Consider the following 230,686-nt stretch of genomic DNA (forward strand, 5'->3'; position numbering starts at 1 on the left):
CAAGCTGCGACAGAGCAATATGTGTCTCAATCAGCTATTTCACAACAAATAAAAGCCCTCGAAACAAGTCTTGGCGTCGAATTAATGGTGCGTGAAAAAAGAAGCTTTCAGCTAACACCAGCTGGTCAGTACCTATATCGCTCTGGTAAGAAGTTATTAGAACGTTTTCATGAAATAAAGGTTGAAACGACGCGTATTGGCACAGATGCACGTGTTAGTTTGCGGATTGGTTATTTAAATCGTTATAGTGGAATGGCCATGCAACAAACGGTCATTCGCATGGCGAAGCGCTATAAAAATCTAGATATCCGTATGTATAGTGGCAGCCATGAAGAACTGTATGGCATGTTAGATGATCGCCGTGTAGATGTGATTTTTAATGATCAGTGGCAGATTTTATCTGATGATTTTGAAAGTCATTTGATCGATAAGGCGACTACCGTGATTGAGGTGCCACAAGGGTATACAAAGGAAGGCAGCGTTGAAATTAAAACGATTGATGATTTACCCCTTATCCTAGTATGCCGTGGTAAGTATACGATAGGAGAGGAGGAGCACTATCGTAAGGCCATTGGCTATGCTGGAGCCTTTGCGTATGCTCGTACTTTAGAGGAAGCGCGCTATTTAGTGGCAGGCCAACAAGGCTTATTGTTATTAGATCGCTTTAAATACTTAACAGACTCCATGCCTGGCATTGAGCGCAAGGTATTGACTAATCATGGCAAATCCATGGAACGTAATTACTACTTTGTATCTCAACGAAATCAAAGTAATACTTATGTAGAAGCCTTTAGAGAAATGTTTAATCAAGTTTTGTCAGAGTTTTAATATACTCAGAGTTTTACTATACGAAGATGAATTATAGTAAAACAAAATTCATCGTTATATAACAAAAGATATTTGTATAACAACAGATATTTGCAATATAAAAGCCGTTAGCATATGCTAACGGCTTTGTTGTTTAAGGATTATACTATTGGAGATATTTTGATTAAATATATTCTAAAAGCATTGTAACCCCATCGATGAACAATTTTATACCATAAATGACGAGGACAGCGCCACAGAAGCGGTTGATCCAAGCCATATGGGTGATTTTGATTTTTTTTGCTAACAGATGCATGGTAGCGGCTAAGGATCCAAACCAAATTGGTGTCATAACTAAAAAACCGCCAAAGAAGTGGTAAATGTTCTCTTCTGGGATATTAGCTTGAAAAGCACCGAGCATCATAGTTGCATCAAGTACTGCTTGAGGATTGCCCCAAGATACAGCGATAGCAGATATGATAATCTTACGAATAGGGATATGCGTGTTAACATTGCGCATATCTGGTTCAGTTCTGAATATATTAAAGCCCATGTATACAATCAGTAGGCCCCCAAAAAGGAGTACGATAAGCTTTGTAAGCGGCCACATTTCAAGAATGGCGCCGATGCCAAAGAAGGCTGCCGTACTGAGGCTCATATCAAATAGTGCCAATATGATAAGGGTCAATATGATACGACGTATAGGCTGTACCAATGCTGTGTTGATGATGAAGAGGTTTTGCATGCCAACAGGGGCAAATGTTGCGAGACCGACAAGAAGTCCTTGTAAGAAGTACATGTTAACCCTCCTAACTATAGTATGATAAAGTACTAATAAGGTGAATAGTAGCACGAAACCCCTCCATTACTGGAGGGGTTATTACTATTCTAACTATATACAATTATATCATATTAAAATAGGTATGTATATTTCTTACCATAAACCAATCATATGTTGTGTAGCTAGGCTGACTGCTGTGATGGCAATCCAGCAACAAGCACCCAATGCAAGGGCAGAACCACCGGATTTTATCAATTTTACGATATTAGTATTAAGTCCTATAGCAACCATGGCCATTGTAATAAAGTATTTGGAAATAGTTTTGAATACACTCAAGAATTGAATATCTACATTCGCATAGGATAATACTGTTGTAATAAGAGAACAAATCACAAAGTATAAAACAAATTTAGGGAAGATTTTAGCGATGCTAACACTGCTACCATCAGCTTGAGCAGCACTTTGTTTTGCTTTATATACTTGGTAACTTGCTAAACCTAAACAAATAGGAATAATAGCGAGGGTACGTGTTAATTTAACGATTGTCGCATATTCTAGTACTTGTGTACCAGTGCCTTTCATACTATCCCATACGGCAGCTGTAGCTGTTACAGAGGATGTATCGTTTACGGCGGTACCAGCAAATAGACCAAAGCCCATATTGGAAAGACCAATAGCATCACCAAATGGAGGGAATACAAAAGCTGCTACTACATTGAAGAAGAATACAACGGAGATAGCCTGTGCAATATCTTGATCCTCTGCCTTGATGACTGGTGCAGCTGCAGCGATAGCAGAACCACCACAAATGGAGGAACCTACGCCGATAAGTACAGCTGTATTAGAGTCGATATGAGTGAGTCGATAGATAACATAGGACACGATTAAGGATGTAGCGATGGTTGAAATGATGACAGGTAATGAAATCCAACCTACATGTAAAATCTGTGTAATATTTAAGCCAAAGCCCAATAAAATAACAGCCCATTGTAAAATCTTTTTAGATGTGAAGCCGATGCCGGCACCAGTTTTTTCGCGCTTCCAAGATGTGAATATAGAGCCAATAATTATACCTAAGATGATAGCAAAGATTGGGCTACCGATTAGATGAAACTCTAGGCCTAATAGCCAACAAGGAATAGCGAGGACTGCACAGAGCAGAATGCCTGGCAACGTTTTTTGATTGATACCCATAATAAAAATCTCCTTACTGTACATACAGTTCACGCCATATGTGGTATCATGTGGCGTTTCTCTTCTATAGTTTTAATAATACCACATTGGGGGAATTATAATCTACTAGTAATGTAAGAAATATACAGTATATTCATTTTTATAAATATATAAGAACGAAGAGTATAATAAATGAATATTAATTATAAATATTGAATTAATACGATTTTTGTGGATTTCTTATGAAGGATATAGGTTATAATAAATATTTATATGTGATGAAAATCTCTTGTTTTTCATTGAATATATTGTATATAATGAATAGAATCTATTTTATAGATAGAAATGTAAATGAGGTACCTTATGATTGATATTAAACAAATAATTGAAACCAATAAAGAGTATGTGAAAAACCACCCAGAATTACCAAAAGCAGGATTAACAAGCCATCCTACAAAAAAACTAGGTATTGTCACATGTATGGATACGCGTTTAGTCTGCATGCTAGAAGATGCACTAGGTTTTAACCGTGGCGAAATTATCGTCATTAAAACAGCCGGCAATAGCGTAACACAACCAATCGATAATATCGTACAAAGTTTGCTAGTTGCTACTTATGGTATGGAGATTGAAGACGTATTAATCATTGGCCATGAAAACTGTGGTATGATTGATTTCTCTGCTACTACATTTATGGAGTCAATGAAAGAAAAAGGTATCAGTGAAGATGCGATTCGCATGATCGAACCAGGCCTTATTGACTGGATGGATCGTTTCCATATCTCCGAAGACAATGTAATCTATACAGTTAACTTCTTGCGTCACCATCCACTATTCCCAAAAGGAATGGGATTCTATGGAGGGATGATGGATCCTGATACAGGCGAATTCCGTTATATTGAGATTTAGTGGTGGCCTCGATGGGGCCCATCTACATAACTACATTTAGGTAAAAAAGAGTGATGACTAAAGTCATCACTCTTTTTCTTTTCCCCAATAGCCAACCTATTATTAGCGTATTCAAAGTGGCGGTCTATGACTCTATGGGACTAGTACGGAGATAATGTTATAAAAAGCAGTGTTCCTAAGCGAAGCGCGACTTAGTTTACTATGGAGCACGGAGGTTAGGGACACTACTTTTTAATTAAAATGTAGAGATGCATATGGGCCCCATAGAGTCACAATAATGTAAACTTGAACGCTAATAATAGGTTGACTATATATTCCGTTTGGCTGTATATTGTAATTAGATTGTAAACTTACTCACATAAATTAGTTAACCTATGCGGCGTTAAGTATCGCTGAGAGGAGACATGTATGAAGCAGTTAGGTATTTCTATAATTGGTACAGATACAGATGTAGGCAAGACGTTTGTGACAGGGCTGTTAGGGGCCATGGCTGTAGATGATGGTTTTGCGGTTGGTATGGTTAAACCAGTGTCCTCTAGTGCGGTACCTTTTCCTGAATGTGTAACGATGGATGAGGATAATTATAATGTGGATCTTGAAAGTAAGGATGCTACGCATTTGATGCGTTCTGCAGGCATTCCGGAATCTCGTCGTCATGAGGTTAATCCGTATGCTATCGCAGGTGATTTTTCTCCCCGCCTTGCTGCAGAGTTATCTGGTATAGAAATCGATTATGATGGTGTAGTAGCTCATACATTAGATGTTGTTAATCGCTATGATCTAACCTTTGTAGAAGGTGCTGGTGGTATTACAACACCTCTTTACGGCGATAAAACATTCACGGATTTAATGAAAGATATTAAATTACCAGCCATCGTTGTAGCTGATGGACGATTGGGCTCCATTAACCGCGCGATTTTGACTTGTGAATACGCGAAGATGCATGGTATTGAGGTGAAAGCTATCATCGTAAATGATACAACGGCAGTAGATCCATTCTTATTGAAAACAAATGTAGAGGATATGGAACGATACACAGGTATTCCTGTAGTAGCTGTTGTACCGCCATACCAAGGGCCAGATATTCAAAAGGTTCAGCTTGGTTGGGCTCGATCCTTTGTGGATTCTAAGAAGGTATGGAATACAGTATTAGGTATATAGTAGTTAGATATTGTAATTTAATTTAGACTAATTATTTATGGTAATAGACTGTTATAGTAATTGAGTATTATAGGTATTGAGAGTTATAGTTTGTAGAATTTGTACGTATGAGGTGACGAAATGGCAGAGAAACAGCTTTCACAAGCAGCACAGTGGGACCATGAGTTTGTATGGCATCCATTTACACAAATGCAAGATTGGTTAGCACAAGAACCAGTAGTAATCGAACGTGGTGAGGGGGTATACCTCATCGATGAGAACGGTAAAAAGTATTATGACGGCGTGTCCTCCTTATGGGTTAATATTCATGGACACAATCATCCTGTATTAAACCAAGCCTTGAAGGAACAAGTGGATAAGATTGCTCATAGCACATTGCTCGGTCTTGTAAGCCCGCCATCTGCACAGTTGTGTAAAGAATTGGTAGAGCTCGCGCCAGAAGGCTTAAATAAAGTATTCTTATCCGATGATGGCAGTACGGCTATTGAAGTTGCTATCAAGATGGCCTACCAATATCGCCAACTTGTAGGACAAACAAAGAAAACTAAGTTCATTGCCCTTAATGCAGGCTATCACGGGGATACATTAGGCACCGTATCTGTAGGTGGTATTCAATTATTCCACCAAGTATTCCATAATTTATTATTCAAACCTTTGACATTGCCAAGCCCTGGTGTATATCGCGATGTAGCTGATCGAGAAAAAGCCTTTGAAGAGTCTTTGGCCGAATTAGAACGCATCCTCAACGAAGAGGGCGATGAAATCACAGCTCTCGTTATGGAACCATTAGTACAAGCTGCAGCAGGCATGCTTGTTATGCCTCATGGCTATTTGAAACGGGTTCGTGAATTAACGGCGAAACATGACGTATTCCTCATTGTCGATGAAGTAGCCACAGGCTTTGGTCGTACAGGTAAATTCTTTGCCTGTGAACACGAAGGGGTAGCGCCAGACTTCATGACCTTGTCCAAAGGTATTACTGGCGGTTATATGCCTCTCGCTGCTACATTGACGACACAACGTGTATTCGATGCCTTCCTCGGTACATTTGAAGAAAAGAAAACCTTCTACCATGGCCACTCCTATACAGGGAATGCCTTGGCTTGTGCCGTCGCACTAGCTTCTTTACAAGTATTCCGCGATGAAAAGGTTATCGAAGGATTACCTAAGAAAATCGAGGCTTTCACCAATGCATTGAAGCCAATTGAAAACTTGAAACATGTTAAAGAGGTTCGTCAACGAGGCCTCATCGTAGGGATTGAACTTGAAAAAGATGTGGCTACTCATGAGGCGTATCGTCCAAATGATGCGGTAGGGGCTAAAGTGGCCATCCTTGCTCGTGAACAAGGCCTCATCTGCCGTCCAATCGGTGATGTGGTAATCCTCATGCCGCCATTGGCGTCCACTGTGGAACAATTAGAGGATATGGTTCGCATTGTTGGTGAAAGTATCCAACGCGCTACTGAAGAAGAGGGAATCCTCGAAGACTTACGACCAATAATTCTATAACAATTTACGGCTAAGTATTTTATAAAGATTTAAGGTAAACGTAAAAGCTATATATGTCATGATTCTACGGTTCTAGAGTCGTCGGCATATATAGCTTTTTATATGTTTAGCGGATAATGTTTCGTTAAGTCTTTAAACTATAGACTATACATTGTGAAAATTCGATGATATTTTTGCATATCTATGATACTATATACGTATAAAGGAGGTCATCGTATGGACATTTATGTAATTATGCAAGTTATTATTTTATTTGGTGCCATCTTCCTCGGCGTTCGTCTAGGTGGTATGGGCATCGGTTACGCTGGCGGCCTTGGTGTAGTGTTGTTAAGCCTCGGCATGGGGATGTTCCCAGGGCAGATTCCTTGGGATGTAATCCTCATCATCATGTCTGCTATCGCTGCTATTTGTGCTTTACAACTCGCTGGCGGTCTCGATTATTTGGTGCGTATTGCAGAAGGTATTTTGCGTAAAAATCCTAAGCATATCAACTACTTAGCACCAACAGTTACGTATTTCTTAACGCTATTGGCTGGTACAGGTCATACAGCATTTTCTATGATTCCTGTAATTGTAGAGGTGGCAAAAAGTGAAAATATTAAGCCATCTGTACCATTATCCATTGCCGTTGTAGCAAGCCAAATTGGTATTACAGCGAGCCCAGTATCCGCAGCAGTTGTTGCTATGAGTGGTTTCCTTGAACCATATGGGGTTAACTATCCAACATTGCTTGCCATCTGCATTTCTACTACATTCGTAGCGGTTATGATTACGGCATTTATCATGTCTACCTTCGCGAATAATGATTTGTCTTCCGATCCAGTTTACCAAGAACGTCTGGCAGCAGGTCATGTGGCTCCACCTCGTGAAAAGAGTGCTGATTTCCACTTGAAACCAGGTGCGAAAACTTCTGTATTGATTTTCTTGATTGGTATTATTTGTATCGTATTCTATGCAACTGCCATCTCCAAGAACATTGGTCTTATTAAACCTGTTATTTTTGGTCGAAATGATGCCATCGTTGGTTTCATGATGGTAATTGCAGCGGCTATTACATTCTTTTGTAAAATTGATACAGCACAACTTGTTAATACAAGCACATTTAAATCCGGTTTATCCGCATGTGTCTGCGTACTAGGCGTAGCATGGTTGGGCGATACTTTTGTAAAAGGTCATATTCCTGAAATTAAAGCTCTTGCATCTAGCTTGGTAACAGCATATCCATTCCTATTAGCTGTAGCATTCTTCTTTGCTAGTACATTGTTGTATAGCCAAGCGGCGACTACACAAGCATTGGTACCAGCTGTAATTCTAGCTCTCGGCATTACGCCAGAGAACCCAGGATCCGTATACATTATTATCGCTTCCTTCGCAGCCGTATCTGCACTCTTCGTATTGCCTACATACCCAACACTTTTGGGGGCTGTACAAATGGACGATACCGGCTCAACACGAATCGGTAAGCTTGTATTTAACCATCCGTTCTTCATCCCTGGTGTACTTGCCATCGCGATTTCAGTAGCACTTGGCTTCGTAGTAGCGCCATTGATGTTGTAATAGGTGAAAGTTAAATAAAGCTAATACGAAACATCATAAAATTACAAAAGGACGTAACTCTTAAAGTTACGTCCTTTTTCTTGCATTTACTTATAGATTTTTACTCGCCTTTATTCTTGCAGTTTTTACAGATCCCCGCAATTTCTAGATGATGTTCTGTCACCGTAAAGCCTGCATCAATTAATTCCTGTGGCATTTCTACAACAGGGCAGGTGTGGAGCGGTATCATGGTTCCACATTTGGTACATACTGCATAGTGACGGTGCGTATGAGGGGTAATCTCATAATATGCCATATCGCTACCCATGAGTGTTGTACGGGTAACAATTTCCTTTGTTTCTAACAGCTCAAGGGTACGGTAAATGGTAGACATCCATGTAGTGCTGCCATCACCTAAACGCTCTGCAATTTCCATAGCAGTAATGGGTTTATCTGTAGTTGTTAATACGGACCAAATGGCTTCACGCTGTTTGGTCTTTTTTATGCCTTCAGGCCAATTTGTTGTATTCATAACGCTCTTTCGATTCTGTTTTAATACTAAATATGCTACACAAGTATAAGTAGATAATTTATTTTGCACAGAATAGCTATCTCTATATATATTGATGGTTATCTTTGTTTACTTGCTAAATTGCATACGGCGTAGGATGGTTCTGATATTTTTGATAACTAATACTACGAGTAGAATTACAACCGATGTGAGAGATACAAAACCACCTGGAGCTACGTTGAGATAATAGGATCCGAATAGGCCGATGACCATGGCTAGCAAACTAAATCCAATAGAACAGAGTAATGTGGTCCTAAATCCTTTTTCTAATTGTAATGCTGATGCTACAGGTAAGGCAATCATGGCACTTAATACGAGAACGCCGACGATTTTAATAGAAATGGATACGGCTGCAGCCATCAAGATAGCAAAGATGTAATTGATAAAATCAACCTTAACACCAGCTACGCGCGCGGCCTCTTCATCATAGGCGATGTAGAGGAGTGAGTTATATAAGAAATATAAGGTTAAAACAGATAGAATTGTTAGTGCTGCAATGCTAATCATATCTGTTGTGTTTACGGTTAAGATGCTGCCGAAGAAGAACACATTAGCATTAGCTTTCAACTTTCCTGAACTAATAAGAGTAATAGCGGTACCAATACTAAGTGACAAGATGATGGTTAGGATCAAATCGAGATGGTGGGAAAAGTATTTCCGCAAGAACTCGATGAGGGCACCGCAGATAGCGGTAAAGATGAATGCTCCTAAGATAGGGTTGGTGTTTGTTAATAAGCCTAATGTAATACCTGCTAGCGATGCGTGGCTCATGGTATCGCCAATCATACTAGAGCGGCGTAGAACCATGAAAATACCGATGCATGGACAGAGTAGAGAAATGCAGATGGCTACGAAGAAGGCATTTTGCATGAAATCATAACTAAACATGATGCACCTCCTTAGCTGTTGTATCATCGACCTGAGCCTGAGCCTGAGCCTGAGCCTGAGCCTGAGCCTGAGCCTGAGGTGTTACATCTGTAAAGCAAGCACAGTTTTCATGATCCATAGGATTGCGCCCTGTGCTGTGCATGATTTCACTAGCGTATTGTTCAGGAGAGCAAAGGTGACCTTGTCCATTTGCAATGTGGTAGATATTAGTTGAATTGGCTAGGGCCATTTCAAGGTTATGCTCTACGGAGATAATTGTAATATGGTGTACTTGGTTTAACTCGCGCAAAAGGGCGTAGATGCCTTCTTGGCTTTTTCGGTCGATACCAGTAGATGGTTCATCGAGTATGATGAGGTCAGGTCTGCCGATGAGGGCACGCGCGATGGACACGCGCTGAGCTTGACCACCTGACAGTTTACTGATTAAACGGTCTTTGAACGCTGTCATATTGGTAAGCTCTAATACGCGATCAACTTCATGTTTGTCTTTAATCTTAAGCAATTTACGATAGGAATCGAGTATTTCTTTTACAGTAATAGGAAATCCGGCATGGGAGAAATCATTCTTCTGAGACACGTAGCGAATATTATTTGTATCTCGTTTGATAGAGCCTTTTACAGGTGTAAGAAATCCTAAAATAAGGCGTAGCAAGGTGCTTTTACCAGACCCATTATCCCCAACAATGGATATATAATCACCACTGTGAATATGTAAGTTAAGGTCATTCAACACATAAGGTGGCTGACCTTGATAGGAAAAATAAAGATGTTCAATAGATAACATATAAAAACCACTTTTCTAATTGACAAAATCTTGAGTAAGTTTATACTATAACTATATTACAAATGCAACTGAGTCGCAACTGCAACTAAAGAATGGTTACTATTCTATGAAAGCATAGCGATCAGGATTTCACAAAGGAGGACTACGATGGTCAAGAAGCTGGTTTTGTTAATGATAGGCATCATGATAGCTGCATTATTTGCAGGCTGTGGCAATGATGCACCAAAGGAACAAGCAGGTAAGAAGATCCAAGTGGTAACAAGTTTTAACGCAATGGCTGAATTTGCAAAGGCTATTGGTGGTGACAAGGTAGAGGTATCTACTATTATTCCAGATGGCGTAGAGCCACATGATTTCGAGTTGAAACCTGAAAATATGAAACAATTGGCAACAGCTCAAGTATTCGTGTACAACGGTTTTGGTATGGAACCTTGGGCACAACAAGCAATTGATGCGGCTAAAAATAGCAAACTTATCACTGTTGTTGCTACAGATGGCGTAGAAGCTATCAAAAATACTGATCCTGAAGAAATTAAAGAACATGGTGCAGAAGATCCTCATGCATGGTTATCTTTGAAAAATGCGAAAATCGAAGTGAAAAATATTAAAGATGCTTTCGTAAAAGCTGACCCAGCAAACAAAGATTACTATGAAAAGAACTATAATGAATATGTTGCTAAATTAGATGCAATGATCAAAAAATATGAAGGTCAATTTGCACAAGCGCCTCATAAAAACTTTGTTACAGGTCATGCAGCATTTGCATACTTATGTCGTGACTTTGGTTTGGAACAAAATAGTGTAGAAGATGTATTTGCTGAAGGCGAACCAAATGCAGCGCAATTGGCAGAACTCATCAAGTATTGTAAAGAAAACAATATCACTACTATCTTCGCAGAAGAAATGGCTAGCCCAGAAGTATCCAAGACTTTGGCAAGCGAAGTTGGTGCTAAGGTAGAAACTATTTACACAATCGAAAGTAACGAAGATAATAAAACATACTTAGAACGTATGGATGAAAACCTTACAAAAATTGCAGCATCTTTGAAATAAGATGAATGAAAAGCAGCCCTAAAATGAACTGCATCCCCTTTACTGGACAATCAGTAAAGGGGGTACAAAACAAAGGGCTGCTTTTTTATTTGTATGCTATGTTAGTTTCAACTAAAGTTTAACGAATATAGTATAATATATATTACGAGATAAAATAAAAAGGAGGTCCAACATGGTTATCACTAATAGATTGGGGATTACCGATTCCCCAACATTGGCTAGAGAAGAAGAACGAATTAGTAAAAAAGCGGCAACAACATTGTTTGAAGAAAACTTACTTAATGATATGCCTAGTGGTACGTGGACTACCTTGCAAAGAATCCATACTATATTATTCCAAGATATATATGATTTTGCTGGTGCATTACGAAGTGTGAATATTGCTAAAGGCAATTTCCGCTTTGTTCCTGTCATGTATCTTGCTGAAGCAGTTAGAACCATTGAAGATATGCCGCAATCTACTTTTGATGAAATTGTAGAAAAGTATGTTGAAATGAATGTCGCTCATCCTTTTAGAGAAGGTAATGGTCGTAGTATGCGATTATGGCTTGATCATATGTTGTGTACAGAATTACAAAAGACCATCGATTGGAGTCAGGTGGATAAAGAGCAATATTTGTCTGCTATGGAACGAAGTCCAGTAAATGACCTAGAAATAAAAACTGTTCTAGCTAAGGCACTTACCAGTGATATCAATAATCGAGAACTATTTATGAAAGGCCTTGACCATAGTTATTATTTTGAAGGATATCAATTATTTAAAAGTGAAGACTTATAAGGTATAGAATTATGAATGGTATGTTTGGCCCATATATAGAAAAATGGATGCGTTTTATCACTGTTAAAAATATGTTGTTATTAGCTGTGGTATCAGCAATTATAACTGACTTGGGATTATATATATTAACGCTAATTATCCCAAAGAGTCCATTTTTTAAAACATTTATTTGGGAGGTTATAGGCCCTATAGAACTTGAAGCAGTTCCTCTTATAGGATATGTGCTTGGAATTGTAGCGTTTGTTCTTGTATCTTCTGGTATTTTATATGGTATTTTTAAGGTCTTTAAGGGGCAGGTTACATATAAGCAACTTGTGGCAGACATGCTTTTAAATAGTTGTATTACTAGTTGGATTCATTTGATTTTCGTACTTTTTGCTGCGCCTATTTATCTTTTCTTGGATTTACATACTAAAGGCGGATCCGGTGGATTAAGCACCATAGAACTATTTAATGTCATTATCATGGCGCAACTGATGTCTAAGCAATTTGGATTGAGTCCTTGGATAACCGGTATTGCATTTTATATCGTATCCTTTGTCTTTGGCATAGGTGGCATTATGTTGTCTATGTCTCTTTAAATACATATGTAATGGAAATGTTGATAGATGCTATTAGGTGTCTATCAACTTTTTTATTACTATATTTGTTTGCATAATTTACAATAAATTTATATTTAATTTAAAAGTGTATTATGATACAATGATAGAAATATATGTGCTTTTGATGTATTTGGAGGGGAACATATGGAACGAAAATGGTATTTAGATCTTTGGGCACTTATTAGAGCGCCATTTAAACGTGGCATTCCAGAGATTGTTGAATTTGGTACAACTCAACGAGGGTTTGCATGTGCCATGGGTATGCTTGTTATTAGTATGCTTGTGAGTTGGATTATACAAGCGGGGATGTCCTATTCCCTAGGTGCTTCACCTTTACAGCTAGGAGCTGCGTTGGGAGTCATGGCTGGGGCAGGCTTTTTTGCACTAGTCTTTTATGCATTAATTGCATTTGCTATATTAGCCATTTATTCAGTGCTCTTTAGTTCAGTGGCTAATAAATTTGGTGCTCATACTAATTATGAGTCTATACTAAAGATTTGTTGGTATGAAAGTGCATATTCTATGTTCATATCCCTTGTTTTATCGATTATTCAAGTGATTTTGATTCTTATCATTCAAGGGTTAAGCTTAGATATTTACGCAGATGAGACTCTTTTGTATATCATTAGTTTCACCTATATTATTTTAGAAATTGTGTTATACATTTGGTATTTCTGGTTGAGCTTAACACTTATGGCACGTCAAATCGAAAAGGGACGTCTAGCAACATTTGGTATTGGGCTTTTGGCATCTTTAATTCCAGTAGTACTTATTGGGATATTGGTGGGCATGGTTATGCTTGCTACATCTAGATAATTACATAGTATGAAAAATATGAAAGCAAGGTATGAATATACCTTGCTTTTGTGCTATAATGATGAACAGAGTATGAATTAAAAATAAAATAATTGTTATAAATTCGTAATCGTTGTGTTGTGTGATGCATCATTCTATATAGAATGATGCTATTCTTGTTGTGTAAAAGGTGGTGAGAGGCATGATGGGAGGTTTATTAGAGTTCGTTTATCGCTTATTAAACCCCATTGAAGAAAAACATCCGCGCATGTACCACTATGATGTTACCTATGGACAGCTTGCATGGATGTTGGTATTGGCCCTCATATGTTATCAATTTACCATCGTTGGTGAAAGCGTCTATTTAGATGCTATACGAGCATTTATACGTAATTCATCGCTTTTGGTAAAGTGGCAATTGTTTTCGCTTCCCGTAGGGCAGCATGAAATACAAGTCTTTTTTGAGCAGCTAAGTAAGCCTCGTGAGTTTTGGAATGTAGGTCGCTTTACGTGGGTAATTTTAAAAGCGGCGCTTATGTCCGGTATCTTGTTAGGTTACGCTATGTTGCAAAAGCGTAAGTTCTACATTCGTGGCGTAGTTACCGGTGTATTACATATGATGGCCTTTGCCCAATTAGTAGTAGCTATGATTACGCTTACGGCAGGTATTATGTTGATTCTTACATCCATACCGATTATATTGCAAGCCATTATTGGCTTTTGCATGATTGTTTTATGCATTCTTAGTACTGTATTGCTACTACAGACCATGGGGCGTATAGCCGGAGCATGTATTAATGGCAGTTTTTATGAAGGACTAAGCATTATGTTAATTGCTATTTTAGCATCACTATTATGTGAAGTGCTATATACATTAACTCGATAATACATAAGGAGTATTATGACTTGGTATAAGGACATATTACATTTATTTACAAAATTGAGTGACAGATCCTTTCAAAATATTATTAGAAATGGAACCTATACTCGAGCTATACTAAATCTTATAATATCTACAATTGTATTATATGTAACGACCTATGCTTTGCCGTTCATAGTGAAAGCTGTGTCTCCCGCATTAGGCATAAAACGGATGACAGGGTTAACACATTTTGATATAGTGAGTGCTTTCGGGAATGCATCGTTTTTAATTTTTCAGATTATCCTAGGAGCTTTCGTTATCTGGCGATTACTAGTATTGCTAGGTGGTACTGGGACCTATAGGGGCGTGATGCGAAACTATATCTATGGCTTAGCTTATACGAATGCACTGCGTACCGTAGTATTAGTGTTGATCCATATAGTGGGGCTCATATTATTTTATCTATCTATGCCGAAATATGTAGGGGATATGGCCTATCTTGTAACCATGTTTAGTCAATATTATGCTGTCTTTATTGGGGCTCAGCTCATGCGCCGCTATGTTGAATTAGGTATCGTAAAAACATATATTATTATGTTTATTGTGGCGTTGCTATCAGTGTCGGTATTGCCTCAATGGATCCGATTTGTACATACCCTAGTTAAATAATATAAGATAATAATGTAGTATAACCGCAAGATGAAAGTCTTGCGGTATTTCTTTGTTTTAATTTATATTAAAATTAATTATACATAATTTAAATTTGGAAATTTATGATATAATTAAATTTATAGTATAGTTGAGAGCGGAGTTAGTTATGGATACGACATTTTTACGAGAAATATCCCTGCTGGTGCGTTCACCGAAGAAGGGAATCGATGAAATCTTCTGGTTTGGTACCCTTGAAAAGGGTATCAAAGCTGGCCTTGCCGGTTGGTGTGCCACTCATATTTTAGGCTTTGCCTTAGGTATTGTATTATTACCGCTAGCCATGACCTTTGGAGGTTTTTTATTTGGCTTTATACCGGCTGTATATGGCATATTTTCTATATTGAGAGAGATTTTAGGCCTTGGAATCTATTGGTTTGTAGGTAGCTTCATACTTTGGAAATTACTGAGCGTTCTTTTAGAACGTGAGTTTGATTTTAAGCAAGTATTAATGGGTACTGCCTATGTGGAGGGCTATACAGGCGCACTTGGGCTAGCATTAATTTTGGTATCTATTATTTGCATTTATATTACGCCATTTTTAATGATTCTATTAGTTCCCTTAGCATTAGCCTATGTTGGTGCCGTTATCTACGTAGCCGTCATGCTTTTATCTCGGATTATGAAAGTAGAGCCTATCACTGTAGGCGCTGTATATATAGTTCTATATATTATTAACCTTTTATATAACTGGATTATGCGCATACTCTTTGCGTAAATACATAAAACCTCCTAGTTTTATACTAGGAGGTTTTTATTGCTTGTACGCCGAATAGGCATGACTAAACCCCCAGTTAAACTGGGGGTCGGTAAAAATTCTTAGAGAAAAGGAAAGAACCTCCTAGTGATAGAATGAAGTTGGTCTGGCAACCACAACATTTCAACATAGGAGGTTCAATGTCAATGAATGACGTAAAAAGCTTATCACATAGTAAATGGAGATGTAAATATCATATTGTTTTTGCTCCAAAGTATAGAAGACAAATAATTTATGGTCGGATAAAAGCTGATGTAGGTAAAATCTTACGAGATTTATGTAAGAGGAAAAATGTAGAGATTATAGAAGCGGAATGCTGTCCGGATCATATTCATATGCTAGTAACGATACCACCACATTTAAGCGTATCGAGTTTTATGGGATATTTAAAAAGTAAAAGTAGCCTCATGATATTCGATAAACACGCAAATTTAAAATATAAGTATGGAAATAGACATTTCTGGTGTAGAGGATATTATGTGGATACGGTAGGACGATATGAAGGAGCGATAAAAGAGTATATTCGCAATCAACTACAAGAGGATATAGCGCAAGATACATTAAACTTTAAAGAATACACCGACCCGTTTACGGGTGAGCCAGTAAAATAGGCAAAATAAAAGCCCCCGAGTAGGGGGCAGCCAGTGGTAATAGAGTGGTTGTCAGATCATTCAATGCCCTCTTTAGAGGGCCACCACTAGAGAAAGACCCTTATAGGGTCAGAGCAAACCACCCGTTCTACGGGTGGTTATGATTTGAATGAAATTTTAGTAAAAGTAGTTTGTCATTATTGAAGAGAATCATAATGTTGTAATAGTAGTTCTACATTGTCTTCATCGTATTCGATTTGTTGGGACCATCTTGCGACTTGTTTAAGCGGTGAACCCTCTATAGCACTTGTGATTAGTATGTATTCTACACCATCTCTTGCGTAGGAGAGGATAGATTCCAAAGAATAGTCTGCTAGCATATCGATTTGACGATATAAGATGTATTGGAACACCTTGTTGAATAGCCCCATATCGTGATTTGCTATATAGCTTTGTACAGCGGTAATAAGTTTTTCTATGTCATGAGATAATGTATTAATTTGTACAGTCCATTCTTCATCGATAGGCTCTGTTGTACCGTATAAATCTAACAGTTTCGCATAATACTGTACATCAGGATTTGGGCTGTATTGAAAGTATGATGAATCTATATCAAGGGCTAATAGTTCAAATATATTCTGAATAGTTAAACGCTCGTCAGGACTAAACTCGCTATCATCGTCTTCAATGGTAAAGATTACCTGATCAGATTGAGTATCCTCTGCGAGTAGTTCAACCGATGCTTCGCAGGATAGACCAACCCCACATAGTTCGAGATCTTCAATATATTTATAAAAACGCGGGTGCATATGGCACGTATCGCATAAGCCTTCTTCTCCGAGTTCGAGCACAACCTTACATAGTCCTTGTTCGTTGAGCAATGGACACATTGGTTGTTCCTTAGAAAATACGAAATGGCTGCCCTCATCATCGACAGTGATAGCTTGGCGTAAGCTTTCACCAAGAGGGCCTGTCATGGTGTGATAGCGTTCAGCAATAGTCTCGTCGATATCGATGGTCCAAAGTTGACAACATGTATTTTCACATCGATCTGCTTTGCATTGAAATGTGTGATATATAGTAGGATATAATGAAATCATAATCGTCTCACTTGTAGTAAAAAATATTCTACGTGCATTGTATCATAGGGGAGTTGTCTATGCATTAATATTATAAATAAAGATTAATAAATCGTATCGATTTAGTGTATAATTGTATATATACACACTATGGTCCTGTTTGAGAGATGGAGGAGCCTATGAAATCCTTATTTGTAAAAGGTAGCCTTGTATTAGCCTTGGCAGCAGTGTTTGGTATGCCAAATGCAAGTGCAGCCCATTTAGTAGCGGTAGAACCAACTGTTGCCGTTGTTGATGGAAACCATGCAGCGATTGTAGGTGCCAATGGTTTATTAAATGCATTTATTCAAAATCATCCAAATGCAGCTATCACTGAAATCGCCTTTGATGCGGATGGTGGTCAAATTAGATATGATGTAGACGGTTTTGATGAAAGTGGCAAATATGAGCTTACGTATATCTATGCCACAAATCAAATCTTTGAAAAACGTGAAGGTGACTTCCATAAATCGTTAAAGAAAAAATCCTTTGATCCTCGTGAAATCTTACCGCCAGCAGCAGTAGTTAACTTTGCGTATGCTCAAACGCAAGGCAAAGCGACAAGCCTTAATGGGTGGTCTGTACAGTATGATAAAGGTAAAATAGTGTACAAAGTTAGCTTCGGTACAGAAGGTGACAAAGAGGTAGATGTACGAATTGATGCTATGAATGGTACTTTATTATCTGTTAAATTTGATGATTAAACCTTTCTATAATTAGTAAATACAACTTAATAGTCAAAGGCTTATTATTTTAAATATAAAAAGTAAACTCCTTAAAACTGTCTTTTTTGTAGTAAATGATAGTTTTAAGGAGTTTTTTTGTGAAAGTTTGCTCATGAAATGGGATGTTTAGTTTATGAGAATTACAATGAGAGGCCATGATTCCTTTATATATGGGGAAAAATGGATTTTTAAATTTGGTTCATAGAATACTTAATTGCAAATCGAATACTATAGAATTTCATTGAAATTACATATAAATTCATTTTATTCTCACGCTAAAAGTAGCTGGCTGGGGAGGTTCTACATTTTTATTTCATAGATTATGGATAATATGTGTCCAGTCAAAGGACAGAACTCAAATATATCGGGAATTTCCAGACTATATATCTACAGTCCACGCTAGATATATGTTTTGGAACTATAACGATAACACCGAGTTGGTTAAAAATATATATGCGTAGTTTTGCATATATATGGATTATCAAGGAGGATATTATGAAAAAATCTATTTTGAAAAGTAGTATTGCTTTAGCAGTAGCTGGCGTATTTGGTGCTACTGTAGCAGTAACAGCAGCTGAACAAGCAACACCAGTTCCTGTAACTCAAGAGGTAGCAGCTACTGCAGCTCTTGTGGCACAACCTGCTACTCATCAAGCAGTTCCTACAATTCAAGTAACTCCAGCAGCTAAAGTAGAAGCAGCTCCAGTAGCAGCTAAAACAGAAGCGACTCCTGCAACAGCTAAAGTAGAAGTAACTCCAGCGGCTAAAGTTGTACCAACAGAAGCTAAAGTTGAAGTGGCTCCAGTTGCACCAGCAGCTCAAAATACTACTCCAGTTCCAACAGCAACTCAAGACGTAAAAGCGCCAGTTGCTCAAGACACTGTAGTTCCAGCAGCAGCTAATCCTGCAGCAGCAACTCCTACAATTGAGACTGCAGCTGTAGCAAAAGCTCCTAGCGAAGCTAAAGTAGTGCGTGCAGCAGATAAAAAAGTAGAAGCTAATAAAGAAGAAAAAAATACTAAAAAAGCGCAAGCACACAAAGCGCCTAAAGTAAAAGCTGACAAAGCAGTTAAAGCTGATAAAGCTGTAAAAGAAACTAAAGAAGTAAAAGCAGATAAAAAAGCTGACAAAAAAGAAACTACTAAAGAGGAAAAAAAAACTCTAAAAGTGGAAAATCACAACCTAGCACAACAAGTAAGCAAGCAGGCGTAGTCGATCAAAATAGTATTTTCGTAATTGGTGCGAATTATTTAATCGACCAATTTGAAAATAAATATGGCGACTCTAAGATTACTAATGTATCCTTCAAAGCTGCCGATAAAACTGCTATCTATGAAGTAGACGGTTTCAATAACTAGTGGTGCCCATTCCATGACTCTAGATGTGGCATCTGGTAATGTAACTGAAGGTACTCCTAAAGCATATGATGCATCTATGGAAGCTAGTGCTATTGATGCTGGTACTGTGTTACCTCCACATGTGGCGATCAATGCAGCCTTCGCACAAACTGGCAATGTAGCAACTGGTATTAACTCTTGGTCTGTAGCAAACCAAAACGGTAAACCTATTTATACTGTAGAGTTCCATGATGCACAAAATAAACCTGTATCCATCGTATTGGATGCTAAAACAGGTATGGCAGTCAAATAAGCTAATCTATACCCTATGCTACTGTAAAGCAAACCCCTTAAATACACGAACACTAAACACACATACTATATACACAATACACACACAATACACACAAAACCCTTATACACAATAAACAATTACACACAGCCCCCTGGATTGGATAGACAAACATTGACTCTCTCCTATGCCGTCTGTCGTTCAGGGGGCCCCTTATGCATTGTGGTTCCCTCCCAATCATAAGATTATATACTTGGTATATAATACTCTCTCTCACAATAAGAACGTAACTGCTTTACAGTACGCTAGGTATAGGAGAGCAGGAAAGCCCGTAATACATGTAGACCGCTGCATGTATTACGGGCTTTTTCTATGTCCATTCAATATAAAGATGTACCATAAAAGGAAAATACATAGTAAAAATTGAAAAAGCGCAGATACAATGCATATCTGCGCTTTTGGTATATGGAGCATTTACTATTAGTAACAATAGTTAGCTTTTTATATGTATTGTCGAGGCACGCGTTCTGAGAAACCACAAAAGATTTCATAAGGAATTGTAGATGCAAGAGCAGCAATCTCGAGTGCAGAGATGCTTTCATGACCTTGAAAACCTAGGAGCACAACCTTGTCACCTGGTTGTACAGTAATCGTATCTGGAACGGCCACCATGAATTGGTCCATACAGATGCGACCCACTACAGGACAACGTGTGCCATGAATGAGGACTGTACCGCGGTTGGATAAGCTACGAGGGTATCCATCTGCATAGCCTACAGGAATGGTAGCAATCGTCATTGGTTCAGGTGTTACATAGGTAGAACCATAACCGATACCTTCACCTGCTTCTAGTCGCTGTACATGTACTACTTCGCTATGGAAGGAAAGAACCGGTTTTAACCCTAATCGATTTGGTACATCAAGGGATGGCATAATGCCATACTGAATAATACCAGGACGGGCATCGGTGAACAAGCTATCTTTTACGGATAACAACCCAGCACTATTGGCAAGGGAGAAGCGATAGTCCGCATCAGGTCTAAATGCACGAATTTCATCGACCATTTTATGGAACTTTTGCGCCTGCCCATGAGCGTGGCTTTGATCAGCTGCATCGGCGTTACTCATATGAGAGAAGAAACCGTCTACCTCAAGATTTTCGTAGGACTCAACGCGTTTGATAAACTCAATAGCATCTTCAGGCTTGATACCAATACGATGCATGCCTGTATCAACGGCGACTGCAACGCGGATAATCATATCGTGGTTTTCCGCTACTTTGTCTAGTGCTTCCAAATCTGTAGATTCGCATACGGCAGGGATGGAATTGGTGTCTGCTACAAGCTCAAATGATTGTGGCCGTGTGAGACCTAGTAGGTAGATTGGTACCATAATACCTGCATTGCGAAGTGGCACAGACTCTTCAGGAATGGCAACGGCTAAGGATTCATAACCTTCCTCAACGGCAATACGGCCCATCATAACGCTGCCGTGGCCATAGCCATTGGCCTTGATAACAGCTGTAGATGTGCTCCATTCCGGTAAACTATCTTTAATTTTACGCAAATTCTCGCGAACGAGACTTGTATTTATGGTCAAATAGGTGGGTCTCATGGTATTCCTCAATTCTATATAACATTAATATAATTGTATAACTTTTAGGGAATTACACAATACTTTTGTGAAAGTTTTATACAGAAATTCTATTTTTATGATTTTTATACATATATTATATACAATAAACGTGAAAGTATACTAATTAATATAGTTCTTTGTGATATTGATAGTATAAATTCATATAAATAATAGTATAATTTATGTAGAAGTATTTTCCTTAATAGGTGTATGTACCCCTAGATTTGGGCATTATGTATACTCTATAAAATTTAATAGCTATGTAGGAGGTTCTCATGAGCGAACGTGTGGTAGTGGTAAACGCAGGTAAAATGAATTATGACCATGCATTAGATTTTTCTGTGTTATCTAGTGATGTACAGGTCTATGATAATAGTACAAATGAAGAGCTTATTGAGCGTATCCAAGGTGCTCGTGTAGTAGTAACAAAAGAGCTTCCTGTTAATGCTGAGTTACTTTCACAATTCCCAGATACAGTAAAACTCATCGTAGAAGCGGGTACAGGATATAATAATATCGACCTTAATGCAGCAAAGGAAAGAGGCATCACTGTGTGCAACATCCCAGCGTACAGTACTGAACGTGTGGCACATACGGTAATCATGATGATCCTCAATTTTGCATCTACCATGCAGAAACAAATCAGCATGCTTGCTAAAGGAGATCGCAGTAATTTCACAAAATATTTACAAGTGAGCCACACAGAAGTGAATGGTAAAACATTAGGCGTTGTTGGTGCTGGTCACATCGGTATGGAAGTGATTAAAGTAGCAAAAGCACTAGGTATGAATGTCTTGGTTCATACGCGCACACCAAAGGCTGATGGAGATGGCATTCGTTATGTAAGTCTTGATGAATTACTAGAAAATAGTGATTATATTACATTGCATTGCCCATTGAATGACCAAACTAAGTATATGATCAATAAAGAGACAATCGCTAAGATGAAACCTAGTGCAGTCATTGTAAATACTGGCCGTGGTCCTCTCATTAATGAAGCAGATCTTTGTGAAGCATTAGCGGCTAAACGCATTGCAGGTGCAGGCCTTGATGTACAAGAGGTAGAACCTCCAGCAGAGGATAGCCCTCTATATACACTGGATAATGTTATTATCACACCACATATGGGCTGGAAAGGCCTTGAAACACGTCAACGCTTGGTAGGCATCATTCGTGATAATGTTCAAGCATTCTTCAAAGGTGAACCAATTAATGTAGTATCTAAATAAAATAGATATTAGATAAATAGGCTATCAAAGAAAATGTGCGCTGAACATACATAAATCAGTGTACAAATAATAGAAATTAAAACGACCTATAAATACAATAAGAGCCGTCCCCGGTTGTGTGGGGGCGGCTCTATTGTTTTTAGGGCTATCATAGATCAAGTCTTGGTATATATATGTATATATATCAAGGGAGGTAGTTATCCTCAAACTTGATTATGATTGATGTTGTGTTTTGATGGGACTCCACCAATGGCGTCGATAGGCCTTGATGCCTTCCACCACGGTTCTTGTCGCTTTAGCTGCAATATCTTTTGTTGCAGCTGGTATGCCCTCTAGGCGATAGGTAATTCCTAACTCCTTATATTTAGCAGTACCCATAACGTGATATGGTAAGCAATCAACGGCTTGTAAGTTTTTCAGGGATCCTAGGAAAAAGCCTAGACGATAGTGATGATCTGCATTGTCTGTAACTGTAGGAACTACAACGTGACGAACCCAAATGGGAACCTCGACGTCTGCTGTCAATCGAGCAAAGCCGAGAATAGGCTCTAACGATTTTCCTGTTAACCACAGATGTTTATCAGGATCGATTTCTTTAAGGTCTAGGATGACGAGACTAGTGACACTGAGTAGCTTACGGTAGGCCACCTCTTGGTGGGGATCAAAACAAATTCCACTTGTATCTAAACAGGTATGGACGTTTCTTTCACGGAAATATGTGAAAAGCTCAGTAACAAAGTCAATTTGCATAAGAGCTTCCCCACCTGTGACGGTGATACCACCATTAGTATAAAATTGGCGGTTACGTTCGTACTGGTCCCACAATTCCTCAACAGTCATGAATTTAACATCATCGCTACTTTCATTCCATGTGTCGGGATTGTGGCAATAAGCACAACGCATGGGGCATCCTTGGAGAAAAACCACCATGCGCATGCCTGGACCATCAACCGTACCCATCGTTTCAACCGAATGAATACGTCCTGTCATAGGAAACCTCGATTAGATTTGTTGATGGAATGTACGGGAAATAACTTCGTCCTGTTGTTGTTTTGTCAATTTGCTGAAGTGCACTGCGTAACCAGATACACGAACAGTCAATTGAGGATACAACTCAGGATGTTTTTGAGCGTCTAACAATGTTTCACGAGTGAACACGTTAACGTTCAAATGATGACCGCCTTTTTGGGAGTAGCCATCCAATAACTCTACCAAGTTATCAACTTGTTGTTGGTTGCTCATGGGTATTGCCTCCTTTCAACCAAGACTAACACTCGTATCGGTGCCGGTGAAAGCAGTCCGATACTATGGAAGACGTTAATTATCTTCCTTTATAGTAACATTCGGTTCGCTGCAAGCGAAGTTTGTATTGGAGTTAGGCAATTGAGATGGATCTAACTCAATGTCAAAATCGCTAACGGACACAAATGTTTCACCAGATTTACCTAATGCGTCAGGAATGATAGAGAAGGTATTGGAAATACCATCGGAGCTATCACGCCATGGCATTTTTGCTACGGATGCCAACGAAGAAATAGCACCGTGAGTATCACGACCATGCATTGGGTTAGCACCAGGAGCGAAAGCTTCACCAGCTTTACGGCCGTCTGGAGTGGAACCTGTTGCAGTACCATATACTACGTTGGAAGTAATTGTTAACAAGCTCATAGTAGGAACGGATTGACGGTATGTAGGATGTTTACGAATCTTATTCATAAATGTAGAAACAACTTTTGCTGCTAAGCTATCTACACGATCGTCATCGTTACCATATTTAGGAAAGTCACCTTCGATTTCGAAATCAACAGCGATGCCGTTTTCGTCACGAATAGGTTTTACCTTAGCATATTTAATAGCGGACAAGGAGTCAGCTACTACGGATAAACCAGCGATACCAGTTGCAAACCAACGAGTTACCTTGCGGTCATGCAATGCCATTTCTAGTTTTTCATAAGCATATTTGTCGTGCATGTAGTGAATGATGTTCAATGCGTTTACATATACGCCTGCCAACCATTCCATCATGTCGTCGAATTTTTCCCATACTTCATCGAATTCTAAGTATTCGGAAGTGATAGGGCGGTATTTAGGACCAATTTGTTTCTTTAATTTTTCGTCAACGCCGCCATTGATTGCGTAAAGCAAGCATTTAGCCAAGTTGGAACGAGCGCCAAAGAATTGCATCTCTTTACCAATACGCATTGGGGATACGCAGCATGCGATAGCGTAGTCATCACCAGAGTTAGGACGCATTAAGTCGTCGTTTTCGTATTGGATGGAAGATGTTTCGATGGATAATTTCGCACAGAAGCGACGGAAGCCGATTGGCATGCGAGGGGACCACAATACAGTGAGGTTTGGTTCTGGAGCAGGACCAAGGTTAGTCAATGTATGTAGGTAACGGAAGGACATTTTGGAAACTAATGTACGGCCGTCAGTACCCATACCACCGATGGATTCTGTAGTCCAAACAGGATCGCCTGTGAACAAGTTATTGTATTCATGGATACGTGCGAAACGAACCATGCGCAATTTCATGATAAAGTGATCTACGAACTCTTGGATTTGTTCTTCTGTATATGTACCGTTGCGAAGGTCACGTTCTGCGTAGATGTCTAGGAATGTAGAGTTACGACCGATGGACATAGCAGCACCGTTTTGCTCTTTAATAGCGCCAAGGTAACCGAAGTAAATCCATTGCATAGCTTCTTTAACGTCTTTAGCTGGTCCAGAAATGTCGTAACCATAAGATGCGGCCATTTCTTTCAATTCTTTCAAGGAACGGATTTGTTCTTGGATTTCTTCACGATCGCGAATTACTTCTTCCAACATATCGCCCATTGTGATGCTGAATTGTTCTTTTTTATCTTCGATGAGGTAATCAATACCATACAACGCGATACGACGATAGTCGCCAATGATACGGCCACGGCTGTAAGCATCAGGCAAACCAGTTACAATGTGAGCTGTACGAGCGGCACGCATTTCTGGTGTATATACATCAAATACGCCATCGTTGTGAGTTTTACGATGTTTTTTGAAGAAGTCTTCTGTTTGCGGATCCATTTTGAAGCCGTATTCTTCAATAGCAGATTTCGCAGTACGCAAGCCACCATAAGGGAACATAGCGCGTTTTAATGGTTTGTCAGTTTGCAAACCAACGATCGTTTCAAGGTCTTTGTCGATATATCCTGGCGCATGGGCAGTAATGTGTGTGGCCACGGAAGTATCAGCATCGAGCATGCCGCCTTTTTCACGTTCTTCTTCATAAAGCTTCATTACTTGGTCCCATAATTTTGTCGTTCTTTCTGTAGGACCAGCAAGGAAGGAATCGTCCCCTTCATAGGGGATATAGTTTCTTTGAATAAAGTCGCGTACATCAACGGCTTTATCCCACACACCTGTGTTAAAATCTTTCCATGCAGTATGTTGCATTTTGCACCTCCATAAAAGGATATAACTATAGATTTCTATGCCTATAGTGTACAATGTTTGTCCTGATTTAACAAATTTTAAATGATATATATTTTCAATACATACTATGCAATTTTCGTAAGAATGGATGTTATTTGTAATTTAATAATAGTAAAAACACTATATAAATACATTAAAAGTATACTTGTTGCTTGATTTATTTAGATTTGAGTTTGGGAAAATCAATTATTGTATTATCTTTAAATAATGAAAATTTATATCAATAAATAGAAAGTGTTCGATATGTTGTGATGGATCTTCTTGGAATTGTAGAGGGTTATTATGGTAATATTTAGATAGTATTGATTATGGAATTACGTAGAAAGGTAGATGCTAATGACAAATCGTATGAAAGCCATTTTAGGGGCATCTGCCACCATTGCCGTTTGGGCTACGGCATTTCCTTTTGGTAAAGTAGCATTGCAATCAGTAGATGCATTGACACTCTCGGTAGCGAGGGTTGTAGGTGGTGCTATACTCATGCTAATTATTGGTGTATTTAAGGGATTACATATACCTACATCTTGGCGTGAGTGGGGCCTATATATTCTGCTAGGGGCTACAGGAAACTTCGTTTACCAAGTCGTTTTTAATGAAGGATTGCGAACAATACCGGCCGCTACATCTAGTATTATTATGGCTTTGACACCGATGACTACAGCATTGATGGCATTGGTAGTCTATAAGGATAAAATACGTCCTATAGGTTGGATCTTCACCATAACTGCTTTTATAGGTGTGGCCGTTATTATTCTTTGGAATTCCACTCTGACCATTCCAATGGGGGCCATATGGACGTTGATTGGTATGATACTGTTTGCGGTTTATAATATTCTAAATCGCGGGCTTAGTCTGAAAGGTTATGACTCGATTACTATCGCTATGTGGTCCATGTTTACAGGTGCCATTATGGCACTACCTTTTGCAGATCATGCTATTGAAATGATTGGAGCCGCACCAATTACTGCGAAGCTTGCTATGATATACCTAGCATTCTTTTCCAGTGCATTAGGATTCGTATTCTGGAGCTATGCCTTTGAACATGCTGAAAAGGTGTCTGATGTAACTAACTTTATGTATATCTCGCCAATTGTGGCAGCTATAGTAGCAGCCTTTTTATTGGGCGAAATACCAAATATGGGACTCTATATTGGAGCGCCTGTTATTTTAGGATCCCTATATCTCTTTAATCGATATAGATAAATAAAGAACCTCAACTTTTTAAAGGTTGAGGTTCTTTTTTGTTTGACAGTCCTTATAAATTGTAGTAATCTAAGTACATAATTAAAACATACCTTAAAGATATGTTTTAAGGTCAAGATTAATTCCTACCATATTGTGGGGAAAGAGGTGGTACAGTGATTGCTATACGAAATGTAACGAAAGAGTTCGACGTTAATAAGCAAAAGGTTACTGCATTATCTGATGTAAACTTTACCATAGAAAAAGGCGACATATTTGGCATTATTGGCTTCAGTGGAGCTGGTAAATCTACACTGCTGCGCATGATTAATGCCTTAGAGGTACCTACCTCTGGTCATGTTGAAATAGATGGTGTGAATATCAATAGTTTAAGTTTTAACGAGCTTAGAAAGGTGCGTAAGCGCATCGGCATGGTATTTCAACAGTTCAATTTGTTGAATGCTAAGTCTGTATATGATAATGTGGCGATTCCATTAATTCTAAATAAAGTTCCTAAATCAGAGATTGATAAAAAGGTTAAAACCTTGTTAGACTTTGTTGATTTAGGGGACAAAGCAAATGCCTATCCTGGAGAATTATCTGGTGGTCAAAAGCAGCGCGTTGGTATTGCCCGTGCGTTAGCTACAGATCCATCGATTCTTTTATGCGATGAAGCAACAAGTGCTCTTGATCCAGATACGACAGAGTCTATTCTTCAATTATTGGAGCGCGTTAATCGTGAACTTGGGGTAACGGTGGTTATCGTCACTCATGAGATTGATGTAATTCAAAAAATTTGTAATCGCGTTGTGGTTATGGAGCATGGAAAGCTCATAGAGAGTGGCTCCGTACTTGAGGTGTTTAGTAAACCTAAACATGAAACAACAAAGCGATTTGTACGTACTGTAATTCCTGATGAAATTCCATCAACAGTGAAACATACCTTGGCTTGTGATAAACGGCCATATACAATTCTTAAGATGCATTTCTTAGGAAATAATACGACCGATAATGTTTTATATCATATTAACAAAACCTTTGATTTAGAAACAAGTGTGTTATTTGCTACCGTAACAGAGCTAGAACATACAATACTTGGTATTTTTATTGTTCAGTTTATTGGTGATGATCTTGAGGTGGGCAAGGTAAAAGAATATCTTGTAACCCAAGGCATTGAATGGCAGGAGGTGGCACTATAATGGACTTCTTCATGCAAGAACTTGGTGTTCCAGGTTCGCAGTTATTACTAGCTGCAGAACAAACATTATACATGGTGTTCCTGTCTCTCTTCATCGGCACCATACTAGGGCTGATTATCGCAGTTACACTAGTGGTAACAAATCCTAATGGTATTGTCAAAAACAGCATTGTTTACACCATTACAAACACAATTGTTAATATTGTGCGTTCTGTACCATTTATTATCTTAATGGTGTTTATCTTACCGTTGACTAAGATGATTGTTGGTACTCGGGTTGGTACAACGGCGGCTATCGTACCACTTGTTATATTCATTGCGCCTTATCTTGCTCGACTCTTTGAAAACTCTATTTTAGAGGTTAATAAAGGCATTATCGAGGCTGCACAATCGATGGGTGCATCCCATTTTGAGGTGATTTGGCATTTCCTTTTACCAGAGGCAAAGGGTTCGCTTATCTTATCCATTACAACAGGTACTATTGGCCTTATTGGTGCTACTGCTATGGCTGGTGCCATTGGCGCAGGCGGTGTAGGTGACTTGGCCCTTACCTATGGTTATGAGCGGTTGAACTTCCCATTGATGTTATTTACTGTTGTTATTTTGATTATCTTTGTTCAAATTATTCAAACAATAGGTAACTACTTTGCACGTCGTGCGCGTCGTTCCTGATTTGATGAAATAGATTTTGGTGATATTGATTGTGAAAGTATAGGAGAATGTACTATGAAATTTAAAAAACTCCTTGCCCTTGGTGCGGCATTAGTATTTAGCGTAGCTTTTATCGCAGGCTGCGGTTCCAATAATAGCGATAATGGTGCTAAAAAGGAATTATCCTATAGTAAGTCTCAAGGCCCTTACTCTGAATTATTTGAAAAAGGTGTTAAACCAATTTTGGAAAAACAAGGCTATACCTTTAAAGGTGTAGATATGTCTGACTTGGTACAAGCGGACCAAGTGTTGAGCGATGGTGAAGTAGATTTCAACGTTGAACAACATACAGCATACATGAAAAACTTTAACGAAAAACAAAATGGTCATCTTGTAGCGTTGACTCCAATTCCAACTGTACCAGCGGGTATCTTTAGCGGTTCCAAAACATCTTTAGACCAAGTGGCAGATGGTGATACTATTGCAGTACCAAATGATGCATCTAACATGGCTCGTGCCTATGCGTTGTTGCAAAAAATCGGTTGGATTAAACTTGATCCTAACAAAGATTTAGCGACAGTAACACAAGCAGATATTATTGAAAATCCTAAACATCTTAAATTTACAGAAATGAAATCCCTTACAATTCCTTCTGTACGTACTGATTTTGACTATATTGTTATTACTGGTGCTATCATCTATAATGCAAAAATTGATCCTAAAACTGCATTAGCAAATGAAGATGTATTACCACAATGGTTGTTACAAGTAGTAGTTAACGAGAAAAATAAAGATGCACAATGGGCAAAAGACATTGTAGCAGCTTACCACTCTCAAGAATTCAAAGACTACATGGAAAAAAATAACAACGGCCTATGGTTTGTACCAAAAGGTGAATAGAATATAGAAATATAAAAGACCCCCTAATAAGTTTTTACTTATTAGGGGGTCTTTGTTTGTCGGGAATAATCTGAGCTCATTAGTATCTGCTGCAAGTAGGGTAGTTACCTTTGGTAGACTTCCTTATACGGTCATGCCTGCCGCATAGTTTTCATAGAGTTCTTTATAGTGACCGCCGCGTTCGATTAGTTCGTGATGTGTTCCTTGTTCCACAATGGTGCCGTTTTCTACTACGAGTAGGAAGTCAGCATTTTTTATTGTAGATAAGCGATGGGCGATGACGATACTTGTACGCCCTTTAAGGAGTGTATTCATGGCTTTTTGAACTTCTACCTCGGTACGAGTATCAACGTTAGCCGTGGCTTCATCTAGGATGAGGATAGTTGGATCCGCCAAGAAGGCACGAGCGATGGTGATTAATTGGCGTTGGCCTTGTGATAAATCATCGCCACCTCGTTTGAGAACTGTATCATAGCCATCTGGCAAGGTACGGATGAAGTGATCTGCCATGGCAAGTTTGGCCACATATTCAATCTCTTCACGACTAGCATTTGGTTTGCCGTAGCCAATATTATCGGCGATAGTACCTGTGAAAATCCAAGCATCTTGTAATACCATACCTACCGTGTTGTGTAAGCTTTCACGAGATACATCGCGAATATCGACACCATCGATGGTGATACGGCCATTTATAATGTCATAGAAGCGCATAATAAGGTTTACCAATGTGGATTTGCCAGCACCTGTAGGACCTACGATGGCCACCATAGAGCCACCAGGAATGTGAATGTTGATATCCTTCATAAATACATTGGACGGCGTATAGCCAAAATCAACATGTTCAAAATCTATAGTTCCTTTATGTGTTGATGTATCACCTAATGTTTTCTTACCCGTATCGATTTCAGATGGTGTATCAATGACTTCGTAAATACGGCCCAAGGCTGCAGAAGTTTCTTGGAATTTGGTGAGGATATAAGAACTGCGGGATAGAGGGTCCGAAACTTGACCTACATAGAGGAAGAAGGCTTGAATATCACCGATGGAAATAGAACCACGTAATACCATGAGACCCCCTTGAATAGCAACGAGGCAATAGGTAATTTGATTTAAAAACTTAACGAGTGGTTCTACGAGCTGGCTGGTGAAAGCCGCGCTTCTCATACTTTTAAATAGATTGTCGTTCAGAATATTTACTTGGTTAGTCGTAGTTTCTTCAAGGCCAAAGGTTTGGATAATCGGTTTTCCTACTACAATTTCCTCTATGCCACTGTTGAAAGCACCTAAGGCACTTTGGTTTTTGAGATAGACCCGACGAGCCCGTTTAGAGAGCCATGTTAAACATAGGATACCAATACAAATAATGGCGATGATAGAGATGCCTAGCATAGGGCTAATCCAAATCATCATCGCCGTGGCACCTATAATGCCGATAATGGCAGATACAAGACCTGGTACGCCTTCACCTATAGTTTCTGCAACTGCATCTAAGTCAGAGGTGAGACGGCTTAGTAAATCCCCACGTTGGTGATCGTGAAAGTACTCAATAGGTAATGAATATAAATGAGTGCTCATGCGTGTGCGCAAAGCGAGCACTGTTTTTGAGCCGATAGAGGCCATCATGTATTCCCCAAAGTAGGTGAATAAGGCGTGGCCCCCATAAATGGCAATAAGCCAGAGAATAATAGTATCAATGGAGGCGAATATTGTATTAATGTCTTGGTCTGTTTGCAAGCCACTAACAATAGCATCTACAACCTTGCCAAGTAATACTGGTGCGGATACCTCAAACATAGCGGCCGTAATAAGCGCTAAGATGAGTAGTGCTAGCCAACCCCATTGGCTTTTAGATTCCATCAGGAAACGGTGTAATGGGCTCATGCTGTCACCTCCTGAGATGCTAAAATTTGTTTATATACTGTAGAGGTTGCTGCTAATTCGTCGTGAGTGCCATACCCTGCAATTTGACCACGGTTGATGATTAATATATGGTCTGCTTTTTTAGCAGCACTTACTTTTTGCTCTACGGAAATGAGGGCAGGGCGGTTATCCTTTTGTAACTCCTCGTGCAATGCTGTGCGAACTGCACGTTCTGTGGTGCCGTCCAGAGCGGAGAAGCTATCGTCGAATATAAATAAATCTGGTTTGCGCACAAGAGCTCTAGCCATGGCTAGGCGTTGGCGCTGGCCTCCAGATAGATTAGTACCCCCTTGAGCAACCATATATTGGTAGCCACCTTCAAGGCGATTGATAAATTCGTCTGCTTTAGAGAGGTGACACGCATTTTCTACATCTTGAGCGGTAATTTCCTGTTTTGGTGCTGCACCATATCGCACATTCATGTCTACCGTGCCAGTGAATAAGTAAGCTCGCTGTGGCACATAGCCGATGCGGGCACGCAAGTCATCCACATTCCATTCATAGATGGATTTGCCTTCAAATAGAATGTCTCCAGACTCAATGGCGAAGAGGCGAGGGATGAGATTGGTAATGGTACTTTTACCAGATCCAATATCGCCCATAATGGCTAAGGTTTCGCCATGATGTACGGTAAAGGAGATATTCTCTAGCGCAGGAGACTCCGCATTATCGTAACGGAACGTAACGTTGCGGAACTCTAAAAGTGGTATATCATCAGTTGCAGTTGGATTTTCCATAGTATTTTGGTTCTCCTCTTGGCAAGTGTCATGCCTTGCAGATGGAGAAGTTGAAGTGGTAATACTGTCATTATATGGTTCAGGGAATGTATCTGTGTTTTCATGTTCTAACAACTCTCGAATACGGGTGTAGCATACGATGGCTTCTGGAATGTCGATGATGACGAAAATGGCCATGAGCATGCTTAAGAGAATCAGGTTAGCGTACTCGATAACGGCAATGATGTCACCTACTTGTAGAGAACCTAGACTGACGTTATAGCCACCGACCCAAAGAATGGCAACGGTACTCATATTAAATAGAATTAATATGGTCGGTAAACCGATGGCAAAGGTTTGGCGCAACCGCTTATTGAGTTGGGCCGTTTCTGTAAAAATACTAATTTCTTTTTCGTTTTCATAGGTTCTTCTGTTGAAAGCTCGAATCACTGGCATACCAACGATATGATCTCGAACTAGATCTGTAATATCATCTAATTTGAGTTGCATCGCCTTAATCAGTGGTAAGGCACGGCTTTCAATAAAGATAATAGTAAGTATCATACAAGCCATAACGGCAAGAATGACGAGGCCGAGTTGCCAGCTTTTATAGAAGGTGAGCCCGAGGCCGACACAAATCATGAGGGGCATAGGGAGAATCATATTTAATCCTTCACCGAGAACGGATTGAATTTTCTCTACATCTCGGCTTGTGCGCATCAATATGGTGCCAGTACCGAAGTGTGTGAAGTCTCGAAGGGAGAAGTATTGTAAGGCTTTTACCAAATCATTGCGCAGTTCCTTGCCCATAGAGGCAGAAATGTGAGCACTCATAGCAACACCTAAGATTGCGGATAATACTGTTAATAGTGCCACAACAAGCATGTTTATGCTAGAGCTAGTGATCATTTCTAAATCGCCACGGAGTACGCCATCATTGATGATAAAGGCCGTTAGCGTTGGTATATATAATGTACCTGCCACAGTGAGTAACGAAAGGATCGATACGATGATGGTAGGAAACCATAATGGTTTTATGTAATGTATAAATGGTTTCATTTAAATCCTTTTAGTAAATTGCATTAAATTAATAATTTTCGATATTTATATTATATTGCATAAAATTAAAAACGACTAGTTTAATAAAACCTATTATAAAAAGTTTAGTATCTATTAATAACTGTTATGTTTTATGTTATGTACTGATATTAAAAATTTTGATATACTAGACAAGCATTTTTTTTGCAATTTTTGTTTTGAAGTAGTAAGGAGAGTTTCTAATGAAGTTGAATTGGAAATTATTCGCACCGCTTGTAGTAGCTATTCTTGTATGGCTCATCGGTGCTCCTGAAGGCCTTAGCGCAAATTCTTGGATTTACGTAAGTATTTTCGCGGGCCTCGTGGTAGGTTTGATTTTAGAACCAATGCCACCAGCTTTTATCGGTATCATTGCAGTTACCGTATCTATGTTGTTTAAAGTAGGTCCTGCACCTGTTGTAGATAAAGCAACTGGTGTAGCAAAGGCGATTACTGATGCACAAGCTATCAGTTGGGGCCTCAGTGGTTTCTCTAATGCCATCGTATGGTTGATCTTTGCAGCTTTCATGATCGGTATTGGTTATGAAAACTCTGGTCTTGGCCGTCGTATTGCCTTGTTCTTGGTAGCAAAGCTTGGTAAGTCCTCTTTAGGTCTTGGTTATGCCATTGCTATTACTGACCTTGTGTTGGCTCCATTCATTCCAAGTAATGCGGCTCGTTCCGGTGGTACGATTTATCCAATCGTATCTAGTATTTGCCCAATGTTCGATTCCTATCCAGATAAGAACCCTCGTAAAATTGGTTCTTATTTGAACTGGGTAGCATTGGCAACTACATGTGTATCTAGCTCTATTTTCTTGACTGGCGCAGCGCCAAACCCATTGGCTCTAGAATTGTCTGCTAAATCTGGTATCGTAGCTGCTAACTGGGGCACATGGTTCCTTGCATTCTTGCCAGTAGGTCTTATTTTGTTCATCATCACACCATTATTGACCTATGTATTCTGCAAACCAGAGGTAAAAGGTTCCCCTGAAATTGCAGCATGGGCAAAAGATGAATACAAGAAATTAGGTTCTATGACACGTAGTGAAATCTTCATGGCCTTGATTTCTGTATTGGCTCTTGTACTATGGATTGGTGCTTCTACATTCAAAGTAAACCCAACTACAACGGCTTTAATTGTTATTATCTTGATGATTTTCACTAAGATTATGACATGGCAAGACTTCCTTGCTAACAAACCAGCATGGAATGTTTTGACTTGGTTCGCTACACTCGTGCCTATGGCTTCTGGTCTTAAGAACGTAGGCTTCTTAGAATGGCTTGCTAAATCTGCAGGTGGTTCTTTAGTTTCTTTAGATCCAACAATGGCTGTTCTAGGTTTATTGTTAGCATTCTGCTTGCTTCGTTACTTCTTTGCTTCTGGTACAGCGTATGTAACAGCTATGGTAGGCTTGTTTGCTACTCTAATTCTTCAAATTCCTGGTGTTGATCCAGCTCAAGTTATGTTGATTCTATTAGTACCAATGGGTATTATGGGTATCCTTACACCATATGGTACAGGTCACAGCCCAATCTGGTTTGCTAGTGGCTATAACAAAGGTCCTGAATTCTGGAAATTAGGCGCTATCTTTGGGATTATCTACCTCGCAATCTTTATTGTGGTGGGTATTCCATGGATTGAGTTCGTAATGCCACTTTTAGGATAATTAAATAGAGCCCCTCGTAGCATTCTGCTCGCTCTCCATTCCTTGCAAGTCGAGCTTACAGAACACTACGAGGGGCTTCCTTTATATCCGAAAATGGCATAACTCACTTCGGGAGGGCAAGTCGCTGGATAGACATATGGCGGCTTTTTCTATCATAAAATGGCAAAACTCCACAAAACTCGACAAATCTAAAAAAATAAATATAATAGTAGAGTGATAGTGAATTTCTTGTCTAGTTTCTGATGGAGGTGTTTATTATGTCTGCTTCAGAGCGTGTGGTACAGTCGATTTTGTATGAGGTTGGTTGTATTTTAATCGGTTGTTTGGTGATGTTGTTTGTTCCGCATGATGGACAGCCTTTTGTATTGATGGTTATTTTTTCCTTGCTAGCTATGGTTTGGAATTTTGTGTTTAACTGGATATTTGATAAACTAGTACCAGGTGATCGATTAGAGCGGGGTCCTGTAATTCGTACGATTCATGCAGTATTGTTTGAAGGTCTATTTATGTTCGCTACTGTACCAATTATTATGTACATGATGCATATGAGTTTTTGGATGGCTTTTGTGACAGATATAACGATGACATTGGTTATCTTAGGTTATACTTATGTTTATAATTGGGTATATGATCGGGCACGTCTATATTTTGTAGAGGCTTAGTTTTACTATATGAGGTAAGTACCTCTTAAAAATCTATATTGTATAGTAGGAGGTTCTTATGTCTACCAAATCTATTACGGGCACAGGCCTATTGTTGGCTGTAGCCTTATTGGCGCAAAGCTTGCGCCTTATTTTCCCATTTATTCCTAACCAGGTGAGTATGTTCCTCATCGGTTCCATCACGTCTGCTACGTTTGTACTAGCCACATGGCGCTATGGTTGGAAAAATGGTCTCGTTATCGCCTGGATTGCGCCTGTAGTAGCGCATTTACAAGGTATGTTGCCGTTGCCACCGTTTATTTTGATTACCGCCCTTGGCACGACTGCCTATGTATTTGTAGCCTATTGGTTACAACATAAACCGAAGGTATTGCTTATTGTTGTGGCGGCTTTAGTGAAAGCAGGTGTTCTATTCGGCGGATATTCTTTGTTCTTCTCTCTATTCCAATTTCCACCGAAGATTGTAAATACTATGTTGTTTGTGTCTAGTTGGCCGCAACTAGTGACGTCTTCTTTGGGCATTATCTTGGCATTGCTTATTACAAAACGTACAAAAAATTAGGCTAACTTAACCTAGAGTTATGGCAAGCCATTCAAAATAGATATGACTTTTTGGGGGCACTCATGGCGTATGAGTGCCCATTTTTGTTGACCTTAATCATTGTCTACTTTTATAATTAATATATTGTATACAAATATGAGGAGTTGAATGGAATGAAATTTAATACAAAATGCGTTCATGGCAGCGGTAAACCAGATAGCACTGGTGCAATTTCCCCTGCAATTTATATGTCTAGTACATTTTCCCATCCAAAGTTGGGTGATACAACAGGATATCAATATACACGTGAGTCTAATCCAACACGGGATCGTTTGGAACAATTGATTGCAGGTCTTGAAGATGGTAAGGATGCATTGGCATTCTCTTCCGGCATGGCCGCAGTGGACGCTGTATTCCATCTATTCTCCCCTGGGGATCACATCATTTTAGGTGATGATTTGTACGGTGGTTCTATCCGTATGTTCACAAATATTTACGAACAAAACGGCATTGAGTTCACCTATGTTGGTACATCCGATCTTGATGCGGTGAAAGCAGCTTTCAAACCAAATACAAAGGCTGTTTATATTGAAACTCCAACAAATCCGATGATGGAGATTACTGATATTCGTGCCTTGTGTACCTTAGCTCATGACCGCAATGCACTAGTCATTATCGACAATACATTCTTGAGCCCTTATTTCCAAAAACCATTGAACTTAGGTGCCGATATTGTCGTTCATAGTGGTACTAAATTCATCGGTGGTCATCATGACGTTATTTCTGGTTTCACCATTGTAAATGATGATGAATTGGCTGCGAAGTTGCGATTAACTTATAAAACGGTAGGTGCTTGCTTATCTGCTATGGATAGCTGGCTCGTTATCCGCGGTGTAAAAACATTGGCACTTCGCATGGAACAACACCAAAAGAATGCCATTGCTCTTGCTGATTGGCTCAAAAAACAACCTAAAGTTACAAAAGTATTGTTCCCAGGCCTTCCTGAACATCCAGGCTATGAAATCAATAAAGCTCAAACTACAGGCTTTGGCGGTATGTTGTCCTTCGAAGTAGATAGTGAAGAAACAGCTAAACAAATCTTAGAAGGTATTAAACTTATTCAATTTGCTGAAAGTCTTGGTGGTACTGAGTCCTTGTTGACATACCCTGTAACGCAAACTCATCCGGACTTAAAACCGGAAGATGCAGAGCGTAAAGGTATTACACGTCGCTTATTGCGCTTATCTGTAGGTATTGAAGATACAGAAGACTTGATTGCAGACTTGGAACAAGCTTTCAATAAATAAAGGAGTTCCTATGGGACAATATAATTTTGATCAAATTTTAGATAGAACTCACACAAAATCTTTGAAATACGATTTTGCTGTGAAGCGTGGTAAACCAGTGGATGTGTTGCCATTCTGGGTGGCAGACATGGACTTTGAGGTACCACCTGAGTTAAAGCAAATCTTATTGGATCGCGTTAATCATGGCGTATTTGGCTATACTGAATCCGATGATGAATACTTTGAAGTATTACAAAACTGGTTCACTACGCGCTTTAACTGGACGCCAGAACAAAAATGGCTCGTTAAAACACCTGGTATCGTCTTTGCCTTGGCTATGGCGGTTCGTGCTTTCACCAATGAAGGGGAAGGCGTACTTATCAATCAACCGGTATACTATCCATTTAGCATGGTTATCGATGATAATGACCGTCGCCTTATCAATGTGCCATTAATCAAAGGGGAAGAAAAATATACCATCGATTTTGAGGGTATAGAACGTGCTATCGTGGAGGAAAATGTAACATTATTCCTCTTGTGCAATCCGCATAATCCTGTAGGCCGCGTGTGGACTGAGGACGAGTTGAAACGTCTTGGCGACATTTGTATTAAACATAACGTACTCATCGTGAGCGACGAAATTCATGCTGACTTTGTTTGGAAAGGTCATACGCACAAGGTCTTTGCTGATCTTGGTGAAAGCTATGCAGAACACTGTATCGTATGTACAGCACCTAGTAAGACTTTCAACATTGCTGGCTTACAAGTAAGTAATATTTTCATTCCTAATGATTCCTTACGTCGTCGTTTTATCAAAGAAATCGACCGCGCTGGTTATAGCCAATTAAATACAATGGGTATTGTTGGCTGTGAAGGGGCCTATAAAGTAGGTGCACCTTGGCTCGACGAGTTGAAAGAGTACATTCAAGACAATATTCAATTCACTATTGATTATGTGGCAAAATATATGCCAAAAATTCACGTATATCGTCCGGAAGGGACATATCTCATGTGGCTAGATTGCTCTAAGTTGCCATTGAGCCCTAAGGAACGCGATGAATGGATTATCAATGAAGCTAAGTTGTGGCTTGATACTGGTTCCATGTTCGGTGTCGATGGGGAAGACTTTGAACGCATCAATGTAGCATGTCCTCGTAAAACATTAGAAGAAGGCCTTGAAGCTTGGCGTCGTGCCTACGAGGCTAGAGGCTTTTAATAATATTGGTTAGAATGTTTAGATTAGGTTATCAAATTGTTTAGTGTGTAGAGGTGATAGTATGCCTATTAAAGTAATAAAAAATTTACCGGCCATTACGAAATTAGCTCAAGAGAACATTTTCGTTATGGATACAGAACGGGCGGAGACTCAACAAATCCGACCTTTGCAAATATTGCTAGTCAATTTGATGCCTACTAAAGAAGTTACAGAAACTCAAATCTTGCGAGCTCTTAGTAACAGTCCGTTACAAGTTAATTTAACTCTTTTACATACTGCATCTCGTAAGGCTAAAAATACGGATGAGCAATATTTAGATACCTTCTACCGTACCTTTGATGAGGTGAAGGATGAATTCTTTGATGGCATGATTATTACCGGTGCTCCTGTAGAACTAATGCCTTTTGAAGAGGTTGATTACTGGGATGAGTTAGTAGAAATCATGAATTGGGGCGAAGAGCATGTATACTCTACGTTCTATATCTGCTGGGGGGCACAGGCTGGTTTGTACCACCATTTCGGTATTAATAAATCCGTTATGGATGAAAAGCTATTTGGTGTTTATGAGCATGATATTTACAATGATCGCCCAGTGCTCTTGCGTGGCTTTGATGAAAAATTCTGGATGCCACACTCCCGCCATACAACGGTTTCCTTAGAGCAAATTAAGGAGAACCGAGATTTAGAATTATTAGCAGGGTCTGAACCAACAGGTGCAGCCATTGTTCGTAGCTTAGACAATAAACATATCTTTGTATTTGGTCATGCTGAATACGATTGGGATACACTCAACCGAGAATACGTACGAGATATTGAAAAAGGCTTGGATATTGCAGTTCCTGAAAACTACTTCCCAGATGATGATCCAAAACAACGTCCCGTTGTACGTTGGCGTTCTGTAAGTACATTGTTGTTTACAAACTGGTTAAACTACTATGTATACCAAGAGACACCATACATTATTGAACAAATCCAAAAAATGAAATTTGAACGCGATAAAAATTTAGGTGCTTATATCTAAATTATTTTTAGTAGAAATACCCCTAATTACTTTTAATGGTCTCTATAGTGAGATTGTTTTAGACAAGTAATTAGGGGCTTTTTTATGTGTAGAAACTGCATATAGCTGTAATTGGCATCTTTCGGATTGTTGTTTTATGAGTAAATACATGCTTGCTATAGCTTAAAGTTATGGCTAACTGTATAAATTAATAGTAGACATAATTTTTAAAACATAGTAGTATACTAGGTATAAAGAACGAACTCAATTCACAGTTAATATAAAGGAGTTGTTATAATGAGCAAACAATACAGATTTGAAACATTACAATTACATGCGGGTCACACAGTAGATCCAACAGGTTCTCGTGCAGTACCTATTTACCAAACTACATCTTTCGTATTTAAAGATGCTGAAGAAGCAGCAGGCCGTTTTGCCTTAACTAATCCTGGTGGTATTTACTCCCGCCTTGGCAATCCTACTACAGATGTATTGGATGCTCGTGTTGCACAACTTGAAGGTGGTGCAGGTGGTATCGCTGTAGCATCTGGTTCCGCAGCGATTACATACTCCATCTTGAACGTGGCAAGCGCTGGCGATAACATCGTTGCTGCATCCACATTATACGGTGGTACTTATAACTTGTTTACAGCAACATTGCCACGTTTAGGAATCGAAACTAAATTCGTAAACCCTGATAATTTGGAAGAATTTGAAGCGGCTATCGATGAAAATACTAAAGCTGTTTACATCGAATCCATCGGTAACCCTGGTATTAACCTTATCGACGTACAAGCAGTAGCTGATATTGCACATAAACACAATATCATCTTGATCGTAGATAACACATTTGCATCTCCATACTTGTTCCGTCCATTAGAACATGGTGCTGACGTAGTTGTACACTCTGCTACTAAATACCTTGGTGGTCACGGTACAACATTGGCTGGCGTAGTAGTAGAATCTGGTAAATTCGACTATAAAGGCTCTGGTAAATACCCTGGCTTCTCCGAAGGTGACGAACACTACAATGGCTTAGTATATGGTGATTTGCCAATCCCATTCACTGTAAAAATTCGTGCTCAATTGCTTCGTGATACTGGCGCATGCATTACTCCACTTGCAGCATGGCAAATCTTGCAAGGCGTTGAAACATTGTCCTTGCGCGTAGAACGTCACGTAGAAAATGCTCGTAAAGTAGTAGATTTCTTGACTAAACATCCTAAAGTAGCATGGGTAAGCTACCCAGAATTAGAAGACAGCAAATACAAAGCTTTAGCAGATAAATACTTCCCTAAAGGTGTTGGTGCTGTATTTACATTCGGCGTAAAAGGTGGTAAAGAAGCAGGTATTAAACTTGTTGACTCCTTGGAAATCTTCTCCAACCTTGCTAACGTAGCAGATGCTAAATCTCTTGTTATTCATCCTGCATCTACAACACATGCACAACTTAACGAAGAACAACAAAAATCTGCTGGCGTAACACCAGATATGATCCGTGTATCCATCGGCCTTGAAAATATCGATGACATCATCGAAGACTTGGCACAAGCTTTGGATAAAGCATAATTTCTTACTTCCATTATGGAAATACTATAGATCAAACTTTCAGAACATACAAATGACATTCTTGAGCTCTGACCTCGCTTAAGAAATAGAACACAAACTATCAGACCTATAAAACTTATACAAAAGACCTCCCTCGTGGGAGGTCTTTTTGTGTTAAATATGTATTTTGATTAATTGTAAATTAGATTGTTGTGTTATGGTAGACATCTATAAATATATAGTAATATCTGGAGGATAAAAAAAAGACCTTGGATTCAACGATCCAAGGTCTTTTTAAGGGAGTATAGTGTGTGTAACATTCGGTCTGTGGTGTGTGAGCACAGACCATTTACCTATTGTGTGAGATAGGGTTTTGAGAGAGCCCAGTGTGAGTCATAGGGGGCTCTCTAAGTTTGTGTGTTAGTTTGTGTTAGAGAGCGTATCCAGTGGATACTGTGTGTATAGTATGTGTGTTATATGTGTAGTGTGTCATCTAAGTGGGTTAGGATAGGGTTCACTTGATGAATTAAAATCTTAGTATTTTGTGCTTTTTACTTTAGCGCTTAACACTTTACCGTTCATGCCGTCAACTTTTACTTCAGCTTTTTTGCCGCCGCCAGTTGTCATATCGAATTCGTATACAGCACGACCGTTTTCACGTTCAACAGTCCATTCCATAGTTTGGAAGTCAGAACCAACTTTTTCCATAGCTTTTGTTTCAGCTACTTCAGGGATGATGATGTTTTGAACGTTAATAGTTTTGTTAGCTTTAGCATAGCCTTTTACTTCTTTACCAACAATTTGGCCAGTAGCTTCGTCTACTTTGAGTTCTACTGCACGGTTGTTGTAGTAACCTTCTACTTCATAGTAAGGGTTGTGTTTAGCGTCGTAAGAAATAGATTTTACAGTAGCGCCAGGGAATTGTTGTTGGAATACTGTAACAGCGCCCATGTAATCAACAGAATAGTTAGTTTGAGCGGATGGAGCTACGCTACCAACGCCTTTCCAGTTGCTATTGTTGTTGTAAGCATGGTTGCTAGCTGCGCCAACTACACCTGCTAATAATACTGTACTAACGCCAAATGCACATAATACCTTTGATACTTTCTTAACATTTTTCATAATGAATGCCTCCTAATATAAGGTACTTTTATATACTGTTTTGTGAAAGTAGATTTTACTCAATCTACTTACGTATAATTTAATGTTGTTACATGAATATAAAATGAAATTTAAAGTTTTTTGTATGAAGATGAGTATATCTTTTAGTTATTATGAACGATTGATAATAACTATAATATATGGTCAAAAAAACAAAAACCTTGAAATCATTGTATATATAGTATTAGACTACATAGTAAACCAAAAGTCAATATACGTAGTTGACAATTAAAAATACAAGTGCTTTAATTTAGGTAGTTAGTAGTTTGTTGATGTGTTATCAATGGAGGTATACCATGAGTTCCACAGTATCGAAACAAGGTCGCATTACTACCCGTCAATTAACGATGACAGCACTCTTTGTAGCATTGATTGCCGTAGGTGCTTTTATACGGGTACCATTACCAAATTGTCCATTTACATTACAAATCTTATTTACTACCCTCGCAGGCATTGTGTTAGGTAGTCGATTAGGAGCCGCTAGTGTTGGCATTTATATTGTATTAGGATTAATTGGGGTACCGATTTTTACATCTGGTGGTGGTCCTGGTTACATTTTACAACCTACCTTTGGTTATTTAATTGGTTTTATGGTAGGTGCTTATGCAGTGGGCCGTATTGCAGAATCTATGGAAACATTGTCCTTTAAACGATTATTAGCAGGATCCATATTAAATCTATTTATCGTGTATGGCCTTGGTATGATTTATTTATACTTCATTATGAATTTGTACTTAGGTAAACCAATTGGGGTTGAGGCTGTTATTATTACATGCTTCTTGATTCCCGTAGGCCCAGACATCTTCCTTTGTGCCGTTGCGGCATCTCTTGGCAAACGAATTGTTAAAGAGTTACATAGATAATATAGTTCATATATAATATAGTTCATATATAATATAGTCCTTATATAATACTATTATATGTTTACTAAATATGTTTGCTAAATATATGTTTATTAAAACCGAGGCGTTATGCCTCGGTTTTTTGTTTATAGATTTATTTAAGTCTCTTTAAGGCTATTGATTTAAGATTATTTGTTTAAGGATATACATAACCTAAAATAGGTTCTGCTGATTTTATTTTTGTAATTTCTACGTATGGTTGTTGACGACCGTGGAAATCTCGTGTAGATACTTTACCTTCGATAGATACCCATTGTTCATTGGCTAAACTATCGCCATCTGCTTTATGGGCGGTCATGCCAATCGGTGCCACGTCAGCGATACAGCAGGACATAGCCATACGAGAAATAGTAAACTCATTAGATTTTAGCGTGTTATCATCGCGGTTTACATAGCCTGTCATATATACTGTGTAGTCTTTGTATTGGTCTATATTAGATCCAACCTTTACGATAGTTTGATAGAAATTATCTGAATTTAACACAATTTCTTTTTTGTCTTTAGAAATGCCAGGCTCTTTGCTTTCACTATTAACAGTAATAACCTCGCCGATAGCATCGTTTGTGAAATCAAAGTTGTTTGTATCGTCATTGATGCGTGCTGCGCCTTGAACACCAGTTGTAGGCACTAGGACAGGCGGCACGATGAGCAAGACTACGGGAATAATGATAGGTACGATAGAGCGCCAGTTGTGTTTATAATAGCGCGATGGAGCCCAAATAACCGTAGCTAATCCACCTAGTATGAGAGCTATACTGCTAATACCTAGTAGCAGTTCATATCGTGGTGCGATATAGTTCAAATAACGACCTGTTACGATTAGGTATACACAGCAGATACCTAAGATGAGGTAGAGTAAACCTTTCACAATGGAAAAGCGATCTTTCAGTCCTAATTTCATAGAATCATCTCCTTTTATATTCATGAAGAACTGAAATAGTAATGACTAAACATTAGCTCAAAAAGAATTGAAAACCTAATGCTGCTAAATAGGATATAACAACGATTGTTAAGCCTAGACGAAGAATAAATGATGTAGGCATATATTGTTTTAAAATATATACGTTTTTTATATCCAGCATAGGTCCTAAGATGAGGAAACCCATGACTGAGCTCATAGGGAACAGGGTGCTCAAGGATTTGCCTATAATAGCATCTGATGTAGAGCAAACAGAGAAGAAGAACGCCAATATTAGCAGAATTGGAATAGCCCACACGTCAGGTAATGTGATACCAGCGTTGATGAGCCAAGGCTTCCCATACACTTGAACTACGGATAGTACACAAGCTGCAATAGAGAAATAGAATAAGAGCTGGGAGAACTCTTTTTCCATATGAATTAGTAATCTTCCTTTATTGATATGTTTACTTTTCGATGCTTCTAATACGATTTCTTCATAACTTAGGTTCTGTGCCGTTTTAGCTTTCATCATAGACGTAGATGGTGGTATAAAACGGAATGATAAGGCTACCAATAAAGCTACGCCAAGGCCAAGTATGATACGCCATACGGAGATCATTGGATTATCTGGAAAGGCATACCAGGTGGATAGAATGGTAATCGGATTGATGATAGGGCTGGCAAGCATAAATAGGAGGGCCACAGATAATGGTACACCTCTATCTGTAAGTGCTTTAAATAATGGAATAATAGCACAGTCGCAAACTGGCAATGCTAAACCGCTAACCATGGCTGCACCATAGCTTTTCCAAGAATGATTCCCTAATAGTTTTAGCAGTATTCGTTGAGGTACGAAATATCGAATTACTGTTGATCCAATGGTTCCTAATAATAGGAACGGGATAGCCTCGATAATGAGCCCTGTAATGATGGCAAAGCATTGGTGAATGGAGTAAGGAATATCATGACGGAATGCAGTGACTAATAGTATGTAGGCGGTAATGCTGATAACTAATAGATTTGGTATGAGTCCCCACGTAGAATTGCGGCATAATTCTGCTACCTTTTCTGGCGTTGGGGCTGTTACAATCTTGGCGTCACTGTTATAGGTCCGTAATAAGGCATGATGTGTATTGGTTTCTGTGATGATGCAATCCGCACTATATAATTGGCTTGTGACATCATTACCTAAACCAGGCAAAATGGATGCGACGAATTGGTCTGTACAAATATATAATACCTTTTCGATTTGTAATAGATGGCGTAGCTTATCACTATATAGCAAGGCTTCTAGTTGGTGAAAGCTGATCATACCGTTCCATTCAATCCATATTTCTTTAGGCTTTACTTTATCGATATAGCTTGCGATTTCATTAGCTATAGAACTATAGGTATCAGGTTCATTAGGCTTAATTGCACTAAGCCTATCAGGATTGAGTTGTAATCCTTCTTTGATGAGCGGTACAGAACCTTCTTCGGCGCTGATACATGCTGTACCACCAAGCTTTTTACGATGTTGTAGTTGTTCATTTATGAAAGTACTTTTACCAGAACCGATGAATCCGGTAACGATATAAACAGGTATCATGATTGACACACTTCGTTATGTACCATTGGTACATTAAAATCTGTGCCAATAACGACTAAGCTATAGTCAGTGGACTCACTAGGGAATAGGGAACAGTAATGGGTACCGTATTGTAACTCATGAGGCCCTTCAGTGGTCGGTACAATACCTTTAGCACGGAGTACTGTATCAGGCATACCTTCTAAGATGGTTTTCCATTGAATTAATGTGAGTGTGCGCAAGTCCTTAAATGTATGGCTCATAAATAGATGCTCATCATGTAAGGAATTGTCGTCATGACAATGGTAGAGGCGTTTGATATAGTCTCGTAACGCAATGGTACTCCATGCTTCTTCGTGAATTGGAGTATTTGGTGCTAACTCGTGAATCATACGTTTTGTAATGCTTGTTTGTTGGATGTCTTCGGTATGACTTAAGAAGATAGCATCACTATTTGTGATTTGATCTTTAAAGAAGAGACCAAAGTTTTTAATAAACATAGGTGCTTGCATGGCATCTACAGTGGTTACCGATGCATGAACATAGGCGGATTTTGCAATCTCTTCATCCTCACAGGTATGGATGATTTCGCTCAATTTGCTGACCCCAGATGGTTCGATATAGATGATATCTACATCGTAATTTTGAAGAATATCGAGCAGTGCTTGTTGGAAGTTCCCTTGCAAGCTACAGCAAATACAGCCAGATGTAACTTCACGAATGGTAGCCCCTGTTTTTGCAAGATTTGCTGCATCGAGGCTGGTTTCACCAAAATCATTTTCTATAATTAAAATTTTATCTGTAGATTTATGTTCTTTTAGTATGTGTTGTAAAAATGTTGTTTTTCCAGACCCTAGAAATCCGGATATGATAACAATAGGGATCATACGTACCTCCTGAGTAATGTAAACACAGTATACACCTATAGGATAACACAGAAAATACACCCTAGGGTATATGCATAGTTATGAAAGTACTATTTTTCTTAAAATTCTCATTAAATATATTGGTTATATACCTTATATGAGTATAGTGACAGATGTATTTAATATTCATAATTAATTGTGGAAAGTATTGTATATATCGATTTACGTATATATGAAGAGATACTCCTCTATGAATAAATATTAATTTTAAATTTTGGGAGAAGAATATAAAAAAATCCCTCCTATAGAAGACTCAGTCGAGGGAGAGTTGACTGAACTCCTTATAGGAGGGTGAGAAGAGAATTCGTTATATAAATCTCTAGTTAGATTACCTTTAGTATACCAAATTATACATAAAGTATATAGTCATTATTTACTGTTTTATGTTTATTGTAACTTAGCTAATAAAGCTTTTAGATATACATATACATTTTCAACAGATGGTAAATGAACGCGTTCCATTGGTGTATGTGGGCTTACGATAGTAGGACCAAAGCTGATCATTTGGGTGTTTGGTAGTACCCCTTTTAACAAGCCACATTCGAGACCTGCATGAATGGCGTTGACATTAGCTGGTGTATCAAACATTTCGTTATGTAAGGAAATAGCTTGTTCTTCAAGTTTAGAGCCTTTATCGTATTCCCATGCAGGATAACCGCCAGTGCGTTCTGCAGATACGCCTAGAGTTTTCGCAAGTAACATCATTTTCTTAGCTAAGAATTCAAGGCTGTTACTGTTAGAACTACGGATGGAAATGAGAATCTCAATAGTGTGTTCATTTTCGCGTACGATTGCGATATTGTCAGACGTTTCTACAAGATTTGGGATAGATTTGCTTACAGAATGAACACCATCTTGTGCAAGATAGATGTAAGTAATAAGGGCTTCTGTAGTGTCATCTGCATATACTACATCAGGAGTAGCAATATCTTCTACAACGAATTTAAGACCTGGATCTTGAATTCCATACTCGTGAAAATATTGTTTTTCTTGATAGGCAACTAATGTTTTGATTGCCTCTACATCTTCAGCGCGTACGGATAATGTAGCTACTGCTTTAGAAGGAATGGCATTATGTTTTACACCACCTTCAAAAGATGCTAAGCATACAGGATATTGTTGTTGAATATCATAGAGTACACGTGTTAATACTTGGTTAGCATTTGCACGTTGTTCGCAGATTTCAATGCCGGAGTGACCGCCTTTAAGACCTGTTACGGTAAGGGATAAGCCTGCATCATAGCCGGGTTGGTTGTTTTCACGCAATAAAGGAATATTTACGTGAACGTGACAACCGCCAGCACAGCTAACAGTAAAATCGTGTTCTACTTCTGTATCGAGGTTGAGTAAGTAATCACCACTTACTTGGCCTTCTTTTACAGCAAAGGCGCCGTCCATACCAGTTTCTTCGTTTGTTGTGAACAATAATTGCATAGGACCATGTTGTTGGCTATCATCTTCTAAGATGGCAAGCATCATAGCACCACCCATGCCGTTATCTGCACCTAGTGTGGTGTGGTCTGCATGCATCCATTCGCCTTCGATGATGTTGGCGATTGGGTCTTTAGAGAAGTCGTGATTAGAGTCGTGATCACGAACACATACCATGTCGATATGACCTTGTAAGATTACAGAAGGATGATTTTCATAACCTGGGGATGCAGGTTTTTTGATAACTACATTATATTGATCGTCTTGATGAACTTCTAAACCTAAGTTTTTGGCAAAGTTTACGATATAATCGCTAATGCCTTTTTCGTTACCAGATTCACGAGGAATTTGGCTCATTTCTTTAAAAATTTCTAATACGCGTTTTGCTTGAACGATTGATTCCATAATGGTTCCTTTCATTCTGATGTAATAATAGATATATATGTTGGTTGATTATACTGAATACGTAGTAATTTTATTAGTATACGAATTTAATGCCAATAATTGTATTTATTTCAGTGATAACTTTCACCGACATATATATGGAATATATAAATAATTAGTATATATATAGTTATATCACAAGAATGATTATTAGGATAGTTAATGCAAGCATTAGTACATGTAGATACTAGCTATATAGGAATAATAATGTATAATGAGGTTATACGATTAACGATTTTACAAATCCATTAGATTTTAGAAGGTTGGTGAACCAATGCAACACGACAGTCGCAATATTAGTATGCTTATGGATTTTTATGAGATGACCATGGCACACGGCTATTTTACGCAACATGAAAACACGGATCGCGTCGCGTTTGATGTATTCTTTAGACGCAATCCAGACAAGGGTGGCTTTGCCATTTTTGGTGGTCTTGAACAAATCGTTGAGTACATTTTGAATTTACACTTTGATGAACGTGATATTGATTTTTTACGGGCTCAAGGTATCTTTAGTGAGGAGTTTTTAAACTATCTAAAAGATTTCTCATTCACTGGTGATGTATATGCATTCCCAGAGGGTTCCATTATTTATCCCAATGAACCGGTTATAACTATCGTAGCGCCTCTCATAGATGCACAAATCGTAGAGACTGCAGTGCTAACTATGATGAACCATCAGTCCCTTATCGCTACAAAGGCAAATCGTATTGTACGCGCCGCAGATGGTCGTATTGTAGCCGATTTTGGTGCCCGTCGAGCTCACAATGTGGATGCCGCTGTATATGGTGCGAGAGCAGCCTACATCGGTGGGGTACAGTCTACGGCAACCGTTTTAGCGGGCCAACAATTTGGTATTCCTGTGAGCGGTACGATGGCTCATAGTTGGGTTATGTATCATGATTCTGAATATGAAGCTTTTAAAGCTTATGCTGAAGTCTATCCAGATGGAGCTGTATTCCTCGTTGATACCTATGACGTTTTGAACTCTGGTGTACCTAATGCAATCAAAGTAGCTAAAGATGTATTAGAACCTATGGGGAAACGTTTGAAAGGGATTCGTCTTGATTCTGGTGACCTTGCGTACTTAGCTAAAAAAGCACGTCGCATGCTCGATAAAGCAGGATTAGAAGATTGTAAAATTATGGCTTCCAACAGTCTCGATGAATATACAATCACATCTTTGTTAATTCAAGGTGGTCCTATCGATATCTTCGGGGTAGGTGAAAGACTGATTACCTCCAAGAGTGACCCTGTATTTGGGGCAGTTTACAAGATTGCTGGGGTTGAAAAAAATGGTGTGTGGGAGCCTCGGATTAAGATTTCAGAATCTGTTGAAAAGATTACGAACCCAGGATTTAAAAAGGTGTATCGCGTGTACAATGAGAAAGGTCGCGCCATTGCAGACTTATTAACATTGTTAGAAGAGGTACCAGATACAACCGAACCATATCGTTATATTGATCCAGAACAACCGTGGCGTGAATTGTACTTTGAAAACTGTACTTTCAAAGAAATGAAACAACTCATTATTAAGGATGGAAAATTACTAGTAGAATTACCAACTTTAGATGAGCTTCGTCAATATGTTAAAGACCAATTGGAAACTGAAATTTGGCTTGAAGAGCAACGTTTTGAAAATCCACATCGTCATTACCTTGATATGAGTCCAGGATACTATCAAATGAAAATGGATTTATTAAATCGTATTTTCCGAAAGAAATAGGAGGGCTTATGTTAGACAATCCACAAGCTACAAAAGAGGCTCTCATTCAATGGATTCAAGATTATTTTAGTCAAAATGGGCCTAGTTGTAGCGCTGTAGTAGGTATTTCAGGTGGTAAGGATTCCACAATTGTGGCGGCCCTTTGTAAAGAAGCCCTCGGGTCAGAACGCGTAGTGGGAGTGCTCATGCCAAACGGTGTTCAATCTGATATCGATGATGCTAAGGCCGTTGTCAATCACTTGGGTATTCCTCATATTATTGTGAACATAGGGGCTGCGTATACAGCCTTAACAAATGCCATCATTCAAGGCGAAGGTTATGAAGCTGTTACCGGTAGAGCTGATATATCTAAGGATGCAGCTATTAATACGCCACCACGACTTCGCATGGCAACCTTATATGCTGTTGGTCAAAACTTACCGAATGGGGCGCGTGTAGCCAATACATGTAACGGCTCTGAAGATTATGTAGGGTACTCTACAAAATATGGCGATAGTGCAGGGGATTTTAGTCCACTCGCCAATCTTGTTGTAGAAGAGGTACGTCAAATTGGTCGACTCCTAGATATTCCTAAATATCTTGTAGATAAAACGCCTAGTGATGGTCTCAGTGGTCAATCTGATGAAGATAAATTAGGATTTACCTATGCTGTATTAGATCGATATATTAGAACTGGAGAGATAGAAAATCTTGAAACGAAAGAACGTATTGATTATTTAAATCGTATTAATAAGCATAAATTAGAATTGATGCCGTCCTTTCACCCACAATGTTGAGAGAGGACTTGTTTTTACTAGTCTAATTCATGCTAATGTTGATTAACCAAAGATTTACTATTTCTTATGTATTTTATGATGGAGGTAATATGGAGACAAAAATTGCGTTGATTGGTACGGGTGGTACAATTGCTGGACAAGGCGCATCCGATACAGATTTGACGGGCTATACTGCAGGTGTACTAGGCCTCGATGAAATTTTAGACTCCGTACCAGGCACAGAACCATATGGTCTATATACATATACTCAGTTTAGTAATATTGAAAGTTCCGATATTACTGTCCAGCATTGGTTGGATTTATCTAAGTTAGTACAAGAATTAGTAAATCAAGAGGATATAGGCGGGGTTGTTATTACTCATGGAACAGATAGCATGGAGGAGACAGCTTATTTTCTTAATCTTACTGTTCGTACAGATAAACCTATCGTTATTACTGGCTCGATGAGACCTGCTGGGGCAATTAGTGCAGATGGTCCTATTAATTTATTACAAGCGATTCAAGTGGCAAGAACACCTGCATCTGTAGGTAAAGGTGTTCTTGTTGTTCTAAATGGCTATGTTGATGGGGCGCGTGATGTGTCCAAAGGGAATACAACTAATGTGGCTACCTTTGACAGTCCATTAGTAGGGCATCTTGGTATCGTCCAGGATGGTGTAGCTCATTATTATAAAGCCTCTACTCGTCGTCATACGAAAGAATCCATCTTTGATGTACATGACTTAACGGAATTGCCTCGTGTAGTTATTTTGACTTGCTATGGTGGTATGGATGACATGGTGCCAATGAGTGTAGTTGCCACTAATCCTGATGGGCTCATCTTGACTGGATTGGGTCATGGTACAATTCCTCAAAATGTACGTCAAATAACACAAAATACAGCATTCCCAACTGTACGTGCTTCTCGTACAGGGAGTGGCATGGTATCAGCTGTACCACAAGATGCACTAGCAGGCTATCTCGTAAGTGATACATTGAGTCCACAAAAAGCTCGTATTTTATTGATGCTGGGGCTTACAAAAACTAAAAATCTTAAAAAGTTACAACAGTTCTTCTATGAATATTAATTAGAAAATAAAAAAGATTTGAGAAAAACTCTCAAATATTAATTTGATATTCATTTTCAAGTATTATACTATGTGTAACAGTTTTATATGCAATGAACCGCACATCACGATCGCTTAGGATGTGCGGTTTTTTATTATTGTCTTTAGACTGGTTCGCGACGTAGTCGCGAATCATTAAACCACCCGCTATGCGGGTGCGGCAACGAAAGTTATACAAAAAAATCACCTTGCTTAAGTATAATGTAGGTGTTCAAGCTGCATTATATGCAAAAGAAAGGTGATTTTATATGGCAACAAAGACACAGAGCCTTGCGCACACAAAATGGTTATGCAAATACCACATAGTATTTACACCTAAGTATAGACGTAAAGTTATATATAATCAATACAGAAATAGTTTACGTGAAATACTGAGACGTTTATGCGAATATAAGGGCGTCAAGATTATAGAGGGGGAGCTTATGGCCGATCATGTGCATATGCTAGTATTAATCCCACCTAAAATATCAGTTTCATCTTTTATGGGATATTTAAAGGGGAAAAGTGCACTAATGATGTTCGATAAACACGCAAACTTAAAGTATAAATTTGGAAATAGGCACTTTGGGTCCGAGGGTTATTATGTTAGTACAGTAGGTTTAAATGAGGCTACCGTAAAGAAGTATATACGTGAGCAAGAGTTACATGACCAAATGAAAGATAAACTTAGTGTAAAAGAATATGAGGACCCTTTTAAGGGTAGCAAGTAATACATATCCCCTTTAAGGGGAATGTTACGAGTCAATGGCTATGCGGCTTGAACGCAGTGAAAGCCAGCGCCTTTAGACGCTGGCCTAGTACTACGGGCTTATAGCCCGTGAGCAAACCACCCGTTTTACGGGTGGTTCTGATTTCGCCTAGGATGCGTATTTTTTATTCGGCGCCAATAGCATTTTCTAAGGCTCGTTGTATACCTATATAAACAGCCTTAGCCAATGTATCCCCGAATAGGGAGAAGGAGCCTGCATCTGTTAACACATCACCATTGGTATCGATAGTGAGAACCACACCATCTGTAGAGGTACCGGTAGCAGAAGTCTTGCGTTCTTTTGTAATTGCTTCAGGAATATCTTCGTTGATAAATGGATAGAGGCGTACACTTTCAACACCCCAATCTTGGAGGGCTGCGGTTTTAGCCTCCGTAATTGTCATGATGGCTTTCACCATGGCACTATCTGTTAATGCCTTGTTTGTAAAGACAAGAATATTAATGGTACCAGGTACTATGAAACTACCATCTCGCTCCTCGTAGCAATAGCCTGTTCCTGCACGATGGGCTGTTTTTTCATAGCCTGCAGTAACGATGGTCTCCACAATCGTATCGTGTTCTTCAACCTTAGCGTACGCGTGAAGGTTCATTGTAGCAGACGTAAGAAGCGCTGTACTAAAATGAACAGGTGTATCGATGTGTTCAAACTCTTGTGCTAAATAATTTGCTACAGAGCCGCCAGGCAAATCTTTTTCTGTTTCAATTTGATACGTCAGTTGCTGATTTCGTACGGCCAAAGTATGGTGATATCCGCCATTGAGTTGACCACTAGATAAGGAATAATGGATGTCATCAAAGTGTACGGTAACGGAATTTAACTCTTTTGTTACATGACCTCCTGTTGCAAGCTCTTGTGGTGCTTCATATGGATTGTTAAACATATAAGTCTCCCTAGGTTTAGATTGTTATATATATAATATAAGGATATAATAGTTTTACTAAATTATTGTAAAATACATATGTTAGATTATAACACATATGTTTATTTCGAATATATTTCCGATTCTACCGAATGAGCGTTATATTTTATTCATGGAGGTTAGTATGAGTGATCTTTTAAATAGGGCTTCTGAATTACTGTTTAAAGATGCGAATGTATTGATTCAATTTCGAGACTGGTTCTTTTCACAAGCGGGTAATATATTATTAGCTCTCATTATGTTTTGGGTGGGGCGTTATGCTATTAAATGGGTAAAAACCTTTGCTGTTCGCATTATGACCAAAGCATCTTATGATACTGCGGCGATGAGCTTTATTACGCAGATCATCAATTATGCATTGCTAGTAGGTCTAATTTTGATTTGCTTAAATCAAATTGGTGTGCCTACAACATCCTTTGTGGCTGCTTTTGGTGCCTTCGGTTTAGGTATTGGTTTAGCATTACAGAGCAACTTATCTAACTTGGCATCAGGCTTATTAATTCTTATATTTAAGCCTTTTAGGGCAGGTCATGTTATTCAAGTTGGAGATACTGTAGGTAGTGTTAAGTCTATTCAATTTATGTATACTATTATCACTACTAAAGATCAAAGAAATGTGTATATACCAAACTCTATCCTTACCTCCCAAGCCATAACTAATATTGCTTATACTCACGAAAGGGTTATCCCGTTCGTCTTTGATATTGGTTATAACAATAATCATCATGAAGCAATTAAAATCTTAAAAAATATTTTTGCTGCTGATAAACGTGTACTCAATCCTAAAAATATGGAAATTGGTATTTCTGAATTTGGCGATAACTCTGTACGTATTGCTGCCTATGCACGCGTTAAGTCGAAAGACTTCTTAGATGTGCAATATAGTATTATGTCCGATGTAAAGGATGCATTTGATAAATATGGCATCGATATTCCATATCCTCAACGTGTGGTGTATATTCAAAATGTAGATAACTCTACTGGTGAAATTAAAGGTACTAAGAAAAAAGCAACAGGAACGAATGTTGCCATCGATGATAGTCTAGAAAGTTAAGTGTAATTTAGAAAGTGGGATATATGATATCTTTAACAACTAATTTGTTTATGATGTGGAAACGAATTGTTTTCTTGATAGCTTTTATAGGTTTAGTATTACTAGGATCTAGTATTTCGTATGCGGCATATATTGCACCGCCATCTACAGTTGGTGAAGCCGTTGTCCTCATTGATGCAGATACAAAAGAAATCCTATTTGCTAAAAATCCTGACAAATGGATGCACCCTGCTAGTACTACGAAAATGGTTACCTTGTTAACTGCCTTAGAACTAAAAGGTACACAACTTGATGAACTGGCAACTATAAGCAGCTATGCTACTAGTATGGAAGAATCTAATCTGGGAGTACATGTAGGCGATCAAATTACCTTGGAAGGCGTTCTTGAAGGCATGATGGTTGCCAGCGGTAATGATGCGGCCGTTGTAGTAGCAGAAAATGTAAGTGGCTCTGTAGAGAACTTTGCAAAGGACATGAATCGCGTTGCTGCAAAAGCAGGGGCAAAAAATAGTGTATTTTTAAATCCTCATGGTTTGACACAAATGGGCCATCACTCTACGGCTCGTGACTTGGCGATGATTGCAGCGTATGGTATGAAATACCAAATGTTCCGCGATAAAGTAGCCAATGATTATTATAAGGTGCCTTATCAAAACCGTACACCAGAAACAATTCGTACCACAAACCATTTCATTCGCAATAAATATCCCGGTGCTAATGGTTTAAAAACTGGCTTTACGAATGCTGCAGGGGAATGCTTGATTGCATCGGCTACCCGTAATGGTCATACTATGATTGTAGTTATGCTCAACGATGATAACCGTTGGGATGAAGCAGTACAATTCCTTGATTATGGATTTAAACTTCGCGGTGTCATTTAATTGGATATAATTAGACTATACCTTGAGCATGATTAGTAATGTATGTTATATAATTAAATTAATAGTATTAAATAGGTCCTGCTGTGCAGGACCTATTATGTAATGGGGGATATATGAGTTCATTTTTTGCATTTTTAAAACGCATGCGCTTTATCAATCGCTGGAGCCTTATGCGTAATACAGAAACAGAAAACATTCAAGAACATAGCCTCGAAGTAGCCATGGTAGCTCATAATTTGGCAGCTCTAAAGAATGAATACTTTGACGGTAATGTAGATATTAATAAGGTAGCTGTCATTGCCATGTATCATGAGGTTAGTGAAATTTTTACCGGCGATATGCCAACACCGATTAAATATTTTGATCCAAAACTTCGTGAACTTTATGGCGAAGTTGAAACGTTAGCACAAGAGAAAATGTTGTCTACCTTGCCAGAACGATTACAAGCTATCTATAAGCCTTTTATTGTAGATGCCGAGGAGAGTCCTGAGTGGCCAATCGTTAAAGCGGCAGACACAATTTCAGCGTATATGAAATGTGTGAACGAACTCAAGGCAGGAAACGATGAGTTTAAAGAAGCACATGACTCCATCCTAGCTAAACTAAAAGCACTCAACATGCCAGAAGTTGATATGTTCCTTGAAACCTATATGCCTGCACTTGGTAAGAGCCTGGATGAACTAAACTACTACGAAATCAAATGATGATTAAAAAAGAGACGACCAGAGGTCGTCTCTTTTTATTCTATAAAATAGAAAATAGCCATAACATCTTAGTAGACGTCACAGCCATTTTACATCTCAAATAAAGTTTTAGAGATGAGCTGGACGTTCCTAGGCATCTAGCTATCTCTGTTATTATATTATAAGTTTTGACTAAACAGATGTCAAAGTTTGTAAAGGTATTATAAATTATAATATCTTTTTAGACTCTATAATTTCCTGATTTCTCATTAATATTTTCTTCCCACGCCACGAGAATGCCCGATTGCCATACTTAGCTTTGAACTCTTTATTTGTTAGTATTTCTAGTTCATTACTATCGATGTACGGTTCGACTTGCTGGAATTCTGGAATGGGTGTTGTGGGAATGCCCTGATTATGTGGGCACACTTCTTGGCATACATCACAACCGAATACAAGTGGTGTTTTAGCGATAATGTGTTGTTCGTGCTCGGTGAGATCGCCTTTTTTCTGGGTTAGATAACTTTTACAAGTATCATATTTGAATTCGTCATGACCTAAGCATTGGCCTAAGCAGGCCGTAATACATCGATTGCATCCTATACAGGACTGATCGAGCGGTGTATTTGGCTCAAATTCTAAGGTAGTTAAAATTGTTCCTATCGTAACATAGGATCCCCATTTAGGACTGATGAAACAATTGTTTTTGCCGTAGAAACCAAGGCCTGCTAAGTAGGCCATGTAACGATCCGCGAGGGGAGAGGTATCACAATGTATAGAAAATTGAGCTGAAGTATCCATTTTTTGTAATTTTTCAGTAAGTTTTTTTAAATATTCATTAATGACCAGGTGATAATCTGTAGCCCATGTATAGCGGGAAAGATTAGATGGACCACTACGTTCTACGTAGTATGGGAAGAGGCATACTATAGCGCTTTTGGGCGTAAACTCTGTTGTTCCTAGCAGTCGCTCTTCTACGTCGGCTGCTGTAAATGGACAGGGGTTACTTTCATACAAAATAGTTTTTGCATTTTCAGGTAGAGGCCAAGGGGCAATCCCAAATTCATAAATATGTAATTCTTTGCAAAATTCCTGTAAATTTATATCTTTCATCATAGATTTAGTGGCGAATAATTGGTAAAATAAAAGTATAAGAAACGTGAGGAATTCTATAGATTCCTGCTAAGTTTGTAGTTCGGTGATATCTGTATTTTTGTGGTTATCATCCAGTTCTGTTAGTATTAGTATACCATTGAGAGGACAGATTATGTTAGCATTTATGAAAGTATTACAACCGAAGACGGTGGAAGAGGCTTATGAATTAGCCACAAAAAACAAAACTGCCCCAATGCTAGCTGGTGGCTGCTGGTTGCGTTTAGGTCGGCGCACATGGCCTGCAGTGATTGATATGGCTAGTCTTGATTTGCGCTATGTTCGCGAAGAGGATAACGAATTTGTCATTGGTGCTATGGCAACGCAAGGCGACGTGGAACGTTTTGAGCCATTACAACAATTCTGTGGTGGTGCTGTTGTTAAAGGTGTTAAAGAAATTCTTGGCATTCAATTCCGGAACACTGCTACTATGGGTGGATCTGTAGCAAGCCGCTTCGGCTTCTCCGACATTATTCCTGCATTAATGGCAGTACATGCAGACATCGTTACTTTTAAAGGCGGTCGCATGTCCATACATGACTATATGAAATACAGAGAACGTGATATCCTCGTGGAAATTCGTATCCCTAAAGTAGATGTGCCTGTAGCTGTAGAGGCTCTTCGCATCTCTCGTGGTGACTTCCCGGTGTTGACAGGTGCTCTTCGCCGTGATGACAAAGGCGTTGAAGTGTACATCGGTACAAGACCTGGCGTGCCTCAATTAGCAGAAAAAGCAAGTGCTCTGCTTTCAGAAAAAGGATTGTCTGCAGCAAAAGAAGCAGGTCAATTAGCATCTGAAGAGTTAGTTTATCAATCTAACTCTCATGCTTCCAAAGAATATCGAATGGAAATGGTAAAAGCTATGGTTCAACGCTTGTCTAAGGAGGTGGCACAATAATGGAACTCGTACTTAATATTAATAATAAAAATGTAACTGTTAATGTGCCAACTGATGAAATGTTATTGGATACATTGCGTAATCTTGGTTACTACAGCGTACGTTGTGGCTGTGACACAACAAACTGTGGTCTTTGCACTGTATGGGTAGATGACGAAATTATCTTGTCTTGTGCATATCCTACATTCCGTGCGCCAGGTCATAAAATCACTACATTAGAAGGCTTGCAAGAAGAGGCTGAATTATTAGCGGCTTGTATTGCTAGCGAAGGCGCTGACCAATGTGGCTTCTGTACAACTGGCATGATGATGAGTGCTATCAACTTAAAACGTAAAAATCCAAAGGCTAGTGATGATGAGATTCGTGAATACCTCATCGGTAATTTGTGCCGTTGTACTGGCTATGAATCACAACTTCGAGGGGTTCGTAAATTCTTAGAAGGAGGCCTAAAATAATGAATAAGCACATTGGTAAATCCTATGACAAGGTTGACTCTAAAGGTATTTTGACGGGTAAACCGTCTTATACTGGCGATTTTGTTCCAAAAGATGCGTTCGTTATTAAGGTTCTTCGTAGCCCTCATGCACAGGCGCGCATTAAATCAATCGATACATCTAAAGCTAAATTAATTCCTGGTGTAGAAGCGATCTTTACACATGAAGATGTGCCTAATACTCGTTTTACATTGGCTGGTCAAACCTACCCAGAGCCATCTGCTTATGATGCGCTTATATTAGACCCTGTAGTTCGCTATGTAGGCGATGAAGTGGCTCTTGTTGTTGCAAAAGATGAAGCTACAGCACTTAAAGCGATGCCTCTTATCAAGGTTGAATACGAAGTACAAAAACCTGTGCTTGATATGCATACGGCTATCGACCATGAAACAGTAGTCCACCCTGAAGATGATATTCATAACAATATCCCTGTAGGTCAAGATTATAAACGCAATATTTGCGTATCTTATCATAAACGAGTAGGCGATATTGAAGCTGAACTTGCAAAATGTGATTATGTAGTAGATGGTACTTACTTTGACCAAGCTACACGCCAAACAGCAATGGAACCATTCCAAAGTTATGGTTACATTGATGCATTGGGCCGTGTAGTTATCGTATCTTCTACACAAATTGTATTCCATGTGCGCCGTCATATTGCGCGTGCATTAGGAATTCCGGCTACAAAGGTTCGCGTAATCAAACCTCGTATCGGTGGCGGTTTCGGTTCTAAACAAACGGCTTGCACAGAAATTATGACAGCTTTTGTGGCGTGGACATTGAAGAAACCTTGCTACCTCTTATACGATCGCACGGAAGCACAGACTTGCTCCACTACACGTCATGCTCGTGAATGGAAAATCCGCGTAGGTGCTACAAAAGATGGAATTATCAAAGTAATTGATATGGACTCCATTACTGATGCAGGTGCTCATGCAACTCACTGCTTCACTACTACTACAGCTGGTGAGCATAAGTCCATTCCTTTATACAATAAAGCGACAGCTGTCCACTACGGTACAGAAGGTGTATACATGAACCATACACCAGGCGGTGCATTCCGTGGTTATGGTGCTACAGAAGCGCTATGGCCATTAGAGTGTGCTGTTAATAATTTGGCGGATAAAATGGGCGTTGACCCTGCTGAATTGCGTCAAAAGAATTTGATTGCTCAAGGTGAACAAAGCTTGGTATACGCTCCGGATGAATACCTTGACTCTGGTCTATTCCAAGATACAGTAAACCGCGTAAAAGAAATGGCTCGTTGGGATGAGCGTCCTCATTCTTGGGATATTGACGAACGTTATCGCGGTGGCCTTGGCATGGCATTAGCGTTACAAGGTTCTGGTGTTGCTAACATTGACGTAGCATCTGTAGAAATTCGTCTTGGCGATGATGGTAACTACACATTGTATACGGGCTCTTCCGATATGGGCATGGGTGCTAATACTGTATTGACTCAAATGGCTTGTGAAATCATTGGCTGTCCTATGGAATACATGACTGTTGTTGAATCTGATACAGACATCGTACCATTTGATCCAGGTTCTTATGCATCTAGTACAACATACGTAACTGGTACGGCAGCAAAAATGGCTGCTGAAGAATTACGCACTAAGATTATTGCTAAGTTCGCTCAATTCTTCGATACAGATGTAGAAAACATCGACTTTGATGGCGTTGTAGCTACCACAAAAGATGGTTCTCAAACTATGGATATCCATCAATTAGCTCCAAAATTATTGGTAGGCGTTAATGCAGAACAATTGTCTGGTTTCGCTACATGGGGCAGTCATACGTCCCCACCTCCATTCATGGCAACTATTGCAGAGGTAAAAGTAGACAAACAAACTGGCAAGGTTATTCCGCTTCATACATATTCCTGCATCGATTGCGGTACTGTTATCAATCCTAAATTGGCTCGTGTTCAAGTTGAAGGTGGCGTAGTACAAGCTATCGGTATGGCGTTGTATGAAGATATACGCTATTCTAATAATGGTCGCTTAGAGACTAATAACCTTATGACTTATAAAATCCCAACCCGTCAAGATATTGGCGAGTTACATGTAGACTTTGTAGAGTCTTATGAGCCGACAGGCGGATTTGGTGCCAAATCTATTGGTGAAGTTGTTATTAATACGGCTAGTCCAGCTATTCAGCATGCTATTAAAAATGCAGTTGGTGCGGACGTTCGTACATTACCTATGACACCTGAGAAGGTATTTGTGGCTATGGACGAGAAATATAAAGTATAGAGATTTCTATTTACTTTTCCTTTCTAAGGAGGCCTGGTTTTATGACATCACAAACATCCTATTGGAATCGATTGATTCAGCCGGGAATCGTGGCCCTTGTTGGGGCAGGCGGTAAAACGACTGTGCTTTCAAAATTAGTAGAATATGGAAGGCTGAAAGGTCAGCCCATCGTAGTTACGACTACGACTCGACTCTATGAATCTCAAGTGGCTCATTATGAACCGATTTATACTCGAAATATTAATGAAGCTGATGAATATTGTACTGATCGTATTTTGCGTGGATATTGTGGTGCGTGGTTCTCTGGCATTACAGGAACAAAAGTGGACTCCTTAGATTGTGATCTTATCGATGGTTTAGCAAAATTGCATCCGAACTGGCAAATTGTAGTGGAAGCAGATGGGGCAAAGGAAAAATGGCTTAAGGCGCCTAAGACGACTGAGCCAGTCATCCCATCTCTCACAAAGACTACGATTGGTCTTGTGAATTTACAAATGTTAGGAGCGCCGCTTGATGATGAGCACGTGCATAACATCGAGCTCGTTCAAGATATTGTGAAACGCGATATGGGTGCCATTGTAACGCCACGCATGTTGGCTGATCTTGTGCTCCATAAACAAGGTTTATTCCAATACAGTAAAGGTAAAAAAATTCTGTTCTGTACTGGTTATGAAACGGTGCAACATCGTATCATTGATGATTTTATTGATCATATTGTAGATAGCGACATTTCCGATATCATCTTAGCTGATGGATACAAAGCAAGTTGTGAAATCCGTCGCATTATTCAATGTCGGTAGGTACTCATGACTTATGTGAAAGCAAAATCTAATACCGCTTTCAGTCCCATGAGAGACCCCATAGACCGTCGTCCTTTACATATTGGCATTGTCCTTCTCGTAGGAGGTCAATCCAAGCGCATGGGATGTAATAAGCAACTTTTGCCTTGGCGTGGTAAAACTGTTTTAGATGCGGTCTGTGGGGCTCTTCATTGTGGATGGAATGATTCGGTAGAACTTACTGAATCCTGTAAACTACCTTTTGTAGCGGTTACTGGTGATGATCATAAAAGATTAGAACCTATAGTTACGAGCTATGGGTTTGAAGTGGTTCAGAATGAACATCCTAATCGTGGACAAGGCCTGTCCATAGCGATAGGAGTACGTCATTTGATAGAAAACTCACCGATACCGCTAGATGGCATTCTTTGTTCTGTAGGGGATCAACCACTATTGACCGGGAATGTTGTACATCAGGTTATTAGTGCATTTAGTGATAACTTTCATTCGAAAACTATCGTCGTTCCGCATTATGGGGCGAATTATCAATCGGGAAATCCTGTTCTATTTGGTTCACATTGGTTTAAATCATTGCAACATATCCAAGGGGATCAAGGTGGCAAAACTATCATTCGCGGTAGTGGTAAAGACCATGTTATCAAATTGTGGATTCGTGACGATGTTGGATATGATATTGACACACCCGATGATTTTGAGCGTTTGAAACAACGTGAAAGTGAGGCATTATGAAACCATTAGTCCTTATGCGCGGAGGCGGAGACATCGCTTCTGGCGCTGTATATAGATTGAAACGTGCAGGCTATCCTGTGGTGATTAACGAAATCGCCATTCCTACCATGATTCGCCGTGAAGTATGTTATGGCAATGCTGTACATCGTGGAGAAATGATTTTGGAACGCTTTGTAGCACGTCATGTAGCCCTCAGTGAAGTAGCAGATACGTTGGCACAAGGTGTTATTCCCGTTGTGACTAGTTCGTATGAAGAGCTACTTGATACATTGAAGCCAGTTATTGTTGTAGATGCTATTTTAAGTAAAAAGAATCTTGGTACCAAACGTGATGATGCAGATCTCGTCATTGGTGTGGGGCCTGGATTTACTGCAGGGCATGATGTGGATGTTGTTATTGAAACCATGCGCGGTCATTACTTAGGTCGTTGCATCTATGATGGTCCAGCGCAGCCTAATACGGGGATTCCCGGTAATGTAGGTGGTTATACTCATGAACGTGTTATTCACTCACCAAAGGCGGGTCTGTTTACAGCTAAGCGCCATATTGGCGATTCTGTACAAGCTAATGAAGTCATTGGTTATGTAGATAAAGAGCCAGTGCGGGCAAAAATTACAGGTATTCTCAGAGGTATTCTTAAGAGCGGACTCATCGTATCCGACCATTTTAAATTGGCCGATGTAGATGCTCGTTGTGAAGAAGCTCATTGTTATAGTATTTCAGATAAATCCCTTGCTGTTGGTGGTGGCGTTTTAGAAGCCGTTACTGCATGGGATTATGAAAGGAATCAAGATGGAAACGATCTATGATGTGATGAAAGACCGTCTTCAGCTTACAGAAACTACGTTGATGGTTACTGTTTTGTCTGGTCCGCGTCAAGGGGATAAGACAATTTATGCTGAAGATGGTAGTGTTTTGTATGGCACACCAATTGAAGGCTTTATGGTAGATAAAGCAAAGCTTAATTCTTTGTGCATGGTAGGCGAAGTTGAATGTTTCGTACAACCTGTAGAAAATGATCCGTCTGTTCTCGTATTAGGCGCTGGTCATGTAAGCCGTGCTATTACAGATTTATTACTATTTATTGGGTGTCGTGTAACCGTTGTAGATGACCGCCCAGAATATGTAGTTCCTGAATTCTTTGATGAACGTGTAACTCGTAAATGCTTACCATTAGAAAACTTTAAAAATGATCTACCTCTTGATGAATATAATGGGTTTATCATTGTTACTCGTGCTCATGAGTATGATAATGTATGCTTAGAACAATTGCGCGATTATTTGCCAACCTATATGGGTGTTATGGGCAGTCAAAAGCGTATTCATTATGCATTTGAAGTATTGCGTGAACAAGGCTGGACGCAAGAAGAATTAGATATGGTATATGCACCAATTGGTCTAGACTTAGGTGCACAAACCCCTGAGGAGATTGCATTATCTATCGTTAGCGAATATTTGGCAGTGGTGCGTGGTAAAAAAGGCGGCTCATTGCGGAAAGGTAGAGTGAGCTATGAATCGTGAGTTTATTGAATATTTAAGTGCTCGTAAAAATGAAACACTAGCTGTGGCTACTATTTTATTTACCCGTGGTTCTACACCGCGTAAGGCTGGTACATCTATGGTAGTATTCCCAGATGGATCTATCTTTGGTACGATCGGTGGTGGTCGTGCTGAAAATGAGATTCGTCTAAGCGCTGTTGATTCCTTGAATAAAAAAGAAGCACATCGTCGTATCGAAGTTCTTTTAGATGACGATGTAGCTGTAAAAGAAGGCATGGTGTGTGGTGGACAGATGGATGTGTGGATTGAAACACAAAACATTTAAGTTTATAACTATAGAAAAATCATATCTTATAATTGTTTATAAATTTACAGTGCTTCTAAAATGAGTTAAAATATAAGGTACAGCCAAGTAGTTGGTTGTACCTTATTATTTTGTATAAGGAGCTATTTTTATGCATATTGACGCACTTATACATACCTTTAGGCTTCTTGATATCGCTGATATCTTAATCGTTGCCGTAGGTATTTATTACTTATATAAATTGCTTAAAGATACACGGGCCGTTTCTCTTTTGAAAGGTCTTGTTATGCTAGCAATTCTAAATTTATTGAGTCATTTGCTGAATCTATATGTTATCAATTGGATTTTGCAACAAAGTATGACCGTTCTTCTCTTCGCATTACCTGTAGTATTCCAACCGGAATTGCGTCGTGCTTTAGAACAATTGGGCCGTGGTCGAATTTTCAGTAAGGCACAGAATGTCAACGAAGAGGAAATGGATATGGCTATCAATGAAGTGATGGCGGCGGCTCGCGTTATGTCTCGTGAGCATACCGGGGCACTTATCGTTTTTGAACGTGAAGTAGGTCTCAATGACTTCGTTGATACAGGCATTTTAATTGATGCTGTGTTGAGCCGTGAACTTATTAAAAATATTTTTGTTCCTAGTACACCACTTCATGATGGGGCGCTAATCATCCGCGATGGTCGCATTCGTGCAGCTGGTTGTTTATTGCCACTAACTGAGGATCGTACATTGAGTACTGAACTTGGTACACGTCACCGTGCAGCCATCGGTTTGTCTGAACAAACTGATGCTGTCGTTGTTGTGGTCAGTGAGGAAACGGGGACAATTTCCTATACCTATGGCGGCCATATTTATCGCCATTTACCGGAAGATCAAATTAAAGAAGCGTTGCGTACATTTATGGAACGCCCTCGTCAAACCATTACTGGTATGTGGAAATGGGGGGCAAAAAAATGATGATACATTTGAAACGCAATTGGCCAGCTAAGTTGTTATCATTGCTAGCCGCTATCGTCATGTGGTTCTTTATCATGCGAGATCAGAACCCTGTGATGGAGGTAACCTATACAGTACCTGTTCAAGTCCAAAATCTTGATTCCCATTATATTATAGAAGATGCACCTGATGTAGCACGCATTGTCCTTTCGGGCCCTCGCGATACGATTATGGCTATAAAGGCAGATAATCTTCGTGCATATATTGATGCATCTGGTGTAAAACCAGGTCAAAATAATGTAACCATTGGATTTACCCCTCCAGCGGGGATGAGCCTTGTGGAGGTTAAGCCTGATACTGTAACAATTAATGTAGACGAATATGCAGAGCGGAAAATACCGGTTGAAATTGTTCCAATTGGTAAGTTCTCCGACGATGTTGCTCTCAAGTCAGTAACTATTGTACCGAAAGAGGTAACTGTATCTGGACGTAAACAGCTCGTTAACGCTGTAAATAAGGTTGTTATGAAGGTTAATATCTCTGGTCAAACTAAGAACTTTAGTGCTGTTAGTACGTTAGAAGCCTGGGATATATCTGGTAATGTATTAGATGTACACATCAATCCAAGCCAAGGTCAAGCGCAATATGAACTAAACTTATTGCGTAAAGATAAAGCGGTTCCTATTACAGTACCAACGGCGGGGACGGTAGCTGATGGGTATGAAGTTAAGTCTATATCCGTTACACCAACTCAATTAACTGTGACTGGTCGAGAAGAAATGATTGATTCTGTTTCAGAAATTCAAACAGAACCAATTGATCTTACCGGTGTAACGAAGGGCATTCAAGGTAATTACAACTTAGTATTACCGAGTGGTGTCAATAGTAATGTTACTACAGTACATGTTAAGGTAGATATACAAAAGAAAACTACGTAGCTAAAAAGGACCCTAATAGAGTAGATTACATAACTCTATTAGGGTTTTGTTTTTATTATTCATATATTAGCTTTTATAGTAGTGTTGTATAATAAAGATGTATGACCAATTTCTAATGGGTCAGTTATAAAGAATTTAGGTCAAATAATATAGATGTAGTCCATTCTGAAAGGATAGCTTTAATAGGTAACATATGATTAGAATAATAAATCTCCGCGTGGCCGTGACGGTCAAGTCGGATATTAAAGAGATTGTAGAAAAGAAGTATCCCCAGTTACGTGGTGCCATTGAAACAATTCATGTTGTGCGACGCGCTGTAGATGCTCGTAAAAAACCTAATATTGTATTTGTATATACCTTGTTCGTTGAGGTTCAAAAAGAAGCTCAAATTATGAAAAAACTAGGTAAACAAAAGGATGTATCTGTGTTCACGCCAGAAGATCCGGAACCTATTGTCTATGGTAATGTGCTTTTAGCACATCGTCCTGTAGTGATGGGATTTGGGCCGGCAGGTATGCTTGCAGCATTCTACCTAGCTCGTGAAGGATATCATCCAATCGTTCTTGAACGAGGTCAAGACGTTGATACTCGTAGCCAAGATGTAGAAACATTTTGGAAAGAAGGGGTCTTTAAGCCTGAATCCAATGTACAATTTGGCGAAGGCGGTGCAGGTACCTTCTCAGATGGTAAATTGACAACTCGCGTTACACATCCTAGATTGCACGAAATCTCTAAATACTTTGTAGAATTTGGTGCGCCTGAAGAAATCTTATATAAACATAAACCTCACGTAGGTACAGATAAGTTGCGTACCATGGTAAAAGCTATGCGTGAACGCATCATTGAGTGGGGCGGTGAAGTTCGCTTTGGCGCCAAAGTAACTGATTTGTTCATTGAAAATGATCGTATCGTTGGTGTTGAAGTTAATGGCAACGGGCGAATCGATACGACGGTTGTGCTTTCTGGTGTAGGCCATAGTGCACGTGATACGTATGAAATGCTACATAAACGCAATGTAGAAATGACAGCAAAACCATTTGCTATTGGTGTTCGTATAGAGCATGATCAAGCTGTTATCGACGAGTCCCAATATGGTGTAGAACCTTCCAGCTTGGGCCTTGGTGCCGCAGAATACTCCCTTGTGTATCACGATAAAGAAACAGGCCGTACTGCGTATAGCTTCTGTATGTGCCCAGGTGGTCAAGTTGTGGCCTCTGCATCCGAAAATGGGGGCGTTGTTGTGAATGGCATGAGCTTATATGCTCGTGATAGCGGTGTTGCGAACAGTGCTATCGTAGTTAACGTAGGCCCAGAAGATTTCGGTAATCATCCTCTGGATGGTGTAGCATTCCAACGTGAATGGGAGCGCAAAGCTTATGAATTAGGTGGCTCTAACTTCCATGCACCAGCACAAACAGTAGGTCAATTTTTAGGGCTTTCACAAGCACCAAGCGTACAAGATAGCACCTATAGCTATGAACCAGGTGTAGTAAATTGCGATTTACATGATTGCTTGCCACCATTCGTAACGTCTGTATTGGAACGGGCTTTGCCATATTGGGGACGACGCATTCATGGATTTGATAATCCTGCAGTATGCATGACGGGCGTTGAAACGCGTACCTCTGCACCACTGCGCATGGGACGTAATGAAGATCGCGTTTCTCCGACTGTAGGTGGATTCTACCCTATGGGTGAAGGCGCTGGCTATGCAGGTGGCATTATGAGTGCAGCCCTTGATGGAGCAGAAACGGCTATCTTATGTATGGCAAAATATGCAAAACCTAACTAGTTAGTAGTAGAATATATTGTAAAAGAAACTACAGTATAGGTTCATATTGATACTGTAAAATAATATATCTGTATAGTATCTATATGTGTAGTGTATATATTGTGATATAATACACAACAGTGAATATATGAGGACTTGTGACTTTCACAATCCCTAGAGGAGGATAATTATGGCTCGTTTATTTGGTACAGATGGTGTACGTGGTGTTGTTAATGAATTTTTAACACCTGAATTAGCCTATCATTTAGGCCGTGCTGCGGCTACATATTTTGGTAAGGAAAAAGATCATCCTACATTCTTGATCGGTCGCGATACGCGTATTTCTGGCTCTATGCTTGAAAGTGCGTTAGCAGCAGGCATTTGCTCTGTTGGTGGCAATGTTGTCATTGCCGGTGTTATCCCAACTCCAGCAGTAGCGTACCTTGTACGTCAACAAGGTTTTGATGCGGGTGCTGTTATTTCTGCATCTCACAATCCATATCCAGATAATGGCATTAAATTCTTTGACGGCAATGGCTATAAATTGCCAGATGAAGTAGAAGATGAATTAGAAAAATATGTTCGTCAAAGTGCGGACAATGAATTGGCACGTCCTACAGGTGATGGCATCGGTACAATTGAGTACAATAGCAACTTGGCTCATTTATATGCTCACTTTGTTCGTCACACCATCGATACATCTCTTGAAGGTTTAACTATCGTATATGATGGTGCGAACGGTGCTGCTTCTAGCGTAGGCCCTGAAATCTTGTCTGGCCTTGGCGCTAAAGTAATCAACATCAACGTTAATCCAGATGGCTTGAATATTAACCATCACTGTGGTTCTACACATATTGAAGGCTTGCAAGTAGCTGTGCAACAACACAATGCGGACCTTGGTATCGCTAACGATGGCGATGCTGACCGTTGCTTATTGGTTGACGAAAAAGGCCAAGTTCTCGATGGCGATCAAATCATGTTATTGTGTGCCCTTAAATTAAAAGAAGAAGGCAAGCTAAAAGGCGATACAGTAGTTGGTACTGTTATGAGTAATATTGGCTTCCATAAAGCAGCAGAAGAACTTGGTATGAAAACCGTGTCTACTGCAGTTGGTGACCGCTATGTATTGGAATACATGCGTGAGCATGACCTCTCCGTTGGTGGTGAACAATCTGGTCACGTAATCTTCTTAGATCACAATACAACTGGTGACGGTATGTTAACAGCTGTGCAAGTAGCGGCTCTTATGAAAGAAAAAAATCAACCGCTTTCTGAGCTGGCTAGCATTATGACAAAATACCCACAAGTATTAGTAAACGTTCGCGTTGCTACTAAAACAGGCTGGGAAGACAATGATATTATTAAAGCTGCTATCGTAACAGCTGAAGGTGAACTCGGTGATGAAGGCCGCGTTCTAGTACGTGCATCCGGTACAGAACCACTCATCCGCGTAATGGCTGAAGGTCCAGACCAAGAAGCGCTACAATCCCTATGCCAAGAAATCGCTGATATTATCGGTAGAGAACAAGGGTTAGCGGAATAAAAGTAGGGTGTGAGGCGGCAGAGGAGCTTGCGACGATGAAGCCCACACATCACTTTGTTCCGAGCGTAAGATTTTGCGAAGCAAAATCCACAGCGAGGAACCATCTTTACTAAGATTAAACTAATGGATTTTAATAATTGTGAATCCATTCTACAATTTCATATTAAAAGTATCCCCTCCTATATATGTCCCTTTGCTCCGTCCTACGTAAAGTCGCTGCAGGAACATATATAGGAGGGTATTTATTTTATATTTATTTAGGATGGTTACCGAATGGAACCGTCACTATGGCGCAAATATTTCTGCATTATACCATTTCTACTCATTAAGAGTTATTTCGCATATGGGGAGGAGGATAGCAGAGATGATGTAATTTATCTCTTACATAGTTAAGAGATGGAATGGTGTTTTTGCAAATACGTACATAGGGTATGACTTATGTTATTATAGCTATATAGTTTAAATCGTATTGGTTTAATAGTTAAGGTGTAATATGAAAAATATAAATCAAGGGGAGGCTGAGACTCTCCTTAATGAGTGCCCGAATAGTATTGATTCTGCCTGTGAGCTTGCATATGCTGAATCACAAGCGAGGAGAGAGAAAAATTCACAGCTTATCTTGGAGAAGTTCTTAGAAAAATATAGTGATGAATTGAATGATGTTGAAAAAGCTAAAGTTTATACTAATTTGGCTTTTTATTATAATGATGAGGGCAATATAAAAGAATATGAGTATCTATCTGCAGCTGTAAAGTTAAATTCTCCATATATAGAGACCTACCGAGGGCTGGCTTTGTATCATTTCTCATCTTATGCAGATAAGGGCTCAGTAGAGGAATTGGAGAGAAGCTTACTGACTTATGAAAAGGGACGAAGCATATCATATAATTATGAAATGAACTTTGGCCGTGCCGTATGTTTATTTGAACTCAAAGAATATGAAAAAGCAAAGACCATATTTTTGCAGTTACTTGAAAACTATCCAAATAGAATGCGATTATTTCTTTGTATAGCTTATTGTGATGTGTATTTAGGAAATAAAATCCAATCCCTTGATTATTTGAAGAAAATTAAGATTGGTGGAGATCCTACATATCAGCGAGATGATGAAATTTGGGAGTTTGATATCTTTAACGCCTATTATGTATTAGATGAGTACAAGTTATTCTTAGAAGAATGTGAAAAGGCTAAAAGCACTTGTGACTTAAATTACGGCCCTTATTATTTTGGCCTTTGGACTATGAACCAACATGACCAATTCTATCTAGAAGTGATCAAACAACGAACAGAAATACTAGCATGTATTGAAGATGTAAAAATAGATGATGACTTTGCGAGTGAAGAAGAGAGGCAAGAGTATCTCCAATGTTGGGAAGATGATTTAGAAAGCCTAAATATATTAGAGCATAAGATTAAATATGAAAACTATAAGCCTGTGGTTGAACTAAAACTATGGCCCATATATGACTGCTATTTGATAGACTAACTCTCAGAATAAATTTTGGTATAACCTTAGGCAGCTTTGTATGGTTCTAAATCGGCATAGAAATAAAAGAGGCAACGTCGACGACGTTGCCTCTTTTATTTCTTGGTTTTATTTATCAGCCACAACGAGTTTATATCCATTCAAGTGAATGTTACTGCCTGTTGTGTCTTCGTTAGTTAAGGATTTTACATAGCTATCGCCTGTGAGTGTCCAGATAGAGTCTTTGCTGAGTTTAAGTGTAATTTCTTTAGCTGTGTTGTCTGTGTTTACAGCGCCTACGAGGCTAGATCCATTAGTCATGTCCAGTGCGACAGTACTGATGGAGTCGGCTACGATGTTACCGTTAAGTTCTTGATTGGATGCGCGGAGTGTGAGGTGGCCACCGTTTTCCCCAGTTTTACCCCACCGGGAGTCTGCTGCAGCTTTCACGAGTGTCGTAGTATTTGGCATTACAATCGTGTTGCCTGTAAGGTCCGCTTCGGCTGTGGTGTTGTTTACATAGATGAATGCACCTGTACCATGAGTTGTGAGTGTGTTATTTTCCGCTTTTAAACGAGCGATACCGCTTTCAGCATCACCGGAGAAGCTTTGGTATAGCATGAAGCCATTATCTTGGTATCCTGTAACATTAGAGTTCGTAAGGGTAATAGAGTTTTTACCTTCTACGACACCAATTTCACTCTTGTTAGCTACGCCATTCACATTGTTAGCTGTAATATTGCCAGTGGAGTAGATAACAGGACTGCCTGAACCAGATGTAGTAAGTTTAGCTGCTTCTGCAGTAATAGTACCTTCGCCACGGTCTGTAGCGAGTGTAGCAGAGTGAGCCCCTTCAGTAGTAATGGTTAAATTTTTGCCGTTTACAGTGCCTTTATAGGTTGCATCTAAGCCGCGAGAGGAATCACCTTTTGTGTGAATATTAGTATTCTCTACGTTGATAACAGATCCTTCGCCAGTGGCAAATACTCCATTAGAGCCAATACTATTAGATGTAATATTACTATTTTTAATGCTCGTTTGACTGCCTTCGATGCCGAGCACTACTGCATTTTGTCCGCGGAAATTACTGTTGTCATCATTTGTGGTGTTACCCTGTTTATCAAATACGCTGCTATCGATGGTGATAGTGGCTTTGTTTTTGCCGATGAAAGAATTTTGGTTGCTTGTAGTATTATCAAATCGTTGGTGTTCGAATGTTTTGCTTTCACTAATAACAGATGTACCTGTGAAAGTATTAGGATTAGCTTCCTTATGAGGCGTTGGTTCATTAATTTCGCCTGTCTTTACATCATCAGGTCTAGGTACATCATTTTTAGGTGTATCAGTATTAGGTGCATCAGCCTTAGGGGCAGATATGCTTTGTGGTGGAACATTAGAATGTACTGGTTCTGCACCAAAGGTAGGGGCGAATGCGAGTGCTGCGAGGGCGCCGCCCGCTAAAGCTGGAACGATGAAACGTCTTAAAGTTTTATAATTACGTGAATGTGTCATATATAATAACCTCCAAATATTTATTGCACGATAAAATCAAATTGTGTAAAATTAAGATTGTAAGAAGTATAGTAATTATCTGTGAAAATAGTATGAATGATACATGGGATTTATAAACAAATATTAACCGTGATGTTTAGATATGTCGATGAGGATATCTTGCTTTCACCATTACTTATCACGTATAATATAGATTGGTATATGATGTATACTATTAAGATCTGCCGTATCTTATAGAAAGGAGTTCCCTAATTCGTAAAGGCGAATAGCGCAAGTACCCGCGAAGGCAGTCGTTAGGGTAGACGAGGTGAAGAGTAATCGAATCATCAGCGGATGCTCTTCCGGCATATTCATGTCGTAACAGATATTAAAAAGCCCATTGGTAACGATGGGGACAAAGTGTATCTGAATGAATTGTATTCAAATACTATTTGATACATAATTTGAACATTAACTTAGATTGTTAAGTTAGAATAGTAATTTGTTAGCCTTAGTTGTTGGCTGGGGCTAGAAATACCCCCAGTTATAGGAGGATATACTTATGTGCGGTATCGTAGGATACATTGGCTTTAATCAAGCATCTGATTTCTTGTTGGACGGTATGGCGAAATTAGAATACCGTGGTTATGACTCTGCAGGTATTGCTGTTATCGGCCCTGAAAATGTTATTAAAATTCAAAAGAAGGTTGGCCGTCTTGCTAATCTTGAGGCGATTGTAAAAGCAGATCCTAATGAAGGAACTATAGGTATTGGTCATACTCGTTGGGCTACTCATGGTCGTCCATCCGACATGAACGCCCACCCTCATGTATCTGAAGATGGTAAATTTGCTGTTGTACATAACGGCATTATTGAAAACTACATGCCTTTAAAAGAAGAGCTCATTGAAAAAGGGTACCATTTCAAATCTGAAACTGATACAGAAGTAGTAGCTCATTTATTAGAAGATATGTATGATGGCGATTTTGTAGGCACAGTACGTCGCATGCTAGCTCGTGTTGATGGTGCGTATGCTCTTGAAATCATCTGTGCTGATGAGCCAGATAAAATCATTTGTACTAAAAAAGAAAATCCATTGGTTATCGGTCTTGGCAAAGGTGAAAACTTTGTAGCATCCGATATTCCAGCTATCATTAACTACACACGCGATACATACATCTTGAGCGATGGTGAATTAGCTATCGTAACTCGTGATAATGTATCCGTATTCGACCGTGAAGGTAACCCTGTTGATAAAGAAGTATTCCATGTTAACTGGAATGCGGAAGCAGCAGAAAAAGGTGGTTATGAACACTTTATGTTGAAAGAAATTCATGATCAACCTAAAGCTGTACGCGATACATTCGGTACGCATATCTCTGAAGATGGTAAAACAGCCATCTTTGATGAGTTAAATTGGACTGCTGAAGATGTAGCAGCTTTCAATAAAATCCTCATCGTTGCATGTGGTACAGCATACCATGCTGGTCTTGTAACAAAACAATATATTGAAAACTTGGCGCGTATTCCTGTAAGTGTGGAAATCGCATCCGAGTACCGTTACAGCAATCCATTGACTGATGACAAAACATTATGTATCGTTATCAGCCAATCTGGTGAAACATCTGATACATTGGCTGCTTTGAAAGAGGCTAAACGCCTTGGCGCTAAATCCTTAGCGATTACAAACGTAGTAGGTTCCAGTATCTCTCGTGAAGCAGATAACACTGTGTACACATGGGCAGGTCCTGAAATCTCTGTAGCATCTACAAAAGCTTACACTACTCAATTAGTAGCAGGCTTGTTGTTCGCTGTATACCTTGGCCAATTAAATGGCAAAATGAATCCAGTGTTAGGCGAAGAAATTCTTAGCGGTGTTAAAAACTTGCCTACATTGATTCATGAAATCTTTGAAGTAGACGAAGATATGAAAGCCTTTGCAAAACATTATGGCTTCAAATCTGATGCGTTCTTCTTGGGCCGTGCTATCGACTATGCAGTAGCAATGGAAGGTGCTTTGAAATTGAAAGAAATTTCTTACATCCATGCTGAAGCATATGCTGGTGGCGAATTGAAACATGGTACATTAGCTCTTATTGAAGAAGGCGTACCTGTTATCGCATTGGCTACACAAGAGGATGTATACGATAAGATGATCAGCAACATCCGCGAAGTAAAAGCGCGTGAAGCGGTTGTAATCGGTATCGGCATGAAAGGTGATGAAGAATTATCTAAACACGTAGACCATACAATCTATGTTCCTCGTGCGAATAAATTCATCGCTCCTATCCTTGCTGTTGTACCATTGCAATTGTTAGCGTACTACGCAGCGATTACACGCGGCGCAGATGTAGATAAACCACGTAACTTGGCTAAATCTGTAACCGTAGAATAATATATATAACCAACAGTGCTTCGGCACTGTTGGTTTATTTCAATATAGGGAGACTATTATGGCAGTTATATTTTCCGGCATCCAACCAAGTGGTGAGTTAACACTTGGTAACTATTTGGGGGCTTTACGTAATTTCTTAGACTATCAAGATACTGACGAATGTTATTATTGTATCGTTAACCAACATGCGATCACTGTACCGCAAGATCCAAAAGAGTTATTCCAAAATACTCGTAATTTGGCTGCGTTGTACCTAGCGGTTGGCCTCGATCCTAAAAAGGTAACATTGTTCGTACAATCCGAAGTACCTGAGCATGTTAAACTCGGTTGGGTTATGCAATCTATCAGCTATGTTGGCGAATTAGAGCGCATGACTCAGTACAAAGATAAGTCTCAAAAGCAAGGTGACTCTATTCCTACAGCATTGCTTACGTACCCACCATTGATGGCGGCAGATATCTTGTTATATGGTACAAACTATGTTCCTGTAGGTGAGGACCAAAAGCAACATCTTGAGTTGACTCGTAATTTGGCAGAGCGTTTTAACCGTAGGTTCGGTGAAACTTTCGTAGTGCCTGATATCAAGGTAGGCGAAGGTGGTGCTCGCGTTATGAGCTTACAAGAACCAACTAAGAAAATGAGTAAATCTGATGATAACCAAAATGCTACCATTCGCCTTTTGGATGCACCAGATTTGATCGTGAAAAAATTGAAACGTGCTCAAACTGACTCTGATAATGCAGTGCGTTACGATAAAGAAAACAAACCGGGCATTTCTAACTTGATGGGCATTTACCGTGCTATCACAAAAGACAGCTATGAAGCTATCGAAGAAATGTATGCTGGTAAAGGTTATGGCGTATTCAAATCCGATATTGCAGACCTATTAGTGGCAACTCTTGAGCCAATCCAACAACGTTACAATGAATTGATTACAAGCCCTGAACTCGATGTCATTCTCGATGAAGGTGCTGCTAAGGCTCATGTTAAAGCAAGTCAAATGTACCGTAAAGTTGAGCAAGCTATGGGCTTGTGCCGTAAATAAAATCATATAGTAGACTTTCAATTTGTGAGGTAAGCCATGACGAAACAAGAGGCAATGGAACGCTTTTCATCAGGTGCCGTACAACAGAGCTTAGAAATACATCGTGGAATCCAGTGGACTGGACGCATCGTCGGTCTATTGGTGTGCGTGTTAATTGTGAAATATTTGCCGTCCGATTGGACTGAGCGTATATTGTATTATCTGTTGTTACTTCTTATATTGTGGACCCTTCATAGATTAGGTGAAAGTCAAGCTTTTATCTGTGAAAAGGGCCTCGTGTTGAAACGTAGGCCTTTTTCTTTTATAGAATACTTTCACAGTCTCTTTCATGGGGATGAATATTTTGTCTTTGTAGATTACGAGCATATTATTGGGTTTACCGAAGGTTGGCGTGAATTGCAGGCTATGAATGGTCATGGTGGTATTTATGTCATACCCTTAGACCTTGCGCAGGTAGGGTATAAAGATAAAATGGCCATGATTGAAGCTATTAATAAGCATTCAAATCTTTAAAATATAGGTTATACAAATGCTTTATCCTTACAACAGATGATATGTAATATTAAGAAATTAAGAAAATTCAAAAATTCATCAAATTAGCTATTTACAACTTTAACGAACTAAAGTATAATACAATCATCGGGTACAGACATGAGTTCTGTACAGCATATAATAGCAAGTAGTTAAAGGTGTAATACACCGTGGAGGATAGTTATGAATTGGAAGAAAATGATGGCCGTTGGCCTTGCAGCAGTATCTATGATGGTATTTGTAACGGGTTGTGGTAGCGATACTAAAACCGCTAATAAAGAATTGCCTAAAAAAATCGTTATCGGCTTAGATGATAGCTTCCCTCCAATGGGCTTTAAAGATGATAAAGGCGAAATCGTAGGTTTAGATATCGATATGGCTAAAGAAGCGGCTAAACGTGCTGGTATGGAGGTAGAGTTCAAAGCTATTGACTGGTCCAGTAAAGAAGCTGAGTTGAAATCTAAAAAAATTGACGCTTTATGGAATGGCTTAACAGTATCTCCTGAACGTGAGAAAAATATTTTGTTCTCCAATCCATACATGAAGGATAAACAATACATCGTTGTTCGTAATGATGATGACTCCATCAAATCCAAAGCTGATTTGGCAGGTAAAGTAGTAGGTGTTCAACAAGCTAGTACTGGTGAATCTGCATTACAAAATGATCCAAGCGGTAAAACTGTGAAAGAAACAAAATCTTATGCTGACTTCGTAAGTGCTTTCATGGATCTTGGTATTGGTCGTGTTGATGCAGTTATCTCCGATGGTGTTATCGCTCGTTACCTCATGACAAAAGAACCTGGTAAATACAAAATCGTAGACGGTACTGATTACGGTGTTGACAACTTCGCTGTTGGTTTCCGTAAAGATGACACTGCATTACGTGATAAAATCAATGGTATCTTAGCGGACATGAAAAAAGATGGTACTGCTGATAAAATCGTTGAAAAATGGTTGGGCTCTAGTGCAGACCTAGATAAGAGCGATGCTAAATAGTACAATTCGTGATATACTAATAGTACTATGGTCAGTATGTACAACAGATAATTAAAGAACGAAATGTACACTAGAGAAGAGGCCAGATGCCTCTTCTCTAGTCGTGTTTTGAAGGAGTATTCCATGTTAGATTATTTATTGCAGATTATCCCAACCATCGCTGATGGTTTAAAGGTAACCGTATCGCTCTTCTGTATTGTATGGATTTTATCCATTCCTGGCGGTATCTTACTTGCTTTGGTACGTCTATCTAAATTTACAGTGCTCGACAAAATTGTTGAAGCTTTCGTATATTTGATGCGCGGCACACCATTAATGCTACAAATTTTATTCGTTTACTATGCATTGCCTATCATTACAGATGGTGCGGTACAAATGGATGATGCTACAGCCGCTGTTCTTACATTCGTATTAAACTACGCCGCTTATTTATGTGAAATTTTCCGCGGTGGTATTCAATCCATTTCTCGTGGTCAGTACGAAGGGGCAAAGGTTCTTGGTTTTACCTATGCTCAAACAATGCGTAAAATCATCTTACCTCAAATGTTTAAACGCGTATTGCCTCCACTTGCGAACGAAACAATTAACTTGTTGAAAGATACGTCTCTTGTATACGTATTGGCTATGAATGATATCTTGCGTATTACAAAATCTATCGTACAACGTGACTTTGATATCTCTGCCTTTTTAGTGGCAGCTTTATTCTACTTGATCTTTACCTTTATTTTGACAAATATCTTCAACTACTTAGAAAGACGATTTGCTGTATATGAAGATTAATCTATTCTGTAGTAGTGTGTCGTAGATATAGATGTAGTTGTTTGAGGGGCTATAGCACTATTTAAGACTACAACTATTTAGTTAATACGACGATGTAAGAGGTACTTATGACATTTGTAAACATGGAGCGTATTGAAAAACGCTTTAACAATCAAACTGTATTGCGCGATGTATCGCTCAAAATGAATAGAGGGGAAATCGTTTCTATCATCGGCCCATCTGGCTCTGGTAAATCTACATTCCTGCGTTGCTTAGGTCAATTGGAGACCATTGATGGTGGTTCTATTACTGTAGATGGTACAGTTCTTGCTAGTACAGATGCTAATGGCACTGTGAACTATGCTAGCCAAGAAACACAACATGACTTGCTATTACGCATGGGTATGGTGTTCCAATCTTTCAATTTATTCCCTCATATGACGGTGCTTGATAATATTATGATCGCACCGCGCATGGTAAAAGGTATGAAAGATGATGAGATTTTACCAATTGCAGAGCGACTACTTAATAAAGTTGGCCTATGGGAAAAGCGCGATATGTATCCATCCCGTTTATCTGGTGGTCAACAACAACGTGTGGCCATTGCTCGTGCATTGGCGATGAATCCAGAAATCATGCTATTTGATGAGCCTACATCAGCCCTTGACCCAGAATTAACTGGTGAGGTTCTTAAGACCATAAAACAGTTGGCTGATGATCATATGACGATGATTATCGTAACTCATGAAATGAACTTTGCTCGTGAAGTATCCGACCGTGTCATCTTCATGGCAGATGGTGTTATCCAAGAGGAAGGTACACCAGAACAAATTTTCAACAATCCACAGAACGATAGAACGAAAGCGTTCTTGGAGAACATGTTATAGGAGGTCTTATGAAGTTACGTTTTATGGCTGCAACATTGGCTGTCATGGCTATGAGCACGACCTCTATTATGGCAGAAGGTTTACAAGGCACACCTGGAACTCCGATGGCTATCGTAGATTCCCAAAAAGACTCTGCCTCTATTTTGCCAGAGCAGTATAAATCGTATGCAACTACGATGAATACGGTGGTCAAGGACTATAAAAATGGCTATACCTTTACGATTCCATGGCGTGTAGCTGATGGTGTTAAGATAGATATGGATGTGCGTAGTGAAAGTGAGCATATTCAAGGCTATTCTTTCAACCTAGCGGGTCCAACGCAAGATGATTCCTATACTGTATCTTTCACAAAACGCAATAATACACCGCAAGACGGGGTATCTCAAAAGGAATGGAATACGACTTGGTATGGTGTGCCAATCAAGGGTATGTCTGATGAAGAGTACTTGAGCATCTGGCGTCAGCATAGTAATGTCTTTGAAAACAACGATATCGTTGGGGGCTTCTTCACAAAGAAAGGGGCTACATCAGCGCGTTGGGATAAAACAACACCAAAATCGTATGCTGAAATGACATCTACAGAGCCTGTTCAATCTGTATTTGAAGCGGAATTTATCATGGATAAGGATCCAACACATCGCTATAATTTGGTGAGTACCTATGCACCTATTCAAGGGGAATTCATGGAACAAGGCTTGATGGAGCATACAATTCCATCCTTTGAATTACTAAATAAATCTGGTTCTAGTACAATCAAAGGTGTTAAGCAGTTTATTTCTGGCACAAGTGATATCAGTGTAGCTGAAGGCATTAAATTTACCTATCCAAAAGGCTTTACCCGTCTAAATGAAAAGGGTAAAATTGCTTTCGCTAAGCATAATGTTCGCCTCGATATTGAATCCTTTACAATACCAGTACAAGCGGTTAGCACAGGTATGCCTACCATGATGGGCAAACAAATGCTAGGTGATTATTACCTTAAACAATTGGTTGAGGTAAATAAGGCAACGATTACACGTTATGAAACACATATTATCGATGGTAATGTAATGTTCTACTTGGCAGGTCATATGAAGAACCCGAATACGGCTGATACATCTGTAGCAGCACCGGTATCTTTTGCTGCTACTATTATCTTAGGTAATGAAGGCAATGTAGCTGTGGCTCGTATGATTGGTCCTGCAGGTACTAGCCTTACTACACCGGAACTTATCGATGTGCTAGATGGATTCAAATTGACGACTACACTGAATACAAACCAGTCATCACAAGTTTTATAATATACACATAATATTCTTTTATTTGTATAAATCTGTATAATTTGTGCTATAATAAAAAAAGAAATCCTCTAGAAAAAGAGGAGTTTTCCTTGCTGGTCTAGAATATAATACTATAGGCTAAACGATCTTTGATCATATCCCCTTTGAGGGATTAGAAATAGGAGGGGTTATTATGGTTACCTACAAAACTATTGTCGTACCTACTGATGGTTCTGAAAATGCTAAACGTGCGTTGGAACATGCTCTCGCTGTAGCGGACCGCAACCATGCTGAATTGATTGTTGTTCATGTTGCAAACATCGTGTCTGCTATTTCCAATTTCGATCAAACACCAATTTCCGGTGGTTACGTATCTGAACAAATTGCAGAAGATATGGAAGAAACTGGTAAAGAAATTCTTAACGATGTAGTGAAAGAAATTCCTACAGGCGTAAAAGTTAAAAGCGTATTCGAAGTTGGTTCTCCTGGTCCTGCATTGTTAGCAGTAGCTAAAAAATACAATGCTGACCTTATCGTAATGGGTAGCCGTGGCCTTGGTCCATTGAAAGGCTTATTCATGGGTAGCGTAAGTAGCTATGTAACTAGTCACTCCACTTGCCCTGTATTAATCATTAAATAATTCATATCCTGTACAGATATGATACAAAAAGAGACTTTGTTGTAACAAAGTCTCTTTTTTATAGCGTAAAAATGATATAATATTTATATGTATACTCTTCAGGTTTACAAATGATTGAGAATAAAAGATATGTTATATGATAACTACTGAATAGATATGAATATTGAAATAGTATATGGGGGACTATATGAGCGACAAACAAGAATCATTGCTAAAGCTAGCAGAGCTGTTTAAAATCTTGGGTGACCCTACACGCCTTAAAATAGTAGAATTATTATTAGAAAACGAAATGTGTGTAAATCACATTGCCGAAACAATGGGGATGGGACAATCTGCCATCTCTCACCAATTGCGCGTATTGCGCCAAGCGCGTCTTGTAACCTATCGCAAGGAAGGGAAAACTGCATACTACTCTCTAAACGATGATCACGTAGAAGGTCTCGTAAGAATGGGGATGGAACACGTATCTCATCAATAGTTATATAGCTGTATTGCATACTATTTGTCTAATTTGATTAGGGATATACAAAAGTACTCATGATATACATATCCTCTAAAGATATATAAAGTTAAAATATAAGAAAAGGAGCCGTTTATACGGCTCCTTTTTGTATAGGTATAGTAGTATTAATATAATGGGAAGAGGTAATAGGCTATAGTAATGAATAGTGGCATGGTTAATGCTGATAGTATGGTTGTACCCATTACAATTTGTGTAGCGTACTCTGGATTGTTTTTCATTTCAATAGCGATGAGGGCCATATTGATGGCTGTTGGTACGCTATAGGTAATGACAATCGTTTGGGCTGCAATCGGATGCATAGGACCATAGAACATTATAAATAATATAGTAATGACTGCAGCAATAAGAGGACTTACGATGAGACGTAAGGATGTAGCAAGCATAACATCTGCCTTAAAGAAGTTTAATGGCGTTCTGTTAATCTGCACCCCTAAAGCGATCATAGCAACGCCTACAAAGGCATTAGCAAAGATTTTAAGTGGTGCAAAGAAGAATAGACCGTGTAAATCAAATGGTAAGAGCTGGCAAAGTAATGCAAGTGGTATAGCATATACCATAGGCATATGGAAGACTACGCTTAACGCATCTTTTGTGCTTAATCGCCCAGCGCCAGCTTGGTAGAAGCCATAGGTATTACTCGTAATGGTCTGTATAATCATAATAGATACGACGCTGACAAGACCTAAATCAGCATAGGGGGTTGCGCCATCGATGACGTAAGGCACATTAGTAAATACAAAGATGGCAAGGGCGATGCCCATATTGCCAACGTTGTTGAACATAACGCAGTTCTTTAATGTGGCGATTTTTGCTACATCATAACCTTGTATTTTGCCGACTACACCTGAAAGTATAGAGTTCAGTATGAGTACAACTAGTGCACAAAATACAATTTCTAACGTACCTGATGTAAATTTAGCTTCATACATGGCTCTAAATACAAAGGTGGGTAATAATATGTAGAAGTTTAGTTTACTCAGTGTATATAGATCTAGTTTAAATTTTCTATCCAATATAAACCCTACGCCTATCAGTATAAAGATAGGAATCATAGAGTTCATAAATATATGTCCTATTAGCTCGAATATATTCATTATCTCACCTAGAGTTTCTTATTAATTTAGTATGGATTTAATGTATAGTATTATCATACCATAGTATGTATTGTTCGGGGCTTAAAAGTTTTATCCATTATGATTTCTTATGGTATTCATCAGAAATATATATGCAAAATGTGAGTTTTTACATACATATTAATTAACAAATATATAGTATAATATGAATATATTGTATATTTAGTTTGTTCTTTGAACGTGTCTCTACGGTGAGTAACCATAGCTTTCACAGTGTGGAGTCCAAAGGGATGCACAGGAGGAATTATGAAACGAATTCTATTAGTATTAATGAGCGTTTTCATGCTAGCCTTGTTAGTGGGGTGTGGTAGTGACACAAACAAAGCAGCAGATTCTGCTAAACCAAGCACATCTGAAAAGATTACTGTACAAGCGGCAGCGAGCTTGAAAGGTGCTCTTACTGAATTGGCAGAGTCCTACAAAAAGAGTCATAACTTATCAGACGACCAAATTGCTATTAACTTTGCTGGTTCTGGCACATTGCGCCAACAAATTGAACAAGGCGCACCAGCTAGCTTATTCATCTCTGCTGACGAAAAGAATATGAAAATGTTGCAAGACAAAGACCTTGTAACAGATGTTAAACCATTTGTAACTAATGAATTAGTTCTTGTAGTTCCAAAAGGCCAACCTAAAATTGAATTAAATCAAATTGCTTCTGTTAAACGTATCGTTTTAGGTAATCCTGAAACAGTACCAGCTGGTAATTATGGTAAACAAGTATTAACAAAATTAGGTGTTTGGGAACAAGTTGAACCAAATGTAGTATATGCTAAAGACGTAAAAGCTGTAACAGCATCCATTAGCCAAGGTGCTGGTGATGCGGGCTTTATCTATAAAACAGATGCTATTGCTGCAGGTGATGCAGTTCAAATTTCTGCTGTAACACCGGCAGATTCCCATGATCCAGTTATTTATCCAATCGGTATCATTAAAAAATATGACAACGCATTGGCAAAAGACTTTTACCAATATGTAATGAGCCCCGAAGGCCAAAAAGTATTAGAAAAATACGGTTTCTCTCCTTCTAAATAAGAGTTAAACGCTAGCTTTCAGGGCTAGCGTTTTCTTATGATACAATATAGATATTATTATGAATATGTTAGACATACATTTTTACATGCTATATGATGCAAATAAGTAAATCATTTTAAAACTAGATGTATTTTTATTATTACTGACTTTAGTCTTATTGATAGAAAGGGGGAGTGGCATGAGTCCATTTTGGCTATCCTTGTGGGTGGCGAGCATTGCTCTTATCATTGTAATTATTACTGGCTTAGGAGCTTGTTATTGGATGAATCGCTGTAAGTGGGGCGGTATGGCTATTTTAGATGCCCTAATTACGTTGCCCCTTGTATTGCCACCAGTGGTTGTTGGTTTTGCTCTTCTCATGGTATTTACTCCAGGATATGCGTTCGGTGCGTGGCTCGAAGCTCATGGCATGAGTGTAGTCTTTGCCGCTTCTGGTGCAGTCGTTGCCTCTTCTGTTATTGCATTCCCCCTATTTTATCAAACGGTACGCTCAGCGTTGCAGTCCGTCGATCATAATATGGAGGACGTAGCGCGTACATTGGGCGCTTCAGAATTGCGTATATTCTTTACCATATCTGTGCCTCTTGCATGGAAAGGTATTTTAACAGGTAGCATCTTGGCGTTCTGCCGTGCCATGGGGGAATTTGGTGCTACCATCTTGATTGCTGGTAATATTCCGAAGGTAACGCGCACTATGCCACTAGCTATTTACTCTTACGTAGAGGCTGGGCAGTACATGGATGCCTTTGAGCTTGTTGTATATATTTGTGTTCTTACATTGGCATTGTTGAGCGGTATTCACCTCATTACGAAGGGGTCCTTGTTCCGCCATACAGAGAATAATTAGGAGGTTCTATGATTACATTTTCCTTTACTGTAGCTAGACCTTCTGTGACTGTGAAAGCTGATGGTGCACTGCCTTCGGGCATTACTGTTCTCACTGGTCAGTCCGGTAGTGGTAAAAGCACCTTTATCAAATGTATTGCAGGTCTTGTAAAACCTACAACTGGCAGTATTCAATGTGATGAAACGACGTGGGTAGATCGAGATAAAAAGATATGGGTGCCTGCTCAAAAACGGCAAGTAGGCTATATGCCACAAGGTAATATTGTATTTCCTCACTTGTCTGTAGAGAGTAATATTACCTATAGTAAACGAGGTACACCTGAGATGTGTGATAAATTGTTACAACGTTTAGGTTTGGAGAAATATCGAAAAACGAAGGCGGGCAGTTTATCTGGTGGTGAGCAACAACGGGTTGCACTGGGCCGCGCGCTCTACTCAAAACCGACTATTTTGCTCCTTGATGAGCCTTTATCTGCACTCGATTGGAATTTACGAAAACAAGTGCGTGAAGATCTTGTTTCTATCATTCGTGAATGGGATGTACCTTGCGTATGGGTGACTCATGATGAAAGCGAAGTAGAAGCTGTAGGCGATAGACATTGGATATGTGAAAATGGGCAAATCACTATCCCTTAATAGTAAAATACCTTCATAAGCATGATCGCTTATGAAGGTATTTTGGTTTTACTGTTATTTTATTTCGACGGATGAATTCACTGTTTTACTTATATATCCAACGATAGCGGTTACTATGAAGGCCATAGCAAAAGATGGCAATGTAGCACCTATCGTGCTTTCACTATGTAACATATAGTGATATAAGCCAACGGATACAGCCCAAATGAGACCTCTTACGAGATAAGCCGATAGTGTTTGTACTTGTTGATGATTAATGAAATAGTCGGCCAATAGAATGGCTATCATCGGTGCAAATACAGAGCCAATGAGGTATAGGAAGTCTGTAATATCATCCATTGGATATAGGATAGCCGCAATAGTTCCGACGATTGTAACGATAACGGCGATGCCTTTACTGGAGGCTCCGCTATAGATGGTCGTACTAGATACGCCTGCAGAGTATGCGTCCATAAAGGTTGTAGTTACGGTAGAGAAGATGATAACGATGAGGCCAGCTAGACCTAGGCCTGCATTCATCATGATGGTAATGATAGAGTCGCCACCGCCAAAGATAGCGGCGCTAAGACCTAAGGTGTACATAACAATACTTGTTATAGTGTAGACTGTTGCACTTGTCAGTGATGCGGAGAAAGGCTGTTTACTTTCACGAGTATAATCGCTGATGAGAGGTAACCAAGATAATGGCATAGCAATAGATAGTTCAAGAGCTGTCATAAAATTCATATTTCCGCTAGTGACAAGGCTACTTTCACTAGGCCATTGAGCTATCATGTGAGCGCCCATGTAGATGGTGAGACCTAGTAGTAGAACAGAGACGATGGCTTGAATATAGCCAGTATTGTGGAGGCCGATGAAAAGCCACAGGATGACGAGGGCCCCTATAGCTGTGGTCCAAATCATAGGGGATAGAGGTGCTAGCTCTTGTAAGGCGAGCATCGCATCGTAAATCATGATGCTCGTCCAACCGATGAGTTGCAGCATATTTAAAAAGGCAAAGCCCTTAGCCCCTAGGGGGCCAAAGCTGAAGGCGGTAGTATTCATACTGCCTTGTCGCAATCGCCCACCGATGAGACCAGCTCCAAAGAGTAATATACCGCCGATGATATGCCCCAGTATGATAGCATATAGTCCTTGGGTGAGACCTAAGGGGGCCAGATAGGTTCCCGTCATAATTTCCGCTATGGATAGCGCGGCACCGAACCATATCATGGCGAACTGTGGTTGTGTAATGTGTGTGTCTTTCATACGTCCTCCTAGCCAGGAAGTCATAGAAAAAGCCGAGCTCAAAGGAACTCGGCTATTAATCCTCTATGTTCCCTACGTTGGCATTATCCAAATCAGGTTATGGGTTAAAGCATTAGCTTACTCTCAGCCCACTCGTGTGAGCACCCCGTTATGGCTTCATTATAGGCGGTTAATAGGAAACAGTCAAATCTTTTGTTGCATAGATTGTATAATAATGTTATAACTAGAGTATAAAAATATATTGCCACTAGGGGTGCTTTTGCTGAGATTGACCATTCAAAACCCTAGACCTGATCCAGATAATACTGGCGTAGGGAAGTGGAGTGAAACATAATACTAAACTATTACGAGACCATTCCATTTGGAGTGGTCTTGTTTTTATATATTTGGAGGTATTATGAAAAAACTGATTATTGCTAGTATATGTGTGGCCTTAGGTGTCGTGTTATCCACAACGTCTATTCCTGTTGGGCCGGCTCGTATCTTTCCATTTCAACATATGATTAATGTCATCTTAGCCGTTGTGGTGGGGGCAAGATTTTCAGTAGGTGCTGCTTTTAGTACATCTTGTTTACGTAATATATTAGCACTAGGCTCTCCATTGGCATTTCCTGGTAGCATGATTGGCGCTTGGCTATCTGCGTATTTATATAATCGTTATCATGCGATTTGGGCAGCAGCTCTAGGTGAAATCATCGGTACAGGCCTCATTGGTGCTCTTGTAAGTTATCCGATTGCTCATTTCCTATTAGGTAAACCATTGGCATTGTTGACCTTGATTACATCCTTCTCTATGAGCTCTGTGGCGGGTGCATGCATCGGCTTCGTAGTATTACAAATCTTATCTCGTCGTCATCTATTTCACAAGGAGGCATAATGAAACTACATACTGCACTAACAATTGCTGGTACTGATCCGAGCGGTGGCGCTGGCATTATGGCTGATTTGAAATCTTTCCAAAGCCGTAACGTATATGGTATGGCTGTTGTTACGTCCGTAGTGGCCCAAAATACAACAGGTGTACATCATGTAGAACATCTATCCTTAGAAAGCATAGAGAAACAGTTACACGATGTGTATTCAGATATTGCGCCTCAAGCCGTTAAGACGGGCATGATTGCGTTACCGGAAATGATGGACCTCATCTATCCTTATGTGAGCAAGGATATTCCGTACGTAATGGATCCTGTTATGATTGCTACCAGCGGTGACCGACTCGTATCAGATGAGGCGGTGAATTTCTTAAAATCTAAACTCATTCCTACTGCCACAGTTATCACCCCTAATCGCAGTGAGGCTGAGGTCTTAGCTGACATGGCTATTGATTGTGAAAGCGACATAACAACGGCAGCCAATCGTATCTTACAGGAATTAGGACCACAAGTTGTCATCATTAAAGGTGGACATATTGGAGACGATGCAACGGACTATGCTTTCACCAAAGATGGTAGTGTACGTACTTGGACGAGCCCTAAATACGATACGGTGCACACACATGGTACGGGCTGTACCTTCTCTGCAGTTATTACGGCAGAACTTGCTAAAGGGCGTGACGTAATTGACGCCATTGGTACTGCGAAGGACTATATTGCTCTTGCAATTAAGCACAATCCAGCACTAGGATATGGCTGTGGTCCTGTTAATCATATGGCTTATGGACTCTTATCTAATGGACCTGAAACGATGGATGAGCTCTTGAAAAATGATGAGAGGAGATAGTGATATGACCTATGAAAATCCATATATGAATAGTCAAATTTGGCCTAATCTAAATATATTAGAGACATTGCGTCAGAGAAATCCTCTTGTTATTTGCATTACTAATGATGTGGTACGTACCTTTACGGCCAATGGTTTACTAGCCATTGGTGCATCGCCTGTGATGAGCGAATGCAGTGAAGATTTAAAAGACCTCATCGTTCATGCATCGGCTTTACTCATCAATATTGGAACGCTTACGCCAGATAAGGTTAGTTACTATAAAGAGGCTATAAAACTAGCGAAGGTTCATGAGGTTCCAGTTGTACTTGATCCTGTAGGCTGTCATGCGGGAGCTTACCGATTGTCGGTAGTATTAGACTTGATTAAGACCGCTTCTATTTCGTTATTGCGAGGCAATCAAAGCGAAATCAAAGCTATTTATGATGCTTTAAATCCCGATGATACGGCTAATAATTCTACTACAGGCAAAGGTGTAGATGGCGCACAAGTTGAGGATAGTGCTGTTATCGCATATCGTCTAGCGCGCCTTATCAACTGCCCCGTTGTAGCTACTGGCGAAGAGGATTATGTTTCTGATGGAACTCGGGTGTTTGCCGTACCGCATGGTCATCCTATTATGACAGCTGTAACGGGAACAGGCTGTCTATTAGGGGCTGTATTGGCGGCTTTCTTTAGTGCTTATTATCCATGTAAAAACAGACTATCTATCGGTGAGTTTCTCGCCTATGCATTGGCTTACTATGGTTTAGCCGGTGAAAGTGCAGTGCAGGTAAGTGGCGTAAAACCTGGTAGCTTTAGTGTAGCCTTTATGGATGCCTTATATTCTCTTGGTGATGCGGTGCTTAAGTCCGAGAATCGTATACGTCCTCTAGTTGTGCCGGATCAATTAGAAGTATATTTCATCAGTGGTACGCAAGATGTGGAATTGAATGAAAATCGATTACTCTCTATCGTAGAGGATGCTTGTCGAGGCGGTGTGACTTGTTTCCAATTTAGAGAAAAGGGCGCAGGTACTTTAGTGGGGCAACAGAAACTAGAGTTAGCCCAACAGTTAAAACAAATCTGTGCTAAGTACAATGTACTCTATATTATTAACGATGATGTAGACTTAGCAGTAGCTGTTAATGCTGATGGCGTTCACGTAGGGCAAGAGGATATGAGCCTAGAATCCGTTCGTAATCTTGTAGGCCATAAGGTGGTTGGCATCTCCATTCACTCCGTGGAGGAACTTCATAAGACTGATATAATCTATGCTGACTGTGTAGGTGTAGGTCCTATGTATGCTACAAGTAGTAAACCTGATGCACAAGAGCCATGTGGACCGGAGCGTGTCGCTGAACTACAAGCAGAAGGCTTGACCTTACCATGTGTTGGTATTGGGGGCATTACCTTAGATAATGTAAAACCTATACTAGAAGCAGGAGCCTGTGGTGTTGCCATCATATCTGCGATAGCCCATGCAGATAATCCTTATGAAGCAGCCCAACAGTTTAAGCATTTAGTAGATAGAGCACAACCTTAATAGCAAATAGAACACAAAAAAAAGACGATGACCTAAGTCATCGTCTTTTTGTTAAGGAAGTTGTTAGTACTTACTGTAAGATTATATTGTACTTACAGGTGTGTTTAATTTAAATCTGTACTTACAGGTTGTTAGTTTAGTTAGTGTCGTACTTACAGATTAGATGGATTCCACGAAACGGTGGAAGAAAGCTTGTGGGTGAGCACATACTGGGCAAACTTTAGGAGCTTCTTCACCAATGTGTACATAACCGCAGTTAGCGCAGATCCAAGCAACTGGTTCATCGTTAGTGAATACTTTGTTACCAGATACTTGAGCTGCTAATGCAAGGTAACGAGCTTCATGACGAGCTTCGATTTTACCAACTTCGCGCATTTGGTAAGCGATTTTAGCAAAGCCTTCTTTTTCAGCTTCGTCAGCGAAATCTTTGTACATTGTAGTGTGTTCGTAGTTTTCGCCAGCTGCTGCATCACGAAGGTTAGCTTCGATATCGGAAGATACGTCGCCACCATGAAGAGCTTTGAACCACAATTTAGCATGTGCGGATTCGTTGTGAGCTGTTTCTTCGAAATAATCAGCGATTTCGTTCATGCCAGCTTTACGAGCTGCTGCTGCGTAGAAAGTATATTTTTGGAATGCTTGGGATTCGCCAGCGAATGCTGCTTGAAGATTTTTTTCAGTGTTAGAACCTTTTAATTCTGCCATTTTAATACTCCTTTGTACTTACGATAATTTTCAAATTTGTTACTTAACTTATATATTCATAACCACTTGGTTGTGAATTCAAATAATAGAATACTTATTCTACAATTTTCGTGGGCGACTTCGCCTTAGTAAGAAAACTTATTCTTAGATTAAATAGACACTTGCCTAACTCTTAAAATAGTACTTACTGATTTGTGTTTTTCGGCACTTGCCGTCTTAACAGTTTTATATACAATGTGTTATCCGTATACTTAACGAATAATCATTGTTGACTATATTGTAACATACTAAATGAGAAATGCAAGTGTTTTTGTAAAATTTATTTCGAAAATTTTCTAAATGATAAATATTATCAATGTAGTAAAAATGCGGTTTCTTAAAGACTGAATAGTATAGGATTTATAAAAATAGCCGATTTTGATATTGAGAATGATAACTAAATGAAAAATCATTATTGATTAGATATTGATAACCTTTTCGTTAAATGTACTAATAACTACCCATAAAATGACTATATAACTATAGAATTATGATATGTTTATAGAACTTTGTATTTCTTGTATAATAAGTATATAAATACTAAACGTTGTAAAAGGAGGCGCTATGGCATTTGTTAGATATTACGTAGGCGATGTGGTAAAGATGAAAAAGTCACATCCTTGCGGCAGTGATGAATGGGAAGTCAAACGGATTGGCACAGATTTCCTCATTGTATGTAATGGCTGTGGTCATCAACTGTTGATGCCGCGCCCGAAATTTGAAAAGGCAGTTAAGAAAATCGTATCTAGATTGCCAGAGAATGAATAAGGGGGACATATGGTACGACTCACTGATTATGTAACAAGTGGGGGCTGTGCGTGTAAGATTGGGCCTCATATATTAAATCGCGTTTTAAAATCTGTGACACCTGTTACAAATGAACATGTGCTAGCAGATATGACGGGTGCTGACGATGCAGGTGTTTATAAAATCTCAGATACACTAGCGTTAGTACAAACCCTAGATTTCTTTACACCTATGGTTAATGATCCTGTTTTATTTGGCAAAATTGCAGCGGCTAATGCGTTAAGCGATGTGTATGCTATGGGCGGGACCCCTTTAACGGCCATGAATATTGTTGGGTTCCCTGTGCCTCTAGTGGAAGAAGGGGTCTTAACAGATGTATTAAATGGGGCTGGATCCATTGTGGCTGAATCTGGTGCTGCTATCGTTGGTGGCCACAGCATTGAAAATAAAGAGCCTATCTTTGGTATGTCTGTAACAGGACAAGTGCATCCAGATCGAATTTGGAAAAATAAAGGTGCTAAAGTAGGGGATGTACTGGTATTGACCAAGCGAATTGGTACGGGCATTATGAATAATGCTCTAAAAGGCGATTTATTCCCTATAGGTACTAAGCAGGCTGTGACTAGTATGAGTACATTAAATCGCGTAGGGGCAGAGGTAGCACATAACTTTACTGTTCATGCTTGTACAGATGTAACAGGATTTAGTTTGATGGGGCACTCCGTAGAAATGGCGAGCGCTTCCGATGTGACCATTCATATCAAAGCTTATGATATCCCGCTCTTCGATGATGTCATTGAGGCAGCTCAAATGGGCTTAGTACCTGCTGCATCCTATGGTAATCGCAAGGCCATAACGGATGTACAAGTTGATGACGTATTAGATCCAGTGTGGACGGATATTCTGTTTGATCCACAAACCTCTGGGGGCTTACTGTTCTCTGTTCCTGCTAGTGAGGGCGATAAACTCGTTGAGGCACTGCGTGAGGCCGGTATCGACTGTGCCGGTATTATTGGTACTGTTGAAAGCTTTAGTGGCTTAGCGGTACGTGTTACAGAATAAAATCATAAATAATAATTTTGCTACTGTTGGCATAGATATAGAATTAAATTATTATTAGCTGATAGCTGATAGCTGATAGCTGATAGCTGATAGCTGATAGCTGATAGCTGATAGCTGATAGCTGATACTTTTACAAAATATATAATGTATATAATATAGAGGTGTATGATGAGCAATACAAAAGAATTAATTGTAGATGTGCGTGGTAGCTTGTGTCCAAAACCTGTAATTGAAACTAAGAAGGTGAGTGATGCGAATCCGAGTGCTGTCATTACTACTATTGTAGATAATGAGGTTAGTCGCGATAATGTAGAAAAATTTGGTAAGTCTCGAGGTTATGGTGTAGCTATCCGTCAAGATGGCAAGGATTTCTATCTCACTATGACGCCAAATGCAAATCCCGTGCCAGAAGCGAGTTGCGAACCGATGAACTATGGTAACCGTGTTATCTTGATGACAAAAGATTATCTTGGTGAAGGTAGCGAAGAGCTCGGTAGAAATTTGATGAAAACCTTCTGGGTATGCATGGTAGAAGCAGATGTGAAACCATCTAAGATCTATTTCATTAATAGTAGTGTCAAGATGGTAACTAACGATTCTGTTCATTTGGAAAATATTAAAAAGCTAGCTGACGCAGGTGTGGAAATTGCAGCCTGTGGGATTTGTCTCGATTTCTATGGTGTGAAAGAAAACGTTGGTGTCGGTAGTATTACGAATATGTATGCTATTACAGATGCTATCCTTGGTGACAATATTGTTAAGCTATAATGTTAGCAGCTTATTTTGATATATTGATTTAGAGTTATTGGTTTAGATTAGATTTTTTATTTCGATCATTAATAGTTTAGGTGAAAGAAATCTAATCGTATCGATTGTGGTAGGAGGTGAGGTATTGGAAAATAAAAAATTACTTGTCGTTTTTACATCTTATTATTTTGGGGATAAAGCAGATAAGTTATTAACAGAATTAGAGGTGCCTCATCAATTGATGGCCACACCTCCAGAACTTTATGATATGTGTGGTTTGTCTATTCAAATAGAACCGAATATTGTTGAGCAGGCTCAGACTATTTTAAAAGAACATAAGATTAGTACGTCAGGACTTTTTTGGTATGAAAAAGGGGAGCTGGCTGTACCATATAAAGACTAGACTATGTCTAGTCTTTTGTGTTTTATGATGCATTTCATATGATTAGTATGGATATTATGGTAGTATAAGCATATGATATTTTTATCACTTATGGAGGTATATATGAGCAAATATGAAATAGAAAATGTAAAATTAACGGCTCCTAAATTGGATCGTAAAGATTTAGAATATGCTATGACATATCGTTATGCATGTAAGAAGTTTGATAGCAAGAAGAAAATCTCTGAAGAAGACTGGAATGCAATTTTAACAGCAGCTCGCTTGGCACCAACATCCCTTGGTTTTGAACCTTATGAATTGTTAGTCATCCAAAACCCTGAAATTCGTGAAAAAATGAAAGCTCATGGCTGGGGCATTCAAGCAGGTCTTGAAGCAAGTCATTTTGTAGTGTTCTTAACACGCAAAAAGGTAGACTTAGAATTTGATTCCCCTTATGTTCGTCATATTCAAGAGGAAGTTAAACAATTACCTGCAGAAATTGATGCAGCATATCGTGAAAAATATGCCCAATTCACTACAAGCGATTATAAAACATTTGAATCTGAACGCGCTGCCTTTGACTGGGCTTCTAAACAAGCGTATATCGTTATGGCAAATATGATGACGATGGCTGCTTATGAAGGTTTAGATTCTTGTCCATTAGAAGGCTTTAACCAAGACGATATGACTGCACTATTAGGCGATGAACTAGGCCTCTTCGATACGAAACATTTTGGTATTTCCGTAATGGCTGCTTTTGGCTACCGTGATGAAGAACCTCACCGTAATAAAACACGTCGTACATTAGATGAAATTGTAACAGTAGTTGAATAATAAGAACTATAACATAAGAAAAGGAGGTCCCTTAAGGGACCTCCTTTTGTATTAGTATTATTTATACGTTGAAGCGGAAGTGTGTTACATCGCCGTCTTTCATAACGTAGTCTTTACCTTCAAGGCGTACAAGGCCTTTTTCTTTAGCCGCGTTTTGGCTACCGCAAGCTTGTAAGTCGTCGAAGGATACGATTTCGGCACGGATAAAGCCTTTTTCGATATCAGAGTGGATTTTACCAGCCGCTTGAGGTGCTTTTGTGCCATTTACAATTGTCCATGCACGAGCTTCCATTTCACCAGCAGTGAAGTAGTTGATAAGACCTAAGAGTGCATAACTTGCTTTGATAAGTTTAGTTAAGCCAGATTCTTCAAGGCCAAGATCTTCAAGGAATGCAGCGGATTCTTCATCGGATAACTCTGCAATTTCAGATTCGATACGAGCAGACACAACAACGATACCAGCGCCTTCGTTTTTCGCATATTCTTCTACGCGTTTTACATATTCGTTGCCGGAATAATCAGATACTTCATCTTCAGAAATATTGGCTACATAAAGAGATGGTTTTGCTGTAAGCAATGTCAACTCTTTGATCATTTCCAATTCTTCTTCTTCAAGACCTTGTGCACGAACTGGTTTTGCTTCACCTAAACCTTCGATGATGCGTTCTAGCAATGGTAATTCAGCACGCGCATCTTTGTCGCCGGATTTAGCGATTTTTTCAATACGTTGTTTACGTTTTTCAACGGACTCAAGGTCTGCAAGGCAGAGCTCAGTGTTGATGATTTCAATGTCACGGATTGGGTCGATAGAGCCAGAAACGTGAGTAATGTTAGGGTCATCAAAACAACGAATAACTTGTGCAATAGCATCTACTTGGCGGATGTGGCTAAGGAATTTATTACCTAAACCTTCACCTTTGGATGCACCTTCTACGAGGCCAGCGATATCTACGAAGCGCATAGCAGCAGGGAGGATGCGTTTGGAACCAAACATTTCAGCCAATACAGCTAAACGATTATCTGGAACGTCAACTACACCTACGTTTGGCTCAATTGTACAGAATGGATAGTTGGCAGCTTCAGCGCCTGCTTTTGTAATAGCGTTGAATAATGTACTTTTACCAACATTTGGAAGGCCTACGATGCCTACTTCTAAATTTGTGCTCATGGTACCACCTTTTATTAAAACATTGATTTCGTTCTTTGTGAAAGTTTCCATAGAAACTCTATCAAATAAATATTATATCATATACGGGCTATAATATTGTACTAAAAAAGTGACACTATTAGTCACATCGGTGACTAGTAGTGTCACTAAACAAAATCCCACACTGATGTGTGGGATTTTATTATGTATCTTATAGAGAGTGAGCTCGTAATTCTTCAGCAGAATGTGTGGAGATCCAAGCTGGTGGAATATCGAATACAGTGTAGCAACCTGTACCGCCATGTTTAGCAAGACGGTAGATACCACGAGCATAAGCAACAAGTGCAGAGCCAGTGAATTCAGGGTTGGAGTCAAGTTTCAAGGAGTACTCGATAACGTGACGAGTGCCTTCTGTGCTTTCACCAGAGCGAAGAACGAAGCCACCATGTGGAATACCTTTGTGGTTGCGATCAAGTTCTTCTTGAGAAATGAAGTTTACTACAGTTTCATAACCTACGAAGTAGTTTTCCATAGTTTTAATTTCGTTTTCAATTTTAGCTTTATCAGCATCAGGAGCAGCTACTACATAGCACTCACGAAGGTGACCTTTGTAGCCATCAACGTCTGGAGTTTCACCATTGCGGATTGCTTCAAGGTATTGTTCCTTAGGAACAGTGTATTGACGAGCATCAAGAACGCCGTCGATACGGCGGATAGCATCGGAGTGACCTTGAGAAACGCCACGACCCCAGAATGTGTAAGATTTGCCTTGAGGCAAGATGCTTTCAGCATATACACGTTGTAAAGAGAACATGCCTGGGTCCCAACCGCAAGAAATCAATGTAGCAGTTTTAGCTTCTTTAGCTACTTTGTCTACATTTGCGAAATGTTCAGGAATACGTGCATGTGTATCGAAGGAATCGATACAGTTAAAGTATTTTGTGACCATTGGAGTTTGTTCGATAAGGTCTGTTGCAGAACCACCGCAAAGAACCATAACATCGATTTTACCTTTGAAGTTTGGTAGATCTTCCATAGTATATGTAGGAACACCAGAAACTGTTTCTAAACCTTTACGGCGAGAGAATACACCAACAAGCTCCATATCAGGTTGTAATTTTACGGATGCTTCAACGCCACGACCTAAGTTGCCGTAGCCAACGATACCAATACGAATTTTGCTCATATTAGCCTCCTATATAAATCGAGAAATTTAATTATTAACATTTTTATTATAGCACAAAACTAGGGTATTTGATAATTTTCTATAGAATCAAATGTAATTTAATAGATAGATGATAGTACTAATAATAAGGCTGTAGTAATTTGTGGGATTATTAAGATAGCTACTATTACATTATTAACAATTAAATAATCATATATATTAAGGTATAGAAAAGACCGATTACCTTACTATTATAGGATTGTAATCGGTCTTTTTATTTTATAGGTATTAGAATTTTAATGTTTTAATTCTTTCAACGGCGCGAATTGTATTTTCACGGCTACCGAAAGCTGTTAAACGAAGGTAGCCTTCGCCGTGAGGACCAAAGCCAGAGCCTGGTGTAGATACGATTTGAACTTGTTCGAGCAAGATGTCGAATAATTCCCAGCTAGTCATATTACCAGGAGTTTTTAGCCAAATGTATGGAGCGTCAACGCCACCGTATACAGTAAGGCCGATAGATTCAAGACCTTCTTTGATAATCCGAGCGTTTTCTTTGTAGTATGCAATGTTAGCGCGAGTTTGTTCACGACCTTCTTTTGTGTATACTGCTTCAGCACCGCGTTGAATGATGTAAGGAACACCATTGAATTTAGTGCATTGACGACGGTTCCACATAGGGTTTAGCGCTTGGCGTTCGCCGGATTTAGTTTTGCCAGTCACTTCTTTAGGCACAACTGCGTAAGCACAACGAGTACCAGTGAAACCAGCAGTTTTGGAGAAGGAACGGAACTCGATAGCTACTTCACGAGCACCTTCGATTTCGTAGATGGATTTTACAGTGTCTTCTGTGTTGATGAAAGCTTCATAAGCAGAGTCGAACATCAAAATCGCATCATTATCTTTACACCATTTGATCCATTCTGCTAAACGAGCACGGCTCAAAACAGTACCAGTTGGATTGTTAGGGGAGCAAAGATATACGATATCTACGCGTTCAGAAGGGAATTCTGGAGAGAAGTTGTTTTCTGCGTAAGTAGGGAGGTATACAACCTTTTGGAAGATGCCATCTACTGCTTCGCCAGTACGACCGCCCATTACGTTAGAGTCTAAGTATACTGGGTACACTGGGTCAGTGATAGCGATGATGTTATCTTCGCTGAATAATTCTTGGATATTACCAACATCAGATTTTGCACCATCAGAAACGAATACTTCATCAATCGCAATGTCTACGCCTAATGGTTTGTAGTCGCCATCAACAATAGCTTGACGTAAGAAGTCATAACCTTGTTCAGGACCATAACCGCGGAACGTTTCAGCTTTACCCATTTCTTGAACTGCTTTGCTCATAGCGTCGATAATTGCAGGAACAAGTGGTAATGTAACATCGCCGATACCAAGACGAATGATGTCTGCATCTGGATGCGCTGCTTGATAATCTGCAACCTTTTTAGCGATATTCGCAAATAAATAAGAACCTTGTAGGTTTAAATAGTTTTCATTAATATTAGCCATGATGACTCCTTTTTATAATCAGATTTCTCTATATATAGTAAATTATATAGAATAATGACGCAAGGATTTTCTATAGAATTTTTCCTTAATCTAAATAGTGTAAATAATTTTAGTATAAAAGTCTATAATATGAGGCATTTATTACTCGTTGATTGCATTAAAGTATATATAGATAAAGAGATTATTAGCATTCAATCAATCTCTTCATTGTTTACTCATAAAGTGGCTATTGATATAATGAAATTATGATTAATATCTTGATTGTTTATATGTAATGAGAGATAAAGTTAATGGCTGTGTTTAGGGGCGTAAATTCTTTCAGGGAGGTATATTATGGTAGATAATAAGGTGTCTATTAAGAAAATTTTTGATCGGATTAAGCGAGTTAAAAAGTTTGAAGAGTTTAAAGCAACTTATGGCTTAACACCTTCTGATGAAAAGGGGAGCACAAAATTTGCAGCAAACTTTTATAAGTCCGATATTGTAAATTACAAGGGGCATGTAACTGGTTCTAAAGATCTGTATAGTGAAGTTATTGCTAAAACCATTATAAATGATAATTTTATAAAAGACTGGTTAAACTTAATACCTGCAAGACCAGAACATTTTAAGATAAATCATCCGAATACAGATGAAAACGTGGATGCCCTAAAAATTACTAATCGAAAAGAGGAAATATTAGCGAAGTTATTATTTTATCAAGGTAATATTGATGGGCTGGGATATATCTTTGATTATCAAACACCATTAAAAGCGTCACGAAACGATTCATATGGAAAAATAGATTTATTAGGCTATAACGTAGATGATAAATGTTATTCTGTCATTGAATTAAAATATCGTCCTTCTGGTAGTGAGGAAACTTTACTACGATGTGTTTTAGAAGCTTATACATATTATAAACTGATAGATTTAAAGCAGATTGAATCTACTATTGGTCATGATGGTATTCAGGAGTTAAAGAAATTATCTGGATATAAACATACGAATGAAGCTGAGTTAGTCGTTTTATTTGATGAAAGATCTTGTGCCAAAGAGGACGGTGGAGCAGAAACTAATTTGATGCTTCGTATTGATCCGTATAAACCTAATACTCCTAGTTATCCATCCAAAACTGTTGTGTCACAACAGTATAAAGAGTGCCAGGAATTAATTAATACAAGTACAAGAAAAGAATTACGAGCTTTATGTGAGGCTATATTAAAACAAGAGTCTAAATTGAAACAAATTCGATTTGTTGTATTACAAGCTCAAAAAGTAAGTAAAGCGCCTTATAAAAATAAAGTAGATAATTGGTCAGAAAATTTGGATCGTTTATATCGAGCAGAAACATTGCTTACCATTTCTAAGTAAAGGTTGAATATGAATATTGTTGTTCATCGTGGCACACATCAGATTGGTGGTAGTGCTATAGAAATTAGTACAGAATCTACTCGAATTATGTTAGACTTTGGTAATGAGTTAAGTTTAGATGAAAAGTACACACCTATAAATCTGGATATAGACGGTGTTACAAAAGGAAAGCCGGATTGTGACGGTATTGTGATTTCTCATTATCATATGGATCACTTAGGCCAACTAACCTCTGTACTATCAGAAATTCCATTATATATGGGTGAATTAAGTAAGGAAATCGCGCTAATAGGTGCTGAGTATCAAGATAGAGGTTTATACTTGCGCTTATTAGGTGCTAATACATTTCGAGGCGGAGATGTCTTTTCTATTGGTGATATACGTATCAGACCTTTAGTTATCGATCATAGTGCTGTGGATAGTTATATGTTTGTCATTGAAGCAGAAGGTAAACGTGTCTTATACACAGGTGATTTCCGGCTGCATGGGTTGCGCCATCACGTATTAGACAAATTAGTTAACACCTATATAGGTGAGGTTGATGTATTAATTACAGAGGGCACCTCATTGTCTAGAGACGCAGATGATTGTATATCTGAAGCCACAGTATTAGACGATATTTCTTCATATATTCAAGATGGGAAATATGTTTTTGTTATGTGTTCCTCTACGAATATTGACCGTATTATGGGGATTTGGCAGAATATGCCAACTGATAAAGTGTTAATTTGTGATGCTTATCAGAAAAGAATATTAGATACTGTGATTAGTAATGTATATTATGAAAGTTCTTTGTATCGTAGACATGATAGACCGCTAGTTCTTGATAAAGGCAAGTATCCTAAACACTATATGGATCATGGATTTGTATCCGTAGTAAGAGCAACAGAAAATTATATTTCCCACATAAAAGAGTTCCCTAAAGACGATGTACGTATTATATATTCCATGTGGACAGGATATACTGAGGAGAATCTAGCATTGAAGGATTTACTAGATACATATCCATCTTATATATGTCATGTAAGTGGTCATGTTTCAAAGACTGATTTACTCAAGTTTATAGACTTAGTGAATCCTGATGTCATTATTCCGGTTCATACCGATAGCCCTGAAAAATTAGAGGAACTAATACCTGAAAGAAACGTTTATATAATAAATGATAACGAGCCATTTATTTTATAATTCCTTTTAGAAATTTCGCTTTTGATGTATAATAAATAAAAAGAGAGCCATCAACGTGTGGTTGCGTTAGGCTCATCTTATAAATGTTTTCTTATGATTGCCTAGCGTGCGAGTATTTTGTATACTCTGTTGCGTTAGGCTTTTATCTTTACATTACTTTAATAGTGCAAAGAGTGATATTGCTATGGAAATTACAAAAAGAATTAAGTAGTACTTTTCGAATTTGCTCATAGTATCACCACCTTTCGGTGATGGGCCTAACTCACGTGATGACTCTTAGCATTAGTATATCAATGTAATTTTAGGAAAAATAGAATTGACATTTGGCTATAGACCAATTCTTGCGTAGTGTTTTACTACGCTTTTTTGTTGAAAAATATCAAAACTATATAGGATTAACTTTGTTTTTGATATAATTTAAATAAATACATATTATCGTGCAATTTTATATGAAAGTGGTGTCTTTATGCTGACGATTAGCAATAAAGGATGGCTTTTTACTTCTATATTAAGTGCTTTGATGGCGTTTACGTCGTTGTCGACAGATATTTATTTGCCTGCCATGCCAGAGATGGGGCGTGATCTCAATGGTGATGCAGAATTAACGTTGACTGGTTTCTTAATAGGTTTTGCGCTAGCTCAGCTTTTTTGGGGAGCGGTTAGCGATAAAATTGGTCGTAAGAAGCCGCTGATTATGGGGATAGTCTTATTTATCATCGGCTCAGTAGGCTGTGCCTTGAGTTCATCTATGCTGGAATTACTAGCTTGGCGCGTATTCCAGGCCTTTGGTGCCTGCGTAGGGCCTATGTTATCACGGGCTATGATTCGCGACTTATACGGTCGGACTGAGGCCGCAAAAATGTTATCTACCTTGGCTATTGTTATGGCTATAGCGCCTATTGCAGGGCCGATGCTAGCAGGGCATCTACTCGTGTGGTATACTTGGCATTCAATCTTTTGGTTATTAGTTGCTATCGGCATTTTGATGCTCGTTGCCGTATTAGTCATTCCTGAAACACATCCTGTAGAGAAACGTAGTAAAAAGTCTATAGCTCATACCTATAATAATTATTGGATTTTATTGCGCAATAAAGGCTTTATGAAGTATACGCTATGTGTCAGTTCCTTTTATATTGCTATCTATGCGTTTTTAACAGGTTCGCCTTATGTATATATTGATGTCTATGAGGTACCAAAAGAGTACTTTGGTTATCTCTTTTCTGTTAATATTATTGGTGTTATGTTACTAAGCGCCATCAATCGCCGTATTGTAAGTGCTATACGTCTCGATAGATTATTGCGATATGCCACATTATTTGCTGCTATTTGTGTATCTGTTGTAATGGGACTAATTGTCTTAGGCTACCATTCACTGTGGTTAATCGTTATTGGTTGTTTTTTATTCTTCTCTATGAACGGCATCATTGCAGCTGTAACAAATGCATTAGCATTAGATAGAGCAGGTAGAATGGCTGGCTCTGGGGCAGCATTATTAGGGGCTATGCAATATGGTAGTGGGATTGTATCATCGTTGATTCTTACCTTCTTACCAAATGATACGGCGGATCCTATGATGGGGGTCATTACATTATTTGTTATTATTTGCGCCATTATCGCCTTTCCTGAAGATGAAAAATATAATCGTATATAATATTGGTGAAAGCAAGGGTTTAAATTTGAACTCTTGCTTTCATTCTTTTTTTAGGTTATAATAGTAAGGCTTATTGATGGTAAGCACTTCCTACCCCTATGTGTCGATAGGGGCATTAGTCCGAAAGAGGAGGTGATTTTGTATGAACAAATACGAAGTCATGTTTATTGTGAAACCAGCTGAAGAGGAAGCAACTAACGCTGTTATTGAAAAAGTAGAAGCTTTAATTGCTCGTGTAGGCGGCACAGTAGAAAAGGTAGATCGTTGGGGCAAGCGTCGTCTTGCTTACGCTGTGAAGAAATTCACTGACGGTTTCTATGTATTGATCAACTTTGAAGCAGCACCTGCTGAAATCAAAGAAATCGATCGTGTATTGAAAATCAACGATGAAGTCCTAAGACATCTAATTGTTAAACACGAAGCATAATTAAAGCCTGGAGGAAAACATGAACTCTGTACAAATTCTAGGTAATTTAGCTCGTGATCCTGAAGTACGCTATACCAAAACTGGTCGTGCGGTAGCAACTTTCACAGTAGCTGCCACAAACACCTATATTGATTCCACAACAAATGAGACGAAAGAACAAACTGCTTTCATCAACTGCGTTGCTTGGGGTAAACTTGGTGAAGCGGCAGGCAATCTTCGTAAAGGCAGTCGTTGCTTTGTAGAAGGTCGTTTGCAAACTCGTTCTTACGAGACTCAGGACGGTCAAAAACGGTACGTTACTGAAGTAGTAGCGAACTTTGTGGGCCAATCCCTTGATATGAATACTAATTCTTTCGAAGGTGGGTCCAATTTTGATAGTTTCAGTACAGGCGGCGATGACGAAAACATCCCGTTCTAGTGTCAGGGACTCCTACTAATTCGAAAAGGAGGATTCGCAATGAGAAGAGATAGAGGCAGAAAGCCAAGAAGAAAAGTATGCGTTTTCTGTGCAGACCATATCGATCAAATCGACTATAAAGACGTTGCTAAACTTCGTCGTTTTACGACTGAACGCGGCAAAATCTTACCTCGTCGTATTTCCGGTACTTGCGCAAAACATCAACGCAAATTGACTACATCTATCAAACGTGCACGTGCAATTGCTTTATTGCCATTCACTGCTGAATAATGGATGAATCAAGGCGGTACAACCATTTGGTTGTGCCGCCTTTTTGCTTTTATGGATAGGGATTATGCGTTTGGCGCATAATCCTTTTTTATATTCCTTTGATTCTCAGGGATTATTATATTTACTGAATTTAATAAATATTCAATATAATAGATGTAGAAATATATGATTAAAATTTATAATAATACCTTTAAAAATAGAGCCTATATGATTAATCTGTATAATCGAATTAATCAAACTTATGCATATAATCAGAAAAGCTTATGGTTTTTATACTATAATGTGAGTATATGCTTAGTACTGTAAAGTTCAGTGAAAGGTGGTAAGTACATGGGATTTTTGAAAAAGGATATATCCCGTCGCCAGTTTATTGGTGGAGCTTTAGCATTAGCGGCCGCATCAGCGGTACCATCATTTATACGCGGAGCCTATAAGCCAACACAATCTGATTCATTGCAAGTATGGACTTGTGGTGGGTTATCGGAAGCATTTCTAGATTTAAACCAAGTCTACACGATGCACACAGGGCACAATATTCAGTACACCGGTGCCTTTGCAGGGGCTATTGGTAAATCCTTATTGGCTGAAAAGAGTCGCACCGAAGTCTTTGGGGCTCGTGGTTTGGATCTAGCGAAAAATATGCGCAAAAAGGGCGTAAGCATTGCTTTTGAACCATTATGTTTTACGGATTACGTCATTGTTACCCCAAAGGGAAATCCCGCAGGTATTCGGGACTTGAAGGATATGGCAGAGCCCGGCGTACGCGTTATGTTGCCATTAGGTGCATCACCTCCTGGTAGTGCCTCTGTAAAAGGGATTATGAAGCTCTCTGGATTAACCGATGGCATTATGAAAAACATGATTGCCGAAAATGCTTGTGTTATTTCTATGATGTGCGACCTTGTAGAAGGTAAAGCAGATGTATCCATTATTGAAAAACGCCTTACTACTCATGATCGATTCAAGGATCGTATTGAATACTTCTCTATACCACCACAATTTGTGCCGCCTGCACCGCTTACTTTCACTATTAATACGATGAAATATGTACAAGATCGTGCATTGGCTGCGGACTATATTGAATTTACACGCTCCCAAGAAGGGCAACAAATCTTAGAAAATCATGGATTTACATCCGTTCATAGTGCGAGAGGTCTCGATTTGATAGAAAGGTTTGGTGTGAAAGATGTGTAGTCATTGTCCGTCATCTACATCCTGTGGGGCCCAAGGCAGTTCTGGTATATCTGGTAAACAAGCCCCTAAGAATTTAACGCTTTGGCGTCGTATCGTACAGTTTATATTCCTCTTTATTATGGGGAAATGGGTATATTATGGTATATTCCGATGCCCTTATATCGTGCCATTTGTAAACTGTGAAAGCTGTTCCATGATTACCTGCTGGGGCCGTATTACCACATATTTCTATGCTTGGTGGATTATTCTGCCAATTATGGTCGTATTCTTTGGTCGAGCATTCTGTAGTTGGTTCTGCCCAAGTGGGTGGGTTAACCAAATGCTAGGAAAAATATCTATGGGACCATTAAGAAATCGTAAACATTACATGCGATTCCTTCAACTCGGCATGGTAGCTACTATAATTTTAGGGCTCGTAGTATACTTCAAATTTGGTAATCCTCGTATTATGATTCCAATTCGGACGAGCGATGAATATTTTAATGCTGTCATTTTATCTATGCAGTTCTCCGAATGGTATTGGGCGGCTCGAACTATAACGGTCGTCTCTATTATTGCTGGTTCCCTTATCATCGCCAATGCTTGGTGTCGCTTTGTATGTCCATTTGGTGGGGTAATGGAATTATTACGTAAAATTTCCATTTTTAAAGTATATAAAACTAGTGATTGTGACGATTGTGATGCATGTCTACGTGTTTGCGAAATGGGCACACGACCAAATGAAATGAATTGCACCAACTGTGGTGATTGCTTACATGTATGCCATAAAGATGCTATTAGATTTGGTCGGAAAGGTTAATTATGAAAGAAAATCAAGGACAAAGTTTCCTACAAAATCATCCATGTTACAACAAGGATGCTGCCGCTAATTGGGGCCGTTTACATTTGCCAGTAGCACCAAATTGTAACATTCAATGTAATTATTGTAATCGTAAGTATGATTGCGCGAATGAAAATAGACCGGGCGTGACGCAGCATGTATATACACCACAAGAGGCAGCAGCCTTTGTGCATAAGGTGTTTGATGCACGTAAGGATATTTCTGTAGTAGGTATTGCAGGGCCTGGAGATCCTATGTGCGATGCGGATAAGACACTGGAAACATTCCGCCTCGTAAAAAACGATTTTCCTCATGTCATGCTCTGTTTATCTAGTAATGGCTTGGCAGTGCCTGATTATATCGATGAAATCGCTGATTTAGGGATTACTCATGTTACGATTACGGCTAATGCTATTGATCCAGAGGTTGCAAAAAATGTATACTCCATGGTTCGCTATGAGGGGAATATCTACAAAGGAATCGATGGGGCCCGTATTTTATTAGAGCGTCAGGCTGAAAGTATTCGTAAATTAAAGGAAAAGAACATCATCGTTAAGATCAATACTGTAGTAGTACCTGATGTAAATATGAATCATGTACCAGCCATTGCTAAACAAGCGGAAGCGTGGGGCGTCGATTTGATGAATTGCATTGCCATGATTCCAGTTCATGACACGGCCTTTGAAAACCATCGAGGACCGACTGCAGAAGAGATTGATAATATGCGTCAATTTATTGGTCACTATGTGCCGCAGATGACACATTGTAAGCGCTGTAGAGCTGATGCGATAGGTCGTTTGTGTGAAGCGTAGAAGTATAAAAGGCTATATACCGAAGTATATAGCCTTAACGATTATGTATTATTTAGTATTTTTAAGGATTCTATGTAGTGCAGATAATGCCATATCTACATCTTCAAGTGTGTTAGCGTAGCCAAGGGAGAAGCGTACGGTTCCTTCTGGATAGGTACCCAGTGTTTGGTGTGCTCGTGGAGCGCAGTGTAGTCCGACGCGTGTCATGATGTGATACTTTGACTCTAGTTCATATGCAATACTGGCAGCATCCATATCATCAATTGTGATGGATACGACGGCTGTTCGATCCTGAATATCTTGTTTGCCGATGATGTTAACTCCAGTTATTGAACGTAAGCCTTCGAGGAAGGCTTTTGTCAAAGCTAGCTCGTGATTGTGGATATTCTCCATGCCGGCCGATTCGATGTAGGAAACTCCTTCATTGAGACCGATGATGCCAGGTAGATTTAACGTGCCTGCTTCAAAGGTGTCGGGCATGTTGGTAGGCATCGTTTCTAAATGTGAAAAGCTTCCTGTACCGCCAGCAATAAGAGGTGTTAAGGTTTGAGCCATTTCTTTGGTAAATATAATGCCACCAATACCTTGAGGTCCTAATAATCCTTTATGACCTGTAAAGCAGAGTGCGTCTATATGACATGCTTTCACATCAATAGGGATGACGCCTGCCGTTTGAGCTGCATCTACAATGAAGTGTAGATTGTGAGCCTTGCAGATGGCACCAATTGATTCAATAGGTTGTACGGTACCACATACATTGGATGCGTGATTGATAATCATAGCCACTGTATTTGGGCGAATGAGTGCTTCTATGCATTCAAGTTGGATGGAGCCAGTTTTGTCACAAGGTATTATATCAAAGGTAATACCTTGATCAAGTAGTTGAGTAAGTGGTCTCATGACTGCGTTGTGCTCCATAGAGCTAACGATTACATGATCACCGGCTTTCAACAGGCCCTTGATGACCATGTTTAAGCTCATTGTCACATTCTGTGTAAAGGTGACGTGAGATGGATCATGACCGTTGAATAAGGTATTGAGTCGTTGTCTCGTTGTATAGATAATATCCTCTACATCGTAGGCGAGGGAGTAGGAGCCACGGTTAATATTGATACCGTAGTTCGTTATATAGTTTGACATGGCGTTAGCCACATTAGGTGCTTTAGGAAAGGTGGTACTGGCATTATCTAAATAGATATAGTTCATAGGTAATCTCCATGAATAACAAGGTGTATTTATGGTTATTATATCATGAGTCATATGCTTGATAGGATACGAGTATATACTCATATATTTGTAGTGTAGTTTGTTTGAAAGGAGTTTATTATGAGTGGGTCTCATGAAAAACGAAATTTAATTATTGCAGGCCTTATTATTGGCGCTATTGCAGGCTTCCTCGTACTAGCTGGCAATCCGGGCAATATGGGCTTCTGTATTGCTTGCTTTGTTCGCGATACTGTCGGTGGCCTAGGCCTACATCGTGCCGCACCAGTACAGTACATTCGTCCAGAAATTATTGGTCTTATATTAGGGGCTTATGTATTGTCCATGATTCGTGGTGAACACCAAAGTAAAGGTGGTTCCTCTCCAATTATTCGATTTATTCTCGGCTTCTTTGTTATGATTGGTGCTTTGATGTTCCTCGGTTGTCCGATTCGTATGATTTTAAGACTTGGCGGCGGTGACTTGAATGCGTTGTTCGGCATTGCTGGTTTTGCTGGTGGTATCGGCTTTGGTACTATATTCTTGAAAAAAGGTTATTCTTTACAACGTACCTATGCATTGAGTAAATTAGAGTCTGCTATGATGCCTGCTATCCAAGTTGGTTTGCTAGTTTTAGTAGTAGCGGCTCCAGCATTTATCTTCTTTAGTCAAAAAGGTCCTGGTGCTATGCATGCACCTTGGTTAATTTCATTGGCAGCAGGCCTCGTGGTAGGTGGCTTATCTCAAGTTAGCCGTCTTTGCACCGTTGGGGGCTTTAGAGATTTATTCTTGTTCAAAAAATCCATCCTTATCTTTGGCTATTTAGCTGTTCTCATTGGTGTATTCGTTGTAAATATTAGTTTTGGTAATTTCCATCTTGGCTTTGAAAATCAACCGATTGCACATACAGATGGCTTGTGGAATTTCCTAGGCATGGCGCTTGCAGGCTTCTGTAGCGTATTGCTCGGTGGTTGTCCATTGCGTCAATTGATTATGACTGGTGAAGGTAATTCCGATTCTGCTGTTACAGTACTTGGCCTTGCCGCTGGTGCAGCATTTGCTCATAATTTTGGCTTAGCTGCCTCCGGTGCTGGACCTACATTGAATGGTCAAATTGCAGTAGGTGTTGGTTTTGTAGTAGCTCTTATCATTGCTATCCTTAATACAAAACGAGCAAATGCTTAGGTAGAAATGAGTGATTATGAAATATATTGCCACATTTTACTCTCATTTTGGAGCGATTCGCTTCAAGCGTGAAGCCCCTGAAGGGGTAACCAATATAGAACTCCGTCCAGTGCCTCGCGATTTGAGTTCTTCTTGTGGAACGAGTGCATCTTTTGATGCTGGTGAAAACTTTACGTTTACAGATGATCCTACAGAGGAGATTGAGCAAATCGTTGCTGTCACTGATGATGGGTATAGAACTATATTTGAAAGTCCCAATAAATAAACATTAGAGCCTTTTAGCGTCGCTAATCTAAGCGGTTCTATAATCATTATGTAACGCAAAAAGAGGAGCTATCCGTTGGATAGCTCCTCTTTGTTATACAGCTTTATATTTTTTAGGTGCTTCACCTTTTTCAGCGGCTTCTTTATCGGCGCGCCATTTGCGTTCGAAATACTTATGATATTCTACAGGAACGTCATCAGGTGTTAAGCTTTCATAAAAACTAGTAGTTCCCTTTGCCTGAGCTTGTTCATAAAACCATGTTTTAAATTCTAGCATGGACAAGCGTGCTTGTAGGTGTTCGATTTCTACTAATACGCGATCTCGTTGATTTTTGATAATAGATAATCTTTCATTAATGCGACTATCGCCTTCGACGCAGTAGTCGATAAAATGTTTGATTTCCTTAATAGGCATACCGGTATGCTTCATGCATTCAATCAATTCTAACCAATCCATATCTGTGTCATGGAATACACGGATACCACCAGCAGAACGTTCTACGAAGGGCAATAGACCTTCTTTATCATAGTAACGCAATGTAGAAGGTGCCACATTTAGTTTTTTTGCGATTTCGCCAACAGTATATGTCATAGGACCTCCTTTTATATATGTAAGTTATAGACAGATATAAAAACCATAAATATAAATTGTATTGACTTAAACCTAACTTTAAGTTTTATACTATAAACATACTTGAAGTATAACACTAGTTATTTTGAGTGACAATATTTACAATCATTATACTTGGTTATGTATGGTGATTGTGGCTGAAGTAAATATAATGTATAGAAAGAATTACCATGAACTTAATTGATATAAAATCCCCAGCCGATTTAAAAGGCTTATCCATTGCTGAATTAACAGATTTAACAGCACAGGCTCGTCAAGCTCTCATGACAAAGGTCTCTGAGCACGGTGGTCATTTTGGTCCACCTATGGGGGCAGCAGAAATAATTATGGCCTTACACTATGTATTTAACTCTCCTGTAGATAAAATCGTATATGACGTATCTCATCAGTCCTATGTACATAAGATGGTTACCGGTCGTGCATTGGCGTTCTTAGATCACGATTATTATGATGATGTAACGGGCTATACAGATCCTACTGAAAGTGAGCATGATTTCTTTAACATTGGTCATACGTCCACATCTATCTCCTTAGCATCTGGCCTGGCTACTGCTCGAAATTTAAAGGGCGACTCTGAAAATATTATTGCTATCATTGGTGATGGTTCTTTATCTGGTGGGGAAGCCTTTGAAGGTCTAGATTATGCGGCCACATTAGATAGTAATATGATTATTATCGTTAACGATAATGACCAATCCATTGCAGAAAACCATGGTGGTTTGTATCGTGGCCTTCGTGAATTACGCCAGACTAATGGTGAAAGCTCTAATAATATTTTTAAGGCCCTTGGTTTAGACTATCGTTTTGTAGCAAAGGGTAATGATTTAGAAACATTGATCAATGTATTCAAGGATGTAAAAGACATTGATCATCCAATCGTTTTACACATCGTTACTCAAAAGGGTAAGGGTTATGCCATTGCAGAGCAAAATAAAGAGGCCTTCCACTGGACAATGCCTTTTGATTTAGAAACAGGTAAACTCAAAAAGGAACATCATGGTCCGACCTATGCTGGTACAATTGCGGACTATTTGATGGAACAAATTAAAGTAGATCCAACAGTGGTAGCTATTAATGCAGGGACACCAGGTGGCTTCGGCTTTAACGCTGAATGGCGTAACGAAGCTGGTAAACAATATATCGACGTAGGCATTGCGGAAGAACATGCTATTGCAATGAGTTCTGGTATCGCTAAAAATGGTGCTAAGCCAGTGTTCAGTGTAGATAGTACCTTCTTACAACGCGCTTATGACCAATTGGTTCAAGATCTTTGCGTCAATAATAACAGTGCAGTCATCATCAATCATATGGCATCTGTATATGGAATGAACGATGTCACGCATTTAGGGTTCTTTGATATACCTATGCTTACTAGCATTCCTAATTTAGTATACTTAGCACCTACTAGTAATGAAGAACTATTGGCTATGACTGAATATGCTGTGCATCAACATGAGTATCCTGTGGCAATTCGTGTTCCTGTAGGTGAATTTATATCTACTGGTGAAGCTGATACGACTGATTACAGTATTTTAAATAAATCTGAAGTGACTCGTCGTGGTGAACGCATTGCCTTGTTAGGTCTTGGTAATTTCTATCATCTAGCTAACCAAGTGGCTGATGAATTGGCTAAAGACGGTATTAACGCAACCGTAGTTAACCCTAAATTTGCTTCTGGTCTTGATGAAGCATTACTGGAAGAATTGAAAGCAAATCATTCCGTAGTATTTACTTTGGAAGATGGTGTAGTTGAAGGCGGTTGGGGGCAACGTATCGCTAGTTTCTATGGTCCATCTGATGTGCGCGTTAAAAACTATGGTATTGCTAAAGAATTCCACGATCGTTATGATGCAACAGAATTGTTACGAGAAAATGGTGTTTCTTTAGAGCAAATTGTGGCTGATGCAAAACAAATTTTATCCGTTTAGTTTGATAAAATATTAAATAAATAATTTTATCTACAAATGCAGTAGAAATATGGTTTTGCCCTGTTTCTACTGCATTGCTTTTTGTTCTATATTTTATAAAAATATAAAATTTGTTAAAAGATTATAGATTTTTTTCGAATAGGACTATAAAAATTAGATGAAGTATTATATAATATTATCTACAGTATGTATTACAGTAGAACAAGTTTGTTGTTAATGTACAAAAATATCACAGTATTATATAAGTAAGTATTAATGAAAAGGGAGATTGTAAGACGTTGAAAAAAGTATTAACCTTAACATTAGCCGTGGCCATCGTCGCCGGTGGCTATATGTCTGAGGCTAATGGGGCGGGAGAACAGCCTTCTAAGCAGGCACCGTCTATATCTGAGATAAACATATATACGCCTAAAGAACTCAATGCACGTCAAAAAGACTTGGTTGATATCGGTCGCTATACGGCATCCGGTGATCAAGGTGCATTGAAAAGTACAATCGCCTCTGCTATTGAGCGAGGTACGTTGACACCGCAAGAGGTGAGTATTGCGATTCGTCAACTTTACTCTGCTGCTGGTTTAAAGCAAATGAATGCAGCATTAGCTACATTTGATCAATTACGTGAGGAGCGTCCTGAGTTTGGCGCTGATTACGAAAAAATGGTTCCAAAGCAAACAGGACTTAGTGCTTTATTGGGGAATGGCACTAATGGGGCTGCTTTGGCTAAGGCTAAAAATGAGGATACAAAAGAAGCGGTTCAATACAATACGTTCCGTATGAAGAAACCAAAACCGCAAAATCGTAATCGCTCTCGCCTTGGTAAGTTGGACCGTGAATTGGTCGCTGCCGCAGCTTTAGGTACGCGTGTAGGTAAAAATAATCTATTCGCTGCATCTGAAAAGAGTTTATCTGAGCTAGGCCTCAGCAAATATCAAATTGAAAATCTTGAATCTTTGATTTTCTAAGAATATAAAGACCTACTTCTTTGGAAGTAGGTCTTTTTTATATGGTTGATAAGGGAAATGTAATTGACGTTTAACTCCCCCTTTTCTATAATTAATAAGATAGGTATATGACCTGTAATAATAGATATAATTAATCGTTAACATAGATGTAAGGAGAAAGTATGCGCCTTCGTAGAAAACCGTGGATTGATGAAGCTATCCACGAATATGACTCTCATATCATTTTGTCTGGTCAAGAACAGTACAAGGGCAAATGGCGTGAGTTATTTGCCCATCCTGAACGTCCATTATATATGGAACTTGGAACAGGTAAGGGACGTTTTATTGCAGGCATGTCTGAAGCGTATCCAGATGCTAACTTTGTAGGTTTTGAAGTGCAAATTGGCGTAATTTATTATGCGGCTCAAAAGATTTTTGAAGCAGAGCGTGATAATGCTAAGGTATCTCTCTTTGATATCGCTGGCATTGAAGAGGTTGTAGCGCCTGGTGAAGTAGATCGTTTTTATATCAACTTCTGTGATCCATGGCCTAAGGCGAAACATGCTAAGCGTCGCCTCACATACCATACATTCCTCGATCGATATGCCCGTCTTTTAAAAGATGGTGGCGAGGTTCACTTTAAAACTGATAACGAAGGTTTATTTATGTTCTCTCTTGAAGAATTCAAAGAATGTGGATGGGAACTTAAGAATGTAACCTATGACTTACATAGCACAGACCTTCCAAATGTAAAAACTGAGTATGAAGAGAAGTTCAGTGCTAAAGGGCAACCTATTTTCCGCTTAGAAGCAATTAAGCCAAAAGTACAAAAGGAGGCTTAATATGGAAACACCGAATAAGGGGGATAGTCGGTGGGGCTCACTCTTTAAAAATGATTTACAAGGTATGCTCTTACCTATATTGCTCATCACGATTATAGGTAGTGTAAATATCTTCAGTGCCACCTATATAAGCTCTATTTACGAAAATACAGGGCTGTTGGGGTACTTTACTAAGCATATGGGCTATTTGTTATTTTCTATGGCTGTTGGCGTTGTGTTATATCGTTATGATTATAGAAAGTTACAGAAACCACATATGTTGCAACGTATCATGATTGCAACACTCATAGGCATGGTCTTAGTTCTTTTAATAGGTTCCGTTATTAATGGTGCGCGTCGGTGGATTGTTATCGGCCTCGTATCTATACAGCCTTCAGAATTTGCCAAGTTAGCGGCCATAATATGGACATCGGCTAAGTTAAGCACCATGAGAAAATGGGGCAAACCGCGATATAATAACCCACTAACGAATTTACAAGGTTATGTGGGAGAACGGGTAGGTTATATGTTGCCAATGTTAGTTTGGCCTATAATCTTTGCGATTCTAACCATCTTGCAACCAGATATGGGTACTACCGTTCTAATCTTTGGATTCTCCTTCATACTAATTTACTTAGCCGGCTTTGATGGGCGATTCTTTGGCGGTGCCTTTGCCGTAGCTGGTGTGATAGGCTTCATTGCAGCTCGTATGTCGCCGTATCGTTGGGAACGGATTCAGTCTTGGTTCGATCCTTGGCCTCATGCTCAAGATATGGGCTATCAAACTGTACAAGGTCTATTGGCCGTAGGTTCTGGTGGTATTCTTGGGGAAGGCTTTATGCAAGGTACATCTAAGTACTTTTACTTGCCAGAGGCTCATACCGATTTTGCATTTGCCGTGTGGGCTCAAGAAATGGGCTTTGTCGGTGCTGTCTTTGTCGTTCTATTGGTTGCGGCCTTTACATACTTTGGGTTCCGCATTGCGAATAAATCTCGTGATGAATTTGGCAGATGGTTAGCTATGGGCATAACCTTGCTCATCAGTGGACAAGCCTTATTTAATATTGCCATGGTTTGCGGCATTATGCCGGTAACAGGTGTGCCTTTGCCATTTATTAGTTATGGTGGGTCTTCATTATTAATGAACTTTATGGCCATAGGCTTATTAGCTAGCGTTGGTCGCCGTAATGTAGAAGGTGTAAAACAAGTTGGTACGACTGAGGATTTACCATCCTTGCGTGAAGAGACACAAAGTCGCTTCAAGCCTAAGGCGACTCCAGAAGCAGACAAGACTGAAATGCCTGGTCCGTTTAGACCTAGAGAGTCTAGAAGGCCAACGCGTAGACGTCCGAGACCTAAAAATTGATGTGTAATTCTTATGTTTCATAAGAGTAACATATATGTGTAAAATCCAATGCTATATCATACCGGGTATAGCGTTGGAACCTAGTGTTGTTATTGTGGTGAGAGGAAAAAATGAAGGATTATATTGATATTCAAGAGCGCCCGTCTTGGGGGCGTATGTTGCCACTTAGTTTCCAACATTTATTTGCTATGTTTGGCTCTACTGTATTAGTACCATATTTGTTAAAAGTAGATCCTGCAACGGCTTTATTTATGAATGGTATCGGCACTTTGTTATACCTGTTCGTATGTAAAGGTAAAATCCCTGCATACCTCGGTTCTAGCTTTGCTTTCATTGCTCCTGTAGCTGGTGTATTATCTGCCGGCCTCGGTTATGAGGCAGCTAAAGGTGCCTTCGTTGTATTTGGTTTATCCTTTGTGATTTTATCTGTTCTAGTTCGCTATATTGGTACGCGTTGGATTGATAAGTTATTCCCACCGGCTGCCATGGGTGCTATCGTTGCTATTATTGGTTTGGAATTGGCACCAGTAGCGATGAGTATGTCTGGCCTTTTTGGTAATCAAGACTTGGGCATGAGCCACAGCCAAGCTGTATTTATTTCTATGTTTTCCTTAGTTGTTACCTTGCTTGGTACTGTTGTGTTCCGTGGCTTCTTAGCCGTTATCCCTGTTTTGATTGGCGTTGTTTCCGGTTATATATTATCCGCCTTTATGGGTGTTGTTGATTTCTCTAGCGTAGAGGCTGCACCTTGGTTCTCCTTACCACAGTTCTATGGCATGCCTGTATTTGATATCAATGCAATCATCATGATTATGCCAGCACTCTTTGTAGTATTTGCAGAACATGTAGGTCACTTGGTTGTAACTAGTAACATCGTATCCAAAGACTTGATGAAAGAACCAGGCTTACAACGTTCTTTGCTCGGTGATGGTCTTGCGAACATCTTATCTGGTTTCTTTGGGGCTACACCAAATACGACATACGGTGAAAACATCGGTGTACTCGCTATCACTCGTTGCTTCAGTGTATGGGTTATCGGCGGTGCTGCTGTTCTTGCGATGATTATCTCCTTTGTAGGTAAAGTAGCAGCTCTTATCCATGCTATCCCAGTACCGGTTATGGGTGGTGTATCCATTCTCTTGTTCGGTATCATTGCTGCATCCGGTTTGCGTATGCTTGTAGAACGCAAGGTAGATTATACAAATCCTGTGAACATGATCTTAACATCTGTTATCCTTGTTGTAGGCCTTAGTGGTGCTGAACTTGCTGTAGGTCCTGTTGTATTGAAAGGCATGGGCCTTGCGACTGTAGTAGGCATGGCAATGAGTATCATCTTATTGCTCCTTCAAAAAACAGGCGTTGGTAATGACCAATTGAAAAAAACAGAAGTATAATTACTGTCAAATCTATTGATGAAAAAGCATCTTACGATGATAACTGACAATAGTAAAGCTTTAAACTAATATACTTTATACATAACGACTACTGAATCAGGTATAACCTGTGAAAGTAGTCGTTTTTGTTTTTCTTTATAATTTATTCTTTATATTGTATAATGAAGATATAAGTTGTATAAAATTAATTAAAGAGAGGAGGGCCTATGGAGTTTTTAATTTGGATGGCTATAGGGATTGCCCTAATGGCTGTAGAACTCGTTGTTCCAGGCGGTATTTTGGGCCTCATCGGTTATTGTACATTCCTTTGGGGTGTATATGTAGCCTTAGGAGAGGGAACGGAAGCGTTGTATGCCGTACTGGGATTAACAGCCTTGTTAATTGTCCTTATCATCGTGTTCTTTAATCACTTTGAAAAGACTTGGATAGGCAAATTGTTTACCTTAGGGCAACGATCTACGACAAAAGCTGGTTATGTATCTAATGATGTATTAGAGGACTTAGTCGGTAAAGAAGGCGTAGCTCATACTACACTACGCCCTGCAGGTATTGCTAAAATTGATGGTAATTTGGTGGATGTTGTGACCGAAGGGGACTTCATCGATGCCGGTTCACCTATTGTGGTGCTTCGTGTTGTGGGCGGCCGCAATATAGTTAGAAAGCGCGATTAAGCTTTCACCACATCGTCGTATATAATGGAGGTTATTATGGATGTAGGTATTTTAATCTTGATTCCCATTCTACTGATTGGGATTATGGTGTTCTTGTATATTGTGCCATTAGGCCTTTGGGTATCTGCTCTTGCAGCAGGCGTTAATGTAGGTATCTTCACACTCGTAGGTATGCGCTTGCGCCGTGTAAATCCATCCCAAATCGTAATGCCTTTGATCAAAGCCAATAAAGCAGGCCTTGATGTTAATGTAAATCAGCTAGAAGCGCATTACCTTGCAGGTGGTGACGTTGACCGCGTTGTAGATGCGTTGATCGCCGCTGAACGAGCATCTATTCCTTTGACATTTGAACGTTCCGCAGCTATCGACCTTGCAGGTCGCGATGTATTGGAAGCAGTACAAATGTCCGTTAATCCTAAAGTGATTGAAACACCAATTATCTCTGCAGTAGCAAAAAACGGTATCGAACTCAAGGTTCGTGCTCGTGTAACTGTACGTGCTAATATTGACCGCCTCGTTGGTGGTGCTGGTGAAGCTACGATTATCGCCCGCGTTGGTGAAGGTATCGTAACAACTGTAGGTTCCTCTGAAGAGCATACAGATGTATTGGAAAATCCAGATCACATCTCCCGTACTGTATTGGGTAAAGGTCTTGATGCGGGTACTGCATTTGAAATCTTGTCCATCGATATTGCAGACGTAGACGTAGGACGTAACATCGGTGCTCAATTGCAAACTGACCAAGCGGAAGCGGATAAGAAAATCGCTCAAGCTCGCGCCGAAGAACGCCGTGCTATGGCTGTTGCAACAGAACAAGAAATGCGTGCTAAAACACAAGACATGCAAGCTAAGGTTGTGGAAGCGCAAGCTGAAGTACCTAAAGCATTGGCAGAAGCTTTCAGAAATGGTAATCTTGGCGTTATGGATTACTACAATATGAATAATATTATTGCAGACACTAAAATGCGTGAAAACTTAGCAGATAGTGAATAGGAGTAGCTATGGACTCTATTTTGTCTTCTGTGCTATCCATCTTTTCGCATAACCCTATATTTGTTCTAGGTATCATCGCGTATATTGCTTTTTCTATTATAAAAAGCAAAAATACAGAAGAGTCTGATGACTATGATAACTATGAAAGTTCGAGTTCTGGCCAGACTTGGGAGGATATGGAGCGTGAATATGGTATCTCTATAGAGAAAAAGCCTGTAGAACCTTCACCTGAGGATTTGTTGTATGATGATGATTTTTATCGAGATATTTTTAAAAATAGACCGATTGAGAATCAGCATCCTGAGGCCCCTTTACGAAAAAAGGGCGGAAGACTGTTTCAATATGATGATTCGGAGACATCTGAAAAACATGTTGAAGTGCATCCAAGTAATGATAAAACTCAAACAGTTTTAGCTTCCGAGAATCATTACGATGAAGCGTCTACAACGCAACAAGGTACTCATGATTCATCCAAGAAAACTTCAAGTAAATCAACTGGCTTTAGTACGAGTTCAACTCGTTTAAGTAGAGAGTCTGTTACAGGTCCAACCTTGAGTGAACGATTGGCCGAATTCAAGCGAGATAAGGCTTCTAAAGAAGGAAAGGTACTCCTTGATACGAATGTGGTAACGACTTCGCCAATTACTTCGACCAGTGTTCATACATCAAGTCATAGACGTATATCAAATCATGCTCTAAAAGAAGGCATGAAATGGTCTATCATCTTGAGTAAGCCTAAGGCTCTTGAACGCAGATATCGCTAAGTTGGGTTAGCCAATACGTTTATTAGCCATTAGAAAATATGGCTATCAAATATTGGTCATAATGTTTACTGGATTATTGGTGATCCATGACCATCGTTATTTGCGGATAGATGTTGTATAGCAATTATAACGGCACATATCCTATGTGGTGCATATAATTACATATGGAAAGAGGTTCCTATTGGTCACCTATGTGACTATTAGGAACCTCTTTTTTTATTGTCTTTTTTTGATGGAACTTTCACAATAATAGGGAAAGGAGTTCGTCTATGAGGAAAGGTGATAGTATGTATCGTAATGTGCGCGTTATACCTAAACAGTTGCTGGAACAATTATATGTAGAGAAACAGTGGAGTGTTCGCGAGGTGGCAGAGTATTTTCAATGTAGTGTAGATACAATTATGCGTCGTATGAAGGAATATGATATTGAGCGAAGACCGTTAAAGAAAGAACTTAACATGGTTCATGTACAAGCTTTATATGAAACAGGGAAATGGTCGCTTCACTCATTGGCTAAGCGTTATGATGTATCTATTACGACAATGGCAAACCGTTTGAAAGAATATGGATTGGCTTGTCAACGATCGTCAAAGAATATAGCTATCGATCCGGTGCGTATTTGTAGGGCTTATAAAAGTGGAAATACGTCAGACTCAATTGCGCGTATGTATGGCATATCCCGATGGAAAGTACATCATGTGTTGCGGCATATGGGAATGTGCACAACACTTAAAACAAAAACATCTCGAAAGGTGGACGAGATGGCGTACTTGTATATTCATCATCATATGAGTACAGATGATATAGGTTTAGCTTATGGTATACGAGGGTCCACGGTGGCCATGTATTTACGGGAGCAAGGTATAGAAATTCGTTCAAATACATTAGAATTAGACGAAAATAGAATAAAAAACTTACGTGCTCAAGGCTATGGTGTTGCTAAAATCGCACAGATGATGGGCTGCTCTACTTCTGCCGTAAGAAAGCGGCTAGCCATGAAAAAATATATCTCTCCTTGATGTAGTGAGGTAGATACTATATACTTAAATTTATACAATGATGGGAGGAATATTATGCTTGAAATTATATCTGCTTTAATACCGTTTTTCTTACTTGGCATAGCAGCCGCTGGTTTATCCCGTGTATCTGGGGTGGCCTTGTCGATGATTATCGTACCAACCCTATTGATTTGGGGCGCTAATGCTATTGATGTTATTGCGTTTATGCTACTCTTTGTAGTGTACAACAACTTTACAATGGAAACACAAGATGTTCGTTTAGATTATAAAGATCTTGTATTGTTTCCTAAATGGCGCTTATGCATTCCATTTATTTTAAGCTTGGTTGCAGCATTCTTTGTACCCGCTGCAGGGATTGCCATCTTTATGGCCTGCTTTGTACTAGAATTGTTAGCTACTGTATACAAACGCATTCCTGAAAATAAGCGACCTCGTTTGCATCGCGTTATTGTTACATCTGTTTTAAGTGCTGTTGTAACGGCTGTAGGTGCTTATGCGGGTCCTAAAATTCCTAGTGATTATTATTTCATCTGTGCTGGTTTAGCCATCTTAATTATTACAGGCTTTGCTTGGTATGTAGGTAACCATCGAGATGCTTTTAGAAGTGCATGGGAAACAATTTGGGCTGACTTCAACTTATTCTTGGGGATGTTTGGTGTAGAAGCATCCTATTATCCAGCAGCGCTAACTCGTTCTATTCCAAATCCAATGGATCGTATGTTACCAATGATTACTGTAGTAGGTGGTTATGCAGGTCTCATGGTGGTGTTTGGGCTGTATAATATCTTCTCCATACCATCCTTGATTACTGCTATTGGTGCGGCTATCGGTATTCGTCTATTTGGTTTGTACGAGTTTCCACGTCATGGCAGCTTCTCCTACTTAGCGATTGGCTTTGCTGTAGCTGCTGTTGTATGCTTGTATCTCGTATCTCCTACACCAGTAGGATTTGATCATATTAATACATTAGTATCTCAACCAATCGGTCAATAAAGACTGTATATGATTAGTACGTGACTACTGATGTAATGCTTAGTCTGTTAGTTAATGGATTTGGATATGTGATATAGTTCATATATTATGCTGAAAGTTGAGTTCATACTAGATTGTGAAAGGGGTTGATGCTCTGTGGCAGAAACAATTGAAACTAGACCATTTCCACCGTTCTTACCAAAGAATACGACGGTGATGATGATGGGGACATTCCCACCAACTTCCGAAAAGCGATCTATGGAATTTCATTATCCTAACTTTCAAAATGACATGTGGCGCGTATATGGCTTAGTATTCTTTGACGATAAGGAACACTTTAGAAAAGGGGAGGAAAAAGCCTTTGATCCGGATAAGATTAAAGCATTCTTATCTGAAGCAGGGATTGCTTCCTGTCCTACTGTATTAAAAGCTATACGCGAAAAGGGGAATGCATCGGATGCATTTCTTAAGGTTGTTGAACCTGTACCATTGGCAGAAGTACTGGAACAAATTCCAGACTGTAAACATATTGGTACCACAGGTGGTAAGGCCACAGAAATTCTGTTGAGTCTTTTACCAGAAAAGGTTAAATTGCCTAAAACAGGGGAGACAATTCCCTTTGTGTTTAATGGTCGCGAATTGACGTTAACGCGATTACCATCTACATCTCGTGCGTATCCGTTGAGCCTTGCTAAAAAAACTGAAGCTTATAAAAACTTCTTTAAGGCGTGTGGATTAAAAACAAAATAATATAGGTAGATGTATAAAGCATATAGATGTATCAGCTATATAGAAAAGTCATTAACTAATTATTTATAAATAACACCTTTGATGTTATATCGTATCTTCGGGGATATAATATAAACGATCAAAGGTGTTTTTATTATCAAAAATTAATGTGAGTTATAAAAATGGATATATCTATATTATGATTGATTACACATATCTTGTTATAAATAAAAGTAATGAGTTCTATAACATTTTAGTTCTTGATTTCTAGAATGAGAGGTTTATAATTAATCGTTGTCGCAAATGGTTGACAATAGTTTAAGAAAATGGAGTTGATATTATGGATAAGGCTAAAGAGGCCTTATGGACAAGATCCTTTGTCCTCGATACTTTGATTAATTTCTTAGTATTTTTGATTTATTACTTATTAATCGTTATTATTGCGGTAGTAGCAAAGGATAATCTTCATGCTACAGCAAGTCAAGCTGGCTTGGCCGTTGGTATTTATATTATTGGTACCGTTGTTGCTCGGTTGTTAGCAGGACGTTTTATCAGCATCTTAGGCTGTCGTAAGATGTTGTACCTTGGTTTGTTAATTTATTTGGTTTCAACAGCCATGTACTTCTATACACCTAATTTATTGATGCTCGATAGTGTTCGTTTCTTAAATGGTTTTGCATACGGTATTACATCTACAGCTACAAGTACAATCGTAGCGGCTATTATTCCTATATCACGTCGTGGTGAAGGGATTAACTACTATGGTTTATCTACATCTCTTGCTGCTGCAGTAGGTCCGTTCTTAGGGATTTTGATGCTTCATAGCCTTGGCTATGACTTTATCATTGCCTTCTGTGTTGCTCTTATCATCCTTTGTGGTATTGGTTCCGTTATCATGAAATTTGATGAACCTAAGCTCGATATTGATTCTGAAGAACATAAAGGCATTAAAATCTCTGACTATATCGAACCACGTATGAATTCTATTAGTCTTGTTTCTATACTAGTAGGTTTTGCATACTCTGGTGTTATCGGTTTTATGGCAGCCTATACAAAAGATTTAAATCTTATCTTAGCAGGTACATTCTTCTTTGTTGTGTATGCTGTAGTTATTACGATAACAAGACCATTACTTGGTATTGTATTTGATATGAAAGGGGAAAACTTCGTTCTTTACCCTTGCTTCATATCTTTAGCACTTGGTATTTTCTTATTGTCCATCGCTCACTCTACATGGCTTATACTCTTATCTGCTGTGTTTGTTGGTCTTGGTTACGGTACATTTATGTCAAACGGTCAAGCCGTAACTGTTAAAATTGTGCCGGTTCACCGTATTGGTGTTGCCACATCCACATACTTTATTGCCTTAGATATGGGCTTAGGCTTTGGTCCATACATCTTAGGTGCCATTAAAGAGGTAGTAGGCTATACAAGCATGTTCCACGTGACTGTTGTAGTAGCGCTTCTTGCCTTTGTTGCTTACTATTTCTTATATGGTCGTTATGTAGGTACTGAAAAAGATCTTTCTTTGAAAGCTCGTGCTGAAGAAGAACAAATTAGAAATCGTAAACGCAATGGTAAACTTGCGTAGAATGTACTCTGATTTGATTAGTTTTATTTCAGTAGATGGATATTATAACTAAATTAAGAGGACTATACGAAAGATTTCGTATAGTCCTTTTTTGGTGTTAAGATATCTTAGAATTTCATTGTGTTTTAGAATGCTAGTTTTGTATTTAAATATCCTTCAAATGGCATCTAGTAGTATAGGTGCATGAGTGGTTAGATTGTAAGCTATTATTTCTCAATATTGACGATATTTACAATAACTTCTACGGCTTTTTTCATGTCATCAATACATGCGAATTCATGACGGCCATGTAGATTTTCTACGCCTGTAAAGATATTAGGAGTAGGAATGCCCATGAAGGAAATTTTAGAACCGTCTGTACCACCGCGGATAGGGTCACAAATAGGAGTGATGCCCGCTTTTTCCATAGCAGCTTTAGCTACGTTAACGCATTCCATATTATCTTTAATGATATCGTACATGTTGTAGTATTGATCTTTTACAGATACTTCACATACTTCACGGCCATAGATTTCATTTAATGTTTGACTAGCTTGTAAGAAGAATGCTTTTTTCGCTTCGAACAATTCTTTATCATGGTCGCGGATGATATAGTTCATTTTACCAGTATCTACTTGTGTTTCCATGCTCATAAGCATAAAGAAGCCTTGACGACCACATGTGTGTTCAGGAACAGCAGCACCTGGTAATAGAGAATCGAATTGCATTGCTAATTTAGCACAGTTGATCATAATGCCTTTGGCAGTGCCTGTATGAACAGATACACCTTTGAGGGTCACTGTACCGCCTGCAGCATTGAATGTTTCGTATTCAAGTTGACCGAGGCTTTCACCATCAATTGTATAGGCAAAATCAACAGGGAATTGTTTTACATCAAAGTGATCGGCGCCAGTACCGATTTCTTCGTCTGGACCGAAAGCGCACATGATTTTACCGTGCTTGATTTCTGGATGAGCTACGAGGTACGCGAGGGCTTCCATAATTTCACAGATACCCGCCTTGTCGTCGCCGCCGAGGAGCGTAAGACCATCTGTGACAACTAAGGATTTACCGATGTAATTCTTTAGATTAGGAAAATCTGCACGACGTGTGAAGATTTGATGTTCTTCGTTAAGGCAAATATCGCTGCCATCGTAATTTTCAACGATGCGAGGCTTAATATTTTCTGCGTTGTAGTCTGCTGTATCCATGTGAGCAATGAAGCCGATAGCAGGTGCTTTTTCATCTGTATTAGCATTTAATGTGCCGATGACAAAACCATTTTCACGGTTGTAAATAACTTCATCTAAACCGATTGCTTTTAAATCAGGAACGAGCACATTAGTAGCAAAGTCTACTTGAGTTTGAGTACTAGGAATTGTTGTACTTTCCTCGTTAGACCGTGTATTTATGCTTGTATAGCGTACAAAACGTTCGACCATTGATTCCATAATGAGCCTCCTCGTAAGTAAACATACGTGTTATACATACTGGTATATATACTGTACATAATAAAGATTCTTAATATACTTTCATTGTAGAACAGGGGCGGTGAAAATGCAAAATAAATATTTATGGAATGTGTGATATTTTATTCGCATAATGCATAGAAAAGCATTGAACCATATATAGTGCCGTGTTAGTATAAAGGTGAATAGTTATACGTTTGTACATTTTCTGTGAGGAGGTTTTACCATGTCGGACGAAACTCGTTCTATTCCGCCCGTAGAACCCGTATTGGATCCTAAGAAGGATTACGTAGAGATTAACTCATATGTAGTATTCTGGGGCCTATTCTATGCGGCAATTTTCACACTGGCTGTAGGTTATTTATGTTTGAAAATTGGTCAAACAGTAGATGCCTTTGCTCCAGTATCTGTACTTGCAATGGGTACAGCAGTTATTTTGAAACGGCAAAATGCTTTTGCTGAAACGGTTCACATTCAGGCTATCGCTAGTTCTAGTACGAACACATTAGCTGGTGCGATGTTCTTCTTGCCAGCTCTATACATTTGGAATGTTACAGATGTATCCTTTGTACAGATGGCGATTCCTATCATCCTTGGTGGCGTACTTGGTGTTCTATTATGCGTTATGTTCCGTCGCTACTTTGTTGAGGAAATGCACTATGTGTATCCGTTCCCAAGCGGTCGTGCTGCTGCTGAAGTACTAATGAGTAATGAAGGTAGCAAAGCGAAACTCATGCTTGGTTCTGGTCTTATCGCTCTTGTATATGACTTTATTCTTAACAGCCTTGGCTGGTGGGAAGAGGTTATCCGTACTACTGCATTTAAATGGGGTTCTGCTCTAGCAGATTCAACTAAGTTAAATGCTGCTGTAGATACAGATGCTGCGTTGCTTGGCCTTGGTTACTTCACAGGCTTACGGTATGCGGCTATTATCGCAGCTGGTTCCTTCTTCTCTTGGTTCGTATGTATTCCAATCGTATACTATTTAGCTCCGGAACATATCATGCAAATCAATGGTCATGCAGTTCCACTTGCAGAGGCTCCAATTCGTAAAGTATTCTTAGACTATGTTCGTCATATTGGTATTGGTATGCTTGCCATGGCAGGTATCATCGGCTTACTCAATATGTCCAAAGTCGTAGCTAGTGTTGTTAAAAATGCAGTGCTTGATATTTTCAGTTCCAAAACTGTAGATGTTAACTTGCTTCGTACACAACGCGACGTACCTACATCTTGGATTGGCGCTGGCATCTTGTTATGTACAGTTCTATTCGCAGCATACTTCCACTTTATGTATGCTGAAAGCTTCTCCCAAACAATCGTAGCATTCTTAATCGTTCTAATTATGTCCTTCCTATTATCTGTAGTTGGTATCAGCTCCATTGCTTATACAGGTACAGAACCAGTATCTGGTATGACAATCTTCATGATTATCATTTCCGCTGTATGTTTAACAGCTGCAGGTATGACTGGTAAGGTAGGCATGATTGCAGTCCTCATGATGGCATCCTTCATCGGTACAACCATCGGTATGGCTGGTAACTTCATGTCTGAACTCAAAGTAGCGCACATGACAGGTGCGACACCTAAGAAAATGGAACAATGGCAAATCGTTGGTACCATTCTTTGTGCAGTCCTTTCTGTAGGCGTTATGATCCTCTTGAACGATGCATATGGCTTCGTAGGAGACCATGCATTAAATGCTCCACAAGCTAATGCTATGGCTGCTATCATTGAGCCAATGATGACTGGTGGTAGTGCTCAATGGCCTCTATACATGGCTGGTGCATTATTCGCTATTATCTTGTGGATGGTAAAAGTTCCACCATTGGCATTTGCACTTGGTACGTACTTGCCTATGGAAATCAACACACCATTACTTATCGGTGGTTTGATTGCATACTTCGTACAAAATAGTACAAAAGATAAAGAATTGGCAGATCTTCGCTTCTCCAAAGGTAGCACAATTGCATCTGGTCTCGTAGCTGGTGGTGCTATTGGTTCTTTATTCAGTGCCGTACTTCGTATTGCAGGTGTTGATGTATTCGCTCAAGACTGGGTTGAAACACCAGAAGCAACATACCTCAGTATCGTAATGTACTTATTACTTTGCATATTCTTGTACAAAGTAGCTATGTACGTAAAAGCTAAAAAAGCTAAATAAAGAATAAGATATACCCTTAAGAATGTGAGTATTTTGTTTGATTAAAAATTGTTAGGAATTCTCTACTCTAGGGATGACCGCCTTTACCGAGTATTATCTGTGCTTGGTGAAGGCGGTCTTTTTATTGTTAGTTTTAGGCTTATTCCTGTGTCTATCAATAATTTCTTCGGTATAACTTAAAACTATATTAATATAATACCTATTAATATAGTCGGATTAATTGACCTTAACTATATCGAATGTTATCATAATACTATAATACCTCTAGAGGTATTATTTTTATTATGTTCATATAATGTAAGTATAGATATAATAGTTGATTGAAGAGAACTCCTGTTTCTAAGTAAACAGGGTTAAGTAGGGGCAATTATGAAATTTAAGAAAATTGCAGCTCTTTTGGGAGCTTTTACAATTGCTAGCAGTCTATTTATTGCGGGCTGTGGAAATACAAATAGTAGTCAAAAGGTATGGCGCGTTGGTACTGATGCGACCTATGCACCTTTTGGTTTTAAAGATAAAGATAGTGGTCAGTTAGCAGGTTTTGATATCGATATTATCAATGCCATTGCAAAAGAAGAGGGCATCGAAGCGGATATTCAAAACTTGAACTTTGATGCACTGTTGCCTGCATTGCAAAGTAATACTATCGACATTGCTATTTCAGATATGACCATTTCTGAAGAACGAGCAAAATCTGTAGATTTCAGTAAACCATACTATATTGCAGGTAATGGGCTCGTTGTTAATATAGATAACACAAATATTAATAGCTTTAAGGATCTAGAAGGCAAGCGTATCGGTGTATCTATTGGTTCTACGGGGGCTGAAATTGCTAGCAAGATTCCTAATGCTGATGTGCGCCAGTTCAATATCATCGTTGATGCCTTTTTAGAACTACAAAATAAAGGCGTCGATGTAGTTATTAACGATACGCCGGTAAACGAATATTATGTTAATGGGAAGGGGAAAGGTATTGCAAAAGTCACTGGAGAAGACTATGATGCGGCACCACTTGGTATTGCTGTGAAAAAAGGTAATACAGAGCTTCTCAATAAAATTAACGATGGCCTAGCTAAGATTAAAGCAAATGGCAAATATGCTGAGATTTATAAAAAATGGTTTGGTAAGGAGCCACCAGCAGAGGTGTTAAAATAGTTTGTAGATAGTACCCAAGCATATTATTTGATATAATACGCTTGGTAAGCCTCAAGTTGTAAGAGGTAAAGTATAGAATGGGTGATATGATGGCTAAACGAAGAGCATTTTTAGATATAATTAAACAGAAGGGCGCCCTCGTTTTAGATGGTGGGTTAGGGTCAGAATTAGAACGTTATGGCTGTGATCTTCAACATAAGTTGTGGTCTGCCAAGGTTCTTATGGATCAACCGGATATCATCAAGAAAATACATATTTCCTACCTAGCGGCTGGAGCAGACATTATTCAAAGCTCTGGCTATCAAGCAACTGTAGCAGGTTTTAAAGGATTAGGGCTTGGTACGGAAGAGGCCATAGAACTCGTTAAGCTATCTGTTCGTCTAGCAGTACAAGCTCGTAATGAGTTCGTGGAAGCCAAAGCGAGTGGGGCGCTTACACTTAGAGGTATTAAGCTGGGAGAAGAAACAGCAGATGGCGTTAAGTACTTTTCCGAAGGTGCATTACCGAAACCATTGGTAGCAGCCTCTGTAGGCCCATACGGAGCTTTTTTGGCGGATGGCTCTGAGTACCGTGGTTATCCTGATGTACAAACTGAGTATCTCGAGGTGTTCCACATTCCTCGCTTAGCCTTATTCTGTGAAGAAAATCCTGATATACTATCCTTTGAGACGATACCATCTTATGATGAGGCCATTGCTATTGCTCGAGCCATGTCTGATCCATATACATCAAGGGGGATTCCTGGCTGGATTGCCTTCTCTTGTAAGGATGAACATCATGTCTCTAGTGGGGAAACCATCATTAAATGTGCGGAAATGATCGATAAGGTTCGTCCTATAACTGGCCTTGGTATCAATTGCACCAAGCCAGAATATGTAGAGTCCCTAGTTAAGGATATTCGTACAGTTACCGATAAACCAATTGCTGTATATCCAAATCTTGGTGAAAGCTATGATAGTGAAACTAAAACTTGGTATGGTGACCCTGGATCTTTTGTTGATTACGTAGATGCATGGCGCGCGGATGGTGCTAATATTATAGGTGGCTGCTGTAGAACAACACCTGAAATCATCGGTGATATTGCAAAGAAAATTCATAAATAAGTGAGACTATAAAAGGCTATTCGAAGTATCTTCGAATAGCCTTTTGTTATATAGAGTTAAGATATGAGACATAAGATATAAAATATAAGATATAAGATATAAGATAATATATTATTTTGAAAGTATAAAAGAGGAGATAAGTATTGCCTCTCTTTAGAGAAATAAAAAAGCAGTGCATAAGCACTGCTTTTACTATGGCGGAGAGACAGGGATTTGAACCCTGGGTACGGGATAACCGCACACATGATTTCCAATCATGCTCCTTCAGCCGCTCGGACACCTCTCCATGTATTCTGTTGTGTAACAGGTACTTGTATAGTATATTAGATAGGAGTTTAGATGTCAAGAAAATTTTTGATGGAGTATAGTATTTTCGATAGCTATTTATTGTGTTTATAGATATCTACCTCTGCATTGCTTTCAATACATGTCCATTCTGATTTATTTAGACTATTAGGAAACTGATCAGAATCTGTTAATAAATAGATGGCGGTATTGGAAGGTAATTCGTTAGCATAAGCTAAGGGCATGATTTTTTTTGCATCCCATGATAAACTCATAGGATTTATAGAATTGTCTCGGGTTGCTTCCAATTTATAAATTGTGTGATTGCTATAGTACGTAGTTGATACACGATAATCATGACGCGCACTGATAATCATTGCATTATCGGAAATAGTATTGAGGATGTATTGACTGGTAATAACAGACGATGCATGATTCATTAGTGGCATCGCTACTGTATAGGTTAATATACCATATAACATTACAGTTAATATTGCTGCTTTCCGAATGAAACGATAATGTGGTTTACATAGTATCGCTATAAGTATTGTCATAGGTGCAAGAGCTGGGAAGGTATATGTTGTATACTTAGTAGCCATACAAGTAAAAAATATAAGTACAGTTAAGGCCCATATACCTAAAAAGATGGTGAAGGGGGTTATATGATTGTGTTTATGTAAGCGCTTTCTTTGTGTATAAAGCTTATAGGATATAATAAAAGACCATGGGAATAGGGCGATGAGTGTTACAATAATGTAGTAATACCATACATTGAATTGGGGATGTTCTGACACAGTAGCACGTAACCAGTTATGGACTCCCAAAAATACATTGATGAAATCACTACCATGCATTGTATACATATAGATATACCAACTCCCACCTATGAAAGTAAGTAGTAATAAGCCTAGTGGTATTTTTAGATATAATAATTCTTTGAGATTATGTGATACAGCTAAATATATGAGGATGATGAGTCCTGGCAATAAAAATCCAATAGGACCTTTTGTTAATACTGCTAGAGCGGCCCCTATATAAGCTATATAATAGTACGTAGCATATTTTTGATGTAACATATGCTTTCGGTACCCAATATAAAAACTCATCAAGGTAATATTGATGAATAATACTAGCGTCATATCGGTAATGACAGCTTTGGAGATAATCCAGAATTCCGCACAGGTAGCATATAGAATAGCGGCGATAACAGCCGTCTTTTTTCCTCGTATCTGATGTACAAAGCTATAGAGCAATCCAATATTCACCACTCCTAATAGAGCGGAGAAAAAGCGTGCTCCGAAATTAGAAATGCCGAATAGTTTGTAACTTATGATAAGCTCTACATAATAAAAGATAGGTTTATCATACCAATAGTGGTTAAAAATCTGAGGAGAAAAATAGTTTTGATTTAATAACATTTCCTTTGCTGTTAAAGCATAATTGGACTCTACAGGATCCGTAATGGCAAGGCCCGCATTTCCTAGAAGATATAGTATTCCTGAGATTATTAGGATTATTGTTATATGAAAGTATTTAGCATGGATCCATCTACTACAAATTTGTGGCATATTTATTAGTCCTTATTAGTCTGAAAAATAAATTATTTTGTGAAACGCTTAGTTAAGGGGCGTTGAGACTCTATAATGAGAACGCTGGATCGTTTAAATATAGTGCTAAGGTGTCTTTGCATATGTTTTAAATTACTGATATATGGTGTAATTCTTTGTTTGAGTAACTTATTATATAAAAGAAATAACACATAGGTAATAATAAAACCACCGATAATATCTATAGGATAATGATGCCCTACAAATATTTTGGCAAATCCTGTAAGAAGTGTTAGGGCAATTAAAATGGAGCCTAATCTTTTATATACAGCAAATAGAGATAGAGCTATAGCGCTCATTCCCATAGCATGTGTACTTGGAAAACTTGGATCTGCACTGTGTACTAGCAAGAGATTAACTGTATGAGATACGAATGGTCGTGGCTCTACATAGAAAAAACCGATTACTTGATGTATAGCAAGCGTAATTCCTAATAGTAAGATTGTATGTATGCTATTCATAGTAAGCTCTTTATCTTTTGTATAAAGGCCAAGCCCTAATAGGGTCGCTACTAGTATAGCCATGATTGGTGCACTAAATTTTACTATATAAATCATGAATTGATCTAAAATTGGGCTTATACCTGCTAGATTATTAATGACTTGAAACAATTCGTAGTTCATAATTCCTCCTAATGTTGAGTATGGTTTTCTTAATGCATACATCATATCGGAGAAATCTTACGAAAATCTTACGACCTTATAACAATATTAGAAAGGTGTACAGATGATATAGGATAATGTTATTTTATGCTTATAATGGAGCTATTAAAGGAGGTTTTTATGAATACATGGTTTCAAAACCTAAAGGTACAATATAAATTATTGCTCAGTAATTTATTAATGCTAGTGATACCACTTATTACACTATTCCTACTGGTTGGTGGTATTTGGAGTTTGTTGCGGTTTTCTAACCCTATAGAGCAGCGCTCTTGGATGATGTTAGCACCTAGTACGATACAATCTCAAATCCTTCAATTCGAACTAGAACAAATAAATAAAAAGTTATTATCTAAAGACACGACTGTGTTTAGCTTACGTAATAATACATCTGTTATAGAAGCGCAAGGCGTTGATGTTGTTATTATGAAAGATGATACGGTACTATATATGACACCTGACAGTGATGGTGAGCATATAGTGTCTACTTTCAAGAAAATAGGATTGATTACAGATAATGATAGTAGATACTATGAATGGGATGGTGATCGATTGACATATGTTAATCGTTATGGTGACGGTATGTTGGTCATTGGAGCGGGACACATCCCCTTTATGGCAAAATCGATGGGACATGAAACAGATGAGAAGGTACTGGTAGAGTTTCTATTTGGACTAGCTCTTGCTTTAGTAGTGGCATCGGCTGTATTTGGTGGTATTTATATTGCCAATCGCTTGTCTAAGCAAATTTTATTACCTTTACAATATCTTCAAAGGGCTGCTATAGATATTAAGAAAGGGGTTACACCTAGTCTTATTAAAGTGACCTATCATGATGAGTTAGGAGAAACTTGTGAGGCTTTTAATAATATGCAAAGATCCTTAGCCAGAGAAAAGCAATTGCGTGAAGAGTATGAAGAGAAACGGAGGCAAATGATTGCAGGCATTTGCCATGATATTGCAACACCGCTTACATCTGTTAAGGGCTATGCAAGTGGTATTTTAGATGGTGTTGCACGAACTCCAGAAAAGCAAACTCATTATGTACAAATGATATATATTATGGCTGGTAATATTGAGAAATTAGTATCTATGCTGTCTGATTTTTCAAAGCTTGAGCTTGGGCAGATTGTGTATGATTATAGACCAGTTAGTTTGAATCAAGTTATTTCTGAATATATAGAAAGACATAAAGGAGATTTTGAAGATAAAGGGATTATACTGGTAGAGTCTTATGGTGAATCTGACCAACTTCTTAGAACTGATGTAAAACAATTTGTACGAATACTGGATAATATATTTTCCAATAGTTGGAAATATAGGAGTACAGATCCACTTAAGATTAATGTTAGCACTGTCTATCAGAATCATAGGGTTCGCCTTACCATTACCGATAATGGAATAGGTGTACCAGAAGCATCATTAAATCAACTATTTGACATATTTTTCCGCACTGATGAGGCCCGTAGTGAAGTGGCTAACGGGAATGGGATAGGTCTTGCCATTGTAAAACAAATTGTAATGGATATGGATGGAGAAATTTGGGCCGAAAAGGGTTTGAATGGTTCCGGTCTATCGATTATTATGGAATTTCCAATTATGACAGAGTTGGAGGAAGCATGAAAAAAATCTTGATCATAGAAGATGATAAAGGAATTTCCGAGTTGGAAAGGGATTATTTAGAGATTGAAGGGTTTGAAGTCGAGATTGCCACTGATGGCGTGACGGGGGTAGAAAAAGCCATACAAAATGATTATAGCTGTATTATCCTAGATATAATGCTTCCTAAAAAGGATGGATTCTCCATATGTAAAGATATCCGTATGAAGAAGGAAGTACCGATTCTAATGGTTAGTGCTAAACGTGAAGATATTGATAAAATTAGAGGGTTAGGAATAGGAGCAGATGATTATTTAACCAAACCTTTTAGCCCTGTAGAACTTGTAGCACGTGTAAAATCTCACATTCAACGTTTTGAAAGAATACTAGCCTCTACTGCATCTCCTGTGAAAGTTGAAGAACCTAAGATTACAGCAGGGCACCTTGAAATTAATTTGGCATCCCGTATGGTACTACTTCATGATGAGGTTGTACCTTTAACACCAAGAGAATACGAGATTCTAGTCCTTTTAGCTACACATCCAAGCCGTGTATTTACTAAAGAAGAGATTTATGAAAGGCTGTGGGAGGCAGATTCTTTTGGTGAAACATCTACGGTTATGGTTCACGTGAATCGATTGCGTATAAAGGTGGATAAGAAATATAATGGTGAACAATATATAGATACCGTATGGGGCGTAGGGTATCGATTTCACCAATGGGACAATTATAAAATAATTAAATAGAAAAAAAGCTAGAGGCTCATAGATTTTCTTGTCTACGAGCCTCTAGCTTTTTCTATTCAATTATAATACTTCTTTAATTTCAGCTGCATCGATGGATGCTTTGATATCGTCTGCCATTTTTTCGATTTTTGGAAGATCTTCTGGTTTTAAAGAGGATTTGATATCAAGTGGTTCGGATATGATTTCAATGTCTTTGAAGTCGTTTTCAAAGTGAGCAACCATTGTTTTCATTGCAGCAGATGCCCAAGAGTGGTTACCAATGATGGATACCTTATGGTTTTGGAAGTTAAGTGCTTTTAATTCATGAATGAAGTTTTCCATAGTAAGGTATAGGTTCAAATTGTATGTAGGTGCAATTGTTACCAAGTTAGTGTATTTCCAAGCATCAGCGATAATGTAGGAAGCGTTAGTTTTGGAAACATCATAGATTTTAATATCTGTTACGCCGCGTTTAGACAATTGTTTTGCCAATTGTTGTGCAATAGCACGAGTGTTACCGTACATAGAACCGAAGGCAATAACAACACCTTTTTTACAAGCTGTGTAGCTGGACCAGTGCAAGTATTTGCGCAAGATATAATCGATAGTTTCAGGTGTACGCCAGATAGGACCATGTAGTGGAGCAATGCGTTTGATGTCAAGACCAGAAACTTTACGAATCGCATTTTGTACTTGAGGACCGTATTTACCAACTATATTTGTGTAGTAACGACGAGCTTCATCTTCGTAGGTAGCAACGTAATCAGTTTGGTCCGCAAAGATGTTACCATTAACTGTACCAAATGTACCGAAAGCATCTGCAGAGAATAATGTGCCTGTAGATTTTTCATAAGTACAAGTTACTTCTGGCCAGTGAACCATAGGCATAGTGTAGGAAACAAGAGTATGTTTACCTAGGCAAATTTCATCGCCCTCTTTAACTGTGTAATATTGGTCAGGTTTTGGAGTATTGTAGAATTGTTCAAACATGCGGAATGTTGTAGCATTACCAACCATTTTACAGTTTGGATAGCGTTCCAATGTGTCTAACAATGTTTGGCAATGATCTGGTTCCATATGGTTTACAATGATGTAATCAAGGTCGCGACCATTCAAAAGATGAGTCAAGTTGTCAAAGTATTCTTCGCGAATTTCTGCATCAACAGAGTCTACAACACAAGTTTTTTCATCATCGATGAAATAGCTGTTATAGCTAACACCATTTGGAATAGGGAATAAGTTTTCAAAACGTTCTGTAGTCCAGTCATTACTACCAATCCAGTAGATATTATGGGTCATTTTCTGAGCACAATGCATAATAAAATCCTTTCTTAACTCACATTTGTTATGTATAGGTTTACACGAATTCTCATGTTCGTAAATATATCATCAACTTATAATACTAATATTTTCGAAAAAAATCAATATTGAAAAGCCTACCCCAAGGAGTAGGCTTTCACCTGAAAGAATAGTCATAAATTATTTAAAGTATTTTACACCAGATGTAAAGATTGGCATCTCTAATTGACCAGGAATATTTTTGCTAATTCCTGTGCCACAGCGTTCGGAGTGTGCCATTTTACCAAATACGCGACCATCAGGACTATAAATACCTTCAATAGCAGCTGCAGATTGGTTAGGGTTGAAGCGGCTATCCATAGATGCAATACCATCAAAGTCTACATATTGTGTAGCAATTTGACCAGTTTTATTGAATTCCAATACTTGTTGAGGGGATGCGATGAAGCGACCTTCACCGTGAGAGATAGGTACAGTGTAGATTTCGCCTGCTTTAGCATCGCTCATCCAAGGAGATTTTGTAGAAATAACTTTAGTGTTAACCATACGAGACAAGTGACGACCAATGGTGTTGTACGTCAAAGTAGAATGGTCAGCAGTTAAGGTTTCAATATGACCACCTGGCAACAAGCCTAATTTGATAAGTGCTTGGAATCCGTTACAAATACCAAGTACAAGGCCATCTTGTTTGTACAAGAGATTTTCTAGGCCTTCAGCAAGGTATGGATTACGGAAGAGGGTAGCCATAAATTTACCAGAACCATCTGGTTCGTCGCCAGCACTGAAACCACCAGGGAACATAAGAATTTGAGATTCTGCTAATTTAGCTTTGATTACGTCGATAGATTCTTTTAATTGTTCTGGTGTTTGGTTTCGAATTACTACAATATCTGTTTCTGCACCTGCACGCTCAAAGGCACGAGCAGAGTCGAATTCGCAGTTTGTACCAGGGAATACGGGAATGAGAACTTTAGGTTTGGCACCTAAGGATGTACTGCGAGGTTTAGCGTGTTGATCATGGATGTACGCTACTGCTTCTCCAGAGCCATTTGGAGCATGCATAGGGAATATATCGTTGAGTGGAGCTTCATAAGTTGCTTGGATCTCCTTGAGTGATACGGATTGATCCGCCCATTCAATAACTGGATTTGCTTGTGTTACACCGATTACTTTTAAACCTGGTAGCTCTAAGAGATAGTTAACAGCTTTAATATCTACCTCTACGATAAATGCACCAAGAGCAGGTTGGAAAATACCTCGTTCAGCATATTTATCGAATTTAACACCGATGTTGTTGCCAAGAGCCATTTTTGTGACAGCTTCAGGAATACCACCTTGTTCAACTACATAAGCAGAGTAAACACGACCTTTTTCAATTTGTTCTTGCAAGGTATCGCAATTTTCTTTGAAACGATCCCAATCTGGAGTGTCATCGTACATGCGAGGTACATCGAAGAATACGAGGCGATGGTCTACGCCTTTAAGATCTTGGCTCACAATGTTATCTACATGAGCTGTGCCAACCGCAAAGGATACGAGCGTAGGAGGAACTGTAAGGTCCATAAATGTACCGCTCATAGAGTCTTTGCCACCAATAGCGCCAATTTCAAGTTCTTTTTGTGCTTTATAAGCGCCGAGAAGGGCTGCTACAGGTTTACCCCAGGATTCCTTAGAGTTGAGGCGTTCAAAGTACTCTTGTAATGTTAAGTATGCATCTTCACGGCGACCGCCAAGAGCTACTAACTTAGCAACAGATAATAGTACAGCATATTGGGCGCCATGGTATGGGCTCCAAGCAGATAATTCTGGTACAAAGCCGTGAGTCATGATGCTAGCAGTAGTAGTTTCACCGTTTAGAACCGGTAACTTTGCTACCATACCTTGAGTCGGTGTTTTCTGGAATTTGCCACCAAATGGCATGAGCACAGTATTAGCACCCACAGTGCTGTCAAAGCGTTCTGCTAAGCCCTGTTGGGACGCTGTATTTAAATCAGATACGGCTGCGAGCCATTTTTCTTTAAAGTTATCTGCACTAGAAGAACCACGTAAGAAGTAAGATCGATCCGCTGGAGCTGTTACTATAGCTTCTTGCTGTTGGCTTGCACCATTTGTATTTAAGAAGTCGCGGCTAATATCTACAATTGTTTCGCCATTCCAGTTCATGATTAGACGATTTGTATCAGTTACATCAGCTACAACTGTACATTCTAAGTTTTCTTCGTCGCAATATGCTTTAAATGCATTTACATCGGTAGCGGAGATAACGCAAGCCATACGTTCTTGAGATTCAGAGATTGCTAGCTCTGTGCCATCAAGGCCAGCGTATTTTTTAGGCACTAAATCAAGGTTAATAGTTACGCCATCTGTTAATTCACCGATAGCAACGGATACACCGCCAGCACCGAAGTCATTACAACGTTTGATAAGGGTAGTTACTTCACCGCGACGGAAGAGGCGTTGAATTTTGCGTTCTGTAAGGGCGTTGCCTTTTTGTACCTCGGCACCGCATGTGGATAGAGATTCTACGGTATGTTCTTTAGAGGAGCCAGTAGCACCACCACAGCCATCGCGACCAGTTTTACCACCAAGTAATACTACAACATCGCCTGGAACTGGTACTTCGCGGCGTACTTGATTACGTGGAGCTGCACCGATAACAGCGCCAATTTCCATGCGTTTTGCTACGTAGCCAGGATGGTAATATTCTTTTACTTCACCTGTAGCAAGACCGATTTGATTGCCGTAAGATGAATAGCCACGAGCTGCTTCTTGAGTGATTTTCTTCTGTGGTAATTTACCTTCTAATGTATCTTCAAGACTCGTATGTGGATCACCAGAGCCAGTGATGCGCATTGCTTGGTATACATAGGCGCGGCCGCTCAATGGGTCGCGGATACAACCGCCTAAGCAGGTAGCGGCACCGCCGAATGGTTCGATTTCAGTAGGGTGGTTATGGGTTTCATTTTTGAATAATAACAACCATTCTTCAGTCTTTCCGTCTACATCGACAGGAACGATGATAGTACATGCATTGATTTCATCGGATTCATCGAGATTTGTTAAACCACCAGCATGGCGCAATTCTTTTACGGCTAGTGTAGCCATGTCCATGAGGGAACGAGCTTTTTTCTTAGTTGTATAGAGCTCAGCACGACCTTCCATGTATTCTTCGAGGGCTTCTTCAATAGGTCCTGTGAAGCGACTCGCTTCGATAGAGATATCCGTTAACTCTGTCATAAATGTGGTATGACGGCAGTGGTCGGACCAATATGTATCGAAGAGGCGAATTTCTGTAATCGTAGGATCCCGGTGTTCTACCTCTGCATATTGTTGTCTAATTATTTGAAGGTCTGCCAAGGTCATTGCAAGACCATAATTTTTGATGAGTCCTTCTAACTCATCATCGCTCATGGTAGTAAAGCCATCAATTGTTGCCACTGGTTTTGGATCATCTAAATCGAGGGCCAAGGTATTAGGAAATTCAAGGCTTGCTTCACGGGAATCAACAGGGTTAATATAGTACGCTTTGATGGCATCTTCTTGTTCTTTTGTGAAAGTGCCTTCGATAGCGAATACGCAAGCACATCGAACGATGTGACCAGAGGTGAGGGTGAGCATGGAAATACACTGCTCTGCGCTGTCGGCGCGTTGATCGTATTGACCTGGTACATATTCAACAGCGAATACGAAACCTTGCAAAGCTGGAATTTCTTCTAATACTGTATCCACAGGAGGTTCGGAGAAAATTAAATTTTTTGCAGATTCTAAATCTTTGACATCTAAATTTTCAATATCATACCGCTCATAAATGGTAACACCTGTTACAGGCATAGATAACTCCTGTTGTAAGGTGTGTAACATGCGTTGTGCTTCTTGGTTGAAAGATTCTCGTTTTGTTACGAATAATCGTTGTATAGCCATCTTAGCCTCCTGTAATGTATATAATTCCCTATGGGATATTGACAAATTAAGTATAGTCGGTCTAGACTTATAAGTAAAGATAATCTTACTTATGAAAAGATTAGAAATACTAATAAATATGAAAAATTCATGAAGGTCATAAGACCTAATATTCATGAAGTTTTCTACATATTCATTATATATTGAGAGTTCATCGTTATAATATAATAAATGATATGTATATTTAAAAGTAAGACGTTACTATTAGTATATAACAGAGGTGAATAAAATGGCAGTATCTGCAGATTTATATAGAACCTTTTTAGGGGTAGGCTTATATTTATCCTTTTCTCGTGCCGCAAAAGAACTAGGTGTTTCTCAATCCGCCATCAGTCAAAGCATTAAACAATTAGAAGGGGAACTTAATATGCCTCTTTTCGTGCGCACTACAAAATCTGTAGGATTCACACCAGAAGGTAAAGAATTGTTTGATACAGTGGCTAAAGCGTTCTCCATCCTTGATAATGGGGTGACTCAATTACAAGAACGTGTTAGCCAAGCTTATGAAAGTTTAAATCTTGCTGCTACAGATACATTATGTCGCCATTTCTTATTACCATATTTTCATAAATGGCAATTACAAGAAAGTGAAATCGGATTGCATATCATTAATCGTCCATCCCCTGATTGCGTAGAATTGGTACTCAATAAAGAGGCTCAGTTAGCGGTGGTTAATGATTATGAAGGCTTGCGAGATAATCCACAATTAGAAGTAACTACGCTTGCTACGATTCAAGATGTCTTCGTTGGAGGACCTGACTATAAAGGGGCAGGGTTCTTTGATCAAGGTCGTCTGCTTAACGAGCCTATCTTGTTATTACATAAGGGATCTGCAAGTCGTACTTTCTTCGATGAAGTTACACATGGTGCATGTCGTAAACCTCGTTTTGAACTTGGTAGCGTCGATGTATTGCTCGATCTTGTAGAAATTAATATGGGCATTTCCATGTTGCCTAACCATGTAGTGCAACAAAAGATACAAGAAGGCTCCATCGTGCGTATCGATACAGATATTCCTGTACCGACCCGTGATATTGTACTTGTCCGTTCTCGTTTGGTACCTCAATCTGAAGGGGCTGCGCGCTTCACATCCATGCTTCTTAATCGTGAAAGCACTCGTGATAAGGTCTTATAATCATGAGACACACTTTTTGAGAAATTTCAGAAAGTGTGTCTTTTTATATTTTAGACTACTCTTATCTGTGCTATATTATATTGTTATAAACCTGTTGAATTTTATGATTCAGAGTTGAAAGTTTTTAAGTCTCTTTGATAGTTATAGTACTAGCTATATTGTTAAGGCTTTTACTTGATATAGGTTGACCCTAAGGGGTTATTTACGTTAAAATTTAAAGATAGTTATACTGCGGAGGTAAGAGCACATGGAATTATTAAAACAACGCATTCGTGAAGAGGGGATTGTCCTCAATAATCGCGTGCTAAAAGTCGATGGTTTTTTAAATCATCAAATCGATCCACAATTGTTTAAAGCAATCGGTAAAGAAATTGCTGATCGTTACCGTGATGCAGGGGTACAACGTATTGTTACTATTGAGGCATCTGGCATTGCATTGGCATTGATGGCTGCGCTTGAACTTGATGTGCCATTAGTATTTGCGCGTAAGAAAAAATCTATTCTTATGGTAGACGATGTATATCATAGTGTGGTGTACTCCTACACAAAAGAAGAAAACTACGATATTACTATTTCTAAAAAATTCTTGCCAGCTGGTGAAAAAGTGTTAATCATCGATGACTTCTTGGCATCTGGTGAGGCGGCTATGGGCCTTGCTAAATTGGTAGAAGACGCAGGTGATGAAGTGGTAGGTATGGCTATTGCTATCGAAAAATCCTTCCAACCTGGTCGCGAACGCCTTGAAAATGCAGGTTATCGTGTAGAGTCTTTAGTTCGTATTAAAGAATTTAAAGACAATGGTTGTGTATTTATTGAAGACTAATAGTCTGATTATTTGTAGAGGGAATTATGAATCAAAAAGCAGAAAAATTCGACTTACTCGTTGCTGACCTAAATAAAGGTGGTAATTCTTGGTTTACAAAGGAAGAAATGACAGATGATCTTCATACAGTCGTTTATCACGGCCGTTTGGATGTTCATGAGCATAGCTTGCCTGTATTCATCGTTGTGGATGATTCTGCATTCTCCTATGCGCGTATAGCTATTACAACAACATCTATTGATGAAAAAGTGATTCCTGCTGTGTTAAAAGAACTTAACACATTGAATCAAGATTATAAAGTATCTAAATACTATGTAAGCAATGAAGACAATAACATCTATATGGATGTATCTGTTCCTGGTTTGACAGAACAGTTTGATCCTACAGTAGTAGTTAATTTATTGCTTGAAGTCGTTCAACCACACTTAGATGCTGTGCATAAAGGTATTCTTAAAGTAGCTGGTTTAGCTTAATAGAGGTTGTTATGAATCCTAAAGCGTTATTATTTGATAAGTTTTTAAAAGACGAAGAAATCACATCCTTTGAACGTAAGGATTTTGATGATGAAGACGGTACTGTTGTATACCGTTCTTACATTAAATCCCCGTTGTGGGATATGCCGTTATTTGTCATTCTCGATAACAGTATTTACAGTGTTATTCGTTTAGTATTGGGACCTGAAAAGGTAACTGCACAAAATATGAATGCCTTGAATGCTTTGGTTAACCGTGACAATGCGACATACAAAAACTATAAACTATATATTGATGAACAAGACTCTAGTCTGTATTTGGACTGCGTATATATGTGTGGTGATGATGCGTTTGAACCTGCATTAATGTACGCATTGATGTCTTCTATTGTAGATTATGTTCCTGAAGCTGTAGGTGAGTTGAAAGCTGCTTTTGAAAGTGGTACTCACTAATCAATAACAAATATAGATTAATGGGCATAATGTTCGGAAATTAAATAAAAGAGGGTATCCTATCTTTATAGATAGAATACCCTCTTTTGTTTTTGTAGAAAATATATATATGGTATGAAATAGTGCGTTTATTGCAAGGATATTTTTGTACAAATTGAGAGGGGATTTGTAATCAACCAAGTTGAATAAAGTCGATATAATTAAAATCAATATTTTCAAATAGTTCGGAGTATAACGAATAATAAAAATAATTAATTATATAATATTCGAAAATTGTGTTGATTTTGTAAATGTTAGGTGTTACAATTTGTGTACAAGAAGGAGGTAGCACCGTGAACTATGCAAATCAACAAACTCAAAGCAAGTCTACGGAGGCTATTTGTGCGCATTTGACCCAGTCTATTTAGGCTGGGCTTTTTTATTAGGAGGATCTATGAAGGTCGGTATTATTATGGGCAGCAAGTCTGACCTAGACACAATGAAAAAGGCATCTGCCGTACTTGATGAATTTAACATTCCTTATGAAATGGTAATCGCTTCAGCTCATCGTACACCTGAAGCTGTAAAGGATTTTGTTACACGACTTGAAGATGAAGGGGCCATCGCTTTTATAGCTGGTGCTGGTGCAGCGGCCCACTTACCAGGTGTAGTAGCTAGCTTCACTACATTGCCTGTTATCGGAATTCCTCTTAATGCAACAGCTTTAAAAGGTATCGATTCCTTGCTTGCTATTGTTCAGATGCCATCTGGTATGCCTGTAGCAACTATGGCTGTAGATGGTGCTAAAAATGCAGCACTTTTTGCAGTCCAAATTGGAGCAGCTTTCAACAAAGACTTGAAAGACCGATATGTACAGTATCGCAAAGATATGGCTGAAAAAGTATTAGCGGACAATTCTGAATTACAAGGTGCCATTAAACTATAATCGTTTGAAGCGTTTACATCATCATTTATACATCTTTGAATAGATAAGAGTAAAAGGAGACACATCATGGCTAACATCGACTTGGAAACATTAACATTATTGTACGAAGGTAAAGCAAAACAAGTATATCAAACAGATAACAAAGACGAGTACATCGTTCATTACAAAGATGATGCTACTGCATTTAACGGTGAAAAACATGATACCATCCTTGGCAAAGGCGTATTGAACAATAAGATTTCTTCTTTCTTCTTTGAATTATTGAAAAAAGAAGGCGTTCCAACTCATTTCGTTCGTCGTGAAGATGATCGTAATCAAACAGTACTTACATTGGATATCATTCCTTTAGAAGTTATCGTTCGCAACATTGCAGCTGGTTCTATGGCTAAACGCTTTGGTATTGAAGAAGGTACTCCTCTTAAACATCCAATCCTTGAATTCTGCTACAAAAATGATGAATTAGGCGATCCATTCGCTAATGAATCCCAAATCACAGCACTCGGCTGGGCGACACAAGAACAACTTGATGTAATCTCTACTATCACGTTAAAAGTAAACGATATTTTGAAAAAATTCTTAGCTACTAAAAATGTAACTCTTGTAGATTTTAAATTAGAATTCGGTACACATAATGGTGAAGTATTATTAGGCGATGAAATCTCTCCTGATACATGCCGTTTTTGGGATGCTACAACAGGTGAAAAACTCGACAAAGACCGTTTCCGTCGAGATCTTGGTAACATCGAAGAAGCGTACAAAGAAATGTTATTCCGTCTTACTGGCGAACGCGCCTAAGGGGGCACAATGAACTACGATCCTGTTTTTGATAAATGGCATGAAGAGTGTGGTGTATTCGGTGTCTATGATAGAACCGTTGATGTAGCACGCTATGTATATTGGGGACTCTTTGCGCTCCAACACCGTGGCCAAGAAAGTGCGGGCATTGCCGTTACAGATGGTCATGATGTAGAACTAAAAAAAGGCATGGGCTTGTTGACTGAGGCTATCAAGGAATTACCATCTTTGCCTAGCCATATGGGTACTGGCCATGTGCGGTACTCCACAACAGGGTCCAATAATCCACGCAATATTCAACCTTTAGTTATCCATTATCAAGGCGGTCAGATTGCAGTGGCCCATAACGGTAATTTAACGAATGCTTTAGCTATTCGCAAACGCCTTGAAGCAGATGGGTCTATTTTTCAAACGACTATGGATTCCGAGGTCATTGTAAACCTCATTGCTCGCTCTAAAGCTGAGACACAAGAGGAACGCATTGCCGATGCGGCTCGTCAAATTGAAGGGGCTTTTTCTCTGGTTATTACTACGAACGACTCTTTGGTAGGTGTCCGTGATCCCCAAGGCTTTAGACCTCTTTGTTTAGGTAAAACGGCTAATGGCTATGTCCTTTCTAGTGAAAGCTGTGCCTTAGATGCTATAAAAGCCGAGTTTATTCGTCACATCGATCCAGGCGAAATGGTAATTATCGATGACTCTGGTGTGCGTAGCACCATTTATGCAGAACCAGAAAAAATCGACAAAAAGCTTTGCGTCTTTGAATATATTTATTTTGCTCGTGGCGATAGCCATATCGATGGTCAATCGGTATATCAATCTCGTCTTAATATGGGGCGTGAATTATATAACGAAACTAAATATGATGCAGATATTGTTATGTCTATTCCTGACTCTGGCACTACAGCTGCACTAGGCTATGCTCGTGCATCGGGCATACCATTTGCAGAAGGTCTTGTTAAAAATCGCTATAGTGGTCGTACCTTTATCAAACCAAATCAAGAGGAGCGGGAATTAGCTGTTCGTATGAAGCTTAATGCATTGCCCCACATTGTAGGGGGCAAACGGATTGTCCTTATCGATGATTCTATCGTACGTGGTACTACGAGTGGCATCATCGTTAAGATGCTAAAAGAAGCTGGTGCCAAAGAGGTGTACATGTGCGTTAGCTCTCCATCCATTGAATATTCTTGTCACTATGGCATTGATACATCGGTGCGTAAAGAGCTCATTGCTGCTACTCATACAGTAGATGAAATAAAAGATTATATTCATGCTGACAAATTACATTATTTATCTCGTGAAGGCTTATGTCATGCTGTATCTGATATAGCGCCTAATGACTTATGTTTTGCTTGCTTTAATGGTGATTACAGTGTAGAGGTTCCTGCGGAACAAGAGGAAGGGGTCAAATATGTGCTCGAATAAAACTAGTTTAACCTATCGCGATGCAGGTGTTGATATCGATGCAGGCAATCGCGCTGTCGAATTGATGAAAGAATCCGTGAAACGCACCTATACACCAGGTGTTGTTGGTGATTTAGGTGGTTTTGGGGGCCTCTATTCCTTAGCTGGTCACTCTATGTCTGACCCTATGCTCGTATCTGGTACAGATGGGGTAGGCACAAAATTACGCCTCGCTATCATGATGGATAAACATGATACTATCGGACAAGACTGCGTAGCCATGAGTGTTAATGATATTCTTGTGCAAGGTGCAACGCCTTTATTCTTCCTCGATTACATTGCAGTTGGTAAACTTGATCCTGTTAAAGTAGCAGATATTGTGCGCGGTGTGGCTGAAGCTTGTGAAGAGTCCGGATGTGCTTTACTAGGCGGTGAAACTGCTGAAATGGCTGGGTTCTACGATAACGATGACTACGATGTAGCTGGTTTTGCCGTTGGTATCGTTGATCGCCCTAAATTGATAACTGGTGAAAGCATCAAAGCTGGCGATGTGATTTTAGGTTTGCCATCGTCTGGTGTACATTCCAATGGCTTCTCCTTGGTTCGTAAAATTGTATTCGACCATAAACAATTATCTATCGATACAGAAATTCCAGAGTTTGATAAAACCTTAGGCGAAGAATTATTGACGCCTACTCGTTTATATCCTAAAGCTGTATTGCCATTGATTGAACAACAGCTTGTAAAAGGCATGGTTCATATTACCGGCGGTGGCTTCTATGAAAATATTCCTCGCGTATTGCCAAAAGGTGTTACTGCAGAGGTAGACGTCACTACATGGCCACGACTACCTGTATTTACAAAACTACAAGAATGGGGTAATGTTGCTTGGCCTGAAATGTACCGTACTTTCAACATGGGCATTGGTATGATTGTTATCGTTAATCGAAAGGATGTAGAAACGGTTAAAGAAAACCTTTCTAGTCGTGGTGAAATGGTATATGAAATTGGCCGCATCGTAAGTGGTGATGGGCCAGTTGTCCTTAAAGGGGCTGAGTTTGATGTGTAATTCTAAAAAGCGGTTAGCCCTCTTTGCTAGTGGTCGTGGCTCCAATGGGGAAGCCTTGTATAAGGCTATGCAAGAAGGCTATATTAATGGTGAATTTGTTGTAATCATTACAGATCATGGTACAGCCGGAATTGTGGAACGTTCCAAATCTTGGAATATTCCAATTATTGTTATGGAACGTAGCGACTATGATTCTAAAGCTAGCTTCGAACAGGCTCAACTAGATGCTTTAGAGCCTTATAAGATTGATGGTATCGTCTTGGCAGGCTATATGCGCATTGTAGGTGCTCCTTTGATAGAGCGATATGAACATCGTATATTAAATATTCATCCTGCTCTGTTACCATCATTTCCAGGCCTTCATGGTCATCAACAAGCCATCGATGCAGGTGTAAAGATAACGGGGTGTACGGTACACTTTGTAGATGCAGGAATGGATACAGGCCCAATTATCATGCAGAATACGGTTCCTGTATTACCCGATGATACAGAGGAAACCTTAAGTGATAGATTATTACCTATAGAACATAAAACATATAAAGAGGCGTTACGGCTATTTTGTGAAGACAAGCTCACTATAAAAGGGAGAGTTGTTTATATTGAAGATTGATTTATGAAAGCAAAGGAAGACGTTACATGATTAAAAATGCACTTCTTAGTGTTTCAGATAAAACAGGTATTGTAGATTTTGCGAAGGGGTTAGTTGAGTTAGGTATAACCATTTATTCCACAGGTGGGACCCTTAAAGCCATAACCGATGCAGGCATTGCAGCCAAAGCAGTTGAGACTTTGACTGGTTTTCCTGAAATGATGGACGGCCGTGTAAAGACATTGCATCCCAAGGTTCATGGTGGTATTTTGGCTATCCGTGATAATGCAGAGCATCAACAAGCTATGGCTGACCATGGTATTGAACCAATTGATCTTGTTGTTGTTAATCTCTATCCATTCCGTGAAACCATTGCAAAACCCAATGTATCCTTAGAGGAAGCTATTGAAAATATCGATATTGGTGGTCCTACCATGGTGCGCTCTGCTGCCAAAAACCATGCGTATGTGGGCATCGTTGTAAACCCAAATCATTATGATGAAATCTTAGCAATGCTTAAAGAACATGGCGAGTTGACTAAAGAATATCGCTTTGGTTTGGCGAAAGAAGCCTTTGCTCATACTGCCGCTTATGACGTAGCCATTGCTAACTATATGAGCGGTATCTTAAATGAAGGTCCTACACCGCCTGAATATTTAAGTGCTTATGAAAAGGTAACAGACCTTCGCTATGGCGAAAATCCGCATCAAAAAGCGGCATTCTACAAAGAAATTGGTACAGCTCATGGTATGGGCGCGTTAAAACAACTCCATGGTAAAGAGCTCTCCTATAACAATATCGTAGATATGGAAGCGGCTTGGAACATGGTGTGGGAGTTTACAGATCCTGCAGCTTGTATTATTAAGCATACAAACCCTTGCGGTGCGGCTACAGCGGCTACCTTGCATGATGCGTATGTAAATGCTTACGAAGCAGACTCCGTATCTGCCTTTGGTGGTATTGTAGCTTTAAACCGTGAAGTCGATGCAGCTACTGCAGAAGAAATGAGCAAAATTTTCTTAGAAGTCATTATGGCACCTGCTTTCACAAAAGAAGCATTAGAAATCCTTGAAGGAAAGAAAAATATTCGCCTCATCCAGTTATCTAAGCCTGAATCTGGCCAAGTAACAGTGAAAAAGGTTTCTGGTGGTCTATTAGTTCAAACAGAAGATGAAATTCAAGAAGACCGGGCTAACTATAAAGTGGTTACAAAGGTGCAGCCAACAGAGGAACAATGGAAAGCCCTCGAATTTGCTTGGAAGCTCGTGAAACACGTAAAATCCAATGCCATTTTGATCTCCAATGAAAAACGTACCCTCGGTGTTGGGGCTGGTCAAATGAACCGCGTTGGGTCTGCAAAAATTGCCCTTGAACAAGCTGGTGAAGCCGCAAAAGGCGCCGTATTAGCATCTGATGCGTTCTTCCCATTTGGGGATACTGTAGAAACGGCGGCAAAGCATGGTATTGCAGCCATTATCCAACCAGGTGGATCCATTCGCGATGAAGAATCCATTAAAGCAGCTGACGAAGCAGGAATTGCCATGGTATTTACAAGTATTCGTCACTTTAAACATTAATTTGTCTAGCATAATTGAGGGTTACAGTCGAGCACTAGCTCGTAATCATTAATGTGTAATGATGATTATAGAGGATATAGGTGCTTACATAAATGATGTATTGATGGCGTTTAGGCGTCGATGGAGGACTTATGAACGTATGTGTAATCGGTAACGGCGGCCGCGAACATGCATTAGCATGGCGATTGTCCATCAGCCCTAGCGTAACAAAGGTATATGCCATTCCTGGCAGTGCGGCCATGTCAGATTGTGCAGAGCTAGTCGGCATTGATTGGCAGCAAAGCGATCATTTAATTCGTTTTTTGAAAGATAATCACGTTGATTTAGTCGTTGTTGGTCCAGAGGCTCCTCTTGTAGCAGGACTAGCAGATGCACTCAATACAGCTGGAATTCCTGTATTTGGCCCATCTAAAGCAGCTGCTCAACTAGAGGGCTCAAAGGTATTTGCCAAAGACCTTATGAAAAAATATAACATACCGACTGCTGCCTATGGTGTATTCCACAAGGTGGATGAAGCAAAAGAATTTATCGCTCAAACAGGTGCTCCTATCGTAGTGAAAGCTGATGGTTTAGCGGCTGGCAAGGGCGTTGTAGTGGCTATGACTATTGACGAAGCAAATGCAGCTGTAGAAGATATGCTCAGTGGAAACCGTTTTGGAGAGGCCGGTAGTACCGTAGTTATCGAAGAGTTCATGGAAGGTGAAGAGGCGAGTTTACTTGCCTTTGTAGATGGTAAAACAGTAGTTCCCATGATTGCTTCCCAGGATCATAAACGCATCTTTGATGGCGATAAAGGCCCTAATACCGGCGGTATGGGGACCTATGCACCTGCACCAGTTCTTACTGATGCATTACGAGATGAAGCGATGAAAACAATCTTAGAACCTATGGTAGAGGCCATGCAAAAAGAGGGCATGCCTTATGTAGGTTGTCTCTATGCAGGCCTTATGATTACGCCTCAAGGTCCTAAGGTTGTAGAATTTAATGCACGCTTTGGCGATCCAGAAACACAAGTTGTATTGCCATTACTTGATAGTGATTTAGGTCAAATTATGATGGCTTGTGCCACAGGCACATTAACAGCTGATATGGTGAAATGGAAAGATTCCTCGGCAGCTTGTGTCATTCTTGCTTCTAAAGGATATCCTGAAACATCCTCCAAGGGTGATGTGATTCATGGTGATATTAAACAACATGATACAACCATCGTATTCCACTCTGGTACAAAACTTATGGGAGACGAATATGTCACAAATGGCGGCCGAGTTCTTGGCGTAGTAGGTCTTGGTAAAGACCTTAGAACGGCGCTCGATAGAGCTTATGGCCGTATAGAACACATTGATTTTGAGGGTATGCAATACCGTACAGATATTGGGGCGAAAGCTTTCAAATAAAGAAAAAGTATTTTGAATACAGTAACAGCGTTTTAAATACAGTAACAGCGTTTTAAATACAGCAAAAAAACGTTTTGAACAGAGCAAAACCTCTACACTCATGCATATTACATGTGATGTAGAGGTTTTTATTTTCTACCTTTTAATGGTTACCTATGTTATAATAATGTAGATATAAAGAGGGCCCATCGACGTGTGATGGCGTTAGGCTCATCTCAAAAATTTTGAAACCTATTGATGGCGCCTAATATGTAGAAGTACATCTTCTACATATTAGGTGTTTTTACTATAGTCTATTTTTCGTATAGCGACATACAACTATGAAATATAACAAAGAACCGTTAAAACTGAATAGTCCGGTATCATTTTGGATGAATTTCCCCAATGAAGAACGCGTGTTTTGGGTGGATCGCCAAAGTGACCGCATCGTTGTAGGCGCTAAACGTCTAGCGACGGTTAAAGATGATGAGGACCGCCATAATTACGCGTATGTATTTTATGGGGATACTTTTTTTGATACTCTAAAAGACCCTAAATGGTCTGGTATGGGGCATGAAATGATTGCTTTCACCCATTACTACATCGTAGAAAACGGAGAATCCTTCTATCTCCATGCTGGTGAAAGTGTTCCTATCGAGGATTTTGAAGTGCCCCTTATTCGCCATAATTACAAGGAGACTAGTGATGATAAGGCGGATTGGAACCGTTTAATGAATGCTATTGCCAAAGGTATTAGCAGCGGTGAAATGACTAAGGTCGTTTCCTCTCGTGAGGTAGAATTCACTAGTGATACACCATATAATGTGGCAAGTATCTTGGCTAATTTGGTGGATAATAATCCAAATTGCTTTATCTTTGGCTACGAAAAGGATGGGCGTACCTTTGTAGGGGCATCGCCAGAAATTTTAGTCCGCCATCGTGGCAGTGAAATATTAAGCTATGCCTTAGCGGGCACTGCTCCAAAGGATGGTCCTAATGCGTGGACTAAGGAACAATTACTAACTAATAAGAAAAATCTTGTAGAACATAATATCGTTCGCAATCGTATCGTGAATACGATGAAACAAATTACTCCACATGTTATGGTTGGGGAAACAGGCATTATGGAGTTATCTCACCTCTATCATTTGCGAACCATAATTACCGCAAAGGATAGTACAAAATCTCTTGTGGAATGGGCTAAATTGTTACACCCTACACCAGCCCTTGGTGGTGAACCTCGAGAAAAGGCACTAGCCTTATTACAAAAGTATGAATCCCATGAGCGTGGTATGTATGCAGCACCTTTTGGCTTTATGAAAGATATGGGGGACGGCATCGTTGTGGTTGCTATTCGATCTGCTCTTATCATGGATAATGTATTATATGCCTATGCAGGATGTGGCGTTGTAGCCGATTCTAATGCGGATGAAGAATATGCTGAAACTAATAATAAAATGCGCACCATCTTGGATGCTTTATAATTGTTTCCGTACCTTTAGGGGTGTTTGAAAGGGAATATAATGAATGAATATATTGCTGCCTTGGTAGACGAGTTCTACCAACTCGGCGTCCGTCATGCCGTGTTTAGCCCTGGCTCTCGTTCTACGACGATGGCCATGCTGTTCAAGGAGCATGAAGGATTTGAAACCTATATGAATATAGATGAGCGCTCTGCTAGTTTTATGGCTCTTGGCATTGCAAAGGCTCATAAAGAACCGACTGTACTCGTTTGTACCTCAGGTTCGGCTGTGGCCCATTATTTGCCAGCTATTTTAGAAGCTCAATATACTGGGATTCCACTCGTTGTACTGTCTGCTGATAGACCTCATACACTATTGCATGTAGGGGCTCCTCAGACTGTAGATCAGCACAAAATCTTTGGTACTGCGGTCAATTATTTTGAAGAATTAGCTGTGCCTCAAGAATCTCATTACTATACATATCCTCGCCAAGTGGCTCGTAAGGCCTATATGAAAGCGATGGACACTAAAAAGGGACCTGTCCATATCAATGTGCCTCTCTTTGAACCATTGGTGCCAGAATTGAGTCGTAATCATTTTGAAGCTGGTCGCAGTTCCTTTAAAGTGGTTAAACCAAACTATAGTAGTGTGTTTGGCTGTGATAATAGAAATAATTTGACTCATATTAATAATGCAATTGATATTGCTCATGGAAATGATGGTACAAACGAGATTAATGATTTACTTAAAAGATATGAGCGTATCCTTATCCTAGCAGGTCCACAAATCGATATAGATGAGGCTGAAACGATTCGTTCCTTCGGTGAGGCTTTACAAGCCCCTATTTTGGCTGATCCATTGTCTAATGTAAGACGACGTTATAACTCGGCGGATAATCAAAGCAATAAAGAGGGGATTGATACTAATAATGTTGTTATCTCTACGTATGATGCATTATTAGCAGGGCAAGCTCTTTGGAATGAGTTAAAACCAAATTGTGTAATTCAGTTTGGTCAAATTGTTGTATCGAAACGTGTACAACAGATGATTGCTAGCTGGACTGATGTGGAGTATATCGAGGTAAATCCTACCATGGACTCTATGAATCCAACAGATAAAACTACCATGCATATCCAAGCTAGCATTGATGTATTTACACATTTGTATGGCAAAAATAATAACTCTGATGAGTACTTAAACATATGGCAACGATTAGAACAAGAGGGTAAAAAACAACTAAGTACAGCTATTGATGAGCCTCATTGCTTTGAAGGCCGAACTATACGCGAGATACAAGAACACATTCCTGAAGATGGACAAATTTTTGTTGCCAATAGTATGACGATTCGCGATTTTGATTACTTCTGGTTCAGTGGAGAATCTAAGGCGGTTCTTTACGGCAATCGAGGTGTCAATGGTATTGATGGTACTATTTCAACGGCTCTAGGACTTGCCGTCAATGGTAAACCTACATATCTAGTAACAGGAGATTTATCCTTGTTCCATGATTTGAATGGCTTGGCGGTAGCGAAAACCCATAATTTAAACTTAACTATTATTTTGCATAATAATGATGGCGGCGGTATTTTTGAATATTTACCTCAAAAGGGGACAAAGCATTTTGACTACTTGTTCTCTACATCACAAGGTTTAGATTACAGTGGGGCTGCAAAACTCTATGGTTGTGGCTATACTAAAATCTCCAGCCCCGATGAGTTGAGTTCTGTATTGGCTAATGTTAGTCAAGAAACAGGCGTTCATATCATTGAAATTCCTACAAATAGGGAATATAGCAGAGAATTGCATAAGAAATATACGAAGGTTTCAGTTGATATGGAGGCATTACTATGAGTCAGTATTTTTGCAGTATTGTAGATAATGCTTTATGCAATCCCGCGCAGCGCATGTATTTTGATTTGGGCGACTATCGCTATGGTTTAACTGTGGTAGGCGATGGGGAGCCTATCGTGTGTTTTCATGGCTTTTCAGAATCTAGTTATACTTGGGATTCCATTAACTTACCAGGCTATCGTTTAATCCGTATCGATTTGATTGGTCATGGAGATTCTGATATCCCTGAAGAGGATGAGGCCTATACAACCCCTAAAATGATAGAGGATTTGCATACCGTTATCTATCACATGGTGGGTGACAGGTATTATCTCATGGGCTATTCCATGGGGGCCCGTATAGCGCTTTCCTATGCGTTACAATATGACAGTGAAATTCAAGGGCTTATCCTTGAAAGTGGCTCTGTGGGGATTGCTTCAGAATCTGAGCGAGCAGAACGACGTAAGGCCGATGAGGAATTAGCGCACCATATCGAACATAACGATGGTTCTTGGTTTGCTTCACGTTGGGCGGAGGCGCCTATTTTTGAAAGTCAAAAGCAGCTTTTACCAGCAGTGTCTGAATTAATTTATTTACGTCGGTCCCATAATAGTCCATACGCATTAGCATGTACCCTTCGTGGGTCCGGCCAAGGTGTCATGACATATATAGGTGATCAGTTAGATAAATTATCATGTAAAGGCCTGTATGTGAGTGGCGCATTAGATACAAAATATACTACAATAGGAAGAGATGTATTTGGCAAGTTGCCAAACTTTAAACATGTCATCGTCGAAGGGGCGGGACATAATGTACATATAGAAAAACCGCAGGCCTTTGAACAAGCGGTATTAGATTTTTTACACAAGAAAGGTTAAGTCCATGAGCAAATTTGATTGGAAAGTATTGGATCGTAATTATGAAGATGTAATTTACGAAACATATAATGGCATTGCAAAGATTACTATTAATCGCCCACAGGTACGTAACGCGTTCCGTCCTAAAACTGTTATGGAGTTAATCGATGCTTTCACAGTAGCTCGTGAAGATAACGAAGTAGGCGTAATCGTATTGACTGGTGCAAACCACGGTCAAGGTGAAGATAAAGAAGCATTCTGCTCCGGTGGTGACCAAAGCGTACGCGGTCATGGTGGCTATGTAGGCGAAGATAATGTACCTCGCTTGAACGTTCTTGACTTGCAACGTTTGATTCGTGTTATCCCAAAACCTGTCATCGCTATGGTTAATGGCTTTGCTATCGGTGGCGGCCATGTATTGCACATCGTGTGTGACCTTACTATCGCGTCTGAAAATGCTAAATTTGGTCAAACAGGTCCTCGTGTAGGCTCCTTTGACGCTGGTTACGGTGCAGGTTACTTGGCTCGCATGATCGGCCATAAACGCGCTCGTGAAGTATGGTTCCTTTGCCGTCAATACACAGCTGCTCAAGCTTATGAAATGGGTATGGTTAACTGTGTTGTACCATTCGACAAATTGGAAGAGGAAACAGTTCAATGGTGTAACGAAATTCTTGAATTGTCCCCAATGGCATTGCGCATGTTGAAAGGTGCCTTCAACGCCGATACAGACGGTCTTGCAGGTTTACAACAATTTGCAGGTGATGCAACATTGATGTACTACACAATCGATGAAGCAAAAGAAGGTCGTGATGCATTTAAAGAAAAACGTAAACCGAACTTCAAACAATTCCCTAAATTCCCTTAATCGGAATAGATGTACTAGTCTAGTACTAGGGATGGAATGTATTGTAAAAATGACAAGTGCGCCTCAATATGAGGCGCCTTTCTTATAATATCTTTAGTTGTTAATTATTAATCATATGGCATTATCTTTGGATACGAGGTGAGACGATGGAATGGTTACGGTATGGTGCACATCACTATCCTAATCGCATATGTATAAATGAATATACCTATAACGATATATATGGTGGTGTGCTTCATGTGGCTAGTGAATTGATACCTCTTGAAAGCTCCCGTGTGGCTATTTTATCGGACAACTCTGTTACTATGGCAATCTATGTACTGGCAGCTATGCTAGCACATAAAGAGGTATTACTTCTAAATGTACATCTTAAGCCCAACGAGATAGAGAACCAATTGAAACAATTAGGTATCACTACCGTATTACATAGTAAAGAACGATATAATCAACTGCCTAGTTCACTACGTGCCATTGAGTTTGAACCGCTAGAATCCATTCTGTCTAATCTGAATTTAGAGGACATTTTTGATTGGAACTTTGATGATGCAGATATTGCGGCCATTATGAACACTAGCGCTACAACAGGTCAGTTTAAATCAGTACCACTTCGATGGGGGCAAATTAGAGCTCATGTACAAGCATCTCAAGAGGTGTTAGGTAAAACTGAACAAGATAATTGGCTTATGGTATTGCCCTTGTTTCATGTCAGTGGATTATCTATTTTGATGCGATCACTTTATAATGGAACGGCTATCACTATGTTGCCTAAATACGATGAGGCAAAGGTTTTAGAACTCATTGAAACCGAGAAAATCAATATGATGTCTCTCGTGCCCACAATTTTGACCCAATTAGAACCGAAGATTACACATCATACATTACGTGTTATTTTGCTGGGTGGCGAGTTTATCCCAATGGCCTTAATCGATGCTTGCGAAAAGAAATTGTTACCAATTTATAAGACCTATGGCATGACTGAAACCTTTAGTCAAAGTGTGACCTTCTCCGTATTAGACTACCCTCATAAACGGGATTCTGTAGGTAAACCATTACCTGGAATGCAGGTTCGCATCGATAACCCTGATGCGGACGGCGTCGGTGAAATCCATTTGACGGGCCCTATGGTTATGACTGGATATATCGACAAGGAACCTATCAACGGTGACCTTAATACAGATGATATTGGCTATGTCGATGAAGATGGCTTTGTATATATTCTGAATCGCCGCAAAGATCTTATTATCTCTGGTGGTGAAAATATTTATCCTAAGGAGCTAGAGGACCTAGTCTATACATTACCAGCGGTGAAGGAGTGTGCTGTAGTACCTGTATCTGATCCTAAATGGGGACAGGTACCAGCGCTATTTGTAGCCTTTCATGATGGTGAAAGTATGACGGCTGATGAGATTTTATCCTTTATGACTTCTTCCTTAGCAAAGTACAAAATCCCTAAATATGTAAGAATTTTACCTGCATTGCCTCGTAATGGCACAGGTAAAATTGTGCGTAATGAACTGCGTTTAGAAGATTGAGGCGCTTATGAATGATATATTAAATTTTAAAAGTATAACTACATATCGCCTTAAACTACCGATGAAGTTTAATTTTAAGACTGCTAAGGGCGAGGTAAAAGAACGGGAGACCATTGTTATCTGCATCGAGGATCAACAAGGTTATGTAGGTTATGGGGAGTGCGTGGCTTTCACAGATCCATTCTATACGGCAGAAACCGTAGATACATGTTGGAAGAAGTTGGTGGATGATTATATTTTTAATCTTCGTTTGATGCGGCCTAAACCTCTTATGACCTATGTACGGCAGTTGCAGTTCTGGCTGAATCGAGATCATATGCCAATGACCATTGCTGCTGTAGAAAATGCCCTTATTAATCTTCACTGTGAGAGACTGGGTGTAAATTCCGTTTCCTATATTATGGGACAGCCCTTACAAGATACAATTGAAAGTGGCGTTGTCATCGGTGATGTACCAATGGAACAATTGTTAGATACCGTAGAAGCTCATGTGGCAAATGGTTGTAAGCGTATTAAGTTAAAGGTGAACCCTACAGATGGCTATGAACGAGTATCTATCATCCGTAAGCAGTATCCAAACTTAGTTTTAGCTGCTGACGCGAACCAAAGCTATTCGTATGATGATATCGACAAGGTTCGTCAATTTAACGATTTGAAGCTAGCTTGTGTAGAAGAGCCTTTTGCTATGACGACGCTGCAATCCTATAAGGAATGGAAGTGGGAGTGTCTTAACAACGATGACTGGAACATTGAAACGCCTATCTGTTTAGATGAATCTATATTAGGCTATGATGATTTATCCTATGCTATTGAATATGGTCTAATTGATGTACTTAATATAAAAGTAGGGCGCATGGGCGGTCTTGTGCCAACAAAGGCAGCTATTAATCTTTGTAGAGAAAGTCATATTCCGTATTGGATTGGTAGCATGGTGGAGTCTGGAGTTTCTAAAATGCTCCATGCTCAACTCGCTGCACTAGGTGATTCCTATATGGCAGGAGACCTATCGGATTCTAACAGATACTTTGAACGTGACTTGATCTATCCTGATTTAACATTTAAAGATGGTGTTATGCATGTGCCTGATGGTGATGGGCTGGGTGTAACTGTTTTTGATGATAGATTAGAAGCGTATTGCGTGGAGAAACGAACACTATGAATTTGATTGAATCTTTACAAATTGAAAAGCCTCATATGACAAGTGAAACCACATGTGTGGCAAAAATGAACTTAGGCGACTTTCACAAGCAACCGCAAGGTTATTTAAATGGAGGGGCGACCCTAGCCTTTGCAGAAATTGCAGCGGGTATGATGAGTAACGAACTCATTGGTGCTGATAAATTTGGCGTAGGTCAATCTATTACAGCTAACCACTTGCGCCCTGTAAGAGGTGAAGGCTCTTTAACAGCCTATGGTACACTATTGGTGAAAGGAAAAACTTCACATGTATGGCGCTTTGACATGAAGGACGATGCAGAACGACTTATCTCACAAGTGACCGTAACATTAGCCATTGTGGACTTTGATCGGTAATAGATAATAATAAATAACTAATAACTAATAACTAGTGCGTAATACGTAATAGATAATGATAAAAGGACAGTAAATACTATGTTAGTATCTACTGTCCTTTTTAGATTCCGTATAAGTTAATAATTGCTTATGGTTTATTACTTTTTACTAGCTATTTACGAGTTACTGTATATAAGTCTTCTATATCTGGAATATCATAAATAACCCATGTGCCATCGCCTAAATGACGCATCAAAACGCGTATATCCTTTGTCATATTCTTTTTGTTATTTTGGATTGTTACTGTTACGGTAGCTGTATCTCCATCGTCTTCAGATTTGATGTTTTTTACCTCTACATCATGCTCCTTGAAGAGACGCCCATCTACAAGACGGTCGACCATGGACATATTGTCATCGTTTTGAGCCGTATTAGTAGAATCTGTTGAAGATGGCTGAGATTTAAAGCTATCTGGATCTTCGATATATTTTCGCATCACATCTTCAATTAAAGATGGACCAAATGTTTTAGCTGCTGCAATAGTAGCTTTACCAAATGGATTGGATGTATCTATATATTTGTTGCCTTCCCGTTCTAAGATATTTTTTACAATAGATTTTGTATCTATGTGGCGTAAAGCTTCATCGGCATCTTTATCTTGTACTGCTTGATGAATGATTTTTAGCGTATAGGCTGGTGTGTGGGGAGTGTAGCACATGAAATACCATGCTGCTGCTAACGCACCTACAATAGCAATAATTAAGATAGTTATAAGAGATTTTGATTTCATTGTATTGCTCCAAAGTATTTTATATTACATTCTTATTATTTATATAATATATATTTATTTTATCATAGTCAAAGATGATTCACTATAATTATTAATTAGTAATACTTAAAACAGTAGAACTTTCAAATATATGTACTAATAAACTGTAGAGAATATATATGCTATAAAGTGGATAAGACATATTATTGCTTTACCTAACTAAAGAATATATAATAAAAGTATCTTTCATGAAAATTTCATATAAAGAAGGGGAGACTATGGTTAGTAAAAAGGGTATTATCAAATCTTTAGTATGTACAGCATTGACATGTAGTTTTGCTACATGCGCATTAGCAGCAGATAAAGATAATGGAGAAAAAGTTCAATCAAGCTGGATGGATCGCACTGATATTGGTATTGGTTTTAAAGGAAGCCAGGAAGATTCCTATCATGATTATGCAATGCCTAATAAACAAATGACTGATAATAATCTAAGCTATGATACACGATTCCATTATCGTAATCATAACTCTAAGCAGAAAGTGAATACACAGTATTTTATAGAGACGTTACAACCCATAAAACAATATGGTAAAGATGGCAAATCCATGGTGTTTGTACAAGGACGATTAGATGGTAATGGTGGCGAAAAAGTTTCCACTACTACATATTGGAATGGTTCGGATTCAGATTTTGGAAGAATTGACGGTCAAGGTACCTATATTGATAAAGGTGAAGTAGTAGAACATGATACACTTGGTGTTGTAGGTACTGCTGGTATTGGCTATCGCCGTCTTAGTACACATGAGCATGCCTACGTCGGTGCCAATGTATTCTATGACTATGCATTTAAGGATAAATTTTCTCGTGTTAGTACAGGATTAGAATATGTAGCTGGTCTAAATACGATTAGTGTCAATGTATACCATGGACTATCAGAAAAAAAGGTGGGGCCTTATGACATTAACACACCTTTGCGTCAAGTACCACGGGCAATAGATTTTCATGATAGCTTAAGTTCACCACCTGATGGTATTCATAGAACACCCCGATATTCTTATGAACATGTATTGGATGGCTTTGATATACGGTATACACGAGATTATAAGAATGCCCGTTGGCTATCTAGTTATGTGGAAGGATATCATTGGAAAACAAAAGCGCCAGGAGAACATTCAGAAGAGATGTACTATATTGACCAACATAAGTGGCAATCTATACATGGATTAAAGGTAGGCGCTAAAATGAATGTGACGCCTCATATTTCTGTAGATCTAGGAATTGGTAAAAGTAATATTAGTTCTGTAGAACCGTATGTATCTGTTATGTATACTTTAGGTAAGTCTCGATATGCGTACTTCGGTGGTAAGCATAGTGAAAATGTGATGAGCACTGCACGTTCTAAGGTATTCGATAAGGTTAAACGTGGTGATATGAAGGTTGAGTATTATTGGGAACAAGACTTGCGTGATGGCCCTTGGGATCATTTATAATTTGTATCATACTTGTAAAAATACCATAATAAATAATTTTATATAATTATGTTGAAATTGGTACCTAGTTTTCGTTAAAGAAATTTAGGTGCCAATTTTATTATTATCCTTAAGCTGGTTTTTAAGATAGTCATAAATCAGAAAAAATATCTGCTTTACAGGCATTTTGATTGCTGCAATTATAGGTATAATTTGTAGTATATTCAAGCATACTAAATATAAATGGCTAATATTTGAGATTTTTAATAGATAGTTCCTAATTTCATATATTTTGGAAAAATTCATCAAAAAATTAGAAAAAAGTACTTGCATTAGTAGGTTACCTCATGTTAATATATACGAGTAGTCAACGAGAGTTGATACGCGGCCCCGTGGTGTAGCGGTTAACATGTCGCCCTGTCACGGCGAAGATCGTCAGTTCAAATCTGATCGGGGTCGCCATTTTTTTTTACAAAAAAACGTGCCTCGGTAGCTCAGTTGGTAGAGCAACGGACTGAAAATCCGTGTGTCGACAGTTCGATTCTGTCCTGAGGCACCATTTGTATTCCATGCGGTTGTGGTGGAATGGCAGACACGCCATCTTGAGGGGGTGGTGAGCGTACGCTCGTGAGGGTTCAAGTCCCTCCAACCGCACCAAAATATATAAGGACCTACAGATTACTGTAGGTCCTTTTTGCTATTGTTATTTTGGACTAGCTTTCGCTCCAGGCTTTAGCACGTAAGCAAATCACCTGTTTACGGACGCTTTTAATTTTATGAATCGGATTTATCTTTATAAAATATGTGTTTTATAATATCATAAGTCTCACCTAAGTGATGAATCATTTCTATTGAGGAAATTGGTTTAACATAAGTTCTATTTTTATTTGCTCCCATTTTTAAAATTAAATTTTGCTCAGCTAATTTGTTAAGTATTCTTGTTAAACGAGCGGAACTTATATCGGGATGTGCATTAGCAATTTCTTTTTTTGTAAATTTGATAGTTGATTTGTTGGCATCTGGTGGATTACAGATAAATATATATACCCTTTTTTCATCCTCCTTTAGGTTAGAGGTATCTAGCATAGGTTCTGCTATCCATAGCTTTAAGTAGGTTTTTTCTAAGTTACTTTCTAATTCAGGAGCCTTAAATCTGTTTTTTACTACGACGTCAATTATTTTCTTACTTCCGCTACCCGCATGCTCTGATGCTCCCATTCTAGTAAACAAATTTACAAGTAGTGGATTTCTAACTAAAGATCTAGCACCTCCAGTAAAAAACTCTTCTACTGGGATTTTCATAATTCCAGGATTGATAAAAATATAATATGGTTCATGAATTTCAGTAATTAAAGCTGATGTATTTAAAAAATAGTCAGCATGGATTATCATATTAACAAATGCTTCGCGTAAAGCAATTGTAAGGTCTGTTGGGTTTTTTCTAATCGTGTATTCATCAAGTTCAAAGTCTCTGTCTATGGATAATAAAAGCTTTTCACTTACTAAACGATAATAATTAAATAAATTTAAATCAGGGAAATCTAGGTTCCCTGCCTCTATTCTATAACTCCATCTTTGAGAATTTCCACGTTTATCAAAAAAATCTACATGATAATGAGGAAAGCGGTCAAGGATAGCATTGTATTTACCGAAAAATAATAACCCAGCAATGGTTAAGTTCATTGTATTGGTATTTCTATTTTTACGAAATACACCAATGCTTTCTAAAAAATTTTGATTGTCCATTTCTGAATAGTTTAAGCTAGGATACCTTTTAGAAAGCATGACTTTATAACTATTAATGCTATCTATATCTAAGTCAGATAAATCGTAATTAGGAAGTAATTCATAATCTAATTGGCTAGATTGGTTCCTTAATATTGCACTCAACTGTTGTTTGTCTACTAGATGATCTTGCGAATGTAATCTGATATAAGTGTGAGCAATATTATTGTTGAGATAAATAGGTTTATCTGTAATTGAGGCTTCTTTGATATGTATAATAATTATAGTTTTGTCTTCAATAATTCTTGTATTTATATCATTATTATCTATAATGTTTAGACTAATTTTAGACCGATCGGCTAGTGTTGAGCAGAAATCACTTATTATTTTTTCTGCATCTTTTACTCCCGTTAAAATAGGATTTTTGTGTTCGTCTTCGGAAATACCTAATATTAAATAGCCACCGGCAGTATTAGCAAAGGCAGAATATGATTTCCAAGCATCTTTTGGAAACTCATTTTTAGCTTTTTTATATTCAACCTGTGAAGATTCTTTTAATGATAAAATTGATTCTAATGTAGTTAACTCCATAATATATTTTCCTAAAAGTGCTAAATAAGCGCTAAATAAAATTAATAGTAAATTAAGCTTGATAGTTGAATCTTTGTGGAGATTGTCGAGTAGTAAGTTTAAAAGTGCTAAATAAATGCTAAATAAAATAGTAAGAAAATATGTTAAAGGCCTATAATTTTTAATGCGATATTTGAAGCAATCGTTTTTATAACCTCTAAAGATGCAGAGCCTCCTATTTTGAGTAAATTATCTTTTGTATCTTTCCATATGTTATCATTACGAACAGCGTCTAGATAATCGTGTCCAGCGTTTGTTAACCATTGAATTTGATACATTGGATAGTTATTACCGATACAGGTAATATCATAAGCTTCAATAAAACCAGCCTCATAAATCAAATGAATATGATATGCTAGAATGTTTTCTGGAGCTAATTCAATAAAATTACCAATAGTCAAATTTGTAGAGGTAGATGCTTCTATTTGTAATAATATATTCCTTATTAAATCAAAATCACGTTTCATATTATACCTCCTTAATTTATTATACTAATAATAAATTAATCATTAAAGTGTTATATGTGAGGTGTGTAAGGTTAAACTCGTTAATCGAATATTTATATACTAAAATAATATAAAAAGGTTAAGGATATAAATTTATAGTTGAACTGAAAATTATAAAAGTCAAATTATAATTATTATATTATTGGTAATCAGTAGAAGTTACATTAAGTTACATTGATATAATGTTATATTAAGTGTGTAATTATAGTAATAAACAATATATATTAATGTGCAAGTTTTAATATGAGAAAATTTTATGAAATTTAACTATGGCGAGACGCTGAGAATCCGGAATGATTTATATACGATCCTAGGCAAGATACGCTACATTGATACTCATGGAGCGATTGGGTATAAGTATAAGCTAGTCAAACATAAGAGTAACGCAGAATTTTGGATCCGATGGGATAAAAAACGTGGCGCATATCAGTTTACAATGTTGTGTGGTAAAGTGATGCCATCTGACATGAACGTAGTACATCGTGGTTATCAGATGGTTATAGGTACAAGAGGGGATATAGATATAGATATTGCGGATGTAGCTCGTTATGAAGAGTATGAAGATGCTAATGGCACTCATACATTTATTGTTGAAAAAGGGGTCCATACGACTGAGTATTCAAAAGGCATTTATGTTGATAAGGAATATGTGTCTCTTGAAAGCGATGCAGAGATACCTAAGCCTATTCTAGATAAAATGGACACTATTAAGAAGATGAGGTTTATAGGACCCATAATTTGGTTTTTGGCGAACTTATTAAATAATAAAAGGTAGTAACAATTTCTTGTTACTACCTTTTTGTTTGCTCTAGAATTTAGTTGTTAGCTGTTAGCTTCAGCTGTTTGAAGTTGTTCAAGTTCTGCTTCTTTAGCATCTAATTCTTTTGCACCAAAGTGGGCAAGTACACAGAATGTAACGCAAAGAATACATGCTACCATTAGGAGATAGAAACCTGCATTCCAACCGAATTTATCCGCTAAAACACCAAATAGTGTTGTACCAAGGTTGGCACCTACGATGTAACTCATAAAGCCACGAAGACCAACAGCAGAGCCTACAGCGAATGGAGGTACGATATCCATAGTTTGTACAGAGGCTAAGAATTGAGGGATGTAAATTAGGCAACCTACAACAGCAGCAAAGAACGTAACCCATAAGAGGGATTCACTTTGCCAATAACCAAAGATACAGAAGAAGATAATACTTACTGCAATGATTGCTGGAGGCATGCGATAACCTTTGAAGAATTTATCGGAAATGTAACCTGCAAAAATTGTAGAAGGAATTGCCGCCCATTCAAAGAATAAGAAAGCGATGGACATTTCAGCTTTAGAGAAGCCTTTTACTTGTAATAAGTAGATAGGCAACCATGTAAGCATACCAAAACGAATCATATAAACGAATGTATCAACTAGAGACACATACCAAGCATTTTTGTTTTTTAATACGTATTTTACAAAAATTTGTCGTGTACTTAGATGTGGTGCCTCAGAACTTCTATGTGTTTTATGAGATGTATCGGCAATGATTTCGCTAGTTGGTGGTAACCCTTCTCGTTCAGGACTTTCTTTGATCAAGAAGCAAATAATAACGGCTACGATAATCGCGATAATTGCAGGAATACCATAGCTACCTAATTGCCAGTGATCTGTAGTGGTGAAGTATAAGGCTGCAGCTACGATTGGTGCTACGATACCACCACCAAGGTTATGGGAGATATTCCAAATTGCACCAAAGCGACCACGTTCTTGCTTTGGATACCATTTAGCAAGTGTGATGAAGGATGGACCTACACCAAAGCCTTGGAAGAAACCGTTAAGAACTACTAATACTAAGAAGAAGGCGAGGCTGTCGGCAAAGCTCATGAAGATATTGATAATTGCACAGCAAATAAGACCGAAAGCCATAAATTTTGCAGGGCTTGCTTTGTCAGCAAGACTACTCATGAAGCCTTTACTTAGACCGTAGGCGATAAGCATACCACTAGATAGCAAACCGATTTCCGTTTTGCTCATGTGTAAGATATCTGATAAAAAATGAGTTGATAAGGCAAAGTTGTTACGAACAATATAGTATGCAGCGTAACCAATGAAAATACCAATTAAAGATTGGAATCTGTATTTATAGTATAGATTCATAATCATATTTTGTGGTACAGATGATTTTGCCTCTTTTGGTTGTAGAAATGAAAACATTATTATTACCTTTCTTTCTTAATAACCGAATTCCAGTGCACTGATAATACTACCACTTCTAGATGATTTATGTAAATGATTTATGGTATGAAAATAAGCGTTTATGTCATGAAATTTATTAATAATACAATTTATATAAATCTTTTGCAAGTATTTATTAGTAAAATGAAAAAAGATAAAATTTTTCTAAAATATTGACAAAGTTATTTTATAATTGTATATTAAAGGTGACATACTGGCGTGTCGTTAAAGGGACTTAGAGAGAGTTAGCCAGACTGACATACGATATAGTTCGAGAGTAACTATATACATAAAAAGGCATGCCGCTGAGAGACGAGAGAAGGGTGGTGTGCCTTTTTTGTATGCCTAATTTCTGCAAATATAAAATTTTATTAAAATAGTACTATTTGCAAGTTTAAGGAATAGACTAAAACCTCCCTATGTAATACAATGTATTACATAGGGAGGTGCTTTATATGGCAAATATTTCAGTCCGTTTAAATGAACAAGAAGAAGAGTTATTTAAAACATATGCTGAGTTTATGGATGAAACACTTTCTACTCTCTTTAAGAAGGCTTTACTAGAAAAGATTGAAGATGAATTTGATCTTAAGGTAGGTCAAAAAGCATTAGCAGAATATAAGCAAGATCCTGTTACCTATTCTGTGGCGGAAATGCGTGCAAAATATGGCTTATAAACTTGAGTTTTCTAAACGGTTTGACAAGCAATTTTCTAAACTCGATAAATCAACGCAACGTTATCTCTTTAATTGGCTTATCAAGAACGTAGATAATGTAGAAAATCCTAGATATTCAGGAAAATCACTGACAGGTAATAAGACGGGGCTGTGGCGTTATCGCATTGGTAATTATAGAGTCATTGCTGATATTAATGATGATAGATGTATTATTTTAGCGTTAGAAGTTGGACATCGAAAAGATATTTACAAATAGAGGATATACTATGAAATACTTACGTCGTGAACTGAATCAAGTAGAAAAAGAATACTTAAAACAATTTGGGCAAGACTCCTTGAACCGTGTCGTTCTACACGATCCAAATACAAAGGATAAACAAGAGGTACAAGATACGATTGATATTCTAAAAGATGCTATGGCAAAGAACAAACCTCTAGAACAAGTTCCAGAGGATATGTGGAAGCTTATTGAGTTTTAAAGGATGAGTCATCTATTTCTTACATACAGCTCAATAAAAATAAAAGGCACATTGTTAAATGAATGACCTTCCTGATTTAAGGAGGTAATTCAAAACAATGTGCCTTTTTGTTATAGGTTATAGAGTTCAGGTTTGCGATCTCTAAAGATATTAATTTTGTTACGGATATCTTCGACTACAGCGAGGTCGATGTCTACGGAAGCAATACCTTCGTTAGTGTCCATTTCGAGTAGGTTTGTACCCCATGGATCATATACCGCGGAGTGCCCTGTACTTTGAACGCGGCCCACTGTGCCACAGCCGTTTACGGCACAGACAAAGAGTTGGTTTTCAATAGCTCGCACTTCATTGAGTACGTGCCAGTGACGTAGACGCATAGTAGGCCATTGAGCAGGCACAAACAATAATTCTGTGCCTGGTAATGCAGCCATTCTTACTAGCTCAGGGAAACGGATGTCATAACAGATGACCGTACTGCAAGGTATTCCGTCCAGCTCGAAATGTGTAGTATGGGTACCGCTTGCAAAGTATTTGTCTTCTTTGGCAGGGCTAAAGCCGTGCATTTTAGAATATTCTCCTACAAGTTCACCGCTTCGGTTGTAAACATAGGATGTATTAAATACGAGATTGTCTTTTGCAACTGCTACAGAACCGCCCACAATATTTACATTATGTTCTTTAGTGAATGCACTTAATAAGGCTTTTGTGCGGTCCCCATTTGTATCGGCGATATTGATTAAATCTGTAGATGGATAAAAACCAGTGTTCCAGGTTTCAGGTAATACGATAATATCTGGACTTTCAGATAGGGCCTGATTCAATAATTCTTGAACTCGATTGTAGTTATATTCTACGTCGTTTACGTGGACATCCATTTGTATGAGGGTAAGTCGTTTTTTCATGGTAAATCCTCTGTGTATTAAAATAGTATAGTTTACGTTATATAGTATATAATTAGAATATTAAAGCATTATTGAGAGTATTACAATATGACAATGGTTACAGTTGAAATACTCTTTTTCAGTAGAAATGGATAGAATGGATTTAGATAACACTAGATGTACAGGCTATCATTGCCATAGGTGTTCCAGATGAGCCTATGTATCCTAGACCTAGAAAATCAATTGATGAGGTACTAGTAAAGCGTTAGTTTTTTTACTAATCTTCATAGAAATGTTATAATATTCTGTATATAATTGTGTTCTAATAGAGGAGGGACCTATGAAACGGATTCCATTGGTAACACTATTAGTTGTCGCATTGGCTGTGGCTTTAGCAGGATGTGGATTGCTTTCACAAAAAACCGAACCACCTAGTCCGACGGCGCCTGTAAAAGAAGTCAAAATGGTACATCCAACGGGCATCCCTGTTCTTATGTATCATAAAATTGGCGATGATAAGGATAACGATGCAGTTATTCGTGAGGATCTATTCAGAGAACAAATGAAGTTCCTCAAAGATAATGGTTATAATCCATTAACGATGGATCAACTATATGATTATGTCGTAAATGGTGCAGCAGTGCCTGAAAAACCTGTTGTATTAACCTTTGATGACGGTTATGCGGATACGTATTCTATCGTATATCCAATTATGAAGGAATATGGTTTTGCAGCTACTGTGTTTATCAATCCTGGCGATGTAGGTACACGGTTAACTTGGGATCAAATTCGTGAAATGCATAAAAATGGTATTACCATTTCCAATCATGGATTCCAACATATCGAAATGGGCCAATTGTCTGAAGCTAAACAAATAGAAAATATTACAAAGGCTCAAGAAGCCCTTGCAAAAGAAGTGGGTATCAAGGATAATCCTTGGTTCTGCTATCCTTATGGAGATAAAAATGAATTCACCGATGCTGCCACTAAAAAAGCGGGCATCAAAATGAGTATGGCTATGAAATCTGGCTGGGCTCATACAGGTGATAATCCATATAACATTTTGCGTGTTTGGGTTGGTAATGCTGTTGATATCAAACATTTTGAAGAACGCATTAGCACCGAACATTTCACTGATTTATAAGGAGAAATACATTGTTCAAAAAGAATTGGGTAAAGTTCATCATCATGGTGTTCCTATTTACCGTTGTAACCTCACCATTCGTGGTGCTCTTTGGACCATTTAATAATGTAAAGCGCGCCGTTATTGGTGCTATATTGCAATCTCGCCATCCTCATTACATTACATGGCTATTCAGTGAAGATGAATTGCAATCTATTTTGGGCACAGTGGGCGTTGTTAAAAGCCAAGATTTGTTCAAGTTTAATGCTCGTGAAGATAAGAGTTTAAACCTTGAAAAAATTCAGTCTGCTCGTTATGTAGGTTATATTCTTGAAATTCCAGATCCACGTCGCATTCAAGTTGGCACAGCTGCGAATATTCAAGAGAAAGGCGATACTACAAGTAATATTGCGAAGATGAATAATGCGGTAGCAGCTATCAATGGCGGTGGTTTCCACGATCCAAATGGTACTGGCACAGGCCGTTTGCCTTATGGCTTCATCTTGCATGATGGTGAATATATTATCGGTAAAGATGTAGGACCTGATGAAGCCGTTGATTTTGTAGGCTTCTCTAAATCTGGTAACCTTATTGCAGGTAACTATGACAAAACACAACTTGGAGATATGAAAGCCATGGAAGGTATTACCTTTGGACCGCCTCTTATCGTCGATGGTAAGAAGATGATTACAGAAGGTGATGGTGGCTGGGGCGTAGGCCCACGTACTGCAATCGGTCAAAAGAAAGATGGTACAGTACTATTCCTCGTAATCGATGGTCGTCAACCAGGTTATTCTCTTGGCGCTACATTGCGTGACGTACAAGATATTTTATATGAAAAAGGTTGCTACATTGCAGCAAATTTAGATGGTGGTTCTAGTTCTACATTGTACCTCAACGGTAAAGTAGTGAACAAACCAGCCGATTTATTAGGGGAACGCATGATCCCAACGGCGTTTATCGTGAAATAGGAGGACATATGAAACCTTTTACGCGTGTACTGAGCGCCTTTGCGGTAGGTATTCTTCTGCAAGGTGGGGTGTACCTATACCTTGATCAATATATGTTTGCACCGACTACAGATTTTAATGTGGCTGGTGCTTCAAAGGATGATACTAAGAACTTTCCTGATGTAAAGGAAGGAACTAAATATGTATCTTATGACCGTCAGTTCATGGCGGTTGTTACTGAAAGCTCTTTAAAAATTTATAAGGCTAATGAAAGCAAGCCTACAACGATTGATTTGAAGGGCCGTTCTATTAGTTACTTCAGCTGGATGCCTGACCGTAACTATGCTATCATGGGTCTATATGACTCTAGAGAGGTTGTTATGGCCCGTCTAAATGCGGACGATCCTGAACATGAAGTAGATACAAAACTTGAAGATTTGCCTCGTAACAGTAAAATCGTAGATGCTGCGTATTCTGAAGCGACAAACGTTGTTTATATGAAGGTAAAGGTTCAAGAACACGCATATCGCATTTATCGTACTGATGCTAACTATGATACGCGTCGCGTTTATATGCAAGCTACAGATATTGGTCATATTGGCGTATTCTATGATGAAGATAGATTCTTCTACGATAATGCCAAGACTGGGGATATCTTCATGTTTAATGGTATTGAAGGTGGTTGGCGTGTTATCAACCCACCAGGACGATTCCGCTTAATCGGTGTTGATATGGATAAAACTATCTATATTGCTCGTGTTGATGAGGATAACAATGCCTTAACTGTTTACACTGGTAAACTCGGTGTAGGCTTCAAACCAGTTTATAAATACAATCATCCAACAACATTCAATGAATTAACATTGTCTGATGTAAAAACTATCATTAAGGATGGTAGTGACGAAACTACGAAGGTAACAGAAGATGATACATCTTCTAAATCTTCTAGTGATAGCAAAAAGAAATCTTAAGAAAAAGCCTTTATAATGATTCATTATAAAGGCTTTATTCCTATACTAGTTTGTACTAAAAGGATATATATGAATATATTATTTGTACGACTCAGCTACATAGGCGATATACTACATGCTACACCTGCAGCACGCTGGATTAAAGAACACTATTCAGAGGCAAAGCTCCATTGGATTGTAACACCTAGTATGGTAGAACTTTTAAAGAACAATCCCTATGTAGATGAAATCATTCCATGGGAACGGGATGAATACGAAGCACATTCTAAAAAACTACATATTCCAACGATGTGGCGCATGTGGTGGGAGCTTAGAGATAAGTTGAAACCATATAAATTTGATGTGGCTGTCGATGTACAAGGGCGACTCATAACAGGGCTCGTTTTATTAGCATCAGGTGCACCTATTCGCCTTGGCCTTGGTGGTACAAAAGAATTAAACTGGCTGTTTACCAACTACAAAGCAAAGCCAAGTACGGATCATGTTATCAAGCGATATATAGAGGTAGCAGAATTACTGAATACTGCCGTTACAGAGCATAGTGACCTAAATGTATCCAGTGCTGTTTCTGAGGATAATGTAAAACCTTGTATAGCAAATGGGGTAACTGGTAAAAAGCTATACCACATGGACTTTTTTGTGCCATCTGATTTGCATGTTTGGGCAGAAGAACAGTGGAAATCAATTAGTTATGACACATCTTTGGAGCGTAGCAAAGTAGAAAAGCCACTACGCGTAGGTCTTGTGTTAGGCACGTCCTGGGCGACGAAAGAGTGGCCTCAAGAGAAATGGTATTCTCTTATTAAATCCCTTCAGTATAGAGCTAATTTTGTTTGTCTAGGTGGTCCAAAGGAGGCTACTCAATACAAACCATTGATGGATTCCTTAACAGCTGATGGCCTTGATAAAATTATGCTAAATATGCTGGGGAAAACCACACTTCAAGAGGTAGGGGCTTTAATTGAAAGTTGCGATGTAGTAGTGACTGCTGATACAGGATCATTACATATTGCATTGGCTTTAAATAAACCAGTAGTAGCATTATTTGGCCCTACGGATCCTAAACTGTGGGGTCCATTAACGGGAAACTTTAAGGTTCTTGTTAATGATGAGTTAGATTGCTTAGGTTGTCGTAAACGACGTTGTCCTAAGCCTGATCAATATTGTATGTCTGGTATTGACTCAGTACGCGTGAAAAAGGCGATTTTCGAATTGATAGGAGATAAACATGGCAAAGTTTAAAATTCAAAAAGGTTTATCCGATGCGGATATGATGAAAAACTTTAAAGATACTGAAAATTTTGAAGATACTATGCTGGATATGGAACGTTCTGCAAAGAAACCGGTAGTACATCAAAGTCCAAAACAAAAGGAAGATGCATTTTATCGTGAATTCCTTACAGATAAGGTAGAAACATTAATTGGTAAAATGTTGCTCGACATTAAGATGGAATACTTTAAAGAAGGTGAAGGTGCTTTCTCTATTCAAGTAAAACGAGATGGTAAGAATATCGTTCTTGAAACGGCGCCTAAAAAGGTAAAACCTGAAAAATAATATGATAAAGAACATTTAGTCAAAGAACCTACCTATAAAAGGTAGGTTCTTTTGTATATTTATAAAACATAAGAATTCGGGGATCTTATCAATAAAATTGATGAGGTTATAAGTGTACCGATGATTATCGAATTACTAGATTTATAAATACCGATATACTTTGAAGGCTGATAAATAATAACTAAAAATTATTACGATATAAATTTCTATTTCTCATTAAAAAGAGCAATTAATAAGAAGAGCGTTTGATTAAAAATACACGTTAAACTCTAGCTTTTTAGCACTTTATTGTGAGTTTCATCACGAAAAAATCATAAAAGAATACATGAAATTATGAGAAAATTGCATAATGTGGTTGTTGACAAAGAATTCTATAAGTAGTCTAATATAAGTATGTCTTAACGATTTGTAGAGTATTTGCTTGTGTGAGCAAGTGCTATAAAAATCGTAAAAAAATAGGTATGAGATAGTTGTGTGGTGGATGTATAAAATTACATGCACAAAACTATTTCGATTTGGAGGATTAACATGGCTAAAAAATTAAGAATCTGCGAAACCGTTCTTCGTGACGGTCATCAATCTATTTTGGCAACACGCATGCGTTATGAACAAATGGAACCAGTGCTTGGCCTTTTAGATGAAATTGGTTATGAAGCTCTTGAATGTTGGGGCGGCGCTACTTATGATAGCTGTCTTCGTTTCTTGAATGAAGATCCATGGGAACGCCTTCGCAAATTAAAAGCTAATGTAAAAAATACACCACTACAAATGTTACTTCGTGGTCAAAACTTGTTGGGCTACAAACATTACTCTGATGATGTAGTAGAAGCATTCTGTAAAGCTGCTGTAAAAAATGGTATCGACCGTATCCGTATTTTTGACGCATTGAACGACCCTCGTAACATGGAAGCTGCTATTAAGTACTCCAAAAAAGCAGGCGCACACGTTCAATCCGCTATGGTATATACTATTTCTCCAGTTCATACAACTGAAAGCTTCTTGAAAGTTGCTGAAACTTTGGTTGAAATGGGTACTGATTCCCTTTGCATTAAAGATATGTCCGGTTTGTTAGGACCTGCTGATGCATATGATTTAGTTTCCACATTCAAAAAACGTTTTGGCGATTTGCCAATCGACTTGCACAGCCATTTCACTTGCGGTCTTGCAAGCACTACATACTGGGAAGCTGCTAAAGCTGGCGTAGATATCATCGATACTGCTATCTCTCCATTCGCTCATGCAACTAGCCAACCAGCTACTGAAACTATGATTGAAATGTTCAAAGGTACTGAATGGGATCTTGGTCTTGACCTTGATAAATACATTCCATTAGTTGACCACTTCCGTAAAGTAAAACAACAAATCGCTGAAGAATTCAACTTGAAACCAGCTAGCGATGTAATCCCAGCTGTTCGTCGTTACCAAATTCCTGGCGGTATGTTGTCCAATACTCAAAACCAATTGAACGAAATGGGTATGGGCGATCGCTTCTTCGACGTTATGGATGAAATGCCACGCGTTCGTGAAGACTTGGGTTATCCTCCATTGGTAACTCCAACATCCCAAATCGTTGGTACAATGGCTATGATGAACGTTATGATGGGCGACCGTTACAAAATGGTTCCTAACGAAGTTAAAGACCTTGTACGCGGTAAATATGGTGCGTTGCCTGGTAAAATTTCTGACGAAATTCGTCATACTATCATCGGTGATGAAGAACCTATTACTTGCCGTCCAGCAGATCTTATCGAACCTGAATTGGCAGGTTACACTGAAGACTTGAACTCCAAAGGTTACACTGGCATCACTGAAGAAGACGTATTAACATACGCTATGTTCCCAGAAGTTGCTATTAACTTCTTTGAAGCTAACCGTCGTTAATCTAAAAAGTAAAAGAGGATTCCTTAGGAATCCTCTTTTTTTATGCCAAAATAAGGCAATTAGATTATGTATGTGAATAGTGCATTTATTATGATGATCATATTATGATGTAAAAAATTATTTTTATAGACTTAGTATTTATATTTAGAGTTTTTATAAAAAATATAGAGGCTATTGTATTGATAGATATTTGTCACTAGCTTTGATGTACTAAAAATTACTTGTAGTATATATCTATAGATTACCCGGATGCGTGTAAGTTATATTAAAAACTGAAAAATAGTAGGTAATAAAAGGCATATAGACCTTATGTAATATCTAGTAATTATAAACTGACAATGAAGAAAATATGAAGGTTAAATCATTTTTTTACTCTTTTTACTTGCTTTAAGTATTAAAAATAGCGTAAACTATAAGAAGTATCTACTATTTATGATATTGAGGTAACCCTGTGAATTTACAAATACGGATTTGGATATCCAATGTTGTGCTCTTTGTAGTGCCTATTTTGATAGCAATTATCTTATTTTTGCTATACTTTACAGGTCTGCGCATATTGGCTAATGCCGGTTACTATTTGCGTATTGAGCAGGAACAACAGTTTAAAAGTGTCAGTCGAATCACTGAAACAATTACCTTTTATGGTTTAGAAAACAACTTAATAGATACCTTAGTAAAGCCTAGCTATAGTCTACTCGATCCGAAGGAAGTATATGTAGAGGTACTAGATCAAGGTAATATGGTGTACAGCTATGGTAATCCTCAAATCTATAGCGCTTCTGCTATTGTTGGTCTTATTGATGTAAACCCTGAATTACAAGGTATTGTATATCAGTCCAATAATACGTTCGTATATGAAATGCGGAAATACGATGGGCGTCATGCTTACGTATATCATATTGCTATAAAGCGCGCTACTCATGGTAGTGATAGCTTAATGGAATCAGTTTCCTTCTATATTATTGTAGTGGCTATATTACTCTTTATTGTTACATTCTTTGCTATTAACCGATTTGTTACACGCTTTATCATGATTCATGTTAAGAATATGACAAAATCCTTAGAAATGGCTAATCGTCAGATTGAAATGGAGCAGGAGCAACAAAAAGAGTTACTAGCAGGGATATCCCATGATATTCGAACGCCGTTAACAGCTATTAAAGCGTATGCAGAAGGTGTTCGTGATGGTATTGCACCAACAGAAGAACAACAAAAACGCTACATGGGAATTATTTTAAAACGAGCTAATGATTTAGATTCGATGTTAGAGGAGTTATTCCTCATTACAACTTTGAATTATAAAAAAGAGTCGCGTCCATCTGAACGAATTGAACTTGGTCAATATGTACGTGATTTTGTAGAAGATCATTTGGCTCCTTATCAAACAAGAGGTCTAGAAATTAAATTCCGTATAGCAGCGGAAAATGCTTTCATTAATGCAAACCCACAATTGTTACAGCGGGTTTTACAAAATGTGTTGAACAATAGTGCTAAGTATAAAATGGCCGATGTTGGTCATTGTGTTATTGATGTAACTAGTGATGATGATTTTGTATACTGTGTTATCAGTGATGATGGCCCAGGGGTACCACCAGAATCTCTAGAACGTCTAATGCGTCCATTCTACCGTGTAGATTCATCTCGTACGAATCCACAAGAAGGTAGTGGTCTTGGATTGTCGATTATTCGTCGAATTATGGAAATCTTTGAAGGCCGAGTTGTGATTGAAAATGTAAGACCACATGGTCTACGTATTATATTAGAATTTCCTAAACAAGGAGAAGAATCATGAGTGAACATATCTTAATTATTGAAGACGATTTGGATATCGCCAATATTGAGCGTGATTATTTGATGGTGGCAGGTTATGATGTAACTATTATGACTAATGGTACTGAGGGTATTGAGGCTGCCTTAAATACTCCTGTAGACCTTATCATTCTTGATGTTATGTTGCCAGAAATGGATGGCTTTGAAGTTTGCCGCCAAATTCGTGACAAGGTTCGTGTGCCAATCGTTATGGTAACGGCTCGTCTCGATGATATCGATAAAATCCGTGGCCTCGGCGTAGGTGCTGATGACTATATTGAAAAACCATTCTCTCCATCTGTATTGATTGCAAAAATCAAAGCTATGTTAGCACAATATAAACGCTTAACAGAGCGTGATGCAATGGAAACTAATGCGATTCAATCCGGTGAAATTCGCCTTGATCCTAAGATGATGAAGGTATGGGTAAACGAAAAAGAAGTTCACCTTAAAAAGAAAGAATTCCAGTTATTAGAATTCTTGATGCGCAACCGTGATATCGTATTTAGTAAAGAAGAATTATATTCTCGCGTATGGGGGCTTGACTCCTATGGTGACTATGCTACTGTAGCGGTACACATCAATCGTTTGCGTGAAGAAATTGAAGATAATCCATCCGATAGTAAGCATATTATTACGGTATGGGGCGTTGGTTATAAATTTGTTTAATGACTGAAAAATGGTTTCATTTTTAATTCACGTATCTGTTGGCTGTTGATAAAATATGTGTTTGTAGAGAGTTATTATATAGATATAATCAAAGGTTTAAAAAATGTTTATATACTTCCTTTGATAGTTTAGATATTCCGTGTATACTTATCTAGGTAAGGCTGACATTTGATTCTAGATAAGAAATAACTAAACTTCTCTCTCTTAATAAGTTCTCTCTCAAACTTATCTAGATCACATATACTCTCTCTCAACAGTCCTTACACTCTCAAACTATATGCATAAAGGGCATTCCTAGCGACGGCTAGTGAATGCCCTTTATGTTTTTCTATAGTTTTGTATTTATTATTTAGTCATTATATTTTTATTGTTTTAATATATTGTTATCTTGCATTGTAAAAGAATGAGTACTATAATAGTTTTATCACAATTGATTTTATAAAATTGATTGTGATGAAAGTAGATATAACATGATATTACATTGTTGTTAACATGTTTATTTTATTCCGATTAGTATTCGAGATAATGATGAATATTGCTCGAAGAGATTAATAAGAAATAATATAAGGAGAGATTAATGAATTTTTCAAAACATAAGAAATCAATTATTGCCTGTGTGCTCGCACTTGGAATTGGCATAGGTGGAGGATACTATTTCTTTGGTAATCCTGTTACACATCAAGCTACTGTGAGAGAACAAACGAAACAGACAAAGCCAATTACAGATACACGTAATACGTACGTGGTTCAAGCTGCTAAAGAATCTGGCCCAGCTGTAGTAGGTATTACTACGCAAGTTTTCCAAAAGGATATTTTTAATCGTACTATCTATGCTGGAGAAGGAGTAGGATCTGGTGTACTTATTGATAATGATGGACATATTATAACTAATAACCATGTTGTATCGGGTGCTAAAAATGGAGAGGTGACAGTATCTTTGTCTAATGGTTCCACCGTAACAGGTACAGTTATCGGTACAGATGCCCAAACAGATTTGGCTGTTGTTAAAATCGATCCTCCAAAGGATATTAAACCAATTAAAATTGGTGACTCTGACTCTTTACAAGTAGGGGAACCTGCTATCGCAATTGGCAATCCTTTAGGTCTAGAATTTAAAGGTTCTGTTACATCTGGTGTAATTAGTGCTTTGGCGCGTACTATTGATGATCAAGGTCAACGATTCCCATTGATTCAAACTGATGCAGCTATTAATCCTGGTAATTCTGGTGGTGCTCTCATTAATGCAGATGGTGAGTTAATCGGTATCAATAGCTCTAAGATTTCTAAAGAAGGCGTTGAAGGTATGGGTTTTGCCATTCCAATCAATTCAGCTATGACAGTTGTAGACTCTATTATTAAAAATGGTAAGGTTGTTCGCCCATATATCGGTGTATGGGCTGTAGATCGTCAAACGGCAGCACGCAATAATGTAAGTTATGAAGGGGATGGCCTTCTTATCGTACAATTAGATCCTAATGGTCCTGCGTCTAAAGCAGGGTTAGTAGAAGGTGATACAATCGCTCAAATTGATGGTAAGGATATTACTACATTACTTCAATTAAAAGAACAAATCGATGCTAAGAGCCCTGGAGATACAATTTTAGTATCTTATACCCATAATGGTAAAATGAAGAGCGCACAGATTAAATTAGGACAAGCATCTTCAAAATAAATAGAAAATCCTCATCTTTGATGAGGATTTTTTTTTGATTTTCTTCATTTTAGATCATTACCATATAAATTTCAAAAATTTTTTTTGTTAAATAAACATAGTGTTTATCTGCCTTTTAGGTGATTTTCTATCTAAAAAAAATAGAAAAAGTAAATATTTTTTTACAAGGTACCTTGCAAACCAAGGTACCTTATGTTATTATGTATTTGTCAGTACAAGATAGTGACAGTAAGAGAGCTTTCATATTGGTAGATATGCACATCTTAGATGGAGGAACTATGCAAGTTCAATTAAAGAAAGGTGTTATGGATATGCTTGTATTAGCATTACTAACACAAAATGATCGCTATGGATATGAAATAGTCAGTAAAATCTCCGAATATATAGAACTTTCGGAAGGTACTATTTATCCACTGTTTAACAGATTAAAAAAAGAAAAGTATGTAGAAACATATTTGCTGGAATCACAAACAGGACCATCGCGAAAATATTACAAAATAACCTCAAATGGTACAGCCGCTTATAATCAGATGCGACAAGAATGGGATGGATTTTCTGGCGTTGTTGATATGCTCTTGAAAGGGGTAGACTAAAATGAATAAACAAGAATTTTTGAACACATTACGTATTATTTTTAAAAAAGCAAATGTTTTAGATGTAGAAAGTATCATTGATGTATACGAAGAACATTTTGCTGTAGGGTATGAGAAAGGTCTTGATGATGAACAAATCATTAAATCATTAGGTACTCCAAAAGAAATTTATACATCCTATGTAGAGGCAGGTATCATCACTGATGAAATCGGACAAGAAGGTACTAAAAGAACAGTTAATATGCAAGCAATATATAAACGACTTGAAGAGTATAAAGCCCTTTTGTTACCACAGTTACCAGGGGTAGCTAAAAAAGCATCTCATACATTATTAACAGTAGCTAGTGCTCTTACTTATATTGTTGGGGTATTATTATTTATCGTGACACCTGCAATTTTATTTTTATTAAGTGGTTCATGGCAACCATTAGCAAATGTTACACCACTTCCTGCTGTATCGATTGTTACTATGGCAGGAATTGCGGGATTAGGTTTATTTGGTGGCTTGACATGCATCTATGCTGGCAGTGAACTTAATAATGTATGTAAGCATTAATTTGCTATATTGAAATATTGAATAGAATGAATTAAGGAGATACTATGAAACGGATTATAATTACAGCAATTTTAGCAGCTATTTGCACAGTAGGTGGCGCAACTTCTTTTGTTATGAATGATTTACCAAGCTATACTGCATGGAAACAAGATAATGCGCAGCAATTTAAGCATACATCAAAACATGATGGCCTAGATCAACAAAAGGATAAACAGTTTAATAACGATAAAGATCATAAGAAGGTAAAAGATTCTAAGGATAATAAAGATCATAAGGATCAAAAGGACCATAAGGACCATAAAGATCAAAAAGATCATAAGGACCATAAAGATCAAAAAGATCATAAAGACCATAGAGACTATGATCACGAAATGAATAATATGCCTAATACACCAACTCAACCACAAGGTCAAATGCCTGCAACAGGTTCTGTACCAGCATCAGAACAAGTAGCTCAACCAGCTCAACCAGCTCAACAACCTGCTAATGGAGCAATTCAAGCACCTAATATTCAATCAAGTGCTGACCAAAGTGGTCAATAAATTACACATATAAAAAAGTAAATATTTTTTTGGCAAGGTACCTTGCAATTCAAGGTACCTTGTGTTATTATGTATATGTCAGTACATGATAGTGACCGTAAATGATTTTGATTGACTAGAATTGGGTGTTCACGAGAACAAGCCTGATGGCGTCAAAAGGGAGGAACTATGCAAGTCCAATTAAAAAAAGGTGTTATGGACATGCTTGTACTAGCATTATTAACACAAAGCGATCGCTATGGATATGAAATTGTTAGTACTATTTCAGAATATATTGAAATTTCAGAAGGAACTATATATCCATTATTTAATAGATTAAAAAAAGAAAAGTATGTTGAAACGTATTTGAAGGAGTCCTCTTCTGGACCATCTCGAAAATACTATCATATTACAGATGATGGGCGTGCAGCATACAATCAGATGCGTCGAGAATGGAATGAGTTTTCTGGCGTTGTAAATATCCTGTTGAAAGGAGTCGACTATAATGAATAAGAATAGCTTTTTAGAAGCACTACGTAATATCTTCAAAAAGGCACATGTTGCTGATGTTGAAAGTATTATAGAGGTTTATGAAGAACACTTTGCAGTAGGGTATGAAAGAGGTCTTTCAGATAGTGAAATTATTAAAGCATTAGGGACTCCAGAAGAAATCTATGCATCTTATGTAGATGCAGGTATCATTACAGAGACTTTGACTCAAGATGGTAGTAAAAGTAAATCTGTTAATATGGAAGCTATCTATGCAAGATTTGAAGATTACAAAGAGCGTTTATTACCGCAGTTACCTGGTATGGCTAAAAAAGCATCCAAAACATTACTATCTATTGGTAGTGCGTTATCATATATTGTAGGTGTTTTAATATTTATTATTACACCGGCTATCCTTTATTTACTAGGTAGCTCATGGCAACCATTTGAAAATATTACAGCATTTCCTGTATTATCATTAGTAACTTTAGTTGCACTTGGTGGTGTAGGTCTCTTTGGGGGCCTTACATGTATCTTTGTTGGTGTTGAACTTCGCGGTGTACGCGAACGTTATTTCAGCAATGTAGATTAAGGAGGACCTATGAGACGAATTATAATTGCTGCCATTCTAACAGTAATCTGTGCTGTTGGGGCAGGTACATCATTTGCTGTAAATGATCTACCAAATTTTGGCGAATGGATGAAAATGAATGAACAACAGTTTAGAAAACCACATAGACATGATGGTCCTAATATGCATATGGATAAACATATGATGGATGGAAATAATCAAATGATGCCTCAAGATGGTATGGGACCAAACAATGGTGAGCATATGAATCAAAATGGTCAAAATCAAATGATGCCTCAAGGCGGTATGGGGCCAAACAATGGTGGACATATGCACTCAAATGGTCAAATGTCTCCACAAGGCCAACCACCTCAAGGCCAACCACCTCAAGGTTCGCAACCTAATGGTAATGCTTCAGAACAAGCACCTAATGGTGAGACACAAGCTCAATAAAATATATAAAACTATTAATATAGATTTAGCCATATATTTTAAAGGTATTAACAGATATAGAGTTAGATATATCTGAGGATATCGTTGATTTCATCGTATTTAAATATTAGATAGAGGTAAAAATATGAAAAAACTTTTAATTGCTACAGTATTAACCGCAGCATTTGGGATTGGCGGTGTAACATTTGCTGCTACTAATGACGTACAAAATAATAATGAGCCAATCAAGATGAACTTGTTAGTAGAACGAAATCATGATGATGCAAACAATTTCCAAGATAAAAAAGGTGATATGCCATCAGAATGTCAAAATAATCAAATGCATGGTCAACATCGAATGGGGCATATGCCAATGAATCATCAAGATGATAATATGCCTCCACATGTTGATGGTGACCAAATGAGACCAGAAGGTCAAAATCACCAAATGAGACCAGAAGGTCAAAATCACCAAATGAGACCAGATGGCCAAAATCATCAAATGAGACCACAAGGTCATAATCATCAAATGCCACCACAAGGCCAACCACCTCAACAGCCTAATGGCAATGCTCCACAACCACCAATGGAGCAAGGCGCATCACAAACTACACAACACCAATAATACTCTTATAGGATTCTCTCTCTGAACACTAAATAGAGACGTGGTCATGAAAGTGCATTCATGGCCACTGTAGAGCCATACACTCTACGTGATACATTCGTATCAGAATCTCTCTCTTACACACAATAACTACACACAAACAAAAAGAGCTCCTCAGTGAAGGAGCTCTTTTTGTATCTGTTTATAATTTTATTTGATGTGTTTAGAACCACGTTCTGTCATAGCTACGCCGTCTTTGCAAAGAGGGCATTCTTCAGGTTTGTATGTAGGAACTTCGAGGTTAAGCAATGCTTGTACTTTTTCGTGAGGCACGCCGAATTCTGCTTTACCACCAGAGCGGTTAACGAGCAAACCTACACCTACGATTTCACCACCAGATTGGTTTACAACATTTACTACTTCTTGTACAGAGCCACCAGTAGTTACGATATCTTCAACGATAAGTACGCGTGTGCCTGGCTCGATTTTGAAGCCGCGGCGCAATGTCATAACACCTTTTTCACGTTCTGTGAAGATAGCGCGTGTGCCAAGAGCTTTACCTACTTCATGGGCTAGTAAGATACCGCCAGTCATAGGTCCAATAACGAGTTCTACATTTTGATCGCGGAAGCGTTCAGCTAATTCTTTACAAAGTGCTTCTGTGTATTTTGGATGTTGCAATACATTGAATTTTTCAACGTACATTGGGCTGTGGAGACCAGATGTCAAAAGGAAGTGACCTTCTAAAATAGCTTGAGTGTCGATGAGTAATTGTTTTACTTCTTGTTCTGTCATCATTTGGATACATTCTCCATTTCTTCAATAATTAAACGAACTGCTTCACGAGGATTTTCAGCCTGTGTAATAGGGCGGCCAATAACGAGGCGAGATGCACCATCTTGCAATGCGCTAGCAGGTGTAGCAACGCGCTTTTGGTCGTCAGTTGTTGCAAAGGATGGGCGAATACCAGGTGTTACGATGAGGAAGTCCTCACCACAGGCTTGGCGAATCATTTTAGCCTCCAATGCGGAGCATACAACACCATCCATGCCGCAATCTTTGGCAAGTTTAGCAAGGCGAATAACTTGGTCAGAAATAGGTAGTTGCCCACCAGTTGCAGTCCAAGCTTCATCATCAAAGCTAGTTAACACAGTGATTGCTAATAATTTGGCTCTTTCAACCCCTAATTGTTCAGCTGTTTCATGCGCGGCTTTTACAGCTGCTTTCATCATAACAGGACCACCTTGACCATGCATAGTGATCAAGTTAGCACCCAAACGTGTTAGGGAAGATACGCCATGCGCTACTGTGTTTGGAATATCATGCAATTTCAAATCAAGAAATACTTGTTTGTTTTGCTCTTGTAAAAAGCGAACTGTTTGCTCTCCTTCGGCGTAGAATAGCTCCATACCGACCTTGTAAAAGCTAACCGCATCACCAAGGGATGTTACGATTTCTTTCATGTCATCCATTGTGGATACATCAAGGGCAACGATTAATCTGTCATCTGCCATCTTGCAACCTCCATACTACATATATATCTAAATAATTTTCACATACAGAGGGCCCATCTGTCAATTAAATTTGATGTGAAAGAGGTGACTATTAGTCACCCTTGAATAGTAGATTATAGACTGTTTCATGCTATAATAAATGGAGAAAATGAATATAATTCTTATATATAGAGTTTAAAATATATAGATTTGAAAGGAGTCCTATGTTAGATTTTGTTGCATTAGACTTTGAAACAGCTAATAAATTTAAAAATAGTGCGTGCTCCTTAGCGGTTATTACCGTAAAGGACGGACAGATTACCAAAAAGGCATACAGCCTTATTAAGCCACCATTCATGAGCTTCGATGATGAATGTATTGAAATTCATGGCATTCAACCAAAGGATGTTATCCACGAGAAAACATTTGATCAATTGTGGAATGCTATCTACGAAAATCACTTAAAAGGCAATATCATGGTAGCTCACAATGCAAAATTCGATATGAATGTATTGCGTGCTACACTAGATTATTATAAAATCCCTTGGCCCGATCTTGATTATGCATGTACGGTGAAACTTTCACGTGCAGTATGGCCAGATTTAGTAAACCATAAGCTAAATACAATGGCTGCATACATCGGAGTCGAGTTTAAACATCACTACGCATTAGATGATGCGGAAACATGTGCTAAGGTTGTATTAGAGGCAGCTAAAGTTAAGGGCGTTAATAGCTTGCCAGATTTATTGAAGGCTACAGGTGTACCACTAGAACCATTTATTGATGACAAAAATCGCGCTGCTCAAGAGGCTTTGCATAAAGAACCTGAGCCAGAGCAAATGTCATTCTTTTAGTAAGGAGAGACACTATGTTAGGTAAAGAATTATTATCTTATGTGGATCACACATTATTGCGTCCAACAGCTACATGGGAAGACATTAAAGAGATTTGTGAAGCCGGGGTAGCTTATAATACAGCCTCTGTTTGTATTCCGCCAGATTTTGTGGCTTCTGCTCATGAATCGTATCCAGAGCTTAATGTATGCACTGTTATTGGATTCCCTTTAGGTTATGAAACGACAGAGGTGAAGGTAGCTGAAACAAAGCAAGCCCTTGCAGAAGGTGCTTCTGAAATTGATATGGTCATAAACCTTGGCAATGTAAAACAAGGGAACTTTGATGCGGTTACTGATGAAATTAAAGCACTTAAAGCAGCCTGTGGAGATAAAATCTTAAAGGTTATTATTGAAACTTGCTACCTTACTGATTCTGAAAAGGTAGCGCTTTGCAAATGCATTACAGATGGTGGCGCGGACTACATCAAGACATCTACAGGTTTTGGTAGTAGTGGAGCTAGTATTGAAGATATTCAACTCTTTAAAAAACACATCGGCCCTAATGTAAAAATTAAGGCTGCCGGTGGTATTCGTTCTATCTCTGATATGAAAGCTTATATTGCAGAAGGTTGTAGCCGTATTGGTGCCAGTGCAGCTGTAGAACTACTAAAAGATCACTTAGACGAAGAAGTATAATAGAAAACCACCTAGGCCGTGCTTAGGTGGTTTCTTAGAATGGCGGTGTAACTATGCGTATATATGATATTATCCTGAAAAAACGAGCAAATTTACCGTTAACAGATGAAGAAATCCGTTTTGTTATCGATGGCTATGTGAATGGGGACATTCCAGATTATCAAGTGAGTGCCTTATTGATGACCATTGTGTTTAATGGCATGAGCGCTCGAGAGCTTGGGACCTTGACCTTAGCTATGGCTCAATCAGGTCATATGGTAGATTTATCTAGTATTAATGGCATTACTGTAGATAAGCATAGTACCGGTGGTGTAGGCGACAAGACTACGCTTATCATTGCACCCCTTGTGGCGGCTTGCGGAGGCAAGGTGGCGAAAATGTCTGGCCGTGGCCTTGGTCATACAGGTGGCACTATCGATAAGATGGAATCCATACCAAATCTAAAGGTGTCATTGGACCAAGAGACATTTATTAATCAAGTTAATACAATAGGACTTGCCGTTATCGGACAGTCTGATGGTTTAGCTCCGGCGGATAAAAAACTCTATGCGTTGCGTGATGTAACAGGTACTGTAGATAGTATTCCACTTATTGCATCCTCAGTAATGAGTAAAAAATTAGCCTCTGGTGCACAAGCCATTTTGCTGGATGTAAAGGTTGGTAGTGGCGCCTTTATGAAAACTCTGGATGATGCTCGCGCATTGGCAAAAGCTATGGTAGATATTGGTAAGGAAAATGGCCGTTCTGTTAAGGCTGTTTTAACCGATATGGACCGACCACTAGGTCACGCCATTGGTAATGCTTTGGAAATTCGTGAGGTTATTGACACCTTGAAAGGTCATGGCCCAGAGGATTTAACTCATGAATGTCTTATCATGGCAGCCCATATGCTTGTGTTGAGCCAAATTTGTGATTATGAAACAGCTCTTAGTCGCGTACAAGAGGCCCTTAATTCGGGAGCTGCTCTTGAACGATTGCATATGATGATTGATGCCCAAGGTGGAGATAGCCGAGTTCTTGATGATGAAAGCTTATTAGTTATCGGAAAATTTACTTATGAGGTTACAGCGCCTCTAGACGGTTATATTACACATATGAATACAGAACAATGTGGTATTGCATCTGTTATGCTTGGCGCAGGTCGTACAGTTAAGGATGGTCCTATTGATTACAGTGCAGGTATCGTAATGCATAAGAAAACAGGTGATACTGTTCGAGCTGGTGAAAGTATAGCTACTCTGTATGCTTCAGATGAAAGCTTGCTCGCCAATGCTAGTAAAACGTATTTAGAGGCAATTACCTTTGGACAAACTGCACCAGCTGTGGTGGATACGATTCTTGATATGGTGGAATGAGGAAATCCATATGATAGAAAAGGAAACACATATGACAGAACAAGAAATTCAAAATCTTATCGAGCGTGCCATAGTAGCTCGTAAGAAAAGCTATAGTCCCTATTCCCATTTTGGTGTAGGTGCAGCCCTTGTATGCGAGGATGGGAGTATTTATGAAGGCTGTAATATAGAAAATGCTTCCTATGGCTTAACGAACTGTGCAGAACGAACTGCTATATTTAAAGCTGTATCAGAAGGACATACAAAATTTAAGGCCCTTGCCGTAGTTGCTGATACGGAAGGACCTTGTGCACCTTGTGGCGCTTGTCGCCAGGTGATTTCTGAATTTGAAATACCACAGATTATTTTGGCTAATTTAAAAGGCAATTATAGAGTTGTTAGTCTTGATGAGTTATTACCATTTAGATTTGGCTCTGATAGTTTATAGTAAAAAAAGAGACCACATATGTGGTCTCTTTTACTTTATACCTTAGAATGCAGGAACAACTGCACCTTTGTATTTTTCTTCAATGAATTTTTTGATTTCAGCGCTATGAAGTGCTTCCATTAATTTTTTGATGCGAGGATCACTTTCATTACCTTTTAGTACAGTTACAATATTTACGTAAGGGGAATCTTTAGATTCGATGAACAATGCATCTTTACCAGGGTTAAGACCTGCATTTAATGCAAAGTTTGTGTTGATAGCTGCTAATGCAACATCGTCGATGGAACGAGGTACTTGAGCTGCTTCCAATTCAACGAATTGGTAACCATTAGGGTTGGAAGCGATATCTTGTACTGTAGATAAGATATTGCTGGAGTCTTTTAATGTAATAAGACCTGCTTTTTGTAATAACAATAATGCACGACCACCGTTTGTAGGGTCATTAGGGATAGCAATTTTAGCACCTTTAGGAAGATCTTTCAAATCTTTGATTTGACGGGAATATAAGCCCATTGGTTCAAGATGAACACCACCAGCAGATACTAATGGAAGGTTATGAGCTTTTGCGAATTCATCCATGTAAGGTACATGTTGGAAGAAGTTTGCATCGATTTCTTTATCACCCAAAGCAAGGTTTGGTGTGTTGTAATCAGTGAATTCAGTGATTTGTAAATCAATACCATCTTTTGCCAAGATAGGTTTAACTTGTTCCAAGATTTCTGCGTGAGGTACTGCTGTAGCACCGATTTTTAATACTTGCTTGCCATTGCTAGCAGCTTGCTTGCTGTTGTCGTTACCGCAACCCGCGATCAATAAAGCACCGCCAAGGATTACAGTAGCCGCTAATGCTAAAAATTTTCTCATTAGACACACTCCTTTTACAATTAGTTCATTTAAAATATTACATTAATAGTACTAAATTATTTCCTATCTATCAAGAAGGAATTATTGTGAGTTCTCCATAGTTTAAAGTTATAGCAAAAAGAGATTTTCAAACTAACATCTATAAAACGTTGTTAAAGTTTGGAAATCTCTCTTTGTTTTATGTAATTGTATGTAGTGTATGTACGTATTGGTAAATACTTATTTGCCAATAATTAAACCTATGGACCACATGATTTGGTAAATCATAGCTGCTCCCGCAGTGGTGTCCATCGCTTTGTCGAGCAGGAATTCATCTGTTTTTGTACTTAAGGTGTGTACAGTTTTGAAAGCTAGTGGTGCTGCGAAGAAGGCTAATAGGGAAAACCATGTCATGTGACCTACAATGATCCATGCAAGGATCCAAATAAAGTTGAATAGGTAGGTGATGCTCATCAAACTGAGGGCGCGTTCTCGGCCCAAAACGATTGGTAATGTACGACGACCGTGGCTTTCATCATTTCTAATATCACGAATGTTATTAGTGAGCATAATGGAGCCAACTAGTAATGTAGATGGAATAGCAGGTATCAATAATGCTGAGGATAAGTCACGTGTCCATGCGTATCCTGTAATGAGTACGATAGCAAACCCCATAGCGATGCCAGAAGAAATTTCCCCAAACGGTGTACGGGAAATTGGTTTTGGACCGCCAGAATAGAGGAAGCTAATTAGAATGCAAAGGAAACCTGCTGGAATATAGTACCAAGTAATGGTTGCCGATAGGTAAAGACCGATGATAATAGGTACTACCATGAGCACCTTAATCATGGTAACGATAAGCTCTGGTGTAATGGCACCACGCGTAATAGAACCAGCATTACCAACCTTTTGCCCCGCATCGAGACCAGATTTAAAATCTTTATATTCATTCCATAAATTAGCTACAATTTGAGCTGTTACAACAGCTAAAAATATTAAAACTGTATGGAAAATGGCAAGACCTGTACCGTGAGTGGCACCAAATGCATAATAGCTAAAGGCTGCACCTAAAATGGTAGGCCCTAAAGCAGCTGCTAATGTACGAGGCCTAGTGAGTGGAATTATTTCTTGTATCATAATAAAAGCACACCAAGTGTGCACTCCTTTCTATTTCTCATACCCTATATTTACATATCTATTTAAGTATTGTATAGCAGAACTGAAAGGTTGTAAATTAGACTATACAGTTATACATCTCCATATAGTATAATAATTAGTATATGCAGTATAGATTATCTTTTTGAAATCTTTATGGATGCAGTATGGATTATGAATATAATCTGTATACGAATGTATTGTTAAATCGTGAGGTGTCTTATGAGAGCTCTCAACAAAAAAATGATGACATTGGCTTGTGCTACATGCTTGACTATTGGCATGGGCGTAGTGGCATGTGCGGATACAGTAGATTTAGGCTATGGTTTATATGGCAGTACGTCACCTACGGTGAAGGCTGTAGAAGTCATGCGTGTTCCTACGGATGCAAAGCTGCGGAATAATGAGCAAAGCCAAATAATTTCAGTGGCAAACAAAGCAGCCGTTGATGCTGTTAATGCTAGTTTGAAATTGCAAGCACCGGCACAAATTGAACCTATGAAGGGTGATGTGTTAGATGGATTTTCCGTCTATCAATTGCAAGGGACGGATAAACAAGGTCACCATGTAGGTCAGTTAGTGGTTGTAGACTATTCTAAAAATGCTATAGATCAAGTAATTGGTATGAATAAAACCATTTTAGAAAAGGTTCCAGACGCAAAAAAAACTGCAATAAAAAGCTCTATCTCTAAATATGTAGATTCCTATTCTAAAGAGAAGGCTCAACAACAATTACAAGGCCTGAAGAGCAATACTATTGAAGGTGCTAAATTAGCTAAAGATCTAAAAACGATAAATGATAAGTTGCCTGCTCAAATTATGGGTGCCTTTGATAAAATGCTTGCCACAGATAAGAACTTATCTCCTAAAAGTAAAGAAGAGTTCCGTTCTTATGTAGATTTTATGGCGAAACAAGTGAGCCTTGATGCAACTCATGTGGCCTATAAGCCTGTCCAAACGCGTTATGGTACGGCTGTGACAGGCGATTTACGGGGTAGCCTTAAATATGACGGTTTTAGAAATACTTATTCCTTAATTGGTTATGCCGTTCCTACAGACAAAGGTGTAGCTTTACAGCTTTTATTATCTGATGACTCTAGTCATGATTATTGGGCTAATGAGTTGAATCATATGTATCAAACACAATCTCTCAAGGGAGGTAAATAATATGAAATCTTTGAAAGTCTTGGCTTGTGCAGCTTGCCTAGTGGGTACTGTATCTGGCGTAGGTTTTGCTAAGGATGTACAAACAATTGCAGGCTCCATGGTAGTGCCTAATAATGTAACTGTTGTTTCTGCATCCAAAACCAATACACGTGATTTTGTAGAAAAACAATTAAATGAGGAACCTACAAAATCTTCGATGGCGAATATGATGGTAAAGGAATTTTTCCAAAACTTTGGTACTACTTTTGATGTATACCAATTACAAGGGGCCGATAAAACAGGTCAAAAGGATGCATATGTAGTAGCGGTAGATGTTAAACAAATAGCACAGCGAGTAGCTAAAGATAAGACAAATGATCCTATGTTTGTAGCGGCTATGGCGGCTTTAGATAAAGGTCAAATTGATCCTGTTACTGAGCAACTCGTGCTAGGTGCCGTTAATAAAAAAATTCCCACAACCACAACTGTAGTCCCTTTAAATGATCCAAAACGTTATGCTAATCTTAAGACTCGGTCAGGTGAACTACTTATAAAACCTAGAACGATTACTGTAGAAAATGCAGAACAAGTGCATCCTGTGGCAGGCACAAAATATCAAACCTATGCAGCAAGTTCTCGCTTATTATATGCGGATGGAGATGGTCAAACTCCGCTCTATGCAAATGCTGCATTTGTGTTGAAGCCAGGTAAACCGGTACTATACGTAGGTGTAACTACTGATGTACAACGAGATTATTTCAAAACGATATTTGACAATGCCTTCAAATCTATTAAATAATTTGTTATAGATATACTTTCACAGAGTATGTCATATACAAGGTAATTACTAATGTGAGTATGGTGGCATTAGAATAAACTATATTATTTTTTATTATATTTAAAAGGAGAATTATTATGAAAACAATTTTCACAGACAAAGCACCAGCAGCAGTAGGTCCTTACTCTCAAGCTAAAGTAGTAGGCGGTTTATTATTCGCTTCTGGTCAAATTCCACTCAATCCTGCAACTGGTTCCATTGTTGAAGGCGGTATCGTAGAGCAAACTGAGCAAGTGTGCAAAAACATTGATGCTGTATTGGCTGAAGCAGGTTCTGACTTCTCCGAAGTTATTAAAACAACTTGTTTCTTGGCTGATATCGCCGATTTCAAAGCATTCAACGAAGTTTATGCTAAATATTTCACTTCTAAACCAGCTCGCTCTTGCATAGCAGTAAAAGATCTTCCATTGGGTGCTTTGGTAGAAGTGGAAATTATTGCGGAAGTATAAGATGGATTATATTTCCTTGTTACAATCGGAGATGCGTCCTGCCTTCGGGTGCACTGAGCCAATTGCATTGGCTTATGCGGCTGCGAAGGCAGTCTCTGTTTTAGATGAGTTTCCTAACCATATTCACGCACGATGCAGCGCGAATATCATAAAAAATGTAAAATCCGTAGTCATTCCTAACTCTGGTGGTCGAAAAGGCCTTCAAGCTGCTACTACTCTTGGTGCCATCGTAGGTCACCCTGAGCGTGAGCTAGAGGTATTAGAATCTGCTACAGATGAAGATCGTAAATGGCTCGGCACATTATTAGATGCCAACTTCTGTACCGTATCACTTGCGGAAGGTGTAGATAATCTTTATATCGAAATCACTGCAGAAACAGATGAACATACAGCGGTCGTTCGCATTGAAAACGACCATACGAATGTAACCTATGTAGCTGTAGATGGTGGGATTGTGTCTGAAACAATCAATGAGATCAAGAAAGCCGCAAAAACGGAATATGCTATGACCTTTGATAGCATTTACGAATTTGCTAAAACGGCAGATATTTCTGGCATCATTCCTCAAATCAAACAGCAAGTAGAATACAATACAGCTATTTCTCGAGAAGGTTTGTCCAATGATTATGGCTCCAATATTGGTCAGCTCTTATTGTTGGATGAAGAAAATCCGTCTCTTGAAACAAAATGTAAAGCTCGTGCAGCGGCTGGATCCGATGCGCGTATGAGTGGGTGTCCATTGCCTGTAGTTATTTGTTCTGGCTCTGGTAACCAAGGGCTAACTGTATCTGTACCTATCATTACAACTGCTGAGGAACTTGGTAAAAGTGATGATGAATTGTACCGTGCTCTTGTTTTCGCTAACTTGTTAACGCTTTACGTTAAATCTGGCATTGGTAAACTATCCGCCTACTGCGGCGTTGTATCTGCTGGTGTAGTCAGTGTGGCAGGTATTGCCTTCCTAAAAGGCGATAGCAAAGATATCATTGAAAATACCTTGGTCAATGGTCTTGCTAGCCTATCCGGTATCGTATGTGATGGCGCGAAACCATCCTGCGCAGGTAAAATTGCTATCTCCCTTGATGGCGCCTTTATGGGCTATAAACAAGCCCGCCTTAACAAGAACTACCAAAAAGGCGATGGCCTTGTAGCATACTCCGTTGATGATACCATTCGCAGTATCGGTACTGTGGCTCAAGGTATGAAAGAAACGGACGTAGTAATCTTGAATGAAATGCTAAAACACTAATTTAGCTAAAAATAAAATCCCCCGTACGGGGGATTTTTTATTGTAATTTTTTAGGATCTTTTAATAGCAATGATGCCCCAAGGCCCCCTATTAGGAATGGCACAAGTGTCATCATAGCGACCGGTAGGGAGTAGGTATCTGCTAGGTTACCCACAACAGGTGCGATTACACCACCGATGGTTTGGCTTACGCCGAGGGTGATACCCGATGCAAAGCCGATACTTTTAGCAAGATAGGTTTGGCCTAGTACGATAACTGGGCTGTAACTGATAGCTTTGGCCGCACCAATCATGAGTAGTAGCAAGTATGCTACGGGCATCATGATAAGTGGTGAGAAATTAGGAACTTCGGTTAATAGGAACATAGCTGGTAACCAAACTAATAGGGATAGTCTAATAATCTTAATAGGACCAAATTTATCACCTAATAGGCCACCGATGTATGTCATGAAAATACCAATGCTAAAGAATACAGTTAAGGCAAAGCTGCCTTGTTCTGGGCTAGTACCGAGTTCACGAGTCCAGAAGATAGGAATGAACGCATTGATAACGCGGAAGTTTACCGACTGGCTTAGGATGATAATGAACAAGATACCAAAGTATTTCCAATAGTTTTTTAGTGGTTTTGCGGCTACAGCCGGATTTTCTGTGGCTACTGCTTGATCGATGGTACGAGCATGCGCTACTATGCGAGGCATGAGGGCGAATAAGGCAGTAAATATAATGATGCCTGCCACTGTAAAAGCAGCTAATCCATGTGGACCTACTGTATAGGCGATGGCGCCTGCAAAGAGTGGACCAAAGGCAAAGCCAGAACTACCGCCAATGGCAAAGGTACCCATGGCCTTACCCTTTTTGCCACCACCGAGGCGGTTCATAATCTTCGCGCCTTCTGGATGGAAGATAGAGGAACCTACACCAGCTAAGGTGGCGCAAACAAGGAGGCTTTCATAAGAGGTAACAAAGCCCATCATACCTGTACTACAGGCGGATAATAAAACACCAAAGGCAATGAGCCGTGGCTGATTGATCTTGTCTGAAATATAGCCTAGTAATGGCTGTAATAATGACGATAATGCTGTATTAGCTAAAATAAGAAAACCTGCTTGCTCCAAACTCAGTCCATAGGTATAAATGAACAGTGGTAAGAGGGCAGGCAACACACTTTGACAAGAGTCATTAATCATATGGCTCAATGTGATGAGATACGGGTAATATTTTTTCATAGTCGTGTCCCCTTGAGTCTATTTAATAGCAGTAATTATATCTTGTGTATATTATAACTCATAAAGTTACCAAAGTATTGATAAATATAGACTAATTATATAGGTAACAATAGTGTTATATAAATTGGGTCAATATAGATACAAAAAAAGCGCTAACCATAGTTAGCGCTTTATATAGTTTAGTTGGCAGAGGAGGAGGGATTTGAACCCCCGCGCCGGTTGCCCGACCTACCGCATTTCGAGTGCGGACCCTTCAGCCTCTTGGGTACTCCTCCGTGCTTTACGGCGCTCTTTAAAGAAGTCTTTCATAATTTGGCTGCATTCATCACCAAGCACACCAGATGCTAGTTCTGGTTCATGATTCAAACCAGGATGAGAGAGCACATTGAATAGTGATTCTACGGCGCCTCCTTTGTAATCACTTGCACCATATACAACACGGTCAATACGACTGTTAATAATGGCTCCAGCGCACATCGGACACGGCTCTATCGTAACATACAGGGTACAACCAGTCAACCGCCAGCGCTTGAGAACATCGCATGCTTCGCGGATGACGAGAACCTCTGCATGAGCCGTTGCATCATGATCGAGTTCACGACGATTGTGGTGACGTGAAACGATAGTATTATCTTTTACGAGAATGGCACCGATAGGGATTTCCCCAAGTCTATAAGCCTTGCGTGCTTCTTCCATGGCTATGGCCATAAAATATTCGTCCCGTGTGCGTTCATCCATGTTTTCAATAGCGATAGGTGTAATGTCTTTTGTCATTGGCATACCTCTTCATGTATAATATCTTACATAAAGTCTATCATAGTGTATGCAGTTATGCGAATAGATTGTTTGGGGGAAATTATGGACATTATTTGGTATATGTTTGATATGATTGGCACCATTGCTTTTGCTGTATCTGGTGCACTCGTTGGGGTAGCCCGGAAGATGGATATATTTGGTATGACTGTCCTTGCACTGGCTACTGCCATTGGTGGTGGTATTGTACGGGACGTGTTGCTCGGCTATTTTCCGCCGAATTCATTGCGAAATGTAGTGTATGTTACCGTTGTTTTAGTGGTAACTGTTATCGTGTTCTTGATTTATAACAGCCGATATCGCAAGCATGCGATGGGGCCTCGTAGTCGTGCTAGTTACTTGTTGGCCGATGCGTTAGGGTTAGCATCATTTACCGTAACAGGTGCTTCTGCAGGTTTTAAACTCTATCCAGAGTTGCCTATCTTTATTGTGTTGCTCGGTACAATCACTGCTGTTGGTGGCGGTATTATCCGAGATATGTTGGCGCAACGCATTCCATCTGTTTTGAAAGAGGATGTATATGCATTGCCGAGTATTATTGGTGGTGTTGTGTACTATGTGATGGTCACATCTAGTTGGGATAGTATGGCTGTATATGGTGCTTTCACAGTGGTACTTGTTATCCGACTGCTAGCCATCAAGTACAATTGGAGTCTGCCAAAGGTAGGGAAAACCAAGCCAGTTGCGAAATAATGGTCAAATGATATAATTATACTATTGAGCATATGAACATTTCATAAAAGTGTCAGAAAAAGAGAGTATGATAAAACAGTTCATTTTGCGAGTCGGGAGTACTCGCTACACAGAAGGAGATTTGATTTATGACGAATAAATGGTTGAAAGTAGCACTTATGGCTGCAGCTATCGCTACTGGCACATCTATTAAAATTGATGCGGAAACCGTGTTGTATGTACCTCAAGATGATCGCCCTGTAAGCTTACAATATACTGTAGATACAGCTCGCGAAGCAGGTATGACTATATTGACACCACCTCAAAATTTGATTTCTGGTAAGAATTACCAAGGTCAAGCAGATCAAATTATGGCTTGGGTTGAACAAAATGCAGGCCGTGCTGATGTGATGGTATTGAGCACAGACACTCTTATCTATGGTGGCCTTGTAGACTCTCGTAAACATAATATTCCACTTTCAACATTGGAAAGCCGTTTAAAACGTATTGAATCCTTAAAAGCTCGTAATAAAAACGTGCGTATTTATGGTTTTGGCACTGTAATGCGTTCTCCACGTGCTAGTGGGGGCGGCACTGAACCAGCTTATTATGCGGAATACGGTCCTACTATTTTCCAAATCGCAGCATTGCAAGATAAATTAGACTCTGGCTCTTTAACACAAGAGGAAACTCAAAAATTGATGAGCCTACAAGCCTCTGTTCCTGTAGAATATTTACAAGACTGGTTTGACCGTCGCCAAAAGAACATGAAAATCAACAAAGAGTTGATCGATGAAACTCGTAGTGGCGTATTCGACTACTTTGCATTGGGCCATGATGATACATCTCAATTGTCCCAATCTGCATTAGAAAGTCGTTACTTAAGTAAATACTCCAAGGATATTCCTGTTGAGAAATATGGTAGCTTCCCTGGTGCCGACCAACTTGGGCTCTTGTTGATGGCTCGTTCTCGTACAGATGAAAGTACAGAAAAACCTACATTCTCTGTAATTTACCCACTCGGTGGTGGCGGTAAAACATTGCCAGGATACGAAGACCAAACGATTGATAAAACAATTGCTCAACACGTTGAGGCCGTAGGTGGCACTATGGTGACACAAGGTAAACCAACTGTGCTGTTAGCAGTAAATACACCACTTACTACAAGCACTGGTGAATCTGAAAGCTTCGAGAACTTCCCGATGATTTCTAATTCTACAAATGCTTTCGTAGATCGAATTCAACAAGCTGTTGATTCTGGTGTAAACGTAAGCATTGCTGATGTTGCTTATAATAATGGTGCGGACAATACATTAGTATCTGCTATGTACAAACGCGATATGTTATACAAAATCGGTGCGTACAATGGTTGGAATACAGCAAGTAACACGGTAGGCTACGCCATTGCGCAAGGGGTATTGCTCAAAACTATGAGCCCAGAAGGTCACCGTAAAATGTTGACTCAACAATACTTAGATAACTGGGCGTACCAAGCAAATATCCGCAAAGATATTTACCGTATGCAAGACTCTATTCGTACAGATAATGTACGTTACTCTGGCGAGTTGAATGAACGTCTTGAAAGTTACTTAGGCGAACGTATCCAAGACTTTGCTGAAAAATACCTTAAAGTCGACCCTCGTACCGTAAAAGCTACATTCCCTTGGGGCCGTCTATTCGAAACAGATATTACAATCTATGATAAACCTGTAGTACCTCTTGAAAAAGAATTGCGCTTGAAACGTGAAGCAGAGGCAAAAGCTAAAGCTGAGGCAGAAGCTAAGGCTAAGGCTGCAGAAGCAGCTAAAGCAAATGGTCAAGCTGCGCCAGCACAACCTGCTCAACCAGCAAAGACAGCAGCTGCTCAAACTACAGCATCTGTAATTCCAGTAGTTAAACAACCGGCTACAACATCTCAAGGTCCACGCCTTGTGCCAACACCTGCAGTTGTACCTGGTCAATAATGAATAGGGAATGGCTATGAAAAAAGCATTTTTACCGGAAATTACTTATATGCGTGGCCTCTGTATGCTCGGTGTTATCGGCATTCATGTAGGTTCCTACGCATTGCAAAACCCTTTTGTAAATTTGGAACTCATTAGCGTCTTAGAAATTCTATCGCGCTTTGGGGTGCCTGCATTTTTCTTCCTCTCTGCATTTGGATTGTTCTACCATACATCTGTAGAGGGACCATTCTCATATAAGGAATTTATGCACCGCCGTATTCAGGTGGTGCTATTTCCATATATTACGTGGTCCATATTTTATTTGCTCTATACGGGACTGACGGCGCATAATCTAGGTAATTTACATCCTGGACCATTGGCTGTAAATCTGTTATTTGGTACGTCTATGTATCATTTATACTTTATGGTTATCTTGCTGTGGTTCTACGTGATGATGCCGCTATGGCGTGCTATGGTGAAAGTCATCTTAAAACGCCCTGTATTTTGGATGGTTCTATTATTTATCATCCAAGTGGGCATCGATTATGTATCATCTTACATGCTCGGCCGTTGGGTAACAGAACATCTTAGTAATAATCCTGTGTTGAAATATCTATTTGATATGAGACTTAACTATTGGGTCATCCATTATGTGTGGATATTCCTGTTGGGGGCTGTATGTGCTGAGCGCTATGAAACGGTATGCGAATACATGTGGCGCTATCGTTACTTATTAGGAATTAGTGCGGTAGGCTCTATTTTGTTGATGCTTGGATCCTACTACTATGTCATGGACGTATGGCATTATACAGTGCTTGAAGCAATTTATACAGTTCATCAAATGAGCCCAATGGGTGTCCTCTATACTGGACTAGGAACACTATTTAGCCTATTCTTATTCCAAACCGTACCAATGAATGCGACCATGGAATCTATTTGGTCAGAAATAGGGGATAAGTCCTACGGTATTTATTTATCACATCCATTCTGGTTGTTAATCATCTCTGGCGTGATGGCTAAATATAATCTTTTGTATACCGTGGTCAATGTGCTTGCTATGTATGTGATGGCGCTAGGACTGTCCTATTTGACTACAGTCGCTCTAAATTATGTGCCTAAACCATTACGTAAATTTATATTGGGACACTGATTTGTACAAGACTTTCAGTTTGAACTAAGCACGTATTACTTGACCGTATTGTTTTAGAGTAAATTATATAATTAAAAATACATCCGCTAGGATATAGTTTTTAACTATGGTATCCTAGCGGATTTTTGTATATCTAATTTATATCTTTCACAAAGTAAAGTGTGAAAATTTGAAAGTAATTGTGATATAATAAGTCCATGATGATTACTACTTGATAGAGTAACGATATAGAAAAAGAGGTGCTCCTATGCAAGAATTAACATATTTTAATGGCGAGTTCGTTGAACCAGGTGCCAAAGTTATCAGTATTGATGACCGTGGTTATTTATTTGGTGACTCTGTATACGAAGTGGTACGTGTCGTAAAAGGCCGTTGCTTCGCATTGTCTTATCATCAAGATCGCTTGTATCGTTCTATGCGTGAAATGGATATTCCGGTAAAAATGACCCCAGATGATTTAACAGAATTGCACGAAATTTTAATCGAGCAAAGTGAAATCAAAGAGGGCTATATTTATTTGCAAATCTCTCGTGGCGTAGCGCCACGCCATCATGCATACGATCGTTCTAAACTAGAACCACAAATGCTCATGTCTATCCGCAATTTGGATATGGATGAGGTTAATAAATTGGGTGAAGGTGTAAAAGCGATTGCATTACCTGATGAGCGTTGGGACCATGTAGATGTTAAGACTACTAACTTGATTCCGAATATCTTGGCACAAACTAAAGCGGAGAAAAAATTTGCTTATACTGCCATGTTGTTCCGTGATGGCGTTTGTACAGAAGGTGCAACATCTAATGTATTTGCTGTCAAAGATGGTATCTTGTATACGCATCCAGCAGATAATCATATCTTAAAAGGTATTACGCGCCAAATGATTTTGACCCGCGTAGCACCATCTCTAGGTATTACTCTCATCGAAAAAAAATTCGACCGCGCCTTTGTAGATGATGCGGACGAATTATTCTTTACCGATACAATTGGTGGTGTCATCCCAATTACTAAGCTAGACAGAAATCCAGTATCCGGTGGTAAACCAGGTGCTATTACACTTCGTCTACGCGAAGCACTAGAAAAATTGATGGAAGAAGGTTTGCCTTAATAGGTCATCTACTTTCATTACATGGTAAACTTTTACCTTAAGAAAGGACATTATTTTGATTCAATTACAACACATTAGTAAAGTCTATGAAGGCGCTACTCGTGTGGAAGCCTTAAAAGATATTAACCTTGAAGTTAAAGAAGGCGAAATCTTTGGCATTATCGGTCAATCTGGTGCCGGTAAATCCACATTGATTCGATGCATCAACATGCTCGAAGCGCCTACATCTGGCTCTGTTATCGTTAATGGTACAGATTTAACAACACTTAGCAAATCCGCTTTGCGTAAAGCACGCAAAGATATTGGTATGATTTTCCAACATTTTAACCTTTTGTCCTCTCGTACAGTGTATGACAATGTGGCATTCCCGTTGGAATTACAAGGCTTGAGCAAATCTGAAATCAAGGAACGCATTACGCCAATCCTTGATATCGTAGGCCTTACTGAACGTATGAACAACTATCCATCCCAATTGTCTGGTGGTCAAAAACAACGTGTGGGTATTGCTCGTGCCTTAGCGTCTAATCCAAAGGTTCTTCTTTGTGATGAAGCTACATCTGCTCTGGATCCGCAAACAACAGAATCCATTTTGAAATTGTTGAAAGATATCAATGAAAAAATGGGCCTTACTATCGTTCTCATCACTCATGAAATGCACGTAATCCGTGAAATTTGTGATCGTGTAGCGGTTATCGAAGGCGGTATAATCCTCGAGGAAGGTAGCACTGTTGAAGTATTTACACATCCTCGTGAAAATACTACAAAAGAATTCATCAGCTCTGTAGTAAGTGATAACTTACCTCCAGAAGCGTTAGAACATTTGGAATTGCATGATCAATGGATTGCAGGTACAGCTCCATTAGTACGCCTTAAATTCACAGGCCAATCTACGGATGAACCTGTAGTGGCAGGTCTCGTACGACGCTTTAACCTCGATGTAAGTATCCTCTTTGGTGGCATCGACTATATCCAAAATACATGCGTTGGTCGTCTTATCGTTATCTTGAATGGTGACCCTGAAAATGCGCAAGAGGGCTTAGACTACATCAAAACATTACCAATTGAAAGCGAGGTGATCGGTTATGTCAGAGCAAATAATTAATCTTCTCATAACTGGTACCCTTGATACATTGCAAATGACTATTATCTCTACTGTCATGGCTATGTTACTTGGTATTCCTCTCGGTGTTGTTTTGGTAGTAACATCTAAGGGTCATATTTTAGAAAATGTAGCACTTAACAAAGTGTTAGGTGCTGTTGTCAATGCAACACGTTCTATCCCATTCATCATCTTGATGGTTGCTATCATTCCATTCACTCGTATGGTGGCTGGCACATCTATTGGTACAACTGCAGCTTGTGTACCTTTAACAATTGCAGCAATACCATTCTTAGCGCGCCTTGTAGAAACATCTATTAAAGATATTAACTTTGGTGTTATTGAGGCGGCTCAATCTATGGGTGCAAGCCCACTCCAAATTATTTGGAAAGTTTTATTACCTGAAGCATTGCCTACGATTATCGACAATGTAACGGTTCTTATCGTTAACCTCATCAGTTACTCTGCAATGGCAGGTGCAATCGGCGGCGGTGGCCTTGGTGATATTGCTATCCGCTATGGTTACCAACGTTTCCAAGCTGATGTTATGATTGCTACCATTATCATCTTGATTATTTTGGTACAATTAGTCCAAATGATTGGCGATGCTTGGTCTAAAGCGATGAATAAGAAATAGGAGGCTCCTATGAGTATCAATGAAAAATTGAGAAGTTCTCAAAATGATGAGTTGTTCACCGCTATTTTAACTCTTGAAAATACAGAGGAATGCTATGCATTCTTTGAGGATATCTGTACGATTAATGAATTGAAGGCTTTGTCTCAACGCTTACAAGTAGCAAAAATGCTACGCGCCGGTGATAGCTACGAAAAAATTGTAGAAGAAACAGGTGCGAGCACGGCTACTATTAGTCGTGTCAAACGATGCTTAGTCTATGGTGCTGATGGATACACATTAGCTTTAGATCGTCTAGGTGCAAAATAAAATAAACTAGCATGACAACGGTGGCCTTTTGGCGACCGTTGATGTGCTATCTGTAGGAGGTTTATATGGAGTGGCTTATTGAGGTAACAGGTTTACCATTTGATATCCTAATTCTCGTTTTGCTCGCTGTAGCAGGTGCTTTTGCCGGCTTTGTAGACTCCATTGTGGGTGGTGGGGGCCTAATCTCTGTTCCTGCTATGCTATTAACCAACCTTCCGCCGAGTATGGCTTTGGGCAGTAATAAATTATCCAGTATTTTTGGTGCTGGCAGTGCATCTATTACGTTCTTGCGAAATCATATGGTTGATTTTTCTCTAGTTCGTAAATTACTACCCTTTACATTTATAGGATCCATGCTTGGTACCTTAGCAGTTGTATCGTTGCCACCTTTATATGTAAAGCCTATTATTATAGTCCTACTCGTTTGTGTCACACTTTTTGTGGTGTTTAAAAAGGATTGGGGCGAAATAAACCGTACCTCAGCAGTAGCAGGAAAAGCATTGTATATTTGCATGGCTTTTGCTCTTGGTATTGGTGTTTATGATGGTTTTATTGGACCTGGTACAGGTACGTTTTTGATTATGGGCTTTATTTTTACTGGATTTGACTTTTTGCATGCATCTGCGAATGCAAAAATATTGAATTTTACTAGTAATTTAGCATCCTTACTTGTGTTCTTATATTTAGGGCACGTTAATATTAAATACGGCCTTGCTACAGGGGCCGGTCAAATTATAGGTGCTTATTTAGGATCTCATTTAGCCATTGCTAAGGGCTCCTCATTAGTACGTGTTGTGTTCTTGTCGGTAACGACAGTGATGTTGTTGAAATTAGTGTATGACTATATTTCGACATTGTAGGAGGGCAAGGTATGCCTCATAAAAGTGATGTACAAGTGGCATTGATTAGTGGTGGCACATCGGGAATCGGATTTGCTACGGCAAAATTGCTTCTTAAAGAAGGTTGGTGCGTTGTCATCAATGGTCGTGATGAAAAGTCAGGACAAAAGGCTAAGATGAAATTGCGCCGCTATTCTTCAAGGGTGCAGTACGTTCAAGGTGATGTATCCAAGATTGAAGATTGTCAGCGTATTGTAAAAGAAACAGTCAAATTATTTGGTGGCGTATCTGCTCTCGTAACAGCAGCAGGCTACTATGAAGAAGAATTGCTATCTGATGTAACAGAGGCTGCCTTTGATGAAATGTTTGGCACCAATGTAAAGGGGACGGTCTTCTTGTGCCAAGCCGCATTACCGTATTTGCGCTCTACAAAGGGCAGTATTGTAACAGTAGCCAGTGATGCGGGCTTGCAAGGTAATGTAGCTTGTTCTGTATACGGCGCTTCAAAAGGTGCGGTAGTGAGTTTTACGAAATCACTATCCCTTGAAATGGCACCACATAATGTGCGCGTTAACTGTGTTTGTCCTGGTGATGTGGATACCTCTTTAGTAGATAAACAAATTGCAAATGCTCAGCAAGATGCAGAGGCTGCTAAGGCTGAAATGGGCCAACATTATCCCTTGGGACGCATTGGTCAACCTCATGAAATTGGAGAGGTTATTGTATTTTTATTGAGCAATAAAGCTTCCTTTGTAACGGGGGCAGCATGGACTATCGATGGTGGTCTCACTAGTTGGTAAGATAGAAAATATTGGAAGTTATTTTATTTTTTAAATCTATAGATAATTAGAAAAATTCATTTCACTTCTAGCAATAGAATGGTATAATAATACTAATAATATGACCTATAGTTGGTTCACAACAAAGGAGAATACTTATGGCAGAATATAATGGCGTAACACTTGAGCCACTTATGGATGGTTCTCAAGACCGTGACTATCAAGTTGAACAATTTATTTTCTGGGGTGCAGGTCGTGCAGCGGCATTGGCATTATCCCCTAAATTCAGCAGTGTTGCTTTGTGCGCCAATGCAACGTATATGGTAACTCGCATTGCACATCTTTACGAAGTAGAATTACAATCTGGTGCCGTAGTGGGGCTAGTTGGTGGTCTTAGCACAGCTGTAGGTACAGCGGCTATTTCTCTTCTTGTTCCTCTAAAAGCAGTTCGCGTTCCTGTAGCAGTTGGTTTAACATATGCTATCGGTAAAATTGCTCACATTTGGATCCAAGATGGTATGCCTTCTGATATCGAACGTTATAAACCAATGGTTGCTGAATTCCTTGAAAGCGGTAAAGCTATTGCTGGTGACATCATCCGTGATGCAGGCGCTAGCATTCCTTTCACACAAGGCCAACGCGACGTTTGGGCTGGTATTGCTAATGAAACAGGTCTTGCTAAAGAAACTTTGAAACAAGTTTACGAAGAAAAAGTAACACCTGCTATCGATAAATGGAATACAGAAACTAAATATCAACTCCATGACAATGCAGCAGAAGTTGTGGCGAAAGTATCTGATGCAGCAAAAGATAAAATCGATGCTGCTAAAGAAAACATTGATGTAGCTAAAGAATTAGCTAAAGGCGGCGTAGAAGTGGCTAAAGCTTCTGCACAAGCTGCAGTAGAAACTGCAAAAACTAAAGCTAATGATGCTGTAGAAACAGCAAAAGATGTTGCTGTAAACACTGTTAACACAGCAAAAGATAAAATTGGTGGTTTGCGCAAATAGGCGCTAAAGGATTATTACGATGAATCCATTGAAAATTATTACATATGGTAAGTATTTTAACGAATCTAAATTCGTCGCTTTTTTAGGGCGATATGGTAAAAAGCTTGCCTTTGTACAACGAGCAGTGACCTTGTTCCTCTGCATGCGTGACAAGGACACTCCAAAATATGTAAAAGCAGTCATTGCTGGTGCCTTAGGGTATCTCGTGTTACCTATTGATATTGTGCCGGATACAATTCCTGTATTAGGTTGGGTAGATGATGTAGCAGTGCTTGGTCTTGCCTTCAAGGTTGCCAATCGTTACATCAAAACTAGTCATCAAGAAGAGGCAAAAAAATACTTCCCATTTGGTGGCAGTAACTAGCTTTTAACCATTAAGGCAGTTTGATCCGTTGCGATTGAACTGCCTTTATTTATTTGACACGCTAAAGTAATAGATATACAATGAAGGTTGTATTCTATGAAAAAAGAAGGATAAATATATGCATATTGCTTCAGTAAATGTACGCTTTTACGAAACCGATATGATGGGTATTGCGCACCATAGTAATCATTTTAGATGGTTTGAAATGGCACGCATTGAATTCCTTCGTCAAATCGGTGTAACCTTGTGGGATATGATGAATGAGGATATTGTATTTCCTATCATGAATGTATCCTGCAATTATAAAGAACCAGCAAATTTTGATGATGAACTTCACATTGAAACATATTTGGTTAAGATGACACGTGCTCAAATGATATTCCGTTATCGCATGCGCCGTGCCAGTGATGGTGCGCTCCTAGCTACGGGGGAGACCAAGAATGCATTTATGTCAAAATCAACAGGTAAAATTGTGCGATTAGACGATACTTTTTATCAGCCTATGTTAGCAGCTGTTGAGGAGATGCCTAATGAGTAATGTACAACAATTGCCTATCGGCGTGTTTGACTCCGGTGTAGGCGGGCTATCTGTTTTAAAGGTCTTACAAGAACAATTCCCTAACGAAGACTTCATCTATATTGGGGATAATGCGAATAACCCTGTGGGGAATCGTAGTGATGATGAAATTACTTATTTAGCTTGTCATATTGCAGAGGCTCTTGAAAAACAGCCTGTAAAATTGATGGTTATTGCTTGTAATACGTTTACTGTTGTAGCCCTTGATGCGGTACGTGAACGGGTGTCTGTACCCGTTATTGGCGTATCACAAGGCGTAAAAACAGCGATTAGTGAAAGCAAAAGCAAGACAATTGGTATCATGGCGACGGCAGCAACTGTGAATAGTCATATTCATAAACATGTAGCCCTTGAAGTTGATCATGAAGTGCTTGTTTGGGAACAACCTTGTCCTGAATTGGCAGGACTCATTGAGCAAGGTCATTTAGATGACAATTTTGTACGCGATGTATGTACTGAATATCTAGAGCCTTTATTGTCCCGAGAAATTGAGGTTGTAGTTTTGGGCTGTACTCATTTCCCATTTGTACAACCTTTGCTAGAGGAACTAACGTCAGGGCGCATTCAATTCATTGACCCTGCTTTTGAAACGAGTGAACTTGTTCGCCGTAGATTAGAGGGTAAAGACTTGTTTAACCCTCAAAAAACGGCGGGGACTGTGTCATTGTATTTTACAAAGGATATTGAGCTTGGTGATACGCTGAGTGCCTCTTTCCTTGATACAAGTCGTCGCAGCATTGAACATATTACATTATAAAGGAGATGCCCTATGTGGTTTTATAACATCCTAAGTGTAGTAATAGCTATTATTGTAGCTATTGCAGCTTTGTATTTATTATTCCGTTTGTTCGTATTGAAACAAGGTAATGAAAAGGTTATTTTATTGCCAAAACGTGCGACAAACTTCCAAGTATCTGATCGTAATTTTGAATCTATTACCTTGTTCTGTGATATTCCATTTGTGAACAAAGGACGTCAACTTGGTACAATTATGGACTTATTCCCACGTCCATTGTTGCCAGAGGAACATTTTGATGCTGTGAAAGTCAATGCATGGGCTATGGACATTAATCGTCCTCGTCATGATGGCTATTTTGAGGCTGTTATTATCAAACCTCGTAAAGGCGGTACTATTCGTGTATTCGTTACCTTAACAGGTAAAAATGGCAATATTCGTGAAGATATTAAGGGCTTCCCTTATATGGACATCGATATTTACTACCAAATCGTAGGTCGTACAGATTATCATATCGATAAACAACGTATTCGTTTGACTGCTGAAGAAGTTCAAGCAGCATTGGTTCAATAAGGAGGCATAACAATGGCAGAATTAGAGTTAGTATGTGTGCCAACACGTATTCTTACAGATAATGATGACATCGTGGATGCTATCGTTGAATTTGGCGGTCATAATATTGGACCTGAAGATATCGTATGTGTAGCTGAATCTGTAGTAGCTATTACACAAGGTCGTTTTACACGTCCTGAAGAGCTAAATGTTTGTTGGCAAGCGCGTTTAATTAATCGTTTTATCCATCCAGATGGTTCTATGGCGTCCATTTATGGCATGCAATCCGCTATGAATTTGGATGGTAAATGGAAAGTATTAGGTGCCTTCATTTTAGGTGCTATTGCTAAGATTTTCCGCAAACCAGGTGTATTCTACGCAATTGCTCGTGCAGCATCTTTAACAGATGATGTAACTGGTACAATGCCTCCATTTGACAAGCACATCGTATTTGGTCCAAAGGATCCAGATAAAGTAGCTGAGAAAATCGTATCTCGCACAGGCTGTTATGGCGCTGTTGTAGCTGACGTTAATGATTTGAAACGTTCCGCTGTGTTAGGTACAAGCCGTGGCATTGACGGTAATAAAATTGCACAATTGTTGATTGACAATCCATTTGGTAATGATAGCCAAATGACTCCGATTGTTATCATTAAAAATTACGCATCTGTATCTGGTAAATAACAGAAGGCTGTACTCATCATATAGAGATGGGTACAGCTTTTTTTATACTAATTAGGAGGTCGTATGTTATTAGGTTTAGACGTAGGTGGTACTTTTACAGATGCGGTCATCATCGATGGCCATCGTGTTGTAGCATCTGCTAAAAGGCGGACTACCAAAGATAATTTAATGCAAGGCATAGGCGAGGCCCTTGATGCAATTCTCCAACATTGTGATACTTTAAATATTGATCAAGTTACGCTGTCTACTACTGTGGTAACAAATACCATCGTGGAAGAGAAAGAACAAGTGGTAGACCTGTTTGTAGTAACGGGACCTGGCCGAAATGTGGACGATATATTCCCTGTAAATCCTATCTATCTTCAAGGTTATACTGATCATAGAGGTATTGTGGTGGAACGTACACCTACAAATGCAGTTCGGCATATAGCCGAAATGGTACAATCTCGCAGTGGCACAGATTTGGCTGCTGTATCTGCTAAATTTGGGGTACGGAATCCTCAAGAAGAATTATCTATAACAGAAGCATTGAAAGATAGATATAATACTATCTCTAATGGCAGCTTATTAAGCGGCTCTTTGAATTTTCCACGTCGCACTATTAGCGCATATTTTAATAGCGCTGTAACACCGGTATTTACAGTATTTAAGAAGAATGTAGAAGATGCGTTAAGCGTGCGAAACATTAAAGCTCCACTTCATATATTAAAGGCTGATGGAGGTTCTTTGCCTATGGAACATATGGTGAGTAGACCAGTAGAGACCGCTTTTACAGGACCTGCAGCAACCGTACTGGGCTTATCTGCTCTTGGAGCTATTGGAAATGAACATACAGTTGCTTTAGATATTGGCGGTACCACTACAGATATTTCTTTGTGGAAACAAGGCAGACCGTTGATGACTAAAAGTGGTGTATCTATTCGTGAATACCCAAGTGCGGTACGCTCTTTTGCCGTTACCTCTGTTGGTGTTGGCGGTGAATCTGTGGTTCGCATTGTAGATGGTGAAATTACTGTCGGACCTGAACGGGTGGGCCCATCGGTAGCTTTAGGAGGTGTAGAACCTACATTAGGGGATGCTCTCATCGTACTAGGGTATGCGAGCTATGGTGAGGTTGAATTAGCTGAACGAGCTATGGAGGTGTTGGCTAGTAGACTAACTGCTAGTGAAAAAGGAGATGCAGTTCAGACTCAACAACAATTAGCAGGTTCTGTAACTGCGTCTGACGTTGCTCGATTAATCGTAAATAAGGCATTACAAACGATTCAGCATGGCATAGATGAGGTGGTAAGGGCAGAAAATAAACGACCTATCTATGTAGTAGCGGATATTGTGAATCCCGATGTATTTGTGCCTGCTCAAATCGTGGTAGTAGGTGGAACGGCGCCAAGCCTTGGACCTAGCATAGGTAAATATATGGATTTACCGATTACCATACCAGAAAATGCGGCGGTGGCGAATGCTATTGGAGCAGCATTAGCACTATCGACCATTGAACTCACTGTTCATGTCGATACAAAACGACGCTTACTCGTCATTCCTGAACTAGGGATTAAACAACAAACCTGTACGTTGAAGCGAGTAGAACAAGTGGTGGAACGAGCTAAAGAGGCCCTCAGTGAAGAAGCATTGCGTTTAGGTCTTGGTAAGGACCAAGATATAGAGGTTATTAGTATGGAAGATTTCCCTGTTGTTGAGGGCTGGCAATCGATGGAACGATTAATCACTGTAAAAGTACAATTAGTAGCGGGGGTGAAACAGTATGTGGAATAAAGGCTTATCCTATCGTGAGCGTCATGGTCTTATTAGTACCCATAAAAATGTATGTAATAAGTTAAATACTGACAAAAATACATCAAATCATAGTTTAGGTCTTGTATTTTTCCCTGCTTTCGACTGGAAGATTTCTGAAACCCATCCAGAACGACAAGAGCGATTGCTGTATACGCGTGATCAAATCGTTGAGGAAGGCTTATTAGATATACCCAATATTGTGGAATATAATCCTATCGTGGCCGATTGGGATACCATAGAGCGCGTTCATGTGGGCGCTCCTGACTTAGAGTCCTGGGTAACGGAAGCACATCGTGTATCTGCAGGTGGTGCTATTGCCGCTGCTGATGCGGTTATGCGTGGTGAAGTAAATCGCGCTTTTGCCTTAGTAAGACCGCCAGGGCATCATGCGATGGCCATGGTTCATGGTATACGTGGTTTCTGTACCATTAACATTGAAGCTGTCATGATTCAACATATGCGTCAAACCTATGGTATTAAACGGGTTGCTGTGGTGGATACAGACGTACATCATGGTGATGGCTCTCAAGATGTGTTCTACCATGATCCAGATACACTATACATTAGTTTCCACCAAGATGGACGGACCTTATATCCTGGCACAGGCTTTATGGATGAATTCGGTGGTCCACAGGCTATCGGTGGAAATATAGATATTCCATTGCCACCAGGCACTGGTGACGAAGGCTTGATGAAGGTTATGCGTGAGTTAGTATTGCCAATCCTAGAAGAATTCAATCCAGACATAGTTATTAATTCTGCAGGGCAAGATAATCACTTTAGCGATCCATTGGCTAATATGCAGGTAACTGCAAAAGGCTATGCTGAGCTTGTAGATTTATTGCAAGCAGATATAGCTGTCTTAGAAGGTGGTTACTCTGTACAAGAAGCATTGCCATATGTAAATACTGGTATCATTTTATCTATGGCAGGCCTTGATTACAGTAAGGTCGTCGAACCTGCCTTTGATCCTGTTAAATATAAGCAAAGCCAAAATGTAACCGCTTATATTGATGACCTTATCGCTAAGTGGAAGGTGCAATGGGCTAATCGTCATAAGATGGCCGAAGAGGAACGCACCGGTGTGAGCGATATATGGTCGAACCGCTACAATGTGTACTATGATGAAACAGGTGTACAAGAGGAACGCCTTGAAAAGGTGCGCATGTACGAAAATAAAGTTGGATGGCATAGCGTGCTTTCACGGGGACAATATGGACCTTATGGGCCACAAAGTGTATATGCTATGTTCATTCCTTGGCAAGCGGACGAATTGACTCGGCAAGATGCGATTGCAGAGGCTAAACGAGCTAAAGCAGAAGGCGGTGCTAGTCGTTATGTTGTGGTAGATCCACTTGGTGATGGACAATACGAGGTATAGTGGTAGATTCTCAAACTTGTGACTCTTGGTAATGGACCATACTGTGTTAGAATTGGTAACTATAATCTGATTCGTAGTGATAAAAAATAGTTAAATTGTGATATAATAAGAAAAGATAACGCCCCTTTGTGTAAGGGGCGTTCTAATGTTTAGATTTAGAATGGTGAGGTTCCTATGCGCAGCGATAATAGAACAGCAGGTCAATTGCGACCTATTAAAATAACACGGAATTTTACAGAGTATGCAGAAGGTTCTGTACTCATTGAGTGCGGCAAGACTAAGGTTATCTGTACTGCCACTGTTGAGGATTCTGTACCACGCTGGCTCAAAGGTTCCGGCCGAGGTTGGGTAACAGCAGAATACTCCTTGTTGCCACGTTCTACGCAAACTCGCGTAAGCCGTGAGGCTGCAAAGGGTAAACAAACGGGCCGCACTGTAGAAATTCAACGCCTTATCGGTCGTGCATTACGTGCTGTTGTAGACCTTGAAGCGTTAGGTGAACGTTCTATTACGATCGATTGCGATGTAATTCAAGCCGATGGCGGTACGCGTACAGCATCTATTACAGGTGCTTTTGTAGCCCTCGTTGATGCGGTGGACTTCACTTTTGGTGGAGCTGGCAAATTCCCGATTACTGATTTCTGTGCAGCTATTTCCGTCGGCATTGGCCCAGACGGTCCTATTACAGATCTTTGCTACGAAGAGGATAGTGCTGCCATCGTAGATATGAATGTGGTACGCACAGGCTCTGGCAATATGGTGGAAGTACAAGGTACAGGCGAACATGGTACGTTCAATCGTGATGAGCTTAATGCATTACTTGACTTAGCAGAGGCTGCTACAGATGAGCTCATGGCAAAACAACGTGAAGTACTTGGCACAACAGCAGATAAAGTAGGTAAGGTATATCCTACAGCTCCGGAGGTATAAGATGGAACAAATCGTATTAGCTACAGGTAATAAAGGAAAAATTCGTGAGTTTTCCGAGGCTTTTTCCCATTTATCTATCGACTGTGTACCTGTAAAAGAGGTCATTACCGTTGAGGAACCAGAGGAAACAGGTACAACCTTTATGGAGAACGCCCTTTTAAAGGCTCGCTACTACGCGAAGGCTACCAATCGTCCATGCCTTGCGGACGACTCTGGCATCACCGTAGATGCTCTCAATGGTGCTCCAGGCGTATATTCTGCGCGTTATGCAGGTCATCATGGTGATGATCAAGCTAATAATGAAAAATTAATTCGCGAATTGCAAGGTAAAAGCGACCGCACAGGTCATTATGTATGCGCCTTAGCTCTCGTATATCCTGATGGCCGTGAAGTGACGGCTGAAGGCTATTGTGATGGACTTGTTCAAGATGAGCCAAAAGGGGACAATGGTTTTGGTTATGATCCATACTTCTATGTGCCTGAATTTGAAAAGACAATGGCAGAACTTAGCATTGAAGAAAAGGAAACCATTAGCCATCGTGGCCGTGCTTTACGCAAATTAATTAACAAGCTTTAATATTTTCGAACTATATGGTATAGTTCATATAAATATGTAATATAATAGTATTAGAGAACTTATAAAATGAAACGAATTGGTATTTTAAGTGATACCCATGGGTATCTAGATGATATAGATCTTGTCTTGGAGGCTACAGCAGACCAAGAAATTGATATGTGGCTTCATGCTGGTGATTATGGCGATGATGCACGCTATATGCAGGAACATACTGATATTCCTGTATATGCAGTGCGCGGTAATAATGACCGTGTACAGCCTCTTGAACCGCGAGAACAGTTGATTCCTCTAGAGGATACCTATATTTACATGACTCATGGTCATGAGGTATCATATTATAATCGAATACAAAAACTGATTGAGTTAGGCACTGATATGGGGGCGCGACTCATCGTGTCCGGTCATAGTCATCATCATGGTGAGGTCCGAGTTCGTGATGCGGTATTTGTGAATCCCGGCAGTATATCGTTGGCTCGTGACCGCTCAGGCGGTACATTTGCTATCGTTACCTACGATAATGGACAGTTTGATGTAGAGTTTGTGTATAAACAAGATATTGTTTAGTTATATGGTGAAAGCTTTGAACCTCAATGGTTCGAAAAGCTTTCAAAAAAAATAGTAAGTCTATGCATGGAAAGGGTTATGACATATCATGGATACACCAGTTAAAGCAAAGCCTAAAATGAAATTATATGGTTTTAATAATCTCACAAAGACATTGAGTTTTAATATTTATGATATTTGTTATACTCGTACGGAAGAAGAGAAAAAACAATACATTCAGTACATTGATGAAGTATACAATGCAGATCGTCTAACGGCTATCTTAACGGAAGTTAGCCATATTATTGGTGCTAACATCCTTAACGTAGCGAAACAAGACTACGACCCTCAAGGTGCGTCTGTTACGATTTTGATTTCTGAAGAGGAAATTGAAAAGGAAGATGTAGTCATGCATCTTGATAAATCTCACCTTACTGTACATACTTACCCTGAAAGCCATCCGCACAAAGGGATTAGTACATTCCGTGCAGATATTGAAGTATCTACATGTGGTCAAATCTCTCCACTTAAAGCACTTAACTATTTGATTCAAAGCTTTGACTCCGATATCCTTACATTGGACTACCATGTACGTGGCTTTACACGCGATGTATCTGGTAAGAAAATTTATATTGATCATCGCATTAATTCCATCCAAAACTACATCAATGCTAAAACTCGCAACATGTACAACATGATTGATGTGAACGTATATCAAGAAAATATCTTCCATACAAAAATGATGTTAAAAGAGTTTGATTTAGATAATTACCTATTTGGTATTACTGAAGCGGAATTGAGCGAACGAGAAATCAAGCAAATTAAACATCAATTAAAACAAGAAATGATGGAAATTTTCTATGGCCGTAATTTGCCATCTGTAAAAGCGTAAATAAAATACATATGTTATGTATATGTTGAAATATATCGCATAATACGAATAAAACTATAAAGTAGATAAGCCTTGTCTGGCTTATCTACTTTTTCTTTGTTTATCATTTTTTTTACTAATATAAATTAATAGAATTTAATTCTAAAACCTTCGAAAGACTATATCGAAAAAACTTGAATTATCATATATCATTTTGTATAATAAAATTACTTAAAGGTATTTATTACCGACTCAAAAGAGTCCGAGTTTATCCACAAAGGAGAATTATTATGGACGTACGTGAATTAGCTGTACAAAAAAAACGTGAATTAAAAGGTTTCCTTACTGTAGGAACAAAATATGAATTAAAAGACGCTCATGATTTATCTGTAGCTTACACACCAGGTGTAGCAGAACCATGCTTGCGTATTAAAGATAATGAAGCAGAATCCTTCGAATTAACTTGCCGTTCCAACATGGTTGCCGTTGTATCCGACGGTACTCGTGTACTTGGTCTTGGCGATATCGGTGCTGCAGCAGCATTGCCAGTAATGGAAGGTAAATCCTTATTGTTCAAAAAATTCGGCGATGTAGACTGCATTCCATTGGTTGTAGATACTAAAGATGCTGATACATTGATCAACACTGTAAAATTGTTGCAAAAAAACTTTGCTGGTATCAACTTGGAAGATATTTCCTCTCCTAAATGCTACGAAATTGAAAACCGTTTGAAAGAAGAATTGGAAATCCCTGTATTCCATGATGACCAACACGGTACAGCTATCGCTTGTTTAGCTGGTGTAAAAGGCGCTCTTCGCCTTGTAAAGAAAGATTTAGCAACTGCTAAAATCGTTGTAAATGGTGCTGGTGCTGCTGGTGCAAACATCGCTCGTTTGTTATACCTTGCAGGTGCTCGAGACATTACATTGTTAGTATCCTCCGGCGTATTGCACAAAGACTACAAACGTCTTGATTCCTTGCAAGCTGAATTGATCGACTTGCTTAAACTTGAAGAAAAACATGGCAACTTGGCTGAAAATGCTAAAGGTGCTGACATTCTTCTTGGCGTATCTGCTGCAGGTGCTTTCACAAAAGAAATCTTGGAAAACTTGGCTGATGATGCAATTGTATTCGCAATGGCTAACCCTAACCCAGAAGCAACATATGCTGATATGAAAGCTGCTGGTATCCGCGTTGCTGGTACAGGCCGTTCTGACGCTCCTAACCAAATCAACAACGTAGCAGTATTCCCAGGCGTATTCCGCGGTGCTATCGATGTTCGTGCATCTAAAATTACTGATGAAATGAAATTGGCTGCTGCTGACGCATTGGCTAACTTGATTCCGGACAGTGAATTGAACGAAGAAAACGTAATGCCATCCGTATTCGATCCTCGTGTAGCTCCAGCAGTCGCAAAAGCAGTTGCTGAAGTTGCTGTAAAACAAGGTATTGCAAGAAATCCACAAGTAGTAGAAGACGGCAGCTACGAAGGTTAATCTAATTGCTATGAGCTTAATGCTTAATAGCCTCTTAAAACCTAAGTAAGATAATATAAACAATACAAACATGCACCTCGAAAGGGGTGCATGTTTTTGAATATGAGCTAATAAAATTTAAAAAATTAATGAAGTTGTAAAAAAGTACTTGTCACTAATTTGTATCGATGATATAATTATTTTCGTTGCAGAGCGATACTCAATAGAGTAAAAACTCAGCAAGAGTAGTGGTTGACATCAACTACCGGGTTTGCTATAATAGCAAAGTAATTAATGACGGGGCATAGCGCAGTTTGGTAGCGCACCTGGCTTGGGACCAGGGGGTCGCAGGTTCGAATCCTGCTGCTCCGACCATTTTTTATTTGCGGGTGTAGCTCAATGGTAGAGCCCCAGCCTTCCAAGCTGGTCGCGAGGGTTCGATTCCCTTCACCCGCTCCATTTTTTTTTGCCTTTTTTAGGGTAAACTAAAATAAAATAGAGCACAGTTGACGATACATAGTACATAATTTATACTATAATAGATAATTACATATATAGGTAATCCACATGGTTCAGTAGCTCAGTTGGATAGAGCAACGGCCTTCTAAGCCGTGGGTCGGGGGTTCGAATCCCTCCTGGATCACCAAAGAAATTAAGCGGATAGTTCGTAATGAGCTATCCGCTTTTGCATTGCTATTTTATAGAGGCTTATAGGACAAAAAGTGTGTGTAAAAACCCTTATAACACTAGATATTTACTAGTGTTATAAGGGTTTAATCTTTTTTTGGAGAAGTTTGAGGGTGGACAAAAAGTGTGGGTGAAAACATCAATTAACCCTTGTAATTACTGACTAAAATGAGGTTATATCTTCCTATATATAAACAAATATGGAGGAAGAGTTTATGCGACAAATAAAATGTCCTGATTGTAATGAAACATGCATTAAACACGGTGTTTTAAAATCTGGTTCTCAGCGTTGGTTTTGCAAACATTGTAAGGTGGCATTTACCGTTAAAATTAATAATTTAAGTAAAGAGTTAAGCCTATTCTTGAATTGGTTATTCAGCACCAATATTCAAGCTGATATGCCTGGTAAAGGTCGTACATTCAGGCGTAAAACCGCTAAATTTTGGTCCATATGGCCATTGCCACCAAAAGTGGAAGAAGTACATGATGTGGTATATCTTGATGGAATTTACTTAGCTAGGAATTTATGTGTTTTGATTTGTTGCAATGATACTCATGTTCTAGGATGGTATGTCTGTCGTTATGAGCATGCTAGAGCTTGGCAGTGTTTAATGGAACGGATTGCCGAACCTAAAGTTGTTGTGTCTGATGGTGCTAATGGTTTGCCTAAAGCATTACGTAAAGTTTGGCCTCATAGCAGTCACCAAAGATGCTTGTTTCACATTTTTTGTCAGGTTAGACGATATACGACAAGTAGACCTAAAACGTTAGCAGGAAAGGATCTTTATACTCTGGCTAAAGATTTATTTAATGTGAAAACAATGGATCAAGCTCTTGTATGGATTAATGAACTTTCAGCGTGGCGAATGACATATTCTGATTTTTTACGAGAAATGACGATTGATGAATTCGGAAACAAACGCTCTACACATGAGCGTTTGCTTAAAGCCGAATCATCATTATGGCGTCTGATTAGGCAACAAACTTTATTTACATTTTTGGAATGTATTGATATTACAGTACCTACAACAAATAATCGTATTGAAGGTGGAGTAAATGCTCAACTAAGAAGTATGTTACGATCTCATAGGGGCCTTTCACTTGAAAGAAGACTAAAAGCGGTCTATTGGTGGTGCTATATGCACTCACCAAGACCGCTTTCTATTTCAGATATATTAAATTGTATGCCTACAGATGAATCGATTGCTGCTATCTACAAACGGTTATCTGATTATTGCCAAATAGATCGCTCAATACCTCAATGGGGTGATGCTCCTGTTTGGAATGAGCTACATATGTCTACAGATTTTCCAACTTATTGGGATTAGTCACACACACTTTTTGTCCTATAACCCTTTATAGAACCCTATGTATCCCTGTCGAATTACAAATTCGTATCTATCTCTACGGTATTCTCCCGCAACCATTGTGCTAGTTCTGTATTTGTCATATTGCCTGCGGCGATATCGATAATCATATTTTCTACGTCTTGTCGTGTAGCAGTAATGTCGAATCCATTAATAATTAGATACACATACATACTGTGTAGTGCAGTTCGTTTATTTCCATCTGTAAAAGGATGATTATTGGCGATACCGTAACATAATTGTGCCGCTTTATCGTAGATAGATGGATATAATTCATTTCCCATAAAGGTTTGAAATGGGGTATTTACAGCTGACGCTAAAAGGTTTTCGTCTCGTATGCCGGAGGCGAGAATAAAGGTTTTCTCTAGTTGAATATGAAGTTCATAAATATCTTGTACCGTAAATTGAATATCAGGTGTACTCATTTATTCTCCAATGCTTTATATAGTTCATAATTACGCTTTAATACTTGTTGCGAGATGTCTTTTATCTTCTTTTTTAGTTCTTTATTAGTATTGCTGGTTAGGACGGGGGATTCATAGTTTGTTTGGTGATTGGTAATTTTCGGATCTTTTGGCATCATAAATTAAACTCCTATACTATATTTTGACTTTTGTATTTACTATATATTTGACTTTTATATTTATTATATAGGTAATAAATCAATAGAAACAATAGAATCTCTAATAAAATAAGCAAAAATAAAAACAGAAAACATCTTATAAACCTAGTATTTATCTGCACTTTCACTAATAAAAGTATATTTGTCAAAATAAAAGTCAGAAAAAGTCAAAAATCTTTACTTTGACCTATTGACTTTTTGACTTAATGAGATTATTATAATGACATAAGGTTAAAGAAACCTAGAGATAAAGCAAGAAATTAAAGAGACTTAAAAGGTCAAATAGATATACTTGTAGTGAAAAAGTGAGGTAATTTATATGAACAACAACTTCAATAACTTTGGTAGCGAATTTGGTAGCATGAATGATTTGTTCAATCAATTGATGAGTAATATGGGAGGTTATTCCACAGAAAACCGTCGTTATAAAATTAATGGTCGTGAAGTAACGCCTGAAGAGTTTGCTTATTATCGTCAAACAGGTCATTTGCCTACTAATGAAGAAATCCAAGCAGCACAAGCTGCAGCTCAACAAGGCAAAATGAAAAAGGATGGTATCCTTGCTCGTTTAGGTACGAACTTAACAGACGAAGCTCGTAATGGTAAGCTTGATCCTGTTATCGGTCGTAACAAAGAAATTCAAGAAACTGCTGAAATTTTAGCACGCCGTACAAAAAACAACCCAGTTCTAGTCGGCGATGCTGGTGTTGGTAAAACAGCTGTTGTAGAAGGCTTGGCACAAGCCATTGTAAATGGCGATGTTCCAGCAGCGATTAAAAATAAAGAAATCATTTCCATCGATATTTCCGGTTTGGAAGCTGGTACTCAATACCGTGGTTCCTTCGAAGAAAATATCCAAAACCTTATCAAAGAAGTTAAGGCTGCTGGTAATATCATCTTGTTCTTCGATGAAATCCACCAAATCTTGGGTGCTGGTTCCACAGGTGATGGTCAAGGTTCTAAAGGTTTAGCAGATATCTTGAAACCTGCTTTGTCCCGTGGTGAAATGACTGTTATTGGTGCTACAACACAAGATGAATACCGTAACACAATCATGAAAAACGCAGCTCTTGCTCGTCGTTTCAATGAAGTTAAGGTAAATGCACCATCTGCAGAAGATACTTTCAAAATCTTACAAGGCATTCGTCCATTGTACGAAGCGCATCATAACATTGAATTGCCAGATGCAGTGTTGAAAGCAGCTGTAGATTATTCCGTACAATACATTCCTCAACGTAGCTTACCAGATAAAGCTATCGACTTGATCGATGTAACAGCAGCTCACTTAGCTTCCCAACATCCTGTAACCGATATTAAAACATTAGAAGCAGATATTGCAGAAGCTAAAGCAAAACAAGAAGAGTTTGCTCAAAAAGAAGATTATGAATCCGCTATTAATGAAAAAATGCGTATTCAAAAATTACAACAAGAAATCGACAACCACACTGAAAACCAAAAGGTAGTGGCTAAGGTTAATGATGTAGCGGAAGCCGTTGAAAGAATGACTGGTATCCCTGTTTCTCAAATGGGTGCATCTGATATTGAACGCTTGAAAGATATGAAATCTCGTTTACAAGCTCATGTAATCGGTCAAGATAAAGCAGTAGAAGCTGTATCTAAAGCAATCCGTCGTAACCGTGCAGGCTTTGACGAAGGTAACCGTCCAATCGGTAGCTTCTTATTCGTAGGTCCTACTGGTGTTGGTAAAACAGAATTGGCTAAACAATTAGCACTTGATATGTTCGGTAACAAAGATGCTATCATCCGCTTGGATATGTCCGAATACAGTGATCGCACAGCAGTTTCCAAATTGATTGGTGCTACAGCTGGTTATGTTGGTTACGAAGATAACTCCAACACATTGACTGAACGTGTTCGTCGTAATCCTTACTCCATCGTATTGTTCGACGAAATCGAAAAAGCAGATCCTCAAGTTATTACATTACTTCTTCAAGTGTTAGATGATGGTCGCTTAACAGATGGTCAAGGTAACACTGTAAACTTCAAAAACACTGTTATCATTGCTACATCTAACGCAGGCTTTGGCTATGGTCAAGATAACGACGATGAAAACAAAGTTGATGTAATGGAACGTATCGCGCCATTCTTCCGTCCAGAATTCTTAAACCGTTTCAATGCAGTTATCGAATTCAATCAATTGAAAAAAGAAGATTTGAAACAAATCGTAGATTTAATGCTTGATCAAGTTAATAAAACTTTAGCTAAAAAAGAAATTACTCTTGATGTAACTGAAGCAGCTAAAGAATTATTGATGGAACAAGGTTACGATAAAACTATGGGCGCTCGTCCATTACGTCGTGTTATCGAATCTGAAATCCGCGATAATGTAACTGACTTCTACTTGGATCACATCGATGCAAAACACTTGTTGGCTGATGTTGTAGATGGTCACATTGTTATCAGTGAGAAAGACGCTGATAAAGATACTGATAAAAAATCTGATGATACATCCAGTGATAAAAAATCTGCAGACGACAGCAAACAAGCTGATGATGCTGCATCCAAGGACAATAAATAATCAGTAGGCTATTGACACTAACTAATGAATCCCTTACAACTCTCTCCATATACAAATAAATAATAATAGTCCTATTGATGGTGAAAGCACTCGACAATATGTCGGGTGCTTTTTTATGTGTTAATAGTTGTGTATTAATAAAGGAATTTTGTATACATGACAAAAATCATTGCTAATATATCGATTTATTTAGTATAATCGTATTTATAAATTCAATATTCTATAGAATTTAAAAAAGAGATGAAGAAAGAGAGGAGATTATTGATGTCACATTATGTAGATCTAAATAGCGATTTAGGTGAAAGTTTTGGCAACTACACATTAGGCATGGATAGTGAAGTGTTAAATCACGTCACGAGTGCTAATGTTGCCTGTGGATGGCATGCTGGGGATCCTCTCATTATGGATGCTACAGTTCGCATGTGCAAGGAAAAGGGCGTAGCCGTAGGGGCTCATCCTGGGTATCCTGATTTAATGGGCTTTGGCCGTCGAGCAATGGCAGTCAATCCTGCAGAGGCTAAAGCATATATGATATATCAAGTTGGTGCACTACAAGCCTTCTGCGATAGTTATGGTATTACATTACAACATATGAAATTACACGGTGCTTTTTATAACACCGCATGTGTAACTCCTGCATTGGCAGATGCTGTATTAGATGGCTTACAAGCGGTAAACCCTAATATTGCAGCTATGGTGTTGAGCGGTAGCTATATTGCAAAAGAAGCAGAGCGTCGAGGCATTCCTGTAATTCAGGAGGTATTTGCTGATCGTGGTTATACTGATGAAGGTACATTGGTACCTCGTACAGAACCTGGCGCTTTCATAAAAGACCCTCAAGAGGCTCTTGAACGAGTTCTTATGATGGTTACAGAAGGCAAGGTTGTAACAAATACAGGAAATACTATTGATATTGTAGCTGATTCTGTATGCGTCCATGGCGATAACCCAGAAGCGATAGCTTTCACAAATTACATCCGTGAAGGCCTTACAAAAGCGGGTGTTACAGTGGCTAATTTTCAAAACCGTAAATAGTAAAACGGCCATTATAAAATAAGCAATACATAGCAAATACGTAATAAATAGTGAATATGTAGTAAATAGTAAATATGTAGTAAATAGTAAGTACATAATAGATCGTTAATAAATTATTGTGTGGAGGTTTTTATGAAACCAATTTCAGGTAAAGCAAGTTTATCTGTCCTCTTGGGGGCAGCTTTCTTGATGGCCACGTCCTCTATTGGGCCGGGCTTTATGTTACAAACGGCGGCATTTACGAATGATTTAAAAGCAGACTTTGCGTTTGCCATCATTGTATCTGTTATTTTTTCAATTATTGCACAGCTTAATGTGTGGACCATCATTGGCATATCTAAAATGCGCGGTCAAGATATTGCAAATAAAGTATTGCCAGGACTTGGCTATTTCGTAGCATTCTTGATTTCCCTTGGAGGCCTTGCGTTCAATATCGGCAACATTGGGGGCGCATCTATGGGCCTAAATATTGTATTTGGTATTGATACAACGACTGCAGCGGCTATCAGTGGTATCCTTGGTATTCTATTATTTGCCTCTCCAAAAATGGGTGGTGTACTAGACAACACAGCCAAAATTCTTGGTACGGTAATGCTTGTATTAATTGGTTATGTGGCGTTTTCTACAAATCCGCCAGTGGCTGAAGCGGCTACTCATGCGGTGGCACCGACGCATTATCCATGGCTTGCAACTATTACCCTTATCGGTGGTACCGTAGGTGGTTACATTACATTCTCTGGCGGTCACCGCCTTATTGATGCAGGTATTACTGGTCAAGAACATTTGAAAGATGTACGTCGTGCAGCCTTCATGGGTATGTCCGTAGACGCGGTAGTTCGTATATTGCTATTCTTAGCCGTTCTGGGCGTTGTGTCTATGGGCTATGCACTAGATCCTAAAGATCCGGCTGGTTCTGCATTCCTTCTTGGTGCTGGTGAAATCGGCCATAAATTATTCGGTATCGTATTCTTCTGCGCAGCCTTAACATCTGTAGTAGGTGCAGCGTACACATCCGTGTCCTTCTTAAAAACATTATTCAAAGTAGTAGAAAGAAATGAAAAATTGACTATTATGACATTCATCTTCGTTTCTACATGTATTTTGATCTTCATTGGTAAACCAGCATCCTTGTTGATTTTGGCTGGCTCCGTAAACGGTTTAATCTTGCCGATTACATTGGCAGTAATGCTCTTTGCTACTCATAAATCTGAAATCGTAGGAGACTACAAACATAATAAACTGTTATACTATACAGGATGGATTGTAGTACTTGTAACAGCTTACATCGGCGTTACATCCTTACAAGGCATTGCTAAATTACTTGGTTAATTTGATAATTATGAAAGTACCATTATTTTCGTTTGAAGGTAATGGTTCTTTCTGGTTTTAGGAAGGAGATACCTATGAAACCTATAATTTCACCTATAGGGGATTGCGCTATCTCTATTGATTTTGGTCAAGTCATCGATCCAAAGATTAATCGACATATTCGTCAAACGATAGAGCGAATTCAAGAGCTGAATCTAGAGGGTATTATTGAATTAGTACCTACCTATTGTGCATTGCTTTTGCAATATGATGCTATGCTATACTCCTATGCAGAATTGTGTAAGATCATTGAGCCTACATTGGAGCAGACTGTAACAGATAATGCTAATGAACTTGTTACCGTCGTTGAAATTCCTACCGTGTACGGTGGTGAGTTTGGTCCAGACCTTGGTTTTGTAGCTTCTCATAATAATCTAACTGAAGATGAGGTTGTAGCCATTCATAGTGGTACTGATTACTTGGTATATATGCTTGGCTTCATTCCTGGTTTTACCTATTTGGGCGGCATGGATCCACGTATTGCAACACCTCGTTTGTCCTCACCAAGAACATTGATACCTGCAGGTTCTGTAGGCATTGCAGGGGAACAAACTGGCACGTATCCATCCGACTCTCCAGGGGGCTGGCAAATCATTGGCCGTACACCGGTAACCATGTATGACATGTCCAAGAAACAAGCGGCGCTATTGAGTGCTGGCGACTATGTGCGCTATGTGCCGATAGCTGAAGTGGAATATAATCGTATTAAAGCATTGGGGGCGGACTATGCGCCATCCATGTATGAAGTAGAGGTAGGTGAGTTGCGTGGCTATTAATGAGTTTAATAAATCATCTATCTACGTAAATGCACCTGGTATGTACACTACCATTCAAGATAAAGGTCGCGTTGGGTTCCAACAATATGGTATGCCTGTAGCCGGTCCTATGGATAGTGAAAGCTATCTCTTGGGGCAAGCGCTGGTAGGTAATGTAGAAATGGCAGGTGCCTTAGAGTGCACATTGCTGCCGCCTACACTCACCGTGAAAGGCTCATGTATCGTTGCTTTCACAGGAGCCGATATGGAACCAACCATCAATAGTGTACGAGTACCGAGATATATTCCATTTGTATGTCACGACGGCGATGTCATTTCCGGCGGTTTTAGCCAATGTGGCGTGCGCATGTACATTTCTTTCTCTGGAGGTATCGACGTGCCAAGCATCAATGGCAGTGTATCGACCCATACAAAGGCGAAAATTGGGGGCCTTGAGGGGCGACCATTACAAAAGGGCGATGAACTTGGCATCAAAGCGTTCACCAGAGATGAAGTGTATGTATGCGATTATCGTGGTGAAGGGCATACTCTATTCAATACTGCCTTATATAACCGTGGGGGCCGTGAATGTCATGAACCGTTACGCGTTGTATTAGGTGATCAGGCAAAACATTTCACCGAGAAGGGAATCAAGACCTTTAGTGATAATATCTATACACTGACTGTAGAATGTGACCGTATGGGTTTCCGCTTAGATGGTCCTGAAATTGAACACGTAGACAGTGCAGATATTATTTCTGATGGTGCCGTATTTGGTTCTATCCAAGTGCCATCGAATGGTCATCCCATTGTCCTCATGGCAGATCGCCAAACAACAGGGGGCTATACAAAAATAGGCACTATCATTACCGCGGACCTACCTCGGCTTAGCCAATTGCCGGTAGGGGATGGGATTAACTTTAATATCGTATCTATTGACGAAGCGCAAGATATATACCGAGCGTATATGGATCGATTACAGAAGCGTATCGAATTAGCACATGAACAAAGTGCTTATGTATTTAAATTAAATAATGTCATATAAAAAATAACGTCTAAAGAGATTATTCTTTAGACGTTATTTTTGTTTTTGGCTGCCAATTTATCTCAATTTGAGTGAAATGCTAATTTATAAAAATTTAATGAAATATAGTGCTGTAAAACGGGTGGGGTTATTAGAGTGTAGCTATATAAGGCGTTTTGACAATTATTTTTATAATTTATCAATTATATTTATATGGAAAAAGTTAAAATGTGAGTTTAAATTCATCTTCTCTTCTAAATTATGGTATAAAATCACCCCAATTATTAGGTTTTGTTTTATAAGGGGTTTAAAGAACTCCCGTTATTGCTGTATTTGCAATAGCTATTCCAAAAATGAAATATTAGTGAAAAGGGGTTGCAAGCATATCGAAAAATTTGGTATACTAACTATATCGAAAAACTTGAAATTGAGATTATTTGTTATATAGAAGTTTGAGAGCTTTATAGTAGTTTAAAGGAGAAATGAATGAACAAGATTTTTAAAGTGGTTTGGAACAAATCCAAAAATTGCTACGTAGTAGTATCTGAATTCGCTAAAAACAATAGCGGTAAAAAGAAAATTGTTGTGGCTGGTATCTTTGCAGCATTAGCTATGACTAATGCTAATGTAGCATTGGCTGTAAACGAGGTGCCTACATCTACTGGTGGTGCATCTGTAGCTTTTGGTGATAGTGCTACTGTTACAGGTGCCAATGCAGTCGGTTTAGGTAACAGTGCTAGTGTTACAGGTGTAAATGCAGTTGCTTTAGGTACAAATGTAAAAGCTACTACTAGTGATGCTGTTGTAATTGGTACTGCTGCAAAAGCAGAGACTGCTGCTGGTGGGGTTGCTATTGGTCAAAATGCTTATTCAAAAGGTCTATATAGTAATACACCAAGTGTTGCTGTAGGTAAAAATTCAATTGCAAATGGTGGTACTGCGATTGCTATTGGTACTAGTGCGACGGTAAACGAAGCTGGTACTAATTTTTCACAAGGTATTGCCATTGGCGGTGGTGCATTACCGGGGCAAGGGGCTACCGTTGTAGGTGATCAAGCTATTGCTATTGGTGGTAATACTAAAGCCCTTGGTCACTCCTCCATCGTTATTGGTGGTGACGATGCTGATAGAATGACGTCTACTAAAGCAGTTTATACTGATATTAATACAGGTAAAGCTACTGTCGCTACTGTTTCTGATGCTGTTAAAGCTTTAACAGGGTATGAAATTAAGTGGAGGGATTATAATAATGCTACAGCAGACCATATCGGTATCACAGTGGGTACTAAGGGGCAATCTGGTAATGCTGGTATTGCTATTGGTACGGGCGCTGATTCTAAAAACCGTATCGCCGGCGCTTTAAACGGTGTTAATACAAGTGCTGCCGATAATAATTCTGTAACAAATGCCATCGCTATTGGTACAGGTGCGAAAGCGAATCGTGATAACTCTGTTGCTTTAGGTGGTGGTTCTACTACAGATAACCCAGGTACTAAACAAACTAGCTATACATTGCCAACAGGTGTTAAAGCAAAGTGGTCTGGTGGTGAATCAACTTTAGAAGGTGATATTGTTTCCTTCGGTGCTGCAGGATATGAACGTCAGTTGAAAAACGTGGCTCCTGGTGAAGTAAGTGCTACTTCTACGGACGCGATCAATGGTTCTCAATTAGCTGCTATCGCAGATCAAATTGCACATAAATATGTGTCTATTAATTCTGATGATACTCCTAATAAAGACAACACTGGTGCAAAAGCTAATAACTCTATTGCGATCGGTCCAAACGCATCTACAGATACGGCTGCAACAAGCTCTGTAGCTATTGGTGATGGTGCTAATACAACAGGTCGATCTACAGTTGCATTGGGGTTATCAGCACAAGCTGCATCGGCAAATGCTACAGCGTTAGGTGCTAACTCCATTGCAGCCGAGGATGATACTGTGGCAGTTGGGCATGGTGCTAAGGCAACAGAGGGCAATGCCAGTGCTTTGGGGGCTGATGCGATAGCTTCCAATATTGAATCTACTGCAATTGGTCATGGTACTGCTGCATCTGGTGCATCCTCTACTGCATTGGGATCTAGGGCAAAGGCCGCTGGAACTGCAGGTGTTGGTATCGGTATGTTAGCCAATGCAACTAAAGATTATAGTATTGCTATTGGCGGAGAAAGCTCTTCCACTGCAGATAACAGTATTGCTATTGGTAGAAAAAGCTCAGTATCAGAGAATGATGGTATTGCTATCGGTACTAGATCTAACGCAAGTGCAGTTAAATCGATTGCTATTGGTGATGGTGCTAGTGCTACAACTGCTGATGGTGTTGCGATTGGCTCTAAATCTGTGGCAAGTACTGCGGCAGGTGTAGCGGGTTATAATGCTAATACTGGTCGTACTGATACATATGCTAACTTAACTGGTGCAACTTTAACATCTACATTAGGTGGTGTTGCAGTAGGTACAACAAATCAAACTCGTCAAATCAACTATGTTGCTGCTGGTACGGCTGATACAGATGCAGTCAACGTAGCACAATTGAAGAGTGTAAACCTTGCTTTCACAGGCGACACTGGTTCTGGTGACGTAAACCTTGCTAACAGTAAATTAGCTGTAAATGGTGACGATACATATATTACAACTACAGCTAATGGTAAGAAAATTACAATTGCTGGTAAAAAGCAAGATATTACTGTTGCGAATGGTACAGCTACAGCAACTCCAGGTATGGCAGATTCTGCTAACGTGGCTGATGCAATTAATAAGGCTATCGATCAAAATAAATACGGATGGAACCTTTCTGCTAATGGTGAAGCAACACCAGAAGCAATTGAAAAAGGTAACACTGTAGATTTCTCTGGCGACGACAATATTACGGTTGCTAGAAACAATAAAAATATTTCTGTATCTTTGAAGAAAAATCTTACTGGCTTGAACAGTGCATCTTTCAACAATGCTGCAGGCAATCCAACTGTAAAAATTGATGGCGACAAAGGTATCAATGCAGGCGACATGAAAGTTACTAACGTAGCTGATGGCGTAGCTGATAAAGATGCTGTCAATGTATCTCAATTGAAGAAAACAGATGATAAAGCAGAAGCTAACAAAGCTGCTATTGCTCGTAACATCTCCTTAGGTGGTAACACTGGTTCCACAATGGAAAAATCCTTGAGCACAGGCGATGTGAAATTCAATGTTAAAGGTGCTAATGGCCTTACTACAGTAGCAGCTGGTGAAGATGTAACTGTTCAGCTTGATGATGCTACTAAAGATAAAATTGACAATGCTGCTGACAAAGATTTGAGCAATTTGAATCCTGCAGGTGAGCAAAAGGTTAAAGATTTAGCTGCTTGGAAAGTAGTTGCTAACAGTGGTACTGCTGAAGATGTTAAAGGCGGTGACACAGTTAAATTCATCAATGGTGATAACGTTGAAATCACTCAAGCAGGTAAAGATTTCACAATCTCTACTAAAAAAGATGTAACATTCGATAATGTAACTGCTAACCAAGCTATTACAGCTCCAAAAGTAAAAGCTACAACTGGTGTTGAAACACCTCAAGTTACTGGCTTGACTAATACAGATTGGGTTCCAGGTCAAACACAACCAGTATCTGGTCGTGCAGCAACTGAAGACCAATTGAAAAAAGTTGATGACCAAGTAGCAACAAATAAAGATAATATCGACAAAAATACAACAGCAATCGCTCGTAAAATCTCCTTGGGTGGTAACACTGGTACTACAGATGAAAAATCCTTGAGCACAGGCGATGTGAAATTTAATGTTAAAGGTGAAAACGGTCTTACTACTGTCGCAAATGGCGACGATGTAACTGTTAAACTTGATGATGCTACTAAAGACAAAATCAATAACGCTGCAAACCAAGATTTGAGCAACTTGACTCCAGCTGGTGAGCAACAAGTTAAAGATTTAGCAGCTTGGAATGTAGTAGCTAATAATGGCACTGCAGAAAAAGTTCAAGGTGGCGATACAGTTAAGTTCATCAATGGCGATAACATTGAAATTACACAAAATGGTAAAGACTTCACAGTTGCTACTAAGAAAGATGTTACTTTCGATACTGTAACTGCAAATGACACAATTACAGCTCCAAAAGTTAAGGCTACAAATGGTGTAGAAACTCCTCAAGTAACTGGTTTAACTAATACAACTTGGGTTCCAGGTCAAACACAACCTGTATCTGGTCGTGCAGCAACTGAAGATCAATTGAAAGCAGTTGATGATCAAGTAGCAGCAAACAAAGCTAACATCACTAAAAATGCTGGCGATATTAAAACAAACAAAGATAATATTGCAGCAAACAAAGCTCAAATCGATAAAAACACAGAAGCAATTGGTCGTAAGATTTCCTTAGGTGGTGACACAGGTTCTACTGATGAAAAATCCTTGAGCACAGGCGATGTGAAATTCAATATTAAAGGTCAAAATGGTATCGTTACTGAAGCTAATGGCGACGATGTAACTGTTAAGTTAGATGATGCTACTGCAAATAAAATCAATAATGCAGCAAATACTGATTTGAGCAACTTAACTGATGCTGGTAAACAACAAGTTAAAGATTTAGCAGCTTGGAATGTAGTAGCTAACGATGGTACTGCAGAAAAAGTTCAAGGTGGCGATACAGTTAAGTTTATCAATGGTGATAACATCTCCATTACTCAAAATGGTAAAGACTTCACAATTGCTACTAAGAAAGATGTTACTTTCGATACTGTAACTGCAAATGATACAATTACAGCTCCAAAAGTAAAAGCAACTGATGGTGTAGAAACTCCAGAAGTAACAGGCTTGACTAATAAAACTTGGGTACCAGGTCAAACACAACCTGTATCTGGTCGTGCAGCAACTGAAGATCAATTGAAAGCAGTTGATGATCAAGTAGCAGCAAATAAAGGAAATATTGCTGCTAACAAAGACGCTATCAATAAAAATGCTGGTGATATTGCAACAAATAAAGCAAATATTGCAGCAAACAAAGCTCAAATCGATAAAAACACAGAAGCAATCGGTCGTAAGATTTCCTTAGGTGGTAACACAGGTTCTACTGATGAAAAATCCTTGAGCACAGGCGATGTGAAATTTAATATTAAAGGCGAAAACGGTTTAACAACTGTTGCTAATGGTGAAGATGTTACTGTTAAGATTGATGATGCAACTAAAGCAAAAATCGATAATGCAGCAAACCAAGATTTGAGCAACTTAACAGATGCTGGTAAACAACAAGTTAAAGATCTTTCTGCATGGAATGTAACTGCAGCTGGCGGTACTGTAGAAAAAGTACAAGGTGGCGATACTGTTAAATTCCAAGCTGGTGATAACCTTGAAGTAAAACAAGATAAAACTACTTTCACATACAGCTTGGCTAAAGACGTGAAAGGTCTTAACAGCGTAACTGTAGGTGATGAAAATGGTCCATCTACTAAGATCACTCCTGCTGGTACAATTGTAAAAGATGCAGCTGGTAACTCTACAACAGTTAACGGTGCAGGTATGACTATCACTCCTGCAAATGCAGCAGCTAGCCCTGTATCTCTTACTGTAAACGGCTTAAACAATGGTGGCAACCAAATTCATGGTGTTGCACCTGGTACAGCTGATACAGATGCAGTAAACGTAAGCCAATTGAAAGAAACTAAAGCTGGTTTACAACAAGCTATTAACAATGTAGGCGTTGAAACACAACGTGTTGGTGCTCATGCGGCGGCTATGGCAGCGTTGAAACCAATCCAATACGATCCATTGGAACCAACACAAATCATGGCTGGTATTGGTAACTACCGTGGTGAAACAGCTGGTGCAATCGGTCTTGCCCATTACAAAACTGAAGATACTATGTTCAATATTGGTGTTACACTTGGTTCTAGCCATAACATGATTAATGCTGGTGTAACTCACAAATTCGGTGGTAGCCGTGATAGAAAAGATGCGATTCCAGAACGTTATAAAGCTGGTCCTATCAGCTCTATCTACGTAATGCAAGATGAAGTAAGTCACTTGCGTTCCCAAAATGAAGAGTACAAATCCAAGCTTGAACAACAACAATCTGAAATTGATGCGTTGAAAGCAGCAGTTAACCAATTGTTGGCAAATAAAGCATAATCATATTGTACATATAGTTAGAACTATGTATATCCCGTGAATGGATATGTAAAATTAGAAAGAGCCTTCCTCGAAAGAGGGGGCTCTTTTTAGTACAAAAATAAAAATAGTTTATTAAAGCTATATCTGTAAAATAAAATAGCCTGAAAATTCTAATTTAATGATTAATAAAATTATCGATAAAACTGTATATAAGGAATAATTTATGAATATTTTTAGACGGTGATTAATTTTGTAATGAAATCTAATATTCTTTTCGTTCTCAATTAGGAGCATAAAAATTCATATAATATGCAATTTATTAAGGTGAATTATAAATGAATTATGATGATACTGCGTGTTTAAGCATACTCTATGCATAATTGAGATAATAGTAAATATCCAAAAAATATACTTTTAAATTGAGAAAATTAGATGAATTATGGTAAAATTAAAGATAGGTTTTATAAATGAAAGTCTGTGTAGCTTTCATTATTTCCAGACTGAGAGAAGTGTGGAACATATGATTCATATAGTTGAGGGTTAGTAATTTAAAGAAGGAAAATGTATGAATAAGATATTTAAAGTCATTTGGTCTAAGTCTAAACAGTGCTATGTTGTAGTATCTGAAATGGCAAAAAATAAAACAGGGAAAAAGAAAATCGTAGTAGCTAGTATTTTGGCTGCCTTGGCGATGCAAACTGCAGGCGTAACTGATGTTGCAGCAGCAGCACCACCACCAATAACGGATAAACCATCTGATGCTATTGCTCATGGTACTGTTACTAGTGGTAAAACTAATGGCCTAGCTATTGGTAATGCAGCAAATTCTGGTAGCAACCAATCTATTGCAATCGGCTATAAAAGTGAAGCAAATGCAGCAGAAGCAAATCCTGCATTACCTGCTACAGCA

Annotated in this window: 220 protein-coding genes, 8 tRNA genes and 2 riboswitches (2 of these 230 only partly in view); of the genes, 180 read left to right on the forward strand and 48 right to left on the reverse strand. The window is 39.0% G+C overall.

Translation table 11 applies throughout. The features are described 5' to 3' along the window. A protein-coding gene (locus VRHSUH10_RS07635; protein WP_105090085.1) for a LysR family transcriptional regulator crosses the window boundary here: on the forward strand, positions 1-828 show its 3' portion. Its footprint begins 57 nt before the window's first position; the window shows 828 of its 885 coding nt (coding positions 58-885); its start codon lies off the left edge, out of view; the stop codon is at positions 826-828. 163 nt (positions 829-991) lie between these two features. Here VRHSUH10_RS07635 and VRHSUH10_RS07640 read toward each other — a convergent pair whose 3' ends face one another. Together VRHSUH10_RS07640 and VRHSUH10_RS07645 are read right to left on the reverse strand one after the other, a co-directional pair. Then, complete coding sequence (locus VRHSUH10_RS07640) at positions 992-1,606, reverse strand: LysE/ArgO family amino acid transporter (RefSeq protein ID WP_105090086.1); 615 nt, start codon at positions 1,604-1,606, stop codon at positions 992-994. Positions 1,607-1,741: 135 nt separating this feature from the next. Continuing rightward, the gene (locus VRHSUH10_RS07645; RefSeq protein ID WP_105090087.1) at positions 1,742-2,782 is read right to left on the reverse strand and encodes a YeiH family protein; all 1,041 of its coding nucleotides are present in this window, start codon (positions 2,780-2,782) and stop codon (positions 1,742-1,744) included. Between the two features lie 342 nt (positions 2,783-3,124). Between VRHSUH10_RS07645 and VRHSUH10_RS07650 the strand changes: the two genes are divergently transcribed. From VRHSUH10_RS07650 to VRHSUH10_RS07665, 4 genes are all read left to right on the forward strand, one after another. Continuing rightward, positions 3,125-3,670 (forward strand): carbonic anhydrase, encoded by a 546-nt coding sequence (locus VRHSUH10_RS07650; protein ID WP_105090088.1) that lies wholly within the window; start codon positions 3,125-3,127, stop codon positions 3,668-3,670. Positions 3,671-4,078: 408 nt separating this feature from the next. Next, positions 4,079-4,831 (forward strand): dethiobiotin synthase, encoded by a 753-nt coding sequence (bioD, locus tag VRHSUH10_RS07655; RefSeq protein ID WP_005387661.1) that lies wholly within the window; start codon positions 4,079-4,081, stop codon positions 4,829-4,831. Between the two features lie 120 nt (positions 4,832-4,951). Then, the gene (bioA, locus tag VRHSUH10_RS07660) at positions 4,952-6,340 is read left to right on the forward strand and encodes an adenosylmethionine--8-amino-7-oxononanoate transaminase (protein WP_105090089.1); all 1,389 of its coding nucleotides are present in this window, start codon (positions 4,952-4,954) and stop codon (positions 6,338-6,340) included. 216 nt (positions 6,341-6,556) lie between these two features. Continuing rightward, positions 6,557-7,897: an anaerobic C4-dicarboxylate transporter gene (locus VRHSUH10_RS07665; RefSeq protein ID WP_105090090.1), complete on the forward strand. Its 1,341-nt coding sequence runs from the start codon at positions 6,557-6,559 to the stop codon at positions 7,895-7,897. A 100-nt stretch (positions 7,898-7,997) separates the two neighbouring features. Here VRHSUH10_RS07665 and VRHSUH10_RS07670 read toward each other — a convergent pair whose 3' ends face one another. The 3 genes from VRHSUH10_RS07670 to VRHSUH10_RS07680 form a co-directional block, all read right to left on the reverse strand. Then, on the reverse strand, positions 7,998-8,408 hold the full coding sequence (locus VRHSUH10_RS07670; RefSeq protein ID WP_105090091.1) for a Fur family transcriptional regulator: 411 nt from the start codon (positions 8,406-8,408) through the stop codon (positions 7,998-8,000). A 108-nt stretch (positions 8,409-8,516) separates the two neighbouring features. Next, positions 8,517-9,335 carry a metal ABC transporter permease gene (locus VRHSUH10_RS07675; protein ID WP_105090092.1) on the reverse strand — a complete coding sequence of 273 codons (819 nt, stop codon included), beginning with the start codon at positions 9,333-9,335 and terminating at the stop codon, positions 8,517-8,519. Continuing rightward, a complete protein-coding gene (locus VRHSUH10_RS07680; RefSeq protein WP_105090093.1) occupies positions 9,328-10,119 on the reverse strand; it encodes a metal ABC transporter ATP-binding protein in 792 nt (263 codons plus the stop codon). The genes VRHSUH10_RS07675 and VRHSUH10_RS07680 overlap by 8 nt, the downstream gene beginning before the upstream one ends. Positions 10,120-10,266: 147 nt before the next feature. Between VRHSUH10_RS07680 and VRHSUH10_RS07685 the strand changes: the two genes are divergently transcribed. The 8 genes from VRHSUH10_RS07685 (at position 10,267) to tnpA (VRHSUH10_RS07720) (ending at position 16,285) form a co-directional block, all read left to right on the forward strand. Further along, a complete protein-coding gene (locus VRHSUH10_RS07685; protein ID WP_105090094.1) occupies positions 10,267-11,172 on the forward strand; it encodes a metal ABC transporter substrate-binding protein in 906 nt (301 codons plus the stop codon). Between the two features lie 172 nt (positions 11,173-11,344). Then, complete coding sequence (gene fic, locus VRHSUH10_RS07690; protein ID WP_105090095.1) at positions 11,345-11,950, forward strand: protein adenylyltransferase Fic; 606 nt, start codon at positions 11,345-11,347, stop codon at positions 11,948-11,950. Positions 11,951-11,961: 11 nt separating this feature from the next. Then, on the forward strand, positions 11,962-12,531 hold the full coding sequence (locus VRHSUH10_RS07695) for a hypothetical protein (protein ID WP_105090096.1): 570 nt from the start codon (positions 11,962-11,964) through the stop codon (positions 12,529-12,531). Positions 12,532-12,696: 165 nt separating this feature from the next. Then, positions 12,697-13,368, forward strand: coding sequence for a hypothetical protein (locus tag VRHSUH10_RS07700; protein ID WP_105090097.1), 672 nt, complete (start codon positions 12,697-12,699; stop codon positions 13,366-13,368). 181 nt (positions 13,369-13,549) lie between these two features. Further along, positions 13,550-14,233: a hypothetical protein gene (locus VRHSUH10_RS07705; RefSeq protein ID WP_105090098.1), complete on the forward strand. Its 684-nt coding sequence runs from the start codon at positions 13,550-13,552 to the stop codon at positions 14,231-14,233. 171 nt (positions 14,234-14,404) lie between these two features. Beyond that, positions 14,405-14,878 carry a hypothetical protein gene (locus VRHSUH10_RS07710; RefSeq protein WP_233187103.1) on the forward strand — a complete coding sequence of 158 codons (474 nt, stop codon included), beginning with the start codon at positions 14,405-14,407 and terminating at the stop codon, positions 14,876-14,878. Between the two features lie 148 nt (positions 14,879-15,026). Continuing rightward, positions 15,027-15,635, forward strand: coding sequence for a hypothetical protein (locus VRHSUH10_RS07715; RefSeq protein ID WP_105090100.1), 609 nt, complete (start codon positions 15,027-15,029; stop codon positions 15,633-15,635). Positions 15,636-15,820: 185 nt separating this feature from the next. Next, positions 15,821-16,285, forward strand: coding sequence for an IS200/IS605 family transposase (tnpA, locus tag VRHSUH10_RS07720; RefSeq protein WP_038125930.1), 465 nt, complete (start codon positions 15,821-15,823; stop codon positions 16,283-16,285). A 176-nt stretch (positions 16,286-16,461) separates the two neighbouring features. Here tnpA (VRHSUH10_RS07720) and fliB read toward each other — a convergent pair whose 3' ends face one another. Further along, positions 16,462-17,364 (reverse strand): flagellin lysine-N-methylase, encoded by a 903-nt coding sequence (fliB, locus tag VRHSUH10_RS07725; RefSeq protein ID WP_105090101.1) that lies wholly within the window; start codon positions 17,362-17,364, stop codon positions 16,462-16,464. Between the two features lie 158 nt (positions 17,365-17,522). Between fliB and VRHSUH10_RS07730 the strand changes: the two genes are divergently transcribed. From VRHSUH10_RS07730 to VRHSUH10_RS07740, 3 genes are all read left to right on the forward strand, one after another. Then, positions 17,523-18,086: a PepSY domain-containing protein gene (locus tag VRHSUH10_RS07730; RefSeq protein ID WP_187359568.1), complete on the forward strand. Its 564-nt coding sequence runs from the start codon at positions 17,523-17,525 to the stop codon at positions 18,084-18,086. Between the two features lie 516 nt (positions 18,087-18,602). Beyond that, on the forward strand, positions 18,603-19,319 hold the full coding sequence (locus tag VRHSUH10_RS07735) for a ribonuclease E (protein WP_105090103.1): 717 nt from the start codon (positions 18,603-18,605) through the stop codon (positions 19,317-19,319). Between the two features lie 159 nt (positions 19,320-19,478). After that, the gene (locus VRHSUH10_RS07740; protein WP_105090104.1) at positions 19,479-19,757 is read left to right on the forward strand and encodes a PepSY domain-containing protein; all 279 of its coding nucleotides are present in this window, start codon (positions 19,479-19,481) and stop codon (positions 19,755-19,757) included. 480 nt (positions 19,758-20,237) lie between these two features. On the opposite strand, the gene alr is transcribed toward VRHSUH10_RS07740, so the two are convergent. After that, positions 20,238-21,350 (reverse strand): alanine racemase, encoded by a 1,113-nt coding sequence (gene alr, locus VRHSUH10_RS07745; protein WP_105090105.1) that lies wholly within the window; start codon positions 21,348-21,350, stop codon positions 20,238-20,240. A gap of 296 nt (positions 21,351-21,646) precedes the next feature. On the opposite strand from alr, the gene VRHSUH10_RS07750 reads away from it, so the two are divergent. Further along, complete coding sequence (locus tag VRHSUH10_RS07750; RefSeq protein WP_105090106.1) at positions 21,647-22,600, forward strand: 2-hydroxyacid dehydrogenase; 954 nt, start codon at positions 21,647-21,649, stop codon at positions 22,598-22,600. 213 nt (positions 22,601-22,813) lie between these two features. On the opposite strand, the gene pflA is transcribed toward VRHSUH10_RS07750, so the two are convergent. The 3 genes from pflA to pflB all read right to left on the reverse strand — a co-directional run bounded on the left by pflA (position 22,814) and on the right by pflB (position 26,035). Next, a complete protein-coding gene (pflA, locus tag VRHSUH10_RS07755; protein ID WP_105090107.1) occupies positions 22,814-23,590 on the reverse strand; it encodes a pyruvate formate-lyase-activating protein in 777 nt (258 codons plus the stop codon). Positions 23,591-23,602: 12 nt separating this feature from the next. Beyond that, a complete protein-coding gene (gene grcA3 / locus VRHSUH10_RS07760) occupies positions 23,603-23,842 on the reverse strand; it encodes an autonomous glycyl radical cofactor GrcA3 (RefSeq protein WP_024066082.1) in 240 nt (79 codons plus the stop codon). Between the two features lie 75 nt (positions 23,843-23,917). Beyond that, on the reverse strand, positions 23,918-26,035 hold the full coding sequence (gene pflB, locus VRHSUH10_RS07765; RefSeq protein ID WP_105090108.1) for a formate C-acetyltransferase: 2,118 nt from the start codon (positions 26,033-26,035) through the stop codon (positions 23,918-23,920). Positions 26,036-26,410: 375 nt separating this feature from the next. On the opposite strand from pflB, the gene VRHSUH10_RS07770 reads away from it, so the two are divergent. The 4 genes from VRHSUH10_RS07770 to VRHSUH10_RS07785 all read left to right on the forward strand — a co-directional run bounded on the left by VRHSUH10_RS07770 (position 26,411) and on the right by VRHSUH10_RS07785 (position 30,005). Beyond that, complete coding sequence (locus tag VRHSUH10_RS07770; RefSeq protein WP_105090339.1) at positions 26,411-27,277, forward strand: DMT family transporter; 867 nt, start codon at positions 26,411-26,413, stop codon at positions 27,275-27,277. A gap of 155 nt (positions 27,278-27,432) precedes the next feature. Continuing rightward, positions 27,433-28,455 (forward strand): methionine ABC transporter ATP-binding protein, encoded by a 1,023-nt coding sequence (locus VRHSUH10_RS07775; protein ID WP_105090109.1) that lies wholly within the window; start codon positions 27,433-27,435, stop codon positions 28,453-28,455. Further along, positions 28,455-29,126 carry a methionine ABC transporter permease gene (locus VRHSUH10_RS07780; protein WP_105090110.1) on the forward strand — a complete coding sequence of 224 codons (672 nt, stop codon included), beginning with the start codon at positions 28,455-28,457 and terminating at the stop codon, positions 29,124-29,126. The genes VRHSUH10_RS07775 and VRHSUH10_RS07780 overlap by 1 nt, the downstream gene beginning before the upstream one ends. Before the next feature lie 54 nt (positions 29,127-29,180). Continuing rightward, the gene (locus VRHSUH10_RS07785) at positions 29,181-30,005 is read left to right on the forward strand and encodes a MetQ/NlpA family ABC transporter substrate-binding protein (protein WP_005387707.1); all 825 of its coding nucleotides are present in this window, start codon (positions 29,181-29,183) and stop codon (positions 30,003-30,005) included. 123 nt (positions 30,006-30,128) lie between these two features. On the opposite strand, the gene VRHSUH10_RS07790 is transcribed toward VRHSUH10_RS07785, so the two are convergent. Beyond that, a complete protein-coding gene (locus VRHSUH10_RS07790) occupies positions 30,129-31,886 on the reverse strand; it encodes an ABC transporter ATP-binding protein (RefSeq protein WP_105090111.1) in 1,758 nt (585 codons plus the stop codon). Next, positions 31,883-33,700, reverse strand: a complete 1,818-nt coding sequence (locus VRHSUH10_RS07795) for an ABC transporter ATP-binding protein (RefSeq protein ID WP_105090112.1) — start codon at positions 33,698-33,700, stop codon at positions 31,883-31,885. Before VRHSUH10_RS07795 ends, VRHSUH10_RS07790 begins: the two co-directional genes overlap by 4 nt. Before the next feature lie 221 nt (positions 33,701-33,921). Here VRHSUH10_RS07795 and VRHSUH10_RS07800 point away from each other — a divergent pair, with 221 nt between their 5' ends. The 7 genes from VRHSUH10_RS07800 to VRHSUH10_RS07830 all read left to right on the forward strand — a co-directional run bounded on the left by VRHSUH10_RS07800 (position 33,922) and on the right by VRHSUH10_RS07830 (position 41,662). Continuing rightward, positions 33,922-35,388 carry a DASS family sodium-coupled anion symporter gene (locus VRHSUH10_RS07800; RefSeq protein WP_105090113.1) on the forward strand — a complete coding sequence of 489 codons (1,467 nt, stop codon included), beginning with the start codon at positions 33,922-33,924 and terminating at the stop codon, positions 35,386-35,388. 257 nt (positions 35,389-35,645) lie between these two features. Beyond that, positions 35,646-36,050, forward strand: a complete 405-nt coding sequence (locus VRHSUH10_RS07805; RefSeq protein ID WP_039969553.1) for a PACE efflux transporter — start codon at positions 35,646-35,648, stop codon at positions 36,048-36,050. Between the two features lie 58 nt (positions 36,051-36,108). After that, positions 36,109-36,612, forward strand: a complete 504-nt coding sequence (locus VRHSUH10_RS07810; protein ID WP_024066506.1) for a hypothetical protein — start codon at positions 36,109-36,111, stop codon at positions 36,610-36,612. A 152-nt stretch (positions 36,613-36,764) separates the two neighbouring features. Continuing rightward, the gene (locus tag VRHSUH10_RS07815; RefSeq protein WP_105090114.1) at positions 36,765-37,898 is read left to right on the forward strand and encodes a PLP-dependent aspartate aminotransferase family protein; all 1,134 of its coding nucleotides are present in this window, start codon (positions 36,765-36,767) and stop codon (positions 37,896-37,898) included. Positions 37,899-37,908: 10 nt separating this feature from the next. Further along, entirely contained in the window at positions 37,909-39,093 is a 1,185-nt protein-coding gene (locus VRHSUH10_RS07820; RefSeq protein ID WP_105090115.1) for a MalY/PatB family protein, read from the forward strand. 61 nt (positions 39,094-39,154) lie between these two features. Further along, positions 39,155-40,114 carry a homoserine O-succinyltransferase gene (gene metA / locus VRHSUH10_RS07825; protein ID WP_105090116.1) on the forward strand — a complete coding sequence of 320 codons (960 nt, stop codon included), beginning with the start codon at positions 39,155-39,157 and terminating at the stop codon, positions 40,112-40,114. A gap of 276 nt (positions 40,115-40,390) precedes the next feature. After that, complete coding sequence (locus VRHSUH10_RS07830) at positions 40,391-41,662, forward strand: O-acetylhomoserine aminocarboxypropyltransferase/cysteine synthase family protein (protein ID WP_105090117.1); 1,272 nt, start codon at positions 40,391-40,393, stop codon at positions 41,660-41,662. A 513-nt stretch (positions 41,663-42,175) separates the two neighbouring features. On the opposite strand, the gene VRHSUH10_RS07835 is transcribed toward VRHSUH10_RS07830, so the two are convergent. Continuing rightward, on the reverse strand, positions 42,176-42,763 hold the full coding sequence (locus VRHSUH10_RS07835; protein ID WP_105090118.1) for a PepSY domain-containing protein: 588 nt from the start codon (positions 42,761-42,763) through the stop codon (positions 42,176-42,178). 335 nt (positions 42,764-43,098) lie between these two features. Here VRHSUH10_RS07835 and VRHSUH10_RS07840 point away from each other — a divergent pair, with 335 nt between their 5' ends. Further along, a complete protein-coding gene (locus VRHSUH10_RS07840; RefSeq protein ID WP_024066798.1) occupies positions 43,099-43,665 on the forward strand; it encodes a biotin transporter BioY in 567 nt (188 codons plus the stop codon). A 175-nt stretch (positions 43,666-43,840) separates the two neighbouring features. Here VRHSUH10_RS07840 and VRHSUH10_RS07845 read toward each other — a convergent pair whose 3' ends face one another. From VRHSUH10_RS07845 to VRHSUH10_RS07860, 4 genes are all read right to left on the reverse strand, one after another. Further along, complete coding sequence (locus VRHSUH10_RS07845) at positions 43,841-44,605, reverse strand: TIGR03943 family protein (RefSeq protein WP_105090119.1); 765 nt, start codon at positions 44,603-44,605, stop codon at positions 43,841-43,843. A gap of 52 nt (positions 44,606-44,657) precedes the next feature. Beyond that, positions 44,658-46,193: a permease gene (locus VRHSUH10_RS07850; protein WP_105090120.1), complete on the reverse strand. Its 1,536-nt coding sequence runs from the start codon at positions 46,191-46,193 to the stop codon at positions 44,658-44,660. Further along, positions 46,190-47,059, reverse strand: a complete 870-nt coding sequence (locus VRHSUH10_RS07855) for a GTP-binding protein (protein ID WP_105090121.1) — start codon at positions 47,057-47,059, stop codon at positions 46,190-46,192. The genes VRHSUH10_RS07850 and VRHSUH10_RS07855 overlap by 4 nt, the downstream gene beginning before the upstream one ends. A 426-nt stretch (positions 47,060-47,485) precedes the next feature. Next, positions 47,486-48,934 (reverse strand): aminoacyl-histidine dipeptidase, encoded by a 1,449-nt coding sequence (locus VRHSUH10_RS07860; protein WP_105090122.1) that lies wholly within the window; start codon positions 48,932-48,934, stop codon positions 47,486-47,488. A 313-nt stretch (positions 48,935-49,247) separates the two neighbouring features. Between VRHSUH10_RS07860 and VRHSUH10_RS07865 the strand changes: the two genes are divergently transcribed. From VRHSUH10_RS07865 to tnpA (VRHSUH10_RS07880), 4 genes are all read left to right on the forward strand, one after another. After that, positions 49,248-50,699 carry a nicotinate phosphoribosyltransferase gene (locus VRHSUH10_RS07865; RefSeq protein WP_105090123.1) on the forward strand — a complete coding sequence of 484 codons (1,452 nt, stop codon included), beginning with the start codon at positions 49,248-49,250 and terminating at the stop codon, positions 50,697-50,699. An 8-nt stretch (positions 50,700-50,707) separates the two neighbouring features. Then, positions 50,708-51,475 (forward strand): NAD(+) synthase, encoded by a 768-nt coding sequence (gene nadE / locus VRHSUH10_RS07870; RefSeq protein WP_105090124.1) that lies wholly within the window; start codon positions 50,708-50,710, stop codon positions 51,473-51,475. An 89-nt stretch (positions 51,476-51,564) separates the two neighbouring features. Next, the gene (locus tag VRHSUH10_RS07875; RefSeq protein WP_105090125.1) at positions 51,565-52,542 is read left to right on the forward strand and encodes an asparaginase; all 978 of its coding nucleotides are present in this window, start codon (positions 51,565-51,567) and stop codon (positions 52,540-52,542) included. 287 nt (positions 52,543-52,829) lie between these two features. After that, positions 52,830-53,291, forward strand: coding sequence for an IS200/IS605 family transposase (gene tnpA, locus VRHSUH10_RS07880; RefSeq protein WP_105089269.1), 462 nt, complete (start codon positions 52,830-52,832; stop codon positions 53,289-53,291). A gap of 163 nt (positions 53,292-53,454) precedes the next feature. On the opposite strand, the gene VRHSUH10_RS07885 is transcribed toward tnpA (VRHSUH10_RS07880), so the two are convergent. After that, the gene (locus VRHSUH10_RS07885; RefSeq protein WP_105085200.1) at positions 53,455-54,231 is read right to left on the reverse strand and encodes an adenosylcobinamide amidohydrolase; all 777 of its coding nucleotides are present in this window, start codon (positions 54,229-54,231) and stop codon (positions 53,455-53,457) included. A 163-nt stretch (positions 54,232-54,394) separates the two neighbouring features. Here VRHSUH10_RS07885 and VRHSUH10_RS07890 point away from each other — a divergent pair, with 163 nt between their 5' ends. The 3 genes from VRHSUH10_RS07890 (at position 54,395) to yfbR (ending at position 56,909) form a co-directional block, all read left to right on the forward strand. Continuing rightward, complete coding sequence (locus VRHSUH10_RS07890; protein ID WP_105090126.1) at positions 54,395-55,324, forward strand: mechanosensitive ion channel family protein; 930 nt, start codon at positions 54,395-54,397, stop codon at positions 55,322-55,324. A 23-nt stretch (positions 55,325-55,347) separates the two neighbouring features. Beyond that, positions 55,348-56,205, forward strand: a complete 858-nt coding sequence (locus VRHSUH10_RS07895) for a D-alanyl-D-alanine carboxypeptidase family protein (RefSeq protein WP_105090127.1) — start codon at positions 55,348-55,350, stop codon at positions 56,203-56,205. A gap of 113 nt (positions 56,206-56,318) precedes the next feature. Then, on the forward strand, positions 56,319-56,909 hold the full coding sequence (yfbR, locus tag VRHSUH10_RS07900; RefSeq protein WP_105090128.1) for a 5'-deoxynucleotidase: 591 nt from the start codon (positions 56,319-56,321) through the stop codon (positions 56,907-56,909). 207 nt (positions 56,910-57,116) lie between these two features. Here yfbR and VRHSUH10_RS07905 read toward each other — a convergent pair whose 3' ends face one another. After that, positions 57,117-58,001 carry an epoxyqueuosine reductase gene (locus VRHSUH10_RS07905; protein WP_105090129.1) on the reverse strand — a complete coding sequence of 295 codons (885 nt, stop codon included), beginning with the start codon at positions 57,999-58,001 and terminating at the stop codon, positions 57,117-57,119. Between the two features lie 154 nt (positions 58,002-58,155). On the opposite strand from VRHSUH10_RS07905, the gene VRHSUH10_RS07910 reads away from it, so the two are divergent. From VRHSUH10_RS07910 to VRHSUH10_RS07970, 13 genes are all read left to right on the forward strand, one after another. Continuing rightward, positions 58,156-58,938: a xanthine dehydrogenase family protein subunit M gene (locus VRHSUH10_RS07910; protein WP_105090130.1), complete on the forward strand. Its 783-nt coding sequence runs from the start codon at positions 58,156-58,158 to the stop codon at positions 58,936-58,938. After that, positions 58,938-59,393, forward strand: a complete 456-nt coding sequence (locus VRHSUH10_RS07915) for a (2Fe-2S)-binding protein (protein WP_024065760.1) — start codon at positions 58,938-58,940, stop codon at positions 59,391-59,393. Before VRHSUH10_RS07910 ends, VRHSUH10_RS07915 begins: the two co-directional genes overlap by 1 nt. Further along, the gene (locus VRHSUH10_RS07920; protein WP_199176274.1) at positions 59,393-61,687 is read left to right on the forward strand and encodes a xanthine dehydrogenase family protein molybdopterin-binding subunit; all 2,295 of its coding nucleotides are present in this window, start codon (positions 59,393-59,395) and stop codon (positions 61,685-61,687) included. The genes VRHSUH10_RS07915 and VRHSUH10_RS07920 overlap by 1 nt, the downstream gene beginning before the upstream one ends. Positions 61,688-61,728: 41 nt before the next feature. Further along, positions 61,729-62,487 carry a selenium cofactor biosynthesis protein YqeC gene (yqeC, locus tag VRHSUH10_RS07925; RefSeq protein WP_060923868.1) on the forward strand — a complete coding sequence of 253 codons (759 nt, stop codon included), beginning with the start codon at positions 61,729-61,731 and terminating at the stop codon, positions 62,485-62,487. A 6-nt stretch (positions 62,488-62,493) separates the two neighbouring features. Further along, a complete protein-coding gene (locus VRHSUH10_RS07930) occupies positions 62,494-63,216 on the forward strand; it encodes a nucleotidyltransferase family protein (protein WP_105090132.1) in 723 nt (240 codons plus the stop codon). After that, entirely contained in the window at positions 63,213-64,025 is an 813-nt protein-coding gene (yqeB, locus tag VRHSUH10_RS07935; protein ID WP_105090133.1) for a selenium-dependent molybdenum cofactor biosynthesis protein YqeB, read from the forward strand. The genes VRHSUH10_RS07930 and yqeB overlap by 4 nt, the downstream gene beginning before the upstream one ends. Then, positions 64,009-64,737 (forward strand): XdhC family protein, encoded by a 729-nt coding sequence (locus VRHSUH10_RS07940; protein WP_105090134.1) that lies wholly within the window; start codon positions 64,009-64,011, stop codon positions 64,735-64,737. The genes yqeB and VRHSUH10_RS07940 overlap by 17 nt, the downstream gene beginning before the upstream one ends. Next, positions 64,727-65,041, forward strand: a complete 315-nt coding sequence (locus VRHSUH10_RS07945) for an XdhC family protein (RefSeq protein WP_024066914.1) — start codon at positions 64,727-64,729, stop codon at positions 65,039-65,041. Before VRHSUH10_RS07940 ends, VRHSUH10_RS07945 begins: the two co-directional genes overlap by 11 nt. A 130-nt stretch (positions 65,042-65,171) precedes the next feature. Further along, positions 65,172-65,984, forward strand: coding sequence for a diadenylate cyclase CdaA (cdaA, locus tag VRHSUH10_RS07950; RefSeq protein WP_105090135.1), 813 nt, complete (start codon positions 65,172-65,174; stop codon positions 65,982-65,984). Next, complete coding sequence (locus VRHSUH10_RS07955; RefSeq protein WP_060923863.1) at positions 65,981-66,901, forward strand: YbbR-like domain-containing protein; 921 nt, start codon at positions 65,981-65,983, stop codon at positions 66,899-66,901. The genes cdaA and VRHSUH10_RS07955 overlap by 4 nt, the downstream gene beginning before the upstream one ends. Positions 66,902-67,094: 193 nt before the next feature. Next, positions 67,095-68,693 (forward strand): NAD(P)/FAD-dependent oxidoreductase, encoded by a 1,599-nt coding sequence (locus VRHSUH10_RS07960; protein ID WP_105090136.1) that lies wholly within the window; start codon positions 67,095-67,097, stop codon positions 68,691-68,693. A gap of 169 nt (positions 68,694-68,862) precedes the next feature. Next, complete coding sequence (gene glmM, locus VRHSUH10_RS07965; protein ID WP_105090137.1) at positions 68,863-70,215, forward strand: phosphoglucosamine mutase; 1,353 nt, start codon at positions 68,863-68,865, stop codon at positions 70,213-70,215. 493 nt (positions 70,216-70,708) lie between these two features. Beyond that, complete coding sequence (locus VRHSUH10_RS07970) at positions 70,709-71,701, forward strand: tetratricopeptide repeat protein (protein ID WP_005387754.1); 993 nt, start codon at positions 70,709-70,711, stop codon at positions 71,699-71,701. Positions 71,702-71,809: 108 nt separating this feature from the next. Here VRHSUH10_RS07970 and VRHSUH10_RS07975 read toward each other — a convergent pair whose 3' ends face one another. Further along, the gene (locus tag VRHSUH10_RS07975) at positions 71,810-73,192 is read right to left on the reverse strand and encodes a hypothetical protein (protein WP_105090138.1); all 1,383 of its coding nucleotides are present in this window, start codon (positions 73,190-73,192) and stop codon (positions 71,810-71,812) included. Positions 73,193-73,733: 541 nt separating this feature from the next. Between VRHSUH10_RS07975 and glmS the strand changes: the two genes are divergently transcribed. The 9 genes from glmS (at position 73,734) to VRHSUH10_RS08020 (ending at position 82,161) form a co-directional block, all read left to right on the forward strand. Continuing rightward, positions 73,734-75,566, forward strand: coding sequence for a glutamine--fructose-6-phosphate transaminase (isomerizing) (glmS, locus tag VRHSUH10_RS07980; protein ID WP_105090139.1), 1,833 nt, complete (start codon positions 73,734-73,736; stop codon positions 75,564-75,566). A gap of 58 nt (positions 75,567-75,624) precedes the next feature. Beyond that, the gene (gene trpS / locus VRHSUH10_RS07985; protein WP_105090140.1) at positions 75,625-76,611 is read left to right on the forward strand and encodes a tryptophan--tRNA ligase; all 987 of its coding nucleotides are present in this window, start codon (positions 75,625-75,627) and stop codon (positions 76,609-76,611) included. 36 nt (positions 76,612-76,647) lie between these two features. After that, positions 76,648-77,124, forward strand: coding sequence for a hypothetical protein (locus VRHSUH10_RS07990; protein ID WP_105090141.1), 477 nt, complete (start codon positions 76,648-76,650; stop codon positions 77,122-77,124). 201 nt (positions 77,125-77,325) lie between these two features. After that, the gene (locus VRHSUH10_RS07995; protein WP_105090142.1) at positions 77,326-78,138 is read left to right on the forward strand and encodes an amino acid ABC transporter substrate-binding protein; all 813 of its coding nucleotides are present in this window, start codon (positions 77,326-77,328) and stop codon (positions 78,136-78,138) included. Positions 78,139-78,261: 123 nt separating this feature from the next. Next, entirely contained in the window at positions 78,262-78,918 is a 657-nt protein-coding gene (locus VRHSUH10_RS08000; protein ID WP_005387763.1) for an amino acid ABC transporter permease, read from the forward strand. Positions 78,919-79,025: 107 nt separating this feature from the next. Further along, positions 79,026-79,784: an amino acid ABC transporter ATP-binding protein gene (locus VRHSUH10_RS08005; RefSeq protein WP_060923854.1), complete on the forward strand. Its 759-nt coding sequence runs from the start codon at positions 79,026-79,028 to the stop codon at positions 79,782-79,784. Positions 79,785-79,792: 8 nt separating this feature from the next. Further along, positions 79,793-81,064 (forward strand): hypothetical protein, encoded by a 1,272-nt coding sequence (locus tag VRHSUH10_RS08010; RefSeq protein WP_105090143.1) that lies wholly within the window; start codon positions 79,793-79,795, stop codon positions 81,062-81,064. Between the two features lie 172 nt (positions 81,065-81,236). After that, positions 81,237-81,683, forward strand: a complete 447-nt coding sequence (locus VRHSUH10_RS08015) for a universal stress protein (RefSeq protein ID WP_005387768.1) — start codon at positions 81,237-81,239, stop codon at positions 81,681-81,683. 187 nt (positions 81,684-81,870) lie between these two features. Continuing rightward, on the forward strand, positions 81,871-82,161 hold the full coding sequence (locus tag VRHSUH10_RS08020; protein WP_024063797.1) for a metalloregulator ArsR/SmtB family transcription factor: 291 nt from the start codon (positions 81,871-81,873) through the stop codon (positions 82,159-82,161). Between the two features lie 149 nt (positions 82,162-82,310). Here the strand turns inward: VRHSUH10_RS08020 and VRHSUH10_RS08025 are convergent, their stop codons facing one another. Next, positions 82,311-83,300: an AEC family transporter gene (locus tag VRHSUH10_RS08025; protein WP_105090144.1), complete on the reverse strand. Its 990-nt coding sequence runs from the start codon at positions 83,298-83,300 to the stop codon at positions 82,311-82,313. Positions 83,301-83,585: 285 nt separating this feature from the next. Between VRHSUH10_RS08025 and modA the strand changes: the two genes are divergently transcribed. From modA to VRHSUH10_RS08040, 3 genes are all read left to right on the forward strand, one after another. Beyond that, positions 83,586-84,374: a molybdate ABC transporter substrate-binding protein gene (gene modA / locus VRHSUH10_RS08030; protein ID WP_105090145.1), complete on the forward strand. Its 789-nt coding sequence runs from the start codon at positions 83,586-83,588 to the stop codon at positions 84,372-84,374. Between the two features lie 178 nt (positions 84,375-84,552). Continuing rightward, positions 84,553-85,221 (forward strand): molybdate ABC transporter permease subunit, encoded by a 669-nt coding sequence (gene modB / locus VRHSUH10_RS08035; protein WP_105090146.1) that lies wholly within the window; start codon positions 84,553-84,555, stop codon positions 85,219-85,221. A gap of 8 nt (positions 85,222-85,229) precedes the next feature. Further along, positions 85,230-85,856, forward strand: coding sequence for an ATP-binding cassette domain-containing protein (locus VRHSUH10_RS08040; RefSeq protein WP_105090147.1), 627 nt, complete (start codon positions 85,230-85,232; stop codon positions 85,854-85,856). Positions 85,857-85,910: 54 nt separating this feature from the next. On the opposite strand, the gene cytX is transcribed toward VRHSUH10_RS08040, so the two are convergent. Further along, positions 85,911-87,104: a putative hydroxymethylpyrimidine transporter CytX gene (gene cytX, locus VRHSUH10_RS08045; RefSeq protein ID WP_105090148.1), complete on the reverse strand. Its 1,194-nt coding sequence runs from the start codon at positions 87,102-87,104 to the stop codon at positions 85,911-85,913. 52 nt (positions 87,105-87,156) lie between these two features. After that, a riboswitch (TPP riboswitch) is annotated at positions 87,157-87,262 on the reverse strand. Positions 87,263-87,343: 81 nt separating this feature from the next. Further along, positions 87,344-87,438, forward strand: a riboswitch (TPP riboswitch). Between the two features lie 63 nt (positions 87,439-87,501). Between cytX and thiW the strand changes: the two genes are divergently transcribed. From thiW to thiM, 3 genes are read left to right on the forward strand one after another with little or no spacing between them, the layout of a single operon-like run. Continuing rightward, positions 87,502-87,981 (forward strand): energy coupling factor transporter S component ThiW, encoded by a 480-nt coding sequence (gene thiW, locus VRHSUH10_RS08050; protein WP_105090149.1) that lies wholly within the window; start codon positions 87,502-87,504, stop codon positions 87,979-87,981. Further along, the gene (gene thiD, locus VRHSUH10_RS08055) at positions 87,981-88,823 is read left to right on the forward strand and encodes a bifunctional hydroxymethylpyrimidine kinase/phosphomethylpyrimidine kinase (protein ID WP_105090150.1); all 843 of its coding nucleotides are present in this window, start codon (positions 87,981-87,983) and stop codon (positions 88,821-88,823) included. Before thiW ends, thiD begins: the two co-directional genes overlap by 1 nt. A 4-nt stretch (positions 88,824-88,827) precedes the next feature. Next, positions 88,828-90,348: a hydroxyethylthiazole kinase gene (gene thiM / locus VRHSUH10_RS08060; RefSeq protein WP_105090151.1), complete on the forward strand. Its 1,521-nt coding sequence runs from the start codon at positions 88,828-88,830 to the stop codon at positions 90,346-90,348. A 159-nt stretch (positions 90,349-90,507) separates the two neighbouring features. Here the strand turns inward: thiM and rbr are convergent, their stop codons facing one another. Then, entirely contained in the window at positions 90,508-91,053 is a 546-nt protein-coding gene (gene rbr / locus VRHSUH10_RS08065; RefSeq protein WP_105090152.1) for a rubrerythrin, read from the reverse strand. A 603-nt stretch (positions 91,054-91,656) separates the two neighbouring features. On the opposite strand from rbr, the gene VRHSUH10_RS08070 reads away from it, so the two are divergent. The 5 genes from VRHSUH10_RS08070 to VRHSUH10_RS08090 all read left to right on the forward strand — a co-directional run bounded on the left by VRHSUH10_RS08070 (position 91,657) and on the right by VRHSUH10_RS08090 (position 94,864). Then, positions 91,657-91,860 (forward strand): DUF951 domain-containing protein, encoded by a 204-nt coding sequence (locus tag VRHSUH10_RS08070; RefSeq protein ID WP_004693828.1) that lies wholly within the window; start codon positions 91,657-91,659, stop codon positions 91,858-91,860. Between the two features lie 9 nt (positions 91,861-91,869). Continuing rightward, the gene (selD, locus tag VRHSUH10_RS08075) at positions 91,870-92,901 is read left to right on the forward strand and encodes a selenide, water dikinase SelD (protein ID WP_105090153.1); all 1,032 of its coding nucleotides are present in this window, start codon (positions 91,870-91,872) and stop codon (positions 92,899-92,901) included. Positions 92,902-93,069: 168 nt separating this feature from the next. After that, entirely contained in the window at positions 93,070-93,669 is a 600-nt protein-coding gene (yedF, locus tag VRHSUH10_RS08080; RefSeq protein ID WP_105090154.1) for a sulfurtransferase-like selenium metabolism protein YedF, read from the forward strand. A 124-nt stretch (positions 93,670-93,793) separates the two neighbouring features. Continuing rightward, positions 93,794-94,051: a DUF3343 domain-containing protein gene (locus VRHSUH10_RS08085; RefSeq protein WP_105090155.1), complete on the forward strand. Its 258-nt coding sequence runs from the start codon at positions 93,794-93,796 to the stop codon at positions 94,049-94,051. A gap of 102 nt (positions 94,052-94,153) precedes the next feature. Further along, entirely contained in the window at positions 94,154-94,864 is a 711-nt protein-coding gene (locus tag VRHSUH10_RS08090) for an NAD(P)H-dependent oxidoreductase (protein WP_105090156.1), read from the forward strand. Positions 94,865-94,925: 61 nt separating this feature from the next. Here the strand turns inward: VRHSUH10_RS08090 and ychF are convergent, their stop codons facing one another. The 3 genes from ychF to VRHSUH10_RS08105 all read right to left on the reverse strand — a co-directional run bounded on the left by ychF (position 94,926) and on the right by VRHSUH10_RS08105 (position 98,694). Continuing rightward, positions 94,926-96,032: a redox-regulated ATPase YchF gene (ychF, locus tag VRHSUH10_RS08095; RefSeq protein WP_105090340.1), complete on the reverse strand. Its 1,107-nt coding sequence runs from the start codon at positions 96,030-96,032 to the stop codon at positions 94,926-94,928. A 190-nt stretch (positions 96,033-96,222) separates the two neighbouring features. Continuing rightward, positions 96,223-97,197, reverse strand: coding sequence for a diaminopimelate dehydrogenase (locus tag VRHSUH10_RS08100; RefSeq protein WP_105090157.1), 975 nt, complete (start codon positions 97,195-97,197; stop codon positions 96,223-96,225). A 267-nt stretch (positions 97,198-97,464) separates the two neighbouring features. Next, the gene (locus VRHSUH10_RS08105; protein WP_105090158.1) at positions 97,465-98,694 is read right to left on the reverse strand and encodes an LL-diaminopimelate aminotransferase; all 1,230 of its coding nucleotides are present in this window, start codon (positions 98,692-98,694) and stop codon (positions 97,465-97,467) included. Positions 98,695-99,027: 333 nt separating this feature from the next. On the opposite strand from VRHSUH10_RS08105, the gene VRHSUH10_RS08110 reads away from it, so the two are divergent. The 9 genes from VRHSUH10_RS08110 to VRHSUH10_RS08150 all read left to right on the forward strand — a co-directional run bounded on the left by VRHSUH10_RS08110 (position 99,028) and on the right by VRHSUH10_RS08150 (position 106,824). After that, positions 99,028-100,047 carry a hypothetical protein gene (locus VRHSUH10_RS08110; protein ID WP_105090159.1) on the forward strand — a complete coding sequence of 340 codons (1,020 nt, stop codon included), beginning with the start codon at positions 99,028-99,030 and terminating at the stop codon, positions 100,045-100,047. Positions 100,048-100,056: 9 nt separating this feature from the next. Beyond that, on the forward strand, positions 100,057-101,232 hold the full coding sequence (locus VRHSUH10_RS08115) for an MBL fold metallo-hydrolase (protein WP_105090160.1): 1,176 nt from the start codon (positions 100,057-100,059) through the stop codon (positions 101,230-101,232). Positions 101,233-101,698: 466 nt separating this feature from the next. Beyond that, the gene (locus VRHSUH10_RS08120) at positions 101,699-102,883 is read left to right on the forward strand and encodes a multidrug effflux MFS transporter (RefSeq protein WP_105090161.1); all 1,185 of its coding nucleotides are present in this window, start codon (positions 101,699-101,701) and stop codon (positions 102,881-102,883) included. Between the two features lie 142 nt (positions 102,884-103,025). Then, positions 103,026-103,310 (forward strand): 30S ribosomal protein S6, encoded by a 285-nt coding sequence (gene rpsF / locus VRHSUH10_RS08125; protein WP_004693799.1) that lies wholly within the window; start codon positions 103,026-103,028, stop codon positions 103,308-103,310. Positions 103,311-103,329: 19 nt separating this feature from the next. Then, the gene (locus VRHSUH10_RS08130; RefSeq protein ID WP_004693797.1) at positions 103,330-103,728 is read left to right on the forward strand and encodes a single-stranded DNA-binding protein; all 399 of its coding nucleotides are present in this window, start codon (positions 103,330-103,332) and stop codon (positions 103,726-103,728) included. Between the two features lie 39 nt (positions 103,729-103,767). After that, a complete protein-coding gene (gene rpsR, locus VRHSUH10_RS08135) occupies positions 103,768-103,998 on the forward strand; it encodes a 30S ribosomal protein S18 (RefSeq protein ID WP_004693795.1) in 231 nt (76 codons plus the stop codon). A 330-nt stretch (positions 103,999-104,328) separates the two neighbouring features. After that, positions 104,329-105,192, forward strand: a complete 864-nt coding sequence (locus tag VRHSUH10_RS08140; protein ID WP_105090162.1) for a substrate-binding domain-containing protein — start codon at positions 104,329-104,331, stop codon at positions 105,190-105,192. Beyond that, positions 105,185-105,991, forward strand: coding sequence for a 4Fe-4S binding protein (locus VRHSUH10_RS08145; RefSeq protein ID WP_105090163.1), 807 nt, complete (start codon positions 105,185-105,187; stop codon positions 105,989-105,991). The genes VRHSUH10_RS08140 and VRHSUH10_RS08145 overlap by 8 nt, the downstream gene beginning before the upstream one ends. A 2-nt stretch (positions 105,992-105,993) precedes the next feature. After that, complete coding sequence (locus VRHSUH10_RS08150; protein ID WP_105090164.1) at positions 105,994-106,824, forward strand: radical SAM protein; 831 nt, start codon at positions 105,994-105,996, stop codon at positions 106,822-106,824. 48 nt (positions 106,825-106,872) lie between these two features. Here the strand turns inward: VRHSUH10_RS08150 and VRHSUH10_RS08155 are convergent, their stop codons facing one another. Then, positions 106,873-108,030, reverse strand: a complete 1,158-nt coding sequence (locus VRHSUH10_RS08155) for an aminotransferase class V-fold PLP-dependent enzyme (RefSeq protein ID WP_105090165.1) — start codon at positions 108,028-108,030, stop codon at positions 106,873-106,875. Between the two features lie 120 nt (positions 108,031-108,150). On the opposite strand from VRHSUH10_RS08155, the gene yedE reads away from it, so the two are divergent. Together yedE and VRHSUH10_RS08165 are read left to right on the forward strand one after the other, a co-directional pair. Next, positions 108,151-109,212 (forward strand): YedE family putative selenium transporter, encoded by a 1,062-nt coding sequence (gene yedE / locus VRHSUH10_RS08160; protein ID WP_105090166.1) that lies wholly within the window; start codon positions 108,151-108,153, stop codon positions 109,210-109,212. A 16-nt stretch (positions 109,213-109,228) separates the two neighbouring features. Then, positions 109,229-109,477: a DUF3343 domain-containing protein gene (locus VRHSUH10_RS08165; protein WP_105090167.1), complete on the forward strand. Its 249-nt coding sequence runs from the start codon at positions 109,229-109,231 to the stop codon at positions 109,475-109,477. A 93-nt stretch (positions 109,478-109,570) separates the two neighbouring features. Here the strand turns inward: VRHSUH10_RS08165 and VRHSUH10_RS08170 are convergent, their stop codons facing one another. Next, a complete protein-coding gene (locus tag VRHSUH10_RS08170) occupies positions 109,571-110,068 on the reverse strand; it encodes a MerR family transcriptional regulator (RefSeq protein ID WP_105090168.1) in 498 nt (165 codons plus the stop codon). A 209-nt stretch (positions 110,069-110,277) separates the two neighbouring features. Here VRHSUH10_RS08170 and VRHSUH10_RS08175 point away from each other — a divergent pair, with 209 nt between their 5' ends. The 12 genes from VRHSUH10_RS08175 (at position 110,278) to VRHSUH10_RS08230 (ending at position 123,296) form a co-directional block, all read left to right on the forward strand. After that, positions 110,278-112,035: a 1-deoxy-D-xylulose-5-phosphate synthase gene (locus VRHSUH10_RS08175; RefSeq protein WP_105090169.1), complete on the forward strand. Its 1,758-nt coding sequence runs from the start codon at positions 110,278-110,280 to the stop codon at positions 112,033-112,035. Positions 112,036-112,313: 278 nt separating this feature from the next. Then, entirely contained in the window at positions 112,314-112,997 is a 684-nt protein-coding gene (locus VRHSUH10_RS08180; RefSeq protein ID WP_005387811.1) for a carboxymuconolactone decarboxylase family protein, read from the forward strand. A gap of 161 nt (positions 112,998-113,158) precedes the next feature. After that, positions 113,159-113,818, forward strand: a complete 660-nt coding sequence (gene trmB, locus VRHSUH10_RS08185; RefSeq protein WP_105090170.1) for a tRNA (guanosine(46)-N7)-methyltransferase TrmB — start codon at positions 113,159-113,161, stop codon at positions 113,816-113,818. 1 nt (position 113,819) lies between these two features. Continuing rightward, a complete protein-coding gene (locus tag VRHSUH10_RS08190; RefSeq protein WP_105090171.1) occupies positions 113,820-115,163 on the forward strand; it encodes an FtsW/RodA/SpoVE family cell cycle protein in 1,344 nt (447 codons plus the stop codon). Positions 115,164-115,273: 110 nt separating this feature from the next. Continuing rightward, complete coding sequence (gene uraA, locus VRHSUH10_RS08195) at positions 115,274-116,557, forward strand: uracil permease (RefSeq protein WP_105090172.1); 1,284 nt, start codon at positions 115,274-115,276, stop codon at positions 116,555-116,557. Between the two features lie 206 nt (positions 116,558-116,763). After that, a complete protein-coding gene (locus VRHSUH10_RS08200; RefSeq protein ID WP_105090173.1) occupies positions 116,764-117,228 on the forward strand; it encodes an NfeD family protein in 465 nt (154 codons plus the stop codon). 36 nt (positions 117,229-117,264) lie between these two features. Next, positions 117,265-118,221 carry a flotillin-like protein FloA gene (gene floA, locus VRHSUH10_RS08205; RefSeq protein ID WP_105090174.1) on the forward strand — a complete coding sequence of 319 codons (957 nt, stop codon included), beginning with the start codon at positions 117,265-117,267 and terminating at the stop codon, positions 118,219-118,221. Between the two features lie 8 nt (positions 118,222-118,229). Next, positions 118,230-118,985: a hypothetical protein gene (locus VRHSUH10_RS08210; protein WP_105090175.1), complete on the forward strand. Its 756-nt coding sequence runs from the start codon at positions 118,230-118,232 to the stop codon at positions 118,983-118,985. Between the two features lie 269 nt (positions 118,986-119,254). Beyond that, positions 119,255-120,004, forward strand: coding sequence for a sortase (locus VRHSUH10_RS08215; RefSeq protein ID WP_233187105.1), 750 nt, complete (start codon positions 119,255-119,257; stop codon positions 120,002-120,004). 54 nt (positions 120,005-120,058) lie between these two features. Then, a complete protein-coding gene (locus tag VRHSUH10_RS08220) occupies positions 120,059-120,997 on the forward strand; it encodes a hypothetical protein (protein ID WP_105090176.1) in 939 nt (312 codons plus the stop codon). Positions 120,998-121,132: 135 nt separating this feature from the next. After that, positions 121,133-121,726: a DNA glycosylase gene (locus tag VRHSUH10_RS08225; protein WP_105090177.1), complete on the forward strand. Its 594-nt coding sequence runs from the start codon at positions 121,133-121,135 to the stop codon at positions 121,724-121,726. A 319-nt stretch (positions 121,727-122,045) separates the two neighbouring features. After that, positions 122,046-123,296, forward strand: coding sequence for an MFS transporter (locus VRHSUH10_RS08230; RefSeq protein ID WP_105090178.1), 1,251 nt, complete (start codon positions 122,046-122,048; stop codon positions 123,294-123,296). A gap of 206 nt (positions 123,297-123,502) precedes the next feature. On the opposite strand, the gene pepT is transcribed toward VRHSUH10_RS08230, so the two are convergent. After that, positions 123,503-124,726, reverse strand: a complete 1,224-nt coding sequence (pepT, locus tag VRHSUH10_RS08235) for a peptidase T (RefSeq protein WP_105090179.1) — start codon at positions 124,724-124,726, stop codon at positions 123,503-123,505. Positions 124,727-124,970: 244 nt separating this feature from the next. Here pepT and VRHSUH10_RS08240 point away from each other — a divergent pair, with 244 nt between their 5' ends. From VRHSUH10_RS08240 to mmuM, 3 genes are all read left to right on the forward strand, one after another. Continuing rightward, positions 124,971-126,908, forward strand: a complete 1,938-nt coding sequence (locus VRHSUH10_RS08240) for an OPT family oligopeptide transporter (RefSeq protein ID WP_105090180.1) — start codon at positions 124,971-124,973, stop codon at positions 126,906-126,908. Between the two features lie 369 nt (positions 126,909-127,277). Next, a complete protein-coding gene (locus tag VRHSUH10_RS08245) occupies positions 127,278-128,063 on the forward strand; it encodes a basic amino acid ABC transporter substrate-binding protein (RefSeq protein ID WP_105085260.1) in 786 nt (261 codons plus the stop codon). A 77-nt stretch (positions 128,064-128,140) separates the two neighbouring features. Continuing rightward, complete coding sequence (gene mmuM / locus VRHSUH10_RS08250; RefSeq protein ID WP_105090181.1) at positions 128,141-129,166, forward strand: homocysteine S-methyltransferase; 1,026 nt, start codon at positions 128,141-128,143, stop codon at positions 129,164-129,166. Positions 129,167-129,361: 195 nt separating this feature from the next. On the opposite strand, the gene VRHSUH10_RS08255 is transcribed toward mmuM, so the two are convergent. From VRHSUH10_RS08255 to VRHSUH10_RS08265, 3 genes are all read right to left on the reverse strand, one after another. Further along, positions 129,362-129,452, reverse strand: a tRNA-Ser gene (locus tag VRHSUH10_RS08255). A 94-nt stretch (positions 129,453-129,546) separates the two neighbouring features. Next, positions 129,547-131,019, reverse strand: a complete 1,473-nt coding sequence (locus VRHSUH10_RS08260) for a glycosyltransferase family 39 protein (RefSeq protein ID WP_105090182.1) — start codon at positions 131,017-131,019, stop codon at positions 129,547-129,549. A 32-nt stretch (positions 131,020-131,051) separates the two neighbouring features. Beyond that, positions 131,052-131,681 carry a phosphatase PAP2 family protein gene (locus tag VRHSUH10_RS08265; protein WP_105085263.1) on the reverse strand — a complete coding sequence of 210 codons (630 nt, stop codon included), beginning with the start codon at positions 131,679-131,681 and terminating at the stop codon, positions 131,052-131,054. Between the two features lie 159 nt (positions 131,682-131,840). On the opposite strand from VRHSUH10_RS08265, the gene VRHSUH10_RS08270 reads away from it, so the two are divergent. Together VRHSUH10_RS08270 and VRHSUH10_RS08275 are read left to right on the forward strand one after the other, a co-directional pair. Further along, entirely contained in the window at positions 131,841-133,340 is a 1,500-nt protein-coding gene (locus VRHSUH10_RS08270) for a HAMP domain-containing sensor histidine kinase (RefSeq protein WP_105090183.1), read from the forward strand. Next, entirely contained in the window at positions 133,337-134,062 is a 726-nt protein-coding gene (locus tag VRHSUH10_RS08275; protein WP_105085265.1) for a response regulator transcription factor, read from the forward strand. The genes VRHSUH10_RS08270 and VRHSUH10_RS08275 overlap by 4 nt, the downstream gene beginning before the upstream one ends. 60 nt (positions 134,063-134,122) lie before the next feature. On the opposite strand, the gene VRHSUH10_RS08280 is transcribed toward VRHSUH10_RS08275, so the two are convergent. Both VRHSUH10_RS08280 and VRHSUH10_RS08285 read right to left on the reverse strand, forming a co-directional pair. Then, entirely contained in the window at positions 134,123-135,358 is a 1,236-nt protein-coding gene (locus VRHSUH10_RS08280) for an FprA family A-type flavoprotein (RefSeq protein WP_105085266.1), read from the reverse strand. 162 nt (positions 135,359-135,520) lie between these two features. Continuing rightward, entirely contained in the window at positions 135,521-139,261 is a 3,741-nt protein-coding gene (locus VRHSUH10_RS08285; RefSeq protein WP_105090184.1) for a phosphoribosylformylglycinamidine synthase, read from the reverse strand. Positions 139,262-139,529: 268 nt separating this feature from the next. Here VRHSUH10_RS08285 and VRHSUH10_RS08290 point away from each other — a divergent pair, with 268 nt between their 5' ends. The 18 genes from VRHSUH10_RS08290 (at position 139,530) to VRHSUH10_RS08375 (ending at position 158,001) form a co-directional block, all read left to right on the forward strand. Beyond that, complete coding sequence (locus VRHSUH10_RS08290; RefSeq protein ID WP_105090185.1) at positions 139,530-140,435, forward strand: LysR family transcriptional regulator; 906 nt, start codon at positions 139,530-139,532, stop codon at positions 140,433-140,435. A gap of 247 nt (positions 140,436-140,682) precedes the next feature. Next, positions 140,683-141,258 (forward strand): xanthine phosphoribosyltransferase, encoded by a 576-nt coding sequence (locus VRHSUH10_RS08295; RefSeq protein WP_005387850.1) that lies wholly within the window; start codon positions 140,683-140,685, stop codon positions 141,256-141,258. A 26-nt stretch (positions 141,259-141,284) separates the two neighbouring features. Next, positions 141,285-141,731, forward strand: coding sequence for a hypothetical protein (locus VRHSUH10_RS08300; RefSeq protein WP_105085270.1), 447 nt, complete (start codon positions 141,285-141,287; stop codon positions 141,729-141,731). 11 nt (positions 141,732-141,742) lie between these two features. Continuing rightward, complete coding sequence (locus VRHSUH10_RS08305) at positions 141,743-142,183, forward strand: hypothetical protein (protein WP_105085271.1); 441 nt, start codon at positions 141,743-141,745, stop codon at positions 142,181-142,183. Between the two features lie 433 nt (positions 142,184-142,616). Then, the gene (gene purE, locus VRHSUH10_RS08310; RefSeq protein WP_105090186.1) at positions 142,617-143,108 is read left to right on the forward strand and encodes a 5-(carboxyamino)imidazole ribonucleotide mutase; all 492 of its coding nucleotides are present in this window, start codon (positions 142,617-142,619) and stop codon (positions 143,106-143,108) included. Positions 143,109-143,174: 66 nt separating this feature from the next. Then, positions 143,175-143,903 carry a phosphoribosylaminoimidazolesuccinocarboxamide synthase gene (purC, locus tag VRHSUH10_RS08315; protein WP_105090187.1) on the forward strand — a complete coding sequence of 243 codons (729 nt, stop codon included), beginning with the start codon at positions 143,175-143,177 and terminating at the stop codon, positions 143,901-143,903. Between the two features lie 9 nt (positions 143,904-143,912). Next, complete coding sequence (gene purF, locus VRHSUH10_RS08320) at positions 143,913-145,331, forward strand: amidophosphoribosyltransferase (protein ID WP_105090188.1); 1,419 nt, start codon at positions 143,913-143,915, stop codon at positions 145,329-145,331. Next, positions 145,318-146,379: a phosphoribosylformylglycinamidine cyclo-ligase gene (gene purM, locus VRHSUH10_RS08325; RefSeq protein WP_105090189.1), complete on the forward strand. Its 1,062-nt coding sequence runs from the start codon at positions 145,318-145,320 to the stop codon at positions 146,377-146,379. Before purF ends, purM begins: the two co-directional genes overlap by 14 nt. Then, complete coding sequence (purN, locus tag VRHSUH10_RS08330) at positions 146,372-146,989, forward strand: phosphoribosylglycinamide formyltransferase (protein WP_105090190.1); 618 nt, start codon at positions 146,372-146,374, stop codon at positions 146,987-146,989. Before purM ends, purN begins: the two co-directional genes overlap by 8 nt. Before the next feature lie 26 nt (positions 146,990-147,015). Then, a complete protein-coding gene (gene purH, locus VRHSUH10_RS08335) occupies positions 147,016-148,545 on the forward strand; it encodes a bifunctional phosphoribosylaminoimidazolecarboxamide formyltransferase/IMP cyclohydrolase (protein WP_105090191.1) in 1,530 nt (509 codons plus the stop codon). 131 nt (positions 148,546-148,676) lie between these two features. After that, positions 148,677-149,939: a phosphoribosylamine--glycine ligase gene (gene purD / locus VRHSUH10_RS08340; protein ID WP_105090192.1), complete on the forward strand. Its 1,263-nt coding sequence runs from the start codon at positions 148,677-148,679 to the stop codon at positions 149,937-149,939. A gap of 320 nt (positions 149,940-150,259) precedes the next feature. Beyond that, positions 150,260-151,402 (forward strand): isochorismate synthase, encoded by a 1,143-nt coding sequence (locus tag VRHSUH10_RS08345; protein ID WP_105090193.1) that lies wholly within the window; start codon positions 150,260-150,262, stop codon positions 151,400-151,402. Between the two features lie 39 nt (positions 151,403-151,441). Continuing rightward, the gene (gene menD, locus VRHSUH10_RS08350) at positions 151,442-153,232 is read left to right on the forward strand and encodes a 2-succinyl-5-enolpyruvyl-6-hydroxy-3-cyclohexene-1-carboxylic-acid synthase (RefSeq protein ID WP_105090194.1); all 1,791 of its coding nucleotides are present in this window, start codon (positions 151,442-151,444) and stop codon (positions 153,230-153,232) included. Continuing rightward, on the forward strand, positions 153,229-154,089 hold the full coding sequence (gene menH / locus VRHSUH10_RS08355; protein WP_105090195.1) for a 2-succinyl-6-hydroxy-2,4-cyclohexadiene-1-carboxylate synthase: 861 nt from the start codon (positions 153,229-153,231) through the stop codon (positions 154,087-154,089). Before menD ends, menH begins: the two co-directional genes overlap by 4 nt. Positions 154,090-154,093: 4 nt before the next feature. Then, positions 154,094-154,936: a 1,4-dihydroxy-2-naphthoyl-CoA synthase gene (gene menB / locus VRHSUH10_RS08360; protein ID WP_005387880.1), complete on the forward strand. Its 843-nt coding sequence runs from the start codon at positions 154,094-154,096 to the stop codon at positions 154,934-154,936. A 146-nt stretch (positions 154,937-155,082) separates the two neighbouring features. Next, complete coding sequence (menE, locus tag VRHSUH10_RS08365; RefSeq protein ID WP_105090196.1) at positions 155,083-156,468, forward strand: o-succinylbenzoate--CoA ligase; 1,386 nt, start codon at positions 155,083-155,085, stop codon at positions 156,466-156,468. A 7-nt stretch (positions 156,469-156,475) separates the two neighbouring features. Further along, complete coding sequence (gene menC / locus VRHSUH10_RS08370; protein ID WP_105090197.1) at positions 156,476-157,627, forward strand: o-succinylbenzoate synthase; 1,152 nt, start codon at positions 156,476-156,478, stop codon at positions 157,625-157,627. Further along, positions 157,624-158,001 (forward strand): PaaI family thioesterase, encoded by a 378-nt coding sequence (locus VRHSUH10_RS08375; RefSeq protein WP_105090198.1) that lies wholly within the window; start codon positions 157,624-157,626, stop codon positions 157,999-158,001. The genes menC and VRHSUH10_RS08375 overlap by 4 nt, the downstream gene beginning before the upstream one ends. A 151-nt stretch (positions 158,002-158,152) precedes the next feature. On the opposite strand, the gene VRHSUH10_RS08380 is transcribed toward VRHSUH10_RS08375, so the two are convergent. Next, positions 158,153-158,770 (reverse strand): hypothetical protein, encoded by a 618-nt coding sequence (locus VRHSUH10_RS08380; protein ID WP_105090199.1) that lies wholly within the window; start codon positions 158,768-158,770, stop codon positions 158,153-158,155. 257 nt (positions 158,771-159,027) lie between these two features. Here VRHSUH10_RS08380 and VRHSUH10_RS08385 point away from each other — a divergent pair, with 257 nt between their 5' ends. From VRHSUH10_RS08385 to VRHSUH10_RS08405, 4 genes are all read left to right on the forward strand, one after another. Further along, positions 159,028-160,242, forward strand: coding sequence for an inverse autotransporter beta domain-containing protein (locus tag VRHSUH10_RS08385; protein ID WP_233187107.1), 1,215 nt, complete (start codon positions 159,028-159,030; stop codon positions 160,240-160,242). A gap of 365 nt (positions 160,243-160,607) precedes the next feature. After that, positions 160,608-160,683 (forward strand) — tRNA-Asp (locus VRHSUH10_RS08395). Positions 160,684-160,704: 21 nt separating this feature from the next. Next, positions 160,705-160,780, forward strand: a tRNA-Phe gene (locus VRHSUH10_RS08400). A 12-nt stretch (positions 160,781-160,792) separates the two neighbouring features. Further along, positions 160,793-160,878 (forward strand) — tRNA-Leu (locus VRHSUH10_RS08405). A 117-nt stretch (positions 160,879-160,995) separates the two neighbouring features. Here the strand turns inward: VRHSUH10_RS08405 and VRHSUH10_RS08410 are convergent. Next, the gene (locus tag VRHSUH10_RS08410; protein ID WP_105090202.1) at positions 160,996-162,537 is read right to left on the reverse strand and encodes an RNA-binding domain-containing protein; all 1,542 of its coding nucleotides are present in this window, start codon (positions 162,535-162,537) and stop codon (positions 160,996-160,998) included. Positions 162,538-162,680: 143 nt separating this feature from the next. Then, a complete protein-coding gene (locus tag VRHSUH10_RS08415; RefSeq protein WP_105090203.1) occupies positions 162,681-163,043 on the reverse strand; it encodes a DUF2513 domain-containing protein in 363 nt (120 codons plus the stop codon). A gap of 505 nt (positions 163,044-163,548) precedes the next feature. Between VRHSUH10_RS08415 and VRHSUH10_RS09560 the strand changes: the two genes are divergently transcribed. Further along, a complete protein-coding gene (locus tag VRHSUH10_RS09560; RefSeq protein WP_233187108.1) occupies positions 163,549-163,857 on the forward strand; it encodes a hypothetical protein in 309 nt (102 codons plus the stop codon). A 47-nt stretch (positions 163,858-163,904) separates the two neighbouring features. On the opposite strand, the gene VRHSUH10_RS08425 is transcribed toward VRHSUH10_RS09560, so the two are convergent. Next, complete coding sequence (locus VRHSUH10_RS08425) at positions 163,905-165,278, reverse strand: MFS transporter (protein ID WP_105090205.1); 1,374 nt, start codon at positions 165,276-165,278, stop codon at positions 163,905-163,907. Between the two features lie 476 nt (positions 165,279-165,754). On the opposite strand from VRHSUH10_RS08425, the gene relB reads away from it, so the two are divergent. The 3 genes from relB to VRHSUH10_RS08440 are packed head-to-tail and all read left to right on the forward strand — an operon-like array spanning position 165,755 to position 166,455. After that, positions 165,755-165,976 (forward strand): type II toxin-antitoxin system RelB family antitoxin, encoded by a 222-nt coding sequence (gene relB, locus VRHSUH10_RS08430; RefSeq protein WP_005387906.1) that lies wholly within the window; start codon positions 165,755-165,757, stop codon positions 165,974-165,976. Beyond that, complete coding sequence (locus VRHSUH10_RS08435) at positions 165,966-166,232, forward strand: type II toxin-antitoxin system RelE/ParE family toxin (RefSeq protein ID WP_005387908.1); 267 nt, start codon at positions 165,966-165,968, stop codon at positions 166,230-166,232. Before relB ends, VRHSUH10_RS08435 begins: the two co-directional genes overlap by 11 nt. A gap of 10 nt (positions 166,233-166,242) precedes the next feature. Next, on the forward strand, positions 166,243-166,455 hold the full coding sequence (locus VRHSUH10_RS08440; RefSeq protein WP_024066462.1) for a hypothetical protein: 213 nt from the start codon (positions 166,243-166,245) through the stop codon (positions 166,453-166,455). A 110-nt stretch (positions 166,456-166,565) separates the two neighbouring features. Here VRHSUH10_RS08440 and VRHSUH10_RS08445 read toward each other — a convergent pair whose 3' ends face one another. Then, positions 166,566-167,357: a carbon-nitrogen family hydrolase gene (locus tag VRHSUH10_RS08445; protein WP_105090206.1), complete on the reverse strand. Its 792-nt coding sequence runs from the start codon at positions 167,355-167,357 to the stop codon at positions 166,566-166,568. A 319-nt stretch (positions 167,358-167,676) separates the two neighbouring features. Here VRHSUH10_RS08445 and VRHSUH10_RS08455 point away from each other — a divergent pair, with 319 nt between their 5' ends. From VRHSUH10_RS08455 to VRHSUH10_RS09490, 16 genes are all read left to right on the forward strand, one after another. Further along, positions 167,677-168,480: a polysaccharide deacetylase family protein gene (locus VRHSUH10_RS08455; protein WP_105090207.1), complete on the forward strand. Its 804-nt coding sequence runs from the start codon at positions 167,677-167,679 to the stop codon at positions 168,478-168,480. 11 nt (positions 168,481-168,491) lie between these two features. Further along, entirely contained in the window at positions 168,492-169,430 is a 939-nt protein-coding gene (locus VRHSUH10_RS08460) for a phosphodiester glycosidase family protein (protein ID WP_105090208.1), read from the forward strand. Positions 169,431-169,438: 8 nt separating this feature from the next. After that, positions 169,439-170,380 (forward strand): hypothetical protein, encoded by a 942-nt coding sequence (locus VRHSUH10_RS08465; RefSeq protein ID WP_005387918.1) that lies wholly within the window; start codon positions 169,439-169,441, stop codon positions 170,378-170,380. A 69-nt stretch (positions 170,381-170,449) separates the two neighbouring features. Continuing rightward, complete coding sequence (locus VRHSUH10_RS08470) at positions 170,450-171,622, forward strand: glycosyltransferase family 9 protein (RefSeq protein WP_105090209.1); 1,173 nt, start codon at positions 170,450-170,452, stop codon at positions 171,620-171,622. Beyond that, a complete protein-coding gene (locus VRHSUH10_RS08475; RefSeq protein WP_105085301.1) occupies positions 171,609-171,935 on the forward strand; it encodes a hypothetical protein in 327 nt (108 codons plus the stop codon). Before VRHSUH10_RS08470 ends, VRHSUH10_RS08475 begins: the two co-directional genes overlap by 14 nt. A 528-nt stretch (positions 171,936-172,463) precedes the next feature. Continuing rightward, on the forward strand, positions 172,464-173,816 hold the full coding sequence (locus VRHSUH10_RS08480; RefSeq protein WP_105090210.1) for a pyruvate carboxylase subunit B: 1,353 nt from the start codon (positions 172,464-172,466) through the stop codon (positions 173,814-173,816). Between the two features lie 451 nt (positions 173,817-174,267). Then, a complete protein-coding gene (locus VRHSUH10_RS08485; RefSeq protein WP_105085303.1) occupies positions 174,268-175,608 on the forward strand; it encodes a sensor histidine kinase KdpD in 1,341 nt (446 codons plus the stop codon). Continuing rightward, a complete protein-coding gene (locus VRHSUH10_RS08490) occupies positions 175,605-176,294 on the forward strand; it encodes a response regulator transcription factor (RefSeq protein WP_005387927.1) in 690 nt (229 codons plus the stop codon). The genes VRHSUH10_RS08485 and VRHSUH10_RS08490 overlap by 4 nt, the downstream gene beginning before the upstream one ends. A gap of 577 nt (positions 176,295-176,871) precedes the next feature. Then, complete coding sequence (locus VRHSUH10_RS08495; RefSeq protein WP_105085304.1) at positions 176,872-177,966, forward strand: S1C family serine protease; 1,095 nt, start codon at positions 176,872-176,874, stop codon at positions 177,964-177,966. Between the two features lie 278 nt (positions 177,967-178,244). Then, positions 178,245-178,559 carry a PadR family transcriptional regulator gene (locus VRHSUH10_RS08500; RefSeq protein WP_105083502.1) on the forward strand — a complete coding sequence of 105 codons (315 nt, stop codon included), beginning with the start codon at positions 178,245-178,247 and terminating at the stop codon, positions 178,557-178,559. Position 178,560: 1 nt separating this feature from the next. Next, positions 178,561-179,115: a DUF1700 domain-containing protein gene (locus VRHSUH10_RS08505; protein ID WP_105090211.1), complete on the forward strand. Its 555-nt coding sequence runs from the start codon at positions 178,561-178,563 to the stop codon at positions 179,113-179,115. A gap of 44 nt (positions 179,116-179,159) precedes the next feature. Next, positions 179,160-179,657: a hypothetical protein gene (locus VRHSUH10_RS08510; protein ID WP_105090212.1), complete on the forward strand. Its 498-nt coding sequence runs from the start codon at positions 179,160-179,162 to the stop codon at positions 179,655-179,657. A gap of 168 nt (positions 179,658-179,825) precedes the next feature. Next, on the forward strand, positions 179,826-180,149 hold the full coding sequence (locus tag VRHSUH10_RS08515; RefSeq protein ID WP_105085308.1) for a PadR family transcriptional regulator: 324 nt from the start codon (positions 179,826-179,828) through the stop codon (positions 180,147-180,149). Beyond that, positions 180,142-180,717: a DUF1700 domain-containing protein gene (locus tag VRHSUH10_RS08520; protein ID WP_105085309.1), complete on the forward strand. Its 576-nt coding sequence runs from the start codon at positions 180,142-180,144 to the stop codon at positions 180,715-180,717. The genes VRHSUH10_RS08515 and VRHSUH10_RS08520 overlap by 8 nt, the downstream gene beginning before the upstream one ends. Before the next feature lie 9 nt (positions 180,718-180,726). Beyond that, positions 180,727-181,149, forward strand: coding sequence for a transcriptional regulator (locus VRHSUH10_RS08525; RefSeq protein ID WP_105090213.1), 423 nt, complete (start codon positions 180,727-180,729; stop codon positions 181,147-181,149). 124 nt (positions 181,150-181,273) lie between these two features. After that, complete coding sequence (locus VRHSUH10_RS09490; protein WP_146104563.1) at positions 181,274-181,753, forward strand: transcriptional regulator; 480 nt, start codon at positions 181,274-181,276, stop codon at positions 181,751-181,753. A 189-nt stretch (positions 181,754-181,942) separates the two neighbouring features. Here the strand turns inward: VRHSUH10_RS09490 and pyrE are convergent, their stop codons facing one another. Beyond that, a complete protein-coding gene (pyrE, locus tag VRHSUH10_RS08535) occupies positions 181,943-182,530 on the reverse strand; it encodes an orotate phosphoribosyltransferase (RefSeq protein WP_105090214.1) in 588 nt (195 codons plus the stop codon). Then, positions 182,527-183,246: an orotidine-5'-phosphate decarboxylase gene (pyrF, locus tag VRHSUH10_RS08540; RefSeq protein ID WP_105090215.1), complete on the reverse strand. Its 720-nt coding sequence runs from the start codon at positions 183,244-183,246 to the stop codon at positions 182,527-182,529. Before pyrF ends, pyrE begins: the two co-directional genes overlap by 4 nt. 203 nt (positions 183,247-183,449) lie before the next feature. Between pyrF and VRHSUH10_RS08545 the strand changes: the two genes are divergently transcribed. The 4 genes from VRHSUH10_RS08545 to VRHSUH10_RS08560 are packed head-to-tail and all read left to right on the forward strand — an operon-like array spanning position 183,450 to position 186,538. Beyond that, positions 183,450-184,079, forward strand: a complete 630-nt coding sequence (locus VRHSUH10_RS08545; RefSeq protein ID WP_105085313.1) for a 3'-5' exonuclease — start codon at positions 183,450-183,452, stop codon at positions 184,077-184,079. 14 nt (positions 184,080-184,093) lie between these two features. Then, on the forward strand, positions 184,094-184,756 hold the full coding sequence (gene deoC / locus VRHSUH10_RS08550) for a deoxyribose-phosphate aldolase (protein WP_105090216.1): 663 nt from the start codon (positions 184,094-184,096) through the stop codon (positions 184,754-184,756). 53 nt (positions 184,757-184,809) lie between these two features. Beyond that, the gene (locus VRHSUH10_RS08555; protein ID WP_105090217.1) at positions 184,810-186,111 is read left to right on the forward strand and encodes a pyrimidine-nucleoside phosphorylase; all 1,302 of its coding nucleotides are present in this window, start codon (positions 184,810-184,812) and stop codon (positions 186,109-186,111) included. A gap of 10 nt (positions 186,112-186,121) precedes the next feature. Continuing rightward, the gene (locus VRHSUH10_RS08560; protein WP_105090218.1) at positions 186,122-186,538 is read left to right on the forward strand and encodes a cytidine deaminase; all 417 of its coding nucleotides are present in this window, start codon (positions 186,122-186,124) and stop codon (positions 186,536-186,538) included. 42 nt (positions 186,539-186,580) lie between these two features. On the opposite strand, the gene VRHSUH10_RS08565 is transcribed toward VRHSUH10_RS08560, so the two are convergent. Both VRHSUH10_RS08565 and menA read right to left on the reverse strand, forming a co-directional pair. Then, the gene (locus VRHSUH10_RS08565) at positions 186,581-187,402 is read right to left on the reverse strand and encodes a MetQ/NlpA family ABC transporter substrate-binding protein (RefSeq protein WP_105090219.1); all 822 of its coding nucleotides are present in this window, start codon (positions 187,400-187,402) and stop codon (positions 186,581-186,583) included. A 219-nt stretch (positions 187,403-187,621) separates the two neighbouring features. Next, on the reverse strand, positions 187,622-188,518 hold the full coding sequence (gene menA / locus VRHSUH10_RS08570; protein ID WP_105090220.1) for a 1,4-dihydroxy-2-naphthoate octaprenyltransferase: 897 nt from the start codon (positions 188,516-188,518) through the stop codon (positions 187,622-187,624). 240 nt (positions 188,519-188,758) lie between these two features. Between menA and VRHSUH10_RS08575 the strand changes: the two genes are divergently transcribed. The 4 genes from VRHSUH10_RS08575 to VRHSUH10_RS08590 all read left to right on the forward strand — a co-directional run bounded on the left by VRHSUH10_RS08575 (position 188,759) and on the right by VRHSUH10_RS08590 (position 192,218). After that, complete coding sequence (locus VRHSUH10_RS08575) at positions 188,759-189,703, forward strand: hypothetical protein (protein ID WP_105090221.1); 945 nt, start codon at positions 188,759-188,761, stop codon at positions 189,701-189,703. A 1-nt stretch (position 189,704) separates the two neighbouring features. Then, the gene (locus tag VRHSUH10_RS08580) at positions 189,705-190,481 is read left to right on the forward strand and encodes a hypothetical protein (RefSeq protein WP_105090222.1); all 777 of its coding nucleotides are present in this window, start codon (positions 189,705-189,707) and stop codon (positions 190,479-190,481) included. Between the two features lie 116 nt (positions 190,482-190,597). After that, positions 190,598-190,969 (forward strand): RidA family protein, encoded by a 372-nt coding sequence (locus VRHSUH10_RS08585; protein ID WP_105090223.1) that lies wholly within the window; start codon positions 190,598-190,600, stop codon positions 190,967-190,969. Position 190,970: 1 nt separating this feature from the next. Then, complete coding sequence (locus VRHSUH10_RS08590) at positions 190,971-192,218, forward strand: serine dehydratase subunit alpha family protein (RefSeq protein ID WP_105090224.1); 1,248 nt, start codon at positions 190,971-190,973, stop codon at positions 192,216-192,218. A 37-nt stretch (positions 192,219-192,255) separates the two neighbouring features. On the opposite strand, the gene VRHSUH10_RS08595 is transcribed toward VRHSUH10_RS08590, so the two are convergent. The 3 genes from VRHSUH10_RS08595 to tadA all read right to left on the reverse strand — a co-directional run bounded on the left by VRHSUH10_RS08595 (position 192,256) and on the right by tadA (position 194,217). Beyond that, positions 192,256-193,443 (reverse strand): MFS transporter, encoded by a 1,188-nt coding sequence (locus tag VRHSUH10_RS08595; RefSeq protein ID WP_105090225.1) that lies wholly within the window; start codon positions 193,441-193,443, stop codon positions 192,256-192,258. A gap of 184 nt (positions 193,444-193,627) precedes the next feature. Then, a tRNA-Ser gene (locus VRHSUH10_RS08600) sits at positions 193,628-193,718 on the reverse strand. Then, a complete protein-coding gene (gene tadA, locus VRHSUH10_RS08605) occupies positions 193,672-194,217 on the reverse strand; it encodes a tRNA adenosine(34) deaminase TadA (protein WP_199176277.1) in 546 nt (181 codons plus the stop codon). Before tadA ends, VRHSUH10_RS08600 begins: the two co-directional genes overlap by 47 nt. A gap of 84 nt (positions 194,218-194,301) precedes the next feature. Between tadA and VRHSUH10_RS08610 the strand changes: the two genes are divergently transcribed. The 26 genes from VRHSUH10_RS08610 to VRHSUH10_RS08735 all read left to right on the forward strand — a co-directional run bounded on the left by VRHSUH10_RS08610 (position 194,302) and on the right by VRHSUH10_RS08735 (position 216,298). Beyond that, a complete protein-coding gene (locus tag VRHSUH10_RS08610) occupies positions 194,302-194,949 on the forward strand; it encodes a trimeric intracellular cation channel family protein (RefSeq protein WP_105090226.1) in 648 nt (215 codons plus the stop codon). A gap of 128 nt (positions 194,950-195,077) precedes the next feature. Further along, positions 195,078-196,892, forward strand: coding sequence for a DUF4127 family protein (locus VRHSUH10_RS08615; protein WP_105090227.1), 1,815 nt, complete (start codon positions 195,078-195,080; stop codon positions 196,890-196,892). Positions 196,893-196,902: 10 nt separating this feature from the next. Continuing rightward, entirely contained in the window at positions 196,903-198,024 is a 1,122-nt protein-coding gene (locus VRHSUH10_RS08620) for an acyltransferase (RefSeq protein ID WP_105090228.1), read from the forward strand. 247 nt (positions 198,025-198,271) lie between these two features. Then, positions 198,272-199,129 carry an aminotransferase class IV gene (locus VRHSUH10_RS08625; protein ID WP_105090229.1) on the forward strand — a complete coding sequence of 286 codons (858 nt, stop codon included), beginning with the start codon at positions 198,272-198,274 and terminating at the stop codon, positions 199,127-199,129. A 55-nt stretch (positions 199,130-199,184) separates the two neighbouring features. Then, positions 199,185-200,231 (forward strand): methionine ABC transporter ATP-binding protein, encoded by a 1,047-nt coding sequence (locus VRHSUH10_RS08630; RefSeq protein ID WP_105090230.1) that lies wholly within the window; start codon positions 199,185-199,187, stop codon positions 200,229-200,231. Next, positions 200,212-200,865: a methionine ABC transporter permease gene (locus tag VRHSUH10_RS08635; RefSeq protein WP_105090231.1), complete on the forward strand. Its 654-nt coding sequence runs from the start codon at positions 200,212-200,214 to the stop codon at positions 200,863-200,865. The genes VRHSUH10_RS08630 and VRHSUH10_RS08635 overlap by 20 nt, the downstream gene beginning before the upstream one ends. A 9-nt stretch (positions 200,866-200,874) precedes the next feature. Next, complete coding sequence (locus VRHSUH10_RS08640; RefSeq protein WP_105090232.1) at positions 200,875-201,171, forward strand: YerC/YecD family TrpR-related protein; 297 nt, start codon at positions 200,875-200,877, stop codon at positions 201,169-201,171. A gap of 65 nt (positions 201,172-201,236) precedes the next feature. Continuing rightward, positions 201,237-202,031 (forward strand): TSUP family transporter, encoded by a 795-nt coding sequence (locus tag VRHSUH10_RS08645; RefSeq protein WP_105090233.1) that lies wholly within the window; start codon positions 201,237-201,239, stop codon positions 202,029-202,031. Positions 202,032-202,042: 11 nt separating this feature from the next. Beyond that, positions 202,043-202,810: an SDR family NAD(P)-dependent oxidoreductase gene (locus VRHSUH10_RS08650; protein WP_105090234.1), complete on the forward strand. Its 768-nt coding sequence runs from the start codon at positions 202,043-202,045 to the stop codon at positions 202,808-202,810. A gap of 137 nt (positions 202,811-202,947) precedes the next feature. Beyond that, positions 202,948-203,799 (forward strand): hypothetical protein, encoded by an 852-nt coding sequence (locus VRHSUH10_RS08655; RefSeq protein WP_105090235.1) that lies wholly within the window; start codon positions 202,948-202,950, stop codon positions 203,797-203,799. Between the two features lie 19 nt (positions 203,800-203,818). Then, complete coding sequence (locus VRHSUH10_RS08660; protein ID WP_105090236.1) at positions 203,819-204,163, forward strand: YkvA family protein; 345 nt, start codon at positions 203,819-203,821, stop codon at positions 204,161-204,163. 118 nt (positions 204,164-204,281) lie between these two features. Beyond that, positions 204,282-204,701, forward strand: a complete 420-nt coding sequence (locus tag VRHSUH10_RS08665; RefSeq protein ID WP_005387975.1) for a thioesterase family protein — start codon at positions 204,282-204,284, stop codon at positions 204,699-204,701. Further along, entirely contained in the window at positions 204,694-205,497 is an 804-nt protein-coding gene (gene murI, locus VRHSUH10_RS08670) for a glutamate racemase (RefSeq protein WP_105090237.1), read from the forward strand. Before VRHSUH10_RS08665 ends, murI begins: the two co-directional genes overlap by 8 nt. 12 nt (positions 205,498-205,509) lie before the next feature. Next, on the forward strand, positions 205,510-206,049 hold the full coding sequence (locus tag VRHSUH10_RS08675; RefSeq protein WP_105090238.1) for a hypothetical protein: 540 nt from the start codon (positions 205,510-205,512) through the stop codon (positions 206,047-206,049). Between the two features lie 12 nt (positions 206,050-206,061). Then, the gene (locus tag VRHSUH10_RS08680) at positions 206,062-206,712 is read left to right on the forward strand and encodes a coenzyme F420-0:L-glutamate ligase (protein ID WP_005387981.1); all 651 of its coding nucleotides are present in this window, start codon (positions 206,062-206,064) and stop codon (positions 206,710-206,712) included. Positions 206,713-206,775: 63 nt separating this feature from the next. Next, the gene (locus tag VRHSUH10_RS08685; protein ID WP_105090239.1) at positions 206,776-208,485 is read left to right on the forward strand and encodes a hydantoinase/oxoprolinase family protein; all 1,710 of its coding nucleotides are present in this window, start codon (positions 206,776-206,778) and stop codon (positions 208,483-208,485) included. Continuing rightward, complete coding sequence (locus VRHSUH10_RS08690) at positions 208,475-209,887, forward strand: histone deacetylase (RefSeq protein ID WP_105090240.1); 1,413 nt, start codon at positions 208,475-208,477, stop codon at positions 209,885-209,887. The genes VRHSUH10_RS08685 and VRHSUH10_RS08690 overlap by 11 nt, the downstream gene beginning before the upstream one ends. Before the next feature lie 174 nt (positions 209,888-210,061). Continuing rightward, positions 210,062-210,817: a ribonuclease PH gene (rph, locus tag VRHSUH10_RS08695; RefSeq protein ID WP_105090241.1), complete on the forward strand. Its 756-nt coding sequence runs from the start codon at positions 210,062-210,064 to the stop codon at positions 210,815-210,817. A 1-nt stretch (position 210,818) separates the two neighbouring features. Next, on the forward strand, positions 210,819-211,394 hold the full coding sequence (locus tag VRHSUH10_RS08700; RefSeq protein ID WP_105090242.1) for an XTP/dITP diphosphatase: 576 nt from the start codon (positions 210,819-210,821) through the stop codon (positions 211,392-211,394). A gap of 66 nt (positions 211,395-211,460) precedes the next feature. Further along, positions 211,461-211,958, forward strand: a complete 498-nt coding sequence (locus VRHSUH10_RS08705; RefSeq protein ID WP_105085340.1) for a metallophosphoesterase — start codon at positions 211,461-211,463, stop codon at positions 211,956-211,958. Between the two features lie 88 nt (positions 211,959-212,046). Next, on the forward strand, positions 212,047-212,829 hold the full coding sequence (gene speD / locus VRHSUH10_RS08710) for an adenosylmethionine decarboxylase (RefSeq protein WP_105090243.1): 783 nt from the start codon (positions 212,047-212,049) through the stop codon (positions 212,827-212,829). A 269-nt stretch (positions 212,830-213,098) separates the two neighbouring features. After that, positions 213,099-214,304 carry an NADP-dependent malic enzyme gene (locus tag VRHSUH10_RS08715; RefSeq protein ID WP_105090244.1) on the forward strand — a complete coding sequence of 402 codons (1,206 nt, stop codon included), beginning with the start codon at positions 213,099-213,101 and terminating at the stop codon, positions 214,302-214,304. A gap of 277 nt (positions 214,305-214,581) precedes the next feature. Continuing rightward, positions 214,582-214,658: transfer RNA gene (locus tag VRHSUH10_RS08720), tRNA-Pro, on the forward strand. Positions 214,659-214,668: 10 nt separating this feature from the next. Next, positions 214,669-214,742, forward strand: a tRNA-Gly gene (locus tag VRHSUH10_RS08725). A 110-nt stretch (positions 214,743-214,852) separates the two neighbouring features. Further along, positions 214,853-214,929 (forward strand) — tRNA-Arg (locus VRHSUH10_RS08730). A gap of 256 nt (positions 214,930-215,185) precedes the next feature. Beyond that, positions 215,186-216,298: an IS1249 family transposase gene (locus tag VRHSUH10_RS08735; RefSeq protein ID WP_105085552.1), complete on the forward strand. Its 1,113-nt coding sequence runs from the start codon at positions 215,186-215,188 to the stop codon at positions 216,296-216,298. 56 nt (positions 216,299-216,354) lie between these two features. Here VRHSUH10_RS08735 and VRHSUH10_RS08740 read toward each other — a convergent pair whose 3' ends face one another. Together VRHSUH10_RS08740 and VRHSUH10_RS09520 are read right to left on the reverse strand one after the other, a co-directional pair. After that, positions 216,355-216,762, reverse strand: coding sequence for a type II toxin-antitoxin system death-on-curing family toxin (locus tag VRHSUH10_RS08740; protein ID WP_105090245.1), 408 nt, complete (start codon positions 216,760-216,762; stop codon positions 216,355-216,357). After that, the gene (locus VRHSUH10_RS09520; protein ID WP_199176275.1) at positions 216,759-216,920 is read right to left on the reverse strand and encodes a hypothetical protein; all 162 of its coding nucleotides are present in this window, start codon (positions 216,918-216,920) and stop codon (positions 216,759-216,761) included. The genes VRHSUH10_RS08740 and VRHSUH10_RS09520 overlap by 4 nt, the downstream gene beginning before the upstream one ends. Before the next feature lie 358 nt (positions 216,921-217,278). Between VRHSUH10_RS09520 and VRHSUH10_RS08745 the strand changes: the two genes are divergently transcribed. The 7 genes from VRHSUH10_RS08745 to VRHSUH10_RS08775 all read left to right on the forward strand — a co-directional run. Further along, entirely contained in the window at positions 217,279-219,498 is a 2,220-nt protein-coding gene (locus VRHSUH10_RS08745) for an ATP-dependent Clp protease ATP-binding subunit (RefSeq protein WP_105090246.1), read from the forward strand. Positions 219,499-219,762: 264 nt separating this feature from the next. Further along, positions 219,763-220,533, forward strand: coding sequence for a LamB/YcsF family protein (locus tag VRHSUH10_RS08750; protein WP_105090247.1), 771 nt, complete (start codon positions 219,763-219,765; stop codon positions 220,531-220,533). A 132-nt stretch (positions 220,534-220,665) separates the two neighbouring features. Then, complete coding sequence (locus tag VRHSUH10_RS08755; RefSeq protein ID WP_105090248.1) at positions 220,666-221,862, forward strand: NRAMP family divalent metal transporter; 1,197 nt, start codon at positions 220,666-220,668, stop codon at positions 221,860-221,862. 74 nt (positions 221,863-221,936) lie between these two features. Beyond that, positions 221,937-222,677: a 5-oxoprolinase subunit PxpB gene (gene pxpB / locus VRHSUH10_RS08760; RefSeq protein ID WP_105090249.1), complete on the forward strand. Its 741-nt coding sequence runs from the start codon at positions 221,937-221,939 to the stop codon at positions 222,675-222,677. Beyond that, positions 222,658-223,701, forward strand: coding sequence for a biotin-dependent carboxyltransferase family protein (locus VRHSUH10_RS08765; protein WP_369819992.1), 1,044 nt, complete (start codon positions 222,658-222,660; stop codon positions 223,699-223,701). The genes pxpB and VRHSUH10_RS08765 overlap by 20 nt, the downstream gene beginning before the upstream one ends. Positions 223,702-224,166: 465 nt before the next feature. Continuing rightward, positions 224,167-229,794 (forward strand): ESPR-type extended signal peptide-containing protein, encoded by a 5,628-nt coding sequence (locus VRHSUH10_RS08770; RefSeq protein WP_105090251.1) that lies wholly within the window; start codon positions 224,167-224,169, stop codon positions 229,792-229,794. 547 nt (positions 229,795-230,341) lie between these two features. Beyond that, positions 230,342-230,686, forward strand: the beginning of a protein-coding gene (locus VRHSUH10_RS08775) for an ESPR-type extended signal peptide-containing protein (RefSeq protein WP_105090252.1). It continues 7,863 nt past the right edge of the window; only the first 345 of its 8,208 coding nucleotides appear in the window; it begins with the start codon at positions 230,342-230,344; the stop codon falls past the right edge of the window.

It is taken from the genome of Veillonella sp. T11011-6, assembly GCF_002959755.1.
Lineage (GTDB): Bacteria > Bacillota > Negativicutes > Veillonellales > Veillonellaceae > Veillonella.

Bases quoted from the DNA above. Each gene is read 5' to 3' on its own strand.
- VRHSUH10_RS07640 (WP_105090086.1), bottom strand. From the start codon at position 1,606: ATGTACTTCTTACAAGGACTTCTTGTCGGTCTCGCAACATTTGCCCCT.
- VRHSUH10_RS07645 (WP_105090087.1), bottom strand. From the start codon at position 2,782: ATGGGTATCAATCAAAAAACGTTGCCAGGCATTCTGCTCTGTGCAGTC.
- VRHSUH10_RS07650 (WP_105090088.1), top strand. From the start codon at position 3,125: ATGATTGATATTAAACAAATAATTGAAACCAATAAAGAGTATGTGAAA.
- bioD (WP_005387661.1), top strand. From the start codon at position 4,079: ATGAAGCAGTTAGGTATTTCTATAATTGGTACAGATACAGATGTAGGC.
- bioA (WP_105090089.1), top strand. From the start codon at position 4,952: ATGGCAGAGAAACAGCTTTCACAAGCAGCACAGTGGGACCATGAGTTT.
- VRHSUH10_RS07665 (WP_105090090.1), top strand. From the start codon at position 6,557: ATGGACATTTATGTAATTATGCAAGTTATTATTTTATTTGGTGCCATC.
- VRHSUH10_RS07670 (WP_105090091.1), bottom strand. From the start codon at position 8,408: ATGAATACAACAAATTGGCCTGAAGGCATAAAAAAGACCAAACAGCGT.
- VRHSUH10_RS07675 (WP_105090092.1), bottom strand. From the start codon at position 9,335: ATGTTTAGTTATGATTTCATGCAAAATGCCTTCTTCGTAGCCATCTGC.
- VRHSUH10_RS07680 (WP_105090093.1), bottom strand. From the start codon at position 10,119: ATGTTATCTATTGAACATCTTTATTTTTCCTATCAAGGTCAGCCACCT.
- VRHSUH10_RS07685 (WP_105090094.1), top strand. From the start codon at position 10,267: ATGGTCAAGAAGCTGGTTTTGTTAATGATAGGCATCATGATAGCTGCA.
- fic (WP_105090095.1), top strand. From the start codon at position 11,345: ATGGTTATCACTAATAGATTGGGGATTACCGATTCCCCAACATTGGCT.
- VRHSUH10_RS07695 (WP_105090096.1), top strand. From the start codon at position 11,962: ATGAATGGTATGTTTGGCCCATATATAGAAAAATGGATGCGTTTTATC.
- VRHSUH10_RS07700 (WP_105090097.1), top strand. From the start codon at position 12,697: ATGGAACGAAAATGGTATTTAGATCTTTGGGCACTTATTAGAGCGCCA.
- VRHSUH10_RS07705 (WP_105090098.1), top strand. From the start codon at position 13,550: ATGATGGGAGGTTTATTAGAGTTCGTTTATCGCTTATTAAACCCCATT.
- VRHSUH10_RS07715 (WP_105090100.1), top strand. From the start codon at position 15,027: ATGGATACGACATTTTTACGAGAAATATCCCTGCTGGTGCGTTCACCG.
- tnpA (WP_038125930.1), top strand. From the start codon at position 15,821: ATGAATGACGTAAAAAGCTTATCACATAGTAAATGGAGATGTAAATAT.
- fliB (WP_105090101.1), bottom strand. From the start codon at position 17,364: ATGATTTCATTATATCCTACTATATATCACACATTTCAATGCAAAGCA.
- VRHSUH10_RS07730 (WP_187359568.1), top strand. From the start codon at position 17,523: ATGAAATCCTTATTTGTAAAAGGTAGCCTTGTATTAGCCTTGGCAGCA.
- VRHSUH10_RS07735 (WP_105090103.1), top strand. From the start codon at position 18,603: ATGAAAAAATCTATTTTGAAAAGTAGTATTGCTTTAGCAGTAGCTGGC.
- VRHSUH10_RS07740 (WP_105090104.1), top strand. From the start codon at position 19,479: ATGACTCTAGATGTGGCATCTGGTAATGTAACTGAAGGTACTCCTAAA.
- alr (WP_105090105.1), bottom strand. From the start codon at position 21,350: ATGAGACCCACCTATTTGACCATAAATACAAGTCTCGTTCGCGAGAAT.
- VRHSUH10_RS07750 (WP_105090106.1), top strand. From the start codon at position 21,647: ATGAGCGAACGTGTGGTAGTGGTAAACGCAGGTAAAATGAATTATGAC.
- pflA (WP_105090107.1), bottom strand. From the start codon at position 23,590: ATGACAGGACGTATTCATTCGGTTGAAACGATGGGTACGGTTGATGGT.
- grcA3 (WP_024066082.1), bottom strand. From the start codon at position 23,842: ATGAGCAACCAACAACAAGTTGATAACTTGGTAGAGTTATTGGATGGC.
- pflB (WP_105090108.1), bottom strand. From the start codon at position 26,035: ATGCAACATACTGCATGGAAAGATTTTAACACAGGTGTGTGGGATAAA.
- VRHSUH10_RS07770 (WP_105090339.1), top strand. From the start codon at position 26,411: ATGACAAATCGTATGAAAGCCATTTTAGGGGCATCTGCCACCATTGCC.
- VRHSUH10_RS07780 (WP_105090110.1), top strand. From the start codon at position 28,455: ATGGACTTCTTCATGCAAGAACTTGGTGTTCCAGGTTCGCAGTTATTA.
- VRHSUH10_RS07785 (WP_005387707.1), top strand. From the start codon at position 29,181: ATGAAATTTAAAAAACTCCTTGCCCTTGGTGCGGCATTAGTATTTAGC.
- VRHSUH10_RS07790 (WP_105090111.1), bottom strand. From the start codon at position 31,886: ATGAGCCCATTACACCGTTTCCTGATGGAATCTAAAAGCCAATGGGGT.
- VRHSUH10_RS07795 (WP_105090112.1), bottom strand. From the start codon at position 33,700: ATGAAACCATTTATACATTACATAAAACCATTATGGTTTCCTACCATC.
- VRHSUH10_RS07800 (WP_105090113.1), top strand. From the start codon at position 33,922: ATGAAGTTGAATTGGAAATTATTCGCACCGCTTGTAGTAGCTATTCTT.
- VRHSUH10_RS07805 (WP_039969553.1), top strand. From the start codon at position 35,646: ATGTCTGCTTCAGAGCGTGTGGTACAGTCGATTTTGTATGAGGTTGGT.
- VRHSUH10_RS07810 (WP_024066506.1), top strand. From the start codon at position 36,109: ATGTCTACCAAATCTATTACGGGCACAGGCCTATTGTTGGCTGTAGCC.
- VRHSUH10_RS07815 (WP_105090114.1), top strand. From the start codon at position 36,765: ATGAAATTTAATACAAAATGCGTTCATGGCAGCGGTAAACCAGATAGC.
- VRHSUH10_RS07820 (WP_105090115.1), top strand. From the start codon at position 37,909: ATGGGACAATATAATTTTGATCAAATTTTAGATAGAACTCACACAAAA.
- metA (WP_105090116.1), top strand. From the start codon at position 39,155: ATGCCTATTAAAGTAATAAAAAATTTACCGGCCATTACGAAATTAGCT.
- VRHSUH10_RS07830 (WP_105090117.1), top strand. From the start codon at position 40,391: ATGAGCAAACAATACAGATTTGAAACATTACAATTACATGCGGGTCAC.
- VRHSUH10_RS07835 (WP_105090118.1), bottom strand. From the start codon at position 42,763: ATGAAAAATGTTAAGAAAGTATCAAAGGTATTATGTGCATTTGGCGTT.
- VRHSUH10_RS07840 (WP_024066798.1), top strand. From the start codon at position 43,099: ATGAGTTCCACAGTATCGAAACAAGGTCGCATTACTACCCGTCAATTA.
- VRHSUH10_RS07845 (WP_105090119.1), bottom strand. From the start codon at position 44,605: ATGAAATTAGGACTGAAAGATCGCTTTTCCATTGTGAAAGGTTTACTC.
- VRHSUH10_RS07850 (WP_105090120.1), bottom strand. From the start codon at position 46,193: ATGATACCTGTTTATATCGTTACCGGATTCATCGGTTCTGGTAAAAGT.
- VRHSUH10_RS07855 (WP_105090121.1), bottom strand. From the start codon at position 47,059: ATGATCCCTATTGTTATCATATCCGGATTTCTAGGGTCTGGAAAAACA.
- VRHSUH10_RS07860 (WP_105090122.1), bottom strand. From the start codon at position 48,934: ATGGAATCAATCGTTCAAGCAAAACGCGTATTAGAAATTTTTAAAGAA.
- VRHSUH10_RS07865 (WP_105090123.1), top strand. From the start codon at position 49,248: ATGCAACACGACAGTCGCAATATTAGTATGCTTATGGATTTTTATGAG.
- nadE (WP_105090124.1), top strand. From the start codon at position 50,708: ATGTTAGACAATCCACAAGCTACAAAAGAGGCTCTCATTCAATGGATT.
- VRHSUH10_RS07875 (WP_105090125.1), top strand. From the start codon at position 51,565: ATGGAGACAAAAATTGCGTTGATTGGTACGGGTGGTACAATTGCTGGA.
- tnpA (WP_105089269.1), top strand. From the start codon at position 52,830: ATGGCAACAAAGACACAGAGCCTTGCGCACACAAAATGGTTATGCAAA.
- VRHSUH10_RS07885 (WP_105085200.1), bottom strand. From the start codon at position 54,231: ATGTTTAACAATCCATATGAAGCACCACAAGAGCTTGCAACAGGAGGT.
- VRHSUH10_RS07890 (WP_105090126.1), top strand. From the start codon at position 54,395: ATGAGTGATCTTTTAAATAGGGCTTCTGAATTACTGTTTAAAGATGCG.
- VRHSUH10_RS07895 (WP_105090127.1), top strand. From the start codon at position 55,348: ATGATATCTTTAACAACTAATTTGTTTATGATGTGGAAACGAATTGTT.
- yfbR (WP_105090128.1), top strand. From the start codon at position 56,319: ATGAGTTCATTTTTTGCATTTTTAAAACGCATGCGCTTTATCAATCGC.
- VRHSUH10_RS07905 (WP_105090129.1), bottom strand. From the start codon at position 58,001: ATGAAAGATATAAATTTACAGGAATTTTGCAAAGAATTACATATTTAT.
- VRHSUH10_RS07910 (WP_105090130.1), top strand. From the start codon at position 58,156: ATGTTAGCATTTATGAAAGTATTACAACCGAAGACGGTGGAAGAGGCT.
- VRHSUH10_RS07915 (WP_024065760.1), top strand. From the start codon at position 58,938: ATGGAACTCGTACTTAATATTAATAATAAAAATGTAACTGTTAATGTG.
- VRHSUH10_RS07920 (WP_199176274.1), top strand. From the start codon at position 59,393: ATGAATAAGCACATTGGTAAATCCTATGACAAGGTTGACTCTAAAGGT.
- yqeC (WP_060923868.1), top strand. From the start codon at position 61,729: ATGACATCACAAACATCCTATTGGAATCGATTGATTCAGCCGGGAATC.
- VRHSUH10_RS07930 (WP_105090132.1), top strand. From the start codon at position 62,494: ATGACTTATGTGAAAGCAAAATCTAATACCGCTTTCAGTCCCATGAGA.
- yqeB (WP_105090133.1), top strand. From the start codon at position 63,213: ATGAAACCATTAGTCCTTATGCGCGGAGGCGGAGACATCGCTTCTGGC.
- VRHSUH10_RS07940 (WP_105090134.1), top strand. From the start codon at position 64,009: ATGGAAACGATCTATGATGTGATGAAAGACCGTCTTCAGCTTACAGAA.
- VRHSUH10_RS07945 (WP_024066914.1), top strand. From the start codon at position 64,727: ATGAATCGTGAGTTTATTGAATATTTAAGTGCTCGTAAAAATGAAACA.
- cdaA (WP_105090135.1), top strand. From the start codon at position 65,172: ATGCATATTGACGCACTTATACATACCTTTAGGCTTCTTGATATCGCT.
- VRHSUH10_RS07955 (WP_060923863.1), top strand. From the start codon at position 65,981: ATGATGATACATTTGAAACGCAATTGGCCAGCTAAGTTGTTATCATTG.
- VRHSUH10_RS07960 (WP_105090136.1), top strand. From the start codon at position 67,095: ATGATTAGAATAATAAATCTCCGCGTGGCCGTGACGGTCAAGTCGGAT.
- glmM (WP_105090137.1), top strand. From the start codon at position 68,863: ATGGCTCGTTTATTTGGTACAGATGGTGTACGTGGTGTTGTTAATGAA.
- VRHSUH10_RS07970 (WP_005387754.1), top strand. From the start codon at position 70,709: ATGAAAAATATAAATCAAGGGGAGGCTGAGACTCTCCTTAATGAGTGC.
- VRHSUH10_RS07975 (WP_105090138.1), bottom strand. From the start codon at position 73,192: ATGACACATTCACGTAATTATAAAACTTTAAGACGTTTCATCGTTCCA.
- glmS (WP_105090139.1), top strand. From the start codon at position 73,734: ATGTGCGGTATCGTAGGATACATTGGCTTTAATCAAGCATCTGATTTC.
- trpS (WP_105090140.1), top strand. From the start codon at position 75,625: ATGGCAGTTATATTTTCCGGCATCCAACCAAGTGGTGAGTTAACACTT.
- VRHSUH10_RS07990 (WP_105090141.1), top strand. From the start codon at position 76,648: ATGACGAAACAAGAGGCAATGGAACGCTTTTCATCAGGTGCCGTACAA.
- VRHSUH10_RS07995 (WP_105090142.1), top strand. From the start codon at position 77,326: ATGAATTGGAAGAAAATGATGGCCGTTGGCCTTGCAGCAGTATCTATG.
- VRHSUH10_RS08000 (WP_005387763.1), top strand. From the start codon at position 78,262: ATGTTAGATTATTTATTGCAGATTATCCCAACCATCGCTGATGGTTTA.
- VRHSUH10_RS08005 (WP_060923854.1), top strand. From the start codon at position 79,026: ATGACATTTGTAAACATGGAGCGTATTGAAAAACGCTTTAACAATCAA.
- VRHSUH10_RS08010 (WP_105090143.1), top strand. From the start codon at position 79,793: ATGAAGTTACGTTTTATGGCTGCAACATTGGCTGTCATGGCTATGAGC.
- VRHSUH10_RS08015 (WP_005387768.1), top strand. From the start codon at position 81,237: ATGGTTACCTACAAAACTATTGTCGTACCTACTGATGGTTCTGAAAAT.
- VRHSUH10_RS08020 (WP_024063797.1), top strand. From the start codon at position 81,871: ATGAGCGACAAACAAGAATCATTGCTAAAGCTAGCAGAGCTGTTTAAA.
- VRHSUH10_RS08025 (WP_105090144.1), bottom strand. From the start codon at position 83,300: ATGAATATATTCGAGCTAATAGGACATATATTTATGAACTCTATGATT.
- modA (WP_105090145.1), top strand. From the start codon at position 83,586: ATGAAACGAATTCTATTAGTATTAATGAGCGTTTTCATGCTAGCCTTG.
- modB (WP_105090146.1), top strand. From the start codon at position 84,553: ATGAGTCCATTTTGGCTATCCTTGTGGGTGGCGAGCATTGCTCTTATC.
- VRHSUH10_RS08040 (WP_105090147.1), top strand. From the start codon at position 85,230: ATGATTACATTTTCCTTTACTGTAGCTAGACCTTCTGTGACTGTGAAA.
- cytX (WP_105090148.1), bottom strand. From the start codon at position 87,104: ATGAAAGACACACACATTACACAACCACAGTTCGCCATGATATGGTTC.
- thiW (WP_105090149.1), top strand. From the start codon at position 87,502: ATGAAAAAACTGATTATTGCTAGTATATGTGTGGCCTTAGGTGTCGTG.
- thiD (WP_105090150.1), top strand. From the start codon at position 87,981: ATGAAACTACATACTGCACTAACAATTGCTGGTACTGATCCGAGCGGT.
- thiM (WP_105090151.1), top strand. From the start codon at position 88,828: ATGACCTATGAAAATCCATATATGAATAGTCAAATTTGGCCTAATCTA.
- rbr (WP_105090152.1), bottom strand. From the start codon at position 91,053: ATGGCAGAATTAAAAGGTTCTAACACTGAAAAAAATCTTCAAGCAGCA.
- VRHSUH10_RS08070 (WP_004693828.1), top strand. From the start codon at position 91,657: ATGGCATTTGTTAGATATTACGTAGGCGATGTGGTAAAGATGAAAAAG.
- selD (WP_105090153.1), top strand. From the start codon at position 91,870: ATGGTACGACTCACTGATTATGTAACAAGTGGGGGCTGTGCGTGTAAG.
- yedF (WP_105090154.1), top strand. From the start codon at position 93,070: ATGAGCAATACAAAAGAATTAATTGTAGATGTGCGTGGTAGCTTGTGT.
- VRHSUH10_RS08090 (WP_105090156.1), top strand. From the start codon at position 94,154: ATGAGCAAATATGAAATAGAAAATGTAAAATTAACGGCTCCTAAATTG.
- ychF (WP_105090340.1), bottom strand. From the start codon at position 96,032: ATGAGCACAAATTTAGAAGTAGGCATCGTAGGCCTTCCAAATGTTGGT.
- VRHSUH10_RS08100 (WP_105090157.1), bottom strand. From the start codon at position 97,197: ATGAGCAAAATTCGTATTGGTATCGTTGGCTACGGCAACTTAGGTCGT.
- VRHSUH10_RS08105 (WP_105090158.1), bottom strand. From the start codon at position 98,694: ATGGCTAATATTAATGAAAACTATTTAAACCTACAAGGTTCTTATTTA.
- VRHSUH10_RS08110 (WP_105090159.1), top strand. From the start codon at position 99,028: ATGGTAGATAATAAGGTGTCTATTAAGAAAATTTTTGATCGGATTAAG.
- VRHSUH10_RS08115 (WP_105090160.1), top strand. From the start codon at position 100,057: ATGAATATTGTTGTTCATCGTGGCACACATCAGATTGGTGGTAGTGCT.
- VRHSUH10_RS08120 (WP_105090161.1), top strand. From the start codon at position 101,699: ATGCTGACGATTAGCAATAAAGGATGGCTTTTTACTTCTATATTAAGT.
- rpsF (WP_004693799.1), top strand. From the start codon at position 103,026: ATGAACAAATACGAAGTCATGTTTATTGTGAAACCAGCTGAAGAGGAA.
- VRHSUH10_RS08130 (WP_004693797.1), top strand. From the start codon at position 103,330: ATGAACTCTGTACAAATTCTAGGTAATTTAGCTCGTGATCCTGAAGTA.
- rpsR (WP_004693795.1), top strand. From the start codon at position 103,768: ATGAGAAGAGATAGAGGCAGAAAGCCAAGAAGAAAAGTATGCGTTTTC.
- VRHSUH10_RS08140 (WP_105090162.1), top strand. From the start codon at position 104,329: ATGGGATTTTTGAAAAAGGATATATCCCGTCGCCAGTTTATTGGTGGA.
- VRHSUH10_RS08145 (WP_105090163.1), top strand. From the start codon at position 105,185: ATGTGTAGTCATTGTCCGTCATCTACATCCTGTGGGGCCCAAGGCAGT.
- VRHSUH10_RS08150 (WP_105090164.1), top strand. From the start codon at position 105,994: ATGAAAGAAAATCAAGGACAAAGTTTCCTACAAAATCATCCATGTTAC.
- VRHSUH10_RS08155 (WP_105090165.1), bottom strand. From the start codon at position 108,030: ATGAACTATATCTATTTAGATAATGCCAGTACCACCTTTCCTAAAGCA.
- yedE (WP_105090166.1), top strand. From the start codon at position 108,151: ATGAGTGGGTCTCATGAAAAACGAAATTTAATTATTGCAGGCCTTATT.
- VRHSUH10_RS08165 (WP_105090167.1), top strand. From the start codon at position 109,229: ATGAAATATATTGCCACATTTTACTCTCATTTTGGAGCGATTCGCTTC.
- VRHSUH10_RS08170 (WP_105090168.1), bottom strand. From the start codon at position 110,068: ATGACATATACTGTTGGCGAAATCGCAAAAAAACTAAATGTGGCACCT.
- VRHSUH10_RS08175 (WP_105090169.1), top strand. From the start codon at position 110,278: ATGAACTTAATTGATATAAAATCCCCAGCCGATTTAAAAGGCTTATCC.
- trmB (WP_105090170.1), top strand. From the start codon at position 113,159: ATGCGCCTTCGTAGAAAACCGTGGATTGATGAAGCTATCCACGAATAT.
- VRHSUH10_RS08190 (WP_105090171.1), top strand. From the start codon at position 113,820: ATGGAAACACCGAATAAGGGGGATAGTCGGTGGGGCTCACTCTTTAAA.
- uraA (WP_105090172.1), top strand. From the start codon at position 115,274: ATGAAGGATTATATTGATATTCAAGAGCGCCCGTCTTGGGGGCGTATG.
- VRHSUH10_RS08200 (WP_105090173.1), top strand. From the start codon at position 116,764: ATGGAGTTTTTAATTTGGATGGCTATAGGGATTGCCCTAATGGCTGTA.
- floA (WP_105090174.1), top strand. From the start codon at position 117,265: ATGGATGTAGGTATTTTAATCTTGATTCCCATTCTACTGATTGGGATT.
- VRHSUH10_RS08210 (WP_105090175.1), top strand. From the start codon at position 118,230: ATGGACTCTATTTTGTCTTCTGTGCTATCCATCTTTTCGCATAACCCT.
- VRHSUH10_RS08215 (WP_233187105.1), top strand. From the start codon at position 119,255: ATGAGGAAAGGTGATAGTATGTATCGTAATGTGCGCGTTATACCTAAA.
- VRHSUH10_RS08220 (WP_105090176.1), top strand. From the start codon at position 120,059: ATGCTTGAAATTATATCTGCTTTAATACCGTTTTTCTTACTTGGCATA.
- VRHSUH10_RS08230 (WP_105090178.1), top strand. From the start codon at position 122,046: ATGGATAAGGCTAAAGAGGCCTTATGGACAAGATCCTTTGTCCTCGAT.
- pepT (WP_105090179.1), bottom strand. From the start codon at position 124,726: ATGGAATCAATGGTCGAACGTTTTGTACGCTATACAAGCATAAATACA.
- VRHSUH10_RS08240 (WP_105090180.1), top strand. From the start codon at position 124,971: ATGTCGGACGAAACTCGTTCTATTCCGCCCGTAGAACCCGTATTGGAT.
- VRHSUH10_RS08245 (WP_105085260.1), top strand. From the start codon at position 127,278: ATGAAATTTAAGAAAATTGCAGCTCTTTTGGGAGCTTTTACAATTGCT.
- mmuM (WP_105090181.1), top strand. From the start codon at position 128,141: ATGGGTGATATGATGGCTAAACGAAGAGCATTTTTAGATATAATTAAA.
- VRHSUH10_RS08260 (WP_105090182.1), bottom strand. From the start codon at position 131,019: ATGCCACAAATTTGTAGTAGATGGATCCATGCTAAATACTTTCATATA.
- VRHSUH10_RS08265 (WP_105085263.1), bottom strand. From the start codon at position 131,681: ATGAACTACGAATTGTTTCAAGTCATTAATAATCTAGCAGGTATAAGC.
- VRHSUH10_RS08270 (WP_105090183.1), top strand. From the start codon at position 131,841: ATGAATACATGGTTTCAAAACCTAAAGGTACAATATAAATTATTGCTC.
- VRHSUH10_RS08275 (WP_105085265.1), top strand. From the start codon at position 133,337: ATGAAAAAAATCTTGATCATAGAAGATGATAAAGGAATTTCCGAGTTG.
- VRHSUH10_RS08280 (WP_105085266.1), bottom strand. From the start codon at position 135,358: ATGCATTGTGCTCAGAAAATGACCCATAATATCTACTGGATTGGTAGT.
- VRHSUH10_RS08285 (WP_105090184.1), bottom strand. From the start codon at position 139,261: ATGGCTATACAACGATTATTCGTAACAAAACGAGAATCTTTCAACCAA.
- VRHSUH10_RS08290 (WP_105090185.1), top strand. From the start codon at position 139,530: ATGGCAGTATCTGCAGATTTATATAGAACCTTTTTAGGGGTAGGCTTA.
- VRHSUH10_RS08295 (WP_005387850.1), top strand. From the start codon at position 140,683: ATGGAATTATTAAAACAACGCATTCGTGAAGAGGGGATTGTCCTCAAT.
- VRHSUH10_RS08300 (WP_105085270.1), top strand. From the start codon at position 141,285: ATGAATCAAAAAGCAGAAAAATTCGACTTACTCGTTGCTGACCTAAAT.
- VRHSUH10_RS08305 (WP_105085271.1), top strand. From the start codon at position 141,743: ATGAATCCTAAAGCGTTATTATTTGATAAGTTTTTAAAAGACGAAGAA.
- purE (WP_105090186.1), top strand. From the start codon at position 142,617: ATGAAGGTCGGTATTATTATGGGCAGCAAGTCTGACCTAGACACAATG.
- purC (WP_105090187.1), top strand. From the start codon at position 143,175: ATGGCTAACATCGACTTGGAAACATTAACATTATTGTACGAAGGTAAA.
- purF (WP_105090188.1), top strand. From the start codon at position 143,913: ATGAACTACGATCCTGTTTTTGATAAATGGCATGAAGAGTGTGGTGTA.
- purM (WP_105090189.1), top strand. From the start codon at position 145,318: ATGTGCTCGAATAAAACTAGTTTAACCTATCGCGATGCAGGTGTTGAT.
- purN (WP_105090190.1), top strand. From the start codon at position 146,372: ATGTGTAATTCTAAAAAGCGGTTAGCCCTCTTTGCTAGTGGTCGTGGC.
- purH (WP_105090191.1), top strand. From the start codon at position 147,016: ATGATTAAAAATGCACTTCTTAGTGTTTCAGATAAAACAGGTATTGTA.
- purD (WP_105090192.1), top strand. From the start codon at position 148,677: ATGAACGTATGTGTAATCGGTAACGGCGGCCGCGAACATGCATTAGCA.
- VRHSUH10_RS08345 (WP_105090193.1), top strand. From the start codon at position 150,260: ATGAAATATAACAAAGAACCGTTAAAACTGAATAGTCCGGTATCATTT.
- menD (WP_105090194.1), top strand. From the start codon at position 151,442: ATGAATGAATATATTGCTGCCTTGGTAGACGAGTTCTACCAACTCGGC.
- menH (WP_105090195.1), top strand. From the start codon at position 153,229: ATGAGTCAGTATTTTTGCAGTATTGTAGATAATGCTTTATGCAATCCC.
- menB (WP_005387880.1), top strand. From the start codon at position 154,094: ATGAGCAAATTTGATTGGAAAGTATTGGATCGTAATTATGAAGATGTA.
- menE (WP_105090196.1), top strand. From the start codon at position 155,083: ATGGAATGGTTACGGTATGGTGCACATCACTATCCTAATCGCATATGT.
- menC (WP_105090197.1), top strand. From the start codon at position 156,476: ATGAATGATATATTAAATTTTAAAAGTATAACTACATATCGCCTTAAA.
- VRHSUH10_RS08375 (WP_105090198.1), top strand. From the start codon at position 157,624: ATGAATTTGATTGAATCTTTACAAATTGAAAAGCCTCATATGACAAGT.
- VRHSUH10_RS08380 (WP_105090199.1), bottom strand. From the start codon at position 158,770: ATGAAATCAAAATCTCTTATAACTATCTTAATTATTGCTATTGTAGGT.
- VRHSUH10_RS08385 (WP_233187107.1), top strand. From the start codon at position 159,028: ATGGTTAGTAAAAAGGGTATTATCAAATCTTTAGTATGTACAGCATTG.
- VRHSUH10_RS08410 (WP_105090202.1), bottom strand. From the start codon at position 162,537: ATGGAGTTAACTACATTAGAATCAATTTTATCATTAAAAGAATCTTCA.
- VRHSUH10_RS08415 (WP_105090203.1), bottom strand. From the start codon at position 163,043: ATGAAACGTGATTTTGATTTAATAAGGAATATATTATTACAAATAGAA.
- VRHSUH10_RS09560 (WP_233187108.1), top strand. From the start codon at position 163,549: ATGAACGTAGTACATCGTGGTTATCAGATGGTTATAGGTACAAGAGGG.
- VRHSUH10_RS08425 (WP_105090205.1), bottom strand. From the start codon at position 165,278: ATGTTTTCATTTCTACAACCAAAAGAGGCAAAATCATCTGTACCACAA.
- relB (WP_005387906.1), top strand. From the start codon at position 165,755: ATGGCAAATATTTCAGTCCGTTTAAATGAACAAGAAGAAGAGTTATTT.
- VRHSUH10_RS08435 (WP_005387908.1), top strand. From the start codon at position 165,966: ATGGCTTATAAACTTGAGTTTTCTAAACGGTTTGACAAGCAATTTTCT.
- VRHSUH10_RS08440 (WP_024066462.1), top strand. From the start codon at position 166,243: ATGAAATACTTACGTCGTGAACTGAATCAAGTAGAAAAAGAATACTTA.
- VRHSUH10_RS08445 (WP_105090206.1), bottom strand. From the start codon at position 167,357: ATGAAAAAACGACTTACCCTCATACAAATGGATGTCCACGTAAACGAC.
- VRHSUH10_RS08455 (WP_105090207.1), top strand. From the start codon at position 167,677: ATGAAACGGATTCCATTGGTAACACTATTAGTTGTCGCATTGGCTGTG.
- VRHSUH10_RS08465 (WP_005387918.1), top strand. From the start codon at position 169,439: ATGAAACCTTTTACGCGTGTACTGAGCGCCTTTGCGGTAGGTATTCTT.
- VRHSUH10_RS08470 (WP_105090209.1), top strand. From the start codon at position 170,450: ATGAATATATTATTTGTACGACTCAGCTACATAGGCGATATACTACAT.
- VRHSUH10_RS08475 (WP_105085301.1), top strand. From the start codon at position 171,609: ATGGCAAAGTTTAAAATTCAAAAAGGTTTATCCGATGCGGATATGATG.
- VRHSUH10_RS08480 (WP_105090210.1), top strand. From the start codon at position 172,464: ATGGCTAAAAAATTAAGAATCTGCGAAACCGTTCTTCGTGACGGTCAT.
- VRHSUH10_RS08490 (WP_005387927.1), top strand. From the start codon at position 175,605: ATGAGTGAACATATCTTAATTATTGAAGACGATTTGGATATCGCCAAT.
- VRHSUH10_RS08495 (WP_105085304.1), top strand. From the start codon at position 176,872: ATGAATTTTTCAAAACATAAGAAATCAATTATTGCCTGTGTGCTCGCA.
- VRHSUH10_RS08500 (WP_105083502.1), top strand. From the start codon at position 178,245: ATGCAAGTTCAATTAAAGAAAGGTGTTATGGATATGCTTGTATTAGCA.
- VRHSUH10_RS08505 (WP_105090211.1), top strand. From the start codon at position 178,561: ATGAATAAACAAGAATTTTTGAACACATTACGTATTATTTTTAAAAAA.
- VRHSUH10_RS08510 (WP_105090212.1), top strand. From the start codon at position 179,160: ATGAAACGGATTATAATTACAGCAATTTTAGCAGCTATTTGCACAGTA.
- VRHSUH10_RS08515 (WP_105085308.1), top strand. From the start codon at position 179,826: ATGCAAGTCCAATTAAAAAAAGGTGTTATGGACATGCTTGTACTAGCA.
- VRHSUH10_RS08520 (WP_105085309.1), top strand. From the start codon at position 180,142: ATGAATAAGAATAGCTTTTTAGAAGCACTACGTAATATCTTCAAAAAG.
- VRHSUH10_RS08525 (WP_105090213.1), top strand. From the start codon at position 180,727: ATGAGACGAATTATAATTGCTGCCATTCTAACAGTAATCTGTGCTGTT.
- VRHSUH10_RS09490 (WP_146104563.1), top strand. From the start codon at position 181,274: ATGAAAAAACTTTTAATTGCTACAGTATTAACCGCAGCATTTGGGATT.
- pyrE (WP_105090214.1), bottom strand. From the start codon at position 182,530: ATGATGACAGAACAAGAAGTAAAACAATTACTCATCGACACTCAAGCT.
- pyrF (WP_105090215.1), bottom strand. From the start codon at position 183,246: ATGGCAGATGACAGATTAATCGTTGCCCTTGATGTATCCACAATGGAT.
- VRHSUH10_RS08545 (WP_105085313.1), top strand. From the start codon at position 183,450: ATGTTAGATTTTGTTGCATTAGACTTTGAAACAGCTAATAAATTTAAA.
- deoC (WP_105090216.1), top strand. From the start codon at position 184,094: ATGTTAGGTAAAGAATTATTATCTTATGTGGATCACACATTATTGCGT.
- VRHSUH10_RS08555 (WP_105090217.1), top strand. From the start codon at position 184,810: ATGCGTATATATGATATTATCCTGAAAAAACGAGCAAATTTACCGTTA.
- VRHSUH10_RS08560 (WP_105090218.1), top strand. From the start codon at position 186,122: ATGATAGAAAAGGAAACACATATGACAGAACAAGAAATTCAAAATCTT.
- VRHSUH10_RS08565 (WP_105090219.1), bottom strand. From the start codon at position 187,402: ATGAGAAAATTTTTAGCATTAGCGGCTACTGTAATCCTTGGCGGTGCT.
- menA (WP_105090220.1), bottom strand. From the start codon at position 188,518: ATGATACAAGAAATAATTCCACTCACTAGGCCTCGTACATTAGCAGCT.
- VRHSUH10_RS08575 (WP_105090221.1), top strand. From the start codon at position 188,759: ATGAGAGCTCTCAACAAAAAAATGATGACATTGGCTTGTGCTACATGC.
- VRHSUH10_RS08580 (WP_105090222.1), top strand. From the start codon at position 189,705: ATGAAATCTTTGAAAGTCTTGGCTTGTGCAGCTTGCCTAGTGGGTACT.
- VRHSUH10_RS08585 (WP_105090223.1), top strand. From the start codon at position 190,598: ATGAAAACAATTTTCACAGACAAAGCACCAGCAGCAGTAGGTCCTTAC.
- VRHSUH10_RS08590 (WP_105090224.1), top strand. From the start codon at position 190,971: ATGGATTATATTTCCTTGTTACAATCGGAGATGCGTCCTGCCTTCGGG.
- VRHSUH10_RS08595 (WP_105090225.1), bottom strand. From the start codon at position 193,443: ATGAAAAAATATTACCCGTATCTCATCACATTGAGCCATATGATTAAT.
- tadA (WP_199176277.1), bottom strand. From the start codon at position 194,217: ATGACAAAAGACATTACACCTATCGCTATTGAAAACATGGATGAACGC.
- VRHSUH10_RS08610 (WP_105090226.1), top strand. From the start codon at position 194,302: ATGGACATTATTTGGTATATGTTTGATATGATTGGCACCATTGCTTTT.
- VRHSUH10_RS08615 (WP_105090227.1), top strand. From the start codon at position 195,078: ATGACGAATAAATGGTTGAAAGTAGCACTTATGGCTGCAGCTATCGCT.
- VRHSUH10_RS08620 (WP_105090228.1), top strand. From the start codon at position 196,903: ATGGCTATGAAAAAAGCATTTTTACCGGAAATTACTTATATGCGTGGC.
- VRHSUH10_RS08625 (WP_105090229.1), top strand. From the start codon at position 198,272: ATGCAAGAATTAACATATTTTAATGGCGAGTTCGTTGAACCAGGTGCC.
- VRHSUH10_RS08635 (WP_105090231.1), top strand. From the start codon at position 200,212: ATGTCAGAGCAAATAATTAATCTTCTCATAACTGGTACCCTTGATACA.
- VRHSUH10_RS08640 (WP_105090232.1), top strand. From the start codon at position 200,875: ATGAGTATCAATGAAAAATTGAGAAGTTCTCAAAATGATGAGTTGTTC.
- VRHSUH10_RS08645 (WP_105090233.1), top strand. From the start codon at position 201,237: ATGGAGTGGCTTATTGAGGTAACAGGTTTACCATTTGATATCCTAATT.
- VRHSUH10_RS08650 (WP_105090234.1), top strand. From the start codon at position 202,043: ATGCCTCATAAAAGTGATGTACAAGTGGCATTGATTAGTGGTGGCACA.
- VRHSUH10_RS08655 (WP_105090235.1), top strand. From the start codon at position 202,948: ATGGCAGAATATAATGGCGTAACACTTGAGCCACTTATGGATGGTTCT.
- VRHSUH10_RS08660 (WP_105090236.1), top strand. From the start codon at position 203,819: ATGAATCCATTGAAAATTATTACATATGGTAAGTATTTTAACGAATCT.
- VRHSUH10_RS08665 (WP_005387975.1), top strand. From the start codon at position 204,282: ATGCATATTGCTTCAGTAAATGTACGCTTTTACGAAACCGATATGATG.
- murI (WP_105090237.1), top strand. From the start codon at position 204,694: ATGAGTAATGTACAACAATTGCCTATCGGCGTGTTTGACTCCGGTGTA.
- VRHSUH10_RS08675 (WP_105090238.1), top strand. From the start codon at position 205,510: ATGTGGTTTTATAACATCCTAAGTGTAGTAATAGCTATTATTGTAGCT.
- VRHSUH10_RS08680 (WP_005387981.1), top strand. From the start codon at position 206,062: ATGGCAGAATTAGAGTTAGTATGTGTGCCAACACGTATTCTTACAGAT.
- VRHSUH10_RS08685 (WP_105090239.1), top strand. From the start codon at position 206,776: ATGTTATTAGGTTTAGACGTAGGTGGTACTTTTACAGATGCGGTCATC.
- VRHSUH10_RS08690 (WP_105090240.1), top strand. From the start codon at position 208,475: ATGTGGAATAAAGGCTTATCCTATCGTGAGCGTCATGGTCTTATTAGT.
- rph (WP_105090241.1), top strand. From the start codon at position 210,062: ATGCGCAGCGATAATAGAACAGCAGGTCAATTGCGACCTATTAAAATA.
- VRHSUH10_RS08700 (WP_105090242.1), top strand. From the start codon at position 210,819: ATGGAACAAATCGTATTAGCTACAGGTAATAAAGGAAAAATTCGTGAG.
- VRHSUH10_RS08705 (WP_105085340.1), top strand. From the start codon at position 211,461: ATGAAACGAATTGGTATTTTAAGTGATACCCATGGGTATCTAGATGAT.
- speD (WP_105090243.1), top strand. From the start codon at position 212,047: ATGGATACACCAGTTAAAGCAAAGCCTAAAATGAAATTATATGGTTTT.
- VRHSUH10_RS08715 (WP_105090244.1), top strand. From the start codon at position 213,099: ATGGACGTACGTGAATTAGCTGTACAAAAAAAACGTGAATTAAAAGGT.
- VRHSUH10_RS08735 (WP_105085552.1), top strand. From the start codon at position 215,186: ATGCGACAAATAAAATGTCCTGATTGTAATGAAACATGCATTAAACAC.
- VRHSUH10_RS08740 (WP_105090245.1), bottom strand. From the start codon at position 216,762: ATGAGTACACCTGATATTCAATTTACGGTACAAGATATTTATGAACTT.
- VRHSUH10_RS09520 (WP_199176275.1), bottom strand. From the start codon at position 216,920: ATGATGCCAAAAGATCCGAAAATTACCAATCACCAAACAAACTATGAA.
- VRHSUH10_RS08745 (WP_105090246.1), top strand. From the start codon at position 217,279: ATGAACAACAACTTCAATAACTTTGGTAGCGAATTTGGTAGCATGAAT.
- VRHSUH10_RS08750 (WP_105090247.1), top strand. From the start codon at position 219,763: ATGTCACATTATGTAGATCTAAATAGCGATTTAGGTGAAAGTTTTGGC.
- VRHSUH10_RS08755 (WP_105090248.1), top strand. From the start codon at position 220,666: ATGAAACCAATTTCAGGTAAAGCAAGTTTATCTGTCCTCTTGGGGGCA.
- pxpB (WP_105090249.1), top strand. From the start codon at position 221,937: ATGAAACCTATAATTTCACCTATAGGGGATTGCGCTATCTCTATTGAT.
- VRHSUH10_RS08770 (WP_105090251.1), top strand. From the start codon at position 224,167: ATGAACAAGATTTTTAAAGTGGTTTGGAACAAATCCAAAAATTGCTAC.